This window comes from Leucothrix mucor DSM 2157 (genome assembly GCF_000419525.1).
In the GTDB taxonomy this organism is placed as follows: Bacteria; Pseudomonadota; Gammaproteobacteria; order Thiotrichales; family Thiotrichaceae; genus Leucothrix; species Leucothrix mucor.
Window position 1 is genome coordinate 3,536,137 of sequence record NZ_ATTE01000001.1, and the last position, 230,686, is coordinate 3,766,822.

Genomic DNA, 230,686 nt, shown 5'->3' on the forward strand with positions numbered 1-230,686 from the left:
GATAATGGCTCTTAGCTTATGCAGAAAGATTTTATTTTCTTGAGCATAATTGGTAATCGCACTTGAAATCACCTGCTCCAATCCAGCAGTATTGCCCTGCTGGATAGCCTGCCTTGCGGACAATGCCAAACGTCCGACACCTGAATGATTTTCCCCACCACCTCGCCGATATACTAAATAAGAATTCAATGCTTTTTGCCGCGCCTCATAGGCACATTGAGGGTTACCACTTAATTGTTCCAAATTATGCAAAATTGCAAAAGTTATCCATGGCGCAATATCACTACCACGTCCCTGCTGGCACCTAATAGCCCTCAGAAGCTGCAATCGAGCTTCATCATATTGTTCGAGTGCAACTAGCATAGTTGCGACATTCGTACGAGCTGCGCCCTCATACCGTAAATTCCCCAAAGTAGCATAGATACCTGCAGCCTGTTGGTAAAAACCCAAAGCTTGCTCTTGTCTACCCGAAGAAGCATAAAGGTTCCCTAATTCACCTAAACTAGCCGCTTCACCCGCTTTTTTACCCAGCTGGTTTTTCATCACAATCGACTGTCTATATGCTTGTTCAGCCAACTCAAAGTCGCCCAGTTCCTTGTGAGTCATTCCTATTTGATGAAAAATATTTGCCACTGCTTCAGGCTCTCCTGACTGATGAAATAAGTCCAATGCCTGCTGAAAACCTTTTAGAGCATCAGCATAACGTCTTTGAGCTCTGCATAAAGTAGCTAACTGAACTTCAATAATAGCTATCTGGCGCATGTTCTCCGACTCCGCAGCCAACTCTCTTGCTTCTATGTAAACTACTTCCGATGCTTTCAATTGTCCCATTGCTTGCAAACAATCTCCTTTTTCGCTCAAAGCAGATATAGCCATCATTTCACCTCTCTGACCTAAAGCTTCAAAGCGCTGCCGCGCCTCCTGCAAGTACAGCAAAGCCTCCTCTGAGGCCCCTCCAGTTTTTAACACCTGTCCGTGTAACTTGCTTGCCATTGCTAAATCATAATCAGCCCCAGGGTATGCCCAGTCCCTCTCATGATTACATTGCTTATACAGCGCCCGCGAAGCGATATAAGCACCCTGTATATCCTCTCGCTGTAGCAGCCGCTCAATTGTCATACGCTCATGCTCAAACCTAGCAACACCCCACTCTCGAAAACTTTGAGCTACCTGATTCCGCCAAGACACTAAACACGCCAACTCCTGCGCCTGATTCTGGTATTCCAATAACTGCTCAACGCTAATAATTTTGTCAACTACAACTGAGTCTGTCACAGATCCATTATTCCATGCCTCCATAAGCCTCTGTAAATAATGCATTAAGTTGGGCAACTCTAATTGTGTTAGCTGAGTTGCCAGCTTCATATCCTTAGGGCGCTGCTGATAAAGAAATTCTACCAATTCCCCCATCGCCTCCTGCCAGCGTTTATCATATTCTGCACACTGCTCATATGTTAACAACAAGCCCAAATAAGTAGGCAAGGCCGGGTCAAGACGGACATAGCCATAATCACCAATAGCTTGCGCTAGACCGACCTCGATAAGCTTGTTAACAACTTCTGTCATCCTCTCAGCATCAGAGCCCATAACACTTGGCAGAGTGATAGCATTCCCTCCATCCTGAAACACCGCCAATCCCACAATCTGCTCCCGCGCCTCTGGCGATAACCGCCGCAACGACAACTCAACACTGGCAAATAAAGAATTTTCCCGTTGCCCCGGATAGCGTTGCTCCAGCGCTTGCATAATCTCACGCACATTCGCCGTCGTTGCAGTCACCCCACGTTGAGCCAGCTCCCGAGCCAACAGCACCAGCGCCCGTGCATGGCAACCCACGGAGTTCACCAGATCATTCACTTCCTGTGGCGTATTGCCGGTGTCATCATGGCGCAGGCTCAGTCCCTCTTGGTTCATAACCTGCATCACCAGTGCTTTGGCATCGCTGAGTTCCAATGCGCCGAGTTCAATCTCGCGGGCTTTGTGGTGGAAAGGCTCGAGTAGGGGCTCGCGGGTGGTGAATAGCAATTTTGCCTCGGGCAGCTTGGCCAGCACATCTAGCACCGCTTGTTTGTTGGTTTCGTCTGCCAGCAGCGATTCCATATTATCGACCACAATCAGTGTGCGGTCATTTTCCAGCGTGCGGCGAATCGCTTGTAGTGCCTGATCAATATCACCGGCATATTCCACCGCCAGATTATGATTGGCATTGACCAATTGTTGTAGCAGCACCTCGGTCACTGCGCGGTCATGGGTGTATTCCTCAACACTCACAAAGGCGCAACGATCAAAGCGGCGACTTTTCACCAGCCAGTTCGCCAACTCGACCGCTAAGGTGGTTTTACCCGCACCACCCTGACCGCGAATCACGACATAGGGCTGGTGTTCGAGCAGGCGCTCGGCTTTGAGCAGGTCACGACTGCGCCCGATAAACGCGTGTGGCGGTGGCTCGGGCAATCTGCCAAGGCGGGTTTGTCGTTGTTGCGCCTGCATTTTTTGTGCGGTTGCGGAGGGAATCCATGCGAATAACTGTGGGTCGTGTTGTTCCTGATACAAAATCGGCACAAACCAATCCTGCAAATGTAAATCGCCTGCACCGGCTATTGGCAGACGATACGTATCGCGCATGAGCGTTTTTTGCCCCGCCAGCATGGCTGTACCCACTTGTTGTCCCAGCGCCAATGATTGATAAAACTCGGTGACAAAACGGCGCGCGGTTTCCACCAATACGCTGTGTGACATTGCCACCACCGAAGTGACGCCTTCATCCAGTAAACTGGCTGCGACAGAAGCATTTGGATCGGCTTCGGTTTGCGCGGTTTGGCAGGCTTCCAGAAACACTAGTGGAATGCGGAAATCTTTGAGTAAGTTGGCTAAATTGCTTTGTGGCGGTGCACTGGTTTGATTGGCGCTTGCAGAGTTCTGGCTTGCTTTGGCATAGACTAATTGACTGCGCCGTCCCTCCAGTAATGTGTCATCCTGCGGGTGTTCAAAGCATAAAGCACCCAAACCAAATTGACGGTCGTAAACCCCGTGCCCGTCGAAGTGCAGCACGTGGTAGGGCTTCTTGGCTTCGCGCGCTCGGTGTAATTCTTTTTCCAATGCTGGCAAAGTTGGCGGGCTTAGCACGGTCAGCTCCACCAAATCGCCCAAGGTCTCTACCGCCTGCACTAAGGGCAAAGCACTGGCGCGATGGTCGATATAGCTCACCCCTTTTTCTTCAGGACGTGGGCTAAGCAACAAAATGCGAATGGGGAGTTCGGCAGAGCTGGGTGGTTGATGTTTGAAATTCGGCAAACGACGGCGAATGCGTACCGGATTCGCGCCATCACTTAAATAAGCGTCGTCATGTAGCAACTCCCACGGCAGGCTTTGCAAGCGACTGGCGGCTTCATTGGCATTCGTCTGGGCATCTTGGTCTGTCTCGAAGTTATGCTTATCGACTTGTACTGAAAAACGGCGCTCGACATCACCGCGTGCTTGTTGCCATGCCGTGACTGGCTCGCGGCAGACAACTTGCCCAAGTGTGGCATTGTAGAGTGCTTTTCCCCATTCTGGCAGCTTTGCTTCAGTGGTTTCGGCTTGCTCACGGAATGAACCGACGGGCCAAATAAGGTATTGCTCCAGATACCAGCGAATATCATACTGCTCATTTTGGCCAATGGGCGCGGTAAAGCGGAAAGCGCGACTGTTGACTTCGCGTTCTTTACTGAGGTCGGGCGGGATATAACGGATCTCAGCGCGGGCGCTTAGAATTTCTTTGCCACTTTCATCGCAAGTAAGTGTGGGTTCGGTCAGTTCCAGCAGCAGTTCAGCAATGGGTTTATTTGCAACTTCCTGCGCCGTAGCTAAATCGTGATCGGGTGCGCGTTGGCCGAGTGCGGCGAGAATATGGGGGAGTTGTTCGTCGAGCTTGCCGACTTCTAATTCTATCGGCTCACCCGCTGGCTCTTCGCTGAAATAGCGTTTCAAGGCTTTTGGTGTAATGCCGGGTAACATCAGCGGGATTGCGCGGTAGTTTGGTCTTTCTTTTTCTACCTGCTCAGCAATTTCAATTTCATCGAAAACCCAATCGGAATTAATCGTTTTTGGGCTAATCACCACCAGAAAATGCTGGGCCGTACGAATGGCTTCTTCAATCTCGGGACTGAGCTTGCTACCACCACGCAAGTTACGAGAGTCTACCCATACCTCAAGCCCATGGTCTTCCAGCTTTTTACGCAGTAAGGCGACAAACTCATCATCTGCAGAGGCATGAGAAAGGAAGATATGGCGAGGCTTCGTAGGCATACACGGCTCATTGTGTGGGAGTTTTCAGCAGTATAGCAAGAAAACTCACTGAGCCAGCCAGTTATCTATGTTTGAGGCTTACGCCTTCTTCAACGTCCGCGCACCCAGCACAATCCGCGTCCCATTCAAATTCCCTTCAATTTGCCGCGCATTATCCGTTAGCGAAATATTCTTAATCACCGCGCCGCGCTTAGCCGTGACATTGGCTCCGGTAATAAAAATATCTTTAGTCATAATCGCAGAGTCACCCACCGCAAATGGCACGCCATTAATATCCAGTGTCGGCTCCTCAGTGAGTCGCAGATCAGCCATGGCCCACTTTTTCACGTCATCTTCGATGTACAACATCTCCAATAACTCATCCGGCCAACCTTGCCCCCTCATGCGATTAAGCAAGCGCCAACTCATCACCTGAACAGCAGGGATTTGCGACCACATGCTGTCATTCAAACAACGTAAATGTTTGGAGTCCATCTTCTCAGGATTTTCGATTTGCTCCAGGCAGGTGGCGCACACTAGTACCGATTTATCCAAGCTTTTAAGCGTGATCGGTGGCACATCATAAGCCGCCAGATTATCGTCCGAACCGCAAAGCTCGCATTTAGCATTCCCACGTTTTAATAGCGCTGCATCAACTGACATTTCAAATCCAAAGAACTGATAGGAACGGTAATGTTAAAGGTTTTTTACAGCCTGCACCATGCGCCATCAACTTCCTTACGAAAAGCGTTCACGGCACATGAATTTGCTCGACTTTGCCTCGAAATTTCTCAGTCAGTGAGGCATCCACATCCGCCGGATCATACATACCAAGCACCACGCCCTTGCGTCGCGACTTACCACGGGCATTCAGAATTTGCTGCTCAGAACGGGTGGTGCGCTGACTTAAGCGACGCCCCCACTGCGCCAATCGCTCATACATCAGCGCGATAGCGGCCACATGCTCCGGCTCCTCGCTAGCGCCCAAATCATTCAACTCTTGCGGGTCATTTTCCAGATCAAATAGCATCGGCCTAAAGCCACCTTCGGCATGCATCAGCTTCCAGCGCTTATCGGCGACCATAAATAATCGCGAATCACGTGGTGCCACATCTAATTTTACAGCTGCTGGCGTCACCGAGTAGTCATATTCACTAATTGCATAATCGCGCCATTCATCCACCGGTTCGCCATGCAGGAATGGCAGTAGCGAGCGCCCTTCCAGAATATGGTCAGCTTCACCTTTTAGCGTGCCGCCACTCACTTCATAAAAGGTCGCGGCCAGATCAATGCTCTCAACCAACTCATCACACACCGTTCCACGCGTGCTATCGGCTGCAGCGGAAGGGTCATAAATAATCAGCGGGACTTTCACCGAAGGCGTGTGAAATAAGTCTTTCTCACCCAGCCAATGATCCCCCATGTAATCACCATGGTCGGCGGCAATCACGATCATTGTATCCTCCATGCGGCCAGTGCTTTCAAGATGCTCAAACAAGCGCCCCAGCTGATCATCACACTGTTTGATCAAGCCCATATAGGCTGGAATTACGGTTTCCAACACTTCATCGCGGCGAAATGCCTGTCCGATCACATTGTTCATAAACTGTTCGTAAACCGGATGCGGATCATCCTTTTCCGAAGGGGCGCGATTCGGTGGCACAATGTCGTCTTTGCTGTACATGCCGTGATAAGGCGCGGGCACGATATAAGGCCAATGCGGTTTGATATAGGATAAATGACACAGCCATGGCGGGCTGTCTTCAGTATTCATTTGGTCGATAAAATCAATGCAGCGCCCGGTCATATACGGCGTTTCGGAATCTTCTTCGCGGATATTGGCAGGCTTGTCGGCATGCATCATCATCCAGCCGGAGGCCACGTCGCCATTATCGTCCACGCCAGAATTCGCATAGTCATGCCAAGGATTGTCGCTGTCATAGCCCTGAGATTTTAAGTATTCGTTATAGCTCGACTTTTGCTCATCGTACGCGCCATCCGGCCCTTCTGCCCACAGGCCATCATCGCGATCAAACACATCAAAGCCACACTCTGCGACGCGCGCACCGATAATGCTGTCTTCTGAAATACCCAGTCGCGCCATGCCTTCTTTATCGGCTCGCATATGCGTTTTGCCAATCAGGTAGGAGTCCATGCCTTGTTTACGCAAGTGATCGCCAATGGTCATTTCACCGACTTTTAAGGGAAAGCCATTCCAATGCGCGCCATGGCTGGAGGTATAGCGTCCGGTGTAATAGCTCATTCGCGAGGAGCCACACACGGGCGACTGGACATAGCAGTTAGTAAAGCGCACACCCTGATCAGCCAAGTGGTCGATATTGGGCGTATGCAAATGCGGGTGGCCGTAACAACTCAGATAATCAAAGCGCAGTTGGTCGAACATAATAAAGAGAATGTTTTTGGTTTTGTCTGACATATCTGCACCGGCACATTTAAATGCGAATCAATCCTAAGTCTCTAAGATCATACGCTTAAATGGGTACAACTCAATGCTAAAGCATATAATTACCTATAAAATAAGCAAAATTCAGACGAATAGTGGTCACATTACGCCTTATCAGTGCATAGCATCCGGCAAAAACAGTGCAATCTGAGGAAAATAGAAGATCAGCCCAGCAGTCATAATCATTGCGATAATGAATGGCCACACGCCTTTGAAGATATCAATGAGCGCCACATCATTGCGCGCGGCTTTTACGGTAAAGACATTGACCCCTAGCGGTGGCGACACTAATCCTAGCTCAATCAAAATCACCACCAACACACCGAACCAAATCAAATCAATGCCTTGAGCCTGTAGCGATGGCAGGAAGATCGGGATAATTAATACCAAGATTCCCAGCGACTCAAAGATCATGCCTAGCAGTAAACACAGCGCACAGATGGCCAAGACTAATTGCATGCCCGTGATACCATTGTTTTCCAGAATCCCGAGCAGCTCATACGGCAGGCCGCTGATATTCACAAACTGGCTAAACACGATAGCGCAGGAGGCGATTGCCATGACCGAGGCGGTGGTTCCGGCAGCGGCCCCAAACACCTCCCGATAGGCTTTGAGCGTGCGCATTTTCCCGCGCGCTAAAGCAAATAAATACGCACCAAAGGCACCCACGCTGGCGGCTTCGGTGGGCGTGAATACCCCCAGATAAATACCGCCCAGTACTACAATAAACAGCACCAAAAAACTGGAAGTGCGGCGTATGGCCAATACCTTATCTGGGGAATACGGGGCCTCATCGGTGGGGATGATCAGCTCTGGCTTTAAGCTCACGCGGATATAGATGGCGAGCATAAACATCAGCATCATCAGCAAGCCTGGCAGCAGACCCGCTATCCACATTCTGCCAATATCTTCTTGGGCGAAAATGCAGTAAATCACCATGGGGAAACTGGGCGGTATAAGAATGCCGAGCGTGCCTCCAGCGGCAACTGTACCCGCCGATAAGGAGTCGTGATAACCAAAGCGCCGCATAGGCGGTATCGCAACACGAGTCATGGTTGCAGCGGTTGCTACTGAGCTACCACTCATAGTGGAAAATACTCCGCAGGCAATGACCGTCGACATGGCCAAGCCACCCCGTCGCTTGCCCACTAGCGCATTACCTAACTCATAGAGCTCATCGGTAATGCCACTGCGGCGTACCAGTTCACCCATCAAAATAAACACCGGCACCACGACCAAGCTGGAGTTGGTGAGCAGCTCCGAAATCTGTTGACCAGCCATATAGGAGGCGGCATCAATTCCACGGTAATAGGCAAAGCCCAGCAAGCCCATGACCAGCGTCGCCAATGCCAGCGGTACGCCAAATAAGGTCAAAAACAGTAGCGCGGCAAATCCGACTAAGGCGACCGTCACGCGGAGTCTCTCCCTTGCAAATAGGGCTTAACGATTAATACAGCAGAGAGCAAAATAAAGAAGGACACTACCGAGAACACAATGCCAACCGGCAAGTCGAGCACCACAGTGGTTTCATTCGACTCCAAGGCTTCATACGCAAATAGCCCAAGGATTCCCGCATATAACAAAGTACCGATTAACTCCAAAGTCGCCACAAAGCCTTCATACTTTTTACCAAGCCAGCGCTTTAATACACCATGAAACAAATCAACCGTGATATGTCCGCGATTATTATTCACTATGAAAAAGCCAGAACCGATCACTAAGGCCAGCAGACTATCGCCGATTTCCGCAGCGCCCCAAATCGGCTTATTAAACACCCAACGCAAAGCCACATCGGCAACCGTCAGCAAGACCAATAGTGTCAAAAACAAAAACGCCAGCCATTGGCCAAGTTGGTATAACCGCCTCATTTCACCGCGTCATATTGTTGTTGAAAATAGTCAATAATCTCCGCGCCATCCAAACCTACTTTTTTGGCTTGCTTATTAAACTCTGCCAGCTGCGGTTTAGCCGCTTCCTGCAAGCTTGCGTAGAAGTCTTCATTCGCCTCATTGATCGTTACGCCAGCCTCAGCCATGGTTTTCATGGCGTCATCTGAAACTTGCTCCGCCGCTTTTCCAACCTTGGCCGACAAGGCTTCGCCAGCAAGCTCTCTAACAATGGCCTGATCTTCTTTTGAAATTTTCTTCCAGGCTCTATCGCCCATAAACAGCGAAAAGCTGGTCGAGGTTGTCGCTTTAGGGAAACGCGTAATGTGCTTAACATAGGCCGAGGCTTTGAAATCCACCACCGAGCCCGGTGAGATCCCGTAGACCACATCCACCACGCCACGCGCCACCGGCTCACCCACTTTTACCGCAGGGCTAGTGATAGGCGACAAACCAAAATCCTTAATATTCACCGCCGCAGAGCCTGGCAAGGCCCAAACTTTCGCCTGCTTAAGTGCCGCCTTACTATTGATTTCATCCCCTAAGGAATACAAATGGCCACCGCCAAAATGAAAGCTGGATAAGAACTGCGCACCTTTAAAGTAGCCTTTATCGGCAAGAAACTTATTGTAGGTTCGGTAATGCGCAATCGAGGCAGGCTCGGCATCGGAAATCATAAAGGGCAATGAGGAAAACTGAAGTAGCGGCGCTTGCTTCTCGATAAAAATATCGGCGGTAATGGCCAGATCAGTAATGCCATTTTTAACCGCATTATATTGCTGTGCCGGTGGCGCTAAACTGCCTGCGGGAATCTCAAAGCTCACTCGTCCTTGCGTAGCTTTTTCAACATCCGTCGCCCACTCTTGCATAATGGCACGGGTGAAATGCGTGGGTGGCAGAAAGATATTTAAGATAAAGGTTTCAGCTTGCACGGCGGTTGCAGAGAGCAATACGCCGACACTCAACACGCTGTGAATCACTGCGCGCGGCAAGTGGTTTGATAATGTCATACTTTCACTCCTGTCCTTAGATGTGCTTTAGTAATCGTCTCATCATACGCCTTTCGATGAGCTATTTTTAACCGACTTAAACTAGACTGGTGATTTATTTTTTATACTCATTGTTATCACTTCAGCTTAACAAAACCGTTACTTTAAGCAAATGTTAGATGGACACATTACTAATACTTAAATCACCAAACGCCCCTTCGCCTCCGCAATTCCCACCGACAATACACAGCCCGAATTAAACGCCAAATAGTCACTTTGAATGCCATCAGAAAACACCACGCCCTCCTCCGGCATTAAGGACTCCAACTTCAGTGGCGAACCTGCTTCCATTGAGCCAAACACTAAACTAGTCCCGGTGGTTCGGCTAGGAAACGGCTCACGCACCGCAAACTGTAATCGCTCCGCCTGCCAATCAAAGCCCTGACTCATCTCACTTGTCATAGAGCCAGCTACGCCTGCGGCACCGGCTAAAATCGACTGCAACCAACCGGTCGAACCAAGCCCCGTCGAGACAATAATACCTGAGGAGGATTGGGTTTCCTCCTTGCCATTCCAGTGCATGACATAACGCGCCGAGGTATGCGTTTTGGGGCCGATAAATAAATCATTCACCGCCAGCATGCGTTGCCCGTCATTGGTTTTGGCTTCGGCAAAGGTGATGGCTTTGCTGTCGCCCTTGCCTGCCATCGTGCGCTTGACGATAGACTTTAAGTCGCGCATTCCAAAAGGCAATAAGCGCCCATCCCAACGTACCGGATCAGGATTAATGGCAATCACCGGCTGCCCATCAAGGTATTTTAAGGTGTTGGCAACCAGCCCATCCTGACCGATCACCACCACAATATCTTGCGGACTAAATTGATAATTGGGCAAAAAGCCACGCTCCAATAACTGAAAGCGCCCCAGTGCTTTTAAGGTTTGCTCAGCATCCTGCAAACACTGCTGATAACGGGCATTCTCATCGAAATAATCCTGCCCATCGGCGTGATTGTGCTCCAGATAAAAGCGCGCTTGCGGCCAGGTGTTAAAGCGCTCCACCAACTCCTGCAAGCGGGTTTTACGGCTCACCACCACAAATCGAAACGGTTGATCACTCATTAGCGGGCCGCCTTTTTCATCATTTGTGAGAACATATCGGGCGAGATATTTAACTCACCGATCTTGGCTGCGTTTTGCGCTAAGGCCTCGAAGGCCACGGCCATTAATTGCTCCGGCTGCATATTGGCCAAGGCTAATGCTTTTAAGTTTTCAACCGGCAACTCGCGGAATGCTTTCATCTGCTGAGTGGTGGCATAGGCTTCGGCATCGGCCTCTTGCTTGCGGTTTTCCACGCTCAACACCACCAAACCTTTGCGCTGCTGCTCGGCGGCAATTTCACCCTCCAAACGCTCACGGGCAGTTTCAGCTTTAGCCCGTAATAAAGTGCGCTCATTCTGCATCCGCGACTCGGCAATTTCCTGTTCTTTGGTTTGCACGGTTAAAGCGGTTTGTAACTCCGCTTCTTTAATAGTCAACTCTTGCTCGACTGCCGATTTACGACGCGCATAAATGGCATCGTCGGACTCTTTTAAAATCGACTCCCGCACCTCTGCCTCCAAAGCTCGCGAGGTATCTTTAGTCGGTGAAATCGCGGTAATCGAGGTATCCAAAATGCTCACACCCAAGTCAGATAAGGCAGTTTGCTCATACAACTCAGTCTTGATGATCTGCACCAAGGTCTGCCCCAACTTCAAGGCTTGGCGCAAGCTGGAAGCCTGCACTTTGTTTTGAATAATGGTTTGCACCGAACGAATCACCCGATCACTCAAGGTCAAGGGATCTTCTGAGACATAGCTTTTACCATCCGCTTTCAAGGTGAAATTCAACATTTCAGCGGTGCGCTCAGGATCAATAATCCGATAGCTGATTTGCCCTTGCACCTGAATCGTCTGAAAGTCAGCCGACTGCAAATTGAATATAAACGGCGCTTCCTGTGCATTAACCGGCACAGTGGCGATTGAGGTGGTGGCTGCATTGTAGAAAAAGCTTAAGCCTTTGCCCTTTTGGCGTACCCGCCCTTTAACGGTTTTAAAAACGAAAGTGGATGAATCTGCTTTGAAATATGGAATACCAAACATGACATTGCTCCTTTAGTGTCTATTTGTCACTTGTGAAATAATAGTGTCGTATAGACCCTATCCTGTCAAGCACAAAGTGTCGTAAGGACACAATTAAATTGAAATCTCCCGAACAGCTGGTTAGGATGTGCAAAACCTTTACGAGCGGATCAACCATGAGCGAGCAGGAATTTCTGGATAATTACGACCAACACGCCTTTGATGCCCCACTGATTAGCGTGGACTCAGTGTTATTCACGTATCACGAAGCAGTACTGAAAGTACTATTGGTACTGCGCTCCAATCATCCCGACCAAGGCTTGTGGGGCTTACCCGGTGGCTTTGTAAATCTTCAGCAGGATCAAACCCTTGAAGACACGGTACGGCGTAATCTGAAAGAAAAAACGGATGTAGTACCACCCTATATTGAACAGCTAAAAACCATTGGCAATGCCTCGCGCGATAAACGGGGTTGGTCGGTAACTGTGGCCTATACCGCGCTGATCGCACATCAGGACTGCGAAGCACGCATTAGTAGTGTGTCGGATGCTAAATGGGTGGCGGTAGATGCCTTGCCTGAGATGACATTAGCCTTTGATCATGCGCAGATTGTGGAGCAAGCGCTGGAGCGGCTCCGGCAAAAGGCGTTGTACTCGATAGTGCCGGCTTATGCCTTACCGGAGAAATTCACGCTGCCGGAGCTGCAACATTTACATGAAGTATTGATTGGCAAGCCGCTGCAAAAGAAATCATTCCGCCGCCGGATTGAGCAAGCGGAATTATTGATTGATGCCGGTGAGAAGCGCCATGAAGGTGGCCGCCCCGCTTCCTTGTACCAAATGAAAGCAATGTCGGGCGAGTACACCTTTGTGCGCAATTTAGAGGGTTAACTCACCCTCAGGTTAAAATGACCAAAACAATAAAATGGTTGGAATTGTCACCGCGCCCACGATCAAATTCATCGGCACTCCAATGCGCAGGTAATCCGTAAAGCGATAGCCGCCCGGCCCATACACCATTAGATTAGTTTGATAGCCAATCGGTGTCATAAAGCTGGCCGACGCGGCGAACATAATCGCAATGGCAAAGGGCATCATACTCACGCCCATTTGCTCAGCTAGTGCGCTGCAAATAGGGAACATTAGAATCGCAGCGGCGTTATTGGTAATGACTTCGGTAAAGATCGAAGTCAACGCATACACCATAATCAATGCCAGTAAGGGCGTAAGGTGGTCGCTGGCCATTAAGCCATCAGCCACAGCACTAGCCGCGCCGGTAGTTTCCAGCGCTTTACCGAGTGCGAACGACGCACCAATCACCGATAGCACCGTAAAATCAATCGAGCGCCTGGCCAGTCCCGCATTCATACAGCCAGTCAGCAACATCGCCCCAGCGGCTAACCACGAAGCCTGAATAATCGGAATGATCTCAAAGGCACTCATCAATACCATCAAGGCCATAATTGCCAAAGCCAATTTCGCTTTAGTAAAGTTCGGCGGACTGGAGTCTTCCAACGCGCTCACCAACAGGAAGTCTCTGCGAAACCGGTACTGATTGGCAAACTCTTTGCCCGCTTCCAGCAATAAAGTATCACCGACTTGTAGTTGCGAATGCAGACCTTTATTCGGCAGATTACTGCTATTTCCGCGCGAGACGGATAACACCACGGCTTGATAGTTGCCAAGGAAATCACAAGCCTGCACCGTCATCCCTAAAAAAGGAAACTCTGGGCCAATCACTGCTTCAACCAAGCGCCGCCGAAAGTGCGCAATGTTTAACTTATGAATATCGGCATTGGCCGGCTTGAGCCCGTTAATACTACGCAGCTCATGGGCGCAACGCGGTGCACCGATGAATGACAAGCTATCGCCAGTGCGCAACACAAAATCAGCGGCGGGGCTTTGCATAATGTCGCCATCACGCTCCAGCTCGACCAGATAGCCGTGCGCTAATGCAGAAAGCCCCGCACTGGATAACGTTTTGTTATTTAAGGTCTTGCCATCCACCACCATCGTGACATGGTATTCGCGAATTTTATCCAAGTCGGTCGCGACGCCTTTGCTATCGGGCAATAAGCGATTACCAGCCAGTAGCAGAAAGCAGCCACCCGTTAACACCACAATCAAGCCAACGCCAGTGACATCAAACATGCCGAGACCAGGGTGACCTGTTTTTTGTAATAAGCCATCGACCACCAAATTAGTGCTAGTGCCGATTAAGGTACAAGTTCCACCCAAAATGGCGGTATAGCTTAGCGGTAAGAGCAGCTTAGAAGGAGGCAGACGCAAGCGCTGGCACCACTCCTGAATCGCCGGAATTAACATGGCGACTACGGTGGTATTATTTAGAAAGGCACTGAGTAACGCCGTCGGTAAGAACATACGCAACTGCGCGCCCCGCACACCGGAAGGTTGCCCCAACAGCCGATGCGTAATGTATTGAATGGCACCCGTTTCACGCAAACCAGCAGCCACTACATACAGGGCGGCGATAGTCATTAAACCGGTATTCCCAAAGCCTGCAAAAGCCTCGCTTGGGGTCAGAATACCGCTGACCATAAGCACGACCATGGCGGCCATTAAAATCAAATCCGCTGCAATTTTCGACAGCGCTAAAAAACCAAAAACCACCAGTACCAATACAATGACAAACACACCTGACAAGGTCATGCCTGAATTTCCTTCTATACACACCCGAAGTTTAAAAAACCGCCAAAACCCGAGGCTGTGGCGGCTACAATTTGTTCACAGCCGTAGCCATTAACGCTGTGCGCTCTTCCGTAACGGCTTGCAGTTTTTAGGGGCAAATGTGTCTGGAGATTGGCTTATCATCCTGCAACAAAAGGGTCTTGTCGAGCGGATTATTAATACTAATTTGCGGCTGGTTTTGTAGGTGGGAAAATGCAGTTTTCGAAGTAGTTTTGTACTTCATCCAGCGCCAGATTGGAGGAAATCAGCACGATGTAATTATCGGGGCGAAGCAGTAATTTAAACGGCTCAATAGAGCCAAAAATCTCAGTTACTTCCGGCGTTAGCGGGATGATATTCAAATCCATTTGCTGGCCATATCCCTCTGTTATTCTCTCTGCCAAATTATGCAGCTCGTAATGCGCTTCCGGATTATTTGAAAACACCATTAAATGGAACTTTGGCAAACTCAGACGCCAGTAAATATTCATTTCATTAAGCAGGAAATACGGCATGCGATCACCTGCTTTCACTTCAAACTCAGATGAATTAAGCGACTGACTTAAGCGATGACCTTGGTAGTGAATATCAATCTCAGAGACCAGCTGAAAGATAAACTCCCGTGTGGCTTTAAAGCGCGTAATGATATTCGCCAGCACCGGCACAATGTTTTCCCGCAAGAAACGGAAATACCAACGATTACTGGCTGCCACTTCAAAGAACTGATCGGTAGACTGCAGCAGTCGCTTGGCGTTGGCTAAGCGCTCTTCATTATAGGTTTCCAGCAGCTCGCTAGTGGCATCACCACGCAACACAAATGCCAGCTTCCATGCCAGATTATAGGCATCCTGAATACCGGTATTCATACCCTGCCCGCCAGCAGGAGTGTGTACATGTGCCGCATCGCCTGCCAGAAAACAGCGGCCTTTATAAAATGGTTCAGCATGACGGGTATGCACTTTATAACTGGAGTACCAACGCAAGCGGTGAATCTCCAGCGGGCGCTGTACCAGGTCACTAACGGTCTGTTGGATTTGCTCAAAACTGGGAGGCTGATCGGTACTCTTGGCAGTCTCTGGTAAGCTACCAATTAAGCGCCAATGCCGATTCTCATGCATTGGAAACATCAGCACAAAGGCATTTGCGCCGAGGTTAACGTAAAACGTCGCGGGGCTTGCCTGAAAGCTCATATCTACATCGGCGACATAAAACTGACGGGGATCGGTTGAGCCGAGAAATGGTAGCTTTAGGAAGTTGCGGGTTGGGCTGCCCGCGCCATCACAACCCACTAAATAATTGGCTTCTATGACTTGGCTCTCGCCATCTTCTGACTGCAGTACCGCACTCACAGTATCCTCATCTTGCGAGAGGCCGACCAGCTCAGTGTTCCATAATACCTCTTGGCCACCAGCCTGCAGTTTGGAGTACAGCAGTCGTTCATTTTTGCTTTGCTCGTAAACCAACACATAAGGAAACGGGCTAAGCTCACCCCCAAAATCGGAGAAATCCAATTGGCCGATGGTTTTACCGGCATTCAGAATGCTGGCCTTCTGCAAGATTTCACCATCGGCAACCGCTGGCCAAGCCAACCCCAGCTGATCATAAATCTCTAAGGAGCGCGCCTGTAACACCATGGCTTTGGAAAATGGCGTTACACCAGCCTTACGATCAATGATGACGAAATCAATATCATAACGCTGTAACTGCAATGCCAGTGACAAGCCCGTTGGGCCTGCACCGACGATTATAACCTGTGTGTTAAGGATACTCTTCACAATGCTCCGCACCGACCGCAGCATCGTACCAACAAGCACGATCGGGCCAGAAAATATTGGCTTCGGGAACGATGCCTGGGTCTTCATCCAAGCTGCCAGCGGGAATAATTAATGCCGTACTTGGGCGATTATTGTATGGCACTACAGAGCCACAATTGCTGCAGAAGCACTTGCTAAAGGTCTCTGCCGGAAGGTGGTCATAACGCTTAACCAACTCCGCACCGGTGAGGAATTCCACCTGACCGGGGCCAGTAAAGATATTCGAAACATGCGCCGAGCCACTGGCTTTCTGGCAACGCGAACAATGGCATAAGCGGAAACCTTTAAATGGCCCCCAGACTTTAAATGTGACCTGTCCGCACAGGCAGCTGCCAGCAATTTTGTCTGACATAAGTGTGATTCCTCGTAAGTATGAGAATTTTTTATATCACAAGCGCTTAGGTGATTACAGAGCAATGATTAGCCATTGACTATTTGCCGGCTATCCTATGAGAATGAAACAAACCCCTGACTGAGAATTTTATGAACAACACGACAATCTCCCACTCCACACACGATGCGGAAGCAGATCAACGCAACCAAGACATTAAGATTTACGTCAATGGCGACATTGTGCATCGCTCAGATGCCAAGGTCTCGGTTTATGATAGCGGCTTTATGCTAGGCGACGGAATGTGGGAAGGCATGCGCCTATACAACGGAACTTGGGCATTTTTTGATGAGCACATGGATCGCTTGTTTAACAGCTGCAAAGCCGTTTCCATTGATATCGGCATGGATAAGCAAGGTATTCTCGATGCTTTAAATAAAACCGCCGCAGCTAACGGCATGACTGATGATGCGCATTGTCGCCTGATGGTAACGCGTGGCATAAAAGATAAGCCTTTCCAGCACCCTAACCTCTCGCGCTCAGGCTCTACTATTGTCATTATTATCGAGCACTCAAAGCCTGCTGAAAGTTTGCATAAAGCCGGTATCCGCTTAGCGACTGTGCCACAAATCCGCGGCCTGCCAATGACGCAGGATGCAAAGTATAATTCTCACTCTAAACTCAACTGCATTATTGGTTGCCTACAGGCGCAACAAGCCGGTGCCGATGAAGCCTTAATGCTTGATCCGCATGGCTTTGTGAATACGACCAATGCCTGTAACTTCTTCATTGTACGTCGTGGTGCGGTCTGGACATCGACTGGCGACTATTGCATGAATGGCGTCACTCGCCAGAAGGTCATTGACCTGTGTCGTGATAATGATATTCCCGTTTTTGAGAAAAACTATTCATTATACGAAGCGTATGGTGCCGATGAGGCCTTTTTAACCGGCACCTTTGGCGCCCAAACTCCAGTGGCTGAAATTGATGGTAAGAAAATTGGCGAACATAACGGTGCTGGCCCTATTACACAGCGCTTACAAAGCCTGTATAAAGCACTGATTAAAGCCCATATCGAAGGATAAATTTTGTTAGGTGAATCTAAGATAGAACCGATGACGGATGCGACGCTTCGACAACGCGTCGTAACCAAGCTCAGGGCACTTATTGTGAGTGGTGATCTAGCGCCCGGCCAGAGACTGACCGAGACAAAGCTGGCCACTGCCCTCAATATCAGCCGTGCACCGCTTCGCGAAGCTATTCGCGAACTGGTTGATATTGGCTTATTGGTAAGCCTGCCTTACAAGGGCTTGTTTGTAAAAACAGTCACTCGGGATGATCTGGAAGAGATTTACTCCTTACGTACCGCACTGGAAAAGTTAGCCTTTGAACAGTGTTGGGATAAGCGTACTGAGGCCGCCTGCGAGGATTTGCGGCGTCGTAATGCGGAGTTAGTTCGCACCATCGACTCAGACGAAGCACCACTCCTGAATATTGAGCAAGAGCTGACGCTCCACAGCTGGTGCTTTGAACTCGCTGGTCACAAATTGCTGATGCAAGCATGGGAGCGGATGAAGCCAAATTTACAGCTTTATTTCACGCTGCACCAACAGGCGCACAACAGAAAAGGCCCAAGCCGAGACGCACATGATGAATATGTGCGTCTCGCTTGCGGGGATGATCTCAATGCCATGACGGAGTACTTAAGCTCCCATATGCGACAAGGTCTGGCCACCACATTGGCGTCTATAGAGTAAAGGCTCACGCTTTGAGCAGTTACAAATCGTCACCCATAAACAGTGTCGCCGGATGCTCCAGATGCTCACGCAGACACTGAATAAACTGCGCCGCCTCCCAGCCATCCACAATGCGATGGTCGAATGAGGATGACAGGTTCATAATCTGCCGTGGCACAAAGCCACCATCTTGATAGACCGGTTGCATCTGGATTTTATTCACCCCGATAATGCAGACTTCAGGGCTGTTAATCACTGGCGTTGAAACCAATCCACCCAATTTACCCAGGCTGGAAATGGTGATGGTGGAGCCACTTAGCTCATCGCGCGCTAAGGTGCCTTGACGACCTAGTGTTGCCAGCCGTTGAATGCCGGTAGCCACTTCCCAAATATCTAAGCTCTGTGCTTCGCGTAATACCGGCACTAATAAGCCACGATCAGTTTGCGTCGCGATACCCAATTGCATGGAAGCATATTGGCGTAACTCACCCGCCACATCATCGTAATGCGAATTCATGACCGGAAACTCGCGTACAGCCAAAGCAATGGCGCGGGTTAGCAACGGCAGCACGGATAGCTTGGGCTGATCATCGCGCTTTTGGCTATTCAGATGATTACGTAATGCCTCCAACTCAGTGACATCCACCGCTTCTACATAAGTGATATGTGGAATACGCTGTTTAGCATCTTGCATGCGCTCGCCGATTTTACGGCGTAGGCCGATGATAGGCGTTATACTGCACTCACCGGCACTGCTGGCGGCACGATTACTTGCTGCTGAATTACCAGCTGATGCCGCGCTAGCGTTCTTACTTGATGCAGGCGCATTGGCCGTTGCTGCGGTATTTGCTGATGCAGTGGCTGCTGAAGTTGTTGCTGCAGGCACCGTTGACGTTTGTGCTACTGAATTTGCATTGCCACTTACTCCAGCACTTTGCGATGAAGCCGCGCCAGCCTGTAATAACTGATCAAGATCCTGATGCAGTACCCGACCATCTGGCCCACTACCCGCCACACTCTCCAAAGCAATTCCCATCGTTTTAGCCCGCTGGCGAACAGCTGGTGCAGCTAGTGGATGAGCGCTTCCAGAGTTAGCAGTTTGAACGACATCATTCCCCTGCGGATTAAACACTTCCCGCTTATCGTCAGCGCTTGCTTGCACGGTTGCCGCAGGAGCAGGAGCAGGAGCAGGAGCAGGAGCAGGAGCAGGAGCAGGAGCAGGAGCAGTTTTAACCGGCGCTGGCGTAGCTGCAACCGGAGCCGCCGTATTATTCACAGGCTTTGGCGCTTCCTCAGCAATTGGCGCTGCCGCAACTGACACTTCAGCCCCAGCCAACACCGCTTCATCCGCCACGTCCAGCACGACAATCACCGTGCCTACCGGAATCAATTCACCCACCTCACCACTGAGCTCGCTAATCACCCCATCCACCGGCGATGGAATTTCCACCACGGCTTTATCGGTCATTACGCCAGCTAGCACATCATCTTCTTTAACTACATCGCCGACTTTCACATTCCACTCGACGATTTCACATTCCGTCATGCCTTCGCCGAGATCCGGCATTTTAATTTTTACGACACTCATACCGTTTCCTCCGTCAGCGTTTTCAGTGCTTTAGCCACCCGTTTCGGGCTTGGGAAATAATCCCATTCTTGCGCATGTGGGTATGGCGTATCCCAGCCAGCTACCCGTTTAATCGGCACTTCAAGATGATAAAAACATTGCTCCTGAATCTGCGCCAATAACTCACCACCAAAACCAGAGGTCAGTGTCGCTTCATGCAATATCAGGCAGCGGCCCGTTTTCTTAACTGACTCGGTAATCGTTTCAATATCCAGCGGAATTAGCGTGCGTAGATCAATGACTTCGGCACCAATTCCTGCCTCTTCCGCTGCAGCTAGAGCCACATACACCATGGTTCCGTAAGTCACGATTGTTACCGCTTCGCCGCTACGCGTAATGCGCGCCTTACCAATCGGAACGGTGTAGTGCCCTTCCGGCACATCGCCTAATGGATGCCCTTTCCAGCTCTGCGCCGGACGATCATGATGACCATCAAACGGGCCGTTGTATAAACGCTTCGGCTCAAAAAACACCACCGGATCATTATCCTCAATCGCGGCAATCAACATGCCCTTAGCATCGTAGGGATTGCTTGGGATCATGGTGATCAAACCGGATACATGAGTAAATAATGACTCCGGGCTTTGGCTGTGCGTTTGCCCACCAAAAATACCACCGCCGCTTGGCGTGCGAATGGTAATGGGTGAGGTAAAATCACCCGCCGAACGGCTCCGCAAACGCGCAGCTTCCGACACAATCTGGTCATAGGCCGGATAAATATAATCCGCGAACTGCACCTCAACGCAAGGACGCAAGCCATAAGCTGCCATCCCAACACCAACCCCGACTATCCCACTTTCATTGATTGGGCTATCGAATACACGCTGCGAGCCATACTTTTGTTGCAAGCCTGCAGTGCAGCGAAACACGCCACCGAAATAGCCCACGTCTTCACCAAACACCACGACGTCGTCATCTTTGCCAAGGCAAACATCCATCGCGTCGCGCAGTGCGTCAATCATACTCATATCAGCCATTGGATAACTCCTCACACTCACGCATCTGCTTCATTAAATACTCGGGAATCTCTTCGTACACATCTTCGAACATATCGCGCGGCTTAGTGTTTTCACCTAAAATACCGAACTTCTCTGAGGCTTTTGCCACTTCGCGCACTTCCATCACCAAGTCATGCTCTAACTCCTGATGCTGTTCTTCATCCCACAACTCACGTTGAATCAGGTGATTTTTCAAACGCAGGATAGGGTCGCCCATCGGCCAAGCGCTGGACTCTTCTTTAGGGCGGTAGCGAGATGGATCATCCGCCGTGGAGTGTGGCGCAACCCGATAAGTGACCCACTCAATTAAGGTCGGACCAAAGCCTCGACGTGCACGCTCCGCAGCCCAACGCGATACTGAATACACGGCAGGGAAATCATTGCCATCAACCCGCAATGCCGCGATGCCATAACCATGCGCACGCTCAGCAAAGGTTGTATCTCGCCCTGCACCGGCAAAACCTGAGAAGGTAGAAATCGCCCACTGATTGTTGACAATATTTAGAATAACGGGCGGTTGATACACCGCAGCATTCACTAATGCAGCATGGAAATCATTAGAGGCAGTTGCGCCATCCCCAATCCAAGCCGAGGCAATGCGGGTATCGCCTTTAATAGCTGAAGCCATTGCCCAGCCCACCGCTTGAATGTATTGCGTGCCTAAGTTGCCGGAAATAGTGAAAAAGCCATAATCCTTAGCAGAATACAGCACAGGTAGCTGGCGGCCTTTCAACGGGTCACGCGAATTAGAGAGAATCTGATCAACCATCGACTCCAAAGGATAATCCTGTGCAATCAACAAGCCTTGCTGGCGATAGGTCGGGAAGTTCATATCACCTTGGCGCAATGCCAGTTGATGTCCCACCGCAATCGCCTCTTCACCAGTACACTTCATATAGAAGGAGGTTTTGCCTTGGCGCTGCAATGCCATCATCCGCTCATCAAACGCGCGGGTTTTCATCATCGCTTTCAGGCCTTGCAACAAAATGGCATCATCGATATCTTCAGCCCAAGGACCAACGGCCTCACCTTCCTGGTTCATCACCCGAATGGTGGTCATCGCGTGGTCGACAATATCATTGAAATCCACGTCGATCGGTGGCTTTTCAACACTCCCCGCCACAGGGAAGTGGTAGCCCGAAAAATCCGGTGCATCACCGGGACGGCTAGTAGGCTCTGGCACCCTAAGTCGTAGGGGTTTGTAATCAGACATCACTTCTCTCCTCAGATGAAGTCACACAATTCGTGTTTATAGGAAAATAATAGCCAGTTTTTGCCAGCGTTATTCACCAAAATGCCGACATTCGATTGGTACTTTTCGAGTTTTCTGCTAATTTCAAATCTTTGATTAGAGAAAAAGAACAATGGACAAGATTGATCTGGCGATTCTTCGTGAATTACAAAAGGATGCACGTATTCGAATCACCGACTTAGCTAGCAAAGTTAACCTCTCCGCGACCCCCTGCGCCAGACGGGTTGCCGCACTCGAATCCTCCGGTGTAATCCAGCAATACACAGCCTTGTTAGACCAGCAAAAGGTCGGCTTGCCGGTGAGTATTTTTGTAGCGGTCGAACTAAAAGAGCAAACCGCTGCCAGTATTGATGCATTCAAGCGACAAGTGAGTGAGTTTGAGGAGATTATGGAAGGCTATTTAATGACCGGCTCGCGGGATTTTCTAATGCGCGTGGTGACGGCCGACCTGCAAGCCTATGAGAAGTTTTTACATGACAAGCTCACCGTCGTACCGGGCATCCAATCAATTCGCTCGCGGTTTGCCATTAGCCAGTTTATCCGCCGCTCCAATTTGCCGAATATAAGTCTATAACTTCGGTAACTTGCATGAAATTCAGGCAGCTGGCACTATATTTTGAACAAATAAATAAACAAGAAAGGAAATCTTATGCCCGCACTCCTGCGCTATAGCAGTGTACTACTCAGCCTGCTGGCAGTGACTCTCAGCGTTAATTTAGCCGCTGCCGCACCCGTTTCGAAATGGGACCCTCGCTGGCAATGCGGTAAAGAAATCAACATTAAAAAGTACCATATTCAGGACATGCAGCGAAAGAAGCTCATCTTTGGCTATAAACTGAATAATGGCACGCTGCCGCTGCTACTCACGCAGGATTATAACGGCCTTGGCATGGTCTTATATGTACAACTTAAAAATCGCTGGCGTGCTTATCCGATCGCTCGCGACGATATTCCCATGCGTATTTATAGTACAGCGGCTCATTTTCGTATCTCGCTGTTCTCCATGAGTGGCATTAATGCAAAAGATCAGCACTTTACGGTGCTCAATATTAAAAACCAGCTGCGCCACTTTGAATGCCTGACAATTCCGACTCCTAAAGGCATGAATAACAAAAATATGGAGTACCTGACGCTGCAGGACTTTAATGTGCGCTCCAACGGCGCGGGGCAAATGCTGGCAGCGGCTTATGACCTTCGAAAAGCCGGCAGTGGCCAGCTCAAATGGTATCGCTATAACACCAGTAACTGGGGCTACACATGGAAGGCACCAGGCCCGATTGCGAAGCCTAAAAAGGGTGCGCGACTGCCGGGTTTATTCTATCCAGCCAAGGAAATTGCACCGCCTAAAAAGCTGATAACTAGTTTATTAAAACAGGCTCGCTGAATCTAGTCGCTGCTATAGTTGCATGTTAAGCTGGCGTATAGAAATGAAGTAAGACATTTCAAAAATTTATCTTAATTAGGAGAACAACCCATGAAGACTTTAATCGGATCTCTAACCGGAGTATTCGCATTATTGCTTGCAACGACCTCTGTTGCATTGGCACATACAGGTGAAGGCGTTACAGGTGGTTTTATTAGTGGAGCGCTGCACCCGATCATGGGGCTGGATCACGTCACTGCGATGGTCGCCGTGGGTATCTTAGGTGCCTTTTTGGGTCGCCCAGCCATTTGGGTGCTACCCGTTGTATTCCCGCTGGTGATGACCATTGGTGGTGTGATGGGTATCTTGGGTGTTCCCATTCCAGGTATTGAAATCGGCATCGCAAGCTCTTCAGTAGTACTCGGCTTGATGATCTTGTTAGCGCTTCGTCCACCGTTATGGGTTGCTTCAGTCATCGTTGCAGCGTTCGCTATCTTCCATGGCCATGCACACGGTACTGAGCTACCAAATGCGGTTAACGCACTGTCTTACAGCATTGGTTTTGTGGTTTCTACCGGTCTTCTGCATTTGGCAGGTATTGGTATCGGTGAACTTATTCGCTGGCCGATGGGTCGTATTGTTGCACGAGCGACTGGCGGCTTAATTGCCCTCGCGGGTGTTGGCTTTTTGACTGGAGCGCTATGAAACAACTGACTACCCGAGTGGGGCCAATCGCCCTGCTCAGCCTGATCACACCACTCTCCGCCTGGGCGATTGGTGGGCCTAGCACAAACTTTTTCATGCAGGGGCTGAATCATCCATTGGTGATTCCGGCACACCTGATTGTGGTGTTTGCACTAGGATTATTATTAGGTCAACAGGGCTGGAAGCAAGCTCGGGTGGTATTACCGACGTTCATTGTTGTGTTTTGTGGTGCGTTGTTAATGACGCGCATCCAGTCAGTTAGCTGGGACACTGAAATGATCCTGCTGCCATTGGCCGGACTCATGGGTATATTGCTCACGCTCAAGCGTCAGCTGCCCTTAGTCTTGCCTCTCACTATCGCAGCGATTGCGGCGGTAGTGATTGGCTTGGATTCTTCAGTTCCACAAATTCCCGGCCTGCAAGCACGTAAGATTTATGCCCACCTAAGTGGTAGTGGTGTAAGTATTTCAGCGCTGCTTCTGGTCGTGACATTTATTGCGCTAGCTCTTCGCAATGTATTGCAGGGCGTTATCTTACGCATTTTAGGTGCGTGGTGTACCGCTGGCGCGTTACTCGTACTGGCGCTGTTATTAGCAAATGTTGCCAGAACCTGATTTTATATGAGATGCACAATGACTAAAGCTCTACGCACATTATTAGCCTCTGCCGTCATCGGTGGCGCACTACTTTCACCGCTGGCTAACGCGGCTGGATTTCATTATCAGCTCGACTTAACGGCTACGCTTCAAAGTGATGAGGCCGGCAAGCTCAATGCTCTGCAGATGAGATGGGTTTACGATAAGGAATTGTCTGCGGTGTTAATGGATGGCGAGGATTTATCTGAAGCCAACCGTGAAGCCACACTTAAAAAGCGCGCTAAAGACATTCTTGAGGGCCTAACGGGTGTTGGCTATTTCACAACGGTATTGGTTGACGATCAAGCAATCACTAACGCTGAAGTGACCGACTACAACGTCCAGATTACGGATGAAGATCGCCTGCAAGTGAATATGGCGTTGCCGTTTGAAACCGCTCAGGAATTAAAGGGCCACGTGCTCAAAGTGGTCGTGAGTGATGCAACCGCGGTTGGTTTAGCGACCTTTCTAACCCGCGATAATCTGATCTTGGGTGATGCGTTTGACAAGTTGTGTGAAAAGCCTGAACTGGATCAAAAGCAAGTGGCGGAGATGGATGGCCATGTTCAAATGGCTGATACCATGACGGTTGATTGCCGCTAATTACACCGTACGCAAAAGTAAAGCCCGTATCAGTTTGATCGCTGAGACGGGCTTTTTTGTATCCTGACTTCTCGCAAAAGTCTGCGCTTATTGCTTGCGCTTAATCACTGAACTCACTTACCGAAATACGGATCGGCGCGCCATGGCGTTGACTGCATCGGATCATTGCAATAGCCCCACTTAGCCTCCCAGCGCGAGGGGAAATCCTTATCGATAAAGCGAATGTGGAAGCGCCCCCAGTAGTGACTGGTTTGACCTGCTTGAGTCGGCCTCTCCGTATCGCAGCGCTTATCTGAGTTGTACTGCACCCAGTAGCCTTCATAACTGCCACGGTTTTTATAGATACCCGCTAAGCCAGCCAGATAAATTAAGCCGTTATAGTTTTCATTGCGATAGCTCCAGACCGCGGTCGGCCCCATATCTGTTTCATACACCACTTTGCCATAATTACTCGTCCACACCTCATCGGCCATTGCGCCAGCCGAGAAGGTCAGCGCCCAAACCGCCAATAGCCACCCTATTTTTTTCATATTGTTTCTCTCCCTCATTATTATGAGCTGCCATAATTATCTGCTTTGCAAATAATTACAACCGCGAGAATTAAGGAGAAATTTCCTTAATTCAAACACTTGCCCATTTATTCAATGCGCTCTGGAGCATTTACAACTATGCTTAGGCTGAAAGTTACTTAGTGATCAGGAGGCTAGAAATGGATGAAAGTCTGAGCAAAACCGATGATAAACCTAAGACCAAACGCAGCTATATGGATAAGCTGTTTGAGATGAATGTGCAGCAACCGCCTGCGTATTCAGAGGCCGCCGAAAAAGCACTGGAGCGGCTGACGGACTCCCCAACCGATGATATACGCAGCACTGCCGCCTCGCAAATCGAGCTACTCTCGCGCTTTTATGATCTCTCTTTATCGCAGGCGCAGCGTAGTTTTCGTTGGGCTCTGGTGGCTGGTATGGTCGGCTTAATATTCTTTGTCGCCGCCATTGGCTTTACCATGTTTGATAACCAAAAAATTTCTACCGTGACCTTGATAGGCGGTGGCATGGTCGAGTTTATTTCGGGGGTAAATTTCTATTTGTATGGCAAAACCATTGGCCAGCTCACCCTATTTCAAGGACGACTGGAAATTACGCAGCGGTTTTTATTGGCCAATAGCCTGTGTGAAAGCTTGGGGGATGAGCTGCGTGATACGACCCGCGCTCAACTGATCTTCCAGCTAGCGAATATCGAAGGCCTTGATTCGGAGCGGAAGCGGTTTTGGAATCGCTCAGCCTCAGCCGATGTCGGGATGAGCTCGACAACGGCTGATGGTTAGCGCCTAACACTATTAACAGCCAGACCAATAGCTGCAACTGCAACTGCAACTGCAACTGCAACTGCAACTGCAACTGCAACTGCAACTGCAACTGCAACTGCAACTGCAACTAATTTAGTCTGCTAGTAACTGGCGGGCAATAACAATCCGTTGAATATCGCTGGTGCCTTCGTAAATCTGCGCAACCCGCACATCGCGGTAAATACGCTCGACCGGAAAGTCATTCAAATAGCCATAGCCACCGTGAATTTGGATCGCATCGCTACAGATTTTTTCTGCCGCTTCCGAGGCAAATAACTTAGCCATGCAGGCTTCTTTCAAGCAAGGCTCACCCGCATCACGCAAAGCGGCTGCTTGCATAACCAATAAATGCGAAGCCTCCAATTGCATCGCCATATCAGCTAAACGAAAGCCAACCGCTTGATGCTCGACAATCGCTTTACCAAAACTCTGCCGCTCTTTGGCATAAGCCAATGCGGCTTCATAAGCGGCCCGCGCCATGCCCACACACTGCGCCGCAATACCAATACGACCACTTTCCAGATTGCTCAAGGCTATTTTATAACCCTCACCTTCTTCGCCTAAGCGATGATCAGCAGAGATGGTGCAGTTATCAAAGAAGATGGTTGCGGTATCGGAGGCATGTTGGCCAAGCTTGGTTTCAACGCCAGCGACTTGATAGCCAGGCGTATTGGTTGGCACTACAAAGGCGCTAATTCCACGTTTGCCTGCAGCCACATCGGTCACTGCAAACACAATTGCCACATCGGCATGCTTGCCTGAGGTAATGAACTGCTTGCTGCCATTTAAGACATAGTTATCGCCATCGCGAGTGGCGGTGGTGCGTAGGGATGATGCATCCGACCCGGCATGAGGCTCGGTCAAACAAAAGCATCCCAGCATCGTGCCGGACGCTAATGGCTTGAGGTAACGTGTTTTTAAATCATCACTACCGTAGTTAAGTAATGGCCCACAAACCACCGAATTATTCACGCTTAAGATGGTTGAGCAAGCACCATCGCCAGCCGCAATTTCTTCCATGGCTAAGGCGAATGATACGTAGTCAGTGCCTGCACCACCCCACTCCTCCGGCATCACCATGCCCAACAGGCCGAGCTCACCCATTTCTTTAATTTGCGCCGCTGGGAAGGTGCTATTACGATCCCAGTCGGCAGCGTGTGGCGCTAAATTTTCCTGAGCATAATCGCGCGCCATGTCGCGAATCATGATCTGCTCTTCTGTCAAAATCATACTAACTCCAAACCAATCGCAGTCGCTTCGCCGCCACCGATACACAAAGATGCCATGCCGCGCTTTAAGCCGCGAGCTTGCAACGCTGCAATTAGCGTCACTAAAATGCGCGCGCCCGATGCACCAATGGGATGGCCCAAAGCACAGGCTCCGCCATTCACATTCACCTTATCTGCCGATAGCTCAAGGTCGTGCATGGCAGCCATAGTGACCACAGCGAAAGCTTCATTAATTTCATAAAGATCAACCGAATCGGCTGACCAGCTGAGTTTTTCCAGCAAATTTTTCATCGCGGTGACTGGCGCTGTAGCAAACCAATTGGGCTCATGCGCGTGGTTGCTGTGTCCGCAGATGACAGCGATCGGTTTAAGCCCACGCTTTTCTGCTTCGCTCTGGCGCATCATGACTAAAGCCGCTGCACCATCTGAAATGGAGCTAGAGTTTGCTGCCGTCACGGTGCCATCTTTGCGGAAGGCCGGACGTAGCTGGGGAATTTTATCGATATTGGCTTTATGGGGCTGCTCGTCGGTTTCAATAGTGCTTTCACCTTTGCGAGACTTTACGGTAACCGGCGTGATTTCTGCTTCAAACGCACCGCTGTCGATCGCCGCTTTAGCGCGGCCCAAAGAGCGAATGGCGAACTCATCCTGCTGCTCGCGGGTGAAGCCATATTTCTCGGCGCAGTCTTCAGCAAACGTGCCCATTAAGCGGCCTTTTTCATAGGCATCTTCCAGCCCATCGAGGAACATGTGATCCATGACCTGACCATGCCCCATGCGCATGCCTTCACGTGCTTTGGGTAGTAAATATGGGGCATTACTCATGCTCTCCATACCACCTGCAACCATCACCTGACTACTACCAGCGACCAATAAATCATGAGCAAACATCGTGGCTTTCATGCCCGAGCCGCACATCTTGTTAATGGTGGTGCAGCCGGTTGCCAGATTTAAGCCTGCGCCTAATGCGGCCTGGCGTGCGGGTGCTTGCCCTTGGCCTGCGGGTAGTACGCAGCCCATAATTACCTCTTGCACATCATCACTGTTTAAACCGGCGCGTGAGACGGCGGCGGCAATCGCAGCTGCGCCCAACTCCGGTGCTGTGACGCTGTTAAAATCACCTTGAAAACCACCCATTGGGGTGCGTGCCATTCCGACGATAACCACTGGATCATTCATTCGATGTTCTCCTCATCAACTTTGCAACGGTGTGCGCATAAGCCCAAAATAGTAATTTACGCTTACGTAAAGGTCAACTATGAGTTTTCAGCCGCTTCCAGCTCTGCCAGTGTCGACTGCGCACGTTCACACACACTTTCAATATCCACCACCGCCAACTCTAGCTCTTCGCGCTGAAGTTTTAAGGTTTCCAGCCGCTGATTCATCACTTGCAGTAAGTAGAGAATTTGTTTTTTCTCACCCTCAACCGGCTTGGAGTCGTACAAATCAAACATGTCTTTTACTTCTGCCAGCGTAAAACCAATGCGCTTGCCACGTAAGGTCAGACGCAAACGCACACGGTCGCGCTCGCGGTAGATGCGTTTATTACCATCGCGCTCAGGGCTGAGTAATCCCGCCTCTTCATACAGGCGAATGGCGCGGGTCGTTACGTCAAACTCTTTGGCAAGCTCAGAAATAGTATAGGTCATTGTGTTACTGCTCATGTATGGCCTTTTCTTGTAGTGATGGGCGGTGTGATCTAAATCATAATACAGAACTTCGGCCAAGCTGCACCTATAAATTAACGCTTACGTTAACGTGATGCGCACATGGCGAAGCAGAGATTGAGCTTTTGGCGATCGTTATTCCTAGCGGCGAAGCGCTATTAAGTTGTCGTTGCTTTTAATCGGGTTTGATACTCAATCTTTAAAGTAAGACGCGGGAAAATTCTCCGTAATAACCATAATAAGTTTCTGGTTGGAGTACACGCCATAGGTGCGCGTGATGAGTTCATCGCTTGCCAGAATGCCAAAGTGCGCAGCCAATTCCCCAGCCAAGAATTTGCCGGATTTCAGCATGACTTTATAGGTTTCGGTTTTATACTTTTCCCAAAGGCGACCAATTGGTTGGCGCGAGTGCAGTAAGTCGTTACGGAAGCCTTGCGGTAGATGATCAAGCAATACACTCGACTCGGCATGTAGCCAAGATTGCTGCGTGGTTTTCCCCTGTAATAACACTTGCCGCTTTAGAACTGGCATATCTTGCGTACTAACAAACAGCTCATGCCCTGCTGGCATTTGATCAAAGTCCGTCTCAACTTTTTCAGCCAGCTTATGCACCTGAATCGACTCCTGAAGATACTGCTCCAGCATCTCCGTCACCGTGCCATCAGTCACTAATAATAAGCGCTGAAAGCAGCTTAGCTCTGCCAATAAAGCCGCCTCCGGACGCTGCGGAATCCTGTGCTGCGTACTAATTTCGACCGTTTCCAGAGGGTTCATGCTGTTTATCCTGATCATAATTGGACGTATGATATTGAATAGGCGCTCATATACAAGAAAAACCTACCGCCAATAATTGACGTTAACGTAAACGTAAGTTATGTTTACGCAACCACTCTGCGCACTACCCTAAGGAGGAATTGCATCATGAGTAAACCGGACACAAAACAACACGTTAGCAACAGCCAAAATAGTCGTAAAGTTCGCTTTGTGACGGCTGCCAGTCTGTTTGATGGTCATGATGCGGCCATTAATATTATGCGTCGTATTCTGCAATCCAGTGGTGCTGAGGTCATTCACTTAGGCCATAACCGCTCGGTGGCGGAAATTGTCGATGCCGCCATTCAGGAAGATGCGCATGCGATTGCGATCAGTTCCTACCAAGGTGGGCATGTTGAATACCTGAAGTACATGGTTGATATGCTTAAGGAAAAAGGTGGCGAGCAGATCCGTATTTTTGGCGGCGGTGGTGGCGTGATTATTCCCGCAGAGATTCAAGAGCTGCACGATTACGGTGTAACCCGACTGTATTCTCCTGAAGATGGCCAGAAAATGGGCCTGCAGGGCATGATTCAGCACATGATCGACAGCTGCGACTTTGACCCCGGCGCCATGGCACCCGACACCATTGACCCGCTATTAGCCGGTGATTGGCGCGCCCTGTCCCGCGTGATTAGCGCGATGGAAAATGACACCTTAGACGCAAATCTGCGCAAACAAATTAATGATGCCAGTGCCAATATGGAGCGTGCAGTTCCAGTGCTGGGGATTACCGGAACCGGTGGTTCGGGTAAGTCGTCACTGACGGATGAGCTGATTCGTCGCTTCCGTTTGGGCCAGCAAGATCAGTTAAAAATTGCGATTGTCGCAGTTGATCCAACCCGCCGTAAAACCGGTGGCGCGCTGCTGGGAGACCGTATTCGTATGAATGCCAATCAGCATGAAAATATCTACATGCGCTCGCTGGCTACTCGTGAATCCGTTGGTGAAATTCCGGATGTGGTGGGCGAAGTGGTTAACGCCTGCAAGCTGTGCGGCTTTGATATGGTGATCGTCGAAACACCGGGTATTGGTCAGGGTGATGCCGCGATTGTGCCGTTGGTAGACACTTCGCTGTATGTAATGACGCCAGAGTTTGGTGCACAAAGCCAGCTGGAAAAGATTGATATGCTGGACTTCGCCGATGCGGTGGCGATCAACAAATTTGACCGCAAAGGCTCTGAAGATGCTTACCGCGATGTGTGCAAACAAATGCAGCGCAACCGCGAAGCCTTTATGGACGCGCCAGAATCCATGCCCGTGTTCGGTACAATTGCCGCACGTTTTAATGATGATGGCGTGACCGCACTCTACAAGCAACTATTAGAGCAACTCAAAGCGCTGGGCATGGTCACTCATGATGACGCGCTGCCGAATGTTGAGACGCGCAAATCTTCAGGCAACTCGGTGATTATTCCAGCCGATCGCGCCCGTTATTTAGCGGAGATTTCAGAAGCGGTTCGCGGCTACAAAAAGGACGTCGCCAAGCAAGCTAAGATTGCTCGCGAGCGCCAGCAACTGATGTCGAGCAAGCAAATGCTGGCTGACAGCGGTGAAACGGTCGACTCATTAGATGGCTTAATTGAATCCCGTAATAACGCGCTAAATGCTGACTCTCACAAGTTATTAGAAGCATGGCCTGCCGTACGCGAAGCTTACAGCGGCGATGAGTACGTGGTGAAAATTCGCGATAAAGAAATTCGCACGGCGCTGACGTATAAAACCATGTCGGGCAATACTGTGCCTAAAGTGTCGCTGCCTAAATACGAAGATCATGGTGAGTTATTGCAGTGGTTAATGCTGGAAAACCTACCCGGCAATTTCCCGTATACCGCGGGCGTATTCCCGTTTAAGCGCGAAGGTGAAGACCCGACTCGTATGTTTGCGGGTGAAGGTGACTCTTTCCGGACTAATCGCCGCTTTAAGAAACTCTCTGAACACTCCGCCGCTAAGCGCTTATCGACCGCATTTGACTCGGTAACGCTGTATGGTCGCGACCCGGCTGTTCGCCCGGATATTTACGGCAAAGTTGGTAACTCCGGTGTTTCAGTTGCCACACTGGATGACATGAAAGTGCTATACGATGGCTTTGATTTATGTGATCCAACCACCTCGGTTTCAATGACCATTAACGGCCCTGCGCCGATGATTTTGGCCATGTTTTTAAACACCGCCATTGATCAACAAGTTGATAAATTCAAAGCCGAACACAAGCGTAATCCACACGATGCGGAATATGCTGAGATACGTAGCTACGCGCTGAAAAATGTGCGCGGTACGGTACAAGCTGACATTCTCAAAGAAGATCAGGGACAAAACACCTGTATTTTCTCGACCGAATTTGCCCTGAAAATGATGGGCGATATCCAACAGTATTTTGTGGATCAGCAAGTGCGTAACTTCTATTCGGTCTCGATCTCCGGTTATCACATTGCAGAAGCTGGTGCTAACCCGATTTCGCAGCTGGCATTCACGCTCTCCAATGGCTTCACCTATGTGGAAACCTATTTGGCGCGCGGTATGAATATCGATGACTTCGCGCCGAACTTATCGTTCTTCTTTAGTAATGGTATGGACCCTGAGTACTCAGTAATGGGCCGCGTGGCGCGTCGTATTTGGGCCACCGCTATCCGCTTTAAATATGGCGGAAATGATCGCAGCCAAAAACTGAAGTACCACATCCAAACCTCTGGCCGCTCGCTGCATGCACAGGAAATGGATTTCAATGATATTCGTACCACCCTGCAAGCGCTGATCGCGATTTATGACAACTGTAATAGCCTGCACACCAATGCCTTTGACGAGGCAATTACCACGCCGACCGAGAGCTCGGTACGTCGTGCGCTAGCAATTCAGTTGATCATCAATAACGAATGGGGCCTCACCAAAAATGAAAACCCGCTGCAAGGTGCTTTCATTATTGAAGAGCTGACCGAGCTGGTTGAAGAAGCGGTATTGTTTGAGTTTGAACGCATTTCTGAGCGTGGCGGCGTGTTGGGCGCCATGGAAACTGGCTATCAGCGTGGCAAGATTCAGGATGAGTCGATGCACTACGAGCACATGAAACACGATGGTAGTTTGCCGATTATTGGGGTAAATACCTTCCTGAATCCGAATGGCCCTGAGACCTTTGATATTGAACTGGCGCGCTCGACTGAAGATGAAAAGCAAAACCAAATCAAACGTTTGCATGAATTCCAGAGTGAGCACAGTGGGGATTCAGAAGCGATTTTGAAGCGCGTGCAGGATGCGGCTATCAATAACGAGAATATCTTTGAAGCGTTGATGGAAGCAGTACGCCATTGCTCGCTGGGGCAGATCTCGGATACGCTGTTTAATGTCGGCGGGCAGTATCGTCGGAATATGTAATTTGTGGATTTTTAAGTAGCACCGCAGGCTGGTTTTGGAATTGATTACGGAAATCGCGGCGAGCACATCCTTGTGCGCTTGCTTCGGCATCCATGCCTCAGATATTTCCTACATCAAAGCCAAAACCAGCCTGCTCAGTCATATCATTAAAATCATCCACTCTGTTGGGTGATTTGTTTTTTAGCCAGAGAGAAATTATGAATATTAAAACAGTTGGCGTCATTGGCGCAGGAACCATGGGAAATGGTATCGCTCAGGTATTTGCAGCCTCCGGCTTTACGGTGGTGATGCAGGATATTGCGGATGCTTCGCTTGAGCATGGTGTTGCAACCATTTCTAAAAGTCTGGATCGTTTGATCAAAAAAGAAAAGATCACCGATGCAGACAAGCAAGCAACCTTGGCACGTATCAGCACAACAACCGATGTGAGCCAATTGGCTGATCTGGACTTGGTGGTTGAAGCAGCGAGTGAGAATCTTGATATCAAAGCGAAGATTTTCCAGCAGCTGGATCAAGTGTGTAAGCCGGAGACTATTCTGGCCTCTAATACCTCCTCGATTTCACTGACGCGTATTGCCCGTGAGACTCAGCGTCCGGATAAAGTGATTGGTATGCACTTTATGAATCCCGTGCCAGTGATGAAGTTGATCGAAGTGATTCGTGCGCTACAAACTAGCGATGAGACTTACACCGCGATTGATGAGCTATCTCGCCAGATTGGTAAGGTGCCGGTCGAAGTTAATGATAACCCTGGCTTTATCTCCAACCGTATTCTGCTACCAATGATTAATGAGGCGATTTTTGCCTTGCAGGAAGGCGTTGCTAAAGCGGAAGCGATTGATGAAATCATGAAGCTGGGTATGGCGCATCCAATGGGCCCACTGGAACTGGCTGATTTGATTGGTCTGGATACTTGCTTGTCGATCATGGAAGTGCTGCACGATGGCCTTGGTGACAGTAAATACCGCCCCTGCCCGCTCTTGCGCAAAATGGTAGATGCTGGTTATCTTGGCCGTAAAACCGGACAAGGTTTCTACACCTACGACGCTTAAGGAGCACGCTAATGACTTACGAAAATATCTTGCTGGAAACGGTAGAACCCGGAATTTACGTACTGACAGTGAATCGCCCCAAAAGCTACAACGCGCTGAATGCCGCCACACTGGATGATATTCACAGTGCCTCTCAAACAGTGGCTGCTGATCCTGACGCTCGGGTTTTGATCATAACCGGCGCAGGCGATAAAGCCTTTGTTGCCGGGGCTGATATCAAAGAAATGCAGAATTTCACCGGCATCGAAGGCAAGCGATTTAGTGAAAAAGGCATGCGCACTTTCCACAGCCTAGAGCTATTGGATATTCCCGTTATTGCCGCAGTGAATGGCTTTTGCCTTGGCGGCGGCTGTGAACTGGCGATGAGTTGCGATTGGATTATTGCTTCGGAAAATGCCTTATTTGGGCAGCCGGAAGTGAACTTGGGCGTAACACCAGGTTTTGGTGGTTCGCAGCGTTTGACGCGCTTAGTTGGCCGTGCGCGCGCCATGGAAATGCTGGTGACTGGCAATAATATTAAAGCAGAACAGGCAGAGCGTTGGGGATTAGCTAATCATGTTTATCCGGCGGCTGAGTTGATGGAAGAAGCGCTAAAGCTGGCTCGAACCATTAGCAGCAAAGGGCCACTGGCGGTTGGCATGGCAAAGCAACTGGTGCAGCACGGTCAGGATATTGATCTGGAAGTGGCTTGCGCGATGGAAAGTCAGGCATTTGGGTTGGCGTTTTCGACCCAAGATCAGAAGGAAGGCATGACGGCGTTTGTTGAAAAGCGCAAAGCGGAGTTTGCAGGCCAATAAACTTTTGTTGTCGGTGCCATGTTATCGCATAAACGCTGTGGGCCGGAGTCATGCTATCGCAGAAACGCTTCGCCTCCTGCGTCGGAAGGCGCTTATTCTGCGATAACATGGCTCCTTGTGTTGGTGGTGACGGTTGGATTTTTTTGTTTGAATTTTAGAAAATAAACAGGCCTATTTTTGAGCTTTTTTGGGCAAGATATTGTGAGACTGATTATCTAAAGGGAGAAAGAGAATGATTAGCAAATATTTTATTATTCTCTCTCTTGTTGTGAGCGGACTAGCAGCTGTCGCAGCCTCTTCTGATCCTGAAAGATAGGACCTATTGGTGGGGTAAGCGGAGGGTAATAAGGCTAAATGAATAAACAGCCCCCTATGCTACACAGTTAGCCGCTCATAGTCTTAAGACGATACTACAGCCTCAACTACCGCATCACCCTTTCGATGCCATAAGCATTTAGCTTTTCCTAAAAGAATCTCCATAACCCAATCCCGCGACACCACAAGGCGAATCATTCCGCAGAATAAGCGCCTTCCAACGCAGGAGGCGAAGCGTTTATGCGGAATGATTCGCCGCTACCGAAGTGCATCTACAATTCGGAGTTCCTTCTTCAAGCGCTCCACATCCACCTGAGCACCCCGATATTGCTGAATCATCACTCCTTCATGGTTAATGAGATACAACAGCGAGCGATGATCAAGCTGCTCACCATCCAATGGCTTCACTCCCACCGAAAACTGCTCAGTCAACTCATCAGTATCAGCCTGACTCGCCACTCCAAAGCGCCATGTTGGTTGATCAATTTCAAAACGCTTGGCAAAGTCTTTCAACTGCTGCGGCGTGTCACTTAACGGCGCAATGGTGATGGATACCAATTTAATACGGTCAGTCTTGGGCTCAAGCTTCAGCTCATTATGTACCCGACGCAAACCAATCGTTTGCACCGGACAGACGCTGGTACAACCGGCAAACATGAAGTTGACTAATAAGGTATCACCTTTTAGGTCTGCCAGAGAGAAGCGCTTTCCATCTTGATCGGTAAGTGCCAGATGGGCCAATTCAGCGGTATTCAGTGGACCTCTTACCGGAGCATCAGGCCTTAATAAATTAGCCGCGATTCGGGCGTCAGGGCCGGAGCCTTGTTCATCGATCACTGCTACGGCAGACTCAGTAGCCTCATCATCAGACACCACTGAGCTAACCGCTGCAAGCTCTGGCAATTCCACCGTAGCAAACGCAGCATAGCCAATCAGCCCCGCCAAACCACCAGCCAGCAGCAAAGCTTTTGGCAGGCTCATAGAAGGCTTTACCTCACGGAATCGAGTCACCTTAGTTGCTGACATTGATTGTCACCTCACCCCAGCTACTACGACCTTCTACATCTTCAAACACATACCAGATCTTATCTTCACCACTAAAGCCTGCCGGTGATCGGTAGGTCAGTTTATTGTTCACCAACGCCACGCTACCTGCCTTTAGTGAATAAGCATTCGGCGCGGCAAGCACTAAACCATTACCCACATCATTCGCCAATACATCGATGGTTATTAGATTACCGGAACTGGCACTCGCGCTATCAGGGTTACCAACCGGAGCAGGATTACCGCCACTGCTGACATTAATCGTCACTTCACCCCAACTGCCGCGCCCTTCAATATCAGTAAACGTGTACCAAATCTTATCTTCACCGGTAAACGTCTGTTGCGAGGTATACGTAAGCTTATTATTGGATAGCGCCACAGAGCCGCCTTTTAACGACCATGCATTCGGTGCATTGAGCACTAAGCCACTACCAATGTCATTACTCAATACATCAATCGTCAGTGAGTTACCGGAGGTTGCTGCAATGGTGTCTGGCGTGCCCACCGGCGCAGGATTATTCACCCCACCACTCACGGCAATCGTGACTTTGGCGCTATTAGTACGACCTAAGCTATCGCTAATCACATACCAGAATGTATCCGTTCCACTAAAGCTAGCCGATGGCGTATAAACCAGATTATTACCGCTTTTGCTAATCGTGCCGGCTTTTTCAGAATAACGATTGTAGTCACTCACACTCAGCGAGCTTCCGGTATCATTGGACAACACATTGATCGTTTTTGGGCTGCCCGCCGTAGCGCTGCTCGTATCTGCAATCGCAACCGGATACGCAGGCTCGTTATACACCGCCGTACTGGAAATCCGAATGATATGCCCTTCCGACGGCACGCCTTGGTTATCAATCAAAAACATCAGGTAGTGACCGGGAGTCGCAATATTAGCCGAGTCTGGAATCTCAGCGCGCAAGCCAAACGAGGTATCCGTGAACTCCAGCTCAATAAAGCGCTGCTCCATATTAAAGGAGTGCGTTACCGCGCCGGTTTTCACTAAGGTCACCCGACTAATTTGATTAGCGGCAGGGTGTGCAATGGCAACCGCCGCGCCATAAGGCGCTTCATCCGGCGCATTGCTAATCGTTGGTCTGGCCGCTGCGCCCGTGCTATTAAACAGGTACGGTGGTGAGAATATTTCGGCATTAGTATTGACCTCCGGCCCCGGTGCGCCGCCTCCGGCAACCAACACCCGACCATCTTTTAGCAGCATGGCGGTTGAATGATATAGACGCGGACGTAGTGAACCCGACATTAATGACCATTGCTCTGTAGCCGGGTCCCAGATTTCCGGCTTTAGCGAAACACCCTGTAAAGTATTTGCAAGCTGAGAGCCGCCAAATAATGCCACCTTACCATCCGGCAGCACGACACTGTCAGACCAGCGTCGGCCTGCCTGAGTAGGTCGGGATGTCTCCCGCACTACCGGATTAGTACCGTTCACATCCACCACAATCGCACCATTAGCCACGGCATTATTGCCATAACCAGAGACTTGTAAGATCTTGCCCGGTTGGTACATCACTGCCGTCGAAGTATTGCCAAAAGATACCGCCGGCAAGGTACCGGCATCCTGCAATGAGCCAATGCCATTGGGGTTCATAAAGTACATTTTGCGATCTTGCATACCAAACACGCGACCATTCGGGGTCACCCACAAGCGCGGATACCAATAGCCATAGTTGTTAGTTTGAATACCCAATAACGAGCGCCAACTATTGCTGGAGGGTGAGTAGATCTCTGGCGTCACCACCGGACGATTCTGCCCATCTCGACCACCGGAGAGCAAAATCTCACCATTCGGCAAAGCGATAGATGTGGGATACCAGCGCGCAAAATTCATATCTGGCGCACTGGATAAGGAGTTATTACCCGTATCAAAAATCGGGGCGGAGTTAATACCCGAGTTAACAAAGCCCTGAGGTCGCGCATCACCACCCGACATGAGAATATCGCCGGATTCCGGCAACATAATCGCGGCAGAGCAAAAGGAATCAACCCCCAGCGTATTGGGTAATGTGTTGTGTGATGAAGCCGTGGTGCCGGTAACCGGGTCCCACAAATCATACATAAACTGCGCACCCTGCACACCTGCGCGATTGGTTCCCCACGTGAATATTTTGCCTTGTGGCGTCATTACTGCGTGAATGGCGATCAGTGGCCAGTCATGCTGCGCACTCCATTGACCTTCCGTGTCAGGGGCTGCCTGTAGCGATGGCGCAATACAGGCAAACAGCAAAGCGGTGGCGCCCACTTTATTTATAATTTTCATGATTCTCTCCGAGGCTGGGGACTTTATCTCTCCAGACTAGGAATCAGGCGCGTGTACCACTATCACAACTGAGCCAGATGGCACTCACTTTCAGATAAGCAGTACAGCATCATTCAATCAAAACGGAATTGTTTAAAGACGGGATTGGCTAACGGCTTGCTGATAAATCTTCGGCGCAACGCCAAACTCACCACGAAACACCCGCGCAAATCGACTGGGGTTATCATAGCCGCAATGCTCCCCGACTCGCCCAACAGGAACCGCTTCGCGCAATTCAGCCGCGGCCAAACTCATTCGCTGCTTGGATAAAAACTGATACGGCGACAAGCCAGTACTTTGCTTAAACATGTGTGCAAAGTGATAGGTGCTCAAACACGCCTCATCGGCGAGTTGTTCCAGATTAATATCCTGATCGAGATTGGCCTGCATATAATCGAGCACTCGCGACTTTGCTTTAGGCGATAAACCGCCGCGCACCGGCTCCGGTTTACGTTGGCTGTATTGGCTCAATAAATACAGAATCAGCTGTTGCTGCACATCCTGAAGCAGCAGGCGATTACTCATATCCGTCGGGTGCATATTGGCCAGTAAACACTGCAAACCAGCAATCAATTGCGGATCGGATTCAAAGGTTAAATCCGGCAATTGCAGCAGACGCGGGTCCATATCAAAGGCCGTTAAGCCAAGATAATTGAGATGCGTATCGGTGAAATACAAATGCAATAGTCGTAGCTGCTTACCAACCACCCATTCCGAATAATGATCTGCTGGAAAGAAGCATAATTTTCCGGGGCCACCCAAGCGGTTTTTCATATCCGCACGGTAGGTATTTTGGCCACCTTCAAGGTACAAGCTCAGGGTGTGCAGATGCTTATTGTGGGTCGGCACATAGTCCGCCTGATTTTGCCAAACCGCCAAGGAAACATCATGCTGAACATCGGCATACACCAAGCACTCGGCCTTAGAGGCGAGCATGGCGGGCGATAGCAAACGCTTCGTCGATGATGGGTTAGAGGCAGTCATCCACCGAAAGTAATCTAATTCCACCAACTCAACAATAGCCCAGCCGACCACGCAGCGAAAAAGCGCAAGATTTGGTTCTAAAGTGCCGCGCATTCGGCTTTACACTGCATTTTTATTCCAGGCGTAACTGCAATGACTCTCTTTCTCTATATCGTCACCGTGTTTGTATGGGGCACTTCATGGCTCGCCATTACCTTTCAGGGCGGCTCGGTCGATACGCTGGTTTCGGTGTTTTATCGCTTTGCGCTGGCGACGGTAATCCTGTTCCCGTTTTTGCTGATCACCAAGCGCTTGCAGCCGGTGAAGCGTAGCGATCATCTCTGGTTTTTCCTGCAAGGTTGCTGCCTGTTCTGCTTTAACTTTATCTGTTTTTATAACGCCGCTCAGTACATGCCGAGTGGCTTGCTGTCGATTGTGTTTTCAGCCGCGATTTTTTATAACGTAATCAACAATCGGGTGTTTTGGGGCGTTAAACCCAGCCCGTCGATTTACACAGCTGGGACATTAGGGCTTGCCGGTTTAACCTTATTGTTCTGGCAGGAACTGCAACATACTGCTGCCTCTCATGAATTATTTTTAGGGATTGCCTTGGCTGCACTCGGTACCTTTGGTTTTTCACTGGGTAATATGATCACCGTGCGCCATGCTAAACACAATATCAATCCACTCACCGGCACCGCCTATGGCATGACGTATGGCTCGCTGGTGTTGCTGGCGATTATTACCGTTACTCAAACCCCAATTACTTGGGATAGCAACCCGATGTATGCCTACAGCTTGGGCTATCTGGCGCTGTTCTCGTCGGTGATTGGGTTTACAGCGTACCTCTCGCTGGTAAATCGGATTGGTGCAAATCAGGCAGCTTATGCCACAGTATTATTTCCGGTGATTGCACTGGGTTTGTCTTCGGTTTATGAGGGCTATATTTGGGGCGTGATGAATGGGTTGGGTTTAGTGCTGGTACTGTTGGGGAATGCGGTTGCTATGAGGTTAATTCGTTTACCAAAGAAGCTAACTGTAGCGCATATATGAAGTACATGTATTTGACGTGACTATCTTGCCAGTTGTGCTCCGGCTTAGCTAAGCCAAATAGAGCGCTTGATGAAAGGGTATTGACAAGATACAGCCAACAGGTTTACGTTTATAGTATAAATATTATTTTCATAAACCAACAACCTAAAGGAGGCCAATATGATCGGTGAGCGTTTAAAGCGTGCGCGGGCAGCATCTGGCCTATCCATGCAGGGATTAGGCAAGGCTGTTGGCGTCAGTGCTAATATGATCAAAAAGTATGAGCATGACCTTAGTATGCCAAGCTCAGGTATTCTCATAAAAATATCTAAAGCACTCGGCGTTCGTAGCGAGTATTTCTTTCGGCCCGTGCAAGTAGTGCTATCAGGCGTGGAATATCGGAAACGTGCCAATACTCCGCAGAAAATTCTCAAACAAATCGAGGCCGATGTATTAGATCAGGCAGAGCGCTGGCAGGAGCTGGCAAACCTCTGGCCTAACTTTCCACTCGCTGATTTTAAACTGCCTGCGGTGCTTCCAGAGCAAGTGGCTAACTTGGATGAGCTGGATCAAATCGCGGACAGCATCCGAGAGGCTTGGCAACTAGGGTTAAATCCGATACCAGACCTGATCGATGTGCTGGAACTGCACGGTATTTTGGTCATCGTGACGGATGTGGATGAGCATGAAAAATTTGATGGTCTGCAAACGTCAATTTCAGGTAAACCAGTTATCGTCGTTTCTGCTAATTGGCCGGGAGACCGCCAACGCTTCACGCTGGCACACGAGCTTGGTCACTTGCTATTGCATGGGCGCTTATCTACCGAGCTAGATGAAGAAAAAGCCTGTAACCGGTTTGCTTCCGCCTTTTTAATACCGGCGACAAGCATGTATCAACAGCTCGGCGAGCATCGACATAGCCTTGAGCCACAAGAGCTATATCTACTAAAGCAGGAATACGGGCTGAGTATGCAGGGTTGCTTCTATCGCGCCTTTGATCTGAAAATCATTTCGTCATCAGTATTGAAAAAATTGATTGTCCAATTTTCTAAAAACGGCTGGCGTAAACAGGAGCCTCGTGACCCTTACCCACAAGAAACAACCTTGTTGTTTCAGCAATTGGTTTATCGAGCACTTGGTGAAGGGATTATTGGCGAATCTAAAGCCGCTGAATTGCTGTCGATGCCATTAATGCACTTCCATCAGGCACGTAAGATGGAGCCACGCTGTGCAGTTACTGGTTAGTGATGCAAATATCCTGATTGACCTTGAAGAGGGTGAGCTATTAGACACCTTCTTCAAGTTACCTTTTGAATTCAGCGTTCCAGATATATTGTTCTATGAAGAACTGGAAGAACTGGAAGAGCAACATGCACACCTGATCGATATGGGTTTATCTGTTCTAGAGCTATCTGCCGAAACGATGATGTACGCCTTTGAGATCACCCAAAAAGCACACGGCCCAAGTCGTAATGACTGCTTTGCGATAGCGCTGGCAAAGCAGGAAAGGTGTCCACTGTTAAGTGGAGATCGCGACCTGAGAAAGCTAGCAGAAGAAGAGCTTATAACAGTTAAAGGTACACTCTGGATTATCGAAACAATGATTAAAGAGAGTTTACTGTCAGTCGATAACGCAAGAGTCGCTTATCAAAAAATGAGAGATTCCGGACGACGATTACCTTGGGATATCGCACTTAGAAACCTTGATAGACTCTAGGCCACTCAATAGGTCATCTGAAAACAATCCTCACCTCACTGTTCCCCTAAATCATGCTACAGTCAAACCATGAAAATACTCTGGCTAACGCTCTATTTTGCGGTGCTGATTTGGTCGGCTATCGCGCCAAAAGACTATCCGACATGGTGGCTGGAAGTATTGCCTGCGCTCATTGGTCTGGCGGTCATGGCGCTTACGTACAAACGCTTTCCGCTCACCCCGCTACTCTACGGTTTGATCCTGATTCATTGCATTATTTTGATGGTTGGCGGGCATTACACTTATGCCGAAGTGCCGCTATTTGACTGGATACGCGATGCGCTTGGCCAGTCTCGCAATAACTACGACAAAGTCGGGCATCTGGCACAGGGATTTATACCAGTCATGATCGCCCGCGAGTTACTCATTCGCAAGCAAGTAGTGAATGGTGAGGGCTGGATGCATTTCTTCTGCGTCTGCTTTGTGCTGGCCTTTAGCGCGCTGTACGAACTCATCGAATGGCTGGTTGCAGCCATCTACGGCGGTTCAGCGGAGGCATTCCTTGGCACCCAAGGTTACGTCTGGGATACCCAATCCGACATGTTATGGGCATTGATTGGCGGCATCTCGGCTCTGCTCCTGCTTAAAAACTGGCATAATCGGCAGTTAAAAGGCCTATGCAAGCCCGACAATAGGGGCTAACCTAACGCGCTTTAAGCGATGAATCGACGTGGCTAATCAACAGCAAACCGGCCTGATCTACGGACTGACCGCCTACATCCTCTGGGGTTTCTTCCCCATTTTCTTCTACTACCTCAACTCAGTGTCACCGGCTGAAATTCTAGCCCAGCGCATTGTTTGGTCATTCCTGTTTCTCGCCGTCGTTGTGCTGCTTACCGGCAAGCATCAGCGCATTTGGGAGGCTTTACGCAATCCAGCCACCCGCAAATTCATGATCGCCTCCTCCATTCTCATCGCCATCAACTGGTTAACCTTTATTTGGGCGGTGGCCAATGGGCGCGTATTGGAGTCGAGTTTCGGTTACTTCCTCACGCCACTGGTGAGCGTGATGCTCGCGCGGGTCATTCTCAAGGAACAGCTGGATATTTACCGGTTGGCAGCTTGCGCACTGGCGCTGATTGGCATTATCACTCAAGTCATCAATCTTGGTGGTCTGCCATGGGTTTCGCTCACCGTGTCGATCAGCTTTGGCTGTTACGGCTTAGTGCGTAAAAAAGCCGAAGTCGACTCGCTCTCTGGCCTGACCATTGAAACCGCCGTGCTACTCCCCCTCTCCGTCCTGTATATGATCTGGCTTGCTGCCAATGGCCAGAGCGGATTTATTAGCAATGGCATCTCCGTCAGCGTACTGTTGATGGTCTCCGGCGTCATCACTGCCGTCCCGTTATTGCTGTTTGCCACCGCCGCCAAAAAGCTCAGCCTCACCGCGATTGGCTTTATGATGTACATCAACCCGATCATGCAAATGCTATGCGGCATCTACTTCTTTAAAGAGTCGTTCGATAGTACACAGTTGGTGAGCTTCGGCTTTATCTGGATCGCGCTGATCGTATTTAGCGTGGGCGCAATTACTCAGCAACGGCGCATGCGTTTACTCGCCAATCCGATACAATAAACCCAAATCACACGACTTACTGATAACCAACACTTAGGAATGATCGCATGCCTGACACCCACCAGAAGACCAACACCATGCAATGGGAATGCATCCTGTTCGATCTTGACGGCACGCTGGTCGACAGCGAGAAGCTCAATTTTCAAGCCTATGCCGCGCTGATTCCAGAAATTACGGAGTCGCAAGTCTCATTAATCGAGCGCTACGAAGGCATGCAATTTGCAGCGGTGGTTCGTGATATTGAGCAGCGTTATAGCCTCACGATGCCGGATGATTTTGAAACCCTATTTCGTGATCATGTACGTGGCTTATTTGAAGATGGCTTACGGCCGATTGCGGGGATTCCGGAATTGCTACCGGCACTCTCTCAGCAGATTTGCGTGGCCTCCAATGCACCACCAAAGAAGCTCGCCCATGCCTTGCAAGTCACTGAGTTGGCACAACACTTTGGGGATAATGTGTTTAGTGCCTATGACATTAATGCCTGGAAACCGAAGCCGGATTTGTTTTTACACGCCGCTGAGAAAATGGGCTTTGCGCCGGAGCAATGTGCGGTAATTGAGGATAGCCCAACGGGTGTGGAAGCCGCGATTGCAGCGGGGATGCAGGTGTTTCATTACACGCCGAAACAACGTCGGGAGAATAAACCAGGGTATGTGAATATTGTGGATATGGCAGAATTGAGTGAGATTTTGCTGGGTCGGTAGTTTACAGATCTGATTAGCTATTGATACAGCCACTGCCATTATTAAAAGATTCAACAGGCAACCCCTGTTGAATCTTTTGGTATAAGTCGCTTATTAGAATGCAGGCATTAGCACTCGCTAACCCAAACTCCAACATCCAAGCTAGATTCCGCAACGCCTGCAAACGAACCAGACACTGGCGGAACCGACTGCGCCAAACGCGCAACCGCCACCGGAATATGATCAGGACCAACAATATCGCCAATCGTTGGATCAAAACCAATCCAGCCGCCGCCGGGTAAATATACCTCAGCCCATGCGTGAGTCGAGCCAACCTGAGCCGACATCAATGGGGCATGTAGATAGCCACTCACAAAGCGTGTCGCCAGTCCCAAACACTTAGCCGCTTCCATAAATAGCAATGCAAAGTCACGGCAAGAGCCTGAACCTAAGGTCAGTGTTTGCTCCGAGGTCTGCACGCCCGGCTCTTCTCTGACGGTATAGGTCATCGTTTCATAAATGCGCGTAGTCAGGCGTTGCAGTAGCGTATAGCTCTGCACCTGCTCATCGAACTTCCAACTCTCGAAAATCCAGTTATTTAAGCGTACTCTGGTTTTTTCATCTGGCAAAATTCGGTAAGGCGACAGCTGGATCTGGTCTTCCTCGGAGTAGATAAACGGGTAGTTGATCGCATAATCCGACACCATGAAATCCAAAGGCACTTCGTTGTACTGCTGAATGATGACTTCGCTTTCAATCGCCAATTGCCGCGTCTCGCCGCTAAAGCTCGCTGTCGCGACGGAGTTACTCTCAACGTCGCGATGCCACATGAGCTTGGCTTCCGGGGAGATTTTTAGATCAAAGGATTCGATGCGCAGTTCGTGGTTTTCACGAGGACGCAGTAGTAACTGGTGAGCTCCCAGCGTCACCATTTTGGTGTAGTTGTAGAAAGTACGGTGGATAATTTTGTATCGTTTCATAGTTATTAGCTCTGATTAGATTACGGTTACTAAATCGATAGAACAGAGAAATCAATATTGTTATGATCCATTTTTCTGAGGGCGTCTTGCTAATTATGTTCTTTATACTCTCAAAAGTACTCTCGTTTTTTCTTGTACCCATCAACTGCTTGTTTGTTTTGACACTGCTGTGGTGGTTTTCAGCCGCGATATTCAAAAAGCCCCGCCTGACCAAGTTTCTGGCGCGTTTCACGATTATCGCGTGGTTGCTTGTTGGCTATTACCCGATTCCAGATTACCTGCTTTCAAAGCTGGAGAATACCTATCCACAAGCCAGTGTTGACTATAAAGAACTAACTGGTGTGATTGTGTTGGGGGGCGGTGAAGGAAAAGGCAGTGTTGCCAAAGCTCGAAATGAAGCCTCATTGATGAGAGCGGCAGAGCGAATCACAGAGTCTACTAAAGCCTACAATCAAAATCCTCAGCTAAAGATTTTGTACACAGGTTATACCGGCCAGATTTTTCACGAAGGTTGGTCTGGTGCCGATATTGCGAAAAAGTTTTTAACTGAGCAAGGTGTGCCGCCGGAGAATATTATCTTGGAAGGCAGGTCTCGTAACACTTATGAAAATGCGCTTTATTCCAAAGAATTATTGGAAGCAACCGGCAATGAAGGGCGTTGGGGCCTGATTACTTCTGCCGCACACATGAGTCGCTCAATGAAAATTTTTGAACGTGTTGGCTTAGCTGAGCGTGTCATTGCTATTCCCGTGGATTATGAAACCTCCGGCATCAATGACTGGTGGCGATTTGACCTTAAGGACGGAAACGACCTCTGGCGCAACTACATTCATGAAACGCTAGGTACGTTGATTTATCGTTTAACGGGAAGGATTTAAGCACACTGCACCTAGCAAGTGACTCACTACGAATTAACAAAGCCAGCGATGAAAGTAGCGCTATACACCACTACCCCTGTATCAGCTACAATAGCGCTATCAAAAACACATTACGTTTAATTTTCAGGATCTGAAAAATGCCTAAGGCAAGTGAAATCAAAAAGAACACAGCGCTTAATTATAACGGTAGAACTTACATTGTAAGAGATATCGAACGTTCGGTTCCACAAGGCCGCGCGGGTGGTAGTCTCTACCGCATGCGCATGTACGATGTGGTTAGTAACAGCAAAATTGACGAGACGTTTAAAGACTCGGAAATGTTGGAATTGGCTGATTTAGTTCGTGAGCCAGTGATGTTTTCTTACATCGATGGCGAAGAATATGTCTTTATGAACACTGAAGACTACACGCCATACAATCTGAACAAAGATACGATCGCCAATGAAACGCCATTCATTACAGAAGCCACTACGGGTATTCAGGTGATTTTGGTTGATGACATGCCAGTAGCGCTTGAGCTGCCAACGCATGTGGAGCTGGAAATCACTGAAACTGATCCATCAATCAAAGGTGGTTCTGCAACGGCGAGAACCAAGCCTGCGATCTTATCGACTGGCTTGACTGTTCAAGTACCTGAGCATATTTCTACGGGTAACGTGATCCGTATACACGTAGAAGAGCGTAAATTCTTAGGTCGCGCAGACAATAAGTAATTAAGCCGAGGCAATCAATGCCTCGCGCAGCCATCGCCGGACCGACTCCACTGTCGGGCTCGGCGGTGTCGCTTGTTTGGGATACACAAGATAATAGCCGTGGCCATTCTCTACTTCGTGCTGCCATAAGCTAATCAAATGCCCTTGATCTACATGATCCCTTACTAAAAAGCTCGGCACCAACGTAATTCCCTGACCAGTAATTGCTGCATCAATCGCTAATGAGGTTTGGTTGAATGCCAGCATTCGGCGCGCCGGCTGTAGTTTCATCGCCTTAAACCACGTATCCCAATGGCCATGGCTGTCCTGAATCAGCCGCTGAATCACAAACTGTCGTGGGTCATCAATTTCAAAAGTATCCGGATCATCCTGAGCGCTGCGATAGTTATAGTGCTTTCTGGCATAGTCGACGCTGCAAACGGCCAGTAAGTGAATCGAGACCAATAGCTCTGCATGCAGCGATTTATCAAACGGCGGGCAACCGTAGCGAATGGCAATATCTACGCCATCAGATTGAAAGTCAGCCAGTTTATCGCTGGCGATAATGTGCATATCAATTTCGGGATGTGCCGATTCAAAGTCAGCCAACCGAGGTACCAGCCACTTCGCCGCCATTGAGGGTGTCATACTGACTGTGACCTGATTATCTGTAGTTGTAACAGCCTGTGTTGCTTCTTCGATAATACTCAACGCATGCCGAATCGCTTGATAATACTGCTTGCCACGCTCGGTCAATGCCAAACCACGCGCCAAACGATGAAACAGCTTAACGCCTAAATCCGCTTCTAACTGGCGCACCTGTTGAGCAACCGCGCCTTGCGTGAGGTGTAATGTCTCTGCGGCCAGTCGGAAGTTTAAGTGCTCAGCGGCCGCATTAAACATTCTCAGTGCTTTTAAATTGGGTTCTCGCATGGGTCATAAGCCAGTAGATTTTCTACAGTCTGAGCTGTGATAATGTGATTAGTCAAGGTCTCTGTTGTGGCAGATACTTCCGCCATCAAAACCAACGATGACCAGATGAGAGGACTAGTATTATGGAAGCTGTTTTACAATACATTGGACCACAAAAAGAGACGATCGCGTTTTACACCAAGTGGGTAGCATCGATTATCCAGATTCTGGGCTATACGGCGACGGCGTTCGAGTTTGCGCCATGGAATATTTATCTGTTTCTAGCCGGTATCACGGGCTGGTTGGCCGTTGGCCTGCTGTGGAATGATAAAGCCATTATCCTAATCCACGTCATTGCACTGACCGTCATGGTGGCTGGAGCAATCAGCTAAATATTACATGCTAAGGCTTTCTTCACGTTGCTTCGACATTCGCTGCACGATACTGGATTCAGTAGGTTCACTATCTTATGAGGGGCGACGTGATGAAAATGAATTTCCCAAGCTTTTTTCTGGTTCCACTGCTGGCTGCGCTGAGTCCGGCTTTGGCTACGGCTGAAAGTACTGCGGGCACTTCAGCGAAGACATTGACGAAGTCAGGCTGCCCTGCCACATTGGATTATTCGTTTCGCAAGCTGAGTGATGCCAAAAGCATCAACCTCTGCGACACCTACAAAGGCCAAGTGACGCTAATTGTGAATACCGCCAGCCGCTGTGGCTTTACGCCGCAATTTGCAGAGTTGGAAACGCTTTACAACACTTACAAGCCTCGCGGCTTTACGGTATTGGGCTTTCCATCCAATGACTTTGGCTCGCAAGACCCCGGTACGGAAAAAGAGATTGCCACCTTTTGCAGCCGAACGTACGGCGTCAAATTTCCAATGTTTGAGAAAACGCATGCGATAAAATCGGCAGCATCGCCGTTTTACCGAACCTTAGGTGAGTTAGCGGGCGAATACCCGCAATGGAATTTTCATAAGTACTTACTGGATAGAGAAGGGCGATTAGTGGCCAGCCTGCCAAGTCATGTATCTCCGACGGATAAGCAAGTCACCGATCTGGTTGAGAAAAGCCTGTAACAAATTAGCTAATGAGTGCATTCTCGAGATTAATACTTGGGAATGTGCTTAAGCATCTTCCAGCGCCCAAATGTCATAAGCCATTTCTTCATATTTATGTACGGCTTTTGCAGCGGCCAGTACGTCGGGCAGTAGCTCGCGCAAACACATCGTTTCGATACGATCTTCTAATACCGCCTCAAGCTTGCCAACCGTGCCAATGGTTGGAACCGCGCCCTCCTCAGGTAAGAAACGACCAACGCCCTTTGTGGTAAAGCTGCAGTGGCTGTAATTGCTGTCAGTTCGTTTACCCGCACCGGCTTTGCCAATCGCTTCACGCACGGCGTCGGCGTAATCTTCGGGAACAAAAATAGCGAGTTTTACGTATTTAGATGGCATTGGTTTACCTTAATTAGTCGACAAAGCATCATTTTCTTCAAGCGTCTCCGACGTTTTTGATGGGCTTAGTAGCCGAGTGAACTCTGTCTCGCAATGAGTGGTTAATAGCAGCTTTTCAGTAGAGCGAGTCATTGCTACATACAAGAGCTTCGCTTCGGTCACGACATCAAGATTTTTGGTTGGCATATATCCCAACCCTAAGACGATGACCATTGGAAACTCTAAGCCCTTGCTGCTGTGAATCGTCATAAGTTTAACGCTGTCATCGCGAAAGCAGAATGCTTTTTTAGCCTTGGAGTTAGATAACCATTGATGCGGAATATTCGCCTGTTCAAGTTTTTCTTCGATCTGCTGCCCTTGACGCTTATTTCGATACAGCAAACAAATTTCAGACCACTTAATTCCTCGATCTTCATGCCAGCGTAATAGCCAAGTGACAATAGTTTTCACCTCCAGCTCAAAGGACTCAAATTGCCTTAACTCTGGTGCGACGCTGTGTCTGCCAGCAGACTCTGGTTGTATTAACGGGACGAAGTCTTCTTCAGCTGAATGGTCCTTGAGATAATGCTTCGCAAAATCATAAGCAAAGGTGAAGACTTCATCGGTATTGCGATAGTTCGTTCTGAGAACAGTTGTGCGCCCACGTGCCTGAATCCCGACACTGGATAAGCTAAACCCAAGCTGATCTTGTTTGCTATAAATCGACTGCGCATCGTCATACAAGAGTAAAAGCTGACCATCCTCAGCATCAGCCATTCGACTAATTACACTCAACCATTCCGGCTCAAAATCATGGCCCTCGTCAATCATAATGGCACCATATAAATCTGGCTTAATGATGCCGTCTTCTACTGCCTGAATAACAGTTTCTTCCAGCAGCTTTATGTAATTATCATTGGCTCCAGCATTGACGGCTAAATCATTCTGTTTGAGTAGGTCACCACACCAGCCATGAAAATGGCGGACGATAACTTTTTCAGCCAGACCTTGTTCGTGCATCAATTCCTGCATGCGTGCGGCTAGTGTGATGTTATAGCAAAGTACCAAGACGGGCTTTTGTAACAATGGTGCGAGATATACGCAGCGATAAATCAGTATCAGTGTTTTACCGGAACCTGCAACGCCATGCACTACACGGTGGCCGCCTCCCATGCTGCGAGCAAGCTGCTCTTGCTGCATGTCCATTACTTTCATGAGTCCTGAGAGTGGTTGGTGCTCAGTGTCATGCTTCTGGATGGACTGCTCGCCGTTATCAAATAGACTGCCTTGATCGGGAATACGGATTTCCGGAAAAATATGCCAGCGTACTCTGTCGATTTGTTCTTTAGAGAGTGGCTGATTAAAGCGATGCTGAAACATATTCCATAGCCGCTCCTGAAACTGCTCAGGGTCACTATTTTCGAGCATTTCATCACGGCAAATTATCTGGCTTTTAGGAATAATATTTCCCAGCTTGTGATCGTTAAATTGCTTGCGAGTGATGCTGGTGAATACCACGCCGAAGCCATATGGAAATGCGAGTTTTCCACCATATTGCCCGGACTCCTGACGCAATAACGGATCTACTTCTAAAGTATTGACCAATTGGTAGGCGCACTGCCGAGCTTGCTCTACGGGATTGAGCACATTTTTCAGGCCACTTGGGGTTTTCAGTCCAACAGATGATTTATCGAAATGATCAATGGTGTCTATTTTCCAGTCTTTGACCTCCAGCAACAGCAGGCCACGCAGAGGATGGAATACAATAAAGTCTGAATACCGCTGGCGCTTCCCAACCGGCATGTCGTACCAACATAAATAGTCGTCTTCTAAAAACTGTTCCAGACGATTCGCAAAGCGCCGTTCTCCTGCTTGCATTCGGGCTGTACAGCTACTGAGAGATGGAATGAGTTTAGCCATTGTGTTTATATTTATTATTTAGGTATGACTCGATACTACTATAAGCCTCCTTGAAAAGTGATTAAATTATACAAACAAAAAAGCCGGAGCTAATGAAACGCTCCGGCAATGCACATGATAAACAATGGTTAAGCGATTTGCTTAGAAGAATCCAAGCGGATTTACATCGTAGCTAACTAATAAGTTCTTAGTTTGCTGGTAGTGATCCAACATCATTCTGTGGTTTTCACGACCAACACCAGACTTCTTGTACCCACCAAATGCCGCGTGAGCTGGGTAGTGGTGGTAGCAGTTGGTCCATACACGACCCGCCTGAATGCCACGGCCCATGCGGTAAGACAAGTTCATGTCACGTGTCCAAACACCAGCACCTAATCCAAACTCAGTGTCATTGGCAATTTCCAGCGCTTCAGCTGCATCCTTAAAGGTTGTTACTGAGACGACAGGGCCAAAGATTTCTTCCTGGAATACGCGCATTTTGTTGTTGCCTTTCAGCAATGTTGGCTGCACGTAGTAACCGGTGCTGTGCTCAGCGCCCATGGCTTCAACGCCACCACCAATCAATACTTCTGCGCCTTCCTCTTTACCGATTTCGATGTACTTCAGGATTTTGTCGTACTGTTCCTGAGAGGCTTGTGCGCCCACCATGACTTCAGTATCCAACGGGTTGCCACGCTTAATTTGCGCTGCACGCTCGATTACCAGACCAATGAATTTCTCGTAGATGGACTCCTGAACCAGTAAGCGAGAAGGACAAGTACAAACTTCACCTTGGTTGAAGAATGCTAATACCGCACCTTCAATACACTTGCTGACAAACTCATCTTCCTGATCCAGCACGTCTTCAAAGAATACGTTTGGCGACTTACCGCCAAGCTCAACGGTTGATGGGATAATGTTTTCAGCCGCGCACTTCAGAATGTGTGAGCCGACCGGTGTGGAACCTGTAAATGCAATCTTGGCAATACGTGTGCTAGTCGCTAATGCCTGACCAGCTTCTGCACCGTAGCCATTAACCACATTGATGACGCCAGCAGGTAGCACATCAGAGATTACTTCCATCAGCAGCAAGATTGAAGCAGGTGTTTGCTCCGCAGGCTTTAGGACAACACAGTTACCCGCAGCCAGTGCCGGTGCCAGTTTCCAGGCTGCCATCAGCAGTGGGAAGTTCCAAGGAATGATTTGACCAACAACGCCCAAAGGCTCATGGAAATGATAAGCGATGGTGTTATCGTCAATTTCACTAATGCCGCCTTCTTGTGCACGGATACAACCTGCAAAGTAGCGGAAGTGATCAACACATAATGGTACGTCGGCGTTTAGGGTTTCGCGAACCGCTTTACCATTGTCCCAGCTGTCAGCCACGGCCAGCAGTTCAAGGTTAGCTTCGATGCGATCTGCGATCTTTAATAAGACATTTGAGCGAGCAGCCACAGAGGTTTTACCCCAAGCGTCTTTTGCAGCATGTGCGGCATCGAGTGCCAGCTCAACATCTTCTGCGGTGGAGCGAGGAATTTGGCAGAACACTTCACCATTAACTGGAGAAACGTTACCGAAGTATTCACCTTTAACCGGTGCTACCCATTCGCCACCAATAAAGTTACCGTAAGTTTCTTTAAAATTAACCACGGCACCAGGTGTGTTAGGATTTGCGTATATCATAATCTCCTCCTTGTTTTGAGACTGTATAGATGCTAATAATCCACATGAGCATCCTAGCAACCTAAGGGTTGAATAAAGGTTGAATGATTGCAGCGACTTGAGGAGGTGGCCATGTTATTGAAGCAACGCAAGGAATTGGTTGAATCCCAATGGGATCGCTTCCTTCATAAAAAAGCGGTGAATGCACCCGGCATTCCCCAGCGAATCAGCGCCTCTTGGTCGCGCAGCCAAACCTTTGTTCCCACTCAAACCAGCAGTGTCCGGTTGGAAGATCCCCACGAAACTGAATTCCGTTGGCACGAATCCCCCATTCATGACTGCGCACAGCGCGAACTAGCCAAGTTGATGGATATTGTCAGCGAGGGTGAATTGGTTGCTGCGATTTCCGATGCCACTGGTCGATTACTTTGGACTTATGCCAGCCAACACATGCAAGACCGCGCAGGCGATGTGAATTTTATTGCAGGCGGCCAATGGGGCGAGCAAAGCGCTGGCACCAATGCTGTGGGCCTATGTCTGATTACTCATGAGCCGGTTACCGTATTTTCTGCCGAACACTTTCGCTCAGCGTTACATGACTGGGTCTGTTATGCCGCCCCCATTATTCACCCCCAAACCGGTGCTTTAGTCGGAACGCTGGACTTGTCTTCAACCTGGGAGCGACACACGCCATTAGGTCAGGCAGCAATTGAGCAGATGGCTAAATCCATTGCTCAAAACTTGCCAGATCATCAGCCACAGGCCGAGCTTGAGTTGTATATGCTGGGACAGCCACGGGTGATTTATAAAGGCGCAGCAATGCATTTATCTCTGAGGCATTGCGAGATTCTGTGTTTATTAGCATTAAATCCGCGCGGCCTATCATTAGATGCGCTACATGCCGCGTTGTATGGCGATGAGCCGGTTACCAAAAGTACCCTAAAATCAGAAATTTCAACCTTACGCAGTTTATTAGGTGGGAGCATTGCTTCGCGCCCATATCGCTTAGACCTTGGCTGTCGGGCTGACTTTGTTGATTTGTGGAGTGCTATTAATGCCAAGCGATTTAATCTGGCATTTAGCTTATATCAGGGAAGTTTGTTAACGAGTTCCAACTCGCCAGAAGTGGAGCAATGGCGGCATTGTATTGATGCGATTATGAGTAAATCGCTGAATAACTGCGATGATTTTGGAACCATGCTTAAGCAGTGTCACTTAGATGCGGGAGAGCTGGTTCGAGAGCGTTTGCTGGAGTTGGCGGACTACTAAAATGGCACATGTTTTAATCGGATTAATATCCAATAAAACATATGCCATCAGCTTTACAGCAGTTTCTCAGACTCGCTTAGCAAGCCATCAGAAGCATTTCTGCATTAAGCCAGCTTCGCTTTTCTACGACGAATCACAATCGGCTGAATCAAGCGGCGGTAAGCCAGTGCTAATCCGGTATACACCATAAAGCAGGCCGCCAGTGACGCCAGTCCGGCAATCGTCTGACCAATAATCCCTAATGACTCACCCGTGTGTAAGAAGCGAATATAAACACGCGCTTGCTGGCCCGGTGTGCGGCTGGAGAAGGGCGCAACCTGAACGATCTCGCCACTAGTCGTGCTGAGCTGCAGCTGAGTTTGTTTAGTCGGCTCACCGCCCGTACCCGTATCGACCGTTACCGCAACGGTTTGATCGCCCGGCTTAGGTAAGGTCAGGCTGACTGTTTCCCAATCAATTGAGTAGCCTTTAGCAGTCTCCAACAGCTCCTGTAATGGCAGGCTGGCAGTCGCTTCAGTTGCACTTTGATCCGTGTCACCTTTAGCCGATGGTGCCGCGTTACCCGGAGGCCCACGACGCGCTGGGGCTTCTTCACCATAAGCCTGATACACCAGCTTATTAGCCCAAGAATAAGAAAATACAACCGCCGTGGTAACAATGAAAAACAACGGAATCATCATCCAAATACCCAGCACATTGTGCCAGTTATAATCGCGCGCTTTGGCGTTCGGTAAATTACGGCGGAATACCAGTTTGAGTTTCACCAAATTCCAGCGCCAAACTTTTGGCAGCCAGATATAAATACCGCTGATAATAATAAATAAGAACAGCATATTGGCTAAATCAACAATGCTTTTACCCGTTTGGCGTGCGTCGCCAGAGAGTGCCAGCCAGCGATGAAAGTCGGTCACAGTACTGAAGAAATTTCTCAAGCCAGTCGCGCCATCGCCTAGCACTTCACCGGTGTATGGATCAATTAGCAGTTGCTCATTACGGCCAATCTTAGCCACTACAGGTGACTTGGGTGTTTCTGAAAACACCAGTGAAACGCCTTGTTTGCCGCCTGTGGCTTGTTTTACCGACTCACTTAATTGATCCAGAGTTAAAGGGGCTTGATCAGGCGCTGGCTCCACAAAGTAACTGCGCTCTGCCATATCAATCATTTGGCGCTCATAAGTAAGCAGCACGCCGGTTGCAGACATGGTAAAAATAATGACTCCGGCAAGGACTCCGGCGATTAAGTGCGCCCAGAATATTATGCGTTTAAAGCTCATAGCAGATTCTCAATGACCAGGTGATAGTGTAAAGCGTGCATTATCCTCCATTCGCACTTCTTTATGTGCTTTCGGGTAAGGATATTTTCTCGGTCTGACGCTCAAATTTAATCCTGTAAACCACAACCCAAAAGGCAGCCAACGATGAGGAAATCGATGGCTGCACTGTCTGGTAAAATGTTGCTGTTTTTTTAAGATAAACGAAGGACCGTACCAACCCGTAATTGATTCGCTTTGTTACCCCATAACTTATTCAGTTTGATTAAGCTGTTCACCGGCACATGGGTGCGGGCTGAAATCTTTGACAAAGTGTCGCCTGCACGTACATGGTAAGTTTTTGCTATGACTTTCTTAGGTGGTGCTTTTTTCACAACGACCTGCTTAACCATTTTCTTTGGAGCCGCTTTTTTCACAACGACTTGCTTAACCACTTTCTGAACAACGACTTTTTTAACTACTTTATGATCTTTATCTGAGCCATGGTTATTAGCCATGGCATTTCCTGCTAAGCCCATTGCTAAAAGTGCGGTAACGATTGCTGTATTAAGTGTTTTCATAACGACTTCCTTTAACTGATTTAATAAAATTATTCATGTCTGATTTAAGCTAAATATCGCTGAGCAACCCCGCTCACTCGATGGAATAATTGTGCAATAGGTAAACGTTAATGTGTGTTATCGGGATGTAAAGAACCCGTAAAGTAGAAAAAATCAACAATCAGCGAATAAACAAGCACTTGAATTAAACGAACTAGCGTATCTTGACGGATCAATGAAATGTGATCACAATTGTGCTAATTCGTCTGATTCAAACTAATTGACGATTTCCCTCACCTAATATTTGAGTACTTATCCATGAAAATCGGCATTCTTGAAACCGGCTTGTTACCGAGCGAATTAAGCACGGACTACGGAAGCTATAGCCAAATGTTTGTAACGCTGTTGGACGGCGATGACGAGCAGCTGAGCTTTGTTAATTTTCGGGTGATTGAAGATCAGTTCCCAGAGTCTGTCGATGAGTGTGATGGCTATTTAATCACCGGCTCTAAGCATGCCGCTTATGAAGACTTACCTTGGATTCACCGCCTGAAAGCCTTTGTTCGTGAGATTCATACCGCAAAGTTGCCAATGTTAGGTATTTGCTTTGGACATCAGGTGATTGCCGAAGCACTTGGTGGTAAAGTGGAAAAGTTCAGCGGGGGCTGGGGCGTGGGACGCCACGAGTATCAATTGCAAGCACCGGTGGTGGGGCTTCCAAAAGATCAGAAAACATTGACCATTAATGCATTCCATCAGGATCAGATTACGCAATTACCAGAGGGCGCTTCTGTATTTGCCAGCTCTGAATTTTGTCCTTATGCGGGCTTGAGCTACGGCGACAAGATTCTGACCGTACAAGCGCATCCGGAATTCACCAATCAATTTGAAGCCGCGTTGACGGCTTCGGAACGTGCTTCGATGGTGCCTGATGCCTTACGCACTGCAGCATTAGACGATTTGGCTCGGCCAGATGCTGCGATTGACACACCACTACTGAGTCAGATGATGCGGGAGTTCCTGCTTCAGGCGCGTTAAATCTTACATTTTATCGCTCTGATTCAGCAGGCATCCGGCCTTGGGGTTATACGCTAACCCCAAAAAATGATAACGGGGACATCATGATCCGAGCAATAATTGTAAGTCTGTGCTGTGCGTTCGCACTGAATGCACCAGCACATGCTGATGCCTTATCCAGCTTTTCTCAACTTAAAAATGCAGGCCTGCTGGTCGTCGATACACAAGGGCGTGCGATACGGGCTGATAACAATCAACGATCGTTTATCCCTGCCTCGACCACCAAGCTGGTCACCGCTTGGTTGGCACTCAATCGCTGGGGTGAAAATCACCGCTTCCAAACCAATTTCTATTTTGATCAACAGACCAAGACCTTGTCGGTATTTGGCGGTGGTGATCCGTTCTTGGTTTCCGAAGAAATCGCTATTATTGCCAGCCAACTGCGCCAATTAGGTTTGGATCGCGTTGATACTTTGGTTTTAGATGGCTCGATGTTTACCGATGGGCTGATATTGCCGGGCACTAGCCGCACTAACAACCCATACGACGCGGTGCCTTCTGCACTAGCGGCTAATTTTAATACCGTTAACCTCAAAAAGGTGGGTGGCAAGGTACGCTCGGCTGAAGCACAGACGCCACTCACGCCATTTGCGAAAAGCTTGGCAAGAGGCTTTAAAAAGAAAACATTACGCGTTAACACTGGCCGTAAGCCACAACAAGCGGAGCGTTATTTCGGTGAGTTATTATTGGCGATGTTGAAAAAACAAGGCATTCCAGTGAGTAACCGAATTGTGCATGGTGCCATCGCGCCACAAGCACCATTTTACCAGCACTCTAATAGCCGTACCTTGGGCGATATGATCCGCCCGATGATGAAATACTCAACCAACTTTATCGCCAATCAATTAGTTCTGATTATGGCGGCTGAGCATTATCAGCGTCCTGCCAATGCCCGTGATGTGCAGCAATATATGCAAGATAATCTGCGTGCTGACTTTAACTGGCAGCAGTTCACTTTTCAGGAAGGCGCAGGCCTGTCCCGTAAGAATCGCGTGTCACCACAGCAGCTGGTTCAGTTGCTGGAGCGCTTTAAACCATGGCGTCATCTGCTACCTGAAGTTGAGCCGGGCGTGTTTGCAAAATCGGGCACCTTGAAGAAAGTTAGTACCCTTGCTGGCTATATCGTGGATAATGGCGAGTGGAAACCATTTGCATTAATGATGAATCAATCGGTACCCTACAAGCTGCGTAACCGCATCGCAACTGCGCTGAGGCGCACGCTGTAGGCCGGTTTAGGTACTACACTTTGAGAGGAGAACTGATTCAGCTGGCTTTGAGGTTAAACCGAGTATACTCGACCCTCAGCGCCACCTATTAGACCGATTGATATGTCATTGAGAACCCTACATGCTCGACTGTTGCTAACACTAGCCTTTGCATTTTGCTTAGTGTTACCGTTGAGTGCTGCTCCAGCTGACAATATATCGTTGCCGCTTAGCAAGGCTGAGCGGCTTTGGCTAAAGGAACATCCAGTCATCAGACTTGGAATCGACCGCGCCTTCCCACCCTTTGGCTCTATAAAAGATAATACCTATATCGGTTTTGCGGCCGATTATATGACGCTGATTGCAGAGCGCCTAGGTATTACGTTCGATATTCAAAAAGACGTCCCATGGGCTGAAACGCTTGAAATGGCGCAGCGCCAAGAGATCGATATGATCGCCGGTATGGTGCGTACTCAAGCGCGCGAAGCCTACCTGAATTTTACGCCCAGCTATGTTTCCACAGCCTCAATCATTATCAACGATGGTCATAAGAATGGCTACGTAGGCGACTTGAGTATGCTGCGTGGAAAAGTTGTGGCCTTGGAAAAAGGCTCATTTTCCTCCGATATGCTCACCCAGCACTATCCTGAGATTAAACTGATTGAAGTTCAGAACACGGCGCTGGCACTGAGCTTGGTCGACTCTGGAAGGGCAGATGCCTATGTCGGTAATGCAGCCACCGTTAGCTATCTAATTAAACGCATGGGTGGCTACCGTAATCTGTTTTATGGCGGTAGAACCGAATACTCCAGCGACCACAGCATTGGGATTACAAAAAACAATCCAATCCTGACGTCGATTATGATTAAGGCCTTGGATTCTATTGATCAACAAACCCGCAATAAAATCTCTGAGCGCTGGTTTGGCATGCGTGTGTCCCCTTCGGTGCCGATCAAAGTCATTATTACACTGGCTGCTATTTCAGGCTTATTACTGGCGATCGCCGCTTATTGGATTTTCACCTTGCGCCGCACCCGTAAAGCCTTGCGTAGAAGCGAGCAACAAATACGGATACAGGCCGATTACGATACCTTGACGCGATTGGTGAATCGCCGTCGTTTTTATGAGCTACTGACCGAATCGATTATTCAGGCAGATGAAGCCGGCACTACGTTTGGCTTGCTGTTTCTCGACCTTGATCAATTTAAAGAGGTGAATGATACCTTAGGCCATTACATCGGCGACTCTCTGCTACAGCGGGCTGCCAAGCGTATTCAAACCTGTGTGGATGCCGGTGATATTGTGGCGCGATTAGGTGGTGATGAATTCACGATTATTATTCATGATGTGAAGTCCAGAGATGACCTGAATGGTGTTGCTAATCGCGTTTGTGAAGCGATGAGTGCTGAGTTTTTGATTCAAAATCACAGCATTTATGTGTCTAGCAGTGTGGGCATTACACTCTATCCTGAAGATGCGAAGACGGCTGATGAGCTACTGATCAATGCCGATCAGGCAATGTACGACAGTAAAGCTGGTGGGCGTAACCGCTATAGTTTCTTTGATGAGTCGATGCGCCAAGCGCTGATTGTTAAAAATCAGATGCTGAAGGATTTGCGCTATGCCATCACTGATAATCAGTTTGAGTTATTTTATCAGCCGATTGTTGATCTGAAGTCTGGCAAAATTCATAAAGCAGAAGCCCTGATTCGCTGGAATCATCCTAGCCATGGACTAATTTCTCCGGCGGACTTTATTCCGTTAACCGAAGAAAGCGGACAGATTCTGGAAATGGGCGAATGGATTTTCAAAGAAGCGGCAACCAAAGCATCAAAATGGCGTCGGGAGTTTAGCCCAGACCTACAAATCAGTATTAATACCTCGCCACTACAATACCGCGACAATGGCATCAATGTGAGCTTGTGGGTGCAATACTTGCATCAACTTGGCACTGATGGTAGCGCGATTATTGTTGAGATTACCGAAGGCTTGCTCATGGATAGCAGTAAGCTGGTAAAAGATAAGCTGCTGGAGTTGCGTGATTTTGGCATTGAAGTGGCGATTGATGACTTTGGAACGGGCTATTCTTCGTTGTCGTATTTAAAGCGATTCCATATTGATTGCCTGAAGATCGATCAGTCGTTTGTGGCGAACCTAGCACAGGACTCAGAAGATTTAGCTTTGTGTGAGGCTATTATTATGATGTCGCATAAATTAGGCTGTAAGGTGATTGCTGAAGGCATTGAGACCAAGCCTCAGCGTGATTTATTGGAGCAAATTGGTTGTGATAGCGGTCAAGGTTATTACTTCTCCAAGCCTGTTCCAGCCGCTTTATTTGAGAAGCTGCTGATCGAAGATAGTGCGCTTGATGAGAGTGCGCCTAAACTGAGAGTCATTCCGGCTTCTTGAGCTTGGTGTATTCATTATACTTTGGCACTCTTGGCATTAGCCTTGAGTATAAGGAAGAACTCATATATCTGTATATTGCTGAGACAAATGGTCTACACAATCCGCATATATACATCCTGGATGGCTATACCTGTTTGCCTTCGAAAATATCTTTCAGAGTATCCAGAAATAGTGACTTGCCAAAGCGGCGTGGGCGCGACAGGAAGTAGTAGTCGCCATTTTCAATCCGCTGTAATGCTAAGCCAGTTTTGTCCATATAGGCATAATCTCCAGAGCGGATTTTTCAAATGTTTGAATGCCGATGGGAAGCTTTGCCATGGCTACAGCCTATGATTCGTTTTTTGTAAATTGTCATTGCAAGATACCCCTACTTTGTACTTAAAAACCAACAAACAAACCCTACCTTTGTGCTATTTTAATAGGTAATTAACCCAACCTTTAGGAAAGAATGTTCCAGAGACGAATCTTAACAGCACTAAAAGACTGGTCGGAGAACCCTAACCGCAAGCCGTTAATACTGCGTGGCGCACGGCAGGTTGGCAAAACAACGGCAGTCTCAATGCTGGCTGAACAATTCGACCAATACATCTACCTGAATCTTGAACTAAAGGCAGACCGAGACCTATTTGAGCAGGATTACACTGCACCGGAGCTTTTCGAAGCAATCTGCTTTCTAAACAATAAAGATCCACAAAAGCACCGAACACTGCTGTTTATTGATGAAATTCAAAGCTCTGCAGAAGCCGTCGCAGTTTTACGCTATTTCTATGAAGAGCTTCCTCATATCTACGTGGTTGCAGCAGGCTCGCTATTAGAAAGTTTGCTCGACCGGCATATCAGCTTCCCAGTAGGGCGTGTTGAATACCTTCGGATGCATCCTTTAACTTTTGAAGAGTTTCTTGGAGCAACAGGAGAGACTCAAGCAGTAGAAATGTTAAACCGCATCCCGCTGCCCTCGTTTGCGCATGACAAGCTGCTAAAACTCTTTCACCGCTACACTCTCATTGGTGGAATGCCGGAAATTGTTCAGCGTTATGCCGAGTCGAAGAACCTCGCACAGTTAAAAACCATCTATGAAAGCCTGATTACTGCCTATCTCGACGATGTAGAAAAGTATGCAGACAAGGACTCTAAAGCAGAAGTGATTCGGCACGTGATTCAAAGTGCTTTTACTGAGGCTGGCAGCCGCATCAAGATGGCAGGATTTGGTCAATCAAACTACGGCTCTAAAGAAATATCGGAGGCAATGGCTGTGCTGGAGAAAGCGCTATTACTGCGCCGTATTTATCCGACAACCTCAACCCAATTACCACTCACGCCAAACTTCAAAAAATCACCCAAATTGCAGCTATTAGATACCGGCTTGGTTAACTTCTTCTCTGGCATCCAAACAGAGGTCTTTGGAAGTGATGATTTAAACTCGCTGTATGGTGGTCGGATTATCGAACATCTGGTTGGGCAAGAGTTACTGGCAAGCCATGACTCGATGCAATTTACCCCGTATTTTTGGGTGCGTGAGAAGAACCACACCAGTGCTGAAGTGGACTTTGTACTGGCACATAGAAATAAGATCATCCCTGTTGAAGTTAAATCTGGTGCAACTGGACGTTTACGCTCCCTGCATTTATTTATGGATCAGGTGGAGCATCACTGGGCAGTGCGCTTGTATGCGGGAAAACTGAGTGTTGAGGATGTGGAGACATTGGAAGGAAAACCTTACAAACTGCTGAATCTACCTTATTTCATGGCTAGCAGGCTTGAGGAGTATTTGGATTGGTTTGTTCGATGACAACACCTTCAGCAGCACGGCTATCCAGCCTACGATAAATACTGTGCTATAAACACGCTTTAATCGTTTATTTGGGCCATTACATGCACGCGTTATTACAGCAATATTTTGGCTTTAATGAATTTAGACCTGGCCAAGAACAAGTTATCCAGACCTTAGTTGATGGTCAGAGCGCAGTGGCTATTTTCCCGACGGGGTCGGGGAAGTCACTTTGTTATCAGCTGCCGGCCTTACAACTCCCACATCTCACCTTAGTCGTATCTCCTTTATTGGCATTGATACAAGACCAGCTCGACTTTCTCCGGAGCAAAGGCATCGCTGCGGCGAGTATTCAGTCAATGCAAAGTCATACTGAAGCTGCACAGGTTTACAAACGTGTGACTGCGGGTGAGATTAAAATATTATTTATCTCTGTCGAGCGTTTAAACAATGAGCGGTTTAGAACTTTTTTAAAGACGATACCTATTTCATTATTAGTGGTGGATGAAGCGCACTGCATTAGTGAGTGGGGGCATAATTTTCGCCCAGACTATCTGAAACTCGCCAGTTATCGTGAAGAGTTTGCGATTAAGCAAGTCCTATTATTGACCGCGACGGCGACGCAAAAAGTCATCGAAGATATGGCTGCAAAGTTCCGTATTGACCTCAATAATATTACCCTAACCGGTTCTTATCGCAGTAATTTAAACTTGTCGGTAGTCGGGGTAAATGAAGCGGATAAGCTATCAACATTAGTGCCTTGGTTAACTGCTCGTCAGCAGGAAGCCGGAATTATCTATGTGACCTTACAGCACACCGCAGAACAAGTTGCTGGCGCATTAACTCAGCGGGGCATCGCTGCGACTGCCTACCATGCCGGTTTAGGCAACGAATTACGGCAAGACATTCAACAGCAATTCATGAGTGGACAGCTGCCTTTAATTGTAGCGACGATCGCCTTTGGCATGGGAATTGATAAAAGTGATATTCGTTTTGTCGTGCATTACGACCTCCCTAAGTCAATTGAAAACTATGCACAGGAAATTGGTCGTGCAGGTCGGGATGGTGAAGCATCTGACTGCCTTGTGCTTGCGAATCACAACAACCTGAATGTGTTAGAAAATTTTGTTTATGCCGATACACCCGAAGGCTCCGCCATTGACTTTATTATTAACGAAATAAACCAGTCAGAAGGCGATTGGGAGGTTGTTATGAACAGCCTGTCGAGCCAATCCAATATTCGTTTGTTAGCGTTGAAAACCTTACTCGTTTACTTAGAGCTAGAACACGTGATTCGACCCGCTTATAGCTATTACGCGGAGTATAAATACAAGTTTTTAGTGCCAGAAGCAGAAGTGCTAGCCCGCTTTCAGGGTGAGCGAGCGCAGTTTGTACAAACGATATTTGCCACGTCTGACAAAGCACGGACATGGTCTTCCTTAAACTTTGAGAAAATGCAGCAGACCTATCAGTGTGAAAGAGGACGAGTGCTAACGGCAGTTGATTATTTAGATCAGCAAGGTTTGATTGAGCTACAAACAAAGCAAATGACTCAGGTCTATAAAGTCGATAAAACACAGATAAGCGCTCAACTGCGTGATGAATTAGCTCAGCGATTTGTACAAAAAGAAGAGAGTGAAATCAAGCGCATTCATCATTTGTTGGGCTTCTTTGGGAGTACGCAGTGTTTGAATTTACAGTTAGCGCAGTATTTTTCAGACACTAATTTACAAGGCTCCTGCGGGCATTGTTCTGTGTGTTCGGGGCATCCCGCACAGATGCCTGTAGTGGCAAGTTTAAAAACTTTGTCACACTACAATGCGGATGAGTTAAGTACTGAAATATCTGGAAAACTAGGCGTTAATGACAGTGCGCTTTTAAGGGCTCGATTTTTCTGTGGACTGACGACACCTATTTTTACACGCTTGAAAGTGCGTCAGGTATCTGGCTTTGCTTTGTTAGAGAAGTATCGATTTTCGGATGTATTGGCTTGGTTGGAGCGTTAAATTGGGATAACGAAAAACAGCTTGTCTTCTCTGCCTCAAATCGCTCTAAAGAGGTGATTTCCATAGCATCATCCAATACGGTTTATCACCTTACATACTGACGCGGGTAAGAAATAATGCTAGTTATCAGACCCGCCCGAACTACTAAGAAATCCTTAGTAGTCGGTGTATTTTATAGTGATTGATACTCTCTGAGCTCCTGATCAGCAATTCAAATTCGCCATCAAAAATCTGTATCGAATACACTTTCAATATCCCGTGCAGCATGTAGTACTCGTATAATTTCGATCCACTCGCTCTGCACTCTGTAGAAAATAAGATAGTGCTGATAAGGAAACACACGCAGGCCTTCGATCAAATCATCTCGTTGCCTACCTACTGCCGGATGTGACCCAATCATATCGTGGCAGATCACTTCAATCTTGCCAATAAACTGCAATGCTGCTTCTACATTATTCTGAGCAATATAACGGCCGATTTCAATTAAATCTGATTCTGCCTTCTCCGCAAAACGAACCTTCATGAAGTAATAGATTTTTTAAGTTTTTCCCAGAACTCTGGGGTCGCCTCTTTATGCTGACCATTATCCAGCTCATCTATACCTTTCTGTAGCTCAGCGAGGAGATCCAGCTTCTTCTGCTCCATCAACTCAGCACGTTTACGTAGTCGTAAATGCTCGCCACCGAGTAGTTCGTAATCTTCGATGGAAATTACAATAGCCACGTCTTTGTGGTTACGAGTGACTTTTACTGGCTCACCTTGCTGAACAGTATCCAATAAGTTGCCAAAAGTGTTGCTTGCTTGTCGGGAGCCAATGGTTTGCATAGCTATATCTCTCTGAAGTTACATAGGCCTACTGTAGCTCATGTAGCTACAAATTCAAAGTTCAGGAAATTTAGCTGACTCAAAAATTCCATAAAAAAAGCCCCCAAAAATCGGAGGCCAAACATTTACAAGGTATAACTATTTAACTAAGCCGCTTCAGTTTTCACTTTTTTTTTGATATCGACCAAGTTAGAAGCCTCTGCCTCTACCGGCTCAATCGCCTCAGCAACTTCTTCAACAGCCGCCTCCTCCACTTTCTTACCATGTCTTTCATACAAGAAGCTCAACACCGCTTTACGACAGCGAATATATTCCGGTGACTCCGACATCGCGACCCGATCACGAGGTCGTGGCAGATTAATATCCAAGATCTCACCCACGGTCGCCGCAGGGCCATTAGTCATCATCACGATACGATCAGACAGCAATACCGCCTCATCCACATCATGCGTGATCATAATCACGGTATTACCCAAGTCCTTCTGAATCTCCATGAGCGAGTCCTGAAGGTGCGCACGGGTTAATGCATCCAGTGCGCCAAATGGCTCATCCAGTAGCAGAACCTGAGGCTCCATTGCCAAAGCACGCGCAATACCGACCCGCTGCTTCATACCGCCGGAAATCTCATCCGGCCGCTTATCCATGGCGTGATCCATGTGCACAAGGCTCAGATTGTATCCAATCCATTCCTTCATTTCGGCTTTGCTTTTCTTACCTTTGAATACGCGTTTTACGGCTAGCTCTACATTTTCATAAGCCGACATCCATGGCAGCAAGGAATGGTTTTGGAACACCACTGCCCGCTCCGGGCCCGGCTCATTCACTTCTTTACCATCCAGAATAATGCCGCCTTCAGTGGCTTGGTATAAGCCTGCGACGATATTCAACACGGTGGATTTACCGCAACCGGAGTGTCCGATAATGGAAACGAATTCCCCTTTGGCGATTTTCAGATTGACCTTATCCAGCGCACGGTACGGGCCGTTTGGCGTCGGAAAATCAATCGAGGCTTGGGATATTACTAAATGTTCTTTCTGACTCATTGTCTTCTCTCCGCTTAACGCAAGGCTTGGCTTTTATCCCAGGAAACGTACTTCTGAACCATCAACATACCGCGGTCCAATAAGTAACCCAGAATACCGATGACGATGACCGCCACCATAATACGACCTAGTGAATTGGAGCTGCCGTTTTGGAACTCATCCCAAACGAATTTTCCAAGGCCGGGGTTTTGTGCCAGCATTTCTGCGGCAATCAATACCATCCACGCAATACCAAATGATAGGCGTAAGCCGGTAAAAATCATTGGAATGGCGGATGGCAGTACAATTTTAACCACATGGGTAAACCAGCTCAGGCGCAGCACTTTACTCACGTTCTGCAAATCCTGACTGATATTGGCGACACCGACGGCGGTGTTGATCATGGTGGGCCACAAGCAACACAGCATGACGGTGAGCGCCGAGGTAACGAATGATTTGTCCATCATCGGATCCTCAGACACGTACACCGCGCTGACGATCATGGTGATAATGGGCAACCAAGCTAAGGGTGATACAGGCTTGAAGATCTGAATCAGCGGATTAATAGCGGAGTAAACCGTTTGGCTTAAACCCGCCACTATCCCCACTGGAATGGCGATCAGCGAGGCAATCAAAAAGCCTGCTGTCACCGTGAGTAAACTCGTCCAGATCTGATCAAAAAAGGTCGCCTTGCCGGTGTATGCGCGAATCTTTACTTCTGCGTCAGGGTCTTTTTCCAGCTTCTTGGCATTACGCACTTCTTGTCGCTTAATAAAAGCGTCCTCTTTTTCGCGTGCTTCCTGATGCTCATCCACTAGTCCGACAAACTGCTGGAACACTTGAACGGGCCCCGGTACAGCGCCTAGTGAGGTGACAATTTTGGGCGCACCCATTTGCCAGATTACCAAGAAGATAAAAATACCAATTAACGGAACGGTTATTGTTTTAATCTTTGGGAGTAACCATTCCATTCCCGTTTTTGCATTTGTATTGTCGATTCGCTCAGACATATCATTCACCCTTTTACTTTAAAACAGCCTTACAGCTTGTCATCACCTTTCAGACCAATTTTAAAGGCCTTCAGGTAGTCATTCGGCTTTGTTCCATCAAACGTGATTTCATCAATAAACTCAGTTTGTGGCGGCTTGTAACCTGTTTCTGTGGCGAAATCAGGGAAGTCTTCAGCCTTTAACGTGCCCGCTGCAATCAGCTCTTTAGCGGCAATTGCGTAGATATCCGGGCGGTACACACTTTTGGCTGTTTCTTCAAACCAAGCATCATCTTTAGGATCTGCAATCTGTCCCCAGCGGCGCATCTGCGTCAGGTACCAAACCGCATCGGAGTAGAACGGGTACGTTGCGTTGTAACGAAAGAACACATTGAAATCAGGCACATCACGCTTATCGCCCTTCTCGTACTCGAAGGTTCCGGTCATGGAGTTAGCAATAACTTCTTCATCGGCTCCCACGTATTCAGGCTTAGCCAAAATCTTCACGGCTTCCATGCGATTGGCATTGTCGTTAGCATCTAACCACTCGCCTGCACGGATCAGTGCTTTCACTAAGCGCACGGTCGTATTTGGATATTTTTCAGTGAACTCCTGAGTCAAGCCGAACACTTTCTCTGGGTTATCTTTCCAGATCTCGTAGTCGGTGATGACTGGCACACCAATGCCTTTAAAGACGGCTTGCTGATTCCATGGCTCACCCACGCAATAACCGTTAATGGTTCCGGCTTCCATGGTCGCTGGCATTTGTGGTGGTGGCGTAACTGACAGCTGCGCATCGGCATCAATCTGGCCGGTAATGTCATTTTTATGAGGTGCGTAGTAACCAGGATGAATACCACCTGCGGCTAACCAGTAGCGCAACTCATAGTTGTGAGTCGATACGGGGAATACCATACCCATTTTGAAGGCTCTGCCCTCTTTTTTGAAATCATCAACCACTGGCTTTAAGTAGTCGGCTTTAATCGGATGAACCGGTTTGCCGCCATCCATTGGTACATGCGGCTTCATTTTTTCCCAAACTTCATTAGAAACGGTGATGCCATTTCCATTCAAATCCATTGAGAACGGGGTCACGATGTGGGCTTTAGTTCCGAAGCCAATTGTCGCAGCAATAGGCTGACCGGCTAGCATGTGTGCGCCATCTAACTGACCGTCGATTACGCCATCCAGCAGTACCTTCCAGTTGGCTTGGGCTTCGAGTGTGACGTATAAACCTTCGTCTTCGAAAAAGCCTTTTTCATAAGCAATGGCAAGTGGTGCCATATCAGTAAGTTTAATAAAGCCAAATTTTAGCTCTTCTTTTTCTGGCTCGCCGACTTCTGCAAACGCTGTGCTCGTTGTGAATAGTGCTGTACTCACGGCAACGCTAATTGCCAATGCAGTTAGTCCGCGCTTTAGTAGTGAGCGACGTGTAATCTCCTGATCTTTCAACATGTGTGATACCTTTTTCATCGTTCAGAAACAAAAACGCCCCGAACTCTACAAAGCGGTGGCCGCGCTTAGCAGTGTTCGGGGCGTCATTACCCTGTATGTAATCCCGAGCAACGCTGCTCAGAATTTTATTGATCAATCATCGTTGATTGACTGTTAATTTATATAATGCAATTACTGTGCCAATTTATAAAACCTTTGAAAGTCACGTTATTGGCTAAGCGTTTACTTAGTTTAAAGCCCGCATCGCACCATTTAAGTGATTCCGTTAACGCGCATAGCACGTGAACAGTGCACACTCTAATTAAGCCTTATTCAATGCAATGAGTTGATCACGCAGCTGTTGCAAGGTGATATTTGAGCTTCCCATCGCAATCGATTGGCTGGCTTTTTGCAGCACCCAAGGCGACTGGTTAATCACTTCCTGTTTCACATTATCCATCGGATACGGCAACCCCAACGCTTCTGCAACACCACGGTACAAGTCCAACTGATAGACCTTATCCAAGATATTGCTCGACGCCACCTGCTCCTTCAGCTGACCGGTATGGCGCATTTGTTGGAGAAAGAAAGCGCCGTGAGAATGCCATGGCACTGTCGCGCCGTAGCGGTAGAAGCAGTTAAAGTCTGGCAAGTTGCGCACTGGCTCATCCCCTGCATACTGGCACTCACCCAGCAGCGGGCCGCTAATGTATTCAACTGGCATATTGAGGTACTCAGGTCGCGACAGCCACTCGGCTAGCTCATAACGACTATTTGCCTGATCGGACCACTGTGCGGCTTCCAGTAAGGCGGCAATCAGTGCTTGATGGGTTTGCGGGTGCTCAGTCGCCCACCACTCAGTTACACCGAGTACTTTGCCGGGGCCATTATTCCAAATCTCGTAACTGCTAATGGCAATACAGCCAACACCTTGCTGCACTGCGACCTGATTCCATGGCTCTCCCGCGCTATAGCCATCAATCTGACCACTGGCGAGTTGGGCAACCATTTGCGGCGGCGGAATGACTTTAAACTCCACATCATTAACCGGATCAATTCCCGCATCTTCCAACCAAGCATGTAGCAGATAGTGATGCTGGGAAAACGGGAATACATGGGCAAATACTAACTTTCGTGAGGGATCAGCACGTAATAAAGCCTTTAAGGCGTCGGCTTTAAGTGGCGATTCTAAAAAGCTATCCGGCGCAACTGCACGCATTTCTTTAAGCAACTCACAGGACAAGGTAATCGCAGAACCATTGAGCCCCATACTAAAGGCGCTCTGCATGGGAATACCAAGTCCATCAATCCCCAAACTGGCAGCCAGTGGCATCGGTGCCAACATGTGCGCGGCATCTAAACTGCCAAACGCAACCCGATCCCGAATATTTGCCCACGACACTTCCCGCTCTAAACTGACCTGCAGGCCATATTTTTCAAAGAGACCACGCTCTTGTGCGGCGACTAAAACGGCACAGTCGGTAAGTGGCAAGAAGCCAATTTTTAATTCTGTTTTTTCGGGTGAATACTGCGGAGCGAGCGTCATCCAGCACCTCCGAGTAAAGCCATCGCTGCAATGAAGTTGCGGGCGGCTTCTCCGATTTTCATATTGCGGTCCATCGCCATTTTACGCAGCAGCTGATACGCCTCTTCTTCGCTCAGGTTCCGGTGCTGCATTAAAATGCCTTTGGCTTTGTCCACATCTTTGCGGTCTTGCAGGCGGAGTTTGCAATCTTCCAGCTCAGTTTTCAGTGATTGGAATGCTTTGAAGCGAGCGATTGCCACTTCCATGACTGAGCTTAGGCGGTTTTCTGAAAGGCCGTCGACGATATACGCACTCACGCCGGCATTGATTGCCGCTTGAGTGGTTTCGTAATCGCTGCGTTCAGCGAAAAACACAACAGGCTTGGGGAGTTCACGATTGACCGTGCGTAAGGATTCAAGAGTGTCCCGATCGGGACTTTCCATATCGATGATAATGACATCAGGCATATGCTGACGAACCTGTGCCATCAGGTCACGACTGCCATCAACGCACACGACTTCTAGCTTGCCGGCAGACAGCAGTTCGTTTTGCAAGACACTCGATCGTTCGGCATTACCGTCAACCAGCATGACTTTAAACATGTTCGCATGGCCCATTTGCTTGAATTAACCTAACATCAAGCAAAAAATATGCCATAAGGGCAGTGGCCAGCCATAATACAAACAAGCCGAGGCGCTCATCTCTGAACGCCTCGGCTTGTGATTACAATAACGGTTTTTACTTAGACTCGCTCGAACAGCAAATCCCAAACGCCATGGCCTAACTTTAAACCACGGTTTTCAAATTTAGTCAGTGGGCGGTAGTCCGGACGCTCAGCATAGCCGCCTTCTGGCGCTTGGTTTTTATAATCTGGCGCAGCACTCATCACTTCCAGCATCTGCACGGCATAATCTTCCCAATCAGTCGCCAAGTGCAATACGCCACTTGGCTCAAGCTTGGTCGCTAATAAGGCAACGAATTCTGGCTGAACAATCCGGCGCTTGTTGTGGCGCTTTTTATGCCAAGGATCAGGAAAGTAAATTTGAATACGATTGATCGAGCCATCCGGAATCATCTGATTAATGATTTCCACTGCATCGTGGTGCATAGCGCGCACATTCTTAAGGCTACTTTCACCAACAAGGTGCATTAAATGCCCAACGCCGGGGCGGTGAACTTCAATCCCGAAGAAATCGCGCTCAGGGGCGGCCTTTGCCATTTGTGCTAAGGAGTCGCCATTACCAAAGCCAATCTCCAGCGTAACCGGTGCTTGACGGCCAAACTCGGCGCTCAAGTCTAGTGGCTTGCCTGTGAACTCAATGCCGAATATAGGCCATTGCGTTTCAAGCGCGGTTCGTTGACCGGTAGTAAGACGCCCTTGGCGAAGAACGAAACTGCGGAGCGGACGGTGTTTAATTGGATCAGTCATGGTGCTAATGGGTATCTGGAGGCGCTAAAACGCGAATAGTAAACTGAAATCAGTACGGATGGAAATTCGCAATCAAAAAAAACGGAACTGCTTTTGGCGAGTTCCGTTTTTGTTTCACTTTAAAAAAGTGCTAGATCACTTTTATCGGAAGTTTGCGAAAAACTGCAAACCAACGCCGGTACAAAATACACCGGTCTGGCCATGGATACTTCCCGCTGGTATCTCTGCTGCTTGCCAGTTCGGCAGATCTGTTACGTCAAAGCTTGAGACGTAAGGGTTAGCTGCCCAGTAATCCGTCATGGTCGTCGTATTACTGTAATAAACCACCGGATCCGTTGATGCACCACATAACATAGTTGGAGCCGCTGGCTGCCAATCGCGCATATCCCGCTCGGCAACTAAGGCTCTGATAGGATAAACTGGTGTATCGCCATTCGCCATTAGATCTGACAGATAAAGTGCTCTGAAGTCATCAGATAACAGGTGATCATCTCCGAACCCCATTTGATTTAATGGATTTGCATCTTCTGGTGCCTCACCACTAAACAGCGCAGTAGCGGGCAAACCTGATGCCGCAAAACCACCAGTTCTTGGGAGCGAGTTCTCTGCAAAATCAGCATAGGCAGCATCGTACACTTCAGATGGATCACTATAAATGGTATCTGATTTTTGCATGGCGGTTAACACCATCGGACTATACTGGGTAGCGCCACCGCTTACATAACCTGCGAAGAGCGCATCAAAATAATCCAGTATCGCATAAGGGCCTGAGATCGGCAGTGAAGCAGTCACCGTTTCACCTTTAGCCTCTAGTGCTTTGTGAGTTGCCATAGCAACATAGCCCCCCTGCGAGGCTCCGGCGATAAATAGCTCTGAGGACAAGTCAGCACCAATTTCATCACTGTACTTACGAACATGATCCAGCGCGTCCATCATTTCAGTGGATTGCTGTAGTTCGTCCAGATAAGGGTGATACCCCAGTGAGGAGAATGAGTAACCAGCATAGTTTGGTGCAATAACCGCGTAACCATTTGATGCGTAGGCTGCCAGTAAAAGCATTCCCTCACCCGCTGCATCATTGCTGGAATTTGAGATCATCTGAGATAAGTCATAGCCACGATCAGTCGAAGTACCATGAGCATAAAGCACAACCGGGCGCGGGCCACTACAAGCTGGGTCATCACCGTGCGGCAACATAAATACACCGCTTGAAGTCGTAGACTCCCCTGCCCCACCGACCGTGTCGTAAATCATCCGGTGTATTTTAACGTCGCACAACTCATCGCCTGACTCTGTTGCGCCAAAGCTTTTAAATAATGTATCAGCATCTTCTGAGCTGGTTCGAATACGAGCATAAAGCTCGGAACCAACATCGACTAACTGATTTGGTGCTTTGATGGTTGGGCCGCTATCGCCTGACTGACAGGCCTGTAGGCCTAGCATGCTGCACACCATTAACGGCAATACTTTAAAATTGGTTTTCATTTCGACTATTCCTCTCTCCAAAGGCTTTAGAATGAAACAAAGGCCTGCCTAAGCTAACAACTTATTTAGCTTAAACAACCTTTGAAACCATTCAATCAAACGACTGCGGCGCTTTGTGGCGCCGCAGTAATTGGTGTGACTACTAGAATTTGTAGTTAACGGATAAAGCTAATGCAATTGCATCCGCTTCTACATCGGCGCTGGTGTAGTAACCAGTGGGATCGCTGTCTGTTGCACCTGGTGCGGTGTAATCGATCGTCGTATCTTCAGGATAGATATAAGAAAGGCTGGCATCAACACCTAGCTTCTTACTGAACTGATGAGATGCGCCCATAGAGAACCAGTATGAATCGGAGCGTGGTGCACGTGGAGTACGGTGCTCAGCAGATGGAGTAGGCGTTGGGTCGAAAGCAATACCCGCACGTAGCTTGGTTTTTGGATTCAACTGATAAGTCATACCCGCACCAACACGCACAGTATCTTCCCAATCAAGAGAAGTTACAGAATCAGCCAAAGCGGTATCTGGAAACTCGATCCGAATTTCAGGCATTGAAGACCATTGAGTCCATGTCACGTCGCCATGCACGGTTAACGCATTCGTCATTTTTGTTGCAAACGAGAATGACGCAGATGCTGGAAGCTCAAGCTCGGCTTCTGCATCCTGATCACCTAGACCTGAGGCATTCAACGTTGCATCACCCAAGCCCGCTAAGTTCTTGTGTGTGATGTCAGCCTCACCTTCCAGATCATATTTAACCGAAGAACGGTATCCGAAAGAGAGTGTTGTAGACTTCGTAGGGTGATAAGCCGCACCGATATTGGCACCAAACGCAATACCGCTAGCTTCAACACTAATGTCGCTATCGGTTTCTGCGTTTGAATATCCTGTAAAGCCTAACGCGCCACCATCGGTAGAGCAGGCAGCCGCAATGCTAGCAGCAGCTGGTGACCCTCCGGCTGCAGCAGCACCCGCAATACTTTGACAGGCTAAAGCACCATCAATAGCCTTTGCCAGAATCGCATGACCATACTGAAGGTTCAGACCCGCACCAAAATCCCATTTATCATTCGCTCTCCATGAAAGCGCTGGATTAATGTTGACGGTAGTTAAGCCAGACTCTGTGCCTTCGTAACGTGCGAAACTCACATCGTCATATTCTGTCGCCACACCGAAAGGAATATTGATCCCAAGACCGAACGCGACCTTTTTCTGTGCGCCGATATCGCGCTTATAGAACAGACTTGGAGTGGCAGATAAGCCGCCGGGCTCAGCATCATTGGACGCAGTGCTAGGCTCATCATTGGTACCCACAATCGGGAAACCGTTTAATGGACCTGTATTTTCACCTAGAGTACTACCAGTATTTTTAACAGATAGATCCGCATGAGTGAACGCGACACCAGTATTGACCTGCGTTCCCTCAATCGAGGATAGCAGTGCTGGGTTGTAGAACATTGCAGAAGCATCTTCGGCCATCGCATGTCCTGTAGCCGCATTACCTCCGCCAGAAGCACTTTGTATTGTTACGCTAAAACCGCCAGCTTGCGCAGCAGATGAAAAACAGCACAAAGATATAGACGCAGCCAGAATGCTGCCTCGATTCATTTTCATAAGATAATACTCCTCAGTCTATCTGTTTTCTTGTATGGATTATTTTTTTACGCCCACGGAGATATGCCACCCGCTGCTTAACTTACAATCATACTAAATTTTTTAACCAACCATTAACAAATTGCAACAATTCTACGCATTCGCCAATAGCAAAACTCGCCATAGTTGATAACAAAACTGTTCTGACCTTATGCGATGACACCTCCCATGAAGCCACCGATGCACTTGCTTAGCATTGTTGAGCGCTCTGGATTACGTAAGCTCATTAAGACCTTCTGGCGCATATCTGGAAGTGTCATTAAATCAACCAGCAGGATATTAAATACGGTTTGCTCCTGAAGCGCTGCCGCCTCTAAAAAAGCCATCAGCAAGGATTCATCCTGCAAATCATTCCAACAGCGACCGGAAACCGCTGCCAACACATCAATTTGCTCCGCGAATGGCGAGCTTAAGATGTTTTCGAGTAATCGCATGCGCTCAGCTTTCGCTTCACTACCGGATAAGGCTCGGATCAATGAAGCCATCAAAGGCGCCTGGGGAGAGTCTTTGGCCATTTCAGACGCTAAGCGTTCAGACACAGCCATGCTCAACTTGCCAGAGTACCGTACGTTTTCTAAACACTGCATGAACGTATCCAAGGGCACATCCGGCAGTTTCTCTACTGCCTGAGCTAATGCTTGCGCATTATTATCAACCTCCAAACGTGCAATAACATCCGCGACACCCTGCAAGCCCAAAAACTGCCACTGATCAAAGCCAACTTCGCCCGATAAGTACGACTTTGCATGAGAATAATACTGCGATGGCGCTTGATTTAACTCAACCGTGGCCAATGCATGGAACATCGCCAAACGATCTTCACGTGGCTTGAATGAAAACGGACTCTCTTTCATCGCATCTTGAGCCGCACCGCCCTGCTGATGCGCTTTGATATTGCCATCCACATTGGTTAGCAAATCACGCAAAAAGGAGTCACGAGACTCCAGCTTCAAAAACCCCAATTCATCAATTGGAAAACTCAGAAACCAAATCACTGGCTCGGCTTTGGTTTTCTCATCCCAAAACAGCACTGACAGCCACGCCTTTTGCTGAAAGGGATAAGGATATTGAAATTTCTGCGACTCGATATCGGCAAAGCGCTGATTAGAAATGCGCTGAATCTTTCGCCCCAGATCAAATACCCGATACTGAAAACCACTCATTTTCAAAAAATCACTAATTGTTTCCAGCTGTTGCTGCATCACACACTCCGAAGCTATTAAACGTAAGCTGCGAATAATCTCACACTCGCATCCACCTGTCCCCAGCGATATACTCAACGCCCACCTAAAAACAGTCTGAAGTTGATCAATGATTAATCTACGCAAGCAATTTCCGCACTATCTTAAGCTCATCCGCTTTGACCGCCCGATTGGTAGCTACTTACTACTTTGGCCGACGCTCATCGCTTTATGGGTTGCCGCGCAAGGTGTGCCTGATTTACGTATCTTACTGATTTTTGTGATCGGCACTTTTTTGATGCGCTCTGCCGGTTGTGCCATTAATGATTACGCCGACCGCGATATTGATGCACACGTTGAACGCACCGAAAACCGCCCGCTCGCCAGCGGAGCGATCAGTGCCAAAGAAGCGCTTGGCGTATTTGTCGTGCTAGGCCTGCTGTCGTTTATTTTGGTATTACAGCTCAACTGGCTCACCATTATTTTATCGGTTGTTGCGCTCTTACTCGCCTCCAGCTATCCCTTTATGAAACGGGTGCACATGTTGCCGCAAGTGCATTTGGGCGTCGCCTTTGCCTGGGCCATTCCCATGGCGTATACCGCGATCAATAATGAACTGCCTAATTTCAGTAACTGGTTGATTTTTATAACCGCCGTGATCTGGACCACTGCCTACGACACCATGTATGGCATGGCCGATCGTGAGGATGATCTCAAACTCGGCCTTAAATCGACCGCTATTTTATTTGGGGATAATGACCGCCTGATTGTTGGTTTAATGCAGCTGGCAGTAGTCATCCTGCTGTCTATTCTTGGCGCACTGGAGTCCTTTGGGTATATCTACTATCTAGCTCTGTTTTTCGCCTCGATATTTTTTGTGTATCAGCAGTATTTAATTCGTGAACGTGACCGAAAGCTCTGTTTCCGCGCTTTTTTAAACAATAACTGGTTTGGTATGGTGGTATTTATTGGCTTGGCGCTGGATTATTTTCTGCAATAAGCCCGCTAGTCAGGTAAAATGCCGGTCACAACGCATTTTATTACACTCAAAACCGCGCTATCTGGAACAAGAATATGTCAAGACAAAGCAGCTTTACCTACGAAGAACTTCTCAAATGTGGCCACGGCGAACTATTTGGTGAGGGTAATGCCCGCCTGCCGATCCCACCCATGCTGATGATGGATCGCGTAACTGAAATCAACGAAGCTGGCGGCGAGTTTGGCAAAGGTGAAATGATTGCTGAGCTGGATATCAATCCAGACCTGTGGTTCTTTGATTGCCACTTCCCGACTGACCCGGTTATGCCAGGCTGCTTGGGCTTGGATGCAATGTGGCAGATGATTGGATTCTACCTTGGTTGGTTAGGTAACCCTGGTCGCGGTCGCGCACTGGGTTCTGGTGAAGTGAAATTCACTGGTCAGGTACTGCCAACAGCGAAAAAAGTCACTTATCGCATTAACATGACCCGTGTTATCAGCCGTAAATTGGTAATGGGCGTGGGTAACGGCACCGTTGAAGTGGATGGCCGCGTGATCTACACCGCGAAAGACCTGAAAGTAGGTCTGTTCACATCAACTGAAAATTTCTGATCTAATCCATTCGAAATTGAATCAGCAGATTGCCGTTGCGACTTATGCGCGCAGCGGCAATTCTAATTGCTCCGGCATCCCCGGCGGCGAAAATTGCACCCCGACTCCGATCAAACGCACCGGACGTTTTCCGCGCTGCCAAGCCTGATCACACAAATGCGCAAAGCCAGCTTCACTCGGCACCGTGCCCGCCATCTGAATGGTTGTGGTTTCAAAGTCATCAAATCGCAATTTCACAAATAAGGTTCTGGGCCGTAGCTCCATCCGCTTTTGAGTACGTGCCAAGCGCTCAGTAAACTCCTGAAATAAAATGGGGATTTCGGCAAGGCAAGCCTCCAAACCCGGCAAATCCTGTGCGTAAGTCTCCTCAACACTCAGTGATTTTGGCGTGCGATGACTAACCACTGGTCGCTCATCAATGCCACGCGCTAATTGATATAAACGGGTACCGAAGATACCAAACTGCTCGCACAAACGCGCCTCGCTAAACGCCTGCAAATCCTCACAGCTCTCAACCCCCATATCAGATAAGCGCTTGGCGGTGACCTTGCCAACCCCGAAAATCCGCTTGACCGGCAGCTGGCGGACAAATTCATCTACCTGATCTGGCCGCACAATGCATTGGCCATTCGGCTTATTCCAATCACTTGCAACTTTAGCCAAAAACTTATTAGACGCCACACCCGCAGACGCCGTAATACGCTCCATTGCAAAGATACGCTGGCGAATTTCTTCAGCAATCAAGGTCGCACTGCCACGACAATGTGGGCTATCGGTTACATCTAAGAAAGCCTCATCCAATGAAACAGGTTCTACTAAATCGGTATATTGATGAAATAAAGCCTGAATTCGGGATGACACTTCTTTATATAAAGCCATGCGTACCGGCAGCAAAATCAGTGACGGACATAAACGCAAGGCACGCGAGCTGGGCATTGCTGAGTGCACGCCAAACTCTCGCGCCTCATAAGAACAGGTCGCAATCACTCCACGTTGACCACCCGAGCCACCCACGGCAATCGGCTTGCCTTTAAGCGATGGATTCTCCCGTGTTTCAACCGCCGCATAAAAGCAGTCCATATCAATGTGAATTATTTTTCGCAATAATTACAACCTTTCTTCTAGTTTCAGCGACATACGCAATAGGCTAATATACACCCCCAAACGAGATTGGAAAAAGGTTTCACTTGTCTGGTTAATTACACCTGCCGAGGTGCATTAACGGGATTGTTTGTACCTTTGATTGCTTAATCCGTATAATACGATTGGCTGGTATACACAAGGAAACGAATGTGACGAACACCCCGAAAGGCACTACAAATACTACTACCCATCAAGCGGCGAGCGTCGGTCCACTCAACGAATGGCGCCGCCTGAACCTTAGGGTGAAGGGGCAACCGAAGCACTTCAAGAACCATAGCCAACGGATCTTATTTGCACTTCAACATAAACTGCACCAGTACCTTCCGGGTGCCTTGCAGGATTTGTTTATTGCATTGGGCGATAGCGGACGTCCATTACGGGTTCGTTTGTATAGCCTCGTCCTGCCATTATTGGATCAGCACGATCGTGAATATTTTCACGAATGGCTGGCGCACGACTCCGATGCCACCCTCGGTAGCTACCGCTTTCCGGGCTCGGTGCTTATCAGCCAAACCGCTCACCATGAGCAAACTGAGCCTGATCCGTATTCACCACCAGATGCTGGCACGGTGATTGAGCGTAGTCGCCATGCGATTACCTACGGAAGAACAGAAATTGCGCAAACTTTACTGGAAGAAGCTTGTCTCAACCAAAGTACTCGCCCGGATATTGGCCTTGTCGAGGAGCTTCTAAGCTTCTATGCAGCGACTCGCCAACGGGGTGCATTGGAGCAATTTGCCAATTATCTTAAGCAACAACACAAGTTCAACCTGTCAGATCACTGGAAACAGGTTCTGGAATCAGCCAAGGAATGGTAATATCCCCAGCCTGAAAGGGATTAGCCCTTTAAATCATGAGAAAAACTCACGTACCGGATGACACTCGCATGCCAGTAATTAGCAATCTGTATCGCCCCTCTAAACTTTGTGGACTCGCGTTGACCTTGTGTCTGGCGAGTACGCTGGCCAATGTCGCCTTTGCCGACAGCCACGTAGAACGCACAGTTAAGGCGGTAGGCACACTAAGCGCCATCGTTAACAAGAACTACATCGATGCAGGCGTTTCAAAGAATCAGATTATGGTTGCCATTTTGGCGGCCAACCCTAGCGCTTTTAAAGGCGGTAATATCAACAACATGCTGGGAGGCGCAGACTTACGCCTACCACCAGTAGAAATGATCAAGAACATCTCTCAAAAAGATGCTGATAATTTGCTGAAACAGCATTATGCCTTTTTCCGCCAAGGAAAGACCGGCAACCTGCCACCACCAACGTTCATTACCATCACCAGCCCAGAGACAGTCAAACAGCTGGTTGAGGAAAAAGAAGAGCAGTCTGAAAAACTCGACTTGCTGCAAAATGAGCGTGAGCGTTTAAACGCACTGGTCAAGCGTCTTGAAGATGAGAAAGCCAAGCGTGACTTCGACCTTGAGGCACTGGAAGATAAGATCCAAAGCCTGCAAAGCTCATCCAATGCACTGGGTTCTACTACCGCAGACCTGAAACTGAAATTGGCCAATGGCGAATTAACCGGTGAAGGCGCAAAGGTTTTAGAAGAGCTTCAGGAGAGAAACCAAAGCTTAAATGCTCAACTGCAAGCGGCACGTAGCGAAATGGCAGAAAGCACCCGCATGGAAATCTCTCTGGAGCGCCGCATGGGCGATATTCAGGGTGAAAATGCGCGGATGTCAGATGCATTAAAAGAGCAAGGCATCGCACCTGAAACCATTAAAGCTAGACCACCTGAAGAAAATAAAGCGGCAACCCAAGACACAGCCCCAGTAACAACCACAACGGCTCCGGTGGCTACTGCACCTCAGAACAGTGGTGGTTTTAACACTAACTGGCTGTATCTGCTGATCCCGATCATTGGTCTGTTTGCAATTGGTTGGTTAGCTTGGCTGCTATTTCAACGCGCTAAAGACAAGAAGCAAAATCAGCGTCGTCGCCAGCAGGCACCGGCTGTTGCACCGTCACTGTTTGTTAACGATGGCCGCATGATTGATCCTGCTGCTGAAGTTGAGCAAGAGCCACCTTTGGAAGTCAGTATTAAGCTGGATGTGGCACGTGCCTATGTTGAAGCAGGCGATCTGCCATCAGCACATGAAATGCTAGATGAAGTAATGGATGAAGGTAATACGCAGCAACAACTTGAAGCCCAGCAGATTCTGGGTGAAATTGAAGCCGCGAATAACAACTAAATTCATCACAGCAATACGCTAGTCAAAACCTGTCGTCGTACTCATGTTGCGGCGACAGTTTTTTTTATGCCGCCGCAATCACTTTCTCAATTACATATTTGGATAGCTTGGACCTCCGCCACCTTCCGGAGTAACCCAGGTAATGTTCTGGCTTGGATCTTTGATATCACAGGTCTTACAGTGAACACAGTTCTGGCTATTGATCTGTAGCGCAGGATTACTATCTCCCACAATCTCATACACACCCGCCGGGCAATAACGTTGCTCCGGAGCGTCGTATACTGCCAAATTGGTATTCACCGGAATCGCTGGGTCAGTTAGCTTCAAGTGACAAGGCTGGTCTTCTGCATGGAAGGTATTCGCCAAGAATACAGATGACAGTTTATCAAAGCTCAGCTTACCGTCTGGCTTGGCGTATTCAATTTTGCGCGACTCAGCCGCTGGCTTCATCTGTGCATAGTCAGGCTTGGTATCGTGCAGCGTAAATGACAACTTACCCTGAAACAGCTTCTGATCTAAGTAGTTATACGCACCACCCATCAACATGCCAAACTTGTGCATGGCTGGGCCAAAGTTACGAGACTCGTGCAGCTCTTGTCCTGCCCATGAGTCACGGAACTGCTGATCAAAATGCGACAATACCTGACCTTCCGCACCATCAGCTTTCAAGTGCTCGAATAACACGTCAGCCGCAACGATACCGGACTTCATAGCAGTATGTGTGCCTTTGATTTTCGCAAAGTTCAGCGTGCCAGCATCACAACCTACGAGTAATGCACCCGGCATACTCATTTTTGGCAGTGCGTTTAAACCACCTTTTGCGATTGCGCGCGCGCCATAAGACACGCGACGACCACCTTCCAGCGTTTTAGCAAACACGGGGTGATGCTTCATCTTCTGGAACTCATCAAATGGGCTCAGGTACGGGTTGCTGTAATTCAAATCGATGATCAAACCCACTACAACCTGATTATTTTCCAAGTGATACAGGAATGAACCACCGGTTGCATCATCTAGCGGCCAGCCAGAACCGTGAACTACTAATCCAGGTTCATGGTTTTCAGGGCTGACTTCCCACAGCTCTTTCAGACCAATACCGTAATGCTGCGCATCAGAGTCTGCATCCAACTGGAAGCGGCTCAATAATTCTTTACCTAAATGACCACGGCAGCCTTCTGCAAAGACAGTGTATTTTGCATGTAGCTCCATGCCCGGCTCATAGCTGTCTTTTTGCTCGCCATGCTCATCGATACCCATATCCTGAGTGGCAACACCTTTGATGCTGCCATCTTCATGATACAAAATCTCAGCCGCTGGAAAGCCTGGATAAATCTCAACTTCCAACGCTTCTGCTTGCTCGCCCAACCAACGCGTCAGATTACCAAGGCTGGCAATGTAGTTACCTTCATTGTGCATGCTGGGTGGAATCATGAAGTTCGGCATTTTCACCGACTTGCGCTCATTGGTGAACAAATGCACTTCGTCGCGCGTTACCGCCGTCTTCAGTGGGGCTTCCAGCTCTTTCCAGTTAGGAAACAATTCTTCCAGAGCACGCGTTTCGATTACCGCACCGGATAAAATATGAGCGCCAATTTCAGAGCCTTTTTCTAATACACAGACTGATAGCTCGTGATCCTGCTCAGCGGCCAGTTGTTTAAGGCGGATCGCAGTGGATAAGCCTGCCGGCCCTCCCCCAACGACGACGACATCATATTCCATACTTTCGCGTTCTGCACTCGTGCTCATAACTTAACCTTGTTGATATTTATCACTAGGATTATTTATTATATTTACCTTGACGTAAAGGTAAACTCCAACATTACAATTGCACTTCGATTGTAAATGACAATATGACTGACGTAAAAAGGAAAATCATCAAACAATTTAGGAGCTGAGACCATGTCAAAGATTAGCATTCAGCATTTTCAGGATCTGATCAAAAACGAATTATTCTGGGCTGATGATGTTGGCCTCTCTCTGGAGCAAGTCAATAACGGCCATGCCGTCATACGATTGCCTTATGATGAGCGCTCGGTGCGCCCCGGCGGCACCATCTCAGGGCCACATATGATGCTGTTAGCGGATGCTTGTATGTTCGCGGTAGTGCTCAGCATGATTGGCGATGTGAAACTGGCAGTGACTACTAACCTCAATATTAACTTCTTAAGAAAGCCCAGCCAGAGTGACTTGTTAGCCGAAGGTAAAATTATCAAACTGGGTAAGCGCCTGGCGGTTATCGAGGTTTCGTTATTTACGGCTGATGAGAATGAGATCGTGGCGCATGTCACCGGCACCTACTCCATTCCACCTCAAACCGGCTAATCATAAAAAAGGCCGCTGGCAGTTTCCTACTCAGCGGCCTTCTCTAATTCAACTGATGAAATTACTCAGCTGCTTGATCAATATCCGGCAGCACCAGATTCAAGATAATCGCCAACATAGCCGATGGAAGCAGACCCGTCGTCAGCAGCACTTTCAGGGTTGATGGCAAGTGTTGCAGCGCTTCAGGCACCAGCTGCAAACCTAAGCCTACTGACAGCGAGATCGCAAAGATCAGCATGCTACGACGGTTCCAAACCACGTCAGACAACATGCTAACACCCGCAGCCGCTACCATTCCGAACATCACAATCACACTACCACCCAATACTTCGATGGGAATGGTTGAAATGATCGCGCCTACTTTTGGCACCAAGCCCGCAACGATCAGGAACAGTGCTCCGATGGTTACAACGTGGCGACTCATCACACCCGTCATTGCAATCAAACCGACGTTTTGGCTAAAGGAAGTATTTGGCAAGGCACCAAACACACCGGAAATTGCACTACCGAAACCATCAGCATAGGTCGCACCAGCAATTTCTTTATCCGTCGCTTCACGACCTGCACCACCTTTGGTGATACCTGATACGTCACCGACGGTTTCAATTGCAGACACAAAACCGAGCAAAATACAGCCAACAATCGGAGCAAACTCAAAGCTAATACCAAAGTGCAAAGGATCAGGAACCATTATCCAAGCGGCATTACCGACATTGTCGAAACTCACTTCGCCCATCACCAGTGCAACTAGGTAACCAACGATAATACCGAGGAACGCGGCACCAGTTGAAAGCAGACCTTTGGTGAAAAACTTGAAATACAGCGTAGCAACAATCACCACAATCGCCATAAACCAATTAATTAAGCTACCGAACTCCGGCTTGCCTTTAGCGGGCACACCACCGGCCGCATACTCAATACCGACTTTAATCAGCGCCAAACCAATCATCAGAATGATTAATCCGGTTACCAATGGAGGCAACCAGTTGCGAATCTTGTTAATTACCGTACCCAAAAAGCCCTGCACGATACCACCAATCAGGATACCGCCCATTAGCGCAGCCATTCCCTCAACACCTTGACCAGCAACTAGGGGAATCATGATTGGGATGAACGCGAAACTAGTACCTTGCACGATCGGCAATCTGGCCCCCATGGGGCCTATACCGATGGTTTGAAACAGTGTGGCAACACCGGCGAAGAACATCGACATCTGGATCATGTAGACCATGTCGCCCATGCCCGGTGTGCCGAAACCGAAACCGGCAGCACCCGCGATAATAATAGCTGGGGTAATGTTACTGACAAACATTGCCAGAATGTGTTGAAGACCTAAGGGAACCGCCTGAGCGAGCGGTGGGGTATAATCGGGGTTGCGCAAGTCGGCAGCTGTCGACATAGAGTCTCTCCTATATATTTAGATAACTTACTTAGTGCAAAATGATTCTCCGGGGACATTCTCTGCAAACCAGGCAGCCAGCCGAAATTCAGCAATCCTGTGAACTTGTTCCAATGCAGTTTTAAATTCTATTTCACGGCTATTATTTAACCGCTCTTCGAAGGCAGCTAAGATGAGATGCCGATTAGCGCCCTTTACCGCCATAATAAATGGGAAATCAAAGCGCGTGGTATACGCATCATTCATGCTCTGGAAGCGGGCAAACTCTTCAGCATTACACTGATCCAAGCCTGCTCCGGCTTGCTCTGAGGTACTTGCGGCGGTGAGCTCTCCCGATACGGCGGCTTTTCCTGCTAAATCCGGGTGCGCCCTTAAGAGTGCTAATTTTTGATCGTCACTAGCCGAGTCGACCTCTTGACGTAGGGCTTTAGTGAGTGCATCAATATCCTGAACATCGACCGGTGCACGGTCATATGCTTGCTCAGCAACCCATGCTGAGTGCTCGTAGATGCCACCAAAACACTCAATAAACTTCTGACGGTCCATTACTACTCCAAAGTGGGATTGATTACGAAGGGGCAAAGGGGATTTGCCATGCATAGTTACACTTAGTTGATACTAACTATTAGTCACCATGGCATGCAAGCGGAATTCATCATCAAATTTATTAATACTAAACGCCCATAAAAAAGGCCGGGAGATTAGTCCCGGCCTTTTCTTTGATTACTGATTACACAGTAACCATGATACAAACAGCAGTTTAGCGCCAGACAATAGCCTGAGGGCCACCACCGCGTCGCGCCACTTTAGCGCCCACTTCTAAGGTAAATACCTTATAGATCGGTGCGATATCAGGATCTTTAAACCAAACCACACCAACGACCGCATCAATATCATTCGTGACATCCATTGTGCCGCTATAAACGCCACCTTCTAATGGAGACTGCACAGTACAGCTGCCATAGTCGACATCAAAATCACCATCTGTCTCAGTGTACTGAGTACACACTGACATCAAACCAGGTGACGTCCGTGCCTGCTCTACATCAAAATCGATAGCAATAGCGCGTGATGTGTCAAAGTTAAAATCAGCAGAGCTTCTCAGGTCCGCAGTGTATTCCAATGTCGGTACTGTACCTGGGTTTTCACCGCTAGGGCCAGAACCATCAGCCGTGTCACCAGTACCGGCGCCACCGCAGGCTGCTAACAAAAGCGCCAGTGATGAGATTGTTATTAAGTTCTTCATTGTTATTCTTCCTTAATCTTTAAACAGAATGCTATCAACAGCGTTCTTCAGCGAGAACCATGATGGGTTTTCTTCACCCTCACTACGTACAAAGCTTGGGAACTGAGGATAAGCATGCGTTACATCGCGGTATTCTTTCGGATACTGCCAGCGGTTACCCATCTCCATTGCCCATGGCATACCATTGGTAGTCTGGAAGAAGTGCTTATCATCTGGGTTTGATGCATCCTGACCTGAGCGATTCATAAACTTATAGTTGAATGCTTCAGTTGCATGTTGATTTTTCAGGTGGATTTCATAGCTACGACCTGGTGGTGTTTCAAAGTGATCGCCGTGCCATGCGCCCGGTGTTGCAAACATAAACGGATCAAATACGCCTGAGATATCGCTTTCAACCGGCGTCTTGAATGGAATTGTGATGTTAAAGCGCATCTGAACATTAGAGCCACAGCCCTCTTCAGTCCGGTAGAACACGCAGTCCTCACCCGCACTCACATAACTCCACGTGTTATACGCCAGAATAAAGATTGCTTCATAACGACCCGCTTCCAGTGGTGAGTAGTTTCTCACTTTGCGGTCATTGATCGTGTAATTGATATTATCTTCATCAATCTGGTCACGCAGTACATCCGGCAGGCGAATACCAAAACCGTTGTGATACGCGGCACCAACAGCAGCTAACTCACCAGAGATATTCACTAAAGTGACTTTGTCATCGGTACGGAATACAGTGGTACGCATATAAGTGACTAAGTCATTCATATCGTAATCACCTTCAAACGGCCAGTTATCTTCAAAGGCAACGGTCGTCCAACCTTTGCTGGATGGGTAGTAGTTAACCGCTGAGCCTTCTACAGTGATCTCGACATTGTAATCCTCAACCTCACCATCACTCACACCACCGATTGGCTCCATACCTACGCTTGAAGATAAACGGAAACGTGCCCAGGTAGAACCCGGCAATGAGCCTTCAGGAACAGTGATGTAGATAGGTTGCTTACCTGCTTCAACAGCTTTATCCGTGATGATTTGCTCATCCGCATCAAACTGACCATTCTGATTAGAATCCAACCACGCACTAAGAATACCCGCTTCAGATGACTCAACCATGACAACGGCAGTATCGCCCGCTTGCAGATTGGTCGCGAACTGCACACCATCTTCATCGTCATTAGAATCTGACTCATCATCTGACAATGGCAACGGTTTACCGTCACTCTCACCATCAACGCCTTTACCTAGGTATAGCGTGTTTTCATCTTTCAAGCCATGGCGAGCACCATTGTCTTTCAGTAAGGTACCGTAAGAGTCTGGCGCATCACCGAAATCGATACTCGTATCTGATACATCGACAACAGGAGCTAAGGCACAACGTGCACCATCGTTGATACTAGAAGATGGGCCTAATGCAAATAACTGAGCACTGTAGTTTTCAACACCAATAGCAATCTTGAAAATTTTGCCGTCGCTGTTACGGCTGATATACAGGTTTTCATCAACATCGAAATACACCGCACCAAAAGTACCTTCTTCGCCAGTGTCAGCAACCTTCTCGGCAGTACCGTTTTCGACGTTGATACGCATCAGGATTCCGGTCTTATCAACCGCATAAGCAAAGCCATCGGTTGGATGGAAAGCCATATCAAAGATCTTAAGACTCAGCGTCTTACCATCAGTAATCTGCTTCATCTGCAAATAATCATCTGCACCTTCATCCAGTGAAATCGCGTACAAACCCTTCGCACTACCCGGACCATAAACATAGTAGGTATTGTTCGTTAGCGAAACATCACCTACATAGAAATCAGAGTTTACGATGCCGTATTTTTCTTTATCTTCTGAGCTTATTAATGGCTCAATAGTGAAGTCGCTGTGGATTCTAGCGGGCACATGGTGCTCGTAACTCCAACCATACATGAACTGGTCATTCGGGTTAAAGCCGGTTGCATTCACCTTGCTTTTGGTGTCCATATCATCTTGAGCCAGCGCATAATCACCAGTGACCAAGTTCACACTGTAAGTGTTCGCAACGGCACCTTGGGTCAAATATGCACGGGATGGGCACTCCATAAAGGGATCAGCCCAAGCGGCCTGGCTACCTAGCAGCAGACTTGTTAGTAGTAATCGACGCATTGTTGAATTTACCTTATTTTTATAATTCAGACTCGTTATAGCATTTATAGTATTAGCCACTCATGAACAAAGCAACGCCACTCATCCGAATGCTATAGCATGCGATGTAACCAACGAATGCGTAATAAGTCTAAAAACATGGTGATTGCGTCTGGCAAAGGGTCGACCGTTGAGCCCTCTTTATGATGCCACTCAACACCTACTTCTTTGATTTTGTAGCCTGATTTTTTGGCGATGTATAAATGCTCAACATCAAACCCAAAGCCATAAATACGCTGTAAGGTCGCTACCTGATGTGCAACTTCTCTACGGTAAGCTTTAAAGCCGCACTGAGTATCATTAATTCCCCGAATCGAAATCAGACGGACGGCGGAATTGAATAGACTGCTCATCAGGTTTCGGTACCAAGGTTTTTTTTCCACCTTCGAATCCTGCATACTGCGGGAACCAATGGCCACGTCATAACCCTCATCAAAGCAGGCTAGTAATTTTGGCACCTCGCTGATTGGCGTGGAAAGGTCTGCATCGGTGAATAAGATAATATCGCCGGAGGCCCGCATCATGCCACGGGCAATGGAATAGCCTTTGCCGACGTTTTTATGATTTTCCATCAACGTGCCTTCATCGTGTTCATTAATTTCTTTGCCGTAAATATCAATGAATTTCACGATTTCGGTGGTCAGGTCATTACTGCCATCATCCACCACAATAATTTCACTGCGATAAGGCTGCGCGGAGAGGTAGTCTTTGATCTCGTATAAGGAGTCAGCGATCCGCGACTGTTCGTTGTAAGCCGGAATGATCACCGATAAATAAGGTGTTTGTTCACTCATGACAGGAATTCCCCGGTGGTAAACGTGCAATAACAATCACACCAGCAATGATCAGCCCAATGCCTAATGTTTTTTGTAAGGATAGCGTTTCGCCCACGGCGGACCACCAGAATGCGCCGAGATAAACGACGATGTAACCCAGGCTCAACATGGGATAAGCCATACTTAGCGGATACACCCGCAGCACCCGTATCCACAATAAAACCGCGACTAAGTAGCAGCTAATTCCCGCAATCACCCATGCCAGCGAGGTCCAAACCGGGAACTCAACGTGCTGGATAAAGGCCTGTACCGTCTCCGACAGTGGAGCTAATTGCTGCATGCCTGCTTTCATCATGAGCTGCCCAAGCGCACCGGCAATGATCGAAATTACTAAATAAACCGATGCGCGCTGCATCAGTTTCCACCCATTAAACAGCTGATACCTAACATAATTAAACCTGCTCCGAGCCAGTGTTGCAATGATATTTGTTCTTTAAACAGCCATCGCGCCAATAACATCACCACAATATAGCTCAGACTTAGCATGGGATACGCCTGACTTACCGGCATCACACTCAGCACAACCAACCAAAGCAATAAGGCAACTCCCAAGCTCAAGAAGCTCAGCAATACATAGGGATTGGCTAACATAAATGACTTTTCACCGTCAGTTTGCAAAGCCGCCAGCTTTTGAAAAATCTGTGAGGCACTAGAGCAAATCACTGATAATAACAGTGCTGCATAAATAATCGGATCACTCACCGCTCGCCCCTTGTTTAACTGATTTTAAGCCCTTTCCCCGATCAAATAATTCATCATCTGTCAGAGAAACCCGTGGCATTTCCATGCGCTTATACAAGCTCAGAGTACCTTGTGTTTGCCTGCTCATGACTGAACTCAGCTGATACGACTGAGTTATTAACTCCTGATAACCACGCATTTTTAATATTTTACGGAGCTTCTTATTTAGGCTTGGGTGCAGTTGATCATTGAGGTACACATAGCTGAATTTCATATCCCAGATGGCATCAACCACATCTTTGGACTCGTAGCGACCATCGCGATTATTGTCTAGCCAATTGGACTCTTTGATATGGTTTTGTGGAACGGACTGACCGACAAAATAACGGAATAGATAAGGGTCTTCACTTAAGATGGTGATTTCCTCATCCAGCGCTTTCGGCATGGCGCTTAGTACTGGCGAGACATCCGCATAGGCGGCTTCCATCTTTTGTAATTGTTGATAATTGAGTCCGGCAAATAGCACTAATGCCAAGGCCAATGCAGCCTGCTTTAGCCAACGGTAATCCACTTGCTCCAGTAACTGTGTGAATAGCCAAGCGCAGGCCGGCAGTAAAAATAACTGTGCATACACCAAGTGTTTAAATAGGGAAATCATATTCAGCGCATTCAAGTGATACGCCACTAATGGCAATGCGGCAAACAGTAGCGCCACTAATACCAAGCCCGTGCGATGCGCCCAAAACCGCAGGCCTGAGCGCCATAAGCAATAAGTAAAGGCAGCCGTCCAACCCAGTAGCGCAGGCCACAAGTAGCTACCAATCGCTTGTAACATGTACTCTAACGAACCATTTCCTGCACCATGCACACCCTGAATTTGCACCCGATACAGCACCTGCAAATCATCCCAATGCAACGTTACATAGCTCAGCAAAAATACACTAACACCTACGCCATACAATACCGCTATTTTCGGTGCTCTAATCAACGCCAGAATACCCAATACCGGCAAATACAAAACCACTACATACTTACTGGTGACTGCCATGCTAATCAGCACAATCGCCATGAGTAAGTAGCCATAACGAGCACGTGATTTCAGTTCGCAAGCCAGCAACAACGGCGCTAAAGACAGAGTAAAGCAGGCAAAACTAATAATGTCGTAAGTCGCAAAGCGGCTAATAAATAGCTGAGTGGATTGCAGCGCCAGTAATCCCACAGCAATCAGCGCGGTTAGATGATTTCGCCATAAGGCATATACAAAGCCATAGGCACCTAATAATGACAGCAGACCAAAGCCAGTCGCCACCATGCGCGCACCGCTTAGCCCGCCAAGATAACGCTCACCCCAGCCCAATACATACCAGTTAAAATCCGAACCAAAAATATAGGTATAACTTGGCCAACTCGCGCCCGATAGCAAGCGACTACCCACAAATAAGTAATCATACTCATCCATATGGCCAGCATTAAAGTCAAATTGGAGACGCAGATAGACAGAGCCGCAAATTAGCAGCGCCATGATAGCCAGGAAGAACAGCGGCAAACGCCGTGATAAGGCAGACATGGGTATTAAACCCCGTTTATTTTTATTATTTGTCTGCCAACACTACAAAATTATGGTCAATCTAGCAACTTAATCCCGCTGAAGGGCACGCATCTGCGCGACCACTTGCTCGGGGATTTCAACGCTACGCTGCGTCTTAAAATCAAAATACACCATCATCCCCGTGCCTTCAGCAACCACCTTTTGCTGCTGCTCGCTAAACACAGAGTACTCCATGCTCACGCGCTTAGGCTGCAGATCATAGGTGCGAGTGGCAATGTGCACAGTGTCGGGGAACAACACCGGCGCACGATACTCGCAACTGGTTGATGCCAGAACTGGCCCCGTCTTACTGGTCTTCATCAGCTCCAGCGAGCCGATCGCTTCCAGATACGCCAATCGTACATCCTCAAAATAGCGGAAATAGATTTTATTATTCACGTGCTGAAAGGCATCCATATCGCCCCAATGCACATCTTGCGTAATAATAATCGGGTACTTCTCTTTCCAGTCCTGCATACATCAACCTGTGTGTTTTATTTTGATAAGTTTAGTTGGTAGATCGCAAAGCCATCCGCATCGGTTTTACCCGTCGCTTCCAGCTGAGGTAGAGTCTTGGCAAACTCCGCCGCTTCTGGCAATGGCGAGGAACGCAATGTTACAACTACCGTTTCGTTAACTGGCTTAAAGCTCCAGTTATTATCGGCTGATGGATCAAAGCCATCGGCATTTTCTTTTGCCATTTCAGTGATGTATTCAGCAACCACCTGACGGTTTTCATTTGGCGCGCGAATCGCAATCGTATCAGTATTTACATTCGGGAAATTACCGCCGCCCGAAGCACGGTAGTTATTAGAAACCACCAAGAATGGCTTCTCTTCATCGATAGCCTTACCGTCAAACTGCAGGTTCACGATGCGATTAGCTTTTTCATTCGCCACGCTGCCATCTTTGTTGTATTTGGCTGGCTGTGTCAGATCAATCTGATACGTCACGCCATCAATCACATCAAAGTTATAACTTGGGAAGTCCGTATTAATCAGCGGTTGCGATTCAGTGCTAGCAGCATCAATCTGATTAAATTGACCGGCTGACATCTCTAACCACTCACGAACTTGCGAGCCCGTTAATTTCAGAATTTGCAGCGTATTAGGGTAGATATATAAATCCGCAACATTACGGAATGCGATATCGCCCGCAGGGACATTCGTGAAGTCACTAGGGCCTTGGCGACCCGCACGGAACGGTGCTGCTGCCGATAACACCGACAAACCATCGTACTCAGTGCCCTGAATCAGGCGCTCGCCATACCACATCTGCGCATCGCTCACGACTTGAATGGATGGGTCATCCTGCGCAAGTGCAAAGAAGCTATTCACCGGTGCGGCGATTTTTGCAAATGGCTCGCTCACCCACTTATCCGTCGCGGCATGCTCATCAGCAACAGAGGCCACAACAGACTCATCCGCCTTGGTTTCTGCAACCGAGCGCAGTTCCGTACTAAAGTCTTTAACCGTCCACTTGCCATCGACATAGGTTAGATTCAAATCAATCAAGCCAATGTGATTGGCCCAGAACCCAGGCATAACCGCAGGCACACCATTAATGCTACCTTTAACGTTATCCACGCCCTGCGCTTCAAAGCCGTTATAAGCCTTGCCACCGGGGAAAGTGTTATGCGCATGACCAAACATAATCGCATCAATGCCATCGACTTTAGACAAGTGATAGGTCGCATTTTCCTGCATTGCCGTGGCATCGGTAATTTCTAAGCCAGAGTGCGGAATGGCGACAACAAGGTCTGCACCCTTCTCTTTCATTTCCGGCACATAGCGCTTGGCCATTTCTACCATGTCTTTAGCGATGACATTGCCGGTCAGGTTTGCTTTGTCCCAATTCATGATTTGAGGTGGTACAAAGCCAATAAAGCCCACCTTTACCGTGTGCTCATCGCCTTTGGCATCTTTTAGCTTTTGCTCGCTAATCAGATACGGCTGGTAGTAAGGCTTGTCATTGCTTGGGTCAGCATCACCGTCATCGACGAACACGTTAGCACTGATGTATGGGAAATCAGCGCCCTTAATGGCTTGTCCTAAGAAATTCAGACCAAAGTTAAATTCGTGGTTTCCGATATTACCCACTACATAATCCAGCGGATTCATGGCTTTGTAGGCAGGGTGAACTTGATCTTTCTGCAAACCAGTACGCGCCATGTAGTCGCCCATCGGGCTACCTTGCAGCAAGTCACCGTTATCCACCAATAAGCTATTAGTCACTTCTGCACGCGCGGCTTTGATCAGGGTTGCCGCTTTTGCAAAACCAATTTTCTCATCCGTTTTACCGGTGAAATAATTGTAGTTCAGCAAGTTCATGTGAATGTCGGTAGTTTCCATCAAGCGCAATTTCAACTGAGTGTTCTCAGCAGTCGTATCCGCATAGCCGTTTGTTGCAGTGACTAACAAAGCCAACATCACGGCTTGGCTTAAAGGTTTTATAGTGTTCACAGTGCAAGACCCTTCCTTCAAATTGGTTAATAGCTATATCCTAATGAACCCAGATGACAACATGGTGATATCAGAACACGCGATAAGCAATAGCGGTGTATATCACACCGCCAGATTAGCCCAATTTAAAAAACAATCCGGAATCAATCAAGCCTTATTGACCATTCGCCGCAATTGCTACTCGGCTAATGTCACAATTCCCAGAAATTCAGTCACATCCTCATAACTTTTGTTCAAATGACGCAATGGTTGTGCAATAGAGCCTAAAACTTTGATGTGCTCAGTCTTGGGATAGAAACGTGTGCGTACATCGGTACCAGCTTCTGCCAGCTTTTCAGCAAAGGTACGCGTGTGATATGGCAATACGCGGGTGTCATCCAGCCCATGAATCAACAATACCGGTGGCAAATCAGGTCGAACAAAATCAATCGGCTGTGATTTATTGCCCGCGCCATCAAACACGCCAATAACTTCGGGGTTTTCCAGTGTTAGATCATAAGGCCCGGCCAAACCAATCATGCCAACAACCTGTGCATCGACCCGGTTTTGCCAAAGGTAAGTGCGATCAGTCGTAATCAAAGCAGCGGTATGCGCACCGGCGGAGTGCCCCATAATCACGAACTCGCGTAGTGGCCGCCCTAGCAAGCTAACGTCCCGCAACTCAACGGCTTTGATGGCTTTAGCGACGTCATCTACAAATACCGGGAACTTCACCGCAGGATACAGCTGATAATCCGGAATAATCACCGGATGGCCTAATTGTGCCAGCGCATGACCCACAAATTTATAATCCGTTTTGGTTCCGGTTCGCCAAGCGCCACCATACACAAACACCACCGGCACTTTGCCTTGGTCAATTTTGGGCTTGTAAATATCCATTGATTGACGGGGTGAGTCTCCATACTTCACCGTAGTCATTGTGTAGCCATTGGTATCTAGCATCGAATTGATCTGCTCGGCAGGATTGATAGAACAGGCGCTAATCAGCACCGACGACAAACCTGTAAAAATCAGCAACAGACTTAAGCGAACCTTTTTAATACTCATAATGCTCCCATGCGTTGAGTTGTTAAACGTTCTACCGGCTTCTCCTGAATAGGCCAATGCAAAAGCGCCGCCACCAGAGACAAACCAATACCAATCCACCAAACTAAATCATAATTTCCGGTGCGCTCATACGTCCATCCACCGAGCCACACCCCACTAAAACTGCCTAACTGATGCCCTAAAAATACGAAGCCGTAGAGCAACGACATATAACGGGTACCAAACATCATTGCCACCATGCCTGAGGTCGGCGGTACCGTTGCCAACCACAACAGGCCCATTGCAGCGCAAAAGGCGAACACACTCACCAAGCTAATGGGTATCAGCATAAAGGCTGTAATCGCTACCGCTCGCAGCAGATAAATCCAAATCAACACAGAGCGGCGTTCGCGCCTGCCGGAGATAATGCCTGACATATACGCACCAAACACATTAAACAGGCCAATGGTTGCTACACTCCAAGCCCCGATTTTGGCATCAAAGCCAAGATCTGACAAATATGCAGGTAGATGAGCGGTAATAAATGCCACGTGGAAACCGCAAACAAAGAAGCCTGCGACCAGCAATACGTAAGAACGGTGCCTAAAAGCTTCACTCAAGGCTTGGCGCATGGTTTGCGCAGGCACATTAGTTTCTGACTTCCCGCCACCGGCATAAGGCGCTAATGGCATGGCCAAGACAGCCATCGCAAAGGCGGAGAGGGCCAGAATATGCAAAGCATTCACCCAGCCCACATTATCAATTAAGCCTTGAGAGATCGGCACCACCAGAAACTGCCCCATTGAACCCGCTGCGGTTCCGACACCGAGTACCCACTGCCTGCGATCTTCACTCACAGCCCGCGCTAACGCCGGCAGCACAATGCCAAACGAGGTTCCGGCCACACCAGCACCGACCATCATTCCAGCCGTGCTGTGCAGCATCCAAGGTGCTGTCACATGTGGCATCAAGCCCATGCCCAATGCGTAAATCACCACACCTGAAATAATCACCCGAACATTGCCAAAGCGGTCAGCTAAACCACCAGCGAATACCGCGACTACGCCCCAGACTAGGTTTTGGATTGCCATTGAGAAGCCAATCACATCACGCCCCCAGCCATTCGCCTCGCTAATTGGCTTAACAAACAGGCCAAAACCTGAGCGATAACCAAAGGACAGCATTACCAGCAGGCAAGCAGAAATCAGTAACAACCAAGTACTGGACGGAATTTTGGACAGAGGCTTATGGGTAGACATGGAGGGGCTCATATTGGGGCCAAAGGGAGGGAGTCAAAAGTATAGCCTTCAACGCTCTCACCATAAACCACAACCATCGCATTCCTTAGCAATTGGCGTTAGTATCGCTGGCTCTTTAGTCCAACCCCAATGCTGTGACTGCTATGCAAACCAACTTATTAGACCGGGCTTCACCCTATTTACTGCTGGTACTCACTACGTTGTTCTGGGCTGGCAATATCAATTTGGGTCGCGCCATTTCCGGCGAAGTCCCACCGCTGGGCTTATCTTTCTGGCGTTGGATAGTGGCATTTGCCTGCCTGCTTCCTTTTGCCTACAAACCCATGCAACAGCAGTGGGCAACCCTGAAATCTCACTTATGGTTGGTGTTAGCGCTATCGGCTACTGGCGTCGCGGGCTTTAATAGCTTTGTGTATCTCGGCTTGCAAAGTACCTCAGCGACCAATGGTGTTTTGATGCAATCCATCTCGCCGGTGCTGATTATTCTGCTATCTACCCTGTTTTTTGCTGATAAGGCCAACCTGCAGCAATGGATTGGGGTGTTGGTGTCATTAGCAGGAGTCGGCGTCATTCTGATCCAAGGCGACATTCATACCTTACTGACATTGTCTTTCCAGACCGGTGATTTGTGGGTTATAAGTGCCGTTATTATTTGGGCAATATATACCGTATTGCTCCGCAAGCTCCCACCTGCGTTGAAAGGCTTACCGTTTTTAGGCTACTCCATGGTGTTTGGTACGCTGATGATTCTGCCATTTTATTTGCTGGAATCATTTAACGGACGGCCTATGCCAATTACTACTACCTCAATAATGGCTGTGACCTATGTATCAATCTTTGCTTCTCTGCTAGCCTTTTTATTTTGGAATAACGCCACCTCACGGCTAGGAGCCAATCGCACGGGCCAATTCATTCACCTGCTACCAGTCTTTGGACTCACGATTGCGACTTTGATCTTAGGTGAGCGCCTGCAAGGTTTTCATTATATCGGGATTATTTTAGTCGCTAGCGGGCTGGTCTTAGCCAACTTAACACGTCGTCAAGCATTGGTCGCTAAAGCATGAAAGCACTGAAGTACATGGGCTTTGTGCTCACGCTAAGTTTGCTGGCAGTGGTGTTACAGCACTTTAAAGCACCGCCTCCGTCCTCTCCGGAGTCCTGCAATCTAAGCGGTGAGATCACCAAAGTTACCGATGGCGATAGTGTTGAAATCACAGATGAGGAAGGCACTGTTCAACAGATTCGTTTAGCGGGTATTGATGCGCCAGAGTACAACCAATCCTACGGGCGTGCGGCGAAGAATTTTTTAGCCGCGATCATTGATCAGCAGTCGCTGTGTATTGAGTGGGATAAAGCTGATCGTTATAAACGGCTAGTCGGTAAGATTTGGTATCAAGGTCAGGATGTGAACCTTCAGATTGTTGAAGCTGGACTGGCGTGGCACTACAAATACTATGAAGATGAGCAAACAGCCGCCGATCGAAAGTTATATGCCCAAGCAGAGAAACAAGCCAAAGCCGCTAAAAAAGGACTCTGGCAAGGGAAGAAAGCGGTGGCTCCATGGGATTGGCGTAAAGGTGAGCGCTAGGTTTTTAAACCTAATACATGGCCCACAAGCTGCCTAAGTTTAGCACTTGGGTTAGGTCATACTAAACGTGACTCAAACCTAATCAGGCATTTGCTCAAGCAATAACTGCCCAGCCTGTGCACCATATTGCTGAATCACAGAAGCAGAACTCAAGCTGCCCCATAAAATCTGCGTCGCCAGATCTTTGCCATGCAATTTCGCAGAGATCAGCCCCACTGAAAATGCATCCCCCGCACCCAGACTATCCGTCACTTCCACATCAACCGGTGGCGCCCAATAATGATGTTCGCCATCAAAAATTTGCGCTCCACGACAGCCATCCGTAATACACACAATCTCAACGCCTGCTTTTAAAAAGGCATCCGCCAAGCGCCGCACATCGGTAATGCAAGTCACAGGTTTGGTCGTATAATCCCCAACCACCGGCTCACCATAATGCTCCGGCTTTGCCTCATCCACTGACAGCACATCAAAAGCCAATCCCGTAAAATCACGCGCCTCTTCAGCATTTAGAATCAGCATATCAATCAGTGGAAATACATCGCGATATTCATCAAAGCCATGCTGAAATTGCGTTTTACCCGGATTCCAACCGATCAAGCGCTCTTCATCGGTATATTTCGCCGCTAAGGCATGCAGAATTTCATTGGCATTCTGTTGGAGATGGCCAATATAAAAGGCTTGGCTTTCGGGTAAGCCGTCAATAATCGCAGAGGTAAAATGTTCGCTCTTCAGGCGCTTATGAAGCACTGTGCGCCCGCCGGTCCAATCACTTAAGATCACTGATAAGCTACAGCTTTGGCCGGGTTCAACAATTAGGTAGTCGGTATTGATATGTTGCTGCTTAAGGATATCCAGCACGAAGTGAGAATTAACATCATCCCCAATCACGCCGACCGCAGCGGTCGAAAAGCCCAGCTTAGTAAACCCCGTTGCAGAGTTTGAAGCGCCACCACCGCAGAGCATTAAGGCATCCTGTATCGGAATCTTATCGCCCAGTGGCAAGGTCATGCTGGCTTCATTTTGAAACTCAGACAGGGTAATTGACTCCCCTGCCTGAAGCTTTAGCAAGACATCCAAAGTAATGGAGCCGAAGGTCAAAATATCAAATTTCATCGCCTCACCTCCCCACTTTGGGTGTTAAGTCTTAGGCGTAAATAGACTCTTTCTTAAAGTGCTTAGCCAACAAGTAGTACACCACGGCGCGCTGCTTGTTAGGATTTGATTTTCCGTATTGCTCTAGTACTGCAGCGATTGCAGAATCCAGCTCTGGGCCATCAGTTAAACCTAACTTCTTGATCAGAAAGTTGTTTTTAACGGTTTCCAGCTCTTTTTTATCGCTACCAGCCACTGACGCTGAGTCTTTATTATAGATAGAAGGACCACAGCCAATCGTGACCTTAGTCAAGAAATCCATATCTGGCTCTACACCACATTTTTCTTTTAAGTCTACGGCATACTTGGCAATTAAATCGTCTCTTTTACTCATGACATCCTCTGTTTTAAATTAATTTGTCGCCCTACTGTACATTAGTAGGAGGTGACAGAACAGAGCATAAAAGGCCGACAAATTCATATTTTTTTCATTTACACTATATCTCTGGCCCAGTGGATAAAAAGCAGCACCCTATGAACTACGACATTATCGGCGATATTCACGGCTGTCATGACTCTTTGACGGCCCTACTGCAAAAGCTCGACTATCAACTTATCGATGGCATTTACCAGCATCGTGACCGTAAAGCCGTATTTTTAGGCGATTTTGTCGATCGCGGGCCACACCAATTCGAAGTGATTGAAACTGCTCGTGCCATGATCGAAGCGGGCCATGCCTATGCGGTCATGGGTAATCATGAGTTTAATGCGATTGCCTATGCCACGCCTGACCCAGAGGATAATGGTTTTTTACGCGCCCACACCGAGCGCAATACCCGTAATCATCAGGCATTTTTAGATGCCATGCTCGATCATCCCGAGCGCTATGCCGATACCATTGACTGGTTCCGCACCCTGCCGCTCTGGTTGGATCTTGGCGATATCCGCATTATCCATGCTTGCTGGGACCGTGATGTGATTGCGCAAATCCAACAACATTACAGCGAAGATGGCCTGATCAATGAAACCCTGCTAAGGGCTGCAAGCAATCCGAAATGCTGGGAGCATGAAGCAATTGAAACCTTACTTAAAGGTAAAGAGATTCGCCTAAGCGATGGCGCCAGCTTTAAAGACTCCGGCGGCATCAAGCGCCATTACATGCGCATTCGCTGGTGGGATAGTAATGCCACGACTTATAAGAAAGCCTTTGTCGGGCCGCCAGCTGCGCTTAGTCATATAGAAGATGACCCAATTGAAGGCGATCACCTGATTGAATACGGACATCATGAAGTGCCGTTATTCATCGGCCACTACTGGATGCAAGGCACACCAACCCCATTAACTCAGAATATTGCCTGTGTGGATTACAGTATTGCACGACGCGATGGCAAGCTCTGTGCCTACCGCTGGGATGGTGAGACGGATTTGGATACTAAAAAATACGTGTGCGTATCCCGGCTGGAGCCGTAATAATGGCCCAGCCGAGAGGCGGTCACTGATTAGAGTTTAGAGTCTTCGTTCAACGCTTTTAAACGATTTCTACGCTCCTTTATATCCAGCTCTTTAAGTGCTTTAACCTTGGCATAAAAGACAGTCCAGTCACCATTGGACTCTTCCAGCAACTGCTCAAAGGCATTCACAAAGCCATGGTAAGCGCCAAACAATACTAAGGAAGCATTATTCATCGGCTTCTTAAACCATCTGTCATAGCCTGTCGTACCGCCGCCTTTCTTTCTCAGCTCCAGATAGTCTGCACGTAAAGCATCAAAGCCTGCTTTTTTCGCCGCAGCCAATGCTTTGGTATCGGTCGCTGGAATCGCTTGATAGGCATTCTGGATTTTCTTGCGATGCTCCAGAATCAGCTTAACCACCTCAGCTTCCTTACCGCGCTGCTCCCAATGCTGAAGTACCTCTTTGCTGTATTCCCCGCCTTTGAACGTGGCCAGCCATTTTCGTACACCGACTCGCTCAACCGTGGTGGCAAACGACTCATTAAAGGCGGCATCGCCTTCGGCATAGACTTCTTGATGCGCTAACTCATGAAAGATCAGGCCGACTAGTCCCAGATCACTGCGGCGTAACATCGTACTGAGGACCGGATCAGCAAACCAACCCAGCGTAGAATACGCCGGTGCGCCAATCACAATGACGTCATAGCCTTTATTACGTAACTGCCGACCATAGGCTTCAGCAGCCGGCTTATTAAAGTAGCCACGGTACGGCACACAGCCGGCAACCGGGAAACAATGTTTGATTGGGCTAATTTCATAGGCCTTGGTAGCCACCACATTCCACACCACATACGGACGCTCAATGTCGACATACTGTAGATAGCTGCCATTGTTAGGAAGCTTCAATTCTTTAATACCAAACACGCGGGCTTGCTCGACCAGCTTTAGCTTGTCGCTAACTTTTGGGTCGGTTTTGGGGTCATTCAATACATTGACAATCGGCTCTTGCTTGAGCATCACCTGGCTGTGCCCCGCAACACTTTGCGAGTAAAACTTCATCGACTCACAGGACGTCAAAGTCCCTGCGGTTGCCGTCAGCAACACTATCCAAGCCGCTTTCCTTAAGCCCTTCACCATTCATTCGCTCCTACTGTTGTGACATCCGTACTGCTTATTCTTGCGTATATCAGTACTAAGTTTACGTCATTCTGAACTGCTGACCGGTGAATGGTCAAACAATTAAGCATTCCTAATAAAAAGGTAACATAACGATGAACAATAAGCTGATTGCAGGCTTGAGCCTGTTAATGATTTCCTCTGCCAGCCTCGCTGATAGTACCCGCATTAATATTGGGGAATTCTCCTCCGGATCGCTAAAAGGCTGGGAAAGTAAGTCATTTTCCGGCACTACCCAGTACAAAATCGCCGCAGAAGGTGGCCGCAAAGTACTCAAGGCCAGCACTAATGCCGCCGCTTCAGGCCTTGGCCGTAAAATGCGTATTGATCTTAATAAGACGCCCTTCTTGAACTGGAGCTGGAAAGTCGACAAGCCGTTACCTCCTTTGAAAGAAGCAACGAAAGCCGGTGATGATTACGCTGCTCGCGTGTATGTAATTATTGATGGTGGTGTGTTTATCTGGAAAACCCGCGCCCTAAACTACGTCTGGTCCAGCACGCCAAGTAAGGGCAATAAGTGGAACAATGCTTTCGCGCCGAAAAATGCACGCATGCTATCGGTGCGTGACAGCCGCAATGGCCCCGGCCAATGGTTGAGTGAAAAGCAAAACGTCGCCGCTGACTTTAAAAACCTCTACGGTTTCCAGCCTCGATTTATCGATGGTATCGCGATTATGACGGATGCCGATAACAGCCGTGGCAGTACCGCTGCTACATATGGCGACATCTTTTTTACGGCCCAGTAAACCGACCGACACCTGAATCTCAGGGGGAAAACAGAGAAAATCCCCCTGATTTGATACCGCTTATCTTTTGCTCAGTCAAAAATAACCACTTATCCTGACACAGGATGCACGCTTATCGGTAGCAGCCTATCTTTCACTCAACAGCAACGAAGTGCTTCCCCCGACCACTTCGGCGTCACAGAACAAGACGCGGCAATAACTAATAAAAATTATGTCAGAGGGCCGCCAAAGAGCGTGCTCCAGGAGAATAAAAATGAGTGTCACAGTAAACCAGTTAAACCAGAACAACACTAAATCAATCAACAGCGCTCTTGCTAGTAACTACCTGAACACTAAGCGTGTATTAGATGTTGTAACTATCATTGCGGTGTTACCGTTTGTAGCCGTATTAATGGCAGTGACTGCACTGGCTATCAAATTAGAGTCTTCAGGTTCCGTTTTCTTCTGGCAGAAACGTGTCGGCATGAACGGCAAGACATTCAACATGATGAAATTTCGCAGCATGACCTCTGATTCAGAGCAGCACGGCTCACAGTTTGCTCAAAGCAACGACATGCGTGTTACCCGTGTTGGTAAGTTCATCCGTAAATTCCGCATCGACGAGACGCCACAGCTGTGGAACGTGATTAAAGGCGACATGAGCATCATCGGTCCACGTCCTGAGCAGGAAAGCTTTGTTAACGAGTTTAACCAAACAATTCCTAACTACTCACTGCGCCACTTAGTTCGCCCTGGTATCACTGGCTTGGCACAGACTGAACAAGGCTATGTTGCAGATGCAGATGGCACGGTAACTAAGCTTAAGTATGACCTGTACTACATCAACAACCTGTCATTCATGACTGACTTACAGATCACACTAAAAACGATTTACACTATTCTGACGGGGTTTGGGGCTCGCTAATTAGCGTGTTTTTCTCAGAGCAGTACTTGGGGCGATTTATTCGCCCCTTTTTTTGCTTTAAAATAAGCCGACTACTCACGTCATAGCGGCACTCCGGTTGCAACTCCGGAACCGGGCATGCATAAAAGCGAGGCTTAGCAATGTCTAACGAACAAATTCTTCCCATTGATCAGCGTAAACTGCGGATGCTACTCACACCCCGCTCCCGCGATGCACACAAAGGCTTATTTGGTCATGTGTTAGTGGTTGGTGGCGACTACGGCATGGCTGGCGCTGCGCTAATGGCTGCCGAGTCGGCCGCCAGAACCGGCGCAGGTAAAATCAGCGTCGCCACCCGAGTGGAGCACATTGCCGCCTTTGTTGCCCGAAGACCAGAAATCATGGTGCATGGCATTGATGCCACCAGTAATCTTAAAGCCCTGATCGAGTTAGCCAGTGTCGTGGTTATCGGCCCCGGCCTTGGCCAAACCCGCTGGTCAAAAACCCTAATGCAAGCTGCACTGGAAACCAAGCTACCATTAGTAGTCGATGCCGATGCGCTGAATTTGCTCGCGCATGATGAGATTCCGAAGCAACGCGATAACTGGGTTCTAACCCCGCACCCCGGCGAAGCCTCCCGCCTACTAAAAACCAAGATTGAAACCATTGCCACTGACCGCCCACGATATGCTCGCGAGCTACAACGAAAACACGGCGGCATTGCCATCTTAAAAGGTATGGGCACGCTCATCGCCGACCCCGAACACATACACCAATGCTCCCACGGCAACCCCGGCATGGCCACTGGCGGCATGGGCGATATCTTAAGCGGCATCATTGGTGGCTTGCTGGCTCAGGGATTTTCACTGGAGGATGCCGCTTGTTTTGGGGTAGAGCTACACGCCGCTGCCGCAGACATCGCAGCTAAAAAAGACGGCGAACGTGGACTAATGGCAACAGACTTATTACCCCCTCTGCGTAGCTTGTTAAACCCATGAAGTGTTAAGCTAGGCGGTCACACACGAGGATAATAATATGAAAACAAAACAAGAAATCGTAGATAACTGGCTGCCCCGTTACACTGGCCTGAAGCTTGAAGAAATTGGTTCCTACATTCTGCTGGTTAATTTCAACAGCTATGTAAACCTGTTTGCCGAGTGGAATAATGTGCCGGTTAAAGGCGGCAACCGCAATATGATCAGCGCCACGGCGAATGACATTACCATTATCAATTTTGGTATGGGTAGCGCTAATGCGGCCACCATTATGGATTTGCTAATGGCCATCAAGCCGAAAGCCTGTCTGTTTTTGGGAAAATGTGGCGGTCTAAAGCAAAAGAACAAACTTGGCGATCTGATTATTCCAATCGCAGCGATTCGTGGTGAAGGTACATCAAACGACTACTTCCCGCCTGAAGTCCCTGCTATGCCAGCGTTTAGCTTGCAAAAGGCTGTTTCTTCAACGATTTGCGAATACAGCTGCGACTACTGGACAGGCACCGTGTACACCACCAACCGACGGGTTTGGGAGCACGATGACAAATTCAAAGATCACCTGCGCCGCCTACGTTGCATGGGAATCGATATGGAAACCGCGACCATCTTTATTGCCGGTTTCCACAATGAAATCCCAACGGGCGCGCTATTGCTCGTCTCCGATCAACCAATGATTCCGGATGGCGTAAAAACCGAAGCCAGCGATGAAGTAGTTACTGAAAAGTATGCACATCGTCACCTGAGAATCGGTATAGACTCTCTGAACGAATTGAAAAACCAAGGTGTTTCCGTAAAACATCTCCGCTTCTAGGAACCCCATATGCAACAGCACATCACGGCACTTACCGAACTACTTGGCGCAGCCCAGCTATTAACTGGAGCCGACGTTAGCCAGAAGTATCAGGCGGATTGGAGTAATGAAAATCCGCAGCTGCCAGAGATCGTGGTTCGACCGCGAGATACGGCAGATGTAAGCGCCCTGCTGAGCTATTGCAATACTCATCACTTACCGGTGGTCACTCAAGGTGGCCTGACCGGGTTAGCCGGTGGTGCAACACCCAAAGCTGGCGAGATTGCTTTGTCGATGGAGCGCTTGAGCGGTATTACCGAGCTGGATCATCAGTCGATGACCATCACGGCAAAGTCCGGCACACCGCTGCAAGTGATTCACCAAGCGGCTGAAGCGGCTGGCTTTCGTTTACCGCTGGATTTAGGCTCGCGCGGCTCCTGCAATATTGGCGGCAATGTATCGACCAATGCCGGTGGCAATCAAGTACTGAGCTTTGGCATGACGCGGGCCTTAGTGCTCGGTTTGGAAGCCGTACAAGCGGATGGCACGATCATCCCCGCCTACAATAAAATGCTGAAAAATAATGCCGGATATGACCTCAAGCAATTGTTTATCGGCAGTGAAGGTACGCTCGGCGTAGTGACTGAAGTCGTCTTACGCCTATTTCCACAGCCACGCAGCAAGCACACGGCACTGGTTGCACTCAATAGCCTGACTGATGTAATTGATGTGATGCAAACCTGCCAAGCTGAATTTTCCAGACTCACCGCTTTTGAAGTGATGTGGGATGACTATTTCAGCGTTGCACTGGCGGAAAATGCCAACGTAAGTAACCCCTTCGGCGAGCACCACCTATTTTATATTCTACTGGAATCTGAAAATGACACGCTAGAGCGCTTTCAGCAGGTGTTATTTGAACAATTGGAAAAAGGCAAATTAGTCGATGCAGTGATTGCCCAAGCTGGTAAAGATACCGAAATGTTCTGGGCTATTCGCGACTCTGCGGGTGAGATACTATCGAAAATTCCTGACTTGGCTAACTTCGATATCGGGCTACCCATTAGCCAGATGCAGGCCTTTTTAGAAAAGGCACACCACGCGCTACAAGATAACTTTGAGAACCTGACGACCCTTACGTTTGGACATTTGGCTGATGGCAATATCCATATGATTGCCTGGACTAACGGCGAGAAAAGCAGTGAAGCCATTTACAAAATGATCTATAAAATGCTGAAAGAATATGGCGGCACCGTCACCGCAGAACATGGCATTGGCGCGATCAAAGCGGATTACTTAAAACTCTGTCGCAGTGAGGCGGAAATCGCCTTAATGCGCACGCTAAAACAGGCCATGGACCCGAATAACATTCTCAACCCCGGTCGGGTTTTATCAGCGGACGTGTAATGCAGGCTGATTCCCGCGAGATTTACAGTAATCAAACTGGCGTGCATGACAATCTTGAGCAGGTGGTGTTAAAGCACCTGCGTCATCCGTTTTTAAAGCCGCCTGCTGAGCATACCCGCCAAGCATTTGCTGCAGTGAGTGAGCGCATTAGTGCTGCTCCTGCGCCATTGATTTTGGATTCCTGCTGTGGTACTGGCGTTAGTAGCCGCCAGATTGCGCTACAGCATCCGGATAACTGGGTGATTGGTTTAGACCGCTCAGCCAAGCGACTGGATAAGGAATACGAAGATGCGCTGCCGGATAACCTACTCATGGTGCAGGCCGATTGCGTGGACTTCTGGAAACTGGCGGTCGAGGCTGGCTGGCAGCTGCAAAAGCATTATCTGCTATACCCCAACCCCTACCCTAAGTCAGTGCAATTAAAATACCGCTGGCATGGCCATCCGGCGTTTGCAGATTTATTACGCTTAGGTGGGCTATTGGAAGTGCGCAGTAACTGGCAGTTGTATATTGAGGAGTTTAGTCAGGCACTAAAGCTGGCCGAACAAGCCACTGAGGGCTGTGAAGTAATTGACCCCGCCGGACAGTATCTTACGCTGTTTGAACGTAAGTACTGCCAAAGCGGGCAAACGGTGTATCGTTGTTTAAGCGCTCTCAGCTTCGGAAACGCCAGCTGATTCAAAGCTCGCCATACCGTTTAGAAACGCTACGGCACTTTTGATCAAGGGATAAGCCACAGCACAACCGGTGCCCTCACCTAAGCGCATACCCAAATTAACCAATGGCTTCACTTTTAAGTGATCCAGCATCAGGCGATGGCCATTCTCATCCGAGACATGACAGAAAATCGCATGTTCGCGCAGCGCAGGGTTCAGTTCAACGGCCACTAAATAGGCAGCAGTCGCGATAAAACCATCTACCATCACAACCATGCCGTGCTGCTGAGCGGCCATCATCGCACCGCAAATCTGTGCAATCTCAAAGCCACCGTAAGTGCTTAACACTTGGCTAGGATTTTTAAACTTGCCATGCAGTGCCTTGGCTTCAGCCAATAGCTCAACTTTACGCTGCAAGCCAGCATCATCCAGACCCGTTCCACGACCCACACAGCGCTCAATCGGTAACTCACACAGCTCGCTCATGATCAGGCTGGCAGAGGCCGTATTACCGATCCCCATCTCACCAAAGCCGATAACATTACAGCCAGTCGCTGCCACATCCGCCACAATCGCAGACGCTTTATCAAAGCACTCCTGCAGCTGATCAGCACTCATGGCTGGCTCAGTCAGGTAGTTCGCGGTGCCTGCGGCTATCTTGGCATTGATCAGTGCGGGTGAGGCTTCAAAGTCGAAGTTAACACCGGCATCAACTACTTTCAGAGCGATCTCATTCTGCTGGCAAAACACATTAATCGCGGCGCCGCCATTTAGAAAATTCATCACCATCTGGAAAGTGACTTCCTGAGGGTAAGCGCTCACACCGGCGTTAGCTGCGCCATGATCACCGGCAAAGGTCAGAATCGTTGGCTGCTTAAGGCTTGGCGTCAATGTTTGCTGAATCTTAGCTACCTGAAAGGCAACCGATTCCAACATTCCTAAAGCACCCAGCGGCTTAGTTTTAGTATCAATTTTATGCTGGATTTGCTGTTCGAAGCTTAGTGGAGATTGCATCAGAACTGTGACTCTGGCAAATGTACGATCAGTCCTTCCATGGCATCGTTCACATGGATCTGGCAGCTCAAGCGGCTGTTGGCTTTTGGCTCGTTAACCACTTCCAGCATGTCGACTTCCATTTCGCTGGCAGGCTCAACTTTTTCGACCCACGCTTCGTCCACATACACATGGCAAGTTGCACAACTCAATGCTCCACCACACTCCGCCAGAATGCCGTCGATGCCGTTATTCACTGCACCTTCCATTACCGTGTTGCCGTTTGGTACATCTGCTTCAAACTGCGCGCCATCGTGTCGAACATAAAAAATCAAAGCCATTGGGGTCTCCAGATCGTTATAGTGAATACGCGGCGTAGTGTAACAAGCTTTCATCCTGCGGGACAAAAGACTATTTAGTCCAAAGGGCTTGCTTTAATATACTGTGGCATAACTTTAGCCATTTCAGACCATACTGCCATGATTACTCAGACTCTGTCCCGACTCTTGCTACTGTGTGTGCTGCTTTGCACCAGCAGCGTATTTGCCGACACCCAACGCCCCAAAATTGGCCTCGTGCTTGGAGGCGGTGGCGCAGCCGGAACGGCCCACGTTGGCGTGCTGAAAGTGCTGGAGGAAAACCAGATTCCGATTGATATGATTGCCGGTACCAGTATGGGCGCAATCGTCGGTAGCCTGTATGCCTCGGGTTTAAAAGCGACTGAAATCGAAAAAATTGTCAACACGCTGGACTGGGCGGAGCTCTTTAATGATCAGGTTTCACGCCGCGATCAGAGCTTTCACCGCAAACAAGAGATGTCGAGCTTCTTTGACAGCTTCACAGTGGGCGCAAATCGCAACGGCGTTCAACTGCCACGCGGTGCGGTAAAAGGCCAAAAGCTAACCTTTGAATTACGCCGTCTGCTTGATCATGTCAGCCATATTCAAAACTTTGATCAGCTGCCAATCCCCTTTCGGGCTGTAGCAACTGATATCGAAAATGGTCAGGCCGTCGTGTTGAGTCAAGGCAACTTACCAACCTCTGTGCGAGCCAGTATGTCGATTCCCGGCCTGTTTCCTCCCGTTGAAATCAATGGCCGTTTACTGGTCGATGGCTTTGTTGCCAATAATATTCCAGTGAATATTGCACAGCAAATGGGCGCGGATATTCTGATTGTGGTTGGCATCCCGACTGAATATAAAAACAAGCAAGAACTTGGCTCAGCGCTCGATATCGCATTGCAATCCATGCGTTTAATGATGGCAAAAAGCAGCACCCCACAGCTGCAAAATATTTCACAACCACACATTATTATTCAGCCGAATATGGATGGCATTGGCTCGCTGGACTTTGACCGGGTGAAAGATGCAATGACTTTGGGCGAAAAACAAGCCCGCGCACAAGAGCCAGAACTACTCAAGCTCACGGAAGGTTTACGCGGTAAAGTCCAACAACAAACCGCCACCGCGCCAACTCGGGAATCGTTTAAAGGTGTGATTGATAGCATCAAACTCGAAAACAGCTCAGTACTAAAAGATGAGATTTTGACTAAGCGCTTAGGCTTAAAAGCCGGTGATGTGTTGTCACTCAAGAAACTACAAGAAGGACTGGATGCGATTTATGCATTGGGGTATTTCGAAGTAGTCGACTATCAGCTCATCCCCACCAAAGACAACCATTTCCAACTGATTGTGAATGCCCAAAAAGACCCGATTGGTGACCGTACTTTACGCGGCGGCTTCTCCTTATCCGATGACTTTGATGGCAATGCCACTTATCAAGCCGGTTTAGAGTATTCCATGAAAGGCTTGAATCCTTTAGGTGGCGAAGCCAAAGCCAGCGTGATTATCGGAGACTCAACCGCACTGAGCGCCGAGTTTTTCCAACCGCTCAATAAGTACAGTGGCTCCTTCTGGAATCTCACGACCAACTACCAAGAATCGGATGTATTTATTTATGAAGATGGCAGCAGTGTGCGCACCGCCGAGGCTCGCTTAGCAGAAAGTGGCGTCCATCTGGACTTTGGTCGTGAGTTTGATAATACCTCCGAGGCACGGATTGGTCTGTTTTACCGCAACCTTGATGCCACACTTAAAACCGGCTCGATAGAGTTTCCATCAGACAGCTTTAATCTGGCTGGACTATCTTTTGAATACCATGAAGATACTCTAAACGACCGGAACTTCCCCGATGAAGGTCTCTGGAAAGACGTCACGCTAGACCTTGGCCTAAGCGCACTGGGTTCAGATGATGACTACCAACGTTTAGATATCCAAATGGGTAAAGCCTGGAAAAAGGACAAGCACCACTTTATTGCCTCGGCCTCTGCCGGCACCACCTTTGCTGACGATACGATTATCACCGAGCGCTTTGAATTAGGTGGCTTTGCCCGCATGTCTGGTCTTGAAGATGGACAGCTTCGAGGTAATCACTATGCGCATGGTGTCGTTTCGTATTACTACGATGTGATCGGGCTGAGCAAGATTGCCAATGTGAATGCGGGTGTTTTGTTAGAAGCAGGTAATACCTGGATTGAAGCCGGTGATATTGACCCGAGTGATTTAAAACTCTCTGGCGCCGCATTCCTTGGTGCGAATACATTGATCGGACCGGCGTATCTGGGAGTGGGTATGACAGAGGGCTATAACCAGCGCTACTTCTTGCAGTTTGGGCGGGCTTTCTAAAGGCGTTCAGAACGAACGCTTTGGTTAACTTGAAACGGGCTTATTAATAGCCCGTTTTTTATGCGATTAACGTGGATATAAAATCATCTGCGTACAGCTAAAACGCGCAATAATTTTGCCGGTATCGACATGCTTCACAATCGACTCCCAAACCTGCGTGGTACGCCCGGCATGCACACAACTGGCGTCGCACACCAACATACCCTCACGCGCCGTACCCAACATATTGCTCTTAAGCTCAATGGTGGTAAAACTGCTCGCGCCTTCCGGCAAGCTTGCCATGCAGCCATAGCCCGCCGCAGTATCGGCCAATGAAATCACCGAGCCTGCATGCAAAAAGCCATTCGGTGCCATTAACTCAGGGCGCACGGCCATTTCCATTTTCGCACGGCCAGATTCGATTTCCAACATGTGCAAGCCAAGCAGCGCAGGCAAATTTTGTGTGCCCTGATTATTGATCACGTCGGGGGTTAACTGAGTCATCTTATCTCCAAATCCTGATAAATCTTATCCAGATCCTGAATTGTGTGTAAGCCATCGCGCACATCCGCTTCAATGGCTGCACGCAAGGCCACGCTATCTCGCTGGCGAATGGCATCAAGCGCTTCATGGTGGCGGTCGTGTTGGTAGTAGCCGTCTAACTTACTTAAACCAATTCGCACAAAGGGGCCAAGCTGCAGCCATAGGCTTTCGATCATGGGCAAGCAGACCTGCACCGGGTTTTGTGCATAGAGGTAACGGTGAAAGGCTTGATTCGCCAAGGTCCCTGCTCCGGCATGGCCTTTTTCAAACTCTTCATCAATCGCCAGATCCAACGCGGCTAATTCATTGATTTGAGTTTCAGCGAAAAATGGCAGCGCGGTTTCCGCCGCATGGGTTTCTAATAACACCCGCAAGGAATACAGCTCTCTGAATTTATCTCGTGAGATCACGGGTACTGAAATTCGGCGATTATTTTTAACTTCAATCGCCTCCTCGCTGGCCAGCTTTTGCAGCGCCTCGCGAACCGGCATCGGGCTAACGTCCAACTTCTCAGCCAAGCCTCGAATCGTCAACGCCACGCCCGGACGAATTTCACCGCACAGAATACTCTGGCGCAGCGTTTGATAAACCCATTGATTGACATTGAGTTGTTCGGTCTTTTCGACCAGTATCAGTGAGTAGACATCTTTCGTCGCCATTCTTCCGCCAAGACATATAAAATAGTAAAGATACAATCAGCCGACTTTACACGGTTAAAATTGTTTACTCAATCTGACAGCGCACCAGAATGGGCTGTCCAGCGGCAATGCTCGCGGAATAGATTGACAGAAATATTGTGATCACATTAAAATCATCGTGATCACAATGAATATCAATTATCGCTGTGAGGCTTGCCGAATTTCTGCTGAACCTATTCCCGAGAATGTTTAATGAGTAACAGTAATTACTACACGAAGAGTGTCAATTACCCTGATAGCTACTATGCTGCGTCTGCCAATGCTGCGCCTGAACGCCCTGCACTGGATGGCAAACTGGAAACTGAGATTTGCGTCGTGGGCGCGGGTTACAGTGGTCTATCAACCGCATTACATCTAACTGAAAAAGGTTACTCGGTCACGGTGATTGAAGGCGCACACGTGGGCTGGGGAGCCTCTGGTCGCAACGGCGGACAAGTGGTTAATGGCTTAAACGCCAGCTTAGAAACCATTCAAAATCGCTATGGTGACGAGACTGCTGCGTTTGTTGGTGGCTTATTGCAGGAAGGCGCACAGGTTATCTATGGCAATATCGAAAAATACGCCATTGAGTGCGACCTGAAGCCAAAAAATATCTACGCGGCTTACACAGCCAAGCACTTAAAAATGCTGGAAGAGAAGCAGGCACTTTGGCGCAAGCATGGCATGGATGACCATGAGATGCTGGATAAAAACCAGATGCATCAACACGTAGCAAGTGATGCCTATTGCGGCGGCATGATCGACCACTCTGGTGCACACCTACACCCACTCAATCTGGCATTGGGCGAAGCGGCGGCGATTGAACAAAACGGCGGCAAGATTTTCGAACAAACCAGCCTGCTAACTATCGATAAGCAAAACGATGGCCGCTTGCTGCTCACCACTGAAAAGGGTGAGATTTTATGTAAGAAAGTCGTGCTTTGCGGTAATGCTTACATTGGTAAAGCCATTCCGGAATTAGTGAATCGCGTGATGCCGGTTTCCACACAAGTTTTGGCGACTAAGCCACTGGGCGATCTGGCGGATGAGCTAATGCCGACGGATGTGTGTATTGAAGACGTGCGTTACATTCTCGATTATTTCCGTCTCTCTGCTGACAAGCGCATGCTGTTTGGTGGTGGTACGGTTTACGGCGGTACTGACCCTTCAGACATTCGTAAAAAGCTAATTCCGAATATGGAGAAAGTATTCCCGCAGCTTAAAGGCATTGAAATCGATTATGCCTGGAGCGGTAACTTTGCGCTGTCGTTCTCTCGCGTTCCGCAAATGGGTATGCTGCAAGACAATGTGTACTTCGCGCATGGCTACAGTGGTCACGGTGTAACGGGTTCGCATCTGTTTGGGCGCATTCTGTCTGAAGCGATTGATGGCGATACCACACGCTTTGATGTGTTTGCTAAATTGCCGTGGATTCCGTTTCCGGGTGGCCGCACGTTCCGTGCACCTTACTCAACGGTTGGCTCTTGGTGGTATGCACTGCGTGATGCAGTTGGAATGTAAGCCGGTAAGACTACGCATAGCATAAGGCCCTTGTGATTAAGGGCTTATGATGACTGACAAAGCCCTAGCTCAAAGCCGGGGCTTTTCATCATTAGAACTGTGATAACAGTTTGCTTTTATATTCGGTTGGCGTGCAACCGTACATATTTTTAAATCGACGACAGAAGTGACTGGGGCTACTAAAGCCAAGGTCATAACAAATATTAGTAATCACCTCGCCTCGCTTTAATCTCTTGCCTGCTTCTTTTAATCGAATCTGCTGCTGCAGCTCCATTGGGGAGCAATCTAAACGCAGCTTAAACTCCGCATACAAGCGACTACGGCTCATGCAAGATTCACGACACAGTTTATCGATATCCAATGGCTCACTGAGGTGATCACGAATCCACTTCAGGGCAACCGTTAAACTACTGTAGTCCGGTGTTTGCAAGCTATGGCTCAGCAGAAAGCCTCGCTCCTGATCGCGCAACATACGGATCAATAACTCAGAAATATTGAAATCAATCAACATATCCCGATCGGGGTGATTTTCGGTAAACAGATTAACAATACGGGCTAACAGCCGTTGGGTCGCTGCGCAGTGATGGGTGTGTAGAACAGCACCAGACTTGCTCCAGGTATCTTCCGAAGATAGCTTAATCGCGCCTTTGTCGAAAAGCCTCTCAGTCACATCCAGCACTTTTTCTCTGGAGATTTCGACGGTTAAACAGGTTGTGGGATTGCCTATTTCAGCTTCAGGAAAGTCAATATGGACGGCTTCCCCAGGCGCTAAAACGTAGGATTCGTGGGGTAAAAATACTTGGTCCGACATCAGTGGAGAGTGCATGACTTTTTTGCCACTCACCATGCCACAATACATTAGTTGATCAGCATCTAAACGCACTAAACTCTCTGGCAAATAAGTATCATAAACACTTACGACAGACTCCGGGCCAACGAAGCTTGTGCGGTTCTCGACGAGATTTTTAGGTCTCCTCATTTCTTGAATATGAGATAATTCCATCCACCATCCTCCTTTTTAATATCTGCTGCGTGTATATCGGCGCAGATACCTTATTAATATCATCAGATACGGCAAAAAGTCAAAGTTTACATGAGGATAGGGCCCAATATAAAAGTACCGCCGGGAGGATGAGCACGGAGGAATGCTCTCCACCCTAGCGGCCTTATTTTTAAGAACAGAATTGAATCACTTGTTACTTAGAAGACATCATCTGTGGGATTTTGAATACCCAAACCGAACCACCTTGGTTCAGATGACTAACACGTTTTGCCACTTCACCACCCCAAAGCGGTACAGCACCACCCCAGCCTGAAGCTACTGCCACATATTGCTCACCGTCTTGATCCCAAGTAATCGGCTGACCCACCACACCAGAACCGGTTTGGAATTTCCAAAGCTCTTTACCTGTCTTCGCATCAAAGGCTTTTAGGTAACCTTCAGGTGTACCGGTAAAGACTAGGTCTCCGGCAGTTGCCATCACACCTGCCCAAAGTGGCGCATCGTTCTTATATTCCCAAACTGTCTTACCAGTATTTGGGTCGATCGCTTTAAGAGAACCGATGTAGTCATCAAAGATTGGCTTAATGGTAAATCCAGAACCCAGATACGCCGCACCTTCTTTATAGCTAACCGGCTCGTTCCAGATATCCATGCCCCATTCGTTGGAAGGCACATAAAACAGACCGGTGTCAGGGCTGTGCGCCATTGGCATCCAGTTCTTACCACCTAAGAATGAAGGCACGGAGAATACAACCTTACCTTTACCGCCATCTGCTGCGTCGGCAGGGTTACCCGGGCGATTCTCTTCGTTATAGATTGGGCGACCGGTTTTAGGATCAATTCCTTTAGCCCAGTTGATTTGCTTAACAAATGGAGAGGCTGAAACAAATCCACCATCTTTACGATCGAGTACGTAGAAGAAGCCGTTTCTATCCGCCGTGGCATAACGCTTGTTACCGTCTTTATCCACAAACGGTACGACTTCGTTTACACCATCAAAATCCCAACCTTCACGAGGGGTAGTTTGATAGTGCCATTTGATTTCGCCATTTTCAGGGTCGATACCAATGCGTGACGCCGCATATAAGTTATCACCAGAACCATCCGTTTTATCGCCACCACGTAACCAAGAGTTCCATGGCGCAGGGTTTCCGGCACCAAACACCAGCATATTGGTATCAGAGTCGTAAGAGCCACCTAGCCACGTCGCACCACCACCGTTTTTCCATAAATCACCCGGCCACGTTGCATTGAGCTTACCGGTCATGGTGCTCTCTTTGCCATTGAGCGTACCCATATGGCCTTCGATAACCGGACGTGTCCAAACCAGTTCGCCAGTCTCAGCCTTACGAGCCTGCACTTCTCCGACCACACCAAACTCACCACCCGAGTTACCGGTAATAACCAAGCCATTCACAACCAGTGGCGCGGCGGTGTAGGAGTAACCCGCCTTATAGTTTGCAATTTTATCTTTCCAGACAACATCACCGGTTTTGCGGTTGAGTCCCACAAGGCGTGCATCCAGCGTACCGAAAATAACGATGTCGCCGTAGATTGCCGCACCACGGTTGATTACGTCACAGCAAGGCAAAATCCCTTCCGGTAAACGTGCGTCGTACTGCCAAATTTCCTCACCCGTTTTTACATCAATCGCATATAAGCGAGAGTAAGAACCAGTGATATACATAATGCCATCATAGACTAACGGCTGTGCTTCATTGCCTCGCTGCTTCTCTCCACCCATTGAGAAAGACCACGCAGGCACAAGGTACTTAACATTGTCTTTATTGATACTTTTCAGGGGGCTAAAGCGTTGCAGGTGACGCCCCATGCCGTTGGTGACGACCTGCGAGGTAATAGTACCGTCGTTGGCGATATCCTCTTCAGTCACGCCAGCCGCATAAGCCGATGTGGAAGCCAGCATGCACACTGCCGAGGCTAATAATAATCGTTTCATCTAGATCTCCTCTCTGATTGAATTCAACACTTCACGTTGCAATTGACACACCAAAACTAAGCCACTCAATTCAGGTATATCGACAATTTCAACATAGCATAGGACCCCACCATGATTAACAGCCTACAGGCAGCTGTGGATTCTGAGCTTACAGATACGGACTGCTGGTTTAGTAAGTTGCAAGGTGGACTGAGAATATCGGGTTATTGACTAACCTAAAGGCGAATTGGGTATCGGTAACGTCAAGCACTGTGGCCTGACTCATATTTGGGACCACACAACTAAAAGGAGAGAGAAATGATCAGAAGCCTGTTTATTGCGGCAGCGTTGTTATTGAGTTCGGCAAGCTGGAGCGCTGAGCTACCCACCATCCGCCTCGGTGCACTGGCCTACGGCACAGTAAACTGGGAACTCGATACCATTAAGAACAACAAGTTGGATGAGAAATACGGCTTTAAGCTAGACGTGATTCCCATGGGTGGCGGCAGTGCCTCTGACATTGCCTTTCTGGGCGGCGAGATCGATGTGATGGTTTCCGACTTTATCTGGGCTGCTGCGCAACGTGCCGAAGGCCGCGACCTCAAATTTATCCCCTACTCCACCGCCGTCGGTGGGATTATGGTGAAAGCCGACAGTGGCATTAATTCATTAAAAGACCTTGCCGGAAAGCGCATTGGCGTCGCTGGTGGACCGCTTGATAAATCCTGGCTAATCCTGCAAGCCTATGCCAAACAGGAAGGACTGCTTGATCTCAAAGCCGATACTAAACAAGAGTACGGCGCACCACCGATTATGTTTAAAGCGGCCATGAGTGGCGATATTGATGGCGTAATCAATTTCTGGCACTTCCAGGCTAAAGCTAAAGCCGCCGGGCTCAAAGAAATTATCTCGGTACAGGATGCTGCTAAATCCTTAGGACTTGATCCTTCCGTGCCACTGCTGGGTTACATCGTAAACGGCAAAATGGATACCAAATTATCCCAAGGTTTATTCGCGGCTTCGCGAGATGCCAAAGCAATGCTGAGCAATGACGATGCTGCCTTTGATGCCGTCAGAACGCGCATGAAGCCTAAAAATGAGGCGGAATTTGAAGCCCTGAAAGCAGGCTTTAGAGCCGGCATTCCCACTGGCACCACAGTCGATGAAGCCGCCGTTGATAACACCCTGCAAATGATGGCAAAACTCGGTGGCCCCGATTTAGTTGGTAAAGCGACCACGCTCCCCAAAGACCTTTTTATCTCACTAGACAACTAACTCAATGCGCAACGAGCATTTAATTCGTCTGGTTTCACTGGGGATACTCCTCCTCTCCTGGAGTATCCTTTCAGTGGTGATGGCTGACCCTCAGGTGCTGCCATCGCCCCTGATTGTCGGGCAAAAGATGGCTGAGCTTTGGGCCACTGGCGACCTTCAACTGCACCTGATTGACACCACTGTCCGGATCATCTGGGCATTTTCGCTTGCCATGATACTCGGTGGCATACTCGGCTATTTGATGGGCCGCTACCCGCTATTAAATGCCTGGCTTGATCCGTGGCTGATCGTGTTTCTAAACCTTCCTGCGCTGGTGTTAATCGTTCTGTGCTATCTGTGGATTGGCCTAAATGAAACCGCCGCCATCCTCGCCGTTACGCTGAATAAACTGCCGCTGGTAATGACGCTAATCCGCGAAGGCGCACGCAATGCCTCATCCGAGCTTCGCGATTTAGCCCAAGTCTTCAAGCTCTCGCCACTGGATAAATTCCGACACATTATTCTGCCAGAGCTACTGCCCCATGTCGTTGCAGCGGCGCGTACCGGTTTATCGGTGATTTGGAAGATTGTGCTGGTGGTTGAGTTCCTTGGTCGCAGTACCGGCATTGGCCGACAAATCCACACCCAATTCTCACTGTTTAATATTACAGGGGTATTGGCTTATGCACTGAGCTTTGTGGTGTTCATTCTGCTCATAGAGTTCCTGATTATGCAGCCCTTAGAACGGTATGCCACACGCTGGAGGCAACATGATTGATGTTGATGTATCGGGTAAAACCTTTGGTAAGCAGCAGATATTAGGTAGCTGCAAGCTGAGCTTAAACGCAGGATCACGGGTCAGCCTACTCGGGCCTTCAGGCATTGGTAAGTCGACCTTATTGCGCATTATCGCAGGGCTGGATACCCGCTATGAAGGCAAAGTGAATCGCCCTAAAAAGATCGCTTATATGTTTCAGGGGCCAAACTTATTAGAGTGGCGAAACTGCTACCAGAACCTGATGATTTTTCATCCCGATGCCACTCAGTCAGATGCTGAGGAAGCGTTGAAACAAGTGGGGCTGGGGGATAAAGGCATGCACTTTCCGAGGCAACTTTCGCTGGGCCAACAGCGCCGACTCGCACTGGCCAGAACCTTTCTCAGCAAGGCGGATCTTGTGCTGTTGGATGAGCCATTCACCTCTCTCGACCCGCAGCTGAAAGCCGATATGCTCAGCCTAACCCGCAACCTGCTGGACCAATCAGATGCGACACTTATCCATGTAACCCACGATGCGACGGAGGCGAACACGCTTGGAGCAAAGGCTATTCAAATGCAAGGCACGCCGGCAACCCTGCAATCACCCTAAGTGGCCTGTGGCGCTGGGCTTGTTAATCGCTTGCCTGCTGCTGGCGCCTGCCACTTGGGCGCATGGCGTTGCCGGTGGTGATGCCGACTATTTGCAGCAAGTCAGCGGTGTGCAAATCATTCCCTTTATCTATCTGGGCGCTAAACACATGGTCACCGGCTATGACCATTTACTGTTCCTATTAGGTGTGATCTTTTTTCTCTACCGCATGAAGGACGTTGCACTGTATGTCACGTTGTTTGCGGTCGGCCATAGCATCACTTTGCTGTATGGCGTGCTTAGCGGCCTGCATGTGAATGCCTATTGGGTGGATGCCATTATCGGCTTATCGATTGTGTATAAAGCGCTGGATAACTTAGGCGCCTACAAACGCTGGTTTGATTGGCAGCCGGATACTCGTTGGGCAGTGCTGATTTTTGGCTTGGTGCATGGCTTTGGCTTGGCCAGTAAATTGCAGGATTTCGCCCTTGGCGAAGATGGCTTAGTGATGAATATTCTGGCCTTTAATCTCGGCGTTGAATTTGGCCAACTACTGGCACTGGCCGTTATTTTAATCGTCATGAATCTATGGCGACGCTCCTCTCATTTTCTCCAACAGGCGTATACCGCCAATGTTGTGTTGATGACATTGGGATTCATTTTGACCGGCTACCAGCTAACGGGCTATTGGCTCACCTAAAAGGGGAACGCTATGCGAGATATCTCTGATATGAATAGACAGGCATTGCCCTCTGGTAAGCAACTATTGCTATCCATGCTTATTGCGCTGGTGGTGGCTGCCGTCGTGTTGATAACGGCTGTTTTGCCGGCTGAATATGGCATTGACCCTAGCGGTTTGGGTAAGCGAATCGGCCTCATACAACTGTACCAAGCTGATAACAGCATCAACAAAGCCACCGCCCCAACAGCTCAGAATAGCGCCGAGTCGGGACAAGTTTTGGGTGACTCAATAAACAAGTCATCCGGCCAAGCTTTAGACGAATCACTAAGCAAGACAACAGACGAAGTGGTGGATAAGGTGTTACAAAAGCACCCTGCAAAATGGCTCTCCGATAACATCAAACTCACTCTGCTCCCCAAGCAAGGCATGGAAGTTAAAGCCCACATAGAGCAAGGCAATAAAATGCTATTCCACTGGGAAGTTAGCGAGGGCACCGTGAGTTTTGATATGCATGGCAATGTCATTAACGCCGCCGAGAATGACTTCACCAGCTACTGGCTAAGCAAGGGTGAAACCCAATCTGCCGGAACCTTTACCGCGCCCTTCTCAGGCTTGCATGGCTGGTATTGGGAGAATGAAACCGACCTACCCATCACCATTAAGCTGACAACAGAAGGCTATTATCAGGGGTTGGTGACACATTGAAGAAACAGCAAACCAACAGCAAAAGTGCCAACACCTTAGCCGCCCCTCACACGCTAATCAGCTGGCTATGGCTGGCCGGACTATTGTTATTTATGGTGATGGTCACTTGGGATATTGGCCTGCTGCCTGCGGTACTTTCTGCTGACCAAACTCGTATTAGTCTGGTGTTACTTCTCCTCACCGCGCTGACTAGCCTGCACTGTGCCTACCGCAGTTACCAGCTATCCCGGCTGGAATCAGAACTACTATATTGGCAACGCGACTTCATTAGCGATAATGGCAATCAGCAGAAATCAAGCAAGACCATCCTCAGTATTTATCTGCCGCTAATGATAAGCGATGGCACACAAAAACAGCCCGACAACCTATCCCTCAATGGCGAGTTGCTAGCTGAACATTTTCACTATCAACATGCTTTTGGTTGGTTTACCGCCGGAGCCATGATCAAGCTCGGATTACTCGGAACCGTGATTGGTTTTATCATGATGCTAACCTCCATTGGTGGGTTGGATTCATTGGATATCGAGCAAGTGCAACGGCTAATGCAGCAGATGACCCAAGGCATGATGGTGGCACTGAATACCACCCTACTAGGCTTGGTCGGTAGCATGATATTGGGCATTCAATATTTGTTGCTTGATCACTGTGCGGATCGCTTGCTAGTGCGCACCCTAACGTGGGTGCAGCAAACAGCACAAGAACCTAGCTTGGAGAGCCGTAGCTAATGGCTATGTTCCGCTCACGCCAGCGCATGAGTGACTCCGGTAGCGACCCGTTTACCGATTTGCTATTTAACGCCCTACTGACCTTTACCTTTCTATTCCTAATCTCCTTACTGCTAATCAACCCACCAGCAAAAAGCGGCATCATTAACCCAAAGGCGGAGTTTCTAATCACTGTCAGCTGGGAAGACGGCAATGCCAACGATATTGATACCTGGGTACAGGGGCCGCAAAACACGCGAGTCTGGTTCAAGCAAACACAAAATGGCCTGATGCATTTGGATAGGGATGACCGTGGCCTCACCAATGACACCCAGCAAGTAGATGGGCAGGAAATTGTGAACCCGCTAAACCAGGAGGTGGTGACGATTCGTGGCCGCCCTCCCGGCGAATTTATCGTCAATGTTCACTACTACAAAAGCACGGATCAACTGGAAGTCCCTGTTACGATTTATGTGGCCGAAGTAAACCCCACTCTCAAGGTATTGTACTACGCCACGCTCAGCCTAAAACAGGAAGGCGAAGAGAAAACAGCGGTGCGCTTTACGCTGAATGCTCAAGGCAAGGTCGAAAACATCAATACCCTACAAACCTCACTGGTTGGTGATCGCAAATGAATGAATCTATCCTGCTACTTGTTGCTGTTAATGTCGTGGTGTTGGCCCTGTTAGCGCTGGTGCTGATTTACAGTCACCTGCATTGGGTATTACGCCTGCTGCTGGTACTCATGGTCAGTGGCAGTTACTGGATAGCCTATCAGGGCTGGGATCGTGCTCAAGGTTGGCCGAGTAGCAATCCAGTGCCGGAAAAATTCCTACTGCACGGCGCTGTCATTGAAGAGCCGGATAAAGAAAACGGCGTGACTGGCACGATACACCTGTGGCTAACTGACCTCTCCACCCATCAGCCCGCAGAGCAGCCACGCGCGCATGTACTGCCCTACTCCAAACAATTGCATAGCAAAGCTCAGGAAGCCTTGCGGAATATGCGTAACGGTGAACTACAGCTCGGCACGCTTCAATTAGAAGCTGGTAATAAACAAGCTGCGGGCGGTTATGCAGGGGAAAATCCACAAGTCATCGAATTCTCCGACTTACCCAAGCAAGCCCTACCGGAGAAATAACCATGTGGCGGAGCATACTCATCATGCTAATCGCCTCGGTGGGGTTGATTGGTTGTAGCGACAAACCGAAATCAAACGATTACTTCCCATTGCAGGAAGGCTTGAGCTGGCAATACCGTTATCAACTCACCACCTCAGCCAAGCAGGAACAAGGGCTTTATACAGTAACGAATCTGGGAACGACTAAAGTTGGAAACGAAACGCTAACCATACGCCGTACCAGTACCGACCGGGACTATTATCTGCTGCAAAAGCCGGATGGTATTTATCGCTATGCTAGCCGAACACTATTTGAAACGCATCCGGTAGTTGATGAACCGGCGCGTCTGGTGCTGCCGACGCCTTACCTTGGCAGTTCCGAGCGGACTTGGTCATCCACAACTACCAGTTATGTCATCCATCGAACCGGCCCTTCGACCATCGCCAGTGCCAACGCGACGAAAGATTTTGTGATGAATTACCGCATTGCTTCGCAGGATGAAACGGTAGTTGTTCCGGCGGGGAAATTTGAACATTGCTTGCTGGTAGAAGGTGACGCCACCTTGACCATTTTTGCTGATCCGATGACGGGTTATACGGATGTGCCGGTTAAAACGCGGGAGTGGTATGCCCCTGGTGTTGGGATGGTTAAATTAGAGCGGACTGAACCGCTGGAAACGAGCGTTTACAAGGGCGGGCGCTATGTTTTTGAATTGATTTCTAACTAAATAAAAAACGGTAATAAATAAAAGTAAAAAAACACTTGATAAATTCTGGGAAAGTTCTATTGTATAAGTCGTAGGCAGGTAATTAGTTTCTTAGGTTACGCTAGCTTACAGTGTATATTTCTTTTAATTGCTTAGTTTAGGAGGATTTATTACGAAAAAGATAATTAACTCTCTCTTTGTTGCAGCAATCTTTTCTTTAACCATTTAAATGTTTTGTAGTACGTAAAATATAAAAAGCATTATTATTTTTGGACGATTAAAAATTTAATGCCTATCTTAAAAACTGCGACTAGAGAAACCACAGTAATATGTTTTTTAATTATTGTGATCGTTTAAAAAGTAAAACGTTACATATCAACTGCTCATTTCAAGTGAGCGGTTAAATCTAGCAAGACTAGCTTAAATGAATAAGGAAAAGCTGTGGCTCAGCCGCAGCTTTATCCTTTCTAGCTTTAGATCTCTTCGTGACACCCTTTGACTATTCTGTTGATTAGCTTATAATCTGCACTACTCTTCCCAATAATCAGACGCTCAAAATACTAGTTAATATTTAAGGCTCAAATACGCTTGCGATCTGATCATAAGGAATAGCGATCACATCATCACTAAACTCAATACGCTCCCCACTGTAAGCAATTACTGATCGATAAAGCGATGAGTTCTTCTCAGAAAAGTGTACCAAGCCTTTCTTAAAACGATGGTGCCATGTCGATGCCGCTTTGATTTCAACACCAATAAGGTCTCTGCCGGACTTAAACAATAGGTCGACTTCATTGCCAGCCGAATCTCGGAAGAAATAGAGATTCGATGTGAGCCCTTGGTTATAGCGCGTTTTTAACGCTTCCAACGCCACAAGGTTTTCGAACATATTACCGATCAATGGATCGCGTCGTACCTGCTTAACGTTTTCAATATCCAATAAATAGCAAAGCAAGCCTGTATCGGTGAAATAGTATTTCGGTGACTTTATGACACGCTTACCAAAATTCTCAAAGTACGGCGGGAGCTTAAACACCACAAACGAGGCTTCCAGAATTGATAGCCAGTGTTTGATCGTTTTGCTATCTACGCCAACATCATTAGCCAGCGACTGATAGTTAACCAACTGCCCTACTCGCCCAGCCAATAGCTTGATGAACTTTTCAAACAACGTGACATCTTTCAAGTTGATCAACTGCCTGACATCGCGCTCCAAATAGGTTTGATAGTAGTTGGCGTACGCAGTATGTGGTCGTTGCTGCTGGTCATACACTCGTGGCATAAAGCCATTAAATAGATAATCCTCAAACTCATCGAACTGAATACCAGCTGCGCTTAACTCAGAAATGGTTAGCGGTAGCAGGTGTAAAATCCCCGTTCTTCCCGCCAGAGACTGAGTAATCGCCGCTCGCAATTCCAGCTGATGCGAACCTGTTAAAACAAATTGTCCGTTTTCAGCACGCTCATCCACCATGCCTTGCAAATAGCTCAGCAGATGCGGTGCGCGCTGGATTTCATCAAAGATTACCTTATTTGAGTAGCGCTTTAGAAAAGCCTTTGGATCCTCGGTGGCAATCTCTCTGTTTTCAGGATGCTCAAGGCTCACGTACTCATAATCTTGCAGAACTGCACGAGTCAGCGTTGTTTTTCCAGACTGGCGCGGACCAAGTACGGTGACAATAGGGTACTCTTTGAGCTGAGTGAGGAGTTCGGAGGTAAGGTTACGTGGGATCATAGGCTCAGACTATTTCATGTAAATCTGGAGTTCAAGTCCTGATTTACATGCGCAAGATACGGAACTACACTTTGCAAAACAAGCTATACCAATTAACGAGCAGTAACTCATAAATACCTGTAAAATCAAGCTTATGAATACAACCCTTACAGAGAAGCACTCAGGACCCAAAGCATGATCGTTCACTTCCATATTGATAACTTCAAATCACTGGTTGATTTTAATATTGAATTATCAAAGTTTTCATGTCTAATCGGACTGAATGGTGCAGGAAAAAGTAGCGTGCTCCAAGCCCTCGACTTCACTAGTGCGTTGATGTCAGGCAGTGTCACAGAGTGGTTGAATAAGCGAAATTGGGACGTAAAAGATTTAAACTCAAAATTAGTTAATAGAAGTAATATAAAAATTGGACTTGGCTTAAAAATTAATGGGCAGAATTATTTGTGGTTCGGTGCATTTAATCGTACAAAATTATCCTTAACACATGAGAGCATTATTCATATTGACCTCAATGCTAAAGCAGACAAAGTTCACACTACTCTGTTCGAAGTAGCAAAGGGACATTACACAGTTCGTGGTGAAGAAGCAGAACCCATAAACTTTCGTTACGAAGGCTCTGTTCTATCCCAACTAAAATCATCAGCACTGAGCCCAGAAATTGAAATGATTAAGAAAGAGATCTGCGATATACGATCACTTGATTTATTGTCACCACAATCGTTAAGGCTTAGAGCTAGAAAAAGTGATAAGAGTGAAATTGGTATAGGAGGAGAGCAACTACCGGTGTTTATTCATCAACTTAAGGATGATCAAAAAAAACAACTCGTAGAGCAATTGCAAACTTACTACCCGCAGGTAAAAGATATATACACAAAAACATTACGCTCAGGTTGGTTACAGCTAGAGTTGGCTGAAAATTATGTCGATGGATCAGGAAAAGGACAAGTACTTACAACTGAACCAAAGCATATCAACGATGGCACGCTTCGTTTGCTCGTAATATTAGCGCAGCAATTCAGCCCGCTAAAAACGGTACTATTTGATGAAATCGAAAACGGTATCAACCCCGAAGTTACCGAGCAGATTGTTGATGCTTTAGTGGCCTCACCTAAGCAAATTATTGTTACCACTCATAGTCCTATGATCTTAAATTACATGGATGATGAAACAGCAAAAAAATCGGTCATACTAATCTACAAACGTGATGACGGACAAACCCATGCTACTCGCTTCTTTGATGTTCCCTCCGCCGCTGAAAAACTAGAGAGCCTTGCACCTGGCGACGCGATGCTAGATGTGTACTTGAGAGATATTGCTAAAGAAGCTGAGTCTCAACGTCAAAAAACTGTACAGCAGGAAGTCTGAACCGTGCTGCAAAAAATCGTAATGACGGGGGAAGGCCCTACAGACATGGGGACCTGCAATAATAGCCAAGCCATATGTACTGATAATCAATTAGATGTTGGGCCGGTTGCACTGCTCATGTTCAAAACTATCCAACAATATTTGCCTAATTGGAATATCGACAACCTAGAGCAAGAAAATGTCGCATCCCATCTGACCTTGATAGATGAAACGTGGCTAATATCCAAATGTAAAGAAAAGAAGCGCGGCCTTATTCGCCCGAGCAAAGCTGTAGCCAAAGGAATGACTGTACACGCTCAACGAGCACAGGTATTAGCTGAGTATGCGCAATCCAACAACCACCAAATGGCAGCCTATTTCCATGATACCGATGGTACAAGAAGTCAGCTTGAAGATATGCCTGACCGCCAAGAAAAATTAACTCAGGCTATAAAGGCGGGGTTTCGTGCGGCAAAATTCGAAAACCAAGGCTTAGCAATCGTGCCAAAACCAACATCGGAGGCTTGGCTAATTTGCGGCGTAAAAGAGTCCCCATATCAACACTGTGGTTTGCTGGAGACCAACCTTTCTGGCAATGACAACTCACCAAATCGAGCACCTAAAGCCGTGCTAGGAGAAATACTCGGGAACTCAAAATACACTCGGTCCGATTTAAATGACTTAGTTGATCAGCTGGACCCGGAAAAAATTGATATGCCCAGCTTTAATGATCTATGCCACCAGATTAAAACTGCAATTCGGGCTATCTGTGGTGAAGTTGCAAGCTAAGCTCCAGCCCAACCTCACCTAAACTTCCTCTTAAGCACCCCCCGCTTAGACTGATACCCCCAAAGCGCCAGCCCAAAAAACAGCCCCAAGCAGCCAACCACAACCACCAAATTAACCCATTCCAATTTCCCATACAGCGTAAACCGAATCAGCTCCACCCCATGGCTAAACGGATTAAACTCCACCACTCTAGCCAACCAAGGCGCGTTTTCCTGAATTCGCCACAGCGGATACAACGCGGTCGAGGCAAAAAACATCGGGAAGATCACAAAATTCATCACTCCCGCAAAGTTCTGCAATTTAGTAATCAGCGTTGAAATCGCCAAGCCCAGCGCCCCCAACATCAGAGCAGTTAGAAAAATCGCCGGAGTCGCCAGTAGATAGCCCATCGGCTCGACCCGTATTCCTACAAAGTAGGCGATCAGCAGAAACGTCCACACCTGCAGCAAGCCCACTGACGCACTGGCAATCAACTTTGAAAACAGCATCCACTGGCGCGAGATCGGCGCAACCAACAACAGCTTCATCGAGCCCATTTCACGATCATAAACAATACTCAGCGCGGACTGCATGCCATTAAACAGCACGATAATCCCGCACAGCCCAGGCACGATATAGGTTTCGTAGCGGATGTAGGTGTCATAAGGCGGATAGATCGCCAGCCCTAGTGCTGCACGAAAGCCAGCCCCGAAGATCAGCAGCCACACCAAAGGACGCACCAACGCCGCAACAAAGCGCTCACGCTGATGTAAAAACCGCAGTAATTCCCGCCAGATAATCGCTCGCATCGCACTCATAATTGTAACAACTCTTCTTTAGCCACAAATTTGGATTTGATTCCCTGCGCTCCGCCCAGCTCGGCAAAGGTGCCCTGCTCTTTTATCTGGCCTTTTTCCAATAGAATCACTTGGTCGTGTTCCTCGATTTCATCCAGTAGATGCGTAATCCAAACCACGTTGACGCCCTGCTTGGCTAGTGCGTGAACTTGATTAGAAATCTCTTGGCGGATGGTCGGGTCAAGCCCGCTGGTTGGCTCATCCAGAATGAGGATTTCCGGATTTGGTAACAGCGCTCGCACGATTTCCAAGCGCCTGCGATGCCCACCATTCAGGCTAGCGGCTTTATCAGCACGTTGCGCCCAAAGTCCAAACTCTTTTAGCAATGCTTCCGAGCGAGCCTGATAGTGTTTAAGCCCGTACAACCCGGCAAAGTAACGAATGTTCTGCTGGACTGACAGTTCAAGGTCTAAGGTGTTTTCTTGAAACACAAAGCCCATATTGGCAGTGTGGCGCTGCATACGATCATGCGCATCCACACCGCCAATCCTTACCCTACCGCGATCTGGCGTCAGTATTCCAGAGATCAAGTTAAACGTGGTTGACTTACCCGCGCCATTTGCACCTAACAATGCGGTAAAGCCTTCCCCTTTTATGCTCAGTGAAAAGTCTTTCAGCACCACTTTTTTCCCATAGGAAAAATCAACATTCTCTAGAATAATTTCTGCCACTATTTAATCTCGATATCCAGTTTTTGGGTTTTTCCGGTACTACCGGGAATACTGATGGCGTACTTGCCGGGCTTGATGGCGACAAAGCCAATTTCCATGGTGCCGGCATCATCAAACTCGACCGACTCAATGCCATAAGGGCGAATCTCCAGCCCCTCGATGACGATCTCATCAATCCATATTGCCCGTGAGAAGGAGGCAAAGTCTAGTCCGATCTCGCCCGAGCCATCCGCCGTAATTTCCACTTCATAATAAGTCCCCGACTTCAGCTCCCAAGGGCCACCCAACGGCTCGCCAACCGATAAGGTCACCTCAGGTAAATCGACTTTATTTGATCCGGATAACAAGCCCGCCATGCCCAACGGTTTGTTATCGTCATCATCGGCAATTGCCACGCCGGTGAATGCTAAACACGCTGCTAACAACCATGCACTTTTCATTTTTTCCTCTCCTGTTTAAAAATCGATGCGATCTGTTATAGGGTCAATTACTCGTAGGTCGCGCTGCGATCCCCCAAGGGAAGCGCCCAACTTTGATCGCTTTAATGGCTTCCAACTTGTCTAAATCAATCACACTCACATCACCCGAGACTCCATTGGTGGAGAACAGGTATTTGTAATCGGGTGAAAACGCCATGTGCCATACCCGCTTGCCAACCAGTATGTATTTCACGACTTCATAGCTGGTGGTATCGACAACGGCAAGGTGGTTGGCAGGCCCCAAAGCAACAAAGGCAAGGCTGTTATCTTTATTCAGCTCAACGCCAACCGGTTGGATTTTATCCCGATGCACACCGGGGATTTCGAAGCTGATTTTGGCCAGCTCGCTTTGGCCATCGGTTTTAAATACCGTGACAGTACCGCCGATTTCAGAGCTCACCCACAGGCGTTTGCCATCTTCGGTAAACTCCGCATGTCGGGGGCGCGCATCAACCAGCGAATTGGCGAAAATCTTATGGGTTTCCGTATCAATCCAATGCGCCATATTGGTGGTTTCAGAGGTGGTAATCGAAACCTTGCCATCAGGGCTAACGGCCATGCCTTCCGGCTCGACACCCACATTGATTTGCGTCACCACGCGACGAGTTTCAGTATCGACTACCGTAGTAATCGCGTCATCTTCATTGGCGATATAAAGCAGGCGACCATTGGGATGTAAAGCGAATTGCTCTGGGTCTTCCCCCGATGGCAAGTCATAGAGTATTTCTCCCGATGCCACATCCATGACCTGCACTGCATCAGAGTCCGATGCGCAGATATACAGCGTATTGTAGTCCTTGGAAAAAACAATCCCGCGCGGGCGGTCACCGACTTTGTACTCGCGTACCTTCTCCATCGTATCCACATCAATCACGGATACCGTGTCCGACTTTTCATTGGATACCCAAATCTCATCTGCCACCGCAGTGCCAGCCAACATGGATAAACATGTGAATGTAAAAAGACATCCCCTCTTCATAATCTCACTCCTTAAATGCGTTACAGTCTGATTCGCCTTTGTCGTATCCCAATCCATCCAACTCGTTACGTGAATGTAAAAAACCGTCCAGTGGTGCCATCGCCACCAAGGCACTCTGGTGCGCTAAACCAATGGGCTGGCGTAACTGGCCATTCCAGTCACGAAAAGACAGTGGACGTCCTTTAAACCCAGCCAGCTCAGCGTCATTCAGTAAATAGGTTCTCTGCTCTGATAGCGGGGCAAATTTGGTTTTGAGATTTACTTCATCAATCGCCCGCAGTGCAATCCAAGCGGCGTAGTCTTCGCTTTGCATGGCGCGGTCGGCCAGCGATTTAAAGCGGCTTTGCAACTGAGCAGAGCCCCATTGTTCAAACACCTCAGACCAGCCCATTGAGCGTAGCCCGTCGCCACCAAAGATGGGTCTTGGCTTCCAGGTGTTGTAGCGAATGTAACGGGCAAAATCATTCCACTCATCCGCCACAAACAAGACATCGTAGTCACCAAATTTCTGCGTGAGTAAGGAGACTTCGGAAGCCGCATGACGGCGTAGATCGCCATCGAGTAACCACTTCGAATCTTGCTGAAACTCCAGCTGATATTTCTTGGCCGAGCGGCGCAGTGCTTGGGCAAATAACGCATCCTCTTCGCTATTGCCTTCCAGCAAATGCAGCGTGTTCCACTTCTTTTGAATGAGGAATTGCATAAAAGCATCGGCGCGCATGGCATAGCTTGGCAGCGTGTGTAGCAGATTGGCACGACACGCTTCATTGCGCAGCGAGACATCATAAGCACGTACATTAAAGAATAGCTTTTGCTCGCTCCCCGCCTCATCAATCACTGCCAATTGTTGTTTGGCATTCATATCCAGCAGTACGTAGTCCGCATCGCTGTTTTTGATTGCGGCTTTAACCGATGCCAGCCCCTCTTCGCTATCCGCCTCATCAAATTCCTGAATATCCAGTTGGAATGTGTAGCCCAAAAAGCTGCCGGTTGTGTTGTTGTCCTTCATGCCTAACTCCGCGCCTTTTAATCCAAGGTCATCAGGAATCGGGTCAAGGTTTGACAGGGTTGGGCGCTCTGCCTGCTGTATTTTCAGATACAACACATCAACCGATCTTGGCTCCTCCGCCAGTAGCGGATTGAGCAAACAAACAAAAAGCACGACGGTAGTAAGCCACTTCATAAACACGCCTTTAAATGATTGATTAACGACCTCGATAATCTCAGTGAACTCGGCCCGCGACTAAACCAGCAGTCCTTATCAATAACCTCAGAATCCAATGCCGCGCTCTGGCCCTTAGCAAAGCCAAATCTTGGGGTATATTACAGTCCGTTGTCGATCAACTTAGGATGTGGCCCTAGTGCTTAAGCGGTTTCGACGATACAGGTTAAACCGCGAGCGAATTGCTTTTGCGTCCTGAAAAACACTTAGATTTGTTGTAAAAAATTGGAGGAGAAACCCAATGAAGTCATCACTACTTTTATCTATCCCGCTATCCATGTTCATCTACACCAACGCAACGGCTCATGGCAACGTGACCCCACAAGCGATGGATACTTCCAACCTTCCCGAGCTGGGCGAAGAGTGGCTTGAGGAAAACCCTTGGCGTGACCCAAGCAACGAAAACTGGCAGAAAGCTGTCAACATCGGTTCCTCTGGCTATAACGAAAACTGCGCGCGCTGCCACGGCCTTGAAGTGGTTTCCGGTGGCATAGCCCCTGATCTACGATTACTCAGTGCCGACTCCGATGGTGATGAGTGGTACATCGAACGCTTCCGCCATGGCGCAACCCAAAATGGCATTACCAAGATGCCGGGCTTTGAGAGCATCCTCGGCCAGCAAGCGGCTTGGGCGATTCGCACCTATGTTGAAACCCGTCCTGCGGATGATGCCTTTAAGGATAACCAAGAGACCCTGTTCGCGATTCGCGACAAACTCAAAGTACTCGGCGGTGCGATCGAAGCCGGTAGCAATCCCGCAGACTATGCCCAGCTGGCGACAGAGGCTCAAAAAGAGTTGGCGGATATCGGCGCGACGGCTAAAACAGCCTCTGGCGCACCACTGGCGGAGTCAGCAGTCTCGCGTGCAGCCTTGGCATTAGATGGCTCTCCAACCAGCTTTGCCAAAGCAGCCGAAATACTAACCATCGGTTTGAGTGCATCCAAATAATCCTAAATAGCGGGAATAATTAATGTATCGATTCTGTTTGAGCATCTGGCTGGTAGCCGTGAGTGGATTGGCGTTTGCCAATTGTGAGGATTTAGCTAAAGGCTTTGGCGATGTAGTGCCTAAGCGCGCTGATACGATAAATATTGTTGGGCAAGATTTCGATACGATTCTTGAACGCGGGTATTTAACGTTTGCCGTTTATGAAGACTTTGCCCCTTACTCCTGGAAGTCTGGAACAGAAGCCAAAGGAATTGATATCGATATTGCCAAAGTAATTGCGGAAGAAATCGGCGTTGCAGCAAGGTTTAACTTTTTTGCCTCCGATGAAAATGTAGACGCCGATTTCCGCAACCAAGTTTGGCGAGGAGGCTTAATCAATGGCGCAGTCTCCAATATTATGATGCATGCCCCGTACAATAAGGATCTCCAGTGCCGCAATGAGTTTGTGGTACTGGGCGGTCAGTACTTCAATGAAACCTTAGCCACTGCCTACTGGAAGGATGCCTTTCCGGATGGCGCACCGACCACACCATACTACCGTTTTCACAAAGTCGGCGTTGAGAACGACACCGTTTCAGACTTCTACCTTGGCAACTTTAATGGCGGCATGTTACGCAAAAACGTGATCCATTATGACGACCACAAGCAAGCTTTTGATGGCCTGCTCAAGCGTGAAGTCGATGCCGTTATGGGCGTTAAGGGCAAGCTTGAATACCTTGATAAAACCGACGACCAAGCCGAGAAGGTTGCCGTCGACACTCCCCCACTGGTTAATTTTGCACTCAACGAGTGGACCATTGGCATTGCCGTCAACTTCCGTTATCGGGAAGTGTTCTACACCGCCGACGGCATTATTGAAGATATGGTGAAAGATGGCCGCATGCAGACAATTTTCGAGAAATACGACGTCAGTTATGCGCAGCCTGATTACTAATTGGCGGCAGACATAGCGCCGGCTGCCAGCAAGCGGTTCGCTGTACCGTTAGAACAAGGCGCAAGTTAGATTTCTGACCGAGGGAGGATATTCAACTAATGAAAATACGTCACACGCTACAGGTTTGTGCGCTCTTTTTTATTGGCCTATTACTGGCCACTACCCTCTCCGCAGAACCGGTCACCGAAGAGCGCATTCGCGCTGAAGTTATTGCCCCGTACAGTTTGGGCGAGAAAACAGAAACCCAAGGCGTTTGGGAGCTTTTAAATGGCGGTGGCGCACGTGGCGGCTATGTAATTGAAAGCGAGTGGATTAAACCGCTCCCCGGCTTCGCTGGCGCACCCATTAATCTGATTATTCTCATCGACCTTGATGGCATCATTATTGATGTAAAACTCCTCAACCATAACGAACCCATTTTTGTATCCGGCCTTGGTGAAGCGCCGTTTCGGGCCTTTATCGAGCAATACCGTGGTCACTCGATTAATAGCGCGATTACTGTCGGCTCAGGCTATGGCAAACAAAGCTCCAGCGGCTCACTGATCTATTTTGATGGCGTGACCAAAGCCACTGCCTCGGTACGCATTGCGCATGAAAGCATTTTGTCTTCGGCTCGGGAAGTGGCCAAAAGCATGCTCAATGGCTTCTCAATGGTTCAGGAGAAAGTCTCGCTAAAAGGCGATGAGGGTAAAGAATTCACGTGGGATGAATTGGTCGCGCAGGGGCTGGCCAAACACGTCACCGCCACTCACGGCGAAGTTCGCGCCCTGTTCTCAGACTCTCAGTGGCGCTCAGATGACCCGTTTCCCGACGCGGCGGATGATGATTTATTTGTCGATCTCTGGATTGTGGATGTCACTCATCCTCATGTCGCGCGCTCAGTCATGGGCAAGCGCATGTTGCGGGATTGGGAGAGCTTTAACCGAATTGCACCCGACGATGAAACCATCCTGCTCATTGAGCAAGGGGTTCACGGCCTTATCGATGATGAGTTTGTACGCAATACCGCACCACCGCTGATTACCGCCAACCAAGATAAATTCCCGCTCTCCATTCGCGATGCTGACTTACTGATTGACCTGAAAGAAGGTGTACCCGATGACGGTACGGCGATCGTGGTTAGACTGGACCGGCGACAAGGCTTTAGCCCGGTTAGAGCTTGGGATTTGGGATTAATCGCTACTCGCCAGCGCGGCATTCTAAAGCCTGAAATTGGTGAAGTGAAACTCAGCTGGAGCTATCAGGCGGACAAACAGTTTTTTAATATCGAAAAGCCAGTGCAACCACCCACGCCATTTGAAGCCGCCGTTTTCAGCCGCATGACCGACCTAATGATACTGGCAGGCCTGCTCACATTGATTTGCTTGGTTGTATTGTTTAACCGCAAGTTTGTACACATGAAATCGTGGCCTTATCAAAGAGCGGCCTTGCTGATCGCGGTACTCGGATTTATTGGCTGGTGGGGACAAGGGCAGCTTTCCATCGTCACGCCGCTGGCAGCCTTGGTTGCTGCGGTGAGCGGTAAGCCATTGGATTTCTTATTGTACGATCCGTTTTCACTATTAATCTGGCTCGTGGTGATTGTTAGCTTTTTTATTGTTGGCAGAGCATTGTTTTGCGGTTGGCTTTGCCCGTTTGGTGCCTTGCAGGAACTCGTTGCCAAGGTCGCCAAAGTGCTGTCTATTCCTCAGCTTAAAATTAGTGACAAGCTAGATAGCCGCCTAAAGTCAATCAAATACATTGCGCTACTGGGGCTGGTTGCAGTGGCGTTCTTTATACCGCGCCAGCTCGATACGGCGGTAGAGGTTGAACCGTTCAAGACCGCGATCTCGGTCTTCTTTGTTCGTGAATGGTATTTCGCGGCTTATGCACTGCTGTGTTTATTGGTCTCGCTGGTCGTGTTTAAAGGCTACTGCCGCTACCTCTGCCCACTTGGCGCGTTTATGGCCATTGGTGGTTTCTTGCGGCTTAGTAAATGGATTAAACGGCGGGAAGACTGCGGCTCACCCTGCCAGCTGTGCAAGGTGCGCTGTGATTATCAGGCCATTAAAAAAACTGGCGAGATTAGTTATACGGAGTGTTTTGGCTGTCTGGACTGTGTGGATATCTATGAGGATAAAACGCAATGCGTTCCACTGATTCTGCAAGAGAAAGGCAAGCTCAAGGGCTCAATACACGCTCGTAATGCCGCACAACCGATACACTTTAAACCACAGACACAAGCGTAGAATATTGCCCAATAAAAAACCCCGACTCAAAGCCGGGGTTCATTATCAATCTAAGGCTTAAATACTTAAGCGTTAAACCAGTTCTTCAAAGCACTCGGCAACCAACGTCAGGCCTTCAGTCATAATCGCATCTGGAATAGTCAGTGCTGGTAGGAAACGAATCACGTTACCGTACAAACCACAAGACAACAGAATCAGACCTTTTTCCTGAGCAGCGGCAACCATGGCTTTACACAGCTCAGCATCTGGCTCATCAGGGTTGCCATTCTTAACCAGCTCCATCGCAATCATCGCGCCGCGATTACGGATTTCACCGATGCGGTCAGGATGTGCACGTTGCAGTGCGCCCAAGCTTTCCATAAACACTGCACCAACGTGATTAGCACGCTCGACCAGCTTCTCTTCTTCAATCGCTTCGATAACGGCCAGCGCTGCTGCGCAACCGATTGGCGAACCACCGTAAGTTCCACCTAAGCCACCTGGCATTGGTGCATCCATGATGTGGGCTTTACCAACGACAGCTGCTAGTGGGAAACCACCGGCCATACCTTTAGCCGTTGTCATCAAATCAGGCTCAACACCGGAGTATTCAGTGCAAAAGAATTTACCGGTACGTGCAAAGCCGGTTTGGATTTCATCTGAAATCATCACGATGCCGTGCTTGTCGCATAAGGCACGTAGCGCCTGCATAAACTCAGGTGGTGCAATGTAGAATCCACCCTCACCCTGAATCGGCTCAACGATAATCGCGGCAACATCTTCCGGTGCAATATCCACTTTAAACATCATTTCCAACGCTTTCATGGAGTCTTCAGTGGTTACGCCATGGTAGCTATTTGGATACGGTGCGTGATAGATCTCGGCAGGGAACGGGCCGAACTTGCTCTTATAAGGAGCCACTTTACCGGTCAGTGCCATGGTCATATTAGTACGACCGTGGAAACCGCCGTTAAATGCGATCAGGCCGCGACGACCCGTATGTGCACGAGCGATCTTTACACAGTTTTCAACCGCTTCTGCACCGGTGGTGACATAAATGGTTTTCTTCGGGCTATCGCCAGGCGCTAATTCATTCAGCTTCTCAGCCAGCATCACGGCGGAGTCATACGGCGTGACCATCACGCAGGTATGGCTGAACTTATCCATCTGCTCCAGCACTGCCTGCTTTACTTTCGGGTGCATGTGGCCCGTATTGGTTACCGCAATACCCGCACCAAAGTCGATATAACGATTGCCTTCTACATCCCACATTTCTGCGTTTTCAGCACGCTCCACATAGATCGGAGCCATATTGCCCTGTCCACGTGCCATTGCGTGTTCTTTTCTTGCTTGCCATTCTGCGTTCGTTGTCATCGTTCTGTACCACAAATAAGTTTCTATGCACTCAGTATACGAAGCAACAATAATTCACAGCAATTGAAATATTTTGATAAGCTCTGTGAGAAATACTCACAGCTAGGATTTCCCATGCTAGATCGACGCACCCTGCCACTCTCTGCCCTGCGCGCTTTTGAACGCACTGGCCACCACCTAAACATGGGCAAAGCAGGTGATGACTTGGGCGTAACGCATGGCGCAATTAGCCACCAAGTGCGCGCCTTGGAAAAGGAGCTTGGGGTTAAACTGTTTATTCGCGCTAACAATCGTTTACAGCTGACCGACTCCGGACTGCGTTTATTAAAAGCGGTGAGCGAGGGATTTGACCGGATTTTGGATGGTACACAGTACTTAGACCCTGATAGCTTATCCGGCAATTTGGTCATCGGCTGTACTCAAACCGCGGGCGCAAACTGGCTGGCGCAAATCATTGGCAATTTTCATCAGGAATATCCGCAAATCACTATCCGCACCGTCGAGATCAAACCCGAGCAACGGGAGATTCCGCGCGAGATTGATGTAGCGATTTGCTATGGCGAGCCAATGGCGGATGATCGGCGGGTGGAGAAGCTGATTTCCCAACAGATCTTCCCGGTGTGTAGCCCGCGCATGTTGCACGGTGCAGAAGCCTCGGTGACCAAACCGGAAGATCTAACGCAGTTTCCACTGCTGCATGAAGGGCTGGATAATTGGGCGCGTTGGTTTACTGCCATGAAAATTAGCATGCCGGAACACACCAAGACCATTCTGTTTTTCAGCACTAATCTGGCACTTAGCGCGGCGCGCCATGGCTTTGGTGTCGCGCTCTGTAATCGCTATGAAGCGCAACAGGATCTACTGGAAGGCCGCTTGATTCGACTACTCGATACCGCCATTCCCGAGCGTAATAGTTACTTCTTGCTGGCGGCTCAAACCGATGGCCAATCGCTGCGCGCCAGACTGTTCGAGGAATGGCTAAAGGATGCTTTTAAGTAACTAAAACCAGCACTATCTGCTTAGATGCAACGATTTGTCTATCGTAACGATTGATGAAAGCGACTGGCCGCAAACCACTCGTGGCCGTTACATTGAGTCACATAAGTTAGCCCGCAAAACACAACACACTTAAAGGATTACTATGTCGACTCAAAGCAAATGCCCGTTTAATCACGCAGCAGCCACAGGCACAAATAATAATGACTGGTGGCCAAATCAACTTAACCTGAAAATTTTACACCAGCACAATAACAAGTCGAACCCACTGGACCCGGACTTTGATTATGCTGAAGCATTCAAGCAGCTTGATCTTGAAGCGGTTCGCCAAGACTTGTATGCCCTGATGACGGACTCACAAGACTGGTGGCCTGCCGATTACGGTCACTACGGCCCATTTTTTATTCGTATGGCATGGCACAGTGCCGGCACCTACCGCACCTCGGATGGCCGTGGTGGTGGCGGAACTGGTTCACAGCGTTTTGCACCACTAAACAGCTGGCCGGATAACGTCAACTTGGATAAAGCACGTCGCTTATTGTGGCCGATCAAACAAAAATATGGCCAGAGCATTTCATGGGCTGATTTATTTATCTTAACGGGTAACTGCGCCTTAGAGTCGATGGGACTTCAGACAGTAGGATTCGCCGGTGGCCGCGCTGATGTGTGGGAGCCCGAAGAAGATATCTACTGGGGTAAAGAAACCACGTGGTTAGATGACAAGCGCTACCAAGGTGACCGCGAGCTTGAAGACCCGTTAGCGGCGGTACAAATGGGTTTGATTTATGTAAACCCGGAAGGCCCGAACGGCAAGCCTGATCCATTGGCTTCTGCGTTTGATATTCGCGACACTTTCGCTCGTATGGCGATGGATGATGAAGAAACGGTAGCGCTGATTGCCGGTGGCCACACCTTCGGTAAAACGCACGGCGCTGGCGATGCAGCACAAGTGGGTGCAGACCCTGAAGCTGCTGGTTTGACAGAGCAAGGCCTTGGCTGGAGCAATAGCATGGGGACTGGCGTTGGAGTCGATACGATTTCTAGCGGCTTGGAAGGTGCATGGACGCCAAACCCAATTCAATGGGATAACGGCTACTTCGATATGTTATTCGGCTTTGATTGGGAGCTAACCAAAAGCCCAGCGGGTGCATGGCAGTGGAAGCCAGCAAATGGCGAAGCGGCTGACTTGGTACCCGATGCACACGACGCCACCAAACGCCACGCACCCATGATGGCCACCTCGGATATCGCTCTGAAAGAAGATCCTATTTACTTGGAAATTTCTAAGCGCTTTCACGAGAACCCAGACGAATTGGCCGATGCATTTGCACGGGCTTGGTTCAAACTGACTCACCGCGACATGGGGCCAAACTCTCGCTACTTGGGCTCACTGGTTCCGTCGGTTGATTACATTTGGCAGGACCCGATTCCAGCAGCGGCTAAGGAATTGGTTAACGAGGCGGATATCGCCGAGCTGAAAGCCATTATCCTGAAATCCGGTTTGAGTATTTCAGAATTGGTATCTACCGCTTGGGCCTCTGCTTCAACATTCCGTGGTTCGGATATGCGTGGTGGTGCTAATGGTGCCCGTATTCGCTTAGCGCCGCAGAAGGATTGGGAAGTTAACGAGCCAGCACAATTAGACAAGGTATTGAGCACACTGGAAAGCATTCAAAGTGATTTCAACAAGGCACAAACTGGTGATAAGGAAGTGTCTCTGGCTGACTTGATTGTATTGGGCGGTAACGCAGCCATTGAGCAGGCGGCGAAAAATGCCGGTCAGGTTGTGGCGGTTCCATTCAAGGCAGGCCGTGGCGATGCCACCGCTGAGCAGACCGATACTGAAGCCTTTGATGTATTGGAGCCGGTGGCTGATGGCTTCCGTAATTACTTAAAAACGGAGTACTCGGTAACTGCTGAAGAGATGCTGGTAGACCGCGCTCAGTTACTGACCTTAACCGCACCAGAAATGACGGTGTTGGTGGGTGGCTTGCGAGCCCTGAACACCAATGTCGGCGGCGCTAAGCACGGCTTGTTCACTGACAAAGTTGACACTTTGAGCAATGACTTCTTCGTTAACCTGCTGGAGATGAGCACCAAGTGGATGCCAGTGGATAACAAAGAGGCGGTATTTGAAGGTAAGGACCGCAAGACTGGCGCACTGAAATACACCGCAACGCGCGTTGATTTGTTGTTCGGCTCCAACTCTCAGCTGCGTGCATTGGCTGAAGTGTATGCTACGGCAGACGCGACACCGCGCTTCATCAGAGACTTTGTCGCCGCGTGGACTAAGGTCATGGAATTGGACCGTTTCGACCTGAAATAATCCAACCCTCTCAACCGATCCCTTCCAACCGATCCTGTAAGACTACCCTCGCCGCCATTCTTGGTTGCGAGGGTTTTTTATTGATGATTAAAATCCAGCAATGACCTCTTCAATCACCTGCGCAATCACCTCGATATCCGCAGGACCAAAAGTCAGCGGCAAGCGCATATCCAAAGTGTTAGACAAAATCGCCAGCGTTTGCGGCAGCTTCGGCGCTTCACCCAAATAACGCCAGCTATCAAAGCGGCTGGTAAAGCCTTGCGGATCGGCACTGCCAAACCACTTTAACTCAACCCCTTGTGCGGCACAGGCGGCAACAAACTCCGGAATCTGTTCATGGCTTAGCCCGATCGGACGGAACTGAATCGAGCTACCGACATAAAATTCCTGCTCAGGGCGCACCGGCAACTGAATACCGGGAATGCGGCTAAACAGCATTTCGGCGGCTCGATATAAATCATTCCAACGTTTGCAGTTAGCTTCGAAAAGCGGCAACTGCGCCCGTAAAATAGCCGCGCGTAAGTTATCCATGCGACCGCTGTAATTGGGCGTATCTAAACGGATATCGTTAAACACCTCTGCCGCTGGCGCTGCGCCATGTCGCTCGTACAACATGTAAGAGCCGGAATGCATGACTGCACGCGCCATAATTTCTGCATCGTCGGTGGTTAGTAAGCCACCTTCACCGGAATTAATGTGTTTATAAGTCTGTGTACTAAAGCAGGCAATCTTGCCGAAAGTGCCGGAGGCTTTGCCATTCCAGCTAGCGCCCATGGTGTGCGCGCAATCTTCGATTAGCATAACGCCGTGTTTTTCGCACAGTGCAACGATGGCATCCATATCCGCCAAGTGCCCGCGCATGTGTGAAATCATAAAAAAGCGACTGCCGCTTTCTTGCATCATCTTTTCCAGATGAGCTAGATCGACACAGTAATTTTCATCGATTTCGACCAGTACCACCGTGCCACCGGCATTGTTAATGGCGCCAGGAACGGGCGCTAAGGTGAAGGCATTGGTTAGTACTGGCTCGCCGTTTTTGATGCCAGCAGCTTTGAGGGCAATGTGGAGTGCGTAGCCGCCGGAGGCGCAGGCTAGGCAATATGGTACGCCTAGGTATTTGGCATATTCTTTCTCTAATAACTCAGCCTCGGAGAGTTCACCCGGTAGTGTGTTGTAGCGGTGTAAGCGGCCTGAACGGAGAATTGCTACCGCGCGCTCAATACCCGCTTCGGGGATTGGTTCTTGCTGGGTAAATGACTTGCTGAAATAGTGCTGGGGTGACTGTGGCATGATTTCTCCAGTGGTTGTGGCGCGTAAGATTATTAGAGTTTATCCCCAAGCTTGCTTTAGAGTATAGGGGCCAGCAGCGACCTAATGATTGCCCCACTAGGCTGTTATCACCCTGAAATAAAGCGGACAAAGAACCGGACACAACGGTTACTTACGTGAGCGCACAAACCTATTTAAACTATTGATAATTAAATTCTTTTAGGTAAGCCAACACCCGTCATTGAAGTGGCCATAAAAGCGGACATCTCAGCATTTACAATTTGTCTTTGAGGTCTTCCCACAACCTAGGCGTTGCCGCCCACATAAGACTCCCCTCCAGTAAACCGTTATTCCTCAGAAAATCTGAAACACAGCCACCCGCTTCCTCAATCAATAAAATACCCGCCAATGCATCCCAGCTATTTAAATGCGCTTCGTAATAGCCGTGCACTTGCCCTGAAGCCACATGCGCCAGCATTAATGCACCTGCGCCAAAGCGACGGTACTCAATATCGTGCTCATCCAACATGACCAATACATCTAAATAGTTTTGCAGCGGTCGGCGATTCGAACGGCCTAATCCTAAAATAGCCTGCCCCGCTTCCGGCTCTTGAACCGCTAAACGAACACCATTTAAACAAGCCCCTTCGCCGCGCTTAGCACTGAAAAACTCATCGCGATCTGGTGCATAGATAAAGCCCAACTCCAGCACGCCCTGCTTTACGTAGGCGACTGATACACACCAGTAGTCCATATTTTGCAGGTAGTTGGTGGTGCCATCTATAGGATCAATCACCCAAATACCTGCGTCCTCGGCTAGCTCATTATCGCCACTTAAGCCGCCCTCCTCACCCAAAAACGCATCTCCCGGATGCAATGCATTAATCACTTCCCGAAGCTCGTTCTCCACCAATACATCGGCTTCTGATACAAAATCCTGACGCCCTTTTACCGTGACCGACAAGCCTTCCTTCCGAAACTGTTGCGCACGTTTTCCAGCGCGGCGAATGGCCTCTTCTAAGGCTTGGTATTGCTGCTGATTACTCATAATGATTCACTTTTAATGGATTAATAATTAGAGATTTAAGGATGGCGAGGTATGACGCAGCACTAACGAAACCGGCACAATTTCCATACGCTGCGCCAGCTCCGCATTATTGCCACGACTAGCCAGACACCAGAGCGCCCGTCGAGCAACCGCGACCGCATCTTGCCTGATGGTGGATAAGCGATAACTGTATTGCGCGGCTTGCGGGACATCATCAAAGCCGATTAGCTGGAAGTCTTTCGGTGCATCTAAACCCTGCTCCCGCATGCCATCCAGAAAACCGCAGGCCAACAAGTCATTCGCACAAAACACACCATCGACCACTTGCTGGCTCTGGCACAGCTCATGCGCCGCTAAGCGCCCGCCTTCATAGCCATCGCTCTTTGCCCAAATCGGCAATAAGGATTTAAATAACTCAGGCGCACGGCCTTGCAAGCTTTCAAAAAAGGCTTCACCGCGATTCACTCCTCCCCAGGTTGAGTTGGGAAAATTTAGCCAACCGGGACGCTGACAACCACTATCGATCAATTGCTGTGCGGCTAATTCGGCCCCTGCCACATTATCTGAACACACAAAATCCACACTCGGGATTTCGGAATAACGATTGATACCCACCACCGGAATATTGAACTGAATGCATTCCTTAATCAGTTCGGTGGGTGGCTGACCTGAGGTCACGATCACACCCGATACCCGAAACTGAGTAAAGCGGCGAATGGTGGCTTCCAGCTCCTGCGCACTGCCTACTTCAGTAACTAGCGCCTGATAGCCTTTGGCTTGTATCTCATTGATTAAGCTCTCCAGCAAGCGACTACGAAAGGGATCGCTCAGCCGCGCCACCACCACACCAATCAATAAGCTACGTTTGCGATTTAAACCCTGCGCCAAGAAATTCACCTGATAACCTAGCTGCTTAGCGGCCTTCTCAACTTTTGCTCTAGTGTCTGGTGACACGCTGCCATTATTGGTTAATGTTCGAGAAACTGCCGCTCGCGAGACGCCTGCCAGATCGGCCACATCCTGCGCCGTTACCGTGCCTTGTTTAGACTTTGGCATAATCGTAATACCTATGCGGTTTGCTAGCTTTCATCTAAACCGGATATTGGTGATGTCACCTCACCTAAATCAAACCCTCCTAGCTTTATCTCAGCTAAGTTAAAGCTCATGCCATCACGGCTTAAAAACAGCTTGGCCACATCACGCGCGGCCACTTCAATCTCCGGAATATATTCATCAAAGCAGTGATAAACCCCGAGCGCTTTCACTTGGGTGCTACTCAGTAGGTTTACACAATCAGGAAAATCCCCATGCGAGGAGTCCGGAGCTAAAGCCTGAAACGAGGCACATTCCTGAAAGGCTAAATCAGCCCCAAACATCAGCTGGCGCGTGGCTTCGGTAGGCCTTCCATCACCACTGTAAAACAAAACCTGATCATCGATCTCTAAACGCAGCGAACGGTTATTCACTTCATGCACCGTCTCCGCGGTTTGCAGCTGCCAATGCTTCCAGCTAAAAGCATCGGTAATCTCATGCCACTGGATTTCAAAGCAAATCGTGGTAGCCGGCCAAATGGCCAAAGCCACTAATTGCTCTAAGACTTCCTGTTGATCTGCCTGACAAAAAATATCCAATGGCTCGCTGCGTTTAAAGCTTTTCCACTGATTCAGCAGCGCTGGCAAACCCGAACAATGGTCCGGGTGAATGTGCGTGAAATAAATTGCGTTCACTTCATTTATTCCAACACCTTGTGCCCAAATCGCTCTTGGAACGGTTGGCCCGCAATCGATAAGCCATTGATTTTGCGTGTCATCCTTAATCATTATCGACGACGTATTATTAAGCGTTGAGAACGCGCTACCACTTCCAATTACCTTCACTTTCATCTCGTTACACCAAATTGTCATGCTCGTTTAATCAAACTGTCATAAAGATACGACACAGTAGGTACCCATAATGTCAGCTACAGGTTGCATTTTTATGACAATCGAGTGAACACGTGTTCATTTCTTAAAAAAAGTTCTAAAAATGCCGTAGCGCCTTTGATCAGTACCGGGATAACTATGACACATTTGCGCATCGAGAATTTACAGGCCAGCTACGGCAAAAAGTTAATTCTGAACGACATCAACCTTGCCGTAGATCAAGGCGAGATGATTGCCCTACTGGGGCCATCGGGCTGTGGCAAGACAACCTTGCTCAATGCGCTGTGTGGTTTTATGCCGGTGGCTCAAGGTGATATTTTCGTTGGCGGGCGCACGATTACTAAGCTGGCAGCCGAGAAGCGCAATATCACTATGGTGTTTCAAAGCTATGCGTTGTGGCCGCACATGACGGTTGGCCAAAATATTGGTTATGGCCTGAAGGTACAAAAAGTGAAGCCGCTGGAAATTCAAAAGCGCATTCGTGAGCTATTAAGCATTGTGAATCTGGAAGGCTTGCAGGATGAGAAAGTCACGGCACTCTCCGGCGGCCAACGCCAGCGAGTGGCTTTAGCGCGGGCCTTAGCGATTCGCCCCGATGTGTTAGTGATGGATGAGCCGCTCTCTAATTTGGATGCCAAGGTTCGGCTCAGCGTGCGCCACGAGATTAAAGCCCTGCAACAACAACTTGGCTTCACCTCACTGATAGTGACGCATGATCAGGAGGAAGCACTGGTGATGGCCGATCGCATTGCGGTGTTAAATAATGGCCAAATTGAGCAACTGGGCACACCAGAGCAAATCTATCACCAGCCTGCGACCGCCTTTGTCGCTGACTTTATGGGTGCGGATAACAAACTGACATTTGACTCCGAAGATGAGCTTAAGGATAGCCTCTCAGCTAATAGCCCAGCCTTAGCCAGACTCCCTGAAAAATTACTAACTAAGCCTTCGGGTCGCCGCCAGATTTTGTTTCGCAGCGAGCATGTTGCCGTGCATAGCGACACAACTTCAAACCTTCTTAGCGACTCGCTGCAGCTCTCTGGCCTTATCCAACAAAGTGCCTTTTTAGGCAACAGTTATCGAATGAGTGTGCGCTGCGGGATGCACACCCTTCAGGCAGATCATGCCATAAATCTGCCAGCCAATACTCCCGTGACCTTATCTGTTCCAGCCGATGCCTTGCACGTTTTCTAGCGCTACGCATCACCTTAAAACTTGTTGTTAATTTAAAACCTCTACGTTTAATGAATAAGGAAGAATCATGTTAAGTAAATTCAAGATCCTTGCACTGGCGTCACTCAGCCTAACTCAGCTTGCCGGAAACGCTTACGCCGATACCACGCTAAATGTGGTGTCTGCCGGTGGCCAGAATATGGTCGACTACGTAAAAACTTATCTGGCACCAAAGTTTGAAGCGGCTCACCCCGGCGTTAAAGTGAATATCGTCGGCACCGGTCCAGGCGACGCTGGTTCTCATAAGATTTTAGAAAAACTGGCCGCGCAGAAAAACAGTGGCCTTGAAAACTGGGATGTTGATGTGGCCGTGGTTCATCAAAAGATTGGTGGCGAGATGGTCGAAAGTGGCTTGCTGGCCAACTACCGCAGCGACATTAAAACCGGCAAACTGGTCTCTCGCGACAGCGCTGAGAATGCTTTAGGTGTGGATGTTAGCGGCTATGTTATGCCGATGTTCCACAGCCAAACCGCCATCGCCTACAACAGCGACTTAGTTAAAAACCCACCAAAATCTTACGATGAATTGGTGAAGTGGACACAGGAAAACCCTAGAGCCTTCGGCTATAACGGCATCAAAAATGGCATGTCTGGCGTGAGCTTTGTGACTGGTTGGATTTACGCTTATGGCACCGATGCGGCAAGATTATCCAGCGCACCGTACAGCAAAGAAGTCGGAGCGGGCTGGGAAAAAGCATTCGCCGATCTAAAAGCATTTAACAAAAACATCACCTTCACTCCGGGCAATGCCGGCACCTTGGATATGCTGAATCGCGGTGAGATTTTCATGGGGCCAGTCTGGGTCGATATGTTTTACAGCTGGAAAGATCAGGGCAAGATTCCTCCATCCATGAAGCTATCGCTGATTGCGCCGGGAATGCCAGGGCAGCCGATGTATTACGTGACTCCGGCTAAAGCCACCAATGCTAAATTGGCACGTGAATTCATCGAGTTGGCAACCAGCGCCGAGGTACAGGCTGAAGGCATTGTTAAACGTTTTAACTGGTATCCGGGGATTGATGCACAGCACGTAAAAGGCAATTTAGACTCTGCAACGTGGGAGAAGTTGTTCGCTGAAATAACACCGGATGATTTATCCAAATACGGTAAAAGCTTCCCGATTGCGCCGTTCTTTGATGATATCAAAGAAGGTTACGAGCGTCAGGTAGCAAACTAATCGAGCAAAGTACGCCCTGAGCGCACTCCTTCGCGCTCAGGGCTGTATTAATTTTCAGGATAATTTCATGCGCCATCCCACACATTCCAACCTATGGTTAATTGCTCCCGCTGCTTTAATGGTGGGGCTGTTCTTTCTGTATCCGCTGTTCTTTTCGCTGTACTCGGCGGTCACGCTTGATGGCGTATTAACGCTGGCGCACTTGCAGAAAGCCTTTGAGCTTTACTCCAATGACATGCTGTTTACGGTCATTATTGTATTAATTAGCGTGGCTATTCTAGCCGTGTTATCGGTAACCATTGCGGCGCTGATTACACTCTCACCGTTTCGCTCGCTGGTTGGCATTCTGGGATTTATCTACCGTATTCCACTGTTTATTCCGTTCATTGTCACCGCGCAAATGATGCGCACCTTTCTGGCTAAAAATGGCTTAATGAATAATGCCTTTGTGGCCTCCGGTGCCATGACGCCAATGGAGACTATCTCCTTTCTAGGCTGGAGCGGCATCATTATTGTATTTGTCTGGAAGCAATTAGCCTTTTGTACCCTACTGATTACTGGCGCGATGGCGGCTTTGGATGAGTCGCAGATCAGAGCTGCCCGTAACTTGGGCGCATCACGCATTCGTATTTTATTTCAAATTATTCTGCCACAAATTGGCCCAACGCTGGGCGTGGCAATGGTGTTATCAACAGTCACGATTATGTCGGTGTTATCCGTTCCGCTAATGATCGGCACCGGCACGCCAACCATGATGACCACCGACATGGCATTCCGCATTAACTCTTATGGCGACTACCATGTGGCCAATGCATTGAGCTTAGTCTCCTACCTGATTTGCGCCGGACTGGCTTGGTTCTATCTACGCCAAAGCTTAAAAGATAAAGGAGCTCTGTAATATGTCCATCGCTAAACACAGTGTTCAAACCAGCGCACAAACCAGTACTTACACAAGCCATCAACGCTCGCTTTACGAAGTGCTGCACTTAGACAAACTGCGCACCAGTTTCTGGCTGCAATGCCTGTTCATTTTAGCCTTCGCGCTAATTCTATTCGGGCCAATTGCCAACCTGCTGATCTGGACAGTTGCCGAAACATGGTATTTCCCACATGCGCTACCTTCGGAGTGGGGATTCAAGTATTGGCATCAGGTATTTAACCCTTACAGCGATGTGTCGGGCTCTTTGCTGACCAGTGTTTTAATTGCAGTACTCACTGTGATTGTCTGTTTGCTGGTCTCGGTTCCGGCAGGCTATGCGCTCTCCAAACGCAGCATGCCATTCCGTGCTTTTTGGATGCTGTTGTTTTTGATTCCGCAGGCATTTCCCAATCTCACGGTGTATATCAATATCGCTCGTATTTTTTACGACTTCGGGCTCAATGGCACACTGCTCGGTGTCGTGCTGGTGCATAGCGTGCACGGCTTAATGTTTTCCGTATGGATTAGTGTGGCAGCGTTTTCAACAACTGACCCGATGCTGGAGCGTGCCTCACGCAACTTAGGCGCTGGGCCGGTGTATACCTTCTTTCATATCGTATTGCCGCAAGCCATACCGGGGATTATTGCCAGCTGCATTTTTGTGTTTTTAGAATCGCTGGATGAGTTTACCGGGACATTCTTTGTCGGTGCTCCGGATATCACCACCCTGCCGTTGCTGCTGTATACCGCGAGCATGGAGGGTAACTATCAGATTGCATCAATTACGGCGTTGATTTTACTGGTGCCGTCGATTGGCTTTATGGTGATTATCAATAAGTTTATGAAACCGGAAATGCTATCCAAACTGGGGAAATAAACGGGCTTACCCTGAAACATCAGGTAAGCCCCTGCCCTCGCATAACATTAATCCAGATGAAACACCTCTTCCATCCCCGCCCACCATTCGCCAGCGTCCCGAGTTTCTAAGGGTCGCTGCATTGGGCCGCATACTTTCCACCATTCCTGTGTCACAGGATCAGCGGCAATACTCGCATTATCCGCTTCAAAATCATCCCCCACATATTCCCAATAGCTAAACATCAGGTTTTCAGGCTGGCGTAAAAAGATAGAATAATTGGTAATATTCGACTGGCTCAGCCGTGCCAATACCTCAGGCCAAACCGCGCTGTGGACCTTTTTATATTCTTCGATGTGCTCGGGCGCAATACCAATAACCATGGACATACGTTGCATAAGTGATTCCTCAAGGTGTTTGTAAATTATATTAATTAAGTCGATAAAAACGGCTGGCCGTGCCAGAAAATAGTGCTTGGCGCTCGGCCTCACTACAGTGTTGTGTCATGGTTTTGGCAGCTTGTAGCCAGTCTCCATACTCACCCACCAACTCCAATACCGGCCAATCACTCCCCCACATCACGCGCTCTGCACCAAAGCATTCCAGTACACATTGTGCGATGGGCGAGAGGCTATCGGCGCTCCAACCATTGCCATATTCATTAGCTAAACCAGAGAGCTTGCAATAAATTTGCGGATGCTCCGCTAACTGGCGTATGCCTTTATGCCAGTCGTCACTGGCGGCATTGCCAGCAGCAATCACCGGCTTGGCGCAATGATCAATAACCATTGGCAGCTCAGGTATTTCATTGGCGAGTTGATTGATAATATCGAGGTGTCGGGGCGTAATTAACGCATCCATACTCAAGCCTAGTTTGGCCAGTTGCTTCAGGTTTTCCATGACTACCGGCTGGAGAATCCAATGGCTGTCTTCAATATCCTGCAGCATCGGGCGAATGCCTTTGAAGTGCGGGTCGCGCGCCAGCGTCGCCAAAGTTTCAGGGGTAGATTCCAAGGTTAAATCAACCCAGCCAACCACGCCTTGTATCCAATTGTGCTGCTTGGCAAGACTTAATAAGAACTCGGTTTCCTCAACCGTGGCGGCCGCTTGAACCACAACCGTTGCCGTCACACCCAGCGGTGGCGCGATCGCTTGCAAGTCTGGCGGTAGAATATCGCGACGAATAGCCGCAACAGAATCATCCATCCAGAAATAGTCACCCCGGTCGATTTTCCAGAAATGCTGATGCGCATCTATTACTTGCATTACTTCCCGCTCCTATGGTTTATTATAATAAAATACAATACAGACTCTGAAACCACAAGCGCTACAGAGTGACTGTTTAACCTTTCAACGGATTAGCACTCATGATTTCAACTCCAATACTCCAGTTCGGCACTAGCCGCTTCCTGCAAGCACACGCAGATTTATTTGTTTCAGAAGCGCTGGCCGCTGGCAAAGCCGTCGGTAAAATCACCATTGTGCAAAGCTCTGGCAGCGCGGATCGAGCCGGGCGTTTGGCGGCATTGGCAGATGAAGCCGGTTACCCCGTGCAAGTGCGCGGCGTATCCGCTAGGCAAGTAGTGGACTATGAAACCCGCGTTCACAGCGTGGCGCGTACCCTACCCACCCAAACTGACTGGGATGAAATTCAACGCATTGCCGTGGAGGAGGCGCAGTTTGTTTTATCCAACACCAGCGACACAGGCTTTCAGCCCTCCCCTTCCGATAGCGAGCTGAGCTTTGTGCAATCCATGTCGTATCCTGCGAAATTATTGCAGCTGTTGATTGCACGCTTTCAGGCTGGCGCAGGTGGCATTCAGGTCATGCCAATGGAGTTGATTGTGGATAATGGCCAAGCGCTGCGCGATCGTGTGCTTGAGATTGCCGAAGTGCATCCACAAGCTGGGCTGATCGACTACCTGAAAAATGACGTGGTTTGGGTTAACTCACTGGTTGATCGCATTGTATCGGAGCCGATTGAACCGGCTGGCGCAGTGGCCGAGCCCTATGCGCTCTGGGCGATTGAGAATCAGGCCGGGCTTCAGCTGCCCTGTGAGCACCCCTCTGTGCAAGTCGTGGATAGCCTTGAAATCACTGAATCGCTCAAGCTGTTTATCCTAAACCTCGGGCATACCTATTTGGTTGATCGCTGGCAACAGGCGGGTGCTAAGCCACATGAGTTTGTGCGTGAGCTATTGGAAGATGCGGACTATAACAAGGCGCTCAAGTCGCTGTATGAAACAGAAGTAATTCCGGGCTTTAAAGCCGCCGGTTTACAGCAAGCGGCGAAGGACTATGTGCTCGCTACGATGGACCGCTTTTCCAATCCATTCCTTGATCACAAGCTGGCGGATATTGCCCAAAATCATACTGAAAAAGTAGAGCGACGTATCAAAGCGTTTCTAACGTGGGCGGCTGACCATGGGGATGAGTCTGCAAAACCACAGCTGGCAGCAATTGTTGCCAGCCAAGTCTAGCTGGCAGGGCAAACGCATGAACATAAATCAAACAATCAGTCCCAGAATATGGCATAAGTACTTCTCACTCCAGCCACAGCCTTTCCGTTTATTTTTGATGCCTAGCTTAATCGTCGTATCTTGTTTAAGTAAATTCAACGCAATTTGTCGGGCAGTGGCCAGGTTCTTAGCGGCAAATCCCTGCCGAGCGCGGGATTGATCCTCATTGAAAGCAACATCCAACACCCAATGCAGATTATTCTCCACCTGCCAGTGCTGGCGACTGGCGATCAGTACCGCCTCGGCGGACATCACCCGGCTACTCACAAAGTAACGAATATCACTGGTTTTCTTTTCGCCTACCTCCCGATCATACTGAATTGCGGCAACCGTTTTAGCCCCCCAGCTCTTGAGTGCCGGCCACCCGGAAGCGTCTTGCACCGAACAACGGCGATACTCCTGACGGTGGTGTTTCGCATCCGTCATCACACTGAACGCTGGATCAGTCGGTGAGTCCTCCGGATGCTGTGCCCAATAACCCATAAAGTGAGTATCGATGGCGTTATACAGACTCCGTTGGTTCTTTTTAACCGCTAATAGGTAATCCGCTTGCTGCTTCACAATTTGACTCGCAATCTTCTTTTGACAGCTCATTGCATCCGCCGTCACTAAGCACCCTTTAATCGCCAGCTTTTCCAGCAAGGTAGGGACTGCCGTGATTTCGTTTGACTTGTCATTTACCGTCTCCTGACCTAAACAAATACCCAGCTCAGTGGACCAGGCATTGACGGTATGACTGGTGGGGGCAGAGTGACCGCGGGAGCCACGTTGCGTTTTCCCATCAACCGCAATGACACCCGCTAACTCCGTTTGTACTAATGTGTCCTGTACCCATTCGATAAAAATATCATGAAAATGCGCCGGATCCAGCAATGAAAACAAGCGGTTAAAGGTATCATGAGACGGAACACCGCCAGGGAGTTTCAGATAGCGACGAAACCAATCTTCACGGGTTTTTGCGTATAATTCGATGCTATTCCAGTCATCAGCACCACACAAAATACCGCAGACCGCCATAAAAATGGCTTCACTAAAGCGGTGGCTGCATTTGTTAGACTGACGAGGGTCGGGGAGTTGTTCGATGTATTCTAAGAGTGAGCGCTGACTCATGAAGAAAAATCTTCATTTTATAGGATACCTGGCCCTGAAATTGATTATTTTATGTTCATGCGTTTGCCCTGAGTCTAGCTGGCTAGCTAACTGGCAATCTTTACACCAAATTATTCACTCGCAGCGATGACAGCAAGGTCTCCTGCGAGGTCTTCATATGTTTATTAACGGTTTGTTCCACCAACGTCTCATCGCCGCCTTCCAACACTTCAATCCAGCTTAAGTGCTCTCTTACCGCCACTTCATTACGCTGGCGCTCGCCATCCTTATTCCATTGATAGTGGTAATGGAAAATCAACGCGATGACTTTTTGAAAATCCACCACAAAACGGTTTTTAACCACGCTATTAATGGTGCGGTGAAACTTCTCATCCAAGCGCGAGAACTCATGATAGTTCGTGTCGATATTTTCCAGCAGTGTCGTATGCTCAACCCGCAACTTAGCCAAGTCCTTCCACACAGGATTATCCTTAGGCAAACGCACGAAGGTCTTCATCGCGTTTAATTCCAACAAGGTACGAAACTCGGATAGCTCCATGGCATAGTCCAGCGTAAAGCCCAGCAATATCCAACCACCACGCGGCTTACGCTCCACCAAACCAAAGCGACTCAAGCTGGCTAAAAACTCTTGCAAAGTATGCGGGGCAACTTCGAACTCTTTGGAGAGTTGCGCCACATTTAACGCGGTATTTGGCGGCACATCAAAGCGCGCCACCCAGCCTAAAAAGCGGCTTTGCAGCGATTCGATACTGGTATTCTTACGTTCTATTTTGATGCGGTCTTTAGCGAGCGGCTTGCGAATCAGCGTTTTCTGGCGACCGTCCCACAGAATGATTTTTTCATCATGCAGGCGTTGCAATGCATTGCGCACCACGGTCCGGCTCACACCCACTTCTTTAGCCAATGCCATCTCCGACGCCAGCTTATCGTCGAGCGCCAGCGCGCCACAAATATCAAGCAACTTGTTATACGCCTCTCGATAGCGTGCATCAGGTCTCGCCATTCCATATCCACCTTTTGTCGATTGTTGCCTCATTCTAGCAAGCTTTTGTCTATTAATCATAAAAAACCATTGACTTGGATTTCAACCTACTTCATTATGTTTTTTATTATTAAATACTTAATTCATTTAAGTCTTTGGGAGAGGAAATTTTGGCACTTATCAAACGCAATGAGGCGGGGAAACTTCGTCTGGCGATTTCAGCCGGCATGTTTCACAAGCTATCCGCACTACTCACACTGTTAATTCTGATTATCATTTTCTCTTTTGGTAATTCCGCTTTCCTATCCGTTAATAACGGCCTCACCATCCTGCTGCAAACCGCGATTATTGGCCTGCTCGGTATCGGCATGACCATGGTCATTATTACCGGCGGTATCGATCTGAGTGTTGGTTCGGTACTGGCACTGTCCGGCACCATTACCGGCTTAATGATTAAAGCAGGGATGCCAGTGGTTCCGGCGATGTTTTTCGGGGTTGTCACCGGTGCATTGTGCGGGCTATTTAATGGCTTCGTCATTACCAAAATGCGCATCACCCCCTTTGTCGCCACCCTTGGAATGATGTTGATTGCCCGTGGTGTCGCCCTACAACTCACCGGCGCAGCCCCAATCTCACAACTGGGTGAAGGCTTTGGTGTATTAGGTAATGGCGCACTGTTTAGAGTGGTTGAAATGGGCAGCAATGGCTTCCCGAAAGTGATTTTCCCCGGTATTCCCTACCCTGCCATCCTATTGATCTTTATGGCAGTTTGCGTCGCCTATGTATTAAATCGCCGTCAGATTGGTCGTCATATTTATTCGGTTGGCTCTAATGAAGAAGCGGCTCGCTTATCTGGTGTGAAGGTTCACAGAACCAAGATGATCGCTTACACATTTTCCGGTGCACTAGCAGGTTTATCCGGCGTCGTGCTGATGTCTCGCTTGATCACCGTGCAGCCTAATGAAGGTGTGATGTACGAGCTGGATGCGATTGCAGCCGCGGTTATCGGCGGCGCCTCACTGATGGGTGGCGTGGGTAATATTTCCGGCACCATGATCGGTGCATTCATTATCGGTGTGCTGAGAAACGGCTTAAACATGGCCGGCACCTCATCATTCATTCAACAAATTGTGATTGGTTTCGTCGTCATTCTGGCGGTGTATATCGATCAAGTCAGAAACCGGCGCTAAGGCCCGGCTAAAAGTACCGTCGCAAGACGTCTGTTTTTTACAAGGAGAAGGAAGCATGAACAAGGTTATTACAACACTGATGGTTGCAGGCTCATTACTGGTTGGCCCACTGTCAGCAACTGCTGGTGAAATTGCCGTTATCGTAAAAACGACCAATTCAAACTTTTGGCAAAATGTAAACAAAGGTGCCAACGCTGCAATCGCAGGGCAAAAAGAGCACACCATTACGTTCAACGGCCCAGCTTCCGAGTCTGCTGTCGCAGATCAGGTCAATCTGGTTGAAAACGCGATCAACCGTGGTGTATCCGCGATTGTATTAGCGCCATCCGATCCTGATGCATTGAGCCCCGTGGTTAAGCGTGCTTATGAGTCGGGTATTCCGGTTGCGATTATTGATTCGGCTTTAGGCGAAGGCGCTAAGGGTACTTACCAAACGTTTTTATCAACCGATAACAAAGCTGCTGGCGAAACAGCCGCTAAGTTGATGATTGATAGCGTTGGCCAAACCGGCAAAGTGGCTGTGATGTCTTATGTGGCGGGTGTGGGTTCTGAAATCGGTCGTGTAGGTGGCTTTATCGACTACCTGAAAGCAAACTCAAAACTGGAAGTGGTTGGTCCTTTCTACTCGCAATCTCAAATGGCGATGGCGCTTAACCAAACCACCGATATTCTGGCAGCGAATACTGACCTGGTAGGTATTTATGGCGCAAACGAGCCAACCGCTGTAGGCATGGGCCGCGCATTGGTACAAGCCGGTAAAGCAGGCAGCTTAACGGCGATTGGCTTTGATGGAAATCAAGATCTTCAAGCCTTTGTTCGCGATGGCACATTGAAGGCAACCGCAGTTCAGGGTTCATTCCAAATGGGTGAGCTGGGCGTACAAGCAATGCTGGATATGCTGGATGACAAGAAAATCGAATCATTCATTGATACCGGCGTTGTGATGGTTACTAAAGAAAACATCGACTCTGATGTCGCGAAAAACGTTCTGTACTAAGCAACACCGAAAAAAGCAATGCCGAAAACGATAAGCAACACGCAGTGAACGCTTGCCGGCGGATCTCCTCCCCGTCGGTAAGCATTTAAACTCAACACAGGAGTCATAAGATGACCGGCCAAAACCAAACCGCCTCCCCGCTAGTCGAGATGCTCGACATAAAAAAACGCTTTGGTGGAGTCGAGGCAATTCGGGGCGTATCGCTCGATTTACACCCCGGTGAAGTCGTCGGCGTGCTGGGGCACAACGGTGCCGGAAAGTCCTGCCTGATGCGTATTCTCTCTGGCGCAATGGACGCCACAGAAGGCCATATTAAAGTGCGCGGCGAAGCCAAAAAACTGAGCACGCCACAAGATGCCCGCGCCTGCGGCATCGAAACTATTTATCAAACACTGGCACTGGCGGATCACTTAGATGCGCCCTCCAACCTATTTCTGGGACGTGAGTTAAAAACCCGTTTCGGCAACCTTGATGACAAACGTATGATGGAAGAGGCTCGCAAAGCCCTGCATCGTTTGAATCCCAATTTCAAAAACCTCAGCGATCCGGTTTCCAGCCTGTCCGGTGGACAGCGCCAGGTGATCGCCATAGCCCGCGCCATCTATTTCAATGTCAAAATTTTGATTATGGATGAGCCCACCGCGGCACTAGGCCCCTCAGAAACGGCGATGGTCGCTGAGATCATTAAAAAGCTACAAGCCGAAGGCATTGGCATCTTCCTGGTCAGCCACGATATGCACGATGTGTTTGAGCTATGCGATCGTATTATGGTGATGAACAAAGGCCAGAATGTCGGCTCCCATGCTATCGATGAAGTGACTAAAGACGATGTGCTAAGCCTAATCATCAAAGGCTCGCTGCCCGATGACTGGACACCCCGCAACGCGCAAACCCTAAACTAATTAACGAGGCTGATGTGAATAAAGCAGACACACAAACCATGCAATGCGGCACCTGTATTTCACCGGGTGATTTCCAACTGGTCGAGCGCGAGATGCCACAAACAGCACCGGAAGGCTGGGTACTGTTGGATGTTTCAAGCATCGGACTGTGCGGTACCGACTTTCATATTTTTGAAGGCAAGCACCCGTTCCTAAACTATCCCCGCGTAATCGGTCATGAGATTGGTGCAGTGGTTGCCGAATCTGCCGCTGGCTGGAATAAGGGCGATACCGTGGTGGTAAACCCATATCTATATTGCGGCGAGTGCCGTGCCTGCCAACGTGGCAAACCAAACTGTTGCTCGAATATCGAAGTACTTGGTGTACACCGCGATGGTGGTATGTGTGGGCGCTTAGCCGTTCCAGCCACCAACCTGTACTCTGCTGAAGGCCTGACGCTGACCGAAGCGGCTATGGTTGAATTCTTAAGTATTGGTGCACATGCAGTACGTCGCTCTGAAGTGACTAAAGGCGACCGCGTGTTAGTAGTCGGCGTTGGCCCAATTGGGATTGGTGCCGCCCTATTCGCTCAGCTTGAAGGTGCCGATGTGCACTTGATGGATTTGAGTGAAACCCGCATGGCCGGCGCTCAAAAAGCCTTTGGTTTTGACAAGCTACATAAAGTTGGCTCCGATATTTTAAGCGGTGATTTGGCGGATGGCTTTGATGTGGTGTTTGATGCTACCGGCAATAAGCAATCTATCGAAGGTGGCTTTCCATTGTTGGCGCACGGCGGAACCTATGCCCTGGTCAGCGTGGTAAAAGACGACATCACCTTTTCAGATCCTGAATTTCACAAGCGTGAAATGCGTTTGATCGGTAGTCGTAACGCCCTAAAAGAAGACTTCGATCACGTGATTGATACGCTGCGTAACAAGCGCATCGACAGCAGTAAACTCTGCTCAGAAGTGGTGCCCATGGAAAATATTGAGTCGCGCTTATCAGCACTGGTCGATGACCGAGACAACCTGATTAAAGTCGTTGTAAAAATCTAAGCCCGAGGCCAATTATGACTGAGCAAACCGCCAAAGCCCTGCAATTACATGCCTCAGACAATGTCGTCATTGCCTTAAGTGATCTTGTTGCCGGAGAGCAGATTCCACCCAATGCCACCACGCTATTACAGCCAGTGCCATCGGGCCATAAAATCTGCATTGCCGATATCAAGCAAGGTGAGCGAGTCCTGAAATACGGGCAATCCATTGGTCAGGCAACCGCCGATATTAAAGCTGGCGAGCATGTGCATACTCATAACTTAGGCATGGGCGAACATCAGCAGGACTATGGCTTTAGTAGTGAATATGTCCCCTTGCCCGCTCCTGATCGTGAGTACACCTTTGAGGGCTTTCAGCGCGCCAATGGCAAAGTCGGCACCCGTAACTACATCGGTATTATCACCTCGGTGAACTGCGCAGGCTCGGTGGCGAAGTTTATTGGCGAAGCGGTTGAGCGCGAAGGCTTGTTGGATGCCTTCCCGAACATTGATGGCATCGTACCTATCGTGCATGGCACCGGCTGCGGCATGTCATCCAAAGGTGAAGGCTTCGAGACGCTGCATCGTACCCTCAACGGCTATGCGCACAATCCAAATTTCGGCGCAATTTTGCTAATCGGTTTAGGCTGCGAAGTGATGCAAGTCTCCGGATTGGTGAATCAACCATTATTTGAAGACACCACCCGCTACCGCTATATGAACATTCAACAAGTGGGTGGAACGCGCCAAGCCATTGAACAAGGCAAAGCAGTGATTCGGGAATTGGCGAAAGTCGTTAATCAGGATAAACGCAGCACCACACCCGCCTCTTCGCTGGTGATTGGAATGCAGTGCGGCGGCTCGGATGGTTACTCCGGCATTACCGCCAACCCGGCACTGGGCGCAGCATCCGATTTAGTGATTCGTCAAGGCGGCACCATGCTGCTCTCTGAAACCTCCGAAGTGTATGGCGCAGAGCATTTGCTCACCCGACGCGCCGTTAGCCCGGAAGTGGGGCAGCGCTTAATCAACCGTATTCATTGGTGGGAAGACTATTGCGCGCGCAATAGCGGCGAGATGGACAACAACCCTTCGCCCGGCAATAAACTTGGCGGCTTAACCACTATTTTGGAGAAATCCCTAGGGGCTGCAGCCAAAGGTGGCACCGCGCCCATGAGCGATGTGATCAAATATGCCGAACCGCTAAACGCATCCGGCCTCGTGTTTATGGATAGCCCTGGCTACGACCCTTGCTCGGTAACCGGCCAAGTAGCGACCGGCGCGAATATGATTATCTTCACCACTGGCCGTGGCTCGGTATCCGGCTTTAAGCCGTCGCCCTGCATCAAAATGGCCTCCAATACCGATATGTACCAACGCTTGATTGAAGACATGGATATCAACTGCGGCGACATTATCGGAGGCGATGTGAGCATTGCCGACAAGGGAGAGCAGATCTTTCAGTTAATCCTTGAAATTGCCTCAGGCAAAGAAACCAAAAGTGAGACCTTAGGATTTGGCAGTACAGAGTTTGTGCCGTGGCAAATTGGCGCGGTGATGTAATGAAATCAGTATTTTTATGGAGCAGTCACAATGAGTAACAAAACCGGAAGGCTTGAAGGCAAAATCGCATTAATTACTGCCGCAGGCCAAGGTATTGGTCGGGCAACAGTCGAAGCCTATGTACGTGAAGGCGCAACAGTCTACGCCTGTGATATTAACGATGACTCAATCGCCGAGCTTAATTTAATCGATGGCGTGAGTGCATTTCACCTTGATGTCACCGATGCAGAAGCCGTGGAAGCAGCCGTCGCCAAACTACCGACGCTTGATGTGCTGTTTAACTGCGCGGGCTATGTGGCGAGCGGTTCCATCCTTGAATGCGACGAGGAAAGCTGGGACTTTAGCTTTAACCTCAATGTAAAAGCCATGTACCGCCTGATTAAACTAACTCTGCCTGCAATGCTTGAAAATGGCGGTGGATCGATTATAAATATGTCGTCAGTTGCCTCTTCAATGAAGGGCGTTCCTAACCGTTTTGTGTACTGCGCCTCTAAGGCTGCCGTGATCGGCATGACCAAAGCCGTGGCTGCCGACTTTGTTACCAAAGGCATTCGCTGCAATGCAATTTGCCCCGGCACAGTGGATAGCCCATCGCTACATGACCGACTGCGCGACACCGGCGACTACGATAAAGCGCTCACAGACTTTATCGCCAGACAGCCTATGGGACGTGTGGGTCATGCTGATGAAATTGCCGCGCTGGCACTGTATCTCGCCAGTGACGACAGCGCATTTACCACCGGTCAGACACATGCCATTGATGGCGGCTGGTCAATCTAACTCTTAAGGAAACCAATAGAATGAAGCTTTTACGATTTGGCCCAGTGGGCGCAGAAAAACCAGGAATCCTGGACGACGAAGGCAATATCCGTGACTTGTCCTCAGTGATTGACGATGTAGCAGGCAGCGCTCTGGATGATGCCTCACTTGAAAAAATTCGCGCACTGGATATTAGCAGCTTGCCCGTAGTGAGCGGCGAACAACGCCTTGGCGCATGTGTTGGTAACGTTGGAAAATTCATCTGCATCGGTTTGAACTATGCCGATCACGCAGCGGAAAGTGGCTTAGACCTACCTGAAGAGCCGGTGATTTTCTTTAAGGCTACCTCTGCGATTTCTGGCCCGAATGATGATGTTGAGATTCCTCGTACTTCAGTAAAAACAGACTGGGAAGTTGAGCTTGGCGTAGTTATTGGCAAGCACACAAAATACGTATCACCAGAAGAAGCACTTGATCATGTCGCGGGCTATTGCGTGGTGAATGATCTGTCGGAACGTGATTTTCAAATCCACCGCTCGGGCCAGTGGGTAAAGGGAAAATCTTGCGATACCTTCGGTCCTATCGGCCCTTGGCTGGTGACGCGTGATGAAATTCCTAACCCGCAAGATCTTGATATGTATCTTGAAGTGAACGGCCACCGCTATCAAAACGGCTCGACTAAAACGATGCACTTTGATGTCGCGACCTGCATTTCTCACCTATCGCAATTCATGAGCTTGCAACCAGGCGATGTGATTTCTACCGGTACACCACCGGGCGTTGGCCTTGGAATGAAGCCTGAAAAGTACCTCAATGCTGGCGACAAAATGGAGCTGGGCATCCAAGGTTTAGGAGTACAAAAACAAAATGTGGTCGCGGGCTAATGACCAAAATCACCCAGATTACGACGCGCGATTTGCGCTTCCCAACGTCGGAGTCACTTGATGGCTCCGACGCCATGAATCCTGATCCTGACTACTCGGCAGCCTATGTCGTGTTAGAAACGGATGGGGAGCATGAAGGCCATGGACTTACCTTCACCATCGGGCGCGGCAATGAGATTTGTGTTGCTGCAATCAATGCCATGCGGCATTTGGTGATTGGGTTGGACTTAGACTGGGTGCGTGAAGATATGGGCCGCTTTTGGCGTCATATTACCGGCGATAGCCAACTGCGCTGGATTGGGCCGGATAAGGGCGCAATGCATTTGGCAACTGGCGCAGTGGTGAATGCCGTTTGGGATTTACTGGCCAAAGAATCGGGCAAGCCCGTATGGCAGCTAGTCGGTGACATGTCGCCGGAAGAAATCGTAAAACTGGTTGATTTTAGATACATCAGCGATGTGCTGACACCGGACGAGGCTTTGAATATTCTCCGCAAAGCCGAGTCCGGCAAGGCCGCGCGCATTGCCACACTCAAGCAAGAAGGCTATCCCTGCTACACCACCTCAGCGGGATGGCTGGGCTACTCCGATGAGAAGTTACGCCGGCTGTGTCGTGAGGCAAAAGCCGCTGGCTTTACCCATACCAAGTTCAAAGTCGGACGTGATTTGGATGATGACATTCGCCGCTTAAGCATTGCTCGCGAAGAGCTTGGCGAAGACATGAATATCATGATCGACGCCAATCAAGTTTGGGAAGTAGATCAAGCAATCGAGTGGGTTAAAGCACTCGAATTTGCGCGACCACTCTTCATTGAAGAGCCGACAAGCCCTGACGATATTTTTGGCCATCAGAAGATTCGCAAAGCGGTTGCGCCCATCAAAGTGGCTACCGGTGAAATGTGCCAAAACCGCATTATGTTTAAGCAGCTGATTGCTAATGGCGCGATTGATTTTGTACAGATTGATAGCTGCCGTTTAGGTGGTTTAAATGAAGTATTGGCGGTGCAATTAATGGCGGCGAAGTTCGGCTTGCCGGTTTGGCCACATGCCGGAGGCGTTGGGCTTTGTGAATATGTGCAGCACCTTTCAATGATTGATTACGTCGTAATCACCGGTGAGAAAGATGACAAGCGCATTGAATTTGTTGACCATCTTCATGAGCATTTTGTAGATCCTTGTGTTGTGAAAAATGGTGCATACATGGCACCGGGCAAGCCGGGTTTTTCGATTGAGATGAAGCCGCAAACCCTGAAAGACTTTGAGTTTTCCAGCCAAGCACCTAAAGCCACCACTAAGCATTAAAACCATCCGCACCGGAGCGAAACATCATGCAACTGTTGAAGAATAAGATTGGCAATACCGGACTTGAAGTCACCCAGCTTTCATTTGGCGGAGCAAGCCTTGGTAATCTGGCACAGGCCATTTCTGATCAACAGGCACAGGCGGTACTTAGCCATGCATGGGATGCTGAGATTAATTATTTCGATACCGCGCCACATTATGGACGTGGATTATCGGAGCAACGGCTCGGTCAGTTTCTGAGTGATAAGCCTCGAACTGACTATGTGATTTCAACCAAAGTTGGGCGTGTATTATCGCCCGGCAAGCCAATGTCAGAAGCCGATGGCTTTGTTAATCCATTGCCGAATAATGTGCGCTACGACTATTCAGCTAAAGGCATTCGTGAGAACTTTGAAAGCAGTTGCGAACGGCTTCAGACTGATTACATCGATATTCTGTATGTGCATGATATTGGGGTTTACACCCATGGCGAGGCAGAGAATGCTCGCCACATGCATGACTTTCTCACAACCGGTGCTGATGAATTAAAACGACTCAAAGCAGAGGGGAAAATCGCTGCCTTTGGACTTGGCGTGAATGAAACACAGGTCTGTGTTGATATTATGAAGCAGGTTCCGTTGGATGTGATTTTGATTGCAGGGCGCCTGAGTTTGCTTGATCGCTCGGCGGAAATGGAGCTGACGGGGCTTTGTCGTGAGATGGGTACTAGCTTGGTGCTGGGGGGTATTTTTAACTCTGGGATTTTGGCCACTGGAGCGAAAGCTGGAGCGACTTATGATTATGGGCCGGCGCCTGAAGCGGTATTGGAGGCTGTGCGGGAACTTGAGGTAGAGGCTAGTGAAGCTGGGTTGTCTATTGCGGAAGCGGCGCTGCAGTTTGCGATGAATCACCCATCTGCAACTTCAGTGTTGTTGGGGACGGGTGATACGGGGATTCTTCAGCTTAATCTTGATGCGGCGCAGAAGATACTGGCTAAGGCTGCGGATTAATTCGCTTACCTAACTAACAATATACCCCACAGCTCTTCAGGTGTATAAACTGGCAAACTTGCATGTTTAAAGTCTTTAACATTCTGGGTAACCAAGCAGTCAACACCAGTGCACTTACCTGAATAGTATAAAACAGCATCCTCAAAGTCCGTAAACTCAGAGTCAGCCGCCAAGCCTAAAACACGTGCATTTACATCACTTATCCCGAATAAGTGCAGCAGCTTCTTTATTTCAGACTTGGCCTGTTGACGGTTTTTAGCTTTAGATATTAAGTAGTCCAACGTCGTCACTGTTGTTGCGCATAAGTAACCTTCTATCTCTCTCGTTTCAACCGAGCTAACAATATTAGCGGATAACTCAACAAACGGAGCACGGTTTAGAAGCACATCAAGAATGACGTTGGTATCAATCAAAACCTTCACAGGTACTTGTCCTCTAAGTGCCTCTTATAATCTAGCTCATCCACATCTGGCACATCCAAAACACCGATCAAAGATTGAGTAATGGGGGCATTACCCACGAGCTCCTTGCTCTCTGTTAGGGCGCGAAAGTAGTCTGCTACTATCTGTGACAACGATTTGTCATTCTGTTTTGCGTAGTCCTTAGCTTGCTGGATTAAGGAGTCATCCACCCGTAATGTGAGTTTTGTTTGCATATCCCTACACCTATAGACGTATATTTATAAAATATTAATACGTCATCCACTCGTTAAAAACAAGTTACAGTATTCTGAAGGAGGCAACCTTGAAGCAAGAAGTATGTCAACCCACACTCTCAATGGCCAATTAAGGCTCAACAAAAACCCATAACAATTCATGCACAAACTCCTGATCATTCCAGGAAATACCCAGTTCTGCCTTTTCCATGCGCCCGAGAATTAGGCGGTCACGTCCTTTATCATCCTTGTCTATTTTCCAGTATTCGGTGGCTTTGAGGTATTGAGCCAGACTGAGGTAAGTCTCTGTTTTCGGCTCCCCTGTTTTGGTTTTTAGCGGTAATTTAGCATCCGGCCCGTAGCCGATCAGTGATAGCCAAGTGCCCGCTCTGCATATAGCAATACCATGCTGTCCATCTGAGGTTCTGATAATTGGCACCATGTCATCAATGGCATCGTCACCATCAAGGTCTGCTTGCACCCAGCGAGGCAGAACCCAGGCAGACGGCTCATATTGCTTAGGGTCTAGTCCACAGCCGTATAGAATTTCGAGCTCTTCATCCAGAAAGGTCGGGCTTTGCGCGTTTTGTTCTGCAAGGATTTCTTCCGGCGTTTTTAGCCAGCTGAGACAGACATTAAATTGCATGTAATTCATCCGTGCCTTCTGCCCTGGCTCCAGATCAGCCAGCCCCATATCCACAATAGTCAAAGCACCTCGGCCATTATTAGATGCTTCAGGTTGAGTAGTCTCCCCTTGAGGCGGGCGAAAGCCACCAGTACCACTTAAAGCACCTGAAAACTCGAACAAACGTAAGCGCTGAGGGGCATTCACGTCGCCAGTGTTTCCCAAAGTATTGGCGGCATTCCGGAAATGCCAACCATAAATCTCCCGTGGATTTGGCGGCGTACGAAAAGGCGGTGTGATCTGCGTTAGGTCCATCTGTTGCTCATCACGCAAGCGTATATCCCAGCCATAGTCGGCAGGCTCCAGACTGAAGACCCAGGCATCGTTCACACGGGCCTGAAAGCTATTCTTACCAGCGACCTCGCCCTGAATCTCCTTGGCATGCCGAAGTGGTGTGGGTTCGCAGGTTTGCGTCGGGGCCGCATAGGCCAGACTCGGTCCCAGCAGGAGTAATAATAGTAAACGGTTTATTTGCATCGGACTTTACCTCCACCTTGTTGCGATATTTTTTCGACCAACGAAAAAACGCGTGTAATCTCAAAATGTTGACGCAGGCAACTTTCATTGACTCCCAAAGTTCCTTTTATGGGCAGCGTTACACTACCCTGCTTTGTACGCCCATCTATCAAATCCCATTGCAGACGCTTGATTTCAGGCTGATCTGCCTGATTGCAATCGGCCAACTTAGTGTCGCTTACAGCGAGTAATGACTCCAGAGCATCCCGAATTTCGATCAGGTTTTTAGCTTTCGAGGTTGCATAACAGACTTGGTTATCCGGCGCTGGGCCGGTTTGCTCCCAAGTCCTGGCATTCGAGTCAACATGCATTCGAACAAAGAGATAGGGGTCACTTGTATCGACTCTTTCCATCGTGACTGTAAAGCGACCCGCTGGTGCAAATGCTTCATCCGGCTCACGATCGGCCGCAGCTTTCATTAGTGCGTTTACGGCTAAGCCCAGATAGAAAAGCAGCACCGGTACCCCCACAATCAGAGCAGTGCTTCGCAGTTGGCTTCCCTGCTGACGAAACGCGATCACAGCACCCACAATAGCAAAGCCAACAAGCCCCATCAAAGCATAGCCCAACACCATGGCACCACCAGCAAGACCTGCGCTTTTAGGTACGAAAAAGGTGGCTCCGACCCAAGCTCCCACATACATCCCGATCATGCCAAAGCTGATGATGAGCAGGCTGCGCCATAAGAACGTCTTCATGGTCTCACTCCTTATTACGCCCGAACTCCTTGTTGGCAGATAAAACTTAAGGTTTCCAGACGCGAAACACAATAGAATAAGACAATACTGTTGTCTGCACGGAAGATCAACCCTGTGCGGGATAAGCCCCTGTCAATACAGCCTCATCACTGCACCACAATCCCCTCTTTAGCTGCCCAAACATCAATATCCTGCCGACTTAAGGCGTGCGCCATTAACTCCGGAAACTGGTCTGGGGTACAGGCAAAGGTCGGCACACCCATCGCTGAAAAGGTCTCCGCCATATGGTGATCATAAAACGGCGCGCCATCATCGCTCAGCGCCAATAAGGTAATCACTTGAACGCCGGACTCCACCAACTGCGCAACCCGTTTTACCATCTCCGCGCCATTGCCCCCTTCATATAAATCACTGATCAATATAAAAATACTGTCATCCGGACGAGAGATCAGTCCCTGACAATAGCCCACGGCACGGTTGATATCAGTGCCTCCCCCCAACTGCAAGCCAAACAATAAATCCACCGGATCATCATGTAACTCATCGGTTAAATCCACGACTGAAGTATCGAACACCACCATCTTGGTACTCAGCGCTGGCAGCGATGCCATAACCGCCGCAAAAATACTGGAATACACCACCGACGGTGCCATCGAACCACTTTGGTCGATACACAGAACCACGTCTTTCAGCGCAGAGCGTTTACGCCCATAGCCAATACGAATCTCGGGCACAATGGTGTTGTATTCCGGCAGGTAATTTTTGATATTGGCACGGATGGTGCGATTCCAGTCCATCTCCTGCAAACGTGGTCGGCGGTTGCGAACAGAGCGATTCAGCGCACCTTTTACCGCTTGTTGCATTGGCTGTTCTAAACGACGCATCAGGTCTTCAACAACCTTGGCTACCACTTGACGTGCGGTGTCTTTGGTTTTGGAGGGAATCACATCTTTTAGTGAAATCAGCGTGGAGACCAAGTGAATATCGGCCTCCACCGCTTCCAGCACTTCCGGTTCCAGCAGCAACTGCCGCAGCCCGAGTCGCTCAATCGCATCCTGCTGAATCACGCGCACGACCGAAGCCGGAAAGTACTGACGAATATCACCCAGCCAGCGAGTCACATTCGGAGCTGATGCTCCCAAACTACCACGTTGACCTGTACGCCCTGCGCCATCGCCATACACAGCAGACAAGCAATTATCGATACCTTGCTCAGTGCCACTAAGCTGGCAACCAATGCCATCGGCTTCGCCGCCACCCAGAATCAAACGCCAGCGTTTTTCGCGTTCCGCTTGCTGTGCTTCAGACATCAGATACCTCCAATCCTAAAATCTGCGCCAGTAATGGCAAGGCCAATGCGGCACGTTGTTCGTCTAAATCACTCACGGCCGCAACTGCTGGTAATGCCGCCACACCATTTTTCACTCGCTCGCCCATTTGACGACGCTCTGGCGCTTCGAAAGTGGAGAACGTGCGGCGTAATACCGGCAATAATTGCTGGAAAGTGTCGGCGGATAATTGGCTAACCCAGCTATCAATCAGCGCCCACAAGGACTCATCGTAAATCAGTAACTGACCGCTACCGCGCAAGAAACCATCGACCCAACTAGCTGCTTGTGCCGGATCATTTGCCGCTGACAAAGCCAGTCCAAATCGACGCGCACTTTCATCCTCATCCAACCTGCCCGCTTGCAGCAATAAGCGGCAACAACGACCCGCCAGCAAAGCTTGCAGCTCAGGTTGATCGGATAAATACACCAGCGCCTGCATCCATTGTTCGGTGTAATCCTCGTCATCCAGCAAGCCAACCGCTTCCTGCACGCCCTGAATTTGCAGGAACATGGCCTCAGCCGCTTCTTCATTTAAAGAGTGACAGGCATTAGGCAAGCCGATACAAATTCGCGTGACCATGCCATTGACCACACTGGCGACTTGCTTAACCGAAGTCTGACGCACATCACCATAACGTAACAGACGCGCCAACTCGGGCAGTGCTTGCATGAGTTCGGCAATGTCGCTATTGACCGCGGCTTCATCCTGCAAACGCCGCATTAAATGGTCAACCGCAGCGGGTAAATCAGCATACAACGAGGAGTGTGCCATCTCCGCTAAGGTTGCCAGTGAACGGGTATCGTTGGCAGTTTGAATGAGTTTGGCTGTGGCTGCTTGTTCCAGCGTGTTACCCCAAAGTCCGGCTTCGATTAGCTGGATTTCAAACTCGGGCTGCCAACGTAAACGCCAGCTTTCTTTAAAGGTTCCTTTGCCACTGGCTCGTCGGCCACCCTCGCCCCATTCAATGCCTAAAATACCTAAGCGCCTTAGCAAGCAGCTCTTTTCCAGATCATTTGGTTTACGCAGATCCAGTATGATTTCTTTATCGCTGGCTTCTGGTTTTAGTCGTAAACGGCGCTGTTGTTTACTGAGGTCTTGTTGCAGTGGCGTTTGCGGCGTTTCATCCGGCACTGCGCCCAGCACTTCACCGATAATCAGTTTTTCATGCAGCAGGCGCATTGGCATATCATCGCCAAATAACATCACGCTGCGTACCGCTTCATTCATTTCAGCTAAGCCCGCTTGCGGACGTCCGCGCATGGCGGCTAAGGCTTCGGCCAAGCGTACGGCTTCAATAACATGAGCAGAGGAAATATCCAAACCTTGCTCGCGGAATGTGTGTGCAACTTGGGTTAGCCAGTGCGTGGTTAGACTGATTGATTGTTTAGGTGTGCCTTTGGCAATATTTGCAACAATGACATCAGTTGAGTTGGTCGTAGCTTCCGAGTCCACTGCACTAGCTTGCTCCGAGGTGCTCGTAGCTGAGTCATCACTAATAGTTTGTGCTATCACTTTAGCTGCGACTGAATCAGACTCCTTCCAAATATGCGCATACCAGCCGGGTGATGTGACGCCCGCACCATAGCCACTGGCACTGCTCAACCGGCTGTGCGTCCACGGTACCCAAGTGGTCGCAGTTTTAAGTTTTGGCAGGCCTTTTAACAAATCATTGTCGGATTTAGCAGTGGGCAATGTTTGCAGTGCAGGCACATGCCACGCGCCGCAAACTACGGCAATATTTTCATAGCCATCTTTGATCGCTTTGCGCAGGGTTTTACGCATATGCGCTTCGCGAAGTTGCTCACGTTCGTGGTCAAGAGTGTCTCGCGGGCTGGCTGCATCGACTTCGGCGCGCAGTGCAGTCATGGCTTCGGCGATGGCTTCAAACAGCTCGCTGGAATCCTGACGCTCTTCGATCATATGCTCCCACCAGCGCTCGCTATCGCTGTAACCGGCGGCTTCTGCGAGTAAGGCTAAAGGGTCGCGACGAATATTGGCAGTTTGATCGAATGCTTGCTCAATATCCGATTCATCAGAGTCATCAACTAATTCAGATTTCGCATCAGAACCAATCTCAGCATCATTTTCAACGCCAACCTCATCCTCAGAACCCTCCTCATCCAAAGCCGCCAACGCTTCCTCAGCCGCTTTCTGCGCAGCTTCTTCAAAGCCTTTCTCCCGCGCAAAACTCATCCCAACCGGCAAGTCCATAAACTGCACTGGAATCTTATTCAGCAAGGCATAGCGAATTGCCTGCCACTCTGGCGAAAACGCTACAAACGGATAATAAACCGCCCGCTGTGGCTCATCCGGCGCATAAGCCAGCAGTGCAACCGGCGGCTTCATTTGCTCGTGCAGCGTCAGCGATAAAATCCCGTCAGCTTCCGGCGGGCCTTCCACCAAAATACAATCTGGCTGCAGCGCCTCTAAAGCCTGAACTAAGCTACGTGCTGAACCAGGGCCATGATGGCGAATCCCAAAAACATGATGTGGCATGGCAGTTCCTTACAAAGTATTCCGACATGCCCGATACAAATCCTTCCAATCCGAGCGCTCTTTAACAACCGTTTCCAGATACTCTTTCCACACCACACCATCCTGCACAGGATCTTTCACCACGGCACCAACTAAGCTGGAAGCCAAGTCTTGCGCGGTTAAACTGCCGTCACCAAAGTGTGCCGCCAAAGCCATGCCACTACCCATCACCGAAATCGCCTCAGCCGTGCTCAAGGTGCCACTGGGCACTTTCAATTTTGTTTTGCCATCCACCGTTACGCCACTGCGCAATTCACGGAAAATAGTCACTATACGACGAATCTCTTCCAGCGCTGGTTTCTCAGTGGGTAACTCAAGCGCACGGCCCAAACTTTCTACACGGCGATTAACAATATCCGCTTCTTCTTCCAGGGAATCCGGCAGTGGCAAAATCACGGTATTAAAACGACGCTTCAGGGCGCTGGATAAATCATTCACACCTTTGTCGCGGTTGTTAGCGGTGGCGATTAGATTAAAGCCTTGCTCTGCCTGACACTCCGTATTTAACTCAGGAATCGGCAGCGTTTTCTCAGAGAGAATCGTGATCAACGTATCCTGCACATCCGCCGGTACGCGGGTCAGTTCTTCCACACGCACTACCAAACCATTGCGCATACCATGCATGACAGGGCTTTCAATCAGCGCCTCGTCCGATGGGCCTTTGGCAATCAGTTGCGCATAGTTCCAGTTGTAACGTAGTGTCTCTTCACCGGTGCCTGCCGTACCCTGCACAATCAAAGTCGAGCGACCAGAAACCGCTGCTGCCAAGTGCTCGGATACCCACGATTTCGCCGTACCCGGTAAACCATATAACAACAGCGCGCGGTCTGTGGTTAGCGTGGCAATGGCAATTTCCATCAGGCGGGAATTACCAATGTATTTGGCAGAAATCTCAGTACCATCTGGCAAGGTGCCACCCATCAAATACGTGCGCACAGCCCACGGCGACATCACCCAATTCGGCGGACGCGCATGTTGATCCTGCTCGACTAAGGCGGCGAGTTCATGGGCGAATTCCGTTTCGGCATGCTGGCGCAAAACGCGTTTAATTTGAGTCTCACTCATGGGGTAATCCTATGTTCGTTGTCTATTTATGATTTATTTTGAATTTAGCGCGGCGTTCATATCTGCCCGAAAGCCCAGCGTAAACAGCGTTTCAGTTAAAGCGCGCTGCCAGTAATCGTATTCATTATCATTTTCCAGCAGCGGCTTTAACTGCTTCACCAGCTCATCAACACAGGACAAATGAAGGTGGCTTGAGATGTGTTGCATAAAGCCGTTCAGACCATAATGATGACTGCCAAGGTCAGTCATCGAGCGACGTACCGCAGCTCCCAATAGTGGCAAAAGTGCTCGGGAAAACGCCTGACTCCAGGGGTGATTCAGCTGGCTCAATAGCGATAAACTTTTATCGCCCTCAGCGGTTTTCATCAGTTCGAGCATACAGCTCTCTGCTTGATCCGGAGCCAAAGCCGCCCACAGTGCCGGAATCTCATGATTCATTTTAGTCAGCCATCCGGTAATCCAGTCAGGATCAGGATATTCCACTAAGGCTTTTTGCCAGCCGCCCATTATTGCGCTGGCCCAGTCATGCTTTGCGGTCAGCGATAATAAGCTGTCGGGAGCCAATGACCATTTTGAAACCCAAATGACCGGAGGCACCAAGGCTAATGATTGTTCCAACCACCATGCTTTAGCGCCCTTGCCTTTAGGTGGATTCTCTTCAATGCCATCGCGTAGCCAATCCTTCTCCCAAGCTTCGGGTGGATTAACAATCAGCTCTTGCTTACCGCTTAATTTCGACAGCAAGCCGCCTTTTTTCTGAAGCTGCAGCCAACTGTTTAATCTTGCTTGATGGCGCTGGCTAAAGGCGGAGTCCGGTAAACTACCCAGCAAGGTCGCGGCAACTTGTCGTACACCTTTACTGCGATCATCCAAACAAGACTCCAGCCATTCTTCATCAGCTAGCGTTAAACCGGTGCGTAAGGTTTGCAGTAATTCCTGTCGGACAGCGGCAGCTTCCTGCTTCCATACGGCTTGCAATAAAGTCAGAGCGGCAACGGCATCAATCGCTCGTATTTTACGAAGGTAATCCACACGCTGCGCGGTATTGCCCTCTTCCCAGATTGACTCATCCGGCAGCTCACTATCATCCGTTACAGCCAGTGTTAATAGCGACTGCCAGTCTGGATTTTGCTGCGCTAACCATTGACCACGTGACCCAACGACCGCGCTCACTAAGGGGCGAATCGCTCGGCTTTGCTTTGACGTTTCCAGTAAGGCAGGGATATAAACTGGCGGAACTTGCAACTGCTTATCCGCAACTATCTCTAACCAACTATCCAGCAATGCGCGTAGCGATTTATCATTCAGCAAACGGCGCAAATGGATCTCCGCGGCGGCAGGAATATAGCTACGAGCTGGCTTATCATCCGGCACTGGCAAGCTGCCACTAAAAGTTGCTGATAAACTCCCCACAGCCTGATATTGCTGCACCATAGCAACGGCAGAAAGTAGCGCCGATTCACGCGCCTCACCAGTAGGTACTTTACCCTGTGGATAAAACTGTTGAAACATTGTTTGTAGTGGGCCACTGGCTTGGGGTGATTCAGTCTGTCGTTCACTCCCTAACAAGGCAATTTTTAACAGCTGTTGTTGCAGGTCTTGAGTACTCATTTATACACTCCCACCGTTCATCGCAATACCACCATCTGCCCAACATAGCGTACCGGCATCCCATGCGCTGAGTACTTGCAATTTATCGCCATCCCAACTGCCGAATATATCCTGAGGATGCCCGCCACCAGCGGCTAGTAGCGGCCAGACCTGCGCCGTCACAATTCGCATGGGTAAGCTTTTTTGCTCAGCATCAACCAAATACCACTGCCCATCCTGCGAGACCGGAGTCACCGATTTTAACGCCATCGGAAAGCGCTCCAGCCAAGGACATTGAGCAAGCGCTTTGCCATAGTTTTCCAGCACCTCATCCAGCGAAATAAACGCGGAATTTACTGGGGATAACTCTGTGTTTAAACTATTGGCTTCGGCTTTGAGCACCGCCCGCTGAGGTACGGCTGAAGGGTAGTAAACTAACTCCGCTGGCATCCCCGTTCCAATTGCAGGATATAGTGTCATTGCCTGTCCATAACCGGAGAAATCCAGCAATAAGGCATACTGTTTTGTGGCACGGCCATAAACCCAGGTGAACTGGCTTTGCATCTGGCCATCTTGCTCCTGAGATTGTCCCAGTACGCACCAATCGTCACTAATGGCATCACCGGTTAGCACCTCTTCTTTGTTGACTGGAAAACCGATTTGCGAACGCACATCGCTTTGTACCGACTCTGGCAAGCTAATCACCCGCTGCCACGCTTCCAATAATAGATGGAGTTTGGCGATCGCGGCTAAGGTGCGCGCTTGCCAATCATTGTGTTGATAGCGAATATTAGCAATGGCCTGCAAGCGTCTTGCCAGTCCGGGTGCTTGGGAGTCAACCATGCGCGTTGCGATATGATCCCAAGGTTGCTGATCGCTATGTGCAATGCCCTGTCGAACCAGATCGAATAGCCAGCGTCGTAACTCTTCAATTCCCGCTTCGACCTTTTTCTCACGAGCCGCACCGCGCTTTTTCTGGGCTTGCTCACGTTTCTTTAAGGTGGCTTCATCGACGGGCTTGTCTTTTTCAGCAGCCTTATTAATCTGCTTTTGAGCCCGTGCGCCGCGCTTGTCTAACCACTCCTGAACCCAAGGCAGCGGCTCAGCGGTTTGAAAGTCATCAGGGTTTGAGGCAAAGACTAAGGCCAGTGCAACGCCATGTTTACAGGGGAATTTTCGGCTGGGGCAGGAACATTTAAATGCGGGCTCCTCTAAGGCGATACTGGTTTGATAAGGCTTTTTACCACTGCCTTTAATCTCGCCCCAGATAGTGACATCGGCACGACCGAGTGTTTGCCACTTGGCTGCCATTCCGAGTTTTTCACCGGCTTTGAGCGATGCCGCATCGGGGGCCAGTGCCGCGACGTGTTGAGTCGTCCAACTAATACTCATGTGTTTTTTATTGGTGAGTTTAAGTGCCTGCAGTGTATGAAGGCCATACAGGCTTTGCAAGTTGTTACTGACGCGCTGCCTTAAACTATAAGAAAAGCCTAATCACTCACCAGTTAAGGCTAATTTACTCAGTACCCAATCAGCCCCTTCGCGCAAGGCTTTTTGCATACCAGACTCACCAGCGACATGCCCCACGCCCTCCAGCACTTGCAAGCTTGCGCCATCAATTAACTGCGCCAGTAAATACGAAGACTCCACCGGACACACCCAATCCTGCTGCCCATGAATCAAACGTACCGGCACTTGTGGCAGCTTACTCATCGACTCCAAAATCTGGTTATCATCGAGGAAATAACCGTGTCTGGCATAGTGTAGTTCAATGCGTGAATGCGCCACACAGGCGGCCCAATCCTGCGGCTCAAACCGAGCGACATCCACTGAACGATTCACCATAATGCGGCCCCAATATTGCCACAGTGCAGACACTTGCTGGCTGAGAGTTTGATCCTCTGAGAACACGGCCTGATACAGCCGCTCGGTGACGGGTAAATCAATGGTTTGAGTTGGTAATAAGGCGACTAACTCTGCCCAGACCTGAGGGAAAAAGCGTGGCCCGCCCTCCTCAATAAACCACAACCAGTCGCGAGGCCTTGCTAAAAAGCTACCTCGCAATACCATCCCTAGCACCTGCTCCGGATGCAACTGCGCATAGCGTAATGCCAATGTGCTACCCCATGAGCCTGCAAACAATACCCACTGCTTAATACCCAGATAGCGACGAATAAGCTCTATGTCATAAAGCAAATGCGCCGTGGTATTGTCGATTACACCACCGACGGGTGTTGAGCGACCACTCCCGCGCTGATCAAATAAAATAATGCGGTAGCGTGCTGGGTCAAAATAGCGGCGGTTGTCTGCATTGCAGCTGCCTCCCGGCCCGCCATGTAAAAACAGAACCGGCACGCCTTGAGGATTACCAGACTCTTCCACATACAACCGATGTAGAGCATCCACCTGAAGGCTGTGATCAGTAACGTGCTCAATGGGTGGATACAGTGACATTTAAATCGCGTTACCGGTAATCAGTTTTTTGGATTCGCGCATATTGCGGAAGACTAATGGCTGCTCCGTAACCTGCTTTGCGTCAATGCTCGCCACCTCCTCTAGCAAGGCGGCATGCTTGGGTGACTTGTCACACACGGGGTCTGTATTGCTGGCATCACCGGTCAGCATTAGCGCCTGACAGCGGCAACCGCCAAAGTCTTTGTGTTTTTCATCGCAACTGCGGCAAGGCTCCTTCATCCACTCAAAGCCGCGAAATTGATTGAAATCCCGCGACTCATTCCAAATCCAGTCAATACTGTGCTGCTTCACATTGGGCAGTTCCAGCCCCGGAATAATGCGTGCAGAATGACATGGCAGCGCTGTGCCATCCGGCGCAATCGTCAGGAAAATACTACCCCAGCCATTCATACAGGGCTTAGGGCGATCTTCGAAGTAATCCGGCACCACATACAGAATGCGCATCTTGCCTTCCAGATCGCGCTGGTACTGATGGGCAATGGCTTCTGCATTGAACACCTGCTCACGCGTTGGCATCAGATTATTTTGGTTGTGCTTTGCCCAGCCATAATATTGCGTAGTTGCCAGCTCAACATAATCAGCCTCTAAAGCTTTGGAGAGTTCCAGTATCGCAGCAACATCATCAATATTATGACGATGTAATACGAAATTCAGCACCATGGGATAGCCTTGAGCTTTGACCTGACGCGCCATTTCCAGCTTATGCTGAAAGCTATCCGAACCGCATAAGAAGTTATTCAGCTCTTCGCTACTGGCTTGAAAACTTACCTGAATATGATCCAAACCCGCGTCCCGAAACGCCCTGACCCGCGCCTCATCCATGCCAATGCCGGAGGTAATCAGATTGGTGTAATAACCCAGTGAGCGCGCTTCTTTAATCAGGATTTCCAAATCCTTACGCACCAGTGGCTCACCGCCGGAAAAGCCAAGCTGTGTGGCCCCCATTTTGCGGGCATCGCGCAGTACTTTAATCCACTCATCCGTGCTTAGCTCTTGCTTATGGTCCGCCATATCCAACGGATTGGAGCAGTATGGGCATTGCAAGGGGCAAGAGTAAGTCAGCTCGGCTAACAACCAAAGCGGCGGGCCAGCGCGCTCAGCCGTTTGCATGCAACCACCCTTGTTTGGCGGCGACATCAATAAACTCGATCACATCACCGGCAACCTCCGGATCATCAAATCGCGCGGACAAATCATCGGCAATTGCCTGAACACTTTTTTCACCATCAATGCTTTTTATAATTTCGCCGGAGCTAGCGCCTAACTGCACCATGCCTTCCGGATACAACAACACATATCCCTGCTGCGTCTCTTCCCATTGCAAACGAAATAAGGGGTTAATTTGATAAACAGTACCCGTGTTCATTCTCATTCCTCCACATTATGATACGGCGGTTTGTCCGCCACGTAAGCCATCCACATGCAGTCCAGCATCGTCCATAAGACATCGAGTTTGAACTGCAGCACATTGAGCATAAATTCCTGCTGCGGACGCGTCGTGTAATAAACCAGTGTAATTTCAAGGCCATGCTCAACATCGCGGCGCGCTTCACTCAAGCGTTTACGAAAGTAGTCATAACCGCTGGCATCAATCCATGAATAGTGTTGCGGCCAGTTATCCAAGCGCTTTTGGTGAATCGTCGGGGCGAATAACTCAGTCAGTGACGAGCTGGCAGCAATCTCCCAAGGCTGGGTGCGTGCAAAATTGATATAGGCATCAATCGCAAACTTCACACCCGGCAAGAGCAAGCGATGACTGAGCAAATCCTCACGGTCTAGGCCTACGGCTTCACCCAATGCCAGCCATGCTTCAATGCCGCCTGCTTCACCCGCGTAGCCATCGTGATCTAAAATACGCTGCACCCAGCCACGGCGCACATCACGATCCCAGCAGTTAGACATGATCGCGGCATCTTTTACCGGAATCGCCGTTTGATAGTAAAAGCGATTCGCCACCCAGCCCTGAATCGCAGGCTTTTCAAGCTGGCCGCTATTCATCAACACATGGAACTCATGGTTGATGTGATAATACTTTTCCTTATCCCGCAGCTTTTGTTCAAACTCTTCGCGGGACCAAGGTGCCAGTGTTTTAGTCTCTGGCGTGATGACATTTAAGCGATCGGCATAATTCATAGCACTATATCCATCCCGTCGTAAGAGACTTCGATTCCTAACTCATCCAGCATCTGACGCTGTGCAGACTGCGTATCCAGAATCGGGTTGGTGTTATTGATGTGAATTAAAATCCGGCGGGTATCCTCAAGATTTTTCAGCGCACTTAAAATGCCACCCTCACTGGATTGATCCAAATGCCCCATTTCGCTGGCACGTTTATCGCTAATGCCTTCATGCGCCATTTCATCGTCCGTCCACATCGTGCCATCAATCAATACACAGTCCGCAGCCTCTAGCCTTGCGCTCACTTGGCTTTCGATTTCACCTAATCCCGGCGCATAAAATAGCGACTTTCCAGTATTCAGGTCCTCGATTAATAAACCGATATTGTCGCCAGCGACAGTGTTGTGGCGGTGCGGAGAAAACGGTGGCGCTTCGCTTTTAAGTGGCACTGCGGTAAAGCGCAAACCGGGCGCTTGAGGGATATCAAAAGCCTGTTGATCGGTATCGACCGGATGCCAGTTCACACCCCGAAAATGCCCTAGAATATTGAACAGCGGAAAGCCGGTTGTGAGGTCGTTATGTACTGCTTCAGTGCAGTAAATATCCCAAGGCTTAGTGTGCTCGCGCAGGGTTAACAGGCCTGTCGTATGGTCGATTTGCGCATCGGTAATAATGATGGCGCAAACGCCGGTATCGCGTACTGCACGTGCAGGTTGTAAGGCGGGGAAGGATTCAAACTGCGCCCGTAAATCGGGTGAGGCATTGATTAACACCCAATTCTCCCCGTCGGCGCTGACGGTAATGGATGATTGGGTGCGGGCTTCGTGACGGTATTCCGCTTGCCTGACCCGTTGGCAATTCTGGCAATTACAATTCCACTGCGGGTAGCCACCCCCGGCACCAGAACCTAAAATTCTTATATGCATGAAACTCCCGAATAGTATCGGTGGAAAAGAGAGCCAGCAGACTCTCCTTTCCGACAGTCATTAACGATTCATCACGTACATTGTGATTTCAAAGCCGAAACGCAGATCTGTATAACTTGGTTTTTGCCATTTCATGATGTTTCTCCTCGTTGGTGTTAACGATATCCGCCAGGTTGCAGACATTGTCCTGAAAGTTTACGCTTTCAGCCCTGACGCTAGCAGTTATTTTCTGCGGTTTACACACCACACGGTGATTCTTGGACTGTAGAACGCTTTCACGGACTCTCAGGCAACTGAGGGCTGAATAGACCACCTAATAGCCAGTGGTGAAGAATCATTTATCGGAGAAATAGGATGTTAAGCAAGCAATTAGCAATAAAGGCAATCGCACTCGGCATTGCCTGGAGCTGTGCAATGACTCCCGCATGGGCAGATGAAGAACCAATGACGCGCCACGAGAAAATTCTCAATGACTACAACAACGACTATGGTTGTGGCCACATCGCCCCAATGGACGCAGTGGAGCCAGCTGATTATTTAGCAGAGGGTTTGCTGCAAGGGCTGAGTATCGACAAGGAGCCACTACCCTTGATACTTGGCGATAGCATGGATTTGGGCGGCGGCCCGCTGGTTTATCAGCAGCAAGGTGAGACGTGGCAAGCCAGAGTCATCCGTACGGGGACTTCCATTACACAGGCTTATACCAATGCTGATCGCAGTGCTTATTGGATATTCTTTATGCATACCTCAGAAGCGCCCGGCCCGATTGAGTATCTGTATCTTACGCAAGAGAGCGCACTTTGTGGCGAGCTTATTAGTCCGGATGACCTCAATCAGCCGACTTGGAAAATGGAATATGCTGACATCATCGCATTCAATATTAGTGATACTGGTAAGGGCGTGGTGCTGGCAACGGCGACCTTGTATGAGGATAGTGAGAATCCTAAGAAGCAGTGGTACCAGTACATCACTGACGATAACGGCGAGACTTGGTCAAAAGCACAATCAATCCCTAGGCCGATTAATACTCCAATAGGGATTTGGGAGCAGATGGAGATTGGTGAGCCTGATCCGGTGTTGGTGAGGAGTTTGATTGCTCAGTAGCTCCACACGCCGCAGTCTATTTTTTAAAAAGGCTCACGAACGGATGCAAGGTCTGCACGAAATACGTTTTGAGCAGCGGTTTCGTGGTTCCATATTCCGCTACCAATCGGTGGACTTAAGACATTAAAAATAAAAGAAAACCTGAATGTGACTTATCCTAATGTACAAATCGCGGGTGTTGTACCTTACAAATCGCGGGCTTTCTAGTTTACAAATAGCGGGAAAACTGAAGTGAAACGCCCCACTGACAAGCATAGGTGAGCAGTCGGTATTTACCCAACTGATTGCAAAAATCCATGAACACAATAGAGCACCTATGCAGCATGACTCAAAGTGCTACCAACAAATACCCACCCCAAAAAAAGATAATTAAACCATGATGAAACAAGCAAGCAAAAGCCAAGCAAACAAACTCCTCAACTACCTCTCGGCCAAAGACCAAAACAAGCCCCACCTAATGAAGGAAGTATTCACTCCATCAGCAACACTAAAAATGGAAGTAAAAACCGAGAACATCTCCTTCCCCTCCACCGCTATCGGCTTAGATGAAATCACAGACGTACTAATCAAAAAATTCAGCGCAACCTACGAAAACATCTACACTTTTTGCCTGTCTGACTCTGTCGATAGCAACGAAGACAGCCTCTCCTGCAATTGGTTAGTCGGCATGTCTGACAAAGCGAATGGGAATGTCCGAGTCGGTTGCGGCCAATATCACTGGCACTTTGATAACGCAGCCAATGGCTTAGCTGATGAGCTAGTCATAACCATCGAACAGATGCTTGTGCTTACCCCAGAAACTGCCGATCAAATACTCGGCTGGGTAAGCAAACTCCCCTACCCATGGTGTGAGTCGGCAACGATGTTCCAAACCATGCCCCAGCTAGATGCTCTAACTCCAATAAAAGAACAAATCACCCGCTAAAAAACACCATAAAAAAAGCCCCTACATCACTGCAGAGGCTTTTTGTAGCAAACGCTCACTACTTACTTATTTTCGTTATGGTTCCAAGCGGTCACGTCGATATCAAGGTCGCTATAATCCTTAACATGCAACACGGGACGCTCCACACCGGCTTTTAACTGCTGGCGGAAATCCGTCAACAAACGCATTGCGATCGGGAACAACATCATCAAGGCCAGCAAGTTGACTACAGCCAAAATTCCCATCATCGGGTCAGAGAAGAAGAACACTGACGTCGCTTCAGGCGCTACTGCACCCAAGAACACCAAGCCCATTACAACGATACGCAGAATGTGCAATGAGGCTGGATGATCAGTCATCACCGACAAGGCATTCTCACCCAAGTAGTAGTTGTAAATGATCGAGCTGAATGCGAACAACAGGATTGCAGCAGTCAGGAAGTACTTCACCCACTCACCCAAGTGATTAACCATGGATTGCTGTGTGAGTACGATTCCGTCGATTCCCTCAGCGCCTGGCACATACACATCGCCCAGCAAAATCACAAACGCGGTACACGAACAGATGATAATCGTATCGATAAATACCGAGAACGACTGTGTAATACCCTGACTGATTGGGTGACGCACATCCGCAGTCGCGGCCACGTTTGGCGCAGAACCCAGACCGGCTTCGTTAGAGAACAAACCACGACGCAAACCTTGCGCAATCGCGGCTCCCATACCACCACCGACGGCCTCTTCCCAGCCAAAGGCATTGGCAACAATGCTATACAGTACGGCAGGAATTTCACCAATATTGATGATAATAACGATCAGTGCCATTGCGATATAACCCACTGCCATCACTGGCACAATCACATCAGAGACTTTAGCAATGCGTCGGATACCACCGTACACGATAAAGCCCGTAATGATGGTTAAGCCAATGCCGGTGTATAGGCGATCGATGCCCATACTATCCTGCGCCGCACCTGCCACCGTATTACCCTGGAATGCATTAAAGCCCAATGCAAACGCGGCAATCAGGCACACTGCGTACAACACCGCTAACCATTTAAACTGAGGACCAAGGCCGTGAATGATCGAGCGCGCAGGGCCACCACGGAACTGACCGTCTGGTGTGCGACGCTTGTAAAGCTGCGCCAATGAGCACTCCACCAAGCTGGTCGCCATTCCGACCAGGGCAACTGCCCACATCCAGAAGACGGCACCAGGGCCACCCAGTGTAATCGCAACCGCAACACCCGCGATATTACCACCACCGACACGGCCACCGACCGAGACAAGTAGCGCTTCACGCGCGGAGATCGCATTGGGATCACCACTTTGATTTTTACCGGATAGAACACGGAACATGCGCCCGAAAAAACGGAACTGCACAAAGCCCGTAACAATCGTAAAGAAGATGCCGATGATGACTAGGAATGGGATGAGTGACCAACCCCAGGTTAAGTCCCCCACGGTTCCAAAGAAACTCTTAATAAACTCCATTTTAGCTCCTGTGTGTGTAGTATTGAAGATTGTGTTAGATAGATTCAGGCGTTAGGATTGAGGTCTAACACGCTTGGGTTTGTATCGAAATTTGGTCAAGCTGCCGCGCTTCACCAAATTTACGCTAATAACCGGACCCATTAGCTTTGCTTTGGGGAGGGATAAGTCCGGCGATTAACCATCGATACTATACCGATTCTCTATTATTACAATACTAAATATTAACTAGTATCAGGTGCTTCAGCGATATTTCTATAAATAACATTAAGTTAACAATAAAATCAAAGGGCCACATATCATCGCAACATGCGGCCCACTGAATTAGTGGCTATTGATCATCTGCTGAGTGATCGCCAAAAACTCATCAATATCAGCTGTTGAATGACAATGTAGTGGCGAAACGCGGATCGCGCCCTCAAGCCCAAACGACTCCAACATCCGCTTCGAATACAAACTGGTGTTCACACGTTCAAAAACGGTGACGCCCTGCTCATCATAAATTTTCACTGCTTTTGCAGGCTCTATATTTTTAAAGTTGATGGCAAGAATCAAATCCCGCACGGTCAAATCTTCATAGTCCAAATACACATCCACGCCATCCATTTCACGCAAACCGATTACGCCCTCAGCACCATTTAGCAGGCGTGAAAGTAATGCGCGCTCATGCAAACAAATCATCTTCATACCGGCAACAAATTGTGCACGTCGTTCAGTGCTATCTGTTTCGTGAGAGCCAAGTTCGCACACGTAATTAACGACTTCACTAAACATGGCAAACTGCGCAGGATCGGCACTGCCTAAGTTCCAAACTTCGGCACTTTTACCGCCCAGCTTATCGTGTTGAAACACGGCTGCACGCTCTGAAATCCAAGCTAGCCCCATGCCCCGGCAACCAAAGAATTTATACGGCGCAATATTAATCCCATCGACTGGGATTTCGGCTAAATCGATCACATCATGTGGCGCATGCTGGACCGCATCGACAATAATAAACAGATCCGGCTTAATCGCTCTGGCAGCGGCAACAATGGCTTTAATATCCAACTTCGCGCCCGAGATATTCGAGGCATACATCACACTCAATAAGGACGTATGCTCATCGACCAGCTTGATCACCTCATCAACATCGACCCCGCCGGTTGTTGGATTACTTTTCGCAACCCGAAGATCACGACCTGTACGCTCCGCATTTAACTCCATCGCATCAAAAGAGGATGGATGCTCCAGCACAGTGGTGACCATATTGGTGCCAGCCTCATTTTCAGAGATGACTCTCACCATATCAAACATGGCTTTGGAGGCGGTGAGTGCAGTGTACACTGTGCCACCTTCAACATTTAACAGCATCCTGAAATCTTGCTCGGCTTGGTTTTCTAAGCCTTGCAAGTAAACTGCCGTGTTGTGAATGCGCTCAGCACAGTCCGGTGTGGCAGCCACTTCGCCATAAGTCTCAACCGCTTTTTTAAGCCGGAATGAGCCACCCGCATTATCAAAAAACAAACGCCGCCGGCCGCTATAGTCGCTATCAACATGGTAGAAGGAGTCTTTAACGTGTTGCATCAATGCATCTGAAAATAGTTTTCCATGTTTCAGGGATGAGGGTTCCATAGCGTTTAACCTTGAGTGTTAGTGTGTTGGTGCCTTATTTGACACTAAAAGTCAGGCTGATAACAGGGCTACATAAAAAAAGCCGGCACATCAGTACCGGCTCTTTTTCATCCATCAAACCTTAAAACTTACTCAGTCCAAGACTTCAGCAGTTCATCGTAGCCGATGGTTTCAGGGGCTGGCTTTTCGTTGTCCAGCTTAGGCTTTGGAGCACCAGGCTGGCTTAACCAGTATTCACGTGATTTCTTCTCGTTCAACTTAGGACCGCACTCGCCCTGTACGCCGGCACGCTCTAAACGCTCCATGACTTTATCTTGCGCTTCCGCCAGAGCTGTCATTGCTTCCTGAGGTGTTTTCGCACCAGAAGAGGCATCACCGATATTCTGCCACCACAGCTGAGCCAGCTTAGGATAGTCAGGAATATTGGTTCCGGTTGGAGACCACTGCAAACGCGCTGGTGAACGATAGAACTCGATCAAACCACCCAGTGACGGTGCACGCTCAGTGAAACTCTTATCCTGAATATCACTCTCACGGATAAAGGTCAGACCCACATGGCTCTTCTTCAGAGAAACGGTTTTAGACACAACGAACTGCGCATACAACCAAGCGGCTTTACGACGCTCTGGTGGTGTGGCTTTCATTAACGTCCAAGAGCCCGCATCCTGATAACCCAGCTTCATACCTTCTTCCCAGTATGCGCCGTGTGGTGAAGGAGCCATACGCCATTTTGGCGAGCCATCTTCATTCAGTACCGCTTTTGCACCGGTTGCATCAACCATGTCAGCAGTAAATGCGGTGTACCAGAACATTTGCTGTGCGACGCCACCTTGAGCAGGAACAGGGCCAGACTCAGAGAACGTCATACCTGCAGCCGCTGGTGGTGCATACTTCTTCAACCAATCCACGTATTTGCTAACTGAGTAAACGGCCGCTGGGCCATCAGTTGCACCGCCACGCTCAACGCTTGAGCCAACCGGGCTACAGCCTTCAACGCGCACGCCCCACTCATCAACCGGTAAACCGTTCGGGATTCCTTTGTCGCCCGCGCCAGCCATTGAGAGCCACGCATCGGTAAAGCGCCAGCCAAGGGATGGATCTTTCTTACCGTAGTCCATGTGACCGTAGTAAGTGGTGCCATCAATTTCTTTGCCGGTGAAGAATTCAGCGATGTCTTCATAAGCAGACCAGTTAACCGGAACACCTAAGTCATAGCCGTACTTTTCTTTAAACTCGGCCTGAATTTCTGGCTTAGAGAATAAGTCATAACGGAACCAGTACAGATTCGCAAACTGCTGATCTGGCAGCTGGTACAACTTACCGTCTGGGCCTGTGGTGAATGACTTACCGATGAAGTCATCAATATCCAACATGGGGTTAGTAACGTCTTTACCTTCGCCCGTCATGTAGTCCGACAGTGGAACCACTTGTTGGTAGCGGTAATGCGTTCCAATCAGATCCGAGTCATTGATGTAAGCATCATAAATACTCTTGCCGGATTGCATTTCTGTTTGCAGTTTCTCAACCACATCACCCTCACCGATCAGGTCATGATTAACCTTGATGCCGGTGATCTCTTCAAAGGCTTTGGCCAGTGTTTTGGCTTCGTACTCGTGAGTCGCGATGGTTTCAGAAACGACGTTAATTTCCATGCCTTTAAATGGCTTGGCCGCGTTCATGAACCATTCCATTTCTTTTAGCTGGTCGTCCTGCGATAAGGTTGACGGTTGAAACTCATCCGCCACCAGACGCTTAGCCGCGTCCATATCCGCCATTGCCAGCTGGCTATAGCCAGTGACCAACAGTGCGGTAATGACGCTTGTTAACAACTTAACTTTCATATTCCTCTCCTCAGGTTGGAAAATTTATACCCAGCGGAAAACCGCTACGGCATAGGTGCAACACACCAACAGTGCCCACCATAACGGTGAACCAAACATTGCCAGCCAGCCCAAACAAATAAAGGCGCTGCCTAACAATGAAATAAATAACCGGTCGCCCGGCGTTGTTTCAATTTGCAAGATGCCCTTGCGAGGCGCTTGCGGACGCTTGATCGAGAAAATTGTCATCCCGACCAGCGCTAAAGCAATTAATCCAAAAAACGTAGCAGTCTGCCAAGTCCATCCCATCCAGCCAAATTCCATGACAAATCTCCTTACACCCGACCGAGGGCAAAACCCTTAGCGATATAGTTTCTAACAAACCAGATAACCAAGGCACCCGGAATAATGGTGAGTATTCCAGCGGCAGCCAGCACACCCCAGTCCATCCCCGAAGCCGACACGGTACGCGTCATGGTCGCGGCAATAGGCTTGGCGGCAACCGCCGTCAGCGTTCTGGCCAGTAGCAATTCTACCCATGAGAACATGAAGCAGAAGAACGCGGTCACACCGATTCCTGATGCGATGAGTGGCATAAAGATACGGGTGAAGAAACGGGTGAAACTATAACCATCAATGTAAGCAGTCTCGTCGATTTCTTTTGGAATGCCCGACATAAAGCCTTCCAGAATCCACACCGCCAGCGGTACGTTAAACAAGCAATGCGCGAGTGCCACCGCGATATGCGTATCAAACAAACCCACTGAACTGTAGAGCTGGAAAAACGGCAGCGCAAATACTGCGGGCGGTGCCATACGGTTAGTCAGCAACCAGAAAAACAGGTGCGTATCACCTAAGAAACGGTAGCGCGAAAACGCATACGCCGCCGGCAATGCCACACAAATGGAGATGATGGTATTCATCACTACATAAGTAATCGAGTTGATATAGCCCGAGTACCAGCTGGGATCAGTGAAAATCGTAATGTAATTTTCAAAGGTCAGGTCTTGTGGCCATAAAGAAAAGCCAGACAAAATCTCGTCATTGGTTTTCAGGCTCATATTCAGCAGCCAGTAAATCGGCAGCAGCAAAAACAGCAGGTAGATAAACATCACAATACCGCTGCGAGTAATCCCTATGCTAGCCAGTCGTGATTGATTCATTGTTGTTGCACTCATGGCTCAGCCTCCCTGCTTGTCTAGATTAGTCATGACGGTATAGAACACCCAACTCATTAATAGAATGATCAGGAAGTAGATCAGCGAGAATGCCGCCGCTGGCCCCAAATCAAACTGACCGATGGCCATTTTTACCAAATCGATTGATAAGAAGGTGGTGGCATTACCCGGCCCGCCGCCAGTCACTACGAATGGCTCGGTGTAGATCATAAAGCTATCCATGAAGCGCAGCAGCACCGCAATCAACAGCACGCCGTGCATTTTAGGTAACTCGATATAACGGAACACTGCCCACTTGCTCGCGCCATCAATCCGCGCCGCTTGATAATACGCCTCTGGAATTGACTGCAAGCCTGCGTAGCACAGTAGCGCCACCAGTGAAGTCCAATGCCAAACGTCCATCACCACCACAGTAATCCACGCATCCATCACGTTTTGGGTGTAGTTATAATCAATGCCCAATGCAGCCATGGTCGCGCCTAACAGACCGATATCCACACGGCCAAAGATCTGCCAGATAGTGCCAACAACGTTCCAGGGGATGAGCAAGGGCAATGACATCAGGACTAAACAGACCGACACACCCCAGCCTTTAGAGGGCATATTCATGGCAATGTAAATTCCCAGCGGAATCTCAATTGCCAGAATAATGCCACTGAACAAGAACTGCCGCCCTAGCGCATCATGAAAGCGCTCCGAGCGTAAAATCTCTTCAAACCACTCAAAACCAGCAAAGAAGAATTGGTTATTTCCAAAGGTATCCTGAATCGAGTAGTTCACCACCGTCATCAAAGGAATTACCGCACTGAAGGCCACCAGAATGACCACCGGCAGTACCATAAACCACGCTTTATTGTTCCACGTCTTATTCATCAGGACGCCTCCGCTTGCATTAGCCAGTCGTTGTTATAGACGTTAATCTTGTCTGTCTCGAAGCTCATGTTAGTGTATTCATCGCTAATCGAAACGCCTTCGGGAATGATGGCGTTTAGCTCAAGGCCATGAAAATCGGCACGGGCAATTTTATGCCGGCCAATATCTTCGATGCGCTTGATGCTCACCGGCAAACTGCCCTCGCTTGGCGTTTTACTCAAATGCGCGAACTCCGGACGAATACCGACTTCAATTTTGTCACCGGCTTTAGCTTGATAGCGTGCCGGTAGAGCAATCTGATTACCCTGAAGCTTGGCCGAGGTACCATCGAGTTCTGCCGGAATCACGTTCATGCCCGGACTGCCGATGAAGTAGCCAACAAAAGTATGCTCTGGTTTTTCGAATAACTCTTGTGGTGTACCAATCTGCACCACATAACCATCGTGCATCACCACCACTTTATCGGCGAAGGTGAGTGCTTCGGTTTGGTCGTGTGTCACATAAATCATGGTGCGATTTAAGCGCTGATGCAGGGCTTTTAACTGCATTCTCAATAGCCATTTTAAGTGTGGATCGATTACGGTGAGTGGCTCATCGAACAAAATCGCTGCCACATTCTGACGGACTAAGCCGCGGCCGAGTGAGATCTTTTGCTTAGCATCCGCGGTTAAACCACGCGCCTTTTTCTTTAGCACATCGGTCATTTCCAGCATCGCAGCAATTTCAGTCACGCGTTCTTTAATCACATCTTCCTGATGCCCGCGATTACGTAGTGGAAAGGCTAAGTTGTCGTACACCGACATCGTGTCGTAAACCACCGGAAACTGGAAAACCTGCGCGATATGACGCTTCTCAGTCGGTAACTGCGTGACATCTTCGCCATCAAATAATACCTGCCCCTGACTCGGGTGCAGCAAACCGGAAATGATATTCAGCAGCGTGGATTTACCACAGCCCGATGCACCAAGCAGCGCATAGGCCTTGCCATCTTCCCAGATATGATCGATTTCTTTTAAAGCGAAATCATTCGGGCTTTGCGGGTTTGGATGATAGCTGTGCGCCAATGATTTTAAGTGAATTTCTGCCATGTCTCTCTCCTCAGGCGGCTGCTGCGATTGCAGGTGCAAGTACTAATGCATCATCAGTCCCGAACACATACACATCCGCCGGATCAACGTAAACCTCCAGCTCAGTACCCGATGCTGGCTGCTGAATACCGTGTACTAAGGCAACCCAACGGTCATCGGCATGCTGCAAATGAACAAAGCTCTCAGAACCCGTAATCTCAACGACATTCACGGTAACTTTAATCGAAATGGCGTCAGCATTGGGCCGCGTTAAACGCAAGTGATTGGCACGGAAACCCATGGTGTACTTGCCATCGGCCAAACCAGCCAATGCACCACTGGCGGCATTAGTTTGACCATCGCCAAAGCTAAACTGCTGGCCACTTTTAGTAATCGAGAGGAAGTTCATGGGCGGCTCGGAGAATACGCGAGCGGTCACAATATCGTTAGGACGACGGTAAACATCCAGCGTTTCGCCAAACTGGGTGACTTTACCTTCCCACATCGCTGCAGTATTGCCGCCGAGTAATAAGGCTTCGGTCGGCTCGGTAGTCGCATAAACAAACACCGCGCCAGAGGCTGTGAAAATACGGGGGAGTTCTTCGCGAAGCTCTTCGCGTAATTTGTAATCGAGATTAGCCAGCGGCTCATCCAGCAACACCAAATCGGCATCTTTAACCAAGGCACGCGCCAGTGCGCAACGCTGCTGCTGACCACCGGAAAGCTCCATCGGGCGACGCTGTAACATCGGCCCCAGCTTCATTAGCTCAGCCGCTTCCATCACGCGACGCTCGATTGCCGCTTTATCTAAGCCACGGATTTTTAGCGGAGAGGCGATGTTGTCGTAAACGGTCATCGCAGGGTAATTAATGAACTGTTGGTACACCATCGCGATATTGCGCTTTTGCACCGGTTGGTCAGTCACATCCTCACCGTTCCAGAGTATCCTTCCGGCGCTTGGTTTATCCAACCCCGCCATCAGGCGCATCAGGCTGGTTTTGCCCGAGAGCGTTGGCCCCAGCAAAACATTTAAGCTTCCGGCGGTAAGCGTAAGATCTGTCGGGTAAATGTGTGTTTGTCCCCCGACGACCCCGGATACCTGTTCCAGTGTCAAACTCATTCGGTCTCCTCCCTCTCAAGTGCTGCACTCAGTCAGTGCAACGGACTTGTGTTGTTCATTCATCCACTACGCAACATAGTATCGCTTAGCGGACAATAAGTATCGCCTTAGTATCTTCGTTTGTTTTCATATTTTCAATACTATTTTCGTTTTTATTCATTTTGTGCTGTTTTTCTGGCAATCTAGCCTCCGTAGGCCAATATTTCATTCGTTTTAATAAAAAAACAGGCTATGCTGAGGCCCGCCTAACAGGAGGTAAACTATGCAACTTTCGATCCGCCAGCAACAAATAATGGCGAGCGCCAGAGAGACCGGACAAGTCACCGTCGACGGCTTAGCTCACTCATTTGATGTCACACCACAGACCATTCGCAAAGACCTCAATGTGCTGTGTGAGATGAAATTGTTGGTTCGCGCCCATGGCGGCGCACTGCTGGCCTCCGGTATCGAAAATGTTCATTACGAACAACGCCAAGTACTGGCCAGAGATGAAAAAACTGCAATTGGCCAACTCTGCGCTTCGCAAATTCCTGATAATAGTTCACTTTTTATCAATATCGGCACCACGACCGAAGCCGTTGCGCAAGCACTGCTGCACCATCGCAACCTGATGGTGGTCACGAATAATCTGAATGTGGCGAATATCCTGCTGCAAAATACCAGCTTCGAAATCATTATTGCCGGCGGCGTATTGCGCCATTCCGACCGGGGCATTACCGGTGAGGCGACAGTGGATTTCATCAAACAATTTAAGCTCGACTATGCGGTGATCGGCTCCTCGGCGCTGGATGAGGAAGGCGCGCTGCTGGACTTTGACTATCGCGAAGCGCGGGTCACGCAGGCGATTTTAAGCAATGCGCGGGAACGCTTTTTGGTGGTAGATAAGAGTAAGTTGGAACGCAATGCGCCGGTGCGGGTTGGGCATGTCTCACAACTAACGGATGTGTTTACCGATGAGCTGGTTTCGGAGCAATTTAGAGCAGTGTGTGAACAGCATAAGGTGGCGGTGCATGTGGTTGGAGCTGATGCATAACAGCTTGAATCCAAGTGATGGCGTTCGTTTCCAGTCTAACCGTGTTACTTTCAGCATCTATGATGACGAAGTAGTGGTCGTAGACTAACTGTGTACTTGTTAGCGGTATTAAAGCCGCCGTGATGTGAATTGACGGTTTTATAAAGCCAGCTCATTTTTGAGCTGGCTTTTTATTATCAGGACGTTATTAATCAGCTCAGCAGACCTTCTTCAAACGGGAACTTTGAAAGAATTTCAATGCCGCTCTCGGTGACCAAAACCTGCTCTTCAAGCTTCACACCTTCGTGTCTGTCTTGTTCACCAATATAGCTTTCAACACAAAGCGTCATACCCGGCAGGATTTCTCCGTCATAACCCGCATCCGTGTAATCTGAATGGTGATACAAGTATGGATACTCACCTGTCATTCCAACCCCATGCGAAGACAGGTAATAGCGGTTAGCATGATACTTTTCAGGAATATTCCAGGCCTTGTCGGAATACTCCTTAAAGGTCATACCCGGCCGGATAATATCGAGGTTATGCTGGACTTGTTCGTAAGCAACCTTATATAAGGTGCGCTGTTGCTCAGATGGCTTGCCGGGGCCCGAATGAAAGGTGCGGGAAAAATCGGAGTAATAACCATGACACCCCACGACATCGGTATCTAAAGCGATCAGTTCATTCTCGCCAATCACTTTACTGGCAGTTTCCTGAAACCAGGGATTAGTTCGAGCACCAGAACTAAGCAAACGGGTCTCACAGTAATCGCCGTTTTCGGCAATCACTGACTGATGCAAGACCGACCAAAGTTCATTCTCTGTCATCCCCGGTTGTATAGCCGCCCTGAGTCGACCTACCGCCCGTTCGGTCATGCGCAGCGAGGCTACAACACACTTCAACTCTTCACCCGACTTGATACTGCGAGCCATCTCTAAGGACTCCTGAGCATCACAAATATCGAGTCCCATTGTTGACATAGCGATTGCAGTGCCAGCATTCATTCGTTCCAGACCCACTCTGGCACCGGCACCCACCAGCTCAACAATTGTGGCGCTCATCTCTCTGGCCCACTGCACTTCCCGTTGCTTAATATCGGGACCTGCAGCAACAAAACTCGCGGTCATGGATGGACGTACTTCGTCGATGGTTTCAAAACCCTGACCGAGGTGTTCGCATCCTGTAAATTCATACAATATATTTTTGTGTGGGGTAACCAGCAGATAGCGTGAGGGGGTATTGCGGGCACAGAAGATCTGCATGTTCCGCGCGCCACAGGTATAACGAATATTGACCGGATCAGAAATGATCAGCGCATTGATATTACGTTTTTCCATTTCCGCCCGGACCCGACCAAGCCGGTACAGCCGTACCGCTTTAAGATCGATCCCCAAGCTTTCCGGTGCCTGATCCAGCAGTGTAAGACCTGCCAAATCTGCGCGCTCAGCGTGCCAATCCAGTGTTGTCATAATATAGTCCTTAACTTTTTATTGAGGCAGCAAAGCAGAAAGCTCTCGCTAATAACCTGATCCCATATACTCAGCAGTTATATTGGTGCTATGTTTACCTCTATAACTGCCAACACCCTGTAATATCACTGAAATCGAGTATATGGCGGGACTTTTTGACTGTACATCCGTTAAATTTTCATCATTACAGATAACATGAAGTTATGAAGGGCTTAAGACATCGCTTACCAACTCTGACTAGCCTCATGGCATTTGAAGCAGCTGGACGCACCCTGAATTTCACCCAAGCAGCCCAAGAGTTGCATGTTTCTCAAGCTGCGATCAGCAAACAGATCAAGTACCTTGAGGAGTATCTCTGCTTTAAACTATTTGAACGCCATGGCCGCAGGGTCAGCCTATCTTTGCGGGGCGAACAATTGCACCATAAAGTCAGAGCCTCATTTAACTATCTAGCGGATGCTGTAGACGAGCAGTTGGCAACAGATACCACTACCTCTATCACTGTTTCGGCAAACACCGCTATGTCCCATTACTGGCTGGGTAATGCGATCAATGATTTTTACCGGGCCCACAGCTCCCGAGCAATCCATATCCGGGTGATTACTTCTGACAAAACCAGAGACCTGTTCAGCGAAGCGGTCAATATTGCAATTGCCTACGATCCGGGTCCACGTATTAACTGGCAGATGAAGCCCCTATTTACAGAGGAGATGTTTCCTGTTGCCAGCTCGGAGTATCTACATAACCACCCCTTTACAGGTAATACCCCAACAGAACTGATGGACTACAAACTGCTGGATTTCGAACGTATAGAGCCGAACTGGATTAACTGGAAAATCTGGTTTGATGCACTGTCTGTCGATACTGATAATTTACAGATAAGCAGCCGGTTTAATAACTACATCATGCTGATTGATGCTGCCAAAAGGGGCCAGGGAATTACCCTAGGAACCAGATACCTGATTGACAGTAAACTACAGGAGGGCCAGCTGGTTCGGCTGTCTGATTTCAGTGTATTGTCAGGCCGCAGCTACTGGCTGGCGCTGAACGAAGCCAAACCTATAACTGAAGATACCCTGCTATTCTTTGAATGGCTGAAAAGCTATCAAACTTTGAAGTAACCCTTCACGGGATTGTATTTAGGCCGCCATTCCGGCTGGGTCTTTGACGGCGGAGGTGGCTATCTCTGTAATTGATGATTTTGAGCCGGCTTTTTAGTTTCAACCATTGCCAAGCAATAAGTGGACACATAGGCTATGTATAAGTAGTCAAAATGAACACTTAATTCATGAATCAAAAGTCAGCAATCACAGCATTAACCCATTGGGATCAGCAAGGTAGATTCGTATTCACCCTGAATGATCTCAGTAAATTGTTTCCTGATGACAAGCCAAAAACGCTCAAGGAAGGAGTGAATCGATTGGTCAAGAGTGGTCTACTAACACGTGCCAGCAAAGGTATTTACCTTTACGCACTGAGCAATCACAAAGGCAGCGACACCATCGAACATATCGCTAAAGCTCTACGTCGTGGAGAATATAATTATGTCAGTCTTGAGTCAGCACTGTCTGAGTATGGTGTAATTTCTCAAATCCCAATTGACCACCTAACCGTAATGACTACAGGTAGAAAGGGAGTCTTCAAAACACCTTACGGGACCATTGAGTTCATACATACAAAACGTACTGTCAGCGACATACTGGAAAATATTCTGGATGTTGGTCGCCCTTTGCGCTTTGCCAAGGCCAGCACTGCTTGGAGAGACTTAAAACGTGTTGGTAGGAATTTGCAATTGGTTAATGAGAAGGCACTCTGTCATGATTGAACAAGCGGACTTTTCAAGGGATACCTGCCTAAGACTTTATTTATGCGGCTGGGTTATTTGAAATCTGAAGGGCTTTATTCGCTGCGGGATGGTTGGATCGCGCTTCACCATCTTAAGTGAAACGCCCTGTGCGGTCCCGCATGCATGGTGCTGGGGGAGAGGGCTAGTTAGACGCCAGTCCTTACCCGATTATAGCCTTTACTGCGCGAAGTATCTCTATACTACTCCCCACTTCTTACTAAACTCTAAAAAATTTTCAATAAAATCACGATCTAAGTCTTTGGAAGAAAAATTAAAACCACCTTTTCCGCTTACTTCAACAACCACGTCATGACTATTTGGCCTTCCTAATAAAATAGAAAACTTGTTCAATGTATAGCTACCACGGTCAAACAAATCATTCACATTGTTAAGAATATTTCTATCACCTTTAATGTTCATCCTAGTGCTGGCATTTTTCACTATATCAAATGAAATTAAATCCACCTCCTTAATATAGGATCCGTCGTACTTGTCTAACAAAAAATTCAAAAAACCAAATGTATTTATTTTAAAATCGAAAAATTTCAATTTATTACTAAAAGACTCCAACAAGTCTCTTTTGAAATACCTTAGGGTCTTGCTAGGCTCATACAGCTCTAAAAATTCTCTATGAATAACAAACTCATTCTCAATATATTGCTCAACTGATTTTTGAAGAACATCACCAAAAGGGCTTGTAACCTCTTCAACTGTATCAATTTTGCAAACATGCCTTCCTTTTATTTTAAACTCATCAACCTTAGTTAAAAAAAACCCAGCAGGATTATCCTGCGTGTATCTATTAACAAGCATACTGTTTGCTATAGACCTTAAGTCTAAATCGGAATTTATTTCAAATAATAAAACTCTTTTCTTCATAACATATTAGTTAATTGATTCATAAATTTTTAATGCTGTTCTGTAAATATTATCTGACAACTCATCAACTTCTGACTTGCTTAGTTTTCCATAAGTTGAATTCAATTTCCCATTACTATATCTTTGAACTTGCTTTACTAGATAACGAAACCCCTTACTATTTTCAGTATCATCAAATTGAGCCTCGACACTATAACAGTCTGCCACCTCTGAAGTAACTCCAGGCTTAACCTCCCTTATTTTCCAGGATATCTTATAAATATAATACTCACTCCCTGGCAAACTCTGGTAAATATTAGAATCAAGTACTGCACGCCCTTTTAATACAGCATTTCTAACCAATCCAGTTATAGTATCTGTAGCTGTTTTGCTTGCTTCATCAGAGGAGCTTTTAACAGAAGTGCTTACAACATCAAAAACATCATAAGAGGGGATTTCACGGATTAATCTTGTGAAGAATAGTGTTCTAGATTCACAACTCTTATAGCTAAAATCTATTATTTTTGGAGTAATTTTTTTATTCAAATATTTAGAAACTTGAGAAATTATTTCATTTTTTACTCTTTTCCCCATTTCAGTTGCAGGAAAAACAATATTGGCAGAATCATCATCAACTCTTATTTCCACAACTTCTTTCTTGGTGCTTTTTTGTCTCATCGGAGGCTTTGTAAAATCTACATCTACATAATTGACCTCAACACTTAGTCGCTTTTTTGATTCGACAGTAAGCTTAAGCTGAACATCATCAATCTTTAATGAATCATTTACCTTATCTATCGTATTTTTAAGAGTAGAAATAGATATTCTTTCATTTACAACCTCGTTTGATATATTATCCTTCCTATCAGGATTCTCAAGAATACTTGATAGTTGGCTGTAATCAAAATAGTCAAAACGTATAGTTTTCAATACTTCCAACAACTCAGCTTTAGTACTTTGATTTGAAACAATAAAACCTCTAGAACTAAGAAATGATACCAGATCAGAAACCTTTACACGCCTTGCGAGAAGACCATCATGAATATTTTTATCATTCATATAGTATAACTTTCGACCAAAAGAGCTGTACTCACTACTCATGATAACAACCCTATTTCTTCTGATGAAAACTGTGGCTTAACTTCAGAAATCGTTCCCTTAACAAGAGATTCAGAAATACTGGAAATTAATTCATCATCATAACCAAGCTGAGTAAAATATTTTTTTATTGCACTTTTTAAATTAATTGCTGCATATTGGTTTTTTTTAGTAAACCTTATTCTTACTTCATTCTTATTATTTATAATCTGATAATATGAAATAGCATCTAATAAATATATAAATTCATCCTCCTCAGCTCCATCTCTTGTATAATATATTAAATAACCTGAACCACACTTTTTAGACTCAGAATGTTTCACTATTATCCAAGGAGATACAAGAACCTGCACTGTTGCAGGGTAACCCTTCACGGGGTTGCATTTAGGCCACAATTCGTTATGATTAAACAATGAACAAACTAACTGAGGCGCTTTTCAATCACCAACTGCCCGCGGATCTGGCGGCGTCGCAGCGTCTCAATCGTCAGTTATTGGATTTAGTGACCCAACTGGAACAGCGTGTCGCTGAGCTGGAAGACATCGCAGGCAGCGGGAGTTCTTCCAGAAACTCCTCCAGACCACCGTCCCAGGATTCACCGGAACAACGGGCTAAGCGCGAGAAGAAGCCTAAGAGTCCTCGCAAGCAAGGAGCCCAGCCGGGTCATCAGGGTCATCAACGCGTTCGGGTAGAGCTGTCTGCGACGGATGAGCAAGTTCATTACTACCCAGGCACTCAATGCACCTGTGGTGCGGTGTGTGATGTCGCTCAGGAGCCTTATCAGCGACATCAGGTCTTTGACCTGCCTGAGGTTCGCAGTCAAGTCACTGAACATTGTCTTTATGAGGCAATCTGTCCGGGTTGCCGCAAGCGTCAGGTGGCTCGCTTGCCAGACACGGTTCCCTGTGGGCAAATGGGGCCGGGACTGGTCAGCTGGATTACGCTGATGAATGGCGCTTATGCCTTATCGGTGTCAAACATTCAACGCTTACTGAAAGATCACTGGCAACTCGCCTTCAGTACCGGTGCCGTGAGCCAGGCCACCCGCTCGGTCACGGGATGGTTGCTGCCGCTGTATCAGCAAGTGGGTCAGGCGGTACGGAATTTACCCGTTGCTCATGCGGATGAAACCAGTCATTACCGCAATAATGAGCAGCGTTGGCTTTGGGTGCTGTGTTCCTCGCAAGTCGTCTACTTTCTAACGCATCATTCTCGGGGTAAAGGTGCCGCGAAGGGTTTACTGGATAATTTTGAGGGTATACTGGTCACTGACCAACATGGCGGCTACAACGATTATCCGGTCGAAAAGCGCCAGCTTTGCTGGGCGCATATTATCCGTAAGTTTCGGAAAATATCAGAACGTGTGGGACGGGCCGGGGTGCTGGGGAAACAACTCTGGCGATTATCCCGCTTGATTGTACACTGTCGTAATCGTTGGCGATCGGGCGGCTATTCTGATGCTGGCTACCACACACGAATGCGACGATTCAAACAGGCGATCCATACGCTACTGTGCCTGGGGTGTGAGACCGCGCCCGCTGACCCGTTAAAAAAAGCCAGCAAAACAGCCAATCAGTGCAAACGACTGCTGGCGGATGAATCGATGCTCTGGACGTTTTTGCAGGATCGCGCGATTCCCATGACCAACAATGAAGCAGAACGTGCGATACGTCCTTATGTGATCTGGCGTAAAACCAGTTTCTTCAGTCAGTCTGCCAGAGGAGATCAGTTCCGTCCGGTGATTCTGACTCTGACTGAAACCTGTAAGCGGTTGGGCTTAGGCGTTTATGGACTATTGAGAAAAGTCTGTGAACAAGGCCTGTGTGGTGAGGCTATTACCGTACGGCTACCCTTAGGTCAGCACGCTATATCAGCGTAAGCCCCCCGTGAAGGGTTACGTTGCAGGCTCATCATAGTCGTTATCAAAATGATTTTTAGTCATCATTTCATTTGGATGATAAAAGCAATACTTATCCGATGATGGAAGCTCTCCTCTTGAACTCATTACTTGAATATCATTTGCGATACTCATTAGTTCAGTTATTTTATAAGGACTTAGTACAACTATCGATCCCTCTTGATCCAAATGATTTGCATCTTTATCAAGATTTAGCATTATATCGTCAAAGTCACCATTATAAGTTCCACAGTGATTATATACAAACAGCATACCAATAACGTTATAGACACCTTCAGGCTTAAATAAATTGCTCCAATTAGGATTAATAGAAGCGCAGTTTACTGCATATGAAAGTGACTTTACAGCTGAGTGAATTTTATCCCTACTAATTGAACCTTTGGCATAACTCTTCAGATCTGTATTAATATAAATCATTTTATTGCTATATGGGTCTCTATAGAAAAAAACACAATCTGAAGGATGGTCAACCTTACCTCCATGGTCTTCTGGGACAACACACTTCCAACTATGGTCTTCAACTGCCTTCATTTCCCACTTGAAGACATCAAATAACTCACTAGAAACCTTAGCAGCCATTTCTGCTATCTGTTTTGTCTCACTCATTAAATATCCTTTTAAGGTATAGACTCTGCATATGTATTATTGCCCCATCCACATAACATGCTAAGCACTACAGGCCCATGCTATCGAATAGTGTAAAAAACTAAAGAAAGCTTTAATAAAAAATCCTAATATTAATAACTGAATACATAATGCTTGATTATCAGTCAAAAAATGAATTATTTCAATAGAAACAACAATGGCAAGCCTTATTTAAACAAGATCAAGTAAGAAGAATAACAAGCGATTACCTTAAAGATAACCATTTATAAAACCCCATCGTATATTTTTGCCGCTCAACACCTATCTAAACCCTTTCCTACTCAAACCAAAAAGCCCGCGCCACAACTCAATGCAACGCGGGCTTTTTACAGCAAATAACAGCGATTAAACTAGATCAAACCGATCCGCATTCATCACCTTAGTCCATGCGGCAACGAAGTCATTTACAAACTTCTCCTGACTGTCATCCTGCGCATACACCTCAGCATAAGCTCTCAAAATCGAGTTAGAGCCAAACACCAAATCAACGCGTGTTGCCGTGAACTTAGTCTCGCCCGATTTACGATCAACAATGTCGTAGCCGTTCTTACTGGTTGGCTTCCATGAGTAGCCCATATCCGTCAGATTCACAAAGAAATCATTGGTCAATGCGCCTTCGCGATCGGTAAATACACCGTGCTTAGTGCCGCCGTGGTTAGTCCCGATCACGCGCATTCCGCCGACCAATACTGTCATTTCTGCAGCAGTCAGGCCCAGCAATTGCGTGCGATCCAACAACAACTCTTCAGGCATCACAACGTAGTCTTGCTTCAACCAGTTACGGAAGCCATCACTCACCGGCTCCAGCACGTCGAATGCCTCTTCATCAGTCATTTCGCTAGTGGCATCGCCACGGCCCGGTGCGAATGGAACGGTAATATTCATACCTGCCGCTTTGGCTGCTTGCTCAATACCAACGCTACCGGCCAGTACAATCACATCGGCAACACTTGCGCCGGTTTCAGCCGCGATCGGCTCCAGTACAGACAATACTTTGGCCAAGGTTTCTGGCTCATTGCCTTCCCAATCTTTCTGAGGGGCTAAGCGAATGCGTGCACCGTTGGCACCACCGCGCATATCTGAGCCACGGTAAGTTCTGGCGCTATCCCAAGCGGTTGTCACCATTTCACTCACGCTCAGGCCGCTGGCTGCGATTTTCGCTTTTACCGTGCCCACATCGTAAGCCGTGCTTCCAGCAGGAACTGGGTCTTGCCAGATCAAATCTTCCTGTGGTGCATCCGGGCCAATGTAGCGAACCTTTGGTCCCATATCGCGGTGAGTCAGCTTGAACCAAGCGCGTGCAAATACTTCGGAGAAATAGGCTTGGTCAGCGTGGAAGCGCTCAGAAATCTTACGATATTCCGGGTCCATCTTCATCGCCATATCCGCATCCGTCATAATAGGATTGTGACGGATGGAAGGGTCTTCCACATCAACTGGCTTCTTCTCTTCAGGCAAGTTAATTGGCTCATACTGCCATGCACCGGCTGGGCTCTTTTTCAGTTCCCACTCGTAGTTCATCAGCAGGTCAAAGTAGCCGCCATCCCATTTCGTTGGGTTAGACGTCCACGCACCTTCAATTCCACTGGAAACCGTATCGCGACCAATGCCACGCTTGGTTTTGTTCATCCAACCAAAACCCTGATCTTCGATCTCAGCGCCTTCAGGAGACTCGCCCAGTAAGTTCGCATCACCATTACCGTGACATTTACCGACGGTGTGACCACCGGCTGCCAATGCAACGGTTTCCTCGTCATTCATCGCCATGCGCTCAAACGTCACGCGGATGTCATGTGCGGTTTTTAGCGGGTCAGGATTGCCATCGACCCCTTCTGGGTTTACGTAGATCAAGCCCATCATTACCGCAGCAAGTGGGTTTTCCAGATCGCGTTCGCCGGAATAACGGCTGCCTTCGCTGCCAGAGGGTGCTAGCCATTCTTTCTCAGCGCCCCAGTAAGTGTCTTTCTCTGGGTGCCAAATATCTTCACGACCAAACGCGAAACCGTAGGTCTTCAGGCCCATGGATTCATAGGCAATGGTTCCGGCATAGGCGATTAAATCGGCCCAGCTAACTTTGTTGCCGTACTTCTTTTTGATAGGCCAAAGCAGACGACGTGCCTTATCCAAGTTGACGTTATCGGGCCATGAATTCAGAGGCGCAAAACGCTGATTACCGGTTGCCGCGCCACCGCGACCATCGGCGATACGGTAGGAACCTGCCGCGTGCCAAGTCATACGAATCATTAAGCCACCGTAGTGACCCCAGTCCGCTGGCCACCATTCCTGGCTGTCAGTCATTAGGGCGTGTAAGTCTTTTTTGAGTGCCTCGACGTCGAGGTCTTTTAGGGCTTCGCGGTAGTTAAAATCCGCGCCTAGGGGATTAGTTTTGGAATCGTGCTGGTGCAAAATATCGAGATTTAGGGCCTTGGGCCACCATGCCATTACTGATTGGCTTTCTTCTGTTGCACCGCCGTGCATTACTGGGCATTTACCTGCAGACATTTCTATTCTCCTCTTTATTAGCTCTGGTTATATTAGATCGTAGTCAGTGGGACTTGGGTACTTACTATCTCGTTATTTTAGTTATCTGTAAAATAGATTATTCAGGATATATCATTCGCTTTTTATGATCGATACTTTTATTAAGTGGTTATTTTAAAGAATATGTCTTAATTCTATCGACCACCATCAATATATTCATTACCAAAATGAACGCTAGCTGAATGAAATCTTAATTTATCTATGCTATGGTTAATAAAAATAACCCCGAGAGACGGCGACTAGCCCCCAAAGTCTCCACCTAAAACACCGTTCCTTTGCCCGAGGATGGTGTAAAAAAGTGTAGCGCCTTGCCCAGGCGTCTACCAGAGTGTCGAGAATATCCAGCTTCCCCCGAAGCCCGGTCTCAAGCACTACTAAGCCATCGCAGGGACGCGATGGCTTTTCTTTGGGCGCAAATGCGTATCGCTTAAAATAACCTTATTGACTTTTAAATCCTCATCTTACCTTGATGTCCCAAGTCCTAGGACTTAGGACAAAATTCATCACGCCAATAACTTCTCCTCAAACGGATACCGTGTCAGATTCTCAAAGCCAGTTTCAGTCACAATCACCTGATCTTCCAGCTTAACGCCCTGCTTGCCACCCACTGCGCCAATATACGCCTCAACACACAGCGCCATTCCCGGCTCCAGCACTCCATCATAGCCATAGCTTTCCACATCTTCAGGATAGCGAATGCAGGGATATTCATCGCACAAACCAACCCCGTGCATCATTACCCCGTAGCGTTGCTCACAAAATTCTTCAGGTAAGCGCAAGCCAGTTTCGCTTAATTCACGGAAGCTGAGGCCGGGTTTTAGCAAGTTCATATTGTATTGAATGTGCTCATACGCGGTACGGTACAGGTGGCGCTGCTCTTCGCTAGGGTCAGCATCGCCAATCACCCAGGTTCGGGATAAGTCAGCGCAGATGCCATAAGGGCCAACCAGATCGGTATCCAACGCCAGCAGCTCGCCATGTTTCACAACGCGCGGGCCAGATTCCTGAAACCATGGGTTAGTTCGCGGACCTGAGCACATAATTCGGCACTCAATCCACTCGCCGCCGCGACGGATATTCTCAGCATGTAAGATCAACCAGATATCATTTTCTGTCACGCCAGCGACTGAGGCTTTCTGCATTTGCGCCATGGCAATTTCAGTGGAGGCAATCGAACAGCGCATGGCATTGACTTCATCCGCGCCTTTGATCACGCGGGCGTGCTCCATAACGGCTTGGCCATCGCACACATCCATGCCTAATTTATCCAGCTCGCGCAGTCCGTCGATTTCGATTTTATCAATGGCAATGCGCTTGTTGCTGCCGGCGTGTTCTGCGACTAACGCCTGAACTTCACTGGCAAATCGCTTGGCATGAGCCTGCGTGTGTTCGCCGGTTTCAAAGTAGAAAAAACTCGCGCCGTGGCGTAACTCTTTGACTAATGGCAAGTGTGCCGATAAGTGATCACCACCGTGAAAATCCCACAACACCATATGCCCGCTGGCTGCCACAAAACAGGCGCGGGCATGGTTATGCATAATCCAGACCTGCATATTAGTGGTGTCGGTGGCATAGCGAATATTGAGCGGGTCGAACAACAACACGCCCGCCAAATCACGCTTTTGCAACTCATCGACAATGCGCTGCAAACGGTATTCACGCATACGCGGCAGGTTTGGCGCGGTTAGGCCAAGCGCCTCCCACTCCTGAAAGGCCAACGCGGTCGGGCCGATCTCGACGCGATCATTATCGTTAAGTGATCCGTCGGGCTTAAACTGACTAGCGCGGCGACGGCTTGGATCTATTTTGCGATTCGAACTTAGCATGGCAACCCTCCAGATAATTGAGCCGATTGTAGCGACAAGTTTGACGGCCCGATTGCAAATAAAATGAGGCCTAAGCAGAAATGATCGTTTAGCCTCGGAAAATTAAAATCACCGATTTCATGAATCTGCTTTACAAGTATCGCGATAAGTTGATAACTACAGGGCTTGATCAGAAAAAACGAGGCTTGCGCACCATGAACATACGATCAAATCGATTCATTAAATTAGTCATGAGCTTGTTATTAGCGGGCGGCCTGAGCCCTATAGCCAGCGCCGCCATGCCCGCCAATTATGTTGGTATTCAGCAGCTGGCTTTTAGTCAGGATGGCTCGCAGATTCTGTACTTTTCCAACCGTGTGAATAATGAAAGTGAGCGCAGCAACACGCCGGTGATTCACTTTATCAACGCCAATAATGGCAGCACTCTCAATAGCACCACGCTAGCCATAAACCCACAGCGCCAGTTGCCGATGGGCTTTACGCCGGATGGCTTTAAACAGGCGGTTTTGGAAGCGCGCGGCTTAAGCATTTTGCATAATAAAACGGGTGCCACCTTGCGCACGCTGGCGGTTCCGGGCTTACCAAACCCTGTCACTCGCTATCGCCCCACGCAGGCCATTACCAATGCCAGCGGCACTCAGCAGCTGTTCCTCTCAGCCAATAAACAGCAGCTTTATGTGATCCATACCGGCAATGGGAAAAACTTGGGCACTATCCAGCTGCCCGCCTCGCCGCTATTGAGCTTTGGCACGAGTGGCAATGGCCGCACCGTGGCTTACCTTGTGCGCGGCACTGTCGGTAAAAACCAATTGCAGCTGTATGATATTTATCAGAAAAAAGTCACTCAAACGTTAGATATTGCGGCGCACTCGTTCACGCCGCTAGCCCTGCCAATCACACTCAGTGGCGATGGTAAGTTTGCTTATACGCCGCGTCAGCTAGTGGAGCTAAGCACGGGCAAGACCATTGCGCTACCGGCTAACCAAACCGATGTTCCAGCGCTATTTACGGCCGATAACCGCTACCTACTGCTGCCTCAAAAGAACAACCAACTAGTGCGGCTCGACCTTAAAACTCAGCAAAAACAGCTCATTAATCTAAACCTTCCCGCGCATTGCCAAACGGCCAGTGCCTATGACTTTAGCCCGAATGGCGCTTGGTTAGCCTTGGGCAGTAGTTGCCGCAATGGGGCTGAAAAAGCCGACTTCATCAGTTTATTAAATGCCAGAACGGGGCAACTTATCCGCCACCTGCGGCCAGTACCTACTGTCAGCCGCTAAGCCTGACCACACCACCAACCCAACCGGAATCATCGTATGCCGTCTCTTGCTATTAAAGGTTATCTATTCGCCTTACTGGGTGTCATCATTCTCTCTCCTGATGCACTGCTGATCCGCTTGGCGGGTGATGAGCCCTTGTTGATTAGTGCATTTCGCGGCACCTTGGGCGGCTGCATGGTGTTGCTGTATAACCAACTGCTCGACCGCCGTAATTTGTTCGAACAACTGCGCCGCATTGGGTTGTGGTGGGTGCTAACAATCACCTTTTTCAACGGCATCTCGCAGATTGGTTTTGTGTATGGCGTGAGTCATGCCAACGCGGCTGATGTATTGGTAATTATTGCGTTTGCGCCGCTAATGAGTGCCTTTTTATCGGCGATATTCCTTGGTGAGCGTATTTCACTGCGTACTTGGGTGGCGACCTCGGTGTGCGGCATTGGCTTGGCGATTTTATTTGGGCAGTCTGGCTCTACCAGCGAATGGTCGGGATTGCTTGCGGCGGTGATCTGCGCAGTATCCATGGCGACCGTATTTGTCATTATGCGCGGCTTCCCCAATGAAAACCTGACGGGTTGTGTCGGTTTTGGGAATATGTTTTCCGGTCTCGCATGTGCCGGCGTCGTTTTACTGACTACCACCGGCGAAATTGGCCACTTAGAATGGATGCCGATGGCGCTGATGATTCTGGTGGTATCGCCAATTCCGTTTGTGCTGTTTGTGCTGGCCTTGCGCCATATATCCGCTGCAGAAACTAGCCTGGTTTTGCTGCTGGAATCGGTGTTGGGATCGTTCTGGATCTGGCTGGTGGTTTCCGAGCAACCATCCACGCAAACCTTACTAGCGGGTACACTAGTGATTTCGACGTTGATGGTTTATAGCTGGATGGGGCTGCGGGATAGTCGTCGGAGAGCTAAGGCGGTTATACAGCCTCATTGATGGGCATGGGTGGCGTGCAGTTTCTTTGAGGAACTGCCGCTGCTACGTCCAAAGCAATGACATCGGCAATGCATAAAACGTCCGATCATCAATCCGAAACGGCAACACCGATGCGCCGGTGTACAGCACAAAGCCTGACTTAAACGCTGGCCCCACAAAATCTGCAAACTTCGCGATGCCCTTAAAATCGCTCTCGGAGACGGTAGCAGCCGCTTTGATCTCCAACGCATTTAAGCGCCCATCAGTTTGCTCCAATACGATATCGACTTCGTTTTTCTGCTTGTCGCGATAGTGATAAATATTCATGCTTTGCTGCGACCAGCCCATATGCTTAAAGCACTCCATCACCACAAAACTCTCTAGCAAGCCACCATAAAAGTTAGACAGCAACAGCTGGTCAACCGTAGTTAAGCCCAACAAATGACAGGCCAAACCGGTATCGACCATCTGTAGTTTTGGCATGCCGATAGTTTGTCGCTTGGCACGATTTTTTACAAAAGGATGCAAACGTTTCACGATAAACATCCACTCCAAAGCCTCGATATACGACTTCACTACTTTGTCATTCTGCGATAAATCATTAGCGACATTGGCATATTTAAGTAGGTTGCCACTCAAGCCAGCCAGATAAGGAATCAACGATTCCAGCTTGGTATGGTAATCCCCCTTGGCCTCATAGATGCTTTCGAAGTCTTTATACAAGCGCCCCTTCAAATAGGAATTTAACCAGATCGGTTTAGCTCTTGCGCTCTTGGTTTGCAGCTCAGGATAACCGCCATTAATCAGCGCCTGCGCAAAATCCTCACGCGCCATAACGGGCAAGTTATCGGGAATAGCCATGTCATCGGCCAACAGAAAATCAATTAAGTTGAACGTGCCACCTGCAATCTCAGTGACCGATAACGGATACAACTCAACCCGTGCCATGTGCCCTGGCAATGCTTCCTGTGTTTTTGCAGAGCTGAAAATATCTGCCGAACCTGTCAGAAAAAACTTGCCGCGTTCATTCGGTGCTAAGCGGTCTGAAGCCAGCTTAATAGCACTGACTAACTCCGGCGCATATTGAAACTCATCTAACACAATGGGCTGTTGGCGGTTTAGCAGGCTCTGAATAAAGCCCACGGAGTCACTTTTTGCTGAGGAAAGCATGGCTTGATCATCTAGCGACACGTAGTACATACCTAATTCATCAGCCATTTTTCGGGCAAGCGTCGTTTTACCCGCTTGTCTCGGGCCGGTTAGGTAGAGTATGCGAAATTCCTGAAGTAACTCCTGTAACAGGCTTTCTGTATAACGTGGGTACATGGCTGACTCGCTAATGATAATACGAGAAATACGATACCATAATACGAGTTATATTAATCAATAATACGAGAAATATGGCGCCATAATACGAGTTATCTGACACCATAGTACGAAAAATCCAGCCCCCGTAACGTACTCTGTGTAACAGCCAGTTAGTTAAATATACTTCCCGAGGTAGATCGTTGGGAATATTTTACGCGTCCTGATTGCTTTGCGAATGAGGCTATTGACCGACTTTTGGAACAGCCGAATCTTTTTCTCTGATCTTTGCCATTTGTAAAATCACATAAAATGCCAGAAGGAAGAAAGCTTCTGCAAAAACCTTTGATGAATCTTCTGCAAGCGAAAGGTAAGTGTAAAGAATAGCAGCCAAATCATCAGAAAATATTAATGGCAGGACGTCATTTCTATTCGTGATTGCATCGAATGCGACCATACTAAATAGAAGAAAAAAACCAACAACGAATAACGGCAAGGTAACGCGATAAGCTGTTAAGTCGCTGCGATAGGCAAAAAGCACGCCCAAGCCTATCAACCCGAACACGCCTATGACGAGGTCATCAATTCGGTCAGTAAGACCCGTTTCTTCCAAACCAAAGACGTGATGAGTCAGTAAATCAATATTTTCATGGATCTTGAATACTTCATCTATCGCCAAGAATAGAAAACCGAGCGCAATAAGTTTCCAGATTGCAGTAGGCTTATTCCAACGGGAATGCTTGTTAATTTGAAATACGATACCGGATATTGTTAACAGTTGAAGACAAGAGAATATAGTAATGAATCCACTTTCGTTGAAGTGGTTCACTCCCGTTTTGTTGTATATAGTAATCGCAGTAGCAACTGCTAGTGTGTTGCAAGCTAGAACCAATAAAAAAACTAATTTTGTAGACATAAGTTGAGTACCTAATCATCTGGTGAGTCGACTAGCGCTGGGGATGTTTATCAGAGAGGGGAGGTACTACGAGCAATATACTTAATCGTTGAAACAGATCCCACAGCCGGACCATGACATATAATCAAACCCGATTTTAACCATAGTATGATGGGTTCACGCGCCATAACCAACAGCCGTTTATCAGGAGGCGCGCTTGCCTCGTTTAGCGGCGGGCTTCTTTTTAGCCCATTGCTTCGGTGGCTTGCCTAAACCTTTCAACCCGCGAAACTCCACCGCACTCACCTCATCAATCAACTGCCCCAACCCTTGCGTCATCGGCGTCATAAAGTGCTGATAATTAATCTCACGCTGGCTAATCGCTTCCAGCTGCGATTCCCAATGCGCGGTCATATCTGGATAACCCATCACCGATGGCAAGCTGGTAATCAGCTGCTTCCCAATATCCGTCGCCCGAATTTCCTTCCCCTTGCGGGCTAAATACTCTCGCTTAAACAGCAATTCAATAATGCCTGCGCGGGTCGCTTCAGTACCCAAGCCATCCGTTTCGCGCAGTACTTTTTTGATACTCGGATCACTCACATAACGGGCAATTCCAGTCATCGCCCCTAGTAAAGTCGCATCATTAAAATGTTTGGGTGGCGTGGTTTGCTTCTCGACCAAATTCGCATCGGCGCAGAGTACCGGCTGCCCCTTTTTCACACTCGGCAGTTTTACGCTGGAGAAGCCGCCATTATTCTCAGATTCTTGATTGCCCGCTTCGGAAGCACCTGACTCGCCGCTGGCAGAATTGGCACCATTGCCTTGCGACTTGGCCGCAGCATTGCCTGAGGATTTAGCCGCCGGAAATAGCGCCTTCCAACCTTGCTTCAACACATCCTTTTGCTTAGCGATAAACAAGCCACCGGCTACTTCGCTATCAATTTGCTTGTCGGCATATTCAAACGGCGGGTAAAACTGAATCAAATATTGGCGTGCGACCAGCTCATACACATTGGCCTCGCCAGCGGATAAACGACTGCCATCCATTGAACGCAGCGTTGGGATAATGGCATGGTGGGCGCTCACTTTGCTGTCATTCCACGCCTTACTTTTTAAACTCAGATCAGCCTGTGAAACTGCTTTACTCAGATTGCTGCAGGTATTGGCAATGGCCGAGGTCACGCCACCGGCATCAGCATAATGCTCCATCGGCAGATAGCGGCAATCCGAACGCGGATAGGTGATCAAGTTGTGCCGCTCATACAGTTGCTGACAAATATCCAACACTTGCTGCGCGCTTAAGCCAAAGCGTTTTGCGGCATCGATTTGCAATGAGGAGAGGTTATACGGCAGCGGTGGTTGCTGTTTTTTCTTGCTTTGCTGCACATTGGTCACGGTGCCGTTTTGATTAACGACTTTGGCCACCACGGTCTCTGCCAGCTTTTTGGAGAGCACGCGACCTTCGTCATCCATATAATCTTCGCAGGCAGCACTCGGCTTCCATTTAGCTCGAAACTGCTCACCTTTTTCGGTCTGCAAGATGGCAAACACTTCATAGAATGGCTTACTGACAAAGTCCTCAATTTCCAAATCCCGATGCACCACCAAACCCAGCAGCGGCGTTTGCACCCGCCCAACCGAGAGCACACCATTAAAGCCGGACTTCTGCCCTTTTAAGGTACACAAACGCGTGAGATTAATGCCGTATAACCAATCGGCACGCGCACGCGCTAAGGCAGAGGTTGCCAACGGCACAAACTCGCTATTGTTACGTAGATTGTTCAGGGATTTTTTCACCGCATTGGCATTCAAATCGCTAATCAAACAGCGCTTGGCACCCAGAATTTTAGCTTTCGACACGCCACAATGATTGATTACCTCATCAATCAGAATTTGCCCTTCCCGGTCCGGATCGCCAACATTCACCAACACATCAGCTTCTTTGATCAGCTTTTTCAGCACGGTGAATTGCTTGCGGGTATTGGACTTTACTTCCAGCTTCCACTGCTCCGGCACAATTGGCAGGTGCGCAATCGACCACTTCTTGAATTCCGGATTATAAGCCTCGGGCTGAGCCTGCTCTAATAAATGCCCGATGCACCAGCTGACCACATCGCCATTGCCGACTTTAATAAAGCCATCTCCTTTCTGATGCGGTTTCGGTAGCCCCTGAGCAACAGCACGCCCAAGGCTTGGCTTTTCTGCGATGTATAGAATCATTTTTTATTTGAATGGATAAATCGGATAGCACAGTACAGCGCAAAGCTCTCCAATGGTCAATAAGTTGCTAAATTATTAGAGATGCGGATAATCGAATAATTACCGAGAAGGAGATCTCATGAAAACATTTGACCAGTGGATGGCCGCTTATGCGGTTTCACACCAAAACCCGAAAAACAAACAAATTCACACCATCTGTGTGCCGATCATATTCTTTGCCGTGGTTGCACTGCTGTGGAAAGTGTCCTTTTTTCTATTCATCATTCTTGCCGCTGCCACGATTGGCTTTTATTTCACCATGGGTAAAAAGATCGCGATTTTAGGCGCAGCGATGATTGGCGCAAGCCTTGTGTTGCAACTGGCGATCGGCTTTGGCTTTTTTATGTTGGTGCTGATTTTTGTTGCCGCGTGGGCGGGGCAGTTCTATGGGCATCAGATTGAGGGGAAGAAACCCAGCTTTCTGCAAGACTTGTCGTTTCTGCTGATTGGGCCGCTGTGGGTGGCTTATCCATTGCTGCAAAAAGCGGGCTTTTCACCAAACGATTAAATCATTTAAAGCGCTTAGCTGACCGCTTTTAGCTTCGCCGCCTCTAGCTTTCGATCTTTAGGCGGCACATGGTTATTCCCCTTTGTAATGCGATCCTAATAAAATGGCTTTCACATTGCCTTTGGCGGCATAGCTTGCATAAAGTAGGTATGCAAAACCAAACATGCCGCCCATAATAATACTCAAAAAGCCATAAATCGCGCCTTTCAGTTTAGATTCTTCACGCCAATAAACCCAGCTACACAGTAAAAGCAGGTGCACCAAAAAGTCCGCGTTAAACTGTGAGCGCCAGTTCATAGCAATCAAATCACCAAAATACACGGCTGGCCAATTGACCCAGTAAATACTCGCAACATAGAGCGTCAGGCTCATAATCATTACCCAGGAAGAGGCCATTGAAAGTCTGAATAGTGTCATTGTTTAACTCCGTTTACATTTAAGATGGGCAAATTCTTACACCCATAGGTAATGCAAACAATTACCTCAGAGGTACGGTTTTCTGACTTTGCTTATCGTAAGCTGTTGTGAATTCCAACAGATAAGCGATTCATCATGAGCACCTTTAGCGAGCAACTCCGTTTTTTCCGCAAGGCCAAAGGCTTCAGTCAGCTCAGCCTCGCGTTGGAAGCGGGAATGAGTAGTAAGCATGTGAGCTTTATTGAAAATGAGCGCTCAAAGCCGAGCAAAGACAGTGTATTGCGCTTTTCGGAAGCATTGGATTTACCACTACGAACTCGCAATGAATTGCTGTCACTGGCGGGTTTTGCGGAGCATTACTCACGCACTCCACTCGACAAATCGAGCATGCAACGCTTATCGCAAACCTTAGAAATCATTCTGGCTAAACATGAGCCTTATCCCGCCATTATTCTGGACTGGGATTGGAATATCATGATGCAAACCAATGGCTTTGGGCGGCTATTCGAGTTGTGCAAAGCGCAATGCCCAGCGTTTCCTGACACCAAAAACATTGCTGAAATGATTTTTGATCCGCAGGCGATTAAGCCTTTTATTGGGAATTGGCAGGAGGTTGCGAATACGACCGTGTTGAGACTGCGTCATGAGCAGCAGTTAGCACCGGGGCGGCATGAGGCACTATTGAAGCAACTGGCTACATATCCTGATTTTCCTAAAGACCCACATCACCTCAGCCCTGAGGCGACAACCGAGCCGTTTATTTATGTGGATTTTGTGCTGGGTGGCAATACCTTGAAGTTCCTCACCACCCTTACCTCGTTTGGTACGCCGACTGATATTACGGCGGCTGAAATTTTGATTGAGCAGTATTATCCGGCAGATGATTTTACACGGGCGTTTTTGGATGCCCAGTCATAGAAGCAATCCAGGCAGGCCATCAAGCGTTTTTTCACTGTCTCTGCCTGCTTTGTACTGTGTCATTTTAAATGATGGCAAGTTTATACTTATTAAATTGAAAAGTGTAACGTTACACTTTACACTTTAACCATGTACAAACTATTAAGTGATAAAAAATCCGCACTAGACCTGCTGCGTCCAATGCCTCCCGAGCTCGTCACCAATCTTGATGACTGGTTTAAGATCGAGCTGACCTACACCTCAAATGCCATCGAGGGAAACACACTAACCCGTCAAGAAACGGCGCTAGTGGTAGAAAAAGGTCTGACCGTTGGGGGCAAAAGCTTAAACGAGCACTTAGAAGCGCATAACCACGCTAAAGCATTAGACTATGTGAATGGACTGGTTGGCCAGACAGTTTCCGAGTTTACTGAGCAGACTATTCTGGCTATCCACCAATTGATACTTCACGGTATTGATGACAACAATGCGGGACGCTATCGCTCTGTTCCCGTTAGAATCTCAGGCTCTTTGGTCGTTTTGCCCAACCATGTCAAAGTTCCTCGCTTGATGTCGGAGTTTGTAGAAAACCTGTGCGAACAGGCAAACACGCTTCACCCTGTTGCACTGGCAAGCCTCGCACACTACGAACTGGTTACGATCCATCCATTTGCTGATGGCAATGGTAGAACCGCGCGTTTGCTAATGAATTTATTACTAATGCAGGCAGGATACCCTCCGGCCATTATCAGCAAGCGCCAACGAGATCGCTATATCAAATCTTTGGAGCAAGCTCAGCTGGGCGGCAGTCGGGATGACTTCAACAAACTCATCGCTAAAACCGTTGATCGGTCATTAGATATTTACCTGAAAGCTGCCAAAGGCGAGGATGCCCCTCAACCCGTTAATCTAAGTAAGTTACTGAAAATTGGCCAGCTAGCAAAGCTAACTGTTCAAACCCCCTCAACCCTACGCTACTGGACAAAAAGCGGACTGCTGGAGGTGGCCAGCCAAACGGATAAAGGCTATACCCTTTATGCCCCAGACCAAGTCGAGCGTGTAAAACAGATATTAGATCTGAAAGCACAACGTTATAGCTTAGATGCGATACGGATTACCTTGGGTCGGGGAACTCTAACTGAGCCAGATGATAGCTAAAGGCCATCACTCAAAACTCCCAGCCAATTTATTACCATGATGATTATACCCGCGCATTTCTAAGCACTAAGTCGTAAACTGAGCCCCTGATTTTCTGCATAGATGAGCCTTACCAGACCATGACTACTCTCGAAGCCCTGTCTCAACTTTTCAGCGACAAACACCTGCTAACCGATGCCGACTCCCTGCTCCACTACGGCAGAGACTGGAGTCGCGTCCACCAGCCAGACCCATTAGCCATCGTATTTCCAGAGTCTACTGAGCAAGTTCAGGCGCTGGTTAAGCTGGCGAATGAGCATCAATTTGCATTGGTGCCTTCGGGCGGGCGCACCGGTTTAAGTGGTGGTGCGATTGCCAGTAATCAGGAAGTCGTGGTGTCATTTGATCGCATGAATAAGGTGCTGGAGTTTAATGCGATTGACCGCAGTGTGCGCTGTCAGCCGGGTGTGATTACTGCGCAATTACAACAGCTTGCCGAAGATAATGACCTGTTTTATCCGGTCGATTTTGCCTCATCCGGCTCTAGTCAAATTGGCGGCAATATTGCGACCAATGCGGGCGGCATTAAAGTGATCGGTTATGGTTTAACGCGTAATTGGGTCTCCGGCCTGACCGTGGTGACTGGCGAAGGCAAAATACTCGAACTCAACCATGGCTTATTCAAAAATGCCACGGGATACGATCTGCGCCATTTGTTTATCGGCTCTGAAGGCACGCTAGGCTTTATTACCGAAGCCACCATGCAGCTGACCAAAACACCGCAAAATCTCACCGTGATGGTATTGGGCGTTCCGGATGTCAGCTCGCTGATGAAGGTGTTTGAAACCTTTCGCAATGCCATCAACCCGACCGCATTTGAGAGTTTTATTCAACGCACCGTCGATATTGTGCATCAGGAAAAGGGCTTGCCAAAGCCGTTTGAAACCGATGCGCCATTTTATATTTTGCTGGAATTTGAAAATGACAGCGAAGCGCGGGAAAACAAGGTGCTGGAAACCTTTGAATATTGCGCGGAACAAGGCTGGGTGTTGGATGGTGTAATGAGCCAGAGCGAGCAGCAAGCGCGGGATTTATGGCGTTTGCGTGAAGATATTTCAGAATCGATTAATGCTTTTACCCCGTACAAAAATGATCTGTCGGTGCGCATGTCCGAAATTCCAGCGTTTTTAGAGCAACTGGAAGCCTTGGTCAGCGCGCGCTATCCGGACTTTGAAGTAGTGTGGTATGGGCATATTGGCGATGGCAATTTGCATTTAAATATTCTGAAACCAGCCGATATGCCTGCAGAGGAATTTTTCAAAGCCTGCGCCACGGTCAATCATGAAGTGTTTGGTTTGGTTAAAGCCATGCGCGGCAGTATTTCCGCAGAACACGGCGTTGGTCTAATCAAACGGGATTATCTGAATTACTCGCGAGAGGAAGATGAAGTGGCTTATATGCGAGCGATGAAGGCCGTGTTTGACCCTAATAATGTGATGAATCCCGGAAAAATGCTGACAGCATAGTTCTAAATTGGCTTACGGCTGTTGATGACAGTTTAAGCATTATTTTGCAGACTTTGAAATGCGTATTAACCTGTTACAACGGCATTCTCTGAAATAAAAAAGCCGCCACTCGAATGAATGGCGGCTGGTCTTACGGAGGAAATACTACGATTTAGTTACCGTTGCGGTCCGGATTATTGGCCATGAATTGATTAAATTCTTCCTCATCCGCACGACGCTTGGCATCGGCACGGAAGTCTTGGAAGCGACGAGCACGCTCTTTAATCTCCTCTTTGATCTCACGAATGCGATCGTATTGCGTTTGCTGAAACTCATTAAACAGCGAGTTATCCGAGCCAGTGGCTTCACTTTTACATTTTCTTCCACGCATATCTGCCCACTTCTCCTTGATCGTGCCGGGCAGATCTCTCACATCACGCCCTTTAATATTCCAGTACAACAGCACCAGACCGATGGGCCAGAAGAAAACAAATCCGACCACCATGGCACCGATATTCATCGGCGACCAATTACCTTTTTCACCTAAGTGCTTACCGGAAAAGCCAAATGAACGAGCACCTGAGTTTTCTGCTGTAGAACCGTTTGATGACGACATAAACTTACCCTCTTATATAAAATAGCGCAGTTTGTGTTTCCGGCTTTTCAATGCTTTCCGGTGTAGTGACTGCGGCTTGTTGACAAATGTTATCACTGTTCACATAATGCATACTATATGAACTTTGACCCTAAATGCAAGACCTCTGACTAAAAAAAAGTGAACGGTGTTTACATATGCCCACAATGAAAAAAGAAAAGAACAGTTACCATCACGGCCATCTCAGCGAGTCATTACTCGATGCGGTGGATGAAATGGCCACGAAATTTGGTCTGGAGGCGATCTCCCTGCGCGCCTGCGCCAAATTGGTCGGCGTTTCCCCCTCCTCGGCGTTTCGCCATTATGCGGATAAGCGCGCCCTGCTTACCGCATTCGCCACCCGCGCCTTACATCAATTACTGGAGTCGATGGCCAGCGCCAAAGCGCATGCTGAGCAAAATGAGTTGGATGCCTTCTCGGAAGTCAGTCAGGCGTATATCGAATTTGCACTGACCAAACCGGCCTTTTTCCGCGCCATGTGGCGTGAGGAAATTATTTACACCAGCGATGAGCATTACGCTGCAGCGGTGAAGTTATTAAGTGGCTATATGCAAGGCGGATTTGTTGACACTATTCACGATAAAGACCCGAATAGCTTTAGTGCACAGGAGTTATTGGCGTGGTCGTCGGTGCATGGTTTGGCACATTTATTTATTGAAGGGCCTGTGGGTAAAGGCTTGGATAAGTCGCAAAAGCAGCAAATGGCGCATGGCATGATTAAATCATTAGCCCACTCATTGAGAGCCGCGAATTGAAGCCAGTGCCAACGATAAGTGAAGGCCGTGCTTTTGCCAGTTTCGGGGAAATTGTGCAGGGTCGTTTATCCAATGGGGAAGACTTTTTAGTGACCTTGCCGGTGGATCTGTGGAGCCATTGCCGCTTGATTAGTCAGTCTAATGGGAAGCTCTCTAAAGACCCCTTTAATAAACCTCAGAATGGTAACGATGGTAAACAGTTTAATGAGCTAAGTGACAGGGTATGCGGCACACCTAATATCATAGAAACGGAGTTATCGAAATCCAAAGCCATTGCACTGGCCTTGCTGAAATACTTTGGTCAAACTTCCGACCATCATATCCAATTGATTTTTAATCGGAATATTCCCATTGGTAAAGGCCTAAGCTCTAGCACCGCCGATATGTTAGCCGTGGTTCGGGCCTTTGAAGCGCAGTTTAACGTGACGCTTTCACCAAGCTTGATTTCTGAGCTATTCACCGCCATTGAGCCACACGATGCACTGCATTATCCCAGCTGCGTTGCTTATAATCACCGGCAGGGGCGATTATTGCAGGCGTTTGATTATATTCCGGATTTTCAGATTATTGGGATTGATGCTGGCGGGGTGATTTCTACTCAGGAGTATAATAAGCACCTAAGTTTTAGCGATGCGCTACTGAAGCAATATGATGATTTATATGCCGAATTGCTGGAAGCTTTTGCACGTCGCGATGACCTTGCGATTGCTCAGTGTGCACATCAATCAACGCTTATTCACAGTGAGCAAACCAATAACGCCTTACTTAAAGCACTGTTAAATCAGGCTGATGAATTAACTAAGCTAGGCGCAATGGGAATATTGGCCACCCACAGCGGGACCTGTGCCGGTATTCTGCTTCCGGGCACGGCTACAGAAGCAGAGCTTGCTCATATCAAAAAGCAGCTTGCCCAATATGGCAGCGTGTTTCAAACCAAAACACTCGCTGCCACATCAGACAATATTCCTGCTCAACTAGCATCAGCATCAGCATCAGCATCAGCATCAGCATCAGCATCAGCATCAGCATCAGCATCAGCATCAGCATCAGCATCAGCATCAGCATCAAACCACAGCTTAGGCGGCAGTCACCTCACATAACAACGATTTAAACGCTGGAAATCCACTGATCGGGTCAAGACAAGAGTCATCGGTCAATTCATTCACATTGGCCTCATTCCAACCATGGAAGCAATGCACCACACCGGGCTTCATAATGTCGGTGACATCGGCATAAAACAGCACCGCACCGCGCGGCGAACTGACCGACACCTGCGCATCGTGCGAAATGCCACGCGCAGCGGCATCCTCAGGGTGAATCTGAATGCGTGGCTTCGGGTCAAAGTCCAACAGCTTCGCGATATTATGCTGCTGGGAGTGCGTGAAATACTTTTGTCGCCCGCCAGAGGTTAGCACTAGCGGATACTTGGTAAACACCTCAGGACTAGCAACCGGGCTTTCCACTGGCTCGCGATAAACCGGCAAACCATCATAGCCTTGGTCGCGTAACTCTTTGGAATCAAACTCGATTTTACCGGTGACTGTTTTGAAGCCATGCAAGCGCCATTGGCGATCAGCATCCATATAACCGGCATCGACCAGTTCATCAATCACTTCGCTGTACACCACTACGCCTTCCGGTTTTTCATACGCTTCTTCACGCACCTCATCGGGCAATCCTTCGGCCATTTCCGCCCATGAGGCATCCAAATCACCATTCCAGAACTGGTCAGCCATGCCCATTTTTACGCCCAACTCCAGAAAGATCTGCGCATCGGGTTTGGCTTCACCGCGAGGTGGCAGCGCTTGGCGACGATACTTTACTTCACCCTGATACGCACAGCCGGGATACGCGATTAAGGCGCTACGCTCCAAGCTAGTCGCCGCAGGCAACACAATATCGGCCTGCAAAGTGGCGGGATTATGGAAGAAATCAGAGACGGCAAAAAAGTCCAATTCGCCCAGTGCGCGCTCCATGCGCTTGGAGTTTGCCCACATGGCAGTGTTGATTCCCATTGCCAATAGCGCCCGCAGCTTTTGCGGCTTACCTTCTAAAATACAATCCGGCATCAACATGCTTTGTGCGGCTGGCCAGTATTTGGTCCAGATTGGGAACACTTCATCACCAATGCGCGGTGGCAAATCATTGCGGCACACATCAAACATTTCGATTGGCTTAGGTAGCACTTTGTCATTAAAGAAGCGGTTGCCCCCTTCGCGGTCGATCATGCCGATAACGGCAGAGAGTAAAATCATCGCGCGGTGGTTTTGGAAACCATTGCTATGCTGCACGGTTGAGGTCGGCGACATGGCAATTTGCGAAGGGAGTTCGGTGGCAAACATTTCAGCGGCCGCGCGTAAATCAGCTTCATCAATCCCGCAAACCTCAGCGACAACCGCTGGAGTGAAATCTTTGATGTACTCTCTGAATTCAGCCAAGCCACTGGCCCATTCATTCAAAAAGTCCTGATCCTGCCAGCCATTCACAAAGATTAGATGATGAAATCCTAGCGCCAATGCGCCATCAGTACCGGGGCGAATTTGCAGATGGATATCTGCCAGCTCGGCCGTTTCGGTCCGGCGCGGGTCCACCACAATCATTTTGCGATTGCGCTTTTGCTTGTTGAGGTGATGGTTTTCAAAGGGTGGAATCGAGCCAGAGGCATTCGTTGACCACACCAACACGCAGCGCGTCTTTGGCGATTCGATGGTGGACGTGGTTTTCAGTTTGTAGCCATAAGTGAGCTTTTCCGACACCATGGTCGAGGAGAAGCAGCAGCCAGACTCTGTAAGGTAATTTGGGCTACCAAATGCATGCGCTAAACGCTGCAATTGAGGCCGCGCTTCTTTGGTATAGCCTGCAAAAAAGCCAACCGCTGGTGCGCCGTGCTCTTGCTTACCGGCTTCCAGTTTCTCCGCGATGGTAGTCAGCGCTTCATCCCAGCTAATGCGCTCAAACTCACCCGAGCCACGTGGCCCAACGCGTTTAAGTGGATACAGTAAGCGATCTGGGTGGTATTGACGCTCCAATTGCAGCTGCCCGCGCGGGCAATTGGGCAAGCCATCAACGCTGGTTGCGACGCCTTCGGGGTTGATCGTCACCGTAAAGGCGCAGTTCGCGTCACATTCGTAGCAAGTGGTGTGTTTTATGGTGTCGCTTGGTTGGATAACGGTAGCAGTCACGGAGGCAGTCTCACACAGAGTTATTATGGCTGGGATTTTATCCTGTTCTGCGCAATATGCCAGCTTTCACAACTTTGCTGTGGGAAACGCTCTGGGCAACTCGGCATTGATTTTTACGATGGCGCTACTTACCATGCCCTGCATATCAGCACTCAGGCCAAGCCCATGAAATACCAATCCATTCCCGTTACGCCCTTTCAGCAAAACTGCAGCATCGTTTGGTGCGAGAAAACCAAGCAATGCGCGATTATTGATCCCGGCGGAGATATCGACAAACTCAGTGCGGTGATTGAAAAAGAAGGCCTGACCCCAGTTGCCATTTGGCTAACCCACGGCCACCTCGATCATGTGGGCGGCACCGTGACATTAGCCGAGCGCTATGAGTTACCGATTATTGGCCCACATGAAGGCGATGCTTTCTGGCTTGATGGCTTACCACAACAATCCGAAATGTTTGGCTTTCCACATCACGATGCCTTTCGCCCTACTCGTTGGTTAAAAGCCGGTGAAACACTCACGCTGGGCGAGGAAAGTTTTGAAGTGCGCTTTACGCCCGGCCACACTCCGGGCCATGTCGTGCTCTTTAATGAATCTGCACATATCGTCTTTGTGGGCGATGTGTTGTTCTCCGGCTCGATTGGCCGTACCGATTTTCCGGGCGGCAATCATCAGCATTTGATGGATGCGATTAAAACGCAACTGTGGCCAATGCCGGATGATACGGTTGTGGTCTCTGGCCATGGCCCGAATACCACCATCGGCCATGAGCGTAAAACTAATCCAAATGTTCGATAAGGCTTCCCAGCTTATTTAAGTAAGACAGTTGGGCTTCTCCGCTTACAGCAATATCACGATTCATCACTCCTCTTATTAACATGACAGGTTCATGTCAGCTTCTTATGGAATGATGCTCGTGATAAGCTGAAAAGCCCGATCATCGGGTGAATTAACATAGGATGGAGAAATCTCAATGAAAGCACCAATTTTGAAGAAAGTGGCAGCGGGCGTCGTTCTGAGTCTGAGCATGGTAGGCAGCAGTTTCGCAGCAGAGTGTATCGCTCCTGCTAACCCTGGCGGCGGCTGGGATTTCACTTGCCGTACTATCGGTAAGATCATGTATGACATCAAGGCTGTCGATCAGCCAATCCAAGTTACCAATATGGCGGGCGCTGGTGGTGGTTTAGCTTATAACCACGTTGTTGCCGAGCGTAACACTGACGCCGATCTAATTATTGCAGCCTCTTCTGCAACCTCCACTCGTTTAGCACAAGATGCCTATGCTGGTATGACAGCAGATCAGGTTCGCTTTGTTGGCGCAATCGGTGCTGACCCAGGCGTTATCGTTGTTGCTAAAGACAGCAAATTCAAAGACCTAAAAGACTTATTAGAAGCGGTTAAAGCCGATCCTTCTAAAGTAACCTTCGCAGGTGGTTCTGCAGTGGGTGGTTTTGATCACCTTAAGCCATTGATGTTGCTGCAACGCGCAGGCTTCACAGACATCAGAAAAGTAAAATACATCGGTGTTGATGGTGGTGCAGATGCGATCACTCAAACCGTTGGTGGCTTCACTCAAGCAATGACGGGCGACATGTCTGAAATCGTAGGCTTCCTGAAAGCTGGCGAAGTTCGCGCAATTGCAGTGCTGTCTGAAGAACGCATTCCGGGCTTTGACGATATCCCAACGGCTAAAGAGCAAGGCTACGACGTCGTTGCGGTTAACTGGCGCGGTATGTACATCCCTAAAGGCGTTAGCGATGATACTTTCAACCTATGGGCAGATCGCCTGAAGAAAGTCGCAGAAAGTGACGAGTGGAAAGAATCAATGAAGGCTAACGGTCTGGCTCCATTCACTAAAGTGGGTGCTGACTTCCAAGGCTATGTAGATGGCGTTGTTGCAGAAATTCACGCGTTATCTAAAGACATCGGAGTAATCAAGTAATGATCAGCGACCGGATTTTTGGTCTGGTCGTGTTACTGGTAGCAGTGGCGTATGTCGCCGCTGCTACTCAGATTCAGACCAGCTTCTTAGCCGACCCGGTGGGCCCCAAAGCCTTCCCAATTATGATCGGCTCCATTGCCGCCTTGTGCGGTTTATTTTTAATGGTAAAACCAGATCCCGACCCCGAGTGGCCTGCAATGCGGACCTTCCTCGCCTTATTGGTTGCGGTTGCGGTATTGATTGCTTACGCGTTTGCGCTAAAACCATTGGGATTCATCTTACCGACTGCGATTGCAGCGGGCATTTTGAGTTTTCAGATTTCACCGCGCGCGGGTCCTGCGGCACTCGCCGGTGTTGGTTTATCGGTCGGGCTGTTTGTATTGTTTAAATTCGCTCTAGGGCTCGGCTTAGTGCCGTTTCCAAAAGGCCTCTTCGGTTAAGGATTAGCGATATGGATATTCTTAATAACCTCATGCTCGGGTTTTCGGTCGCGTTCTCACCGTTTACCCTGATGCTGGCCATTATCGGCTGCTTTCTGGGTACCATTATCGGTGCGCTGCCGGGCTTAGGCCCCTCCAATGGCGTGGCCATTCTAATCCCGATTACCTTTACCATGGGCTTAGATGCAACCTCGGCATTGGTACTAATGACCTCGGTGTATTACGGGGCGATGTACGGCGGACGGATCAGCTCGATTTTGCTCAATATTCCGGGCGATGAACCGGCGCTGATGACCACGCTCGATGGCTATCCCATGGCCAAAAACGGCCGCGCTGGCGATGCCTTAGTATTGTCTGGTGTTGCGTCTTTTGTGGGTGCTTTTCTAGCCACGATCGGCTTGATTCTGCTGGCACCACTGCTGGCTCGCGTGGCTTATGTCTTTGGCCCTGCGGAGTACTTTGCACTGTATTTACTGGCGTTCTGTACGCTGGGTGGCATGTCATCCAATAACCAAGCAAAATCTGCTTTGGCGGCATGTATTGGTCTGGGTATTTCCATGATTGGTGTGGACAACTCATCCGGTATGGCACGACTAACAGGCGGTAATTTGCACCTTATGGATGGCATCGACTTCCTGGTGGCGATTGTTGGTTTGTTTGCAATTGCGGAAGTGTTCTTCTTTATTGAAAGTCACGGTAAAAGCTCCTCCATTGGTGTGAAGCTGGACAAAGTCACTATCCCTTGGAAAGACATCAAAGACACCAAATGGACCATGTTGCGCTCTAGTGTTTTAGGCTTTGTGGCCGGAATCCTGCCGGGTGCCGGTGCCTCACTAGGAAGCTTCCTGGCTTATATGAGCGAGAAGTCGATTGCGGGTGAAAAAGGTGGTTTTGGTACCGGTGTTCCTAAAGGGATTGCGGCACCAGAAGCGGGTAACAATGCGGCGGCAGGTGGTGCACTCGTGCCAATGTTGACCCTCGGTGTACCAGGTTCTGGAACCACAGCAGTATTGTTAGCCTTGCTAATGACACTGAATATCACCCCCGGCCCGACCTTGTTTACGGAACAGCCAGAAGTGGTTTGGGGCTTGATTGCGTCACTGCTGATTGCCAACGTCGTGTTGCTGCTAATGAACGTGCCGATGGTTAAGGTGTTCGTGAAGATTCTGATGGTACCGCCCTGGATTTTATTACCCGGCGTGACCATGGTGTCGTTCGTGGGTATCTACTCACTGTCAGGCAGCTATTTTGATCTGTTGCTGATGGTAGGCTTTGGTGCACTAGGCTATGTATTGCGCAAGTTAGAAATCCCAACAGTACCCGTTATTCTCGGAATACTGCTGGGCGGCAATATGGAAAATGCGCTGCGCCGTGCCATGGTGATTGCAGATGGAGACTATATGTACCTGTTCTCCTCTCCGATCTCGATTGGCCTCTGGATCGCTGCGATCGTTGGCTTTATCGCGCCAATGTTCTTACGCAACGTGCTAAGAAAGCCACAACGCATTACCGACTAAAAGGCTTAGGGGTAGTTAGGCTCCAGTAATACCATGGACTAACTGCCCCAATCCCCACGCCAACGCAAAGCCGATCGTATACGCGATCAATAAGTACTTTGAATACCGCGCGTAACTGGCAAAGGTCAGACCTTCCACTTTACTCATCGCGATGATTCCCGCCGCAGAGCCGATGACTAACAAAGAACCACCCACGCCCACCGCATAGACTAGCGAAATCCAATCGCTTAACGGCATTTCCATACCCGAGTGCAGTACAGCCGCTGTTAACGGAACGTTATCCACTAATGCAGAGAAAATACCCAGAGCATAGTTAGCCACTGGCGTTGGCAGATAGGTATACACCTGACTCAACATATCCAGTACTTTAAGCTCTTTCAGCATGCCGACCATCAGCAGGACACCTAAGAAGAACAGCAGTGTATCGAACTCGATTAAGCGAATATTGCGCATCATGTCTTCGTCTTTATTCAGGAACTGCATCAGCACGAATAACATCGACAGGGACACAAGGAAGGTCAGTAATGGCGGTACATGGAACAATACGTTCAGTGCCAAAATACTTAAAATAGTGATTAGGAACTGGCCGCCAGCCACCCAATCCACCATTAGAATGGGTTGCTGATTTTTCTCAATCACCAGATCCCCACTCATGCGCTTCGACATAAAGAAGGTCAAAATCATCAAGGCCGCATAAGCCGGTGCGATCAACATCAGCAGATTACCGATGGTGACTTTGCCAGCGAGGAATACCATCAGCGTGGTGACATCACCGGTGATTAGCGAGACACCGCCGGAGTTCACACCAAATACGATCACTGCCATAAAGCGCAGCATATCTTTGTTATCTAACTTCAACGGGATTAACAGGCTGATACACACCAGCGTGGTGGTTACGTTATCGGCCAGCGAGGAAAAGATAAACGCGAAGTTAGCCGTAATAAATAACAGAGTGCGAATCGAGAGTTTTGCGGGTAATAAGCGCATCACCAGATTGGCAATAAAACCTCGGTTATTGAGGTAGGCGACGAAGGTCATAGCGGACATTAAAAAGAGCCAGAGCGAGGCGACTTCGAGGAGGTTTTCGTTGAGCTTGATATCGACTTCGGCGGAAGTTGCCGCGTGTTCGACGTAGTAGAGTAACCAGATCAGACTTCCAAAAAACAAGGTGGTTTTTGCCTTGTTAATATGAGTCAAATCCTCCAACACAATGCTGATGAATCCCAGCGCGGTTAGAATGAGGATGAAGGTATCCATTTTGTATTTCCTAAAAACGGTATTCCTGCACAATGGGCAGGGTCTTAAAATTCGGGGATTATAGGCCTGCTTTTTTTCAGCGTCAGGTGATTTTTTGTATCAGCGGCGATTAGTGTAAACTGGATTTATTATGAAAATACTACTGGTTGAGGATACTCCGGACTTGGCAGAGGCCATCGCTGAGCGGCTGCGGGCTGATGGCCATGCTGTCGATTGGTTAACTGACGGAGAACAGGCCAATAAATTACTGAGTTATCAAGATTACAGTCTGGTAATCCTTGATTTAGGCTTGCCAAAATTGGATGGCATGCGCGTATTGCAGCTATTACGCGAACGTAAAAACAAAACCCCTGTGATGATTTTAACCGCCCGCTCTGGTATTGATGACCGGGTGAATGCGCTGGATTTAGGCGCTGATGATTACCTAATTAAGCCGGTTGATTTGCGTGAGCTATCGGCACGCTGTCGCGCCTTAATTCGTCGCAATAGTGGCGAGGTTGCAAGCTTAGTCAATTATGGCAATCTGAGTTTTAACCGAGGCTCCGCGACTGTATTGGTGAATGAGACAGAAGTAGATTTGCCCAAGCGCGAATTAAGCATTCTCGATTTACTGTTAAGCCATCAGGGGCGCACCTTGAGTAAGTCGCAAATTGCCGATCAACTGTGCTCGTTTGATGATATTGATGAGCTACCCAGTGACAATGCCATTGAGCTGTATATCGCGCGACTGCGTAAAAAAATCGCGGCCAGCAATGTACGCATCAAAACCTTACGCGGGATTGGATACATGATTTATGTTGAGCAATAGTGGCTCGCTGCGGGTACGGCTCGCGACATTATTTGGGCTCGTGCTGCTAATCGGTGGCTCGGTTGTGCTGCTAGCTACGAATAGTTTTGCTAAACGCGCGGCCGAACAAGCCTATGACAAACTGCTGGCCAGTGCCGCCTTTACGGCGTTGGAAAGCCTCAGCGTCACCGGTGATAAAATCAATTTTGATCTCCCCTATGCTTCAATGGACACCTTGTCGCTCTCTGAAAATGACCGGGTGACGTATCACTTAAAGAGCGAAGCCAAAGGCCTACTCACCGGCTACGAAGGCTTGCCAGAACCCACTGCCAAGGCAATGGAGAAAGACTTTGAAGATGGTAGTCCGCACTTTTTTACGCGCGATTATCAGGGCGAGTCGTTTCGTTTTATTGTGCTGGAACGCCAGTTAACCGAGTCTGGTTTGCGGGATAAGGTCTGGCTGCAAATGGGACAAAGCCGCTTGGCACGGGATGAGCTCGCCAGAGATTTAACCTTAAAAGCCATGATCGGCATTATCGGGCTGATTGTATTGGGATTATTGTTTGTTTGGCTGGCGGCGGGTTGGTCGCTGCGCCCTTTGTTTCGGGTTGAAAATGAATTATTAAGCCGCCAGCCGAGCGACCTCAAACCGCTCACCACGCAAGTGCCCAATGAAGCCACTCATTTGGTGGAAGCCATTAACCGTTTTATGGGCCGGCTGCAGCGTAATCAGGACCGTAATCACGCCTTTATTGCCGAGGCGGCTCATCAGTTACGCACGCCGTTAGCCAGCTTGCAAGCTCAAGCCGAACTGGCCGCGGAAGACAGCGATGCGGCTGTATTTCGCAGCCGCGCCGAGCGTATTCGCCGCAATGCCATTGAAACCAATAGCCGGATTAATCAGTTATTGAGTTATGCCACCCTCGCCCACCGCGTGGATGTGTTAATTCCCGAGCCGGTTGTGCTGGAAGAGGAAGTCATCAAATGCTTAGCCGACCTTGCGCCCATCGCCATTACCCAGCAGGTTGAGCTGAACTTTGATAATAGTTTGGGGGCGGTGCAAGTGACGGCTGACCCGGAAGCGCTACGCGAAGTGCTGCGTAATCTGGTTGATAACGCGCTGAAATATGGCCAGCTTAATGCCACAAAAGCCGAAGTGCATGTCAGCCTTGAAGCGGCCCCAAAAGCGGGTTGGGTGGTATTGCAAGTTAGGGACTATGGCATGGGGCTGCCGGAAGAATTATTGCAGCAAGTGACCCGACGCTTTGGGCGTGGGGAGTTTCGTCAGCAAAGTGGCAGTGGCTTGGGTTTGGCTATTGTTGAGCAAATCACGCGCGGCTTAGGCGGCACACTGGAGTTGGAAAATGGCATACAAGGTGGGCTAAAAGCGCGACTAATCTTACCGGTGAGTGTATGAGTAGTTTTATAACAACCAATCTTTCGAGTGCGCGTATTGGGAACTTAACGAGTTGTGGACATGCTTTGAAACAGGCACAGTTAACGCTAGCCATCGTCATGATTTCATGCTTATTGTTGGCGACTGTTAGCAATCCCGTTAAAGCCGCCACTTATCCCGCTCCAAGCAAGGAACAGCAACACTTAAAAATACTCTCCAGCACTGATGAAAGTGTGATGAAAATACTGATTACGGATTATCAGAGTCGCCACCCTAACGTTACCATTGAGTATAAAGAATCAAACTCTGTCCCTCTGTTTGATGATTTTCGTGAGAATTATAAGCAAGGTCGTACTGCTGATTTAATCATTAGCTCAGCGATGGATTTGCAGATTAAGCTGGTCAATGATGGCTATGCCGCCACGCATATCAGTAATCTGCCAGACACACTGCCCGCATGGTCGCAATGGCGCAATCAAGCCTTTGGCTTTACTTACGAGCCGGCAGTCATGGTGTACAACAAAAAGCTGCTAACTGGCGCTTATATACCAAAAGACCGCTTTGAACTGATTGATTTGCTACGCGATAAAACCGATGACTTTAAAGGTCGGATCGGCACCTACGACATTGAGAAAAGTGGCTTTGGCTACTTACTGGCTAGTCAGGATGCACAGCAAGCCAGCACTTGGGGGCGACTCACCGAAAACTTGAATAGTGTCGATGTGAAACTCTACGACAGCACCCGAGGCATGTTAAATGCACTGGAAAGTGGCGAGCTACTGCTGGGGTATAACGTGCTGGGCTCTTATGCTTATGCGGCGATTGAAGCTTCCGATCAATTGGCGATGATTTTACCCAATGACTACACCTTGGTGATGTCGCGGGTTGCGTTTGTTTCGAAGAAAGCCAGTAACCCACAAGCTGGACATCAGTTTTTGGATTACTTGATGTCGGTTCAGGGGCAGCAGTTATTGGCGATTAAGGCGCGACTGTACCCGATTCATCCTCAGGTTACCGGGCAAGCGACGTATTCAGGGTTACAGGCAGCGACGCGTAATCGTGGGTTGCTTAGGTTGATTAAGCTGGGGCCTGCCTTGCTGACTTATCAGGACCAAATGAAGAAGGCGAATTTTTTGAGTGAGTGGAAAAAGGTTATTCACTAAAGTCGGAGCGCCTCGACAATGCCAAAGCGCTCCTGCTACCACTAATCATCAATCTCCACGTCGTAACTAACAACGCCAGATGCTCCACCAATCAGTGGCCCGACAAACTCCCACTTCACGCGGTCGTCACTGATAACTGGCGTACAGGTCATTCCTGATGGCGGCGTACCACAAACTGCCGAGTTAGGTTTGATCGACGTAAACGCCTGCGCATTATCATTCACTGTCAGCTCAGTCAGTGGTCCGGTGCCGGTATTACTGTAATAAATCCGGTACTTAAGCGTATCGCCTGGCGCTGCCTGATTCACCGTCGCGGTCTCGGCTGAGCTCTGCGTTGTATTCTGAACTGTTTTACGCAGCTCCAAGCGTGAAGGGCCAACGGCCGGAGTCACCGGTGTTGGATCAACCTGTGCCTGAGCTGGCGCTTCCGGAATCTCAGGAATATACGGCGTAGTTGGTGTTGCGTCGACTGGGTCCTGAGCGGGTGTAACTGGTTCCGCGACCACTTCGGGCGTTGCAGGTAAAGCAGGTACCACTACCTGCAACGCCGTCGTCACGTCTCGAACTATCAGCGCCAAGGTGCCTGCAACCGTATTTTCAAAATCAAAGTCCGCCGTGATATTTTGAACATAGCGGTCATTCGCTGCGACATTAGATGGCGCATAGACCTTGTTGATCAGACAAACCTTAGCTTCAGCATCTACTGGTATCGAACCTGTACTTATCGGTGATGCCCCCTCCGTGCCATTGAGCGAACCATCACAGTTTACATCGCGATAAATAATCGACGACCAACCACTGCTTTTATTCCCACTGGATACACTGCTAAAGCTCACACTTCCCTTAGCTGGCGTAGTCAACTTATGTGCATAAAACAGCACATTACCGGCTAAAACCTGACCCATATTACTGGGCTCGAGAATTGGCCTTTTGACATCACCAAAATCCTGCCCCGTTACACTGGTATCAAATACCGTAAACTCAGCCCTAACATTAGCAGTGGTTGACACATACGCAGCTGAGTCCTTAGCAAAGCTGGTTCCACAATTGCGTGGCGTAGGTACACTTTCGCGTGATGCTTCATAGACCTGATAAGTCCCCGCAAACACATTTTCAAACAGATAGTCGCCGTTGCCATTGGTACGCGCACTCACGCAACTATTATTGGCAGAATTCGATTCAATCCTGATGAGTACAACCGGCAATGAACTGACTCCAGTCTCCGAGCTATCGTTCACTGTATCCGTATTTGCATCCCGATACACACGACCACTCACTGAGGTGGTTTCAATCATGATCGGGTAATCTTCCACCTCACCGTCAGACGCTTGACCCTCGGCACTCTCCAGCTCTGCCTGAGCGGTTGCAGTACGCACACGAAGATAACTAACCCCTGGCTCTAAGCCACTTAAACCGCTCCAACTCAGGCTCGCCGAACCACCAGCACAAGTCACCGGATGATTACTGTTTTGCTCCGCACCCGAAAAGCTACCCGACAAATCAAAATCCACCCAGCCCGCGACGATTCCATTACCAGTACATGCCACACTAAAACTGTAATCGGTACGACCAGCAAGCAGTACGGGCAGATTACTAACGCCGTCTTCATCATCACCTGAGGAGTCAGCATCATCCCCGCGCGCATTCAAGCCAGCATCACTTCCCTGCTGACTGACCGCCTCACTATCCGGTGCAACACTACCTAAATACACACTCGGAGAATCAGTAAATAAATGCACTGCATCGCCAAAGCTGATGGGCGCATCACCATAGTCAGAGCCGTAAAGGATAATACTGGTCGGGACGTTTTCATCGCTATTTTCATCCTCCCCATTACCGGTATCCATTTCATTCGCGAGACCATCGCCATCCGTATCAATTGCTTTTGCGATACCATCGTTAGACAAATCGGTGTACACATTGCCCACGGCATCTTCCCCGCTCACAGTGACCTGATTAGTATAGGTGCCAGGTGAGCTAAACACCTCCACTACCAACTGTAATTGGGCAGACTCGCCGCTCGCTAAGGATGAACCAGCACCAATCATGTCAATGACGGTCGCGCCATCATAGGTCGCATTCACCTCAATCGTGCCGGGCCCCGAAACTTTCGTGAGGCTCACAAAATCCCAGTCGACCGTTTTCTGGCCAAAAACACTGCTCAAATCATCGGGCAAACTTAATGATCCTAAGCTTGAAAGTGGGCTGAGGTTTTTCAGGTAAAAATCGTAGGTAACGGTATATTTAAGTGGTAATGGGCCGTCTGAAACCGTCGCGTTTTTAGCCACACCAATGGCGGGTAACTCCATCTCTGTCGTCGCATCACTGTAAACCAAACCGATAATACCATCGACCCGCCCACCAAAGGAGTTCGTTTGTAACTGTGCCGCCTCGCCGTCATGCTCAAGCTCGATCAGAACATTTCGGGTCGTTCCATTTTTAGGGAAATCTGGTGTCAGTATCCGAATCGCGGTGATTTCACTGAAAGACTGAGGACAACCACTAGTCGACGCTGTAATTTCAGCCTCTGTACACCACTGCGTACTTCCACCAGCCAAATTGCTACTGTGGGTCGGGTCGATAAACAAATCCGCCGAGGGCGTCTTCGTATAGAGGAAACTCTCATTTGCATACGATGGCGTCACGGCTAATAAATTGACTGTACCTGAAGGCGTCGGTGTAAAGTTAGTCGCCGGATCGCGAATTTTGGATGAGCCCGGAATATCCAGCACCGCTGGGTCATCATTGATATTAATCGTGTCATCTCCGCCGTAGGGCAGGATATCGATAAAATCACCGGTCGATAAGTCGGATGAACCAATATTGGCAAACGATAACTGATAAGAAATATTATCCCCGGGCGCCACCAAGGGAGTCAGTGACTCCTTAACCACATTAAATGCACCCGAGTTGCCAATCACCACCGTACGGGTTGCTGTGCGATCTTCTTCCCCAGAACCATCAGCAATACTATCAACCATAACCGTGTTGATCGCATCGGTACCATTGGATGTATCAAACTTTGCCTTCGCTTCCAAAGTGATAGGCGTAATACTGCTATCCAGTGATACCTCCGGCAGAGTCCAGATAATGGTGGTGGTACCATCCGCATTCACGGTTACACTATCAGGGACTCGACTGGCGGAGTTAGCCACATAGCTCAGTCTCTCCGGTAGTGTATCGGTCACCACCACATCGTAAGACTGATCCGGAGCGGGCTTTAAAATTGAGGTAAAGGTCGGTGCTAACTGATATTCCAAAGTCTGACCCGCTAACACACTATTCTTCTCATCATTGGGTAACGTGGTTTTCTCAATGCGGGCCAATGCTCTGGTTAATCGTAAACGGTCACCGTAAGCTTTCTGGCCACTGTGATCACTGGGCTGATAAGTGGTATTCACCCAAGTACTGCTATTGTAATTGGTGCGGGTGGTATACGCCGGCATCAAGATCCCTTCCGGCAAGCTCACATTACTAATGGGGTCGACAGTCAGTGCCTTCAAATTTAAGCCTACATCGAAGCGCGCACCGGGCTCAAGCGGCTCAAGCGCGACGATTCTTACCTTCGTAACAGCTTCCGGACCACCCGGAACATCGCGAATATCGCTATACCAACCCGATGGAGAGTTTGCCTCGCCACAGGTTTCGGTGCGCATATCTTCAAAAGTAGTTTGGCCATTGGTTAACGGATCGCCATCTCCATCTGTATCGTAGTAATACACACCACCACTTAAAATGTCACCCCCAGTACCGTACTCAATTTTATGCGCTACCTTGGTCGATGTCTCATAACTTCTGTGGGCGATTGAGGAGGTAGTACTCAGCGGGTCCAAAACATAGGTTCGGTTATCAATGCGCGTACACATGCTAAACCCTTCACCGGTATAACCGCCTGCCCCATCATCAACCAGTCCACCATTCCAAGCCAGCGCACCGTTGTTATTACCGTACATGCGATAGCCGTATACCTGAGTCGGCATCACCACACCATTACCGGCATTCGTTGAGGTCATCGGCGCAAGCACCTGCCCCCGTCCACTGGAGTAATTTCTCACATAATAGCTAGTGAAAGACCCACGAGTGGTAATCACAGTGTAGTTGTTGGTTGTGTTATTGCTTAGATCCGTTTCGGCATTATTGACACCACTAACGCCCTTGGTGGTGAGTTCAGTATAATTATTCTTGAGAGTAACCTCCCCACCGTTAGCATCAACGTACGATAGAGGAATCCAATAATTAAGTAGCCCGGCAACGATGTACTTGTCATCCGCAGACAAGCTCGCACCGGAGTGTACGTAGTCTGGGGTGTGTAGTGCAGAAGAATCAACATCAGCAATTCTAACCGTAATCGGCTCACCGGCACTCGCTTGTGTACAGGTGTAAGTTGCATTTCCGGCAATGGAACGATCAGGATAATCCGTCTCGTAATAACCATAAGGAAAGGTAGTACGGCCTTGC

General features: G+C 48.7%; 211 protein-coding genes and 1 pseudogene (2 of these 212 running past the window's edge). 95 read left to right on the top strand and 117 right to left on the bottom strand.

Translation table 11 applies throughout. From position 1 onward, the window contains the following. From LEUMU_RS0116185 to LEUMU_RS0116220, 8 genes are all read right to left on the bottom strand, one after another. Positions 1-4,287: the 5' portion of a TIR domain-containing protein gene (locus LEUMU_RS0116185; protein WP_022953341.1), read on the bottom strand. The gene continues 96 nt to the left of window position 1, outside the view; only the first 4,287 of its 4,383 coding nucleotides appear in the window; the start codon lies at positions 4,285-4,287; the stop codon falls past the left edge of the window. A gap of 78 nt (positions 4,288-4,365) precedes the next feature. After that, complete coding sequence (locus tag LEUMU_RS0116190; RefSeq protein WP_022953342.1) at positions 4,366-4,929, bottom strand: PhnA domain-containing protein; 564 nt, start codon at positions 4,927-4,929, stop codon at positions 4,366-4,368. A gap of 88 nt (positions 4,930-5,017) precedes the next feature. Continuing rightward, on the bottom strand, positions 5,018-6,703 hold the full coding sequence (locus LEUMU_RS0116195) for a sulfatase-like hydrolase/transferase (RefSeq protein ID WP_022953343.1): 1,686 nt from the start codon (positions 6,701-6,703) through the stop codon (positions 5,018-5,020). Positions 6,704-6,844: 141 nt separating this feature from the next. Continuing rightward, complete coding sequence (locus LEUMU_RS0116200; RefSeq protein WP_022953344.1) at positions 6,845-8,143, bottom strand: TRAP transporter large permease; 1,299 nt, start codon at positions 8,141-8,143, stop codon at positions 6,845-6,847. Continuing rightward, entirely contained in the window at positions 8,140-8,598 is a 459-nt protein-coding gene (locus LEUMU_RS28195) for a TRAP transporter small permease (RefSeq protein ID WP_022953345.1), read from the bottom strand. Before LEUMU_RS28195 ends, LEUMU_RS0116200 begins: the two co-directional genes overlap by 4 nt. Next, positions 8,595-9,626: a TRAP transporter substrate-binding protein DctP gene (dctP, locus tag LEUMU_RS0116210; RefSeq protein WP_022953346.1), complete on the bottom strand. Its 1,032-nt coding sequence runs from the start codon at positions 9,624-9,626 to the stop codon at positions 8,595-8,597. The genes LEUMU_RS28195 and dctP overlap by 4 nt, the downstream gene beginning before the upstream one ends. Before the next feature lie 177 nt (positions 9,627-9,803). Beyond that, positions 9,804-10,724, bottom strand: a complete 921-nt coding sequence (locus LEUMU_RS0116215) for a diacylglycerol kinase catalytic domain-containing protein (protein ID WP_022953347.1) — start codon at positions 10,722-10,724, stop codon at positions 9,804-9,806. Beyond that, positions 10,724-11,743, bottom strand: coding sequence for an SPFH domain-containing protein (locus LEUMU_RS0116220; protein WP_022953348.1), 1,020 nt, complete (start codon positions 11,741-11,743; stop codon positions 10,724-10,726). Before LEUMU_RS0116220 ends, LEUMU_RS0116215 begins: the two co-directional genes overlap by 1 nt. 155 nt (positions 11,744-11,898) lie before the next feature. On the opposite strand from LEUMU_RS0116220, the gene LEUMU_RS0116225 reads away from it, so the two are divergent. After that, the gene (locus LEUMU_RS0116225; RefSeq protein WP_022953349.1) at positions 11,899-12,612 is read left to right on the top strand and encodes an NUDIX hydrolase; all 714 of its coding nucleotides are present in this window, start codon (positions 11,899-11,901) and stop codon (positions 12,610-12,612) included. A 12-nt stretch (positions 12,613-12,624) separates the two neighbouring features. Here the strand turns inward: LEUMU_RS0116225 and LEUMU_RS0116230 are convergent, their stop codons facing one another. The 3 genes from LEUMU_RS0116230 to LEUMU_RS0116240 all read right to left on the bottom strand — a co-directional run bounded on the left by LEUMU_RS0116230 (position 12,625) and on the right by LEUMU_RS0116240 (position 16,575). Beyond that, the gene (locus LEUMU_RS0116230) at positions 12,625-14,391 is read right to left on the bottom strand and encodes an SLC13 family permease (protein WP_022953350.1); all 1,767 of its coding nucleotides are present in this window, start codon (positions 14,389-14,391) and stop codon (positions 12,625-12,627) included. 200 nt (positions 14,392-14,591) lie between these two features. Continuing rightward, entirely contained in the window at positions 14,592-16,184 is a 1,593-nt protein-coding gene (locus LEUMU_RS26485) for an FAD-dependent monooxygenase (RefSeq protein WP_022953351.1), read from the bottom strand. After that, a complete protein-coding gene (locus LEUMU_RS0116240) occupies positions 16,168-16,575 on the bottom strand; it encodes a GFA family protein (protein ID WP_022953352.1) in 408 nt (135 codons plus the stop codon). Before LEUMU_RS0116240 ends, LEUMU_RS26485 begins: the two co-directional genes overlap by 17 nt. Positions 16,576-16,706: 131 nt before the next feature. Here LEUMU_RS0116240 and LEUMU_RS0116245 point away from each other — a divergent pair, with 131 nt between their 5' ends. Together LEUMU_RS0116245 and LEUMU_RS26490 are read left to right on the top strand one after the other, a co-directional pair. After that, complete coding sequence (locus LEUMU_RS0116245) at positions 16,707-17,639, top strand: aminotransferase class IV (protein WP_022953353.1); 933 nt, start codon at positions 16,707-16,709, stop codon at positions 17,637-17,639. 3 nt (positions 17,640-17,642) lie between these two features. Beyond that, positions 17,643-18,311, top strand: coding sequence for a GntR family transcriptional regulator (locus LEUMU_RS26490; RefSeq protein ID WP_157474371.1), 669 nt, complete (start codon positions 17,643-17,645; stop codon positions 18,309-18,311). A gap of 19 nt (positions 18,312-18,330) precedes the next feature. Here LEUMU_RS26490 and LEUMU_RS29320 read toward each other — a convergent pair whose 3' ends face one another. Genes LEUMU_RS29320 through LEUMU_RS0116265 form a run of 3 tightly spaced genes read right to left on the bottom strand, consistent with a single transcriptional unit; the run spans position 18,331 to position 22,128 of the window. After that, positions 18,331-19,878 carry a dihydrolipoamide acetyltransferase family protein gene (locus LEUMU_RS29320; protein WP_022953355.1) on the bottom strand — a complete coding sequence of 516 codons (1,548 nt, stop codon included), beginning with the start codon at positions 19,876-19,878 and terminating at the stop codon, positions 18,331-18,333. Beyond that, positions 19,875-20,894 carry an alpha-ketoacid dehydrogenase subunit beta gene (locus LEUMU_RS0116260; RefSeq protein ID WP_022953356.1) on the bottom strand — a complete coding sequence of 340 codons (1,020 nt, stop codon included), beginning with the start codon at positions 20,892-20,894 and terminating at the stop codon, positions 19,875-19,877. The genes LEUMU_RS29320 and LEUMU_RS0116260 overlap by 4 nt, the downstream gene beginning before the upstream one ends. Further along, the gene (locus LEUMU_RS0116265) at positions 20,887-22,128 is read right to left on the bottom strand and encodes a thiamine pyrophosphate-dependent enzyme (protein ID WP_022953357.1); all 1,242 of its coding nucleotides are present in this window, start codon (positions 22,126-22,128) and stop codon (positions 20,887-20,889) included. Before LEUMU_RS0116265 ends, LEUMU_RS0116260 begins: the two co-directional genes overlap by 8 nt. A gap of 151 nt (positions 22,129-22,279) precedes the next feature. Here LEUMU_RS0116265 and LEUMU_RS0116270 point away from each other — a divergent pair, with 151 nt between their 5' ends. The 5 genes from LEUMU_RS0116270 (at position 22,280) to LEUMU_RS0116290 (ending at position 25,473) form a co-directional block, all read left to right on the top strand. Continuing rightward, the gene (locus LEUMU_RS0116270; protein ID WP_022953358.1) at positions 22,280-22,741 is read left to right on the top strand and encodes an Lrp/AsnC family transcriptional regulator; all 462 of its coding nucleotides are present in this window, start codon (positions 22,280-22,282) and stop codon (positions 22,739-22,741) included. A 75-nt stretch (positions 22,742-22,816) separates the two neighbouring features. After that, complete coding sequence (locus LEUMU_RS0116275; RefSeq protein WP_022953359.1) at positions 22,817-23,551, top strand: hypothetical protein; 735 nt, start codon at positions 22,817-22,819, stop codon at positions 23,549-23,551. A 90-nt stretch (positions 23,552-23,641) separates the two neighbouring features. After that, positions 23,642-24,235 carry a HupE/UreJ family protein gene (locus tag LEUMU_RS0116280; protein WP_022953360.1) on the top strand — a complete coding sequence of 198 codons (594 nt, stop codon included), beginning with the start codon at positions 23,642-23,644 and terminating at the stop codon, positions 24,233-24,235. Beyond that, positions 24,232-24,849: a HupE/UreJ family protein gene (locus LEUMU_RS0116285; protein WP_022953361.1), complete on the top strand. Its 618-nt coding sequence runs from the start codon at positions 24,232-24,234 to the stop codon at positions 24,847-24,849. The genes LEUMU_RS0116280 and LEUMU_RS0116285 overlap by 4 nt, the downstream gene beginning before the upstream one ends. A gap of 18 nt (positions 24,850-24,867) precedes the next feature. After that, complete coding sequence (locus tag LEUMU_RS0116290; RefSeq protein ID WP_022953362.1) at positions 24,868-25,473, top strand: DUF1007 family protein; 606 nt, start codon at positions 24,868-24,870, stop codon at positions 25,471-25,473. A 113-nt stretch (positions 25,474-25,586) separates the two neighbouring features. Here LEUMU_RS0116290 and LEUMU_RS26495 read toward each other — a convergent pair whose 3' ends face one another. Then, positions 25,587-26,003 (bottom strand): hypothetical protein, encoded by a 417-nt coding sequence (locus LEUMU_RS26495; RefSeq protein ID WP_022953363.1) that lies wholly within the window; start codon positions 26,001-26,003, stop codon positions 25,587-25,589. Positions 26,004-26,182: 179 nt separating this feature from the next. Between LEUMU_RS26495 and LEUMU_RS0116300 the strand changes: the two genes are divergently transcribed. Beyond that, positions 26,183-26,800 (top strand): TRADD-N-associated membrane domain-containing protein, encoded by a 618-nt coding sequence (locus LEUMU_RS0116300; RefSeq protein ID WP_022953364.1) that lies wholly within the window; start codon positions 26,183-26,185, stop codon positions 26,798-26,800. 114 nt (positions 26,801-26,914) lie between these two features. Here LEUMU_RS0116300 and LEUMU_RS0116305 read toward each other — a convergent pair whose 3' ends face one another. The 4 genes from LEUMU_RS0116305 to LEUMU_RS26500 form a co-directional block, all read right to left on the bottom strand. Beyond that, positions 26,915-28,051: an acyl-CoA dehydrogenase family protein gene (locus tag LEUMU_RS0116305; protein ID WP_022953365.1), complete on the bottom strand. Its 1,137-nt coding sequence runs from the start codon at positions 28,049-28,051 to the stop codon at positions 26,915-26,917. Beyond that, entirely contained in the window at positions 28,048-29,229 is a 1,182-nt protein-coding gene (locus tag LEUMU_RS0116310; protein ID WP_022953366.1) for an acetyl-CoA C-acetyltransferase, read from the bottom strand. The genes LEUMU_RS0116305 and LEUMU_RS0116310 overlap by 4 nt, the downstream gene beginning before the upstream one ends. A gap of 77 nt (positions 29,230-29,306) precedes the next feature. After that, positions 29,307-29,714, bottom strand: coding sequence for a MerR family transcriptional regulator (locus LEUMU_RS0116315; protein ID WP_026744846.1), 408 nt, complete (start codon positions 29,712-29,714; stop codon positions 29,307-29,309). Between the two features lie 195 nt (positions 29,715-29,909). Continuing rightward, positions 29,910-30,491: a chorismate--pyruvate lyase family protein gene (locus LEUMU_RS26500; RefSeq protein WP_022953368.1), complete on the bottom strand. Its 582-nt coding sequence runs from the start codon at positions 30,489-30,491 to the stop codon at positions 29,910-29,912. Positions 30,492-30,638: 147 nt separating this feature from the next. Here LEUMU_RS26500 and icmF point away from each other — a divergent pair, with 147 nt between their 5' ends. From icmF to LEUMU_RS0116335, 3 genes are all read left to right on the top strand, one after another. Then, positions 30,639-33,899, top strand: a complete 3,261-nt coding sequence (gene icmF / locus LEUMU_RS0116325; RefSeq protein ID WP_022953369.1) for a fused isobutyryl-CoA mutase/GTPase IcmF — start codon at positions 30,639-30,641, stop codon at positions 33,897-33,899. Between the two features lie 197 nt (positions 33,900-34,096). Continuing rightward, entirely contained in the window at positions 34,097-34,951 is an 855-nt protein-coding gene (locus tag LEUMU_RS0116330; RefSeq protein ID WP_022953370.1) for a 3-hydroxybutyryl-CoA dehydrogenase, read from the top strand. An 11-nt stretch (positions 34,952-34,962) separates the two neighbouring features. Then, the gene (locus LEUMU_RS0116335; protein ID WP_022953371.1) at positions 34,963-35,748 is read left to right on the top strand and encodes an enoyl-CoA hydratase-related protein; all 786 of its coding nucleotides are present in this window, start codon (positions 34,963-34,965) and stop codon (positions 35,746-35,748) included. Positions 35,749-36,321: 573 nt separating this feature from the next. On the opposite strand, the gene LEUMU_RS0116340 is transcribed toward LEUMU_RS0116335, so the two are convergent. The 3 genes from LEUMU_RS0116340 to LEUMU_RS26505 all read right to left on the bottom strand — a co-directional run bounded on the left by LEUMU_RS0116340 (position 36,322) and on the right by LEUMU_RS26505 (position 40,507). Next, complete coding sequence (locus LEUMU_RS0116340; RefSeq protein ID WP_022953372.1) at positions 36,322-37,089, bottom strand: SCO family protein; 768 nt, start codon at positions 37,087-37,089, stop codon at positions 36,322-36,324. After that, on the bottom strand, positions 37,076-39,391 hold the full coding sequence (locus LEUMU_RS0116345) for an Ig-like domain-containing protein (protein WP_022953373.1): 2,316 nt from the start codon (positions 39,389-39,391) through the stop codon (positions 37,076-37,078). The genes LEUMU_RS0116340 and LEUMU_RS0116345 overlap by 14 nt, the downstream gene beginning before the upstream one ends. 132 nt (positions 39,392-39,523) lie before the next feature. Further along, on the bottom strand, positions 39,524-40,507 hold the full coding sequence (locus tag LEUMU_RS26505; protein WP_022953374.1) for a helix-turn-helix transcriptional regulator: 984 nt from the start codon (positions 40,505-40,507) through the stop codon (positions 39,524-39,526). 39 nt (positions 40,508-40,546) lie between these two features. Here LEUMU_RS26505 and LEUMU_RS0116355 point away from each other — a divergent pair, with 39 nt between their 5' ends. The 6 genes from LEUMU_RS0116355 to LEUMU_RS0116380 all read left to right on the top strand — a co-directional run bounded on the left by LEUMU_RS0116355 (position 40,547) and on the right by LEUMU_RS0116380 (position 45,464). Further along, a complete protein-coding gene (locus LEUMU_RS0116355) occupies positions 40,547-41,446 on the top strand; it encodes a DMT family transporter (protein WP_022953375.1) in 900 nt (299 codons plus the stop codon). Positions 41,447-41,605: 159 nt separating this feature from the next. Beyond that, positions 41,606-42,670, top strand: a complete 1,065-nt coding sequence (locus tag LEUMU_RS0116360) for a helix-turn-helix domain-containing protein (RefSeq protein ID WP_022953376.1) — start codon at positions 41,606-41,608, stop codon at positions 42,668-42,670. Further along, positions 42,654-43,142 carry a PIN domain-containing protein gene (locus LEUMU_RS0116365; protein ID WP_022953377.1) on the top strand — a complete coding sequence of 163 codons (489 nt, stop codon included), beginning with the start codon at positions 42,654-42,656 and terminating at the stop codon, positions 43,140-43,142. The genes LEUMU_RS0116360 and LEUMU_RS0116365 overlap by 17 nt, the downstream gene beginning before the upstream one ends. Before the next feature lie 69 nt (positions 43,143-43,211). Continuing rightward, positions 43,212-43,823, top strand: a complete 612-nt coding sequence (locus LEUMU_RS0116370) for a DUF2238 domain-containing protein (RefSeq protein ID WP_022953378.1) — start codon at positions 43,212-43,214, stop codon at positions 43,821-43,823. A 28-nt stretch (positions 43,824-43,851) separates the two neighbouring features. Beyond that, complete coding sequence (gene rarD / locus LEUMU_RS26510; RefSeq protein WP_022953379.1) at positions 43,852-44,757, top strand: EamA family transporter RarD; 906 nt, start codon at positions 43,852-43,854, stop codon at positions 44,755-44,757. Between the two features lie 47 nt (positions 44,758-44,804). Further along, complete coding sequence (locus LEUMU_RS0116380) at positions 44,805-45,464, top strand: HAD-IA family hydrolase (protein WP_022953380.1); 660 nt, start codon at positions 44,805-44,807, stop codon at positions 45,462-45,464. A 107-nt stretch (positions 45,465-45,571) separates the two neighbouring features. Here LEUMU_RS0116380 and LEUMU_RS0116385 read toward each other — a convergent pair whose 3' ends face one another. After that, entirely contained in the window at positions 45,572-46,423 is an 852-nt protein-coding gene (locus LEUMU_RS0116385; protein ID WP_022953381.1) for a transglutaminase family protein, read from the bottom strand. 95 nt (positions 46,424-46,518) lie between these two features. Between LEUMU_RS0116385 and LEUMU_RS0116390 the strand changes: the two genes are divergently transcribed. Together LEUMU_RS0116390 and efpL are read left to right on the top strand one after the other, a co-directional pair. After that, positions 46,519-47,301: a YdcF family protein gene (locus tag LEUMU_RS0116390; RefSeq protein WP_169446445.1), complete on the top strand. Its 783-nt coding sequence runs from the start codon at positions 46,519-46,521 to the stop codon at positions 47,299-47,301. A gap of 137 nt (positions 47,302-47,438) precedes the next feature. Next, the gene (gene efpL, locus LEUMU_RS0116395; protein WP_022953383.1) at positions 47,439-48,014 is read left to right on the top strand and encodes an elongation factor P-like protein EfpL; all 576 of its coding nucleotides are present in this window, start codon (positions 47,439-47,441) and stop codon (positions 48,012-48,014) included. On the opposite strand, the gene LEUMU_RS0116400 is transcribed toward efpL, so the two are convergent. Further along, positions 48,015-48,926 (bottom strand): LysR substrate-binding domain-containing protein, encoded by a 912-nt coding sequence (locus tag LEUMU_RS0116400; RefSeq protein ID WP_022953384.1) that lies wholly within the window; start codon positions 48,924-48,926, stop codon positions 48,015-48,017. It abuts the gene before it with no gap. Between the two features lie 122 nt (positions 48,927-49,048). Between LEUMU_RS0116400 and LEUMU_RS0116405 the strand changes: the two genes are divergently transcribed. Both LEUMU_RS0116405 and LEUMU_RS0116410 read left to right on the top strand, forming a co-directional pair. Beyond that, the gene (locus LEUMU_RS0116405; protein ID WP_022953385.1) at positions 49,049-49,297 is read left to right on the top strand and encodes a DUF6552 family protein; all 249 of its coding nucleotides are present in this window, start codon (positions 49,049-49,051) and stop codon (positions 49,295-49,297) included. Between the two features lie 92 nt (positions 49,298-49,389). Beyond that, a complete protein-coding gene (locus tag LEUMU_RS0116410; protein WP_022953386.1) occupies positions 49,390-49,983 on the top strand; it encodes a glutathione peroxidase in 594 nt (197 codons plus the stop codon). Between the two features lie 48 nt (positions 49,984-50,031). On the opposite strand, the gene LEUMU_RS0116415 is transcribed toward LEUMU_RS0116410, so the two are convergent. The 3 genes from LEUMU_RS0116415 to exaC all read right to left on the bottom strand — a co-directional run bounded on the left by LEUMU_RS0116415 (position 50,032) and on the right by exaC (position 53,922). Beyond that, positions 50,032-50,361 carry a YqfO family protein gene (locus tag LEUMU_RS0116415; RefSeq protein ID WP_022953387.1) on the bottom strand — a complete coding sequence of 110 codons (330 nt, stop codon included), beginning with the start codon at positions 50,359-50,361 and terminating at the stop codon, positions 50,032-50,034. A gap of 9 nt (positions 50,362-50,370) precedes the next feature. Further along, positions 50,371-52,218, bottom strand: coding sequence for a 3'-5' exonuclease (locus LEUMU_RS0116420; protein ID WP_022953388.1), 1,848 nt, complete (start codon positions 52,216-52,218; stop codon positions 50,371-50,373). Between the two features lie 183 nt (positions 52,219-52,401). Next, the gene (gene exaC / locus LEUMU_RS0116425) at positions 52,402-53,922 is read right to left on the bottom strand and encodes an acetaldehyde dehydrogenase ExaC (RefSeq protein ID WP_022953389.1); all 1,521 of its coding nucleotides are present in this window, start codon (positions 53,920-53,922) and stop codon (positions 52,402-52,404) included. Between the two features lie 111 nt (positions 53,923-54,033). On the opposite strand from exaC, the gene LEUMU_RS26515 reads away from it, so the two are divergent. Further along, positions 54,034-55,170 carry a helix-turn-helix domain-containing protein gene (locus tag LEUMU_RS26515; RefSeq protein WP_022953390.1) on the top strand — a complete coding sequence of 379 codons (1,137 nt, stop codon included), beginning with the start codon at positions 54,034-54,036 and terminating at the stop codon, positions 55,168-55,170. A 104-nt stretch (positions 55,171-55,274) separates the two neighbouring features. On the opposite strand, the gene LEUMU_RS26520 is transcribed toward LEUMU_RS26515, so the two are convergent. Beyond that, the gene (locus LEUMU_RS26520; RefSeq protein WP_022953391.1) at positions 55,275-56,444 is read right to left on the bottom strand and encodes a PepSY-associated TM helix domain-containing protein; all 1,170 of its coding nucleotides are present in this window, start codon (positions 56,442-56,444) and stop codon (positions 55,275-55,277) included. A 191-nt stretch (positions 56,445-56,635) separates the two neighbouring features. Further along, positions 56,636-57,001, bottom strand: a complete 366-nt coding sequence (locus LEUMU_RS0116440; protein WP_022953392.1) for a LysM peptidoglycan-binding domain-containing protein — start codon at positions 56,999-57,001, stop codon at positions 56,636-56,638. Positions 57,002-57,298: 297 nt separating this feature from the next. Here LEUMU_RS0116440 and LEUMU_RS0116445 point away from each other — a divergent pair, with 297 nt between their 5' ends. From LEUMU_RS0116445 to LEUMU_RS28200, 3 genes are all read left to right on the top strand, one after another. Then, a complete protein-coding gene (locus LEUMU_RS0116445) occupies positions 57,299-58,018 on the top strand; it encodes a glutamine amidotransferase-related protein (protein ID WP_022953393.1) in 720 nt (239 codons plus the stop codon). Positions 58,019-58,101: 83 nt separating this feature from the next. Continuing rightward, a complete protein-coding gene (locus LEUMU_RS0116450; RefSeq protein ID WP_022953394.1) occupies positions 58,102-59,283 on the top strand; it encodes a D-alanyl-D-alanine carboxypeptidase/D-alanyl-D-alanine-endopeptidase in 1,182 nt (393 codons plus the stop codon). 102 nt (positions 59,284-59,385) lie between these two features. Continuing rightward, a complete protein-coding gene (locus LEUMU_RS28200; protein WP_022953395.1) occupies positions 59,386-61,671 on the top strand; it encodes an EAL domain-containing protein in 2,286 nt (761 codons plus the stop codon). 130 nt (positions 61,672-61,801) lie between these two features. On the opposite strand, the pseudogene LEUMU_RS28600 reads toward LEUMU_RS28200, so the two are convergent. Further along, a pseudogene (locus LEUMU_RS28600) lies at positions 61,802-61,989 on the bottom strand (AAA family ATPase); the annotation flags it as partial. Between the two features lie 130 nt (positions 61,990-62,119). On the opposite strand from LEUMU_RS28600, the gene LEUMU_RS0116465 reads away from it, so the two are divergent. After that, positions 62,120-63,460: an ATP-binding protein gene (locus tag LEUMU_RS0116465; protein WP_022953397.1), complete on the top strand. Its 1,341-nt coding sequence runs from the start codon at positions 62,120-62,122 to the stop codon at positions 63,458-63,460. Positions 63,461-63,543: 83 nt separating this feature from the next. Continuing rightward, the gene (locus tag LEUMU_RS0116470) at positions 63,544-65,445 is read left to right on the top strand and encodes a RecQ family ATP-dependent DNA helicase (RefSeq protein WP_022953398.1); all 1,902 of its coding nucleotides are present in this window, start codon (positions 63,544-63,546) and stop codon (positions 65,443-65,445) included. 223 nt (positions 65,446-65,668) lie between these two features. On the opposite strand, the gene LEUMU_RS0116475 is transcribed toward LEUMU_RS0116470, so the two are convergent. From LEUMU_RS0116475 to LEUMU_RS0116530, 11 genes are all read right to left on the bottom strand, one after another. Beyond that, complete coding sequence (locus LEUMU_RS0116475; RefSeq protein ID WP_022953399.1) at positions 65,669-65,968, bottom strand: type II toxin-antitoxin system RelE/ParE family toxin; 300 nt, start codon at positions 65,966-65,968, stop codon at positions 65,669-65,671. Continuing rightward, on the bottom strand, positions 65,965-66,270 hold the full coding sequence (locus LEUMU_RS26530) for a type II toxin-antitoxin system Phd/YefM family antitoxin (RefSeq protein ID WP_022953400.1): 306 nt from the start codon (positions 66,268-66,270) through the stop codon (positions 65,965-65,967). Before LEUMU_RS26530 ends, LEUMU_RS0116475 begins: the two co-directional genes overlap by 4 nt. Positions 66,271-66,416: 146 nt before the next feature. Beyond that, positions 66,417-67,313, bottom strand: coding sequence for an ABC transporter ATP-binding protein (locus LEUMU_RS0116485; protein WP_022953401.1), 897 nt, complete (start codon positions 67,311-67,313; stop codon positions 66,417-66,419). Positions 67,314-67,327: 14 nt separating this feature from the next. Beyond that, positions 67,328-68,302 carry an ABC transporter permease gene (locus tag LEUMU_RS0116490; protein ID WP_022953402.1) on the bottom strand — a complete coding sequence of 325 codons (975 nt, stop codon included), beginning with the start codon at positions 68,300-68,302 and terminating at the stop codon, positions 67,328-67,330. A 29-nt stretch (positions 68,303-68,331) separates the two neighbouring features. Continuing rightward, positions 68,332-69,735, bottom strand: a complete 1,404-nt coding sequence (locus LEUMU_RS0116495; RefSeq protein WP_022953403.1) for a CmpA/NrtA family ABC transporter substrate-binding protein — start codon at positions 69,733-69,735, stop codon at positions 68,332-68,334. 301 nt (positions 69,736-70,036) lie between these two features. Next, on the bottom strand, positions 70,037-71,260 hold the full coding sequence (locus LEUMU_RS0116505) for a CmpA/NrtA family ABC transporter substrate-binding protein (protein ID WP_022953405.1): 1,224 nt from the start codon (positions 71,258-71,260) through the stop codon (positions 70,037-70,039). Then, a complete protein-coding gene (locus LEUMU_RS0116510) occupies positions 71,257-71,856 on the bottom strand; it encodes an ANTAR domain-containing response regulator (protein WP_022953406.1) in 600 nt (199 codons plus the stop codon). The genes LEUMU_RS0116505 and LEUMU_RS0116510 overlap by 4 nt, the downstream gene beginning before the upstream one ends. Before the next feature lie 125 nt (positions 71,857-71,981). Beyond that, positions 71,982-72,668 carry a tRNA (guanosine(46)-N7)-methyltransferase TrmB gene (gene trmB / locus LEUMU_RS0116515; RefSeq protein ID WP_022953407.1) on the bottom strand — a complete coding sequence of 229 codons (687 nt, stop codon included), beginning with the start codon at positions 72,666-72,668 and terminating at the stop codon, positions 71,982-71,984. A 141-nt stretch (positions 72,669-72,809) separates the two neighbouring features. Then, positions 72,810-74,153, bottom strand: a complete 1,344-nt coding sequence (locus LEUMU_RS26535; RefSeq protein ID WP_022953408.1) for an alpha/beta hydrolase family protein — start codon at positions 74,151-74,153, stop codon at positions 72,810-72,812. A 142-nt stretch (positions 74,154-74,295) separates the two neighbouring features. Then, complete coding sequence (locus LEUMU_RS0116525; RefSeq protein WP_022953409.1) at positions 74,296-75,765, bottom strand: OmpP1/FadL family transporter; 1,470 nt, start codon at positions 75,763-75,765, stop codon at positions 74,296-74,298. A 188-nt stretch (positions 75,766-75,953) separates the two neighbouring features. After that, entirely contained in the window at positions 75,954-77,006 is a 1,053-nt protein-coding gene (locus tag LEUMU_RS0116530) for a DUF3549 family protein (RefSeq protein WP_022953410.1), read from the bottom strand. Between the two features lie 109 nt (positions 77,007-77,115). Between LEUMU_RS0116530 and ubiA the strand changes: the two genes are divergently transcribed. Together ubiA and fabA are read left to right on the top strand one after the other, a co-directional pair. Continuing rightward, complete coding sequence (gene ubiA, locus LEUMU_RS0116535) at positions 77,116-77,985, top strand: 4-hydroxybenzoate octaprenyltransferase (RefSeq protein ID WP_022953411.1); 870 nt, start codon at positions 77,116-77,118, stop codon at positions 77,983-77,985. Positions 77,986-78,059: 74 nt separating this feature from the next. Then, complete coding sequence (gene fabA, locus LEUMU_RS0116540; RefSeq protein ID WP_022953412.1) at positions 78,060-78,575, top strand: 3-hydroxyacyl-[acyl-carrier-protein] dehydratase FabA; 516 nt, start codon at positions 78,060-78,062, stop codon at positions 78,573-78,575. 42 nt (positions 78,576-78,617) lie between these two features. On the opposite strand, the gene dinB is transcribed toward fabA, so the two are convergent. Continuing rightward, the gene (gene dinB, locus LEUMU_RS0116545) at positions 78,618-79,679 is read right to left on the bottom strand and encodes a DNA polymerase IV (protein WP_022953413.1); all 1,062 of its coding nucleotides are present in this window, start codon (positions 79,677-79,679) and stop codon (positions 78,618-78,620) included. A gap of 188 nt (positions 79,680-79,867) precedes the next feature. Between dinB and LEUMU_RS0116550 the strand changes: the two genes are divergently transcribed. Continuing rightward, positions 79,868-80,536: a hypothetical protein gene (locus LEUMU_RS0116550; RefSeq protein ID WP_022953414.1), complete on the top strand. Its 669-nt coding sequence runs from the start codon at positions 79,868-79,870 to the stop codon at positions 80,534-80,536. Between the two features lie 35 nt (positions 80,537-80,571). Further along, positions 80,572-81,918, top strand: a complete 1,347-nt coding sequence (locus LEUMU_RS0116555) for a FimV/HubP family polar landmark protein (protein ID WP_084708119.1) — start codon at positions 80,572-80,574, stop codon at positions 81,916-81,918. Between the two features lie 90 nt (positions 81,919-82,008). Here LEUMU_RS0116555 and LEUMU_RS0116560 read toward each other — a convergent pair whose 3' ends face one another. Further along, positions 82,009-83,664 carry an electron transfer flavoprotein-ubiquinone oxidoreductase gene (locus tag LEUMU_RS0116560; protein ID WP_022953416.1) on the bottom strand — a complete coding sequence of 552 codons (1,656 nt, stop codon included), beginning with the start codon at positions 83,662-83,664 and terminating at the stop codon, positions 82,009-82,011. A gap of 153 nt (positions 83,665-83,817) precedes the next feature. On the opposite strand from LEUMU_RS0116560, the gene LEUMU_RS0116565 reads away from it, so the two are divergent. Continuing rightward, on the top strand, positions 83,818-84,240 hold the full coding sequence (locus LEUMU_RS0116565; RefSeq protein ID WP_022953417.1) for a PaaI family thioesterase: 423 nt from the start codon (positions 83,818-83,820) through the stop codon (positions 84,238-84,240). A 61-nt stretch (positions 84,241-84,301) separates the two neighbouring features. Here the strand turns inward: LEUMU_RS0116565 and LEUMU_RS0116570 are convergent, their stop codons facing one another. From LEUMU_RS0116570 to LEUMU_RS0116625, 12 genes are all read right to left on the bottom strand, one after another. After that, positions 84,302-85,639 carry a uracil-xanthine permease family protein gene (locus LEUMU_RS0116570; protein ID WP_022953418.1) on the bottom strand — a complete coding sequence of 446 codons (1,338 nt, stop codon included), beginning with the start codon at positions 85,637-85,639 and terminating at the stop codon, positions 84,302-84,304. Between the two features lie 27 nt (positions 85,640-85,666). Further along, the gene (uraD, locus tag LEUMU_RS26540; protein ID WP_022953419.1) at positions 85,667-86,185 is read right to left on the bottom strand and encodes a 2-oxo-4-hydroxy-4-carboxy-5-ureidoimidazoline decarboxylase; all 519 of its coding nucleotides are present in this window, start codon (positions 86,183-86,185) and stop codon (positions 85,667-85,669) included. Positions 86,186-86,399: 214 nt separating this feature from the next. Further along, positions 86,400-86,885 (bottom strand): hypothetical protein, encoded by a 486-nt coding sequence (locus tag LEUMU_RS0116580; protein WP_022953420.1) that lies wholly within the window; start codon positions 86,883-86,885, stop codon positions 86,400-86,402. A 12-nt stretch (positions 86,886-86,897) separates the two neighbouring features. Further along, a complete protein-coding gene (locus LEUMU_RS0116585) occupies positions 86,898-89,018 on the bottom strand; it encodes an LruC domain-containing protein (RefSeq protein WP_022953421.1) in 2,121 nt (706 codons plus the stop codon). Between the two features lie 92 nt (positions 89,019-89,110). Next, positions 89,111-89,851 (bottom strand): dolichyl-phosphate beta-glucosyltransferase, encoded by a 741-nt coding sequence (locus LEUMU_RS0116590; RefSeq protein WP_022953422.1) that lies wholly within the window; start codon positions 89,849-89,851, stop codon positions 89,111-89,113. Beyond that, positions 89,844-90,248, bottom strand: a complete 405-nt coding sequence (locus LEUMU_RS0116595; protein WP_022953423.1) for a DMT family transporter — start codon at positions 90,246-90,248, stop codon at positions 89,844-89,846. Before LEUMU_RS0116595 ends, LEUMU_RS0116590 begins: the two co-directional genes overlap by 8 nt. Continuing rightward, positions 90,248-90,595: an EamA family transporter gene (locus LEUMU_RS0116600; protein WP_022953424.1), complete on the bottom strand. Its 348-nt coding sequence runs from the start codon at positions 90,593-90,595 to the stop codon at positions 90,248-90,250. The genes LEUMU_RS0116595 and LEUMU_RS0116600 overlap by 1 nt, the downstream gene beginning before the upstream one ends. Next, the gene (locus tag LEUMU_RS0116605; RefSeq protein ID WP_022953425.1) at positions 90,588-92,141 is read right to left on the bottom strand and encodes an ArnT family glycosyltransferase; all 1,554 of its coding nucleotides are present in this window, start codon (positions 92,139-92,141) and stop codon (positions 90,588-90,590) included. The genes LEUMU_RS0116600 and LEUMU_RS0116605 overlap by 8 nt, the downstream gene beginning before the upstream one ends. Positions 92,142-92,210: 69 nt before the next feature. Continuing rightward, entirely contained in the window at positions 92,211-92,639 is a 429-nt protein-coding gene (locus LEUMU_RS0116610) for an acyl-CoA thioesterase (RefSeq protein ID WP_022953426.1), read from the bottom strand. A gap of 17 nt (positions 92,640-92,656) precedes the next feature. Then, complete coding sequence (locus tag LEUMU_RS0116615; protein ID WP_022953427.1) at positions 92,657-94,624, bottom strand: bifunctional 2',3'-cyclic-nucleotide 2'-phosphodiesterase/3'-nucleotidase; 1,968 nt, start codon at positions 94,622-94,624, stop codon at positions 92,657-92,659. 177 nt (positions 94,625-94,801) lie between these two features. Then, positions 94,802-95,671, bottom strand: a complete 870-nt coding sequence (locus LEUMU_RS0116620; RefSeq protein ID WP_022953428.1) for an alpha/beta hydrolase — start codon at positions 95,669-95,671, stop codon at positions 94,802-94,804. Further along, positions 95,668-96,909 (bottom strand): MFS transporter, encoded by a 1,242-nt coding sequence (locus tag LEUMU_RS0116625; RefSeq protein ID WP_022953429.1) that lies wholly within the window; start codon positions 96,907-96,909, stop codon positions 95,668-95,670. The genes LEUMU_RS0116620 and LEUMU_RS0116625 overlap by 4 nt, the downstream gene beginning before the upstream one ends. 143 nt (positions 96,910-97,052) lie before the next feature. Between LEUMU_RS0116625 and LEUMU_RS0116630 the strand changes: the two genes are divergently transcribed. Continuing rightward, positions 97,053-97,973, top strand: coding sequence for a DMT family transporter (locus tag LEUMU_RS0116630; RefSeq protein WP_022953430.1), 921 nt, complete (start codon positions 97,053-97,055; stop codon positions 97,971-97,973). Beyond that, positions 97,970-98,497, top strand: coding sequence for a thermonuclease family protein (locus LEUMU_RS0116635; RefSeq protein WP_022953431.1), 528 nt, complete (start codon positions 97,970-97,972; stop codon positions 98,495-98,497). Before LEUMU_RS0116630 ends, LEUMU_RS0116635 begins: the two co-directional genes overlap by 4 nt. A gap of 78 nt (positions 98,498-98,575) precedes the next feature. Here the strand turns inward: LEUMU_RS0116635 and LEUMU_RS0116640 are convergent, their stop codons facing one another. Beyond that, entirely contained in the window at positions 98,576-99,613 is a 1,038-nt protein-coding gene (locus LEUMU_RS0116640) for a carbohydrate kinase family protein (RefSeq protein WP_022953432.1), read from the bottom strand. Between the two features lie 31 nt (positions 99,614-99,644). Continuing rightward, on the bottom strand, positions 99,645-99,986 hold the full coding sequence (locus LEUMU_RS0116645; RefSeq protein ID WP_022953433.1) for a DUF2853 family protein: 342 nt from the start codon (positions 99,984-99,986) through the stop codon (positions 99,645-99,647). Between the two features lie 140 nt (positions 99,987-100,126). On the opposite strand from LEUMU_RS0116645, the gene LEUMU_RS0116650 reads away from it, so the two are divergent. Next, positions 100,127-101,062 carry a metallophosphoesterase gene (locus tag LEUMU_RS0116650; protein ID WP_022953434.1) on the top strand — a complete coding sequence of 312 codons (936 nt, stop codon included), beginning with the start codon at positions 100,127-100,129 and terminating at the stop codon, positions 101,060-101,062. Between the two features lie 29 nt (positions 101,063-101,091). Here LEUMU_RS0116650 and LEUMU_RS0116655 read toward each other — a convergent pair whose 3' ends face one another. Then, positions 101,092-102,180: an aminopeptidase gene (locus tag LEUMU_RS0116655; RefSeq protein WP_022953435.1), complete on the bottom strand. Its 1,089-nt coding sequence runs from the start codon at positions 102,178-102,180 to the stop codon at positions 101,092-101,094. A 134-nt stretch (positions 102,181-102,314) separates the two neighbouring features. Here LEUMU_RS0116655 and LEUMU_RS0116660 point away from each other — a divergent pair, with 134 nt between their 5' ends. The 6 genes from LEUMU_RS0116660 (at position 102,315) to trmB (LEUMU_RS0116685) (ending at position 107,714) form a co-directional block, all read left to right on the top strand. Further along, complete coding sequence (locus tag LEUMU_RS0116660) at positions 102,315-102,965, top strand: DUF3047 domain-containing protein (protein ID WP_022953436.1); 651 nt, start codon at positions 102,315-102,317, stop codon at positions 102,963-102,965. 253 nt (positions 102,966-103,218) lie between these two features. Then, the gene (locus LEUMU_RS0116665; RefSeq protein WP_022953437.1) at positions 103,219-103,869 is read left to right on the top strand and encodes a sugar transferase; all 651 of its coding nucleotides are present in this window, start codon (positions 103,219-103,221) and stop codon (positions 103,867-103,869) included. A gap of 140 nt (positions 103,870-104,009) precedes the next feature. Beyond that, entirely contained in the window at positions 104,010-104,846 is an 837-nt protein-coding gene (locus tag LEUMU_RS26545; protein ID WP_022953438.1) for an NAD(P)H-hydrate dehydratase, read from the top strand. A gap of 37 nt (positions 104,847-104,883) precedes the next feature. Beyond that, positions 104,884-105,654, top strand: a complete 771-nt coding sequence (locus LEUMU_RS0116675) for an AMP nucleosidase (RefSeq protein WP_022953439.1) — start codon at positions 104,884-104,886, stop codon at positions 105,652-105,654. A 9-nt stretch (positions 105,655-105,663) separates the two neighbouring features. Further along, positions 105,664-107,037, top strand: a complete 1,374-nt coding sequence (locus tag LEUMU_RS0116680; protein ID WP_022953440.1) for an FAD-binding oxidoreductase — start codon at positions 105,664-105,666, stop codon at positions 107,035-107,037. Beyond that, on the top strand, positions 107,037-107,714 hold the full coding sequence (gene trmB, locus LEUMU_RS0116685) for a tRNA (guanine(46)-N(7))-methyltransferase TrmB (protein ID WP_022953441.1): 678 nt from the start codon (positions 107,037-107,039) through the stop codon (positions 107,712-107,714). The genes LEUMU_RS0116680 and trmB (LEUMU_RS0116685) overlap by 1 nt, the downstream gene beginning before the upstream one ends. Here the strand turns inward: trmB (LEUMU_RS0116685) and cobT are convergent. Beyond that, positions 107,682-108,707 carry a nicotinate-nucleotide--dimethylbenzimidazole phosphoribosyltransferase gene (cobT, locus tag LEUMU_RS0116690; RefSeq protein WP_022953442.1) on the bottom strand — a complete coding sequence of 342 codons (1,026 nt, stop codon included), beginning with the start codon at positions 108,705-108,707 and terminating at the stop codon, positions 107,682-107,684. The two genes, trmB (LEUMU_RS0116685) and cobT, sit on opposite strands and share 33 nt — an antisense overlap. Then, positions 108,707-109,027: a 2Fe-2S iron-sulfur cluster-binding protein gene (locus tag LEUMU_RS0116695; protein WP_022953443.1), complete on the bottom strand. Its 321-nt coding sequence runs from the start codon at positions 109,025-109,027 to the stop codon at positions 108,707-108,709. The genes cobT and LEUMU_RS0116695 overlap by 1 nt, the downstream gene beginning before the upstream one ends. A gap of 138 nt (positions 109,028-109,165) precedes the next feature. On the opposite strand from LEUMU_RS0116695, the gene LEUMU_RS0116700 reads away from it, so the two are divergent. Continuing rightward, entirely contained in the window at positions 109,166-111,370 is a 2,205-nt protein-coding gene (locus LEUMU_RS0116700; protein ID WP_084708121.1) for a patatin-like phospholipase family protein, read from the top strand. Positions 111,371-111,436: 66 nt separating this feature from the next. On the opposite strand, the gene LEUMU_RS0116705 is transcribed toward LEUMU_RS0116700, so the two are convergent. After that, on the bottom strand, positions 111,437-111,853 hold the full coding sequence (locus LEUMU_RS0116705; protein ID WP_022953445.1) for a PaaI family thioesterase: 417 nt from the start codon (positions 111,851-111,853) through the stop codon (positions 111,437-111,439). Then, entirely contained in the window at positions 111,850-112,551 is a 702-nt protein-coding gene (locus tag LEUMU_RS0116710; RefSeq protein ID WP_022953446.1) for a GntR family transcriptional regulator, read from the bottom strand. The genes LEUMU_RS0116705 and LEUMU_RS0116710 overlap by 4 nt, the downstream gene beginning before the upstream one ends. A gap of 231 nt (positions 112,552-112,782) precedes the next feature. On the opposite strand from LEUMU_RS0116710, the gene LEUMU_RS0116715 reads away from it, so the two are divergent. After that, entirely contained in the window at positions 112,783-114,090 is a 1,308-nt protein-coding gene (locus tag LEUMU_RS0116715; RefSeq protein WP_022953447.1) for an NAD(P)/FAD-dependent oxidoreductase, read from the top strand. A gap of 91 nt (positions 114,091-114,181) precedes the next feature. On the opposite strand, the gene LEUMU_RS0116720 is transcribed toward LEUMU_RS0116715, so the two are convergent. Further along, complete coding sequence (locus LEUMU_RS0116720; RefSeq protein ID WP_022953448.1) at positions 114,182-115,093, bottom strand: helix-turn-helix domain-containing protein; 912 nt, start codon at positions 115,091-115,093, stop codon at positions 114,182-114,184. 193 nt (positions 115,094-115,286) lie between these two features. Next, positions 115,287-117,050, bottom strand: coding sequence for a PQQ-dependent methanol/ethanol family dehydrogenase (locus tag LEUMU_RS0116725; protein WP_022953449.1), 1,764 nt, complete (start codon positions 117,048-117,050; stop codon positions 115,287-115,289). Positions 117,051-117,347: 297 nt separating this feature from the next. On the opposite strand from LEUMU_RS0116725, the gene LEUMU_RS0116730 reads away from it, so the two are divergent. From LEUMU_RS0116730 to LEUMU_RS0116770, 9 genes are read left to right on the top strand one after another with little or no spacing between them, the layout of a single operon-like run. Then, positions 117,348-118,304 carry an ABC transporter substrate-binding protein gene (locus LEUMU_RS0116730; RefSeq protein WP_022953450.1) on the top strand — a complete coding sequence of 319 codons (957 nt, stop codon included), beginning with the start codon at positions 117,348-117,350 and terminating at the stop codon, positions 118,302-118,304. Positions 118,305-118,308: 4 nt separating this feature from the next. Beyond that, complete coding sequence (locus LEUMU_RS0116735; RefSeq protein ID WP_022953451.1) at positions 118,309-119,061, top strand: ABC transporter permease; 753 nt, start codon at positions 118,309-118,311, stop codon at positions 119,059-119,061. After that, positions 119,054-119,650, top strand: coding sequence for an ATP-binding cassette domain-containing protein (locus tag LEUMU_RS0116740; RefSeq protein ID WP_022953452.1), 597 nt, complete (start codon positions 119,054-119,056; stop codon positions 119,648-119,650). The genes LEUMU_RS0116735 and LEUMU_RS0116740 overlap by 8 nt, the downstream gene beginning before the upstream one ends. 19 nt (positions 119,651-119,669) lie before the next feature. After that, the gene (locus tag LEUMU_RS0116745) at positions 119,670-120,329 is read left to right on the top strand and encodes a HupE/UreJ family protein (protein ID WP_245570705.1); all 660 of its coding nucleotides are present in this window, start codon (positions 119,670-119,672) and stop codon (positions 120,327-120,329) included. A 12-nt stretch (positions 120,330-120,341) separates the two neighbouring features. Then, complete coding sequence (locus LEUMU_RS0116750; RefSeq protein ID WP_022953454.1) at positions 120,342-121,016, top strand: hypothetical protein; 675 nt, start codon at positions 120,342-120,344, stop codon at positions 121,014-121,016. Beyond that, positions 121,013-121,741, top strand: a complete 729-nt coding sequence (locus LEUMU_RS0116755) for a MotA/TolQ/ExbB proton channel family protein (RefSeq protein ID WP_022953455.1) — start codon at positions 121,013-121,015, stop codon at positions 121,739-121,741. Before LEUMU_RS0116750 ends, LEUMU_RS0116755 begins: the two co-directional genes overlap by 4 nt. Next, on the top strand, positions 121,741-122,355 hold the full coding sequence (locus tag LEUMU_RS0116760) for a hypothetical protein (protein WP_022953456.1): 615 nt from the start codon (positions 121,741-121,743) through the stop codon (positions 122,353-122,355). The genes LEUMU_RS0116755 and LEUMU_RS0116760 overlap by 1 nt, the downstream gene beginning before the upstream one ends. Next, complete coding sequence (locus LEUMU_RS0116765) at positions 122,352-122,861, top strand: hypothetical protein (protein WP_022953457.1); 510 nt, start codon at positions 122,352-122,354, stop codon at positions 122,859-122,861. Before LEUMU_RS0116760 ends, LEUMU_RS0116765 begins: the two co-directional genes overlap by 4 nt. A 2-nt stretch (positions 122,862-122,863) precedes the next feature. Further along, positions 122,864-123,568, top strand: a complete 705-nt coding sequence (locus LEUMU_RS0116770) for a TapB family protein (RefSeq protein ID WP_040503990.1) — start codon at positions 122,864-122,866, stop codon at positions 123,566-123,568. 550 nt (positions 123,569-124,118) lie between these two features. Here the strand turns inward: LEUMU_RS0116770 and LEUMU_RS0116775 are convergent. Then, the gene (locus tag LEUMU_RS0116775; RefSeq protein WP_022953459.1) at positions 124,119-125,282 is read right to left on the bottom strand and encodes an ATP-binding protein; all 1,164 of its coding nucleotides are present in this window, start codon (positions 125,280-125,282) and stop codon (positions 124,119-124,121) included. A gap of 174 nt (positions 125,283-125,456) precedes the next feature. Here LEUMU_RS0116775 and LEUMU_RS26550 point away from each other — a divergent pair, with 174 nt between their 5' ends. Continuing rightward, the gene (locus LEUMU_RS26550; protein WP_022953460.1) at positions 125,457-126,647 is read left to right on the top strand and encodes an AAA family ATPase; all 1,191 of its coding nucleotides are present in this window, start codon (positions 125,457-125,459) and stop codon (positions 126,645-126,647) included. Positions 126,648-126,650: 3 nt separating this feature from the next. Continuing rightward, positions 126,651-127,415 carry a hypothetical protein gene (locus LEUMU_RS26555; protein ID WP_022953461.1) on the top strand — a complete coding sequence of 255 codons (765 nt, stop codon included), beginning with the start codon at positions 126,651-126,653 and terminating at the stop codon, positions 127,413-127,415. A gap of 14 nt (positions 127,416-127,429) precedes the next feature. Here the strand turns inward: LEUMU_RS26555 and LEUMU_RS26560 are convergent, their stop codons facing one another. Genes LEUMU_RS26560 through LEUMU_RS0116810 form a run of 5 tightly spaced genes read right to left on the bottom strand, consistent with a single transcriptional unit; the run spans position 127,430 to position 131,563 of the window. Next, complete coding sequence (locus LEUMU_RS26560) at positions 127,430-128,212, bottom strand: ABC transporter permease (RefSeq protein WP_022953462.1); 783 nt, start codon at positions 128,210-128,212, stop codon at positions 127,430-127,432. Continuing rightward, positions 128,209-128,922 (bottom strand): ATP-binding cassette domain-containing protein, encoded by a 714-nt coding sequence (locus LEUMU_RS0116795; protein WP_022953463.1) that lies wholly within the window; start codon positions 128,920-128,922, stop codon positions 128,209-128,211. Before LEUMU_RS0116795 ends, LEUMU_RS26560 begins: the two co-directional genes overlap by 4 nt. After that, on the bottom strand, positions 128,922-129,362 hold the full coding sequence (locus LEUMU_RS0116800; protein WP_022953464.1) for a hypothetical protein: 441 nt from the start codon (positions 129,360-129,362) through the stop codon (positions 128,922-128,924). The genes LEUMU_RS0116795 and LEUMU_RS0116800 overlap by 1 nt, the downstream gene beginning before the upstream one ends. Before the next feature lie 43 nt (positions 129,363-129,405). Then, positions 129,406-130,380, bottom strand: coding sequence for a YVTN family beta-propeller repeat protein (locus LEUMU_RS0116805; RefSeq protein WP_026744864.1), 975 nt, complete (start codon positions 130,378-130,380; stop codon positions 129,406-129,408). A 4-nt stretch (positions 130,381-130,384) separates the two neighbouring features. Further along, positions 130,385-131,563, bottom strand: coding sequence for an ABC transporter substrate-binding protein (locus LEUMU_RS0116810; RefSeq protein ID WP_022953466.1), 1,179 nt, complete (start codon positions 131,561-131,563; stop codon positions 130,385-130,387). Positions 131,564-131,843: 280 nt separating this feature from the next. Between LEUMU_RS0116810 and pedF the strand changes: the two genes are divergently transcribed. From pedF to LEUMU_RS26565, 3 genes are all read left to right on the top strand, one after another. Continuing rightward, entirely contained in the window at positions 131,844-132,551 is a 708-nt protein-coding gene (gene pedF / locus LEUMU_RS0116815; RefSeq protein ID WP_022953467.1) for a cytochrome c-550 PedF, read from the top strand. Positions 132,552-132,573: 22 nt separating this feature from the next. Further along, the gene (locus LEUMU_RS0116820; RefSeq protein WP_022953468.1) at positions 132,574-133,485 is read left to right on the top strand and encodes a substrate-binding periplasmic protein; all 912 of its coding nucleotides are present in this window, start codon (positions 132,574-132,576) and stop codon (positions 133,483-133,485) included. A 98-nt stretch (positions 133,486-133,583) separates the two neighbouring features. Further along, positions 133,584-135,713: a 4Fe-4S binding protein gene (locus LEUMU_RS26565; RefSeq protein ID WP_022953469.1), complete on the top strand. Its 2,130-nt coding sequence runs from the start codon at positions 133,584-133,586 to the stop codon at positions 135,711-135,713. Positions 135,714-135,785: 72 nt separating this feature from the next. On the opposite strand, the gene gabT is transcribed toward LEUMU_RS26565, so the two are convergent. After that, the gene (gene gabT, locus LEUMU_RS0116830; RefSeq protein WP_022953470.1) at positions 135,786-137,066 is read right to left on the bottom strand and encodes a 4-aminobutyrate--2-oxoglutarate transaminase; all 1,281 of its coding nucleotides are present in this window, start codon (positions 137,064-137,066) and stop codon (positions 135,786-135,788) included. 114 nt (positions 137,067-137,180) lie between these two features. On the opposite strand from gabT, the gene LEUMU_RS0116835 reads away from it, so the two are divergent. Beyond that, positions 137,181-138,065 carry a LysR substrate-binding domain-containing protein gene (locus tag LEUMU_RS0116835; RefSeq protein WP_022953471.1) on the top strand — a complete coding sequence of 295 codons (885 nt, stop codon included), beginning with the start codon at positions 137,181-137,183 and terminating at the stop codon, positions 138,063-138,065. A 142-nt stretch (positions 138,066-138,207) separates the two neighbouring features. Beyond that, a complete protein-coding gene (gene katG, locus LEUMU_RS0116840; RefSeq protein ID WP_022953472.1) occupies positions 138,208-140,388 on the top strand; it encodes a catalase/peroxidase HPI in 2,181 nt (726 codons plus the stop codon). An 87-nt stretch (positions 140,389-140,475) separates the two neighbouring features. Here katG (LEUMU_RS0116840) and LEUMU_RS0116845 read toward each other — a convergent pair whose 3' ends face one another. The 4 genes from LEUMU_RS0116845 to LEUMU_RS26570 all read right to left on the bottom strand — a co-directional run bounded on the left by LEUMU_RS0116845 (position 140,476) and on the right by LEUMU_RS26570 (position 144,588). Further along, positions 140,476-141,678: a DegT/DnrJ/EryC1/StrS family aminotransferase gene (locus tag LEUMU_RS0116845; protein ID WP_022953473.1), complete on the bottom strand. Its 1,203-nt coding sequence runs from the start codon at positions 141,676-141,678 to the stop codon at positions 140,476-140,478. 253 nt (positions 141,679-141,931) lie between these two features. Beyond that, on the bottom strand, positions 141,932-142,705 hold the full coding sequence (locus tag LEUMU_RS0116850) for an inositol monophosphatase family protein (protein WP_022953474.1): 774 nt from the start codon (positions 142,703-142,705) through the stop codon (positions 141,932-141,934). Between the two features lie 27 nt (positions 142,706-142,732). Next, positions 142,733-143,761 carry a LacI family DNA-binding transcriptional regulator gene (locus LEUMU_RS0116855; RefSeq protein WP_022953475.1) on the bottom strand — a complete coding sequence of 343 codons (1,029 nt, stop codon included), beginning with the start codon at positions 143,759-143,761 and terminating at the stop codon, positions 142,733-142,735. Positions 143,762-143,784: 23 nt separating this feature from the next. Further along, positions 143,785-144,588: an MBL fold metallo-hydrolase gene (locus tag LEUMU_RS26570; protein ID WP_022953476.1), complete on the bottom strand. Its 804-nt coding sequence runs from the start codon at positions 144,586-144,588 to the stop codon at positions 143,785-143,787. 177 nt (positions 144,589-144,765) lie between these two features. Between LEUMU_RS26570 and LEUMU_RS0116865 the strand changes: the two genes are divergently transcribed. From LEUMU_RS0116865 to LEUMU_RS0116880, 4 genes are all read left to right on the top strand, one after another. After that, the gene (locus LEUMU_RS0116865) at positions 144,766-145,821 is read left to right on the top strand and encodes an ABC transporter ATP-binding protein (RefSeq protein ID WP_022953477.1); all 1,056 of its coding nucleotides are present in this window, start codon (positions 144,766-144,768) and stop codon (positions 145,819-145,821) included. A 67-nt stretch (positions 145,822-145,888) separates the two neighbouring features. Next, complete coding sequence (locus tag LEUMU_RS0116870; RefSeq protein WP_022953478.1) at positions 145,889-147,037, top strand: ABC transporter substrate-binding protein; 1,149 nt, start codon at positions 145,889-145,891, stop codon at positions 147,035-147,037. Positions 147,038-147,104: 67 nt separating this feature from the next. Further along, entirely contained in the window at positions 147,105-147,935 is an 831-nt protein-coding gene (locus tag LEUMU_RS0116875) for an ABC transporter permease (RefSeq protein ID WP_022953479.1), read from the top strand. 1 nt (position 147,936) lies between these two features. Next, positions 147,937-148,833 (top strand): ABC transporter permease, encoded by an 897-nt coding sequence (locus LEUMU_RS0116880; RefSeq protein WP_022953480.1) that lies wholly within the window; start codon positions 147,937-147,939, stop codon positions 148,831-148,833. A gap of 47 nt (positions 148,834-148,880) precedes the next feature. On the opposite strand, the gene LEUMU_RS0116885 is transcribed toward LEUMU_RS0116880, so the two are convergent. Both LEUMU_RS0116885 and LEUMU_RS0116890 read right to left on the bottom strand, forming a co-directional pair. Further along, positions 148,881-149,210: an L-rhamnose mutarotase gene (locus LEUMU_RS0116885; RefSeq protein WP_022953481.1), complete on the bottom strand. Its 330-nt coding sequence runs from the start codon at positions 149,208-149,210 to the stop codon at positions 148,881-148,883. A gap of 31 nt (positions 149,211-149,241) precedes the next feature. Then, positions 149,242-150,078 carry an amidohydrolase family protein gene (locus tag LEUMU_RS0116890; RefSeq protein WP_022953482.1) on the bottom strand — a complete coding sequence of 279 codons (837 nt, stop codon included), beginning with the start codon at positions 150,076-150,078 and terminating at the stop codon, positions 149,242-149,244. 101 nt (positions 150,079-150,179) lie between these two features. Between LEUMU_RS0116890 and LEUMU_RS0116895 the strand changes: the two genes are divergently transcribed. Further along, a complete protein-coding gene (locus LEUMU_RS0116895) occupies positions 150,180-151,292 on the top strand; it encodes a mannitol dehydrogenase family protein (protein WP_022953483.1) in 1,113 nt (370 codons plus the stop codon). A gap of 27 nt (positions 151,293-151,319) precedes the next feature. Here the strand turns inward: LEUMU_RS0116895 and LEUMU_RS0116900 are convergent, their stop codons facing one another. Together LEUMU_RS0116900 and LEUMU_RS0116905 are read right to left on the bottom strand one after the other, a co-directional pair. Beyond that, positions 151,320-152,441 carry an ISAs1 family transposase gene (locus tag LEUMU_RS0116900; protein ID WP_022953484.1) on the bottom strand — a complete coding sequence of 374 codons (1,122 nt, stop codon included), beginning with the start codon at positions 152,439-152,441 and terminating at the stop codon, positions 151,320-151,322. 100 nt (positions 152,442-152,541) lie between these two features. Further along, positions 152,542-153,444: a GntR family transcriptional regulator gene (locus LEUMU_RS0116905; RefSeq protein ID WP_022953485.1), complete on the bottom strand. Its 903-nt coding sequence runs from the start codon at positions 153,442-153,444 to the stop codon at positions 152,542-152,544. 149 nt (positions 153,445-153,593) lie between these two features. On the opposite strand from LEUMU_RS0116905, the gene LEUMU_RS0116910 reads away from it, so the two are divergent. From LEUMU_RS0116910 to LEUMU_RS0116950, 9 genes are all read left to right on the top strand, one after another. Continuing rightward, positions 153,594-154,613 (top strand): ABC transporter permease, encoded by a 1,020-nt coding sequence (locus LEUMU_RS0116910; protein ID WP_022953486.1) that lies wholly within the window; start codon positions 153,594-153,596, stop codon positions 154,611-154,613. Positions 154,614-154,668: 55 nt separating this feature from the next. Continuing rightward, entirely contained in the window at positions 154,669-155,610 is a 942-nt protein-coding gene (locus LEUMU_RS0116915) for an ABC transporter substrate-binding protein (protein WP_022953487.1), read from the top strand. Between the two features lie 110 nt (positions 155,611-155,720). Further along, complete coding sequence (locus LEUMU_RS0116920) at positions 155,721-156,512, top strand: ATP-binding cassette domain-containing protein (RefSeq protein ID WP_022953488.1); 792 nt, start codon at positions 155,721-155,723, stop codon at positions 156,510-156,512. Positions 156,513-156,526: 14 nt separating this feature from the next. Continuing rightward, positions 156,527-157,546, top strand: coding sequence for a zinc-binding alcohol dehydrogenase family protein (locus tag LEUMU_RS0116925; RefSeq protein ID WP_022953489.1), 1,020 nt, complete (start codon positions 156,527-156,529; stop codon positions 157,544-157,546). A 14-nt stretch (positions 157,547-157,560) separates the two neighbouring features. Then, positions 157,561-159,087 (top strand): UxaA family hydrolase, encoded by a 1,527-nt coding sequence (locus tag LEUMU_RS0116930; protein WP_022953490.1) that lies wholly within the window; start codon positions 157,561-157,563, stop codon positions 159,085-159,087. 30 nt (positions 159,088-159,117) lie between these two features. Next, positions 159,118-159,867, top strand: a complete 750-nt coding sequence (locus LEUMU_RS0116935; protein ID WP_022953491.1) for an SDR family oxidoreductase — start codon at positions 159,118-159,120, stop codon at positions 159,865-159,867. Positions 159,868-159,887: 20 nt separating this feature from the next. After that, positions 159,888-160,730, top strand: a complete 843-nt coding sequence (locus tag LEUMU_RS0116940) for a fumarylacetoacetate hydrolase family protein (protein WP_022953492.1) — start codon at positions 159,888-159,890, stop codon at positions 160,728-160,730. Further along, positions 160,730-162,031, top strand: a complete 1,302-nt coding sequence (locus tag LEUMU_RS0116945; RefSeq protein ID WP_022953493.1) for an L-fuconate dehydratase — start codon at positions 160,730-160,732, stop codon at positions 162,029-162,031. Before LEUMU_RS0116940 ends, LEUMU_RS0116945 begins: the two co-directional genes overlap by 1 nt. A 26-nt stretch (positions 162,032-162,057) precedes the next feature. Beyond that, positions 162,058-163,020, top strand: a complete 963-nt coding sequence (locus LEUMU_RS0116950; RefSeq protein WP_022953494.1) for an aldo/keto reductase — start codon at positions 162,058-162,060, stop codon at positions 163,018-163,020. A 5-nt stretch (positions 163,021-163,025) separates the two neighbouring features. Here LEUMU_RS0116950 and LEUMU_RS0116955 read toward each other — a convergent pair whose 3' ends face one another. The 15 genes from LEUMU_RS0116955 to pqqA form a co-directional block, all read right to left on the bottom strand. Continuing rightward, positions 163,026-163,442, bottom strand: coding sequence for a PIN domain-containing protein (locus LEUMU_RS0116955; protein WP_022953495.1), 417 nt, complete (start codon positions 163,440-163,442; stop codon positions 163,026-163,028). Beyond that, entirely contained in the window at positions 163,439-163,675 is a 237-nt protein-coding gene (locus LEUMU_RS0116960) for a DUF6364 family protein (protein ID WP_022953496.1), read from the bottom strand. The genes LEUMU_RS0116955 and LEUMU_RS0116960 overlap by 4 nt, the downstream gene beginning before the upstream one ends. A 130-nt stretch (positions 163,676-163,805) precedes the next feature. Beyond that, positions 163,806-164,837 carry a hypothetical protein gene (locus LEUMU_RS0116965; RefSeq protein ID WP_022953497.1) on the bottom strand — a complete coding sequence of 344 codons (1,032 nt, stop codon included), beginning with the start codon at positions 164,835-164,837 and terminating at the stop codon, positions 163,806-163,808. Beyond that, positions 164,828-165,574, bottom strand: coding sequence for a hypothetical protein (locus LEUMU_RS0116970; RefSeq protein WP_022953498.1), 747 nt, complete (start codon positions 165,572-165,574; stop codon positions 164,828-164,830). Before LEUMU_RS0116970 ends, LEUMU_RS0116965 begins: the two co-directional genes overlap by 10 nt. Positions 165,575-165,720: 146 nt before the next feature. Further along, the gene (locus LEUMU_RS0116975; RefSeq protein WP_022953499.1) at positions 165,721-166,884 is read right to left on the bottom strand and encodes a VWA domain-containing protein; all 1,164 of its coding nucleotides are present in this window, start codon (positions 166,882-166,884) and stop codon (positions 165,721-165,723) included. Continuing rightward, positions 166,877-169,402, bottom strand: a complete 2,526-nt coding sequence (locus tag LEUMU_RS29230) for a DUF5682 family protein (protein ID WP_022953500.1) — start codon at positions 169,400-169,402, stop codon at positions 166,877-166,879. The genes LEUMU_RS0116975 and LEUMU_RS29230 overlap by 8 nt, the downstream gene beginning before the upstream one ends. A gap of 9 nt (positions 169,403-169,411) precedes the next feature. Beyond that, entirely contained in the window at positions 169,412-170,506 is a 1,095-nt protein-coding gene (locus tag LEUMU_RS0116985) for an ATP-binding protein (protein WP_022953501.1), read from the bottom strand. Positions 170,507-170,539: 33 nt separating this feature from the next. Beyond that, a complete protein-coding gene (locus LEUMU_RS0116990; RefSeq protein ID WP_022953502.1) occupies positions 170,540-172,117 on the bottom strand; it encodes a DUF5691 domain-containing protein in 1,578 nt (525 codons plus the stop codon). Beyond that, entirely contained in the window at positions 172,118-173,488 is a 1,371-nt protein-coding gene (locus LEUMU_RS26575; protein ID WP_022953503.1) for an SWIM zinc finger family protein, read from the bottom strand. A 102-nt stretch (positions 173,489-173,590) separates the two neighbouring features. Beyond that, positions 173,591-174,550: a prolyl aminopeptidase gene (gene pip, locus LEUMU_RS0117000; RefSeq protein WP_022953504.1), complete on the bottom strand. Its 960-nt coding sequence runs from the start codon at positions 174,548-174,550 to the stop codon at positions 173,591-173,593. Beyond that, positions 174,551-175,681 (bottom strand): pyrroloquinoline quinone biosynthesis protein PqqE, encoded by a 1,131-nt coding sequence (gene pqqE / locus LEUMU_RS0117005; protein WP_022953505.1) that lies wholly within the window; start codon positions 175,679-175,681, stop codon positions 174,551-174,553. Continuing rightward, positions 175,668-175,937, bottom strand: a complete 270-nt coding sequence (gene pqqD, locus LEUMU_RS0117010; RefSeq protein WP_022953506.1) for a pyrroloquinoline quinone biosynthesis peptide chaperone PqqD — start codon at positions 175,935-175,937, stop codon at positions 175,668-175,670. Before pqqD ends, pqqE begins: the two co-directional genes overlap by 14 nt. A 2-nt stretch (positions 175,938-175,939) precedes the next feature. Then, positions 175,940-176,704: a pyrroloquinoline-quinone synthase PqqC gene (pqqC, locus tag LEUMU_RS0117015; protein WP_022953507.1), complete on the bottom strand. Its 765-nt coding sequence runs from the start codon at positions 176,702-176,704 to the stop codon at positions 175,940-175,942. Next, complete coding sequence (gene pqqB, locus LEUMU_RS0117020) at positions 176,701-177,615, bottom strand: pyrroloquinoline quinone biosynthesis protein PqqB (protein WP_022953508.1); 915 nt, start codon at positions 177,613-177,615, stop codon at positions 176,701-176,703. The genes pqqC and pqqB overlap by 4 nt, the downstream gene beginning before the upstream one ends. Positions 177,616-177,675: 60 nt before the next feature. Next, the gene (gene pqqA / locus LEUMU_RS29435; protein WP_157474511.1) at positions 177,676-177,750 is read right to left on the bottom strand and encodes a pyrroloquinoline quinone precursor peptide PqqA; all 75 of its coding nucleotides are present in this window, start codon (positions 177,748-177,750) and stop codon (positions 177,676-177,678) included. A gap of 219 nt (positions 177,751-177,969) precedes the next feature. Here pqqA and LEUMU_RS0117025 point away from each other — a divergent pair, with 219 nt between their 5' ends. After that, positions 177,970-178,719, top strand: a complete 750-nt coding sequence (locus LEUMU_RS0117025) for a hypothetical protein (RefSeq protein ID WP_022953509.1) — start codon at positions 177,970-177,972, stop codon at positions 178,717-178,719. Between the two features lie 376 nt (positions 178,720-179,095). Continuing rightward, positions 179,096-179,644, top strand: a complete 549-nt coding sequence (locus LEUMU_RS0117030; protein ID WP_022953510.1) for a hypothetical protein — start codon at positions 179,096-179,098, stop codon at positions 179,642-179,644. A gap of 62 nt (positions 179,645-179,706) precedes the next feature. On the opposite strand, the gene LEUMU_RS0117035 is transcribed toward LEUMU_RS0117030, so the two are convergent. The 8 genes from LEUMU_RS0117035 to LEUMU_RS0117070 form a co-directional block, all read right to left on the bottom strand. Next, positions 179,707-181,137, bottom strand: coding sequence for an alanine/glycine:cation symporter family protein (locus LEUMU_RS0117035; RefSeq protein WP_022953511.1), 1,431 nt, complete (start codon positions 181,135-181,137; stop codon positions 179,707-179,709). Between the two features lie 321 nt (positions 181,138-181,458). Continuing rightward, positions 181,459-182,745, bottom strand: coding sequence for an aminotransferase class V-fold PLP-dependent enzyme (locus LEUMU_RS0117040; RefSeq protein WP_022953512.1), 1,287 nt, complete (start codon positions 182,743-182,745; stop codon positions 181,459-181,461). 128 nt (positions 182,746-182,873) lie between these two features. Then, positions 182,874-184,586, bottom strand: a complete 1,713-nt coding sequence (locus LEUMU_RS0117045) for an ABC transporter substrate-binding protein (RefSeq protein WP_022953513.1) — start codon at positions 184,584-184,586, stop codon at positions 182,874-182,876. Between the two features lie 24 nt (positions 184,587-184,610). Further along, a complete protein-coding gene (locus tag LEUMU_RS0117050; protein WP_022953514.1) occupies positions 184,611-184,889 on the bottom strand; it encodes a DUF2160 domain-containing protein in 279 nt (92 codons plus the stop codon). An 11-nt stretch (positions 184,890-184,900) separates the two neighbouring features. After that, positions 184,901-185,743, bottom strand: coding sequence for a carbohydrate ABC transporter permease (locus tag LEUMU_RS0117055; protein ID WP_040503991.1), 843 nt, complete (start codon positions 185,741-185,743; stop codon positions 184,901-184,903). Positions 185,744-185,746: 3 nt separating this feature from the next. Beyond that, positions 185,747-186,616: a carbohydrate ABC transporter permease gene (locus LEUMU_RS0117060; protein WP_022953516.1), complete on the bottom strand. Its 870-nt coding sequence runs from the start codon at positions 186,614-186,616 to the stop codon at positions 185,747-185,749. Beyond that, complete coding sequence (locus tag LEUMU_RS0117065; protein ID WP_022953517.1) at positions 186,616-187,704, bottom strand: ABC transporter ATP-binding protein; 1,089 nt, start codon at positions 187,702-187,704, stop codon at positions 186,616-186,618. Before LEUMU_RS0117065 ends, LEUMU_RS0117060 begins: the two co-directional genes overlap by 1 nt. Positions 187,705-187,714: 10 nt before the next feature. Further along, the gene (locus LEUMU_RS0117070; RefSeq protein WP_022953518.1) at positions 187,715-188,803 is read right to left on the bottom strand and encodes an ABC transporter ATP-binding protein; all 1,089 of its coding nucleotides are present in this window, start codon (positions 188,801-188,803) and stop codon (positions 187,715-187,717) included. A 262-nt stretch (positions 188,804-189,065) separates the two neighbouring features. On the opposite strand from LEUMU_RS0117070, the gene LEUMU_RS0117080 reads away from it, so the two are divergent. Then, entirely contained in the window at positions 189,066-189,836 is a 771-nt protein-coding gene (locus LEUMU_RS0117080) for a DeoR/GlpR family DNA-binding transcription regulator (protein WP_022953520.1), read from the top strand. A 191-nt stretch (positions 189,837-190,027) separates the two neighbouring features. Here the strand turns inward: LEUMU_RS0117080 and LEUMU_RS0117090 are convergent, their stop codons facing one another. Then, positions 190,028-191,284, bottom strand: coding sequence for a M24 family metallopeptidase (locus LEUMU_RS0117090; protein WP_022953522.1), 1,257 nt, complete (start codon positions 191,282-191,284; stop codon positions 190,028-190,030). Between the two features lie 245 nt (positions 191,285-191,529). On the opposite strand from LEUMU_RS0117090, the gene LEUMU_RS0117095 reads away from it, so the two are divergent. Both LEUMU_RS0117095 and abiEi read left to right on the top strand, forming a co-directional pair. Further along, complete coding sequence (locus LEUMU_RS0117095; protein ID WP_211223036.1) at positions 191,530-192,405, top strand: LysR substrate-binding domain-containing protein; 876 nt, start codon at positions 191,530-191,532, stop codon at positions 192,403-192,405. A gap of 167 nt (positions 192,406-192,572) precedes the next feature. Beyond that, on the top strand, positions 192,573-193,109 hold the full coding sequence (gene abiEi / locus LEUMU_RS0117100; RefSeq protein ID WP_022953524.1) for a type IV toxin-antitoxin system AbiEi family antitoxin: 537 nt from the start codon (positions 192,573-192,575) through the stop codon (positions 193,107-193,109). A 216-nt stretch (positions 193,110-193,325) separates the two neighbouring features. Here the strand turns inward: abiEi and LEUMU_RS0117105 are convergent, their stop codons facing one another. From LEUMU_RS0117105 to LEUMU_RS0117115, 3 genes are read right to left on the bottom strand one after another with little or no spacing between them, the layout of a single operon-like run. Continuing rightward, positions 193,326-194,009 carry a hypothetical protein gene (locus tag LEUMU_RS0117105; RefSeq protein ID WP_022953525.1) on the bottom strand — a complete coding sequence of 228 codons (684 nt, stop codon included), beginning with the start codon at positions 194,007-194,009 and terminating at the stop codon, positions 193,326-193,328. 6 nt (positions 194,010-194,015) lie between these two features. Next, a complete protein-coding gene (locus LEUMU_RS0117110) occupies positions 194,016-195,089 on the bottom strand; it encodes a hypothetical protein (protein ID WP_022953526.1) in 1,074 nt (357 codons plus the stop codon). Continuing rightward, entirely contained in the window at positions 195,086-195,460 is a 375-nt protein-coding gene (locus LEUMU_RS0117115) for a hypothetical protein (RefSeq protein WP_022953527.1), read from the bottom strand. The genes LEUMU_RS0117110 and LEUMU_RS0117115 overlap by 4 nt, the downstream gene beginning before the upstream one ends. A gap of 38 nt (positions 195,461-195,498) precedes the next feature. On the opposite strand from LEUMU_RS0117115, the gene tnpC reads away from it, so the two are divergent. Then, entirely contained in the window at positions 195,499-196,965 is a 1,467-nt protein-coding gene (gene tnpC, locus LEUMU_RS26580; protein ID WP_022950222.1) for an IS66 family transposase, read from the top strand. Positions 196,966-196,980: 15 nt separating this feature from the next. On the opposite strand, the gene LEUMU_RS26585 is transcribed toward tnpC, so the two are convergent. The 3 genes from LEUMU_RS26585 to dddP all read right to left on the bottom strand — a co-directional run bounded on the left by LEUMU_RS26585 (position 196,981) and on the right by dddP (position 202,016). After that, positions 196,981-197,610: a PD-(D/E)XK nuclease domain-containing protein gene (locus LEUMU_RS26585; RefSeq protein WP_022953528.1), complete on the bottom strand. Its 630-nt coding sequence runs from the start codon at positions 197,608-197,610 to the stop codon at positions 196,981-196,983. 384 nt (positions 197,611-197,994) lie between these two features. Continuing rightward, entirely contained in the window at positions 197,995-200,151 is a 2,157-nt protein-coding gene (gene katG, locus LEUMU_RS0117130; protein WP_022953529.1) for a catalase/peroxidase HPI, read from the bottom strand. Between the two features lie 542 nt (positions 200,152-200,693). Further along, entirely contained in the window at positions 200,694-202,016 is a 1,323-nt protein-coding gene (dddP, locus tag LEUMU_RS0117135) for a dimethylsulfonioproprionate lyase DddP (protein ID WP_022953530.1), read from the bottom strand. A 194-nt stretch (positions 202,017-202,210) separates the two neighbouring features. On the opposite strand from dddP, the gene LEUMU_RS0117140 reads away from it, so the two are divergent. Next, the gene (locus LEUMU_RS0117140; protein ID WP_157474375.1) at positions 202,211-203,296 is read left to right on the top strand and encodes a WD40 repeat domain-containing protein; all 1,086 of its coding nucleotides are present in this window, start codon (positions 202,211-202,213) and stop codon (positions 203,294-203,296) included. Between the two features lie 36 nt (positions 203,297-203,332). Continuing rightward, positions 203,333-204,232, top strand: a complete 900-nt coding sequence (locus LEUMU_RS0117145) for a DMT family transporter (protein ID WP_022953532.1) — start codon at positions 203,333-203,335, stop codon at positions 204,230-204,232. Positions 204,233-204,274: 42 nt separating this feature from the next. On the opposite strand, the gene LEUMU_RS0117150 is transcribed toward LEUMU_RS0117145, so the two are convergent. From LEUMU_RS0117150 to LEUMU_RS0117160, 3 genes are all read right to left on the bottom strand, one after another. Continuing rightward, entirely contained in the window at positions 204,275-205,537 is a 1,263-nt protein-coding gene (locus LEUMU_RS0117150) for an ATP-binding protein (protein ID WP_022953533.1), read from the bottom strand. Positions 205,538-205,760: 223 nt separating this feature from the next. Then, positions 205,761-206,432 carry a hypothetical protein gene (locus LEUMU_RS0117155; protein ID WP_022953534.1) on the bottom strand — a complete coding sequence of 224 codons (672 nt, stop codon included), beginning with the start codon at positions 206,430-206,432 and terminating at the stop codon, positions 205,761-205,763. A 183-nt stretch (positions 206,433-206,615) separates the two neighbouring features. Beyond that, positions 206,616-208,634 (bottom strand): DNA topoisomerase III, encoded by a 2,019-nt coding sequence (locus LEUMU_RS0117160; protein WP_022953535.1) that lies wholly within the window; start codon positions 208,632-208,634, stop codon positions 206,616-206,618. Positions 208,635-208,752: 118 nt separating this feature from the next. Here LEUMU_RS0117160 and LEUMU_RS0117165 point away from each other — a divergent pair, with 118 nt between their 5' ends. Beyond that, positions 208,753-209,181, top strand: a complete 429-nt coding sequence (locus tag LEUMU_RS0117165) for an Mpo1 family 2-hydroxy fatty acid dioxygenase (protein WP_022953536.1) — start codon at positions 208,753-208,755, stop codon at positions 209,179-209,181. Between the two features lie 72 nt (positions 209,182-209,253). Here LEUMU_RS0117165 and LEUMU_RS28205 read toward each other — a convergent pair whose 3' ends face one another. Further along, the gene (locus LEUMU_RS28205; RefSeq protein WP_022953537.1) at positions 209,254-209,598 is read right to left on the bottom strand and encodes a hypothetical protein; all 345 of its coding nucleotides are present in this window, start codon (positions 209,596-209,598) and stop codon (positions 209,254-209,256) included. Between the two features lie 135 nt (positions 209,599-209,733). Here LEUMU_RS28205 and LEUMU_RS0117175 point away from each other — a divergent pair, with 135 nt between their 5' ends. The 3 genes from LEUMU_RS0117175 to LEUMU_RS0117185 all read left to right on the top strand — a co-directional run bounded on the left by LEUMU_RS0117175 (position 209,734) and on the right by LEUMU_RS0117185 (position 213,158). Beyond that, the gene (locus LEUMU_RS0117175) at positions 209,734-210,516 is read left to right on the top strand and encodes a helix-turn-helix domain-containing protein (protein ID WP_022953538.1); all 783 of its coding nucleotides are present in this window, start codon (positions 209,734-209,736) and stop codon (positions 210,514-210,516) included. A 129-nt stretch (positions 210,517-210,645) separates the two neighbouring features. After that, positions 210,646-211,653 (top strand): Fic family protein, encoded by a 1,008-nt coding sequence (locus LEUMU_RS26595; protein WP_022953539.1) that lies wholly within the window; start codon positions 210,646-210,648, stop codon positions 211,651-211,653. Between the two features lie 119 nt (positions 211,654-211,772). Continuing rightward, entirely contained in the window at positions 211,773-213,158 is a 1,386-nt protein-coding gene (locus LEUMU_RS0117185; protein ID WP_022953540.1) for an FAD-binding oxidoreductase, read from the top strand. Positions 213,159-213,309: 151 nt separating this feature from the next. On the opposite strand, the gene LEUMU_RS0117190 is transcribed toward LEUMU_RS0117185, so the two are convergent. Next, positions 213,310-213,753: a DUF2852 domain-containing protein gene (locus tag LEUMU_RS0117190; RefSeq protein ID WP_022953541.1), complete on the bottom strand. Its 444-nt coding sequence runs from the start codon at positions 213,751-213,753 to the stop codon at positions 213,310-213,312. 176 nt (positions 213,754-213,929) lie between these two features. Here LEUMU_RS0117190 and LEUMU_RS26600 point away from each other — a divergent pair, with 176 nt between their 5' ends. Together LEUMU_RS26600 and LEUMU_RS0117200 are read left to right on the top strand one after the other, a co-directional pair. Further along, positions 213,930-214,547, top strand: a complete 618-nt coding sequence (locus LEUMU_RS26600; protein WP_022953542.1) for a TetR/AcrR family transcriptional regulator — start codon at positions 213,930-213,932, stop codon at positions 214,545-214,547. Between the two features lie 5 nt (positions 214,548-214,552). Then, positions 214,553-215,647 carry a GHMP family kinase ATP-binding protein gene (locus LEUMU_RS0117200; RefSeq protein WP_157474377.1) on the top strand — a complete coding sequence of 365 codons (1,095 nt, stop codon included), beginning with the start codon at positions 214,553-214,555 and terminating at the stop codon, positions 215,645-215,647. Here the strand turns inward: LEUMU_RS0117200 and LEUMU_RS0117205 are convergent. Beyond that, on the bottom strand, positions 215,624-217,729 hold the full coding sequence (locus tag LEUMU_RS0117205) for a molybdopterin-containing oxidoreductase family protein (protein WP_022953544.1): 2,106 nt from the start codon (positions 217,727-217,729) through the stop codon (positions 215,624-215,626). The two genes, LEUMU_RS0117200 and LEUMU_RS0117205, sit on opposite strands and share 24 nt — an antisense overlap. Before the next feature lie 165 nt (positions 217,730-217,894). Between LEUMU_RS0117205 and LEUMU_RS0117210 the strand changes: the two genes are divergently transcribed. From LEUMU_RS0117210 to LEUMU_RS0117225, 4 genes are all read left to right on the top strand, one after another. Next, positions 217,895-218,524, top strand: a complete 630-nt coding sequence (locus LEUMU_RS0117210; protein WP_022953545.1) for an MBL fold metallo-hydrolase — start codon at positions 217,895-217,897, stop codon at positions 218,522-218,524. 175 nt (positions 218,525-218,699) lie between these two features. Further along, complete coding sequence (locus tag LEUMU_RS0117215; RefSeq protein ID WP_022953546.1) at positions 218,700-219,668, top strand: Bug family tripartite tricarboxylate transporter substrate binding protein; 969 nt, start codon at positions 218,700-218,702, stop codon at positions 219,666-219,668. After that, positions 219,668-220,108 carry a tripartite tricarboxylate transporter TctB family protein gene (locus LEUMU_RS0117220; RefSeq protein WP_022953547.1) on the top strand — a complete coding sequence of 147 codons (441 nt, stop codon included), beginning with the start codon at positions 219,668-219,670 and terminating at the stop codon, positions 220,106-220,108. Before LEUMU_RS0117215 ends, LEUMU_RS0117220 begins: the two co-directional genes overlap by 1 nt. A gap of 11 nt (positions 220,109-220,119) precedes the next feature. Further along, positions 220,120-221,625: a tripartite tricarboxylate transporter permease gene (locus tag LEUMU_RS0117225; protein WP_022953548.1), complete on the top strand. Its 1,506-nt coding sequence runs from the start codon at positions 220,120-220,122 to the stop codon at positions 221,623-221,625. 15 nt (positions 221,626-221,640) lie between these two features. Here the strand turns inward: LEUMU_RS0117225 and nhaD are convergent, their stop codons facing one another. After that, complete coding sequence (gene nhaD / locus LEUMU_RS0117230; RefSeq protein WP_022953549.1) at positions 221,641-222,882, bottom strand: sodium:proton antiporter NhaD; 1,242 nt, start codon at positions 222,880-222,882, stop codon at positions 221,641-221,643. A 130-nt stretch (positions 222,883-223,012) separates the two neighbouring features. Between nhaD and LEUMU_RS0117235 the strand changes: the two genes are divergently transcribed. From LEUMU_RS0117235 to LEUMU_RS0117245, 3 genes are read left to right on the top strand one after another with little or no spacing between them, the layout of a single operon-like run. After that, positions 223,013-223,690 carry a response regulator transcription factor gene (locus LEUMU_RS0117235; protein ID WP_022953550.1) on the top strand — a complete coding sequence of 226 codons (678 nt, stop codon included), beginning with the start codon at positions 223,013-223,015 and terminating at the stop codon, positions 223,688-223,690. Next, positions 223,677-225,086: a sensor histidine kinase gene (locus LEUMU_RS0117240; RefSeq protein ID WP_022953551.1), complete on the top strand. Its 1,410-nt coding sequence runs from the start codon at positions 223,677-223,679 to the stop codon at positions 225,084-225,086. The genes LEUMU_RS0117235 and LEUMU_RS0117240 overlap by 14 nt, the downstream gene beginning before the upstream one ends. Further along, positions 225,083-226,228 carry an ABC transporter substrate-binding protein gene (locus LEUMU_RS0117245; protein ID WP_022953552.1) on the top strand — a complete coding sequence of 382 codons (1,146 nt, stop codon included), beginning with the start codon at positions 225,083-225,085 and terminating at the stop codon, positions 226,226-226,228. Before LEUMU_RS0117240 ends, LEUMU_RS0117245 begins: the two co-directional genes overlap by 4 nt. Before the next feature lie 41 nt (positions 226,229-226,269). Here LEUMU_RS0117245 and LEUMU_RS0117250 read toward each other — a convergent pair whose 3' ends face one another. Next, on the bottom strand, positions 226,270-230,686 hold the 3' portion of the coding sequence (locus tag LEUMU_RS0117250; RefSeq protein ID WP_022953553.1) for an SdrD B-like domain-containing protein. Its footprint extends 950 nt past the window's final position; the window shows 4,417 of its 5,367 coding nt (coding positions 951-5,367); the start codon falls outside the window, past its right edge; the stop codon is at positions 226,270-226,272.

Coding starts and splice junctions, on each gene's coding strand:
- LEUMU_RS0116525 (WP_022953409.1), bottom strand. CDS start 75,765: ATGAAAATGAATCGAGGCAGCATTCTGGCTGCGTCTATATCTTTGTGC.
- LEUMU_RS0117025 (WP_022953509.1), top strand. CDS start 177,970: ATGTTAAGCAAGCAATTAGCAATAAAGGCAATCGCACTCGGCATTGCC.
- LEUMU_RS0116740 (WP_022953452.1), top strand. CDS start 119,054: ATGATTGATGTTGATGTATCGGGTAAAACCTTTGGTAAGCAGCAGATA.
- LEUMU_RS0116890 (WP_022953482.1), bottom strand. CDS start 150,078: ATGCAAGTAATAGATGCGCATCAGCATTTCTGGAAAATCGACCGGGGT.
- LEUMU_RS0116245 (WP_022953353.1), top strand. CDS start 16,707: ATGAACAACACGACAATCTCCCACTCCACACACGATGCGGAAGCAGAT.
- LEUMU_RS26495 (WP_022953363.1), bottom strand. CDS start 26,003: ATGAAAAAAATAGGGTGGCTATTGGCGGTTTGGGCGCTGACCTTCTCG.
- LEUMU_RS0116805 (WP_026744864.1), bottom strand. CDS start 130,380: ATGAAGAGGGGATGTCTTTTTACATTCACATGTTTATCCATGTTGGCT.
- LEUMU_RS0116810 (WP_022953466.1), bottom strand. CDS start 131,563: ATGAAGTGGCTTACTACCGTCGTGCTTTTTGTTTGTTTGCTCAATCCG.
- LEUMU_RS0117050 (WP_022953514.1), bottom strand. CDS start 184,889: ATGGAATTTGGCTGGATGGGATGGACTTGGCAGACTGCTACGTTTTTT.
- LEUMU_RS0116680 (WP_022953440.1), top strand. CDS start 105,664: ATGCAACAGCACATCACGGCACTTACCGAACTACTTGGCGCAGCCCAG.
- LEUMU_RS0117080 (WP_022953520.1), top strand. CDS start 189,066: ATGCAACTTTCGATCCGCCAGCAACAAATAATGGCGAGCGCCAGAGAG.
- LEUMU_RS0116420 (WP_022953388.1), bottom strand. CDS start 52,218: ATGCAAGCAGGAGAACGGCGCTTTGCGAATCGTCTGGAACAGTTTTTA.
- LEUMU_RS0116330 (WP_022953370.1), top strand. CDS start 34,097: ATGAATATTAAAACAGTTGGCGTCATTGGCGCAGGAACCATGGGAAAT.
- LEUMU_RS0116975 (WP_022953499.1), bottom strand. CDS start 166,884: ATGTCTGAAGCACAGCAAGCGGAACGCGAAAAACGCTGGCGTTTGATT.
- LEUMU_RS0116970 (WP_022953498.1), bottom strand. CDS start 165,574: ATGAAGACGTTCTTATGGCGCAGCCTGCTCATCATCAGCTTTGGCATG.
- LEUMU_RS0116475 (WP_022953399.1), bottom strand. CDS start 65,968: ATGAAGGTTCGTTTTGCGGAGAAGGCAGAATCAGATTTAATTGAAATC.
- LEUMU_RS0116660 (WP_022953436.1), top strand. CDS start 102,315: ATGAACAATAAGCTGATTGCAGGCTTGAGCCTGTTAATGATTTCCTCT.
- LEUMU_RS0117045 (WP_022953513.1), bottom strand. CDS start 184,586: ATGAAAGTTAAGTTGTTAACAAGCGTCATTACCGCACTGTTGGTCACT.
- LEUMU_RS0117030 (WP_022953510.1), top strand. CDS start 179,096: ATGATGAAACAAGCAAGCAAAAGCCAAGCAAACAAACTCCTCAACTAC.
- pip (WP_022953504.1), bottom strand. CDS start 174,550: ATGTCACTGTATCCACCCATTGAGCACGTTACTGATCACAGCCTTCAG.
- LEUMU_RS0116950 (WP_022953494.1), top strand. CDS start 162,058: ATGCAACTGTTGAAGAATAAGATTGGCAATACCGGACTTGAAGTCACC.
- LEUMU_RS0116275 (WP_022953359.1), top strand. CDS start 22,817: ATGCCCGCACTCCTGCGCTATAGCAGTGTACTACTCAGCCTGCTGGCA.
- LEUMU_RS26550 (WP_022953460.1), top strand. CDS start 125,457: ATGATCGTTCACTTCCATATTGATAACTTCAAATCACTGGTTGATTTT.
- LEUMU_RS0117090 (WP_022953522.1), bottom strand. CDS start 191,284: ATGACAACACTGGATTGGCACGCTGAGCGCGCAGATTTGGCAGGTCTT.
- LEUMU_RS0116635 (WP_022953431.1), top strand. CDS start 97,970: ATGAAAGCACTGAAGTACATGGGCTTTGTGCTCACGCTAAGTTTGCTG.
- LEUMU_RS0116835 (WP_022953471.1), top strand. CDS start 137,181: ATGCTAGATCGACGCACCCTGCCACTCTCTGCCCTGCGCGCTTTTGAA.
- LEUMU_RS26505 (WP_022953374.1), bottom strand. CDS start 40,507: ATGCGCGGCACTTTAGAACCAAATCTTGCGCTTTTTCGCTGCGTGGTC.
- efpL (WP_022953383.1), top strand. CDS start 47,439: ATGCCTAAGGCAAGTGAAATCAAAAAGAACACAGCGCTTAATTATAAC.
- LEUMU_RS0116355 (WP_022953375.1), top strand. CDS start 40,547: ATGACTCTCTTTCTCTATATCGTCACCGTGTTTGTATGGGGCACTTCA.
- LEUMU_RS0116510 (WP_022953406.1), bottom strand. CDS start 71,856: ATGGGCCATGCGAACATGTTTAAAGTCATGCTGGTTGACGGTAATGCC.
- LEUMU_RS0117055 (WP_040503991.1), bottom strand. CDS start 185,743: ATGAGTGCAACAACAATGAATCAATCACGACTGGCTAGCATAGGGATT.
- LEUMU_RS0117155 (WP_022953534.1), bottom strand. CDS start 206,432: ATGTCTACAAAATTAGTTTTTTTATTGGTTCTAGCTTGCAACACACTA.
- LEUMU_RS0116765 (WP_022953457.1), top strand. CDS start 122,352: ATGAATGAATCTATCCTGCTACTTGTTGCTGTTAATGTCGTGGTGTTG.
- LEUMU_RS0117140 (WP_157474375.1), top strand. CDS start 202,211: ATGAACATACGATCAAATCGATTCATTAAATTAGTCATGAGCTTGTTA.
- LEUMU_RS0116310 (WP_022953366.1), bottom strand. CDS start 29,229: ATGAATGATCCAGTGGTTATCGTCGGAATGGCACGCACCCCAATGGGT.
- LEUMU_RS0116305 (WP_022953365.1), bottom strand. CDS start 28,051: ATGATTTTGACAGAAGAGCAGATCATGATTCGCGACATGGCGCGCGAT.
- katG (WP_022953472.1), top strand. CDS start 138,208: ATGTCGACTCAAAGCAAATGCCCGTTTAATCACGCAGCAGCCACAGGC.
- LEUMU_RS0117160 (WP_022953535.1), bottom strand. CDS start 208,634: ATGATTCTATACATCGCAGAAAAGCCAAGCCTTGGGCGTGCTGTTGCT.
- LEUMU_RS0116385 (WP_022953381.1), bottom strand. CDS start 46,423: ATGAAACGATACAAAATTATCCACCGTACTTTCTACAACTACACCAAA.
- LEUMU_RS0117240 (WP_022953551.1), top strand. CDS start 223,677: ATGTTGAGCAATAGTGGCTCGCTGCGGGTACGGCTCGCGACATTATTT.
- LEUMU_RS0116665 (WP_022953437.1), top strand. CDS start 103,219: ATGAGTGTCACAGTAAACCAGTTAAACCAGAACAACACTAAATCAATC.
- LEUMU_RS0117215 (WP_022953546.1), top strand. CDS start 218,700: ATGAAAGCACCAATTTTGAAGAAAGTGGCAGCGGGCGTCGTTCTGAGT.
- LEUMU_RS0116495 (WP_022953403.1), bottom strand. CDS start 69,735: ATGTTGAAAGATCAGGAGATTACACGTCGCTCACTACTAAAGCGCGGA.
- LEUMU_RS29320 (WP_022953355.1), bottom strand. CDS start 19,878: ATGAGTGTCGTAAAAATTAAAATGCCGGATCTCGGCGAAGGCATGACG.
- LEUMU_RS0116695 (WP_022953443.1), bottom strand. CDS start 109,027: ATGGCTTTGATTTTTTATGTTCGACACGATGGCGCGCAGTTTGAAGCA.
- LEUMU_RS0116935 (WP_022953491.1), top strand. CDS start 159,118: ATGAGTAACAAAACCGGAAGGCTTGAAGGCAAAATCGCATTAATTACT.
- LEUMU_RS0116675 (WP_022953439.1), top strand. CDS start 104,884: ATGAAAACAAAACAAGAAATCGTAGATAACTGGCTGCCCCGTTACACT.
- LEUMU_RS0116630 (WP_022953430.1), top strand. CDS start 97,053: ATGCAAACCAACTTATTAGACCGGGCTTCACCCTATTTACTGCTGGTA.
- LEUMU_RS0117245 (WP_022953552.1), top strand. CDS start 225,083: ATGAGTAGTTTTATAACAACCAATCTTTCGAGTGCGCGTATTGGGAAC.
- LEUMU_RS26500 (WP_022953368.1), bottom strand. CDS start 30,491: ATGAACCCTCTGGAAACGGTCGAAATTAGTACGCAGCACAGGATTCCG.
- exaC (WP_022953389.1), bottom strand. CDS start 53,922: ATGATATACGCAAATCCTAACACACCTGGTGCCGTGGTTAATTTTAAA.
- LEUMU_RS0116285 (WP_022953361.1), top strand. CDS start 24,232: ATGAAACAACTGACTACCCGAGTGGGGCCAATCGCCCTGCTCAGCCTG.
- LEUMU_RS0116610 (WP_022953426.1), bottom strand. CDS start 92,639: ATGCAGGACTGGAAAGAGAAGTACCCGATTATTATTACGCAAGATGTG.
- LEUMU_RS29230 (WP_022953500.1), bottom strand. CDS start 169,402: ATGCCACATCATGTTTTTGGGATTCGCCATCATGGCCCTGGTTCAGCA.
- LEUMU_RS0116875 (WP_022953479.1), top strand. CDS start 147,105: ATGCGCCATCCCACACATTCCAACCTATGGTTAATTGCTCCCGCTGCT.
- LEUMU_RS0116315 (WP_026744846.1), bottom strand. CDS start 29,714: ATGAGCAGTAACACAATGACCTATACTATTTCTGAGCTTGCCAAAGAG.
- LEUMU_RS0116720 (WP_022953448.1), bottom strand. CDS start 115,093: ATGGAATTATCTCATATTCAAGAAATGAGGAGACCTAAAAATCTCGTC.
- LEUMU_RS0117185 (WP_022953540.1), top strand. CDS start 211,773: ATGACTACTCTCGAAGCCCTGTCTCAACTTTTCAGCGACAAACACCTG.
- LEUMU_RS0116360 (WP_022953376.1), top strand. CDS start 41,606: ATGATCGGTGAGCGTTTAAAGCGTGCGCGGGCAGCATCTGGCCTATCC.
- dddP (WP_022953530.1), bottom strand. CDS start 202,016: ATGCTAAGTTCGAATCGCAAAATAGATCCAAGCCGTCGCCGCGCTAGT.
- LEUMU_RS0116850 (WP_022953474.1), bottom strand. CDS start 142,705: ATGAGTAATCAGCAGCAATACCAAGCCTTAGAAGAGGCCATTCGCCGC.
- pedF (WP_022953467.1), top strand. CDS start 131,844: ATGAAGTCATCACTACTTTTATCTATCCCGCTATCCATGTTCATCTAC.
- LEUMU_RS26565 (WP_022953469.1), top strand. CDS start 133,584: ATGAAAATACGTCACACGCTACAGGTTTGTGCGCTCTTTTTTATTGGC.
- trmB (WP_022953407.1), bottom strand. CDS start 72,668: ATGACTGATCCAATTAAACACCGTCCGCTCCGCAGTTTCGTTCTTCGC.
- gabT (WP_022953470.1), bottom strand. CDS start 137,066: ATGACAACGAACGCAGAATGGCAAGCAAGAAAAGAACACGCAATGGCA.
- LEUMU_RS0116370 (WP_022953378.1), top strand. CDS start 43,212: ATGAAAATACTCTGGCTAACGCTCTATTTTGCGGTGCTGATTTGGTCG.
- LEUMU_RS0116605 (WP_022953425.1), bottom strand. CDS start 92,141: ATGTCTGCCTTATCACGGCGTTTGCCGCTGTTCTTCCTGGCTATCATG.
- LEUMU_RS0116585 (WP_022953421.1), bottom strand. CDS start 89,018: ATGCGTCGATTACTACTAACAAGTCTGCTGCTAGGTAGCCAGGCCGCT.
- pqqB (WP_022953508.1), bottom strand. CDS start 177,615: ATGCATATAAGAATTTTAGGTTCTGGTGCCGGGGGTGGCTACCCGCAG.
- LEUMU_RS26600 (WP_022953542.1), top strand. CDS start 213,930: ATGCCCACAATGAAAAAAGAAAAGAACAGTTACCATCACGGCCATCTC.
- LEUMU_RS0116220 (WP_022953348.1), bottom strand. CDS start 11,743: ATGTTTGGTATTCCATATTTCAAAGCAGATTCATCCACTTTCGTTTTT.
- LEUMU_RS0116190 (WP_022953342.1), bottom strand. CDS start 4,929: ATGTCAGTTGATGCAGCGCTATTAAAACGTGGGAATGCTAAATGCGAG.
- LEUMU_RS0116565 (WP_022953417.1), top strand. CDS start 83,818: ATGTCAAAGATTAGCATTCAGCATTTTCAGGATCTGATCAAAAACGAA.
- LEUMU_RS0116290 (WP_022953362.1), top strand. CDS start 24,868: ATGACTAAAGCTCTACGCACATTATTAGCCTCTGCCGTCATCGGTGGC.
- LEUMU_RS0116405 (WP_022953385.1), top strand. CDS start 49,049: ATGGAAGCTGTTTTACAATACATTGGACCACAAAAAGAGACGATCGCG.
- LEUMU_RS26530 (WP_022953400.1), bottom strand. CDS start 66,270: ATGCAAACCATTGGCTCCCGACAAGCAAGCAACACTTTTGGCAACTTA.
- LEUMU_RS0116845 (WP_022953473.1), bottom strand. CDS start 141,678: ATGCCACAGTCACCCCAGCACTATTTCAGCAAGTCATTTACCCAGCAA.
- LEUMU_RS0116590 (WP_022953422.1), bottom strand. CDS start 89,851: ATGAGTGAACAAACACCTTATTTATCGGTGATCATTCCGGCTTACAAC.
- LEUMU_RS0116410 (WP_022953386.1), top strand. CDS start 49,390: ATGAAAATGAATTTCCCAAGCTTTTTTCTGGTTCCACTGCTGGCTGCG.
- LEUMU_RS0116450 (WP_022953394.1), top strand. CDS start 58,102: ATGATCCGAGCAATAATTGTAAGTCTGTGCTGTGCGTTCGCACTGAAT.
- LEUMU_RS0116920 (WP_022953488.1), top strand. CDS start 155,721: ATGACCGGCCAAAACCAAACCGCCTCCCCGCTAGTCGAGATGCTCGAC.
- LEUMU_RS0116960 (WP_022953496.1), bottom strand. CDS start 163,675: ATGCAAACAAAACTCACATTACGGGTGGATGACTCCTTAATCCAGCAA.
- LEUMU_RS0116445 (WP_022953393.1), top strand. CDS start 57,299: ATGAAAATCGGCATTCTTGAAACCGGCTTGTTACCGAGCGAATTAAGC.
- LEUMU_RS0116760 (WP_022953456.1), top strand. CDS start 121,741: ATGGCTATGTTCCGCTCACGCCAGCGCATGAGTGACTCCGGTAGCGAC.
- LEUMU_RS0116580 (WP_022953420.1), bottom strand. CDS start 86,885: ATGAAGAACTTAATAACAATCTCATCACTGGCGCTTTTGTTAGCAGCC.
- LEUMU_RS0116345 (WP_022953373.1), bottom strand. CDS start 39,391: ATGAAAATTATAAATAAAGTGGGCGCCACCGCTTTGCTGTTTGCCTGT.
- LEUMU_RS0116940 (WP_022953492.1), top strand. CDS start 159,888: ATGAAGCTTTTACGATTTGGCCCAGTGGGCGCAGAAAAACCAGGAATC.
- LEUMU_RS0117095 (WP_211223036.1), top strand. CDS start 191,530: ATGGCATTTGAAGCAGCTGGACGCACCCTGAATTTCACCCAAGCAGCC.
- LEUMU_RS26515 (WP_022953390.1), top strand. CDS start 54,034: ATGTTATTGAAGCAACGCAAGGAATTGGTTGAATCCCAATGGGATCGC.
- LEUMU_RS0116465 (WP_022953397.1), top strand. CDS start 62,120: ATGTTCCAGAGACGAATCTTAACAGCACTAAAAGACTGGTCGGAGAAC.
- LEUMU_RS0116270 (WP_022953358.1), top strand. CDS start 22,280: ATGGACAAGATTGATCTGGCGATTCTTCGTGAATTACAAAAGGATGCA.
- LEUMU_RS0116885 (WP_022953481.1), bottom strand. CDS start 149,210: ATGCAACGTATGTCCATGGTTATTGGTATTGCGCCCGAGCACATCGAA.
- LEUMU_RS0116865 (WP_022953477.1), top strand. CDS start 144,766: ATGACACATTTGCGCATCGAGAATTTACAGGCCAGCTACGGCAAAAAG.
- ubiA (WP_022953411.1), top strand. CDS start 77,116: ATGATTAATCTACGCAAGCAATTTCCGCACTATCTTAAGCTCATCCGC.
- LEUMU_RS0116485 (WP_022953401.1), bottom strand. CDS start 67,313: ATGAGTCAGAAAGAACATTTAGTAATATCCCAAGCCTCGATTGATTTT.
- LEUMU_RS28200 (WP_022953395.1), top strand. CDS start 59,386: ATGTCATTGAGAACCCTACATGCTCGACTGTTGCTAACACTAGCCTTT.
- icmF (WP_022953369.1), top strand. CDS start 30,639: ATGAGTAAACCGGACACAAAACAACACGTTAGCAACAGCCAAAATAGT.
- LEUMU_RS0117065 (WP_022953517.1), bottom strand. CDS start 187,704: ATGGCAGAAATTCACTTAAAATCATTGGCGCACAGCTATCATCCAAAC.
- LEUMU_RS0116400 (WP_022953384.1), bottom strand. CDS start 48,926: ATGCGAGAACCCAATTTAAAAGCACTGAGAATGTTTAATGCGGCCGCT.
- pqqC (WP_022953507.1), bottom strand. CDS start 176,704: ATGAATTATGCCGATCGCTTAAATGTCATCACGCCAGAGACTAAAACA.
- LEUMU_RS0117165 (WP_022953536.1), top strand. CDS start 208,753: ATGAAAACATTTGACCAGTGGATGGCCGCTTATGCGGTTTCACACCAA.
- LEUMU_RS26575 (WP_022953503.1), bottom strand. CDS start 173,488: ATGAGTATTAGTTGGACGACTCAACACGTCGCGGCACTGGCCCCCGAT.
- LEUMU_RS0116490 (WP_022953402.1), bottom strand. CDS start 68,302: ATGTCTGAGCGAATCGACAATACAAATGCAAAAACGGGAATGGAATGG.
- LEUMU_RS0116990 (WP_022953502.1), bottom strand. CDS start 172,117: ATGAGTACTCAAGACCTGCAACAACAGCTGTTAAAAATTGCCTTGTTA.
- LEUMU_RS0117235 (WP_022953550.1), top strand. CDS start 223,013: ATGAAAATACTACTGGTTGAGGATACTCCGGACTTGGCAGAGGCCATC.
- LEUMU_RS0116530 (WP_022953410.1), bottom strand. CDS start 77,006: ATGCAGCAACAGCTGGAAACAATTAGTGATTTTTTGAAAATGAGTGGT.
- LEUMU_RS0116570 (WP_022953418.1), bottom strand. CDS start 85,639: ATGTCGACAGCTGCCGACTTGCGCAACCCCGATTATACCCCACCGCTC.
- LEUMU_RS26545 (WP_022953438.1), top strand. CDS start 104,010: ATGTCTAACGAACAAATTCTTCCCATTGATCAGCGTAAACTGCGGATG.
- LEUMU_RS0116715 (WP_022953447.1), top strand. CDS start 112,783: ATGAGTAACAGTAATTACTACACGAAGAGTGTCAATTACCCTGATAGC.
- LEUMU_RS0116300 (WP_022953364.1), top strand. CDS start 26,183: ATGGATGAAAGTCTGAGCAAAACCGATGATAAACCTAAGACCAAACGC.
- LEUMU_RS0116620 (WP_022953428.1), bottom strand. CDS start 95,671: ATGAGTATTAAAAAGGTTCGCTTAAGTCTGTTGCTGATTTTTACAGGT.
- LEUMU_RS0116640 (WP_022953432.1), bottom strand. CDS start 99,613: ATGAAATTTGATATTTTGACCTTCGGCTCCATTACTTTGGATGTCTTG.
- LEUMU_RS0116705 (WP_022953445.1), bottom strand. CDS start 111,853: ATGACTCAGTTAACCCCCGACGTGATCAATAATCAGGGCACACAAAAT.
- LEUMU_RS0116770 (WP_040503990.1), top strand. CDS start 122,864: ATGTGGCGGAGCATACTCATCATGCTAATCGCCTCGGTGGGGTTGATT.
- LEUMU_RS0116555 (WP_084708119.1), top strand. CDS start 80,572: ATGAGAAAAACTCACGTACCGGATGACACTCGCATGCCAGTAATTAGC.
- dctP (WP_022953346.1), bottom strand. CDS start 9,626: ATGACATTATCAAACCACTTGCCGCGCGCAGTGATTCACAGCGTGTTG.
- LEUMU_RS0116895 (WP_022953483.1), top strand. CDS start 150,180: ATGATTTCAACTCCAATACTCCAGTTCGGCACTAGCCGCTTCCTGCAA.
- LEUMU_RS0116240 (WP_022953352.1), bottom strand. CDS start 16,575: ATGTCAGACAAAATTGCTGGCAGCTGCCTGTGCGGACAGGTCACATTT.
- LEUMU_RS0117150 (WP_022953533.1), bottom strand. CDS start 205,537: ATGTACCCACGTTATACAGAAAGCCTGTTACAGGAGTTACTTCAGGAA.
- LEUMU_RS0116230 (WP_022953350.1), bottom strand. CDS start 14,391: ATGACCTTGTCAGGTGTGTTTGTCATTGTATTGGTACTGGTGGTTTTT.
- LEUMU_RS0116735 (WP_022953451.1), top strand. CDS start 118,309: ATGCGCAACGAGCATTTAATTCGTCTGGTTTCACTGGGGATACTCCTC.
- uraD (WP_022953419.1), bottom strand. CDS start 86,185: ATGGACCGTCAGAAGTTTATTGAGTGTTTTGGTGGCATCTACGAGCAC.
- LEUMU_RS0117070 (WP_022953518.1), bottom strand. CDS start 188,803: ATGAGTTTGACACTGGAACAGGTATCCGGGGTCGTCGGGGGACAAACA.
- LEUMU_RS0117110 (WP_022953526.1), bottom strand. CDS start 195,089: ATGAGTAGTGAGTACAGCTCTTTTGGTCGAAAGTTATACTATATGAAT.
- LEUMU_RS0117105 (WP_022953525.1), bottom strand. CDS start 194,009: ATGAAGAAAAGAGTTTTATTATTTGAAATAAATTCCGATTTAGACTTA.
- LEUMU_RS0116905 (WP_022953485.1), bottom strand. CDS start 153,444: ATGGCGAGACCTGATGCACGCTATCGAGAGGCGTATAACAAGTTGCTT.
- LEUMU_RS0116195 (WP_022953343.1), bottom strand. CDS start 6,703: ATGTCAGACAAAACCAAAAACATTCTCTTTATTATGTTCGACCAACTG.
- LEUMU_RS0116505 (WP_022953405.1), bottom strand. CDS start 71,260: ATGACGCTCGCTCCGCAGTATTCACCCGAAAAAACAGAATTAAAAATT.
- LEUMU_RS0116625 (WP_022953429.1), bottom strand. CDS start 96,909: ATGTCTACCCATAAGCCTCTGTCCAAAATTCCGTCCAGTACTTGGTTG.
- LEUMU_RS0116725 (WP_022953449.1), bottom strand. CDS start 117,050: ATGAAACGATTATTATTAGCCTCGGCAGTGTGCATGCTGGCTTCCACA.
- LEUMU_RS0116880 (WP_022953480.1), top strand. CDS start 147,937: ATGTCCATCGCTAAACACAGTGTTCAAACCAGCGCACAAACCAGTACT.
- LEUMU_RS0117040 (WP_022953512.1), bottom strand. CDS start 182,745: ATGGAACCCTCATCCCTGAAACATGGAAAACTATTTTCAGATGCATTG.
- trmB (WP_022953441.1), top strand. CDS start 107,037: ATGCAGGCTGATTCCCGCGAGATTTACAGTAATCAAACTGGCGTGCAT.
- LEUMU_RS0117190 (WP_022953541.1), bottom strand. CDS start 213,753: ATGTCGTCATCAAACGGTTCTACAGCAGAAAACTCAGGTGCTCGTTCA.
- LEUMU_RS0116470 (WP_022953398.1), top strand. CDS start 63,544: ATGCACGCGTTATTACAGCAATATTTTGGCTTTAATGAATTTAGACCT.
- LEUMU_RS0116215 (WP_022953347.1), bottom strand. CDS start 10,724: ATGAGTGATCAACCGTTTCGATTTGTGGTGGTGAGCCGTAAAACCCGC.
- fabA (WP_022953412.1), top strand. CDS start 78,060: ATGTCAAGACAAAGCAGCTTTACCTACGAAGAACTTCTCAAATGTGGC.
- LEUMU_RS26520 (WP_022953391.1), bottom strand. CDS start 56,444: ATGAGCTTTAAACGCATAATATTCTGGGCGCACTTAATCGCCGGAGTC.
- cobT (WP_022953442.1), bottom strand. CDS start 108,707: ATGCAATCTCCACTAAGCTTCGAACAGCAAATCCAGCATAAAATTGAT.
- LEUMU_RS0116985 (WP_022953501.1), bottom strand. CDS start 170,506: ATGAGTGAGACTCAAATTAAACGCGTTTTGCGCCAGCATGCCGAAACG.
- LEUMU_RS26585 (WP_022953528.1), bottom strand. CDS start 197,610: ATGAGTGAGACAAAACAGATAGCAGAAATGGCTGCTAAGGTTTCTAGT.
- LEUMU_RS0117035 (WP_022953511.1), bottom strand. CDS start 181,137: ATGGAGTTTATTAAGAGTTTCTTTGGAACCGTGGGGGACTTAACCTGG.
- LEUMU_RS0116930 (WP_022953490.1), top strand. CDS start 157,561: ATGACTGAGCAAACCGCCAAAGCCCTGCAATTACATGCCTCAGACAAT.
- LEUMU_RS0116700 (WP_084708121.1), top strand. CDS start 109,166: ATGATTACTCAGACTCTGTCCCGACTCTTGCTACTGTGTGTGCTGCTT.
- LEUMU_RS28205 (WP_022953537.1), bottom strand. CDS start 209,598: ATGACACTATTCAGACTTTCAATGGCCTCTTCCTGGGTAATGATTATG.
- LEUMU_RS0116655 (WP_022953435.1), bottom strand. CDS start 102,180: ATGGTGAAGGGCTTAAGGAAAGCGGCTTGGATAGTGTTGCTGACGGCA.
- LEUMU_RS0116560 (WP_022953416.1), bottom strand. CDS start 83,664: ATGAGCACGAGTGCAGAACGCGAAAGTATGGAATATGATGTCGTCGTC.
- LEUMU_RS0116800 (WP_022953464.1), bottom strand. CDS start 129,362: ATGAAAAGTGCATGGTTGTTAGCAGCGTGTTTAGCATTCACCGGCGTG.
- LEUMU_RS0116650 (WP_022953434.1), top strand. CDS start 100,127: ATGAACTACGACATTATCGGCGATATTCACGGCTGTCATGACTCTTTG.
- pqqE (WP_022953505.1), bottom strand. CDS start 175,681: ATGCAAACGGCTGAGCGCGCTGGCCCGCCGCTTTGGTTGTTAGCCGAG.
- LEUMU_RS26535 (WP_022953408.1), bottom strand. CDS start 74,153: ATGAAAACCAATTTTAAAGTATTGCCGTTAATGGTGTGCAGCATGCTA.
- LEUMU_RS0116380 (WP_022953380.1), top strand. CDS start 44,805: ATGCCTGACACCCACCAGAAGACCAACACCATGCAATGGGAATGCATC.
- nhaD (WP_022953549.1), bottom strand. CDS start 222,882: ATGGATACCTTCATCCTCATTCTAACCGCGCTGGGATTCATCAGCATT.
- LEUMU_RS0116440 (WP_022953392.1), bottom strand. CDS start 57,001: ATGAAAACACTTAATACAGCAATCGTTACCGCACTTTTAGCAATGGGC.
- LEUMU_RS0116775 (WP_022953459.1), bottom strand. CDS start 125,282: ATGATCCCACGTAACCTTACCTCCGAACTCCTCACTCAGCTCAAAGAG.
- LEUMU_RS26570 (WP_022953476.1), bottom strand. CDS start 144,588: ATGAAAGTGAAGGTAATTGGAAGTGGTAGCGCGTTCTCAACGCTTAAT.
- LEUMU_RS0116945 (WP_022953493.1), top strand. CDS start 160,730: ATGACCAAAATCACCCAGATTACGACGCGCGATTTGCGCTTCCCAACG.
- LEUMU_RS0117145 (WP_022953532.1), top strand. CDS start 203,333: ATGCCGTCTCTTGCTATTAAAGGTTATCTATTCGCCTTACTGGGTGTC.
- LEUMU_RS0116415 (WP_022953387.1), bottom strand. CDS start 50,361: ATGCCATCTAAATACGTAAAACTCGCTATTTTTGTTCCCGAAGATTAC.
- LEUMU_RS0116915 (WP_022953487.1), top strand. CDS start 154,669: ATGAACAAGGTTATTACAACACTGATGGTTGCAGGCTCATTACTGGTT.
- LEUMU_RS0116265 (WP_022953357.1), bottom strand. CDS start 22,128: ATGTCTGATTACAAACCCCTACGACTTAGGGTGCCAGAGCCTACTAGC.
- abiEi (WP_022953524.1), top strand. CDS start 192,573: ATGAATCAAAAGTCAGCAATCACAGCATTAACCCATTGGGATCAGCAA.
- LEUMU_RS0117220 (WP_022953547.1), top strand. CDS start 219,668: ATGATCAGCGACCGGATTTTTGGTCTGGTCGTGTTACTGGTAGCAGTG.
- LEUMU_RS28195 (WP_022953345.1), bottom strand. CDS start 8,598: ATGAGGCGGTTATACCAACTTGGCCAATGGCTGGCGTTTTTGTTTTTG.
- LEUMU_RS0116225 (WP_022953349.1), top strand. CDS start 11,899: ATGAGCGAGCAGGAATTTCTGGATAATTACGACCAACACGCCTTTGAT.
- LEUMU_RS0116335 (WP_022953371.1), top strand. CDS start 34,963: ATGACTTACGAAAATATCTTGCTGGAAACGGTAGAACCCGGAATTTAC.
- tnpC (WP_022950222.1), top strand. CDS start 195,499: ATGAACAAACTAACTGAGGCGCTTTTCAATCACCAACTGCCCGCGGAT.
- LEUMU_RS0116730 (WP_022953450.1), top strand. CDS start 117,348: ATGATCAGAAGCCTGTTTATTGCGGCAGCGTTGTTATTGAGTTCGGCA.
- LEUMU_RS0116595 (WP_022953423.1), bottom strand. CDS start 90,248: ATGCAGCGCGCATCGGTTTATTTAGTAATTTCGATCATTGCCGGTGCG.
- LEUMU_RS0117210 (WP_022953545.1), top strand. CDS start 217,895: ATGAAATACCAATCCATTCCCGTTACGCCCTTTCAGCAAAACTGCAGC.
- LEUMU_RS0116820 (WP_022953468.1), top strand. CDS start 132,574: ATGTATCGATTCTGTTTGAGCATCTGGCTGGTAGCCGTGAGTGGATTG.
- LEUMU_RS26560 (WP_022953462.1), bottom strand. CDS start 128,212: ATGAGTGCGATGCGAGCGATTATCTGGCGGGAATTACTGCGGTTTTTA.
- LEUMU_RS0116900 (WP_022953484.1), bottom strand. CDS start 152,441: ATGAGTCAGCGCTCACTCTTAGAATACATCGAACAACTCCCCGACCCT.
- LEUMU_RS0116870 (WP_022953478.1), top strand. CDS start 145,889: ATGTTAAGTAAATTCAAGATCCTTGCACTGGCGTCACTCAGCCTAACT.
- LEUMU_RS0117225 (WP_022953548.1), top strand. CDS start 220,120: ATGGATATTCTTAATAACCTCATGCTCGGGTTTTCGGTCGCGTTCTCA.
- LEUMU_RS0116855 (WP_022953475.1), bottom strand. CDS start 143,761: ATGCCAAAGTCTAAACAAGGCACGGTAACGGCGCAGGATGTGGCCGAT.
- katG (WP_022953529.1), bottom strand. CDS start 200,151: ATGTCTGCAGGTAAATGCCCAGTAATGCACGGCGGTGCAACAGAAGAA.
- LEUMU_RS0116710 (WP_022953446.1), bottom strand. CDS start 112,551: ATGGCGACGAAAGATGTCTACTCACTGATACTGGTCGAAAAGACCGAA.
- LEUMU_RS0116750 (WP_022953454.1), top strand. CDS start 120,342: ATGCGAGATATCTCTGATATGAATAGACAGGCATTGCCCTCTGGTAAG.
- LEUMU_RS0116260 (WP_022953356.1), bottom strand. CDS start 20,894: ATGGCTGATATGAGTATGATTGACGCACTGCGCGACGCGATGGATGTT.
- LEUMU_RS0116280 (WP_022953360.1), top strand. CDS start 23,642: ATGAAGACTTTAATCGGATCTCTAACCGGAGTATTCGCATTATTGCTT.
- LEUMU_RS0116965 (WP_022953497.1), bottom strand. CDS start 164,837: ATGCAAATAAACCGTTTACTATTATTACTCCTGCTGGGACCGAGTCTG.
- LEUMU_RS0116390 (WP_169446445.1), top strand. CDS start 46,519: ATGTTCTTTATACTCTCAAAAGTACTCTCGTTTTTTCTTGTACCCATC.
- LEUMU_RS0116340 (WP_022953372.1), bottom strand. CDS start 37,089: ATGTCAGCAACTAAGGTGACTCGATTCCGTGAGGTAAAGCCTTCTATG.
- LEUMU_RS26595 (WP_022953539.1), top strand. CDS start 210,646: ATGTACAAACTATTAAGTGATAAAAAATCCGCACTAGACCTGCTGCGT.
- LEUMU_RS0117060 (WP_022953516.1), bottom strand. CDS start 186,616: ATGAATAAGACGTGGAACAATAAAGCGTGGTTTATGGTACTGCCGGTG.
- LEUMU_RS0117175 (WP_022953538.1), top strand. CDS start 209,734: ATGAGCACCTTTAGCGAGCAACTCCGTTTTTTCCGCAAGGCCAAAGGC.
- pqqD (WP_022953506.1), bottom strand. CDS start 175,937: ATGAACACGGGTACTGTTTATCAAATTAACCCCTTATTTCGTTTGCAA.
- LEUMU_RS0116645 (WP_022953433.1), bottom strand. CDS start 99,986: ATGAGTAAAAGAGACGATTTAATTGCCAAGTATGCCGTAGACTTAAAA.